This is a genomic window from Enterobacter sp. WI-ESBL-E8, from assembly GCF_053364895.1.
In genome coordinates this window covers 1717618-1942018 of the sequence record NZ_JBRWXJ010000001.1, presented here as the reverse complement: position 1 = coordinate 1942018, position 224401 = coordinate 1717618, and the positions used below count along the sequence as shown (strand labels likewise).

Sequence of the window (224401 nt, the reverse complement as noted above, 5' to 3'; positions counted from 1 at the left end):
TCCGCATCGCGGTCGGAATGCACCAGCGGGCTGAGGTTCAGCGCCAGCAGCACGTCATTGAGTTCGCCGCTCAGCGCCGCGTTGCTGGCAGCCACTTCAAAGCCTTTAATGGTGTGGATCAGACCCATGACCTTATCATCAAAATGGGTAATGCGTGGATGGGGTTTTGCGCCGTCGCGCCCCAGGATGCAGGTCATCTCAACGGCCCAGTCAGCCGGGATATTATCGATATGGCCGTGATGCGGCACGTTAACGTAGTGCTCCGCCTGCTTGTCATTGTAAATGGCGTTGATGACTTCACACGCGGCATCGGAATAGTAGGCCCCGCCGCGCTGCTCCAGCTCTTTCGGTTTAACGTTCAGATTCGGATCTTTGTACAAATCAAACAGCTGCTTCTCAACTTTCTGCACGACCTGAGCGCGCGCGCCGCCCTTATAGTACTCGCCCATTTCGATGGCCAGCATCTCTTTCTGCTTGAAGTAGTACAGCAGATAGGAGCACGGCAGCAGATTCAGCGAACGAATCAGCCCTTCGCTGAACGGCAGATCGAAGATGTTTTTCACCGACGCCGCCGTCAGGCGACCGGAGGCCACGCCGTCGAGCAGTTCGGCAAAGCGCGATTTTCCGTTCACGATGACATCTTTAATAAACACCATGTGATTCAGGCCGAACAGATCGATGGAGAGATCGTCGCTGTCGCTCAGCTCCAGCACGTCACGGATAAACATCTTCATGCCAATCGGAATATTGCAGACGCCGATAAAGCGTTTGAAGCCGGTGTGACGATACACCGCCTCGGTGACCATCCCGGCCGGGTTGGTGAAGTTAATCACCCACGCGTTCGGGCAAATCTCTTCCACATCTTTGATGATGTCGAAAATCACGGGAATGGTACGCAGACCTTTAAACAGGCCGCCCGCGCCGTTAGTCTCCTGCCCGAGATAGCCGTGGCTCAGCGGAATCCGCTCGTCCAGCTCGCGCGCTTTGAGCTGGCCCACGCGCAGCTGGGTGGTGACAAAGTCTGCATCCTTCAGCGCCAGACGACGATCGAGGGTTTTGTGTACGGTCAGAGGCACGCCGGCTTTCTCAACCATACGCTTACACAGGTCAAAAATGATATTCAGCTTTTCCTGACCTTCCTCAACGTCAACCAGCCATAATTCGCTGACCGGCAATTCGTGATAACGTTTCAGGAAACCTTCCAGTAATTCCGGGGTATAGCTGCTGCCGCCACCAATGGTTACGACCTTTAATTTATTCTGCATAATATCTCCCTTTGCGTATCAGGTTAACCGCCTGCAAGGTATAGCGTACTCTTCCCGCTAAATGGGCAAGCAATTAATTCAATATTTGTGGCGGATAATCCGCCGAAGGTTAATTAATTACCGTTAAATTCTTCCGGTAACTGTTCGGTGTAAATGACGTAAACTTCTTAAAGGTTTTAATAAACAGGCTGGGGCTGCTGTATCCTGACTCATAGGCAATATCGGTGACAGAATAGTTGGTAATTTCCAGCTGTTTTTTGGCAAAGTTAATGCGGATTTCATTAATAATCTGCACGGGCGTTTTACGATAATACCGCTGCGTCGCGCGGGTCAGATATTCCTGGGATTTACCCGACAGGGAGACCATATTTTCCAGCGCATTTTCGCTGAACTGGCCCTTATCGTGCATCAGTTCAACGGTGCTGCGCAGCCACTGCGGAATATCATCCGTCACCTGCTGCTCTTCACGATGATGGCGCAGTCGGTTCATCACGTAAAAGGTTACCGTTTCAATAAACTCATCAAATTCATTGTCGCGGAAGTTAAGCGAGGCGATAACCGTTTCAATCCAGGTCATAAACTCGTTTTTGACCCGATAGACCTGTGATGCCACAAAGCAGAACGGCACCAGCGGCAGGTAGTGCTTCTCAAAGAAGCGTCTGCTGACGCCCACGTTCAGAATGCGGGTCGCACCAAATTCGTAAAAGCTCTGGTGATGGGAGCCCATCGGCAGGAAGACAAAATCCCCTCGCTCGAGCAGAACGCGCTTGCCGTTAATCTCCTGGTAGTAGCGGCCGGTCAGAACAATCGTGAACTCGTAGTAGTCATGCTGGTGCAGACCGCTCGCGCTCTCCGTTTTGTTGTAGATAACCACGTGAAAATTCTTGCCATTAAACAGCTGCTGCTCAAGTGCGGTTTTAATTTCCATCGTGCTGACCTCCTGCTACTCAGTCTGACTTACTGCATCTTCTCGTGAAGCTCGATTAACTCCGCCACCAGCTCGCGCGCCAGCATTGACGTCATCAGGTGATCCTGCGCATGGACCAGCACCAGGCTGACCTTCATTTTTCCTTCGCCCTGGTCACCTTCAATCAGCTTTGTCTGCACCAGGTGCGCTTCATTCAGCGCCGTACGGGACTGGTCCATCATGGTTTTTGCGGCGGCGAAATCCCCCTGCTTGGCCTGCTTCAGTGCGGCATATGCCAGGCTGCGGGCCTGCCCGGAGTTGATGATAAGACCCATCACCACTTCTTCGAGATCGTTCTCTGCGGTTTCTTCTGCAACAATACTGTCCAAATCTAACATCTTTAAGCTCCTTGTGGCTGGCGCGGGTTGCCCCGCGCCGGTCAATCTTAGAATTTCAGTGAGAGGGCAATATCCTCTTCGCTCTCTTCTTCATCGATGATGGTGGCGGCTTTGTTTGCAATCGCCACAAACGGCATGTAAAGCAGGGTTGCAATCCCGAGGTTGAATATCGCCAGCAGGAAGGCCGCAACGCTACCGTTGGTGTTGAAGAATGCACCCAGACCCGCCGGCATGGTCCACGGCGCAATGTTGGTGACCGGTGGAATGATGCCCATGTAATACGCCGTCAGGGTAATAGCGGCCAGCAGCGGCTGAACCAGGATGAACGGGATGAACATCACCGGGTTCATGATGATTGGCAGACCGAACAGAATCGGTTCGTTAATCTGGAAGATGCCTGACGGCAGCGCCAGTTTAGCCACCTGACGGTAGTCAGCGCGACGAGAGACAATAAAGACCGCGATGATCAGACCCAAGGTCGCCCCGGTACCACCCAGGAAGATATAGGAGTCAAGCATCGGCTTCGCCCACACATGGAAGGTTTTACCCGCTGCCAGCGCCGCGTCAACGGAGCCGTACTGCTGGTAAAGCGCAACGTTTTCCAGTGCCCATGGGGTCATAATCCCGCTGTCCAGCGCGGCCAGTGCCAGTGAACCATGCACGCCGAAGAACCACAGCAGAGAGGTGAAAATCACATACGCCCAACCGACCACGCCACCCATCGCCGCCAGCGGCGTAGAGATAGAGTCCATGATGATCTGGTGGAAGTTCGTGCCCCAGTGAGAAAGCGCCCAGGCAATAATCCCCATAATGGAGAGAATAATGAAGCCTGGAATCAACGCGGAAAATGAACGAGAAACGGAAGCCGGTACGCTATCCGGCAGGCGGATAACCCAGTTTCGACGGATAATAAAGGTGAACATCTCCGCCACCACCAGACCGATAACAATACCGGAGATGATGTTAGCCCCACCCAGCCAGTTGGCGCCCACGGCATAGGCTTCACCGACGCTATAAGGGGTTACGGTCATAAAGGCAGCAACGGATAATAACCCGGCAGCCAGTGGATCCACTTTCCGCTCTTCTGCCAGCGCCATCCCAATAAAGAAAGGCGCCATCAGCGACATAATTCCCAACGTACCGTTATAGACGTTGCCGCCGATGGCTTTTAAACCGTTAAGGGTTTCAATAGTGGACGCGTCTAACCGAATTCCTAATGAATAAAAGAAGGAACCTTCACCAAAGCTCAGAAAAACGTTGTTAATTAAAACGAACATGGCCCCGGCCAGCGTCAACGGCATTAACTTAATAAAGCCGTTTTTGATGGCATTAACGTGAGGCTGCTTTCCTATTTTAACAGCAAAAGGAAGGAGTACCTTTTCAAGTGAAGCGATGACTTTACTCATAGGAAAATACCCTTAAATGCCGCAACAGAGGTTACGGCGTAATTGTGTGTGAAATAACTCTTTGACGGGAAAAATAAAAATTAATTAGCAGCTTTTTTAATGGCTGCCACAGCAGCTTTCAGTACACCTAAACCATCAATCTTGCCGTACAGCCCCGAGTCGATCACCTCGACCGGTTTATTGGGTAACAGTCGTTGAATTTCGGGCAACATATAGGCAATTTGCGGCCCCAGTAAAACAACGTCGGCGGTCTGACCTTTTTCGCCCGCCAGCGTCTCTGGAAACGCTTCAATCACCACAGGAACTTCATACTTTTCAGCCTGCGCACGCATCTTTGACACCAGAAGTGAGGTTGACATGCCCGCTGAGCAGAACAGGTAGATATGTTTCTTTTCCATCGTAATTTCCCTCTTATATGACTACCTGCCATCGCGCTATCACTCGACTCGCTGTCCCGGCAGACAGGTAGCTTGCGTACTGTTGTTTATCGTTGGAGTGAGTATACGCAATGGTACAGACAGGGGATAATTCTGGATAGACTCAAATTGTCTCTCATTGACCTGGCTTGTTGACTACCTTCACATTTCGGGCAAATAATTCGCGCAAAGAAATAAGATTTACGTATGCATAAAAAAACCGGCCCATGGGCCGGTTTGTTAACATACTCAGGTAACCAGCGTTACTGCGCCTTAGGTGCCTGCGGGTCGGTGTCGTATTCAGCACAGGTCTGATAGCCGGAGTTAATCACATGACCGGTATCATCCAGGGCGACAAAGTAGGTTTCTGCCTTACCATCACGTTGACCCAGGATATAGGTCTGGCAGGTCCCTTTCGCATGAATCATCGTCACTTCAGAAGAAGGTTTACCGGCAATCGCCGCCACCTGCGAACGGGTCATCCCTTTTTTGACGTCTTTCACTACGGGCTGCGTAAACTGATCCTTGGTGCGATCGTAAGCCGTACACCCTGCCAGCATAGTCAGTACCGCCGCTGCGCTAAGAATTCCTGCTACGTTCTTGTTCATATTCCGTCCTCTTGTTTATCAGCGTGTTATCTAAGCATGGGATAAAAAGTACTATTGTTCAACTTTGTGAATTGCGCCAGACGAATTTCGGAAAATTCTAATAAAACAACGATAACCTGCTAAAACGGCGCAAATTAGCGCACTCGAAACTGTGATCCTTGTCGTTTCTCGCCCAAAGGGTTAGTTTTAACAGTTAACACATTCCGTTTATGTACTGCATATGGAGGGCGTGATGGCTCTGCAACAAGAGATTATTCAGGCACTGGGCGCGAAGCCCACGGTAGATGCAAACGAAGAGATCCGCCGCAGCGTGGATTTTTTAAAATCGTACTTAAAAAAGAACGCTTTCCTGAAGTCCCTGGTGCTGGGCATCAGCGGGGGTCAGGACTCTACCCTGACCGGTAAACTCTGCCAGATGGCGATTTCAGAGCTGCGCGACGAGACGGGCGATGAGACGCTGCAGTTTATCGCGGTACGTCTTCCTTATGGCGTACAGGCGGACGAGCAGGATTGCCAGGACGCCATTGTCTTCATCCAGCCTGACCGCGTGCTTACCGTCAATATTAAAGGTTCGGTGCTGGCAAGCGAGCAGGCGCTGCGCGAAGCGGGCATTGAGCTGAGCGATTTTGTTCGCGGCAACGAAAAAGCCCGCGAGCGCATGAAAGCGCAGTACAGCATCGCCGGAATGACCAAAGGCGTCGTCGTCGGCACCGATCATGCGGCGGAAGCGATCACCGGTTTCTTCACCAAATACGGCGACGGCGGCACCGACATCAACCCGATCTTCCGCCTCAACAAGCGCCAGGGCAAGCAGCTGCTTGCCGCGCTGGGCTGCCCTGAGCACCTGTATAAGAAAGCACCGACGGCGGATCTGGAGGACGATCGTCCCTCCCTGCCGGATGAAGCAGCCCTTGGCGTCACCTATGACAACATTGATGATTATCTGGAAGGCAAAAAGCTGGATGACGGTACCGCGAAGATTATCGAAGGCTGGTATCTGAAAACCGAGCACAAGCGCCATACGCCGATTACGGTGTTTGACGATTTCTGGAAATAAACGCAAAACGGTAACCTGGTTACCGTTTTTTGTGTTTGCCCCCTCTCCCGTGGGAGAGGGCTGGGGTGAGGGCATCAGGCCGCACGTCCTTGCCGGGGAGGGCATCAGGCCACCCGGCTCTTTTTTAACCACCACACACCTGCTACACTGTATACCTGAACAGTATATGGAGCAGTATGTGAGCAGGCGTCAATCCGCCCCGCGTCTTGAGTTTGAAGCGGCGGCTATCTACGAATATCCCGAGCACCTTCGCCCCTGGCTTGAGGCCTTACCTAAACAGCCGGGCGTGTACATCTTTCACGGCGAAAGCGACACTCTGCCGCTCTATATTGGCAAAAGCGTCAATATTCGCAGCCGGGTGTTATCTCATCTGCGTACGCCGGACGAGGCCGCCATGCTGCGCCAGTCGCGACGTATTACCTGGTTCCAGACGGCGGGAGAAATGGGCGCGCTATTACTGGAAGCGCGTTTGATCAAAGAACAACAACCGCTGTTCAACAAGCGCCTGCGCCGCAATCGTCAGCTCTGCTCCCTGCAGATAACCGCCGGCAAACCGCAGGTAGTCTACGCGCGCGAGGTCGATTTTTCGCATGCCCCAAATCTCTATGGGCTGTTCGCGAATAAACGCGCGGCACTTCAGGCGCTGCAAACTCTGGCGGACGATCTACAGCTTTGCTACAGCCTTTTGGGCCTGGAGGCGACCACCCGCGGGCGCGCCTGTTTCCGCTCCGCGCTGAAGCGCTGCGCTGGCGCCTGCTGCGGGAAAGAGAGCGTTGAGGCGCATCACGCCCGGCTCCTCGCCGGACTGGCGACCATCAGCGTGAACTGCTGGCCCTGGGAAGGCGCCGTTGCGCTAAAAGAAGTGGGTGAAGCGATGACCCAGTACCACATCGTCAACAACTGGTTCTGGCTGGGCGCCGTCGACGATATCAACGACGCGGCAACCCTGTTGCGCACGCCCGCCGGATTTGACCACGATGGCTACAAAATTCTCTGTAAACCTGTTTTAGCCGGTAAGTTTGAGGTCATTGAGCTCAATGGCCTGGCAGCCATGTGATTTCGCTGAACAACAGGGTGCCCTGGGGCTCCAGCAGACGCAAAGTATGGCTCCCCTCCTCCCAGCTGGCACCCTGATCGGCTGTCAGTAATTTATCGCCCAGCTGCCACGCACCGCTTAACACGAATACCACGCCCCCGCGTGAGCCAAAGGTGGTAAAGGTACGGTCGGCAACGCGCACCTTCGCCTGACAGCAGTCGCGACGGGTCATGATGTTGAAGTCCATCGCCATCTTTCCATCCGAAAGCAGCGCCTTTACCGGCAGGTCGCCGGCAAAGCTGTAGGGCTGATGGTGCTTCAGGGTATGAAAGAACGCCTGACCGGCATCGAGCGTCACCTCCCCTCCTTCCAGCAAGGTAATCACCCGGTCGACGCCGGGGAAAGAGGAGAATTCGCCGTTGCTGGCGATAGTCGCGATACTGGCACGCCAGTGAAAATCGCGCGTTGCGGGAGGGAAACAACAAATCTCGCGCGTTTCGCCAGCACCATTGCGCCAGAGGCTGACCGGCATCTTACGGATATCAAAGAACTCCATCACCACTCCTGAATGGCACAACCCGTGCCAGGGCAAGGATATCGCTATCGTTGCTGTCTTGTTTGTTATCGTTGGGTATTTACAGAAACAGTATCGGCAGCAGAGCGGACAGGCCTTAGCAGAACGTTAATAAAAATTCTAACGCCATGACTCTACAAACATTCTCTGACGCGACTACAGGAGAATACCGCGCTGGCGGCGGCAGACAAGAGGGCTGGAAAGAAAAACCGCCGGTCCTGTCCACAGCGGTTGCGCTTTTGTGGACAGGATCCCGGCGGTCTTAAGAGAGTGAACCGATTATTCGGTTGGTGCTGGCATTTTACCTTCCATCGCCGGACGTTCTGTCAGACGCTTCTCAAAATTCGCATTAAATTGCTTTTTCTGTTCCGGAGTCAGAATGTTGTAGATCTTGTTCTGGGTTTCCATGTGGGCCAGCATGCGGGCTTTATGCTGCTCGGCCATTTTGTCGATCTGCGCTTCGGCTTTTGCCTTATCGAAGCTGTCGCTGGCGATGATGTCATGCATCGCACGACGTTCTTCAAGCGGAGGACGTTTCATCTCGTCGCGCTCGCCTTTCCTGATGTCGCGGATCTGCTGCTTCTGCGCATCCGTCAGGTTGAGATCCTTAAACATCATCATCTCGTTGTGCATACCCGGCTTGCCTTTATGATGCATCATCATTTTGCCTTCAGCAGGCGCGGCAGTGGTGGTCGCGGTATCTGCGGCGAACGCCATGCTGGTAGCGCCCAGAGCCAGGGTAGAAGCAACAAACAGTGCAGTAAACTTACGCATAATTTATTTCCTTTCTTTCAGTTATTCTTCGGCGCTGTGCCGTGTTGACGAGATTAACTTTACGGGGTTTATCGTCAATTAGTCAGAGCAACGGTAAAACAATGAAAGTGTAAAAAACAAATTTTCGCCAAATGTGGAGGAAATAAGGATAAAGCGTGGAGAGTTGCAACAAAAAATATTCAATGCGATGATTTTAAAGAAATTTAGCAGAAGTATAGCGAAGTGAAGATTAATAATAAAGCAATTCACCAGGAATATTCCGCAAAAGAAGGGTGAGCGCTTTAATCGTTAAGAAAAGAGGTTGTATTTCCCCTCCCGGATGACGAGAGGGGAAACGTTCAGGATATTTTTTCCAGCATCAATCCTGCCCGCAGGCCAAACGCCACGGTGGGGTTAGGGAATAATACATACTCGGTTGTTTTGTGAACCTCGTAACGCTCTTCGCCATCTTCCGCCAGCAGCGCCCCTTTGCGGAACGGCGTGAAGTTCAGGGTGTGCGCGGCCATATGAAGCAGGAAGGCGTCGCTGCGGCGCGTGATCTGCTGTACGACCCGATACCGCTCAACGGGCTGATGCGCGTGCTCGGGAGTCGTCCCGCCCAGCAGCGCCCGAAGGGCAAGGTGCGTTGGCGCAAAGCGGGACAGATCGTTCTGGCCAAACGGCAGCGCTTTTCCGAGCTCCAGCGTGCAGGCCAGCGCGCCGAAATGTTCGCAGGTAAAGTGGGTAAACGTCCCGCCCGGCGACTGATGAAATACCAGCGCCTCCAGCCCGGCGTCACCCAGCCAGCTCAGGAACGCTTCATCCCACGGCTGATTGCGCTGCGGCAGGACGCCAAAGCGGACGTGGTAAGAGGCGCGGATCGCCGTATGCAGATCGAGATGCCAGCGCGCGGGCCCCGCCTCGGCAAAAAACGCGGTCACGACGTTCTCCAGCCACTGTGCCCGCGCCGTTTCGTCACTCTGCGGAAATTGCGACCAGCGCCCGCCGAACATGCGGTTAATGTCGCTCACCAGATACCGCTTGTTTTGCGCCAGCGCAGGCGGATTACCGAGCACCACCAGCACGCGGCACTTGAGCGCGATCTCACCCCGATACAGCGCGCGCAGCAGCAGGTCAACAATCTCAACGGGCGCCGTTTCATTCCCGTGAATGCCCGTTGAAAGCAGCAGCGACAGCGCGCTTTTTGCGTCCGGCGTCAGCTCAAGCACCCCGCGCCCCAGCCAGCGCCAGCGAAATGAGGGGCCCTCCCCCTCGCGCTGCTCCGGCGTTTCGTCGGCCAGGGTCAGCGCCAGTAAATTTTCCATACCCACTCCTTAGCGCTGGAACGGATAAACCGATCCCAGCTGCAGGATTGATGTTAACGCGTCCAGCGCCTCGCGCCCTTCGCGCAGCAGCTGCGGGTCGACCAGGTCGTCCTGCGTAAGCCGGTCGCGATAGTAGCGTTCGACCCAGTCATTCAGCCGCGTAAAGAGCGTATCGTTCATCATGACCGCCGGGTTCACCGCCTGCATTTCGTCCTGGGTTAACACCACGCGCAGGCGTAAACAGGCCGGACCGCCGCCGTTGGCCATGCTTTCTCGCAGGTCAAACACGCGCAGCTCGTCAATCGGGTTATCGGCTTTCACCAGCTCCGTCAGGTATCGCCACACCCCTTTATGATCCTGCGACTCCTGCGGCAGGACCAGCATCATGCTGCCGTCGTCGCGGCTCAGCAGCTGGCTATTGAACAGATACGTTTCGACCGCATCCTGCACGCTGACCGCCCGCGTTGGCACCTGAATCGGCATAAAGCCGGGCACGCGTTCATGCAGCGTGGCGAGCAGCTTATCCTGATGGGCAAACGCCTGCTCGTGGCAGAACAGCACCTGCCGGTTAGAGACGGCAATCACGTCGTTATGGAACACGCCCTGGTCGATCACCTGCGGGTTCTGCTGGGCAAAAATCACCTGTGAAGGATTGACCTGGTTCAGGCGGGCGACCGCCTGGCTGGCTGCCAGCGTCTGGCGGGCGGGATAGCGAACAGGAGCGGAATGACCGCCCTCCTCGCGTCCGTAGATAAACAGCTGCACCCCGGGATCGCCGTAATCGCCACCCAGACGGTTATGGTTGGCCGCGCCTTCGTCGCCAAACATCGCCACCTGCGGCAGAGCCTGATGCACCTCAAAGTGGGCGTCATGTTTAAAAATGGCGCGCAGCACGCGCTCGGTGGTTTCCGCTTCGGTGGCGCGGTGGAATTTATTGTTCAGGTTCGCCACCGTCAGATGGACTTTGCCATCCAGCGTATCGGCTGACGGTGCGACGGTCGCGGCGTTTGCGACCCACATCGAGGAGGCGGAGCTTGCCGCAGAGAGCAGGTGCGGCGTCTGCGTACCCGCTTTTTCGACCACCTGCTCATCGCTGCCGGTGAAGCCGAGCTGGCGTAACACCGCCACGTTCGGGCGTTCCTGCGGCGGTATCACCGCCTGCGGGAAACCGGCATCCGCCAGCGCCTTCATTTTCAGCAGCCCCTGCTTCGCCGCCAGCTTCGGGTTGGAGACCTGAAAGCGGTGCTTCGTCGAGGCTTCATTACCAAAGGAGAGACCGGCATAGTGGTGCGTCAGCCCCACCAGCCCGTCAAAATTGACTTCACGCGCTTTCATGACGATCCCCTCCGGTAAAGTCCAGACCCGGGTTGAGCGTTTCCGGCAGCGTCAGCGCCGGGGTTTCCAGGCTCGCCATTGGCCATGCGCAGTAATCCGCGGCATACCACGCGCTGGCGCGATGGTTGCCCGACGCGCCCACGCCGCCGAATGGCGCGGTGCTCGCCGCCCCGGTAAGCGGTTTGTTCCAGTTAACAATCCCGGCGCGTGCTTCCAGCAGCAGCTGTTCAAACTTCTCGCGATGCGGCGAAATCAGCCCGCTCGACAGGCCGTAGCGGGTGTTATTGGCCATCGCAATCGCCGTATCAAAATCGTCGTAGCGCCAGACGCAGAGCAGCGGGCCAAAGACCTCTTCATCCGGCACGTTGCTCGCCCCGCTCATCTCAACGATGCCCGGCGTTAGCAACGAGGTGCCCGGCTGAGCCTGCTTCGGCTCGAGCAAGGTTTTCGCCCCGCGCGCGACGTGGTCCTGCCAGGCCTTCAGCACGTTCAGCGCGGCCTGCTCGGAAATCAGCCCACCGATAAACGGCTGCGGGTCGGCGTCCCACGCGGCTGGCACCAGACGCGCGCTCACCTCGACCAGGCGTTTCAGGAAAGCATCCCCCTGCGCGCCTCTTTTCACCAGCAGACGGCGGGCACAGGTGCAGCGCTGTCCGGCGGTAATAAAGGCGGACTGAATCGTCAGGTGCACCGCGGCGTCGATATCGTCAGGGTCTTCCACTATCAGCGGGTTGTTGCCGCCCATCTCCAGCGCCAGAATTTTCTCCGGCTGCCCCGCCAGCTGGCGGTGCAGCTGATAGCCCGTACCGGCGCTGCCGGTAAACAGCAGGCCGTCGATATCGCTCAGCGCGCTCAGCGACTGACCGGTTTCGCGCCCGCCCTGCACCAGATTCAGCACGCCCGGCGGCAGGCCAGCCTGTTCCCACAGCTTCACCACCGCCTCGCCGGTAAGCGGCGTTAGCTCACTCGGTTTGAAGATAACGGTATTGCCCGCCAGCAGCGCGGGCACAATGTGGCCATTCGGCAGATGCCCCGGGAAGTTGTACGGACCAAACACCGCGAGCACGCCGTGCGGACGGTGGCGCAGCGTGGCCGCACCGTCCGGCATGTCGGTGTGCTGTTCGCCGGTGCGGGTTTGGTACGCCTTCACCGAAATGGCGATTTTATTGATCATCGCCGTCACTTCCGTTGCCGCTTCCCAGCGCGGCTTGCTGGTTTCTGAGGCGATGACGCGCGTCAGTTCGGCTTTGTTCGCCTCCAGCAGCCCGGCAAATTTTTCTACCATCGCCTGGCGCACGGCGAAGGGCTGTTTTGCCCACGCCGGAAACGCGCGGCGAGCGGCATAGCAGGCCTGTTCAACCTGCGCGGCGCTGGCGTCATGCCCCTTCCAGAGCACCTCTTTTCCAACCGGATTGGTCTTTACGCGCTGCTCGCCTTCGCCCGTGACCCAGTCACCGTTAATCCATAATGTCATGCTGTTTTCTCCTCAGGGCAGAGACGCACCAGGCGAACCGTATCGCCGGCGTTACATTTCAGGGCATCCAGTTCTGCAGCCGTCAGCACCAGACGTTCACATTTCGGGTTGGTACGCACCAGCATGGCGCGGAAGTTGGCGTAATTTTCGTTCGACACCAGGCATGCCGGCCAGTCACCCGGCGCGGGCTGACCTTCAGCAACCTCAACCAGCCGGCTTTTACGGATGGCGCGTACGCGGTCGATATCGCATTCAAGCGTTGGCCCACCGTCAAAGATGTCGACGTAGTTACGGTAGCGGAAGCCCTCTTTCTCCAGCACCGCGCGGGCAGGCGCGGTTTGCGGATGCACTTCTCCGATCACCGCCTGTGCTTCCGGCGTTAAGAAATGGGTATAGATAGGATGCTTCGGCATCAGCTCCGCGATAAACGCTTTCTGACCGGTGCCGCAGAGATAGTCCGCCCGGCTGAACTCCATCGAGAAGAAGCGCTCGCCCAGGCTCTCCCAGAACGGCGAGTAGCCTGTATCGTCGATCACGCCGCGCATCTCAGCGACCACTTTTTCGTTAAAGCGATCGCGGAAGGCGGCCATAAACATAAAGCGCGATTTGGAGAGCAGATAGCCGTTGCCCTCTTTGCGCCACGCCGGGTCGAGAAACAGCGTGCAAAGCTCGCTGGCGCCCGTGTGGTCATTGCAGAGAAACAGCGTGGGCAGCGCGTTATAGACGTTCAGCTCTTTCGAGGCGTGAACCATGGTGCCGACGCGGTAGTTGTACCACGGATCGTTAAGCCCGACGGCCACTTCGATGGCGCAGATCCCGGCCACGGTCCCCGTGTCGGTGTCTTCCAGCACGAACACATACCCCTGTTCGCTTTTTGGCAACGTCCCCTGCCAGGTTTGCAGGGCGCGCTCGATGCGCGCCGACAGCGTTTTTTCATCGGCAGGAAGCGAGGTCAGCCCGCCTCCCGTCTTACCGGCAAGCTGCATGAGCCCGGCAATATCGCCGCGCTCAACGGGACGGATGACCATCATGATGACACCCCGGACTTCACCTGTTCACACGCCAGCGCAAAACGATCCAGACCGGTTTGCACCTCTTCCTCGCTGACAATCAGCGCAGGGGCAAAACGCACCACGTTGGCACCGGCAATCAGCACCATCACGCCCATTTTTGCCGCTTCCTGTGAAATAAGTTTAGCTTTCCCGGCAAACTCAGGGGTGAGCTCGCAGCCAATTAACAGCCCCAGCCCGCGAATTTCTTTAAACATTCCCGTTTTGCCGTTGATGGCATTCAGGCGTTCAACAAACCAGTCGTGACGCTGCTTAACGCCCTTCAACACTTCATGGGTGTTAATGATGTCGAGAACCTGTCCGGCAACGGCGGTTGCCAGCGGGTTGCCGCCGTAGGTGGTGCCATGGGTGCCCACGGTCATCACGCTGGCGAATTTATCGGTGGTCAGCATCGCCCCAATCGGGAAGCCGCCGCCCAGCGCCTTGGCGGTAGACAGGACGTCCGGCGTGACGCCGTAGTGCATATAGGCATACAGCTCGCCGGTGCGGCCCACGCCGGTCTGCACTTCATCGAAAATCAGCACCGCATTGTGGCGATCGCACAGCTCGCGCAGCCCCTGCAGGAACGCTTTTTGCGCCGGAAGGACGCCGCCCTCCCCCTGCATTGGCTCAACAATCACCGCGCAGGTGGTGTCGTTAATCAGCTCGCTGGCGGACTGCAAATCGTTATAGACGCCGTGACGAATATCCGGCGGCAGCGGTGCGAAATCCTGCGAGTAGGAAGGCTGGCCGCCTGCGCTCACGGTAAACAGCGTGCGTCCGTGAAACGCATTTTTAAACGCCACGATTCCGCTCTTGTGCGTGCCAAACTTGTCGTGTGCGTATTTGCGCGCCAGCTTCAGCGCCGCTTCGTTGGCTTCCGCCCCCGAGTTACAGAAGAAAACTTTTTCGGCAAACGTCGCGTCGATCAGCTTTTTCGCCAGGCGCAGCGCGGGTTCGTTGGTAAAGCCGTTGCCGGTATGCCAGAACTTTGCCGCCTGGTCATTCAACGCCTGACGCAGCGCCGGGTGCGCATGACCCAGCGCGTTCACCGCAATCCCACCTGCAAAGTCGATATACTCTTTACCCTGCTGATCCCACAGGCGCGAGCCTTCCCCACGAACCGGAATAAAAGCCGCCGGAGCGTAAACCGGCATCATCCATTCATCGAAATTTTCACGCGTAATTGACAGAGACATAGCGACCTCATCCGGTAAATAAAAAGTTATTTGAATGTTAAATAATTGAGTGTTTGCACTGTGAATGTAGATTGCAGCCTTCGTGCCAGCCAGCGATAAAAATGCATAAACGGGTTGGGGCAACAGAATATCAATGAGTTACAACATGGAGTTATTCACTGTTATTGCATAAAAAGTGAATATTTTTACGACAAGCGGCGCTTTGCCGCATGAAAATCAGAAAGAGTATGCACAGGCCAAATATAATTCTGGAATTGTGATCGCTCGCGAAATTTATCGGTCATTTACGCCCTGTTTGGGGGCGAAGCGCGTCAGAATGGTGCAAATATTGCACCACCGGCATTATCTGTCGCAGTTATTGGTCGATCCCCGTAACAGTTGACGCAAATTCTGCTACCATCCTTGCACTATTCACCTTGCACTGGCAGCGACTATGAAATTTGTCTCTTTTAATATCAACGGCCTGCGTGCCCGCCCTCATCAGCTTGAAGCTATCGTTGAGCAACATCAGCCAGATGTGATCGGCCTGCAGGAGACCAAGGTTCACGACGATATGTTCCCCCTCGAAGAGGTGGCGAAACTCGGTTACAACGTCTTTTATCACGGTCAGAAAGGACACTATGGCGTCGCGCTGCTCACCAAAGCGCCGCCGGTTTCCGTGCGTCGCGGCTTCCCCGGCGACGGTGAAGAGGCACAGCGCCGCATCATCATGGCGGAAGTGCCTTCCGCGCTGGGGAATATCACGGTCATTAACGGCTATTTCCCGCAGGGTGAGAGCCGTGACCATGAGACCAAATTCCCGGCCAAGGCGAAGTTTTATCAGGACCTGCAGGACTTCCTGACTACCGAACTCAAAAAAGAGAATCCGGTGCTGATCATGGGCGATATGAATATTAGCCCGACGGATCTGGATATCGGTATTGGCGAAGAGAACCGCAAGCGCTGGTTGCGTACCGGCAAATGCTCTTTCCTGCCGGAAGAGCGCGAGTGGATGGAGCGCCTGCTGGGCTGGGGCCTGGTGGATACCTTCCGCAATGCCAACCCGGAAACGCAGGACCGCTTCTCGTGGTTTGACTACCGCTCAAAAGGCTTTGACGACAACCGCGGCCTGCGTATCGATCTCCTGCTGGCCAGCTCGCCGCTGGCGGAGCGCTGCATTGAAACCGGGATCGACTACGATATCCGCAGCATGGAAAAACCGTCTGACCACGCGCCGGTGTGGGCTAAATTCAAGCTGTAATAACGCGTGAACAGTCGAAAAATCCTTTTCCTGTGCGCCCTTCTGGGCGCATTTATTCTGACGTTTAGCCTGCTTCCCCCGGGCCCCCTCTCTCTGGAAGGGATTAAAACTCACCAGCAGGCGTTACTCTCCCACGTCGACCGCGCGCCATTACAAAGCGCGCTGATCTTTTTTGCGCTCTATGTGCTGGTCTCCGCCCTGTCGATACCCGGCGCGGCGATCCTGACCCTGCTGGGCGGCGTACTGTTTACCCTGTGGGAAGGCACCGTGCTGGTCTCGTTTGCCTCGACGCTCGGGGCCACGCTTGCGATGCTGGCCAGCCGTTATCTGCTGCGGGACTGGGTGCAGCGCCGGTTCGCCCAGCAGATGAAAACGGTGAACGCCGGCATGGCGCATGACGGTGCGGGCTATCTTTTTGCCCTGCGCCTGATGCCGCTGTTTCCGTTTTTCCTGGTGAATTTGCTGATGGGGCTGACCCGCATTACGGTGAGGCGCTACTGGTGGGTCAGCCAGGTCGCCATGCTGCCCGCCACGGTTATCTTTCTGAACGCCGGGCGCGAGCTGGGAAAAGTGTCCTCGCTCCGCGATATTTTATCGCCGGGCATGATATTCGCCTTTACACTACTGGGGTTATTACCGCTGGTCACTCGCCGGCTGTTTTCCCGTAACCCCTCTTCGTTAAAAAAGTGAGGCATTATGCGCCGTGTGCGTTTTTGCGCGTTTCTGACCGGTCTGCTGCTGGCAGCCCCCCTCTGTGCCGCCGACGGCTGGCAGGCTATCCAACAGCAGGCCAAAGGCCAGACCGTCTGGTTTAACGCCTGGGGCGGCGATCCGGCGGTCAACCGCTACCTGGAGTGGGTCAGCGGTGAGATGCAAACCTACTATGCCATTACCCTCAAAATCGTCCCGCTGGCGGACGCTGCCGATGCGGTAAAACGGATCCAGACGGAGGCCGCCGCAGGGCGTAAGACCCACGGCTCAGTCGACCTGCTGTGGGTCAACGGGGAAAACTTCCGCACGTTAAAAGAGGCTAACCTGCTGCAGGCCGGATGGGCACAGACGCTGCCCAACTGGCGCTATGTCGATACCCGTAAACCCGTAACGGAAGATTTTGCTATTCCCACCGACGGGGCGGAATCGCCGTGGGGCGGCGCGCAGCTGACCTTTATCGCCCGCAAAGCCAGCATGCCGACCCCGCCGGCGGATGCTCAGGCGCTGCTGGCTTACGCGCGGCAGCACCCGGGCAAGGTCAGCTATCCTCGCCCACCCGATTTTACCGGCACGGCATTTCTCGAGCAGCTGCTTCTGACGCTCACTAAGCACCCGCAGGCGCTGCAAAAGGCACCCGATAACACCTTTGCCGAAGTGACGGCACCGCTCTGGGATTACCTGGACAAACTCCACCCGCTGCTGTGGCGAGGGGGAAAAGACTTTCCCCCATCACCCGCGCGTATGGATGCCCTGCTTACCAGCGGCAGTCTGAACCTGTCGCTGACCTTTAACCCGGCGCATGCGCAGCAAAAAGTCGCCCGCGGCGAACTGCCCGCCGACAGCTACAGCTTTGGTTTCCACGGCGGAACGATTGGCAACGTCCATTTTGTGGCGATTCCGGTGAATGCCAGCGCGAGCGCAGGCGCAAAGGTGGTCGCCAATTTCCTGCTTTCACCGCAGGCGCAGATCCGCAAAGCCGACCCGGCCGTCTGGGGAGACCCGAGCGTGCTGGATGCCAGCACATTGCCCGAAGATGAAGCAAAACAGCTGATGGCCCACACGCCACAGGGCCTGCCGAAGATGCTTGCAGAGCCGCAGTCCGCCTGGGTAAACGCGCTGGAGCAGGAATGGCTGCGTCGTTACGGCACCCGCTAAGCGGGCTTGTCTGGCTGGCGATGGCGGTTATCTATCTGCCAATCCTGCCCGCCGGCGCCATGCTGCTGCCACCCGCGTTTTCCGTGACAAACTGGCAGCTGCTGATCAACGACCCGCAGTTGCCTCAGGCAATCGTCGCCACGCTGGTATCCACGCTCATCGCCACGCTGGGTGCCTTGCTGATTGCCCTTCTTCTCGTCAGCCTTTTCTGGCCCGGCAAGCGCTGGCGACGCCTCACCACGCGCCTGCCGTGGCTGCTGGCAATCCCCCACGTGGCGTTCGCCACCAGCGCGTTACTGCTGTTTGCCGAGGGAGGTCTGTTTTATCAGATTTGTACCGTCTGTACGGCTCCGTTTGACCGCTACGGCGTAGGGCTGGGCGTAACGCTTGCCGTCAAAGAGAGCGCGTTTGTGCTGTGGGCGATTTACGCCGTGCTGCCGGAAAAAAGGCTCGCACAGCAAAAGATCGTCCTGCAGACCTTCGGTTACGGACGGTTTCAGATACTTAACTGGCTGCTCCTTCCTGCGATCGCCCCTGTCCTCGGGGCGGTGATGCTGGCGGTACTGGCCTGGTCGCTGTCGGTCGTGGATGTAGCAATCGTTCTCGGCCCCGGAAACCCGCCTACCCTGGCCGTGCTGGCCTGGCAGTGGCTGAGCCAGGGCGACGCGCAGCAGCAGGCAAAAGGGACGCTGCTGTGCCTGCTTATCCTTTTGCTGCTCGCCGCGCTGGCCGCCCTGGGGTACGGCCTGTGGAAGGCATGGCGCCGAACGGTTCCGGACCTCAGCGGGACGCGCCGCAGGTCTCAGCGCGTTCTGCCTGAACGTGCACTCAGCGGCTTTCTGCCCGCGTGCGGCGCAGCGTGCGCCGCGGTGCTGTTCATGCTGGCGCAGCGGGACGACGTGGGCCCCGTGGGGACCAGCCTTTCCTTCGGCCTGCTTTCAAGCCTGATCGCCCTGGTCGTCTGCGTTCTCTGGCTGGAGTGGGGGCCGCAGCGCGGCGCGGCGTGGGTGTGGCTGCCGCTCGCCCTTCCGGCACTGCCGCTCGTCACCGGCCAGTACGCGATGGCGTTGCGTCTGGGACTCGACGGGCACTACGCCGCCGTGCTCTGGAGCCATCTCCTGTGGGTGCTACCGTGGATGCTGCTGGTGCTGCAGCCCGCCTGGCGCCGGATCGATCCCCGGCTTATCCTTACCGCCAGAACGCTCGGCTGGCGGCGGGCAAAAATCTTCTGCCTGCTGAAATGCCCGCTGCTGCTGCGCCCTGCGCTGCTGGCCTTTGCCACCGGTTTTTCCGTCAGCATGGCGCAATACATGCCGACGCTGTGGCTGGGCGCGGGGCGTTTCGCCACGCTGACCACCGAGACCGTCGCGCTCAGCAGCGGGGGCAGCATCCCGGTTCTGGCGAACCGGGCGCTGGGGTTACTGCTGGTCACGGGCGCGGTGTTTGGCCTTGCCGCACTGCTATCACGGCTCGCGGGCCGCTACCGACAAGGATTACGTTAATGCTGAAGGTAAACCATCTCACCATCGAACCGCTTTTCCGCGAGGTCAATTTTTGCGTTCCTCGCGGGGAGATTGTCACCCTGATGGGCCCCTCCGGCAGCGGGAAATCAACCCTTTTTGCCTGGATGGTCGGCGCGCTGTCGGACGATTTTCAGGCTCGGGGCGAACTGTGGCTCGACGCGCGCCGCTGCGACAGTCTTCCCGTGGAGTCTCGCGGGCTGGGCATTCTCTTTCAGGACGCGCTGCTCTTTGACCCTTTCAGCGTCGGGCAAAATTTGCTGCTGGCGTTGCCTGAGCGGATCGTCGGTCGCGCGCGTCGGGAAGCGGTCGAGCAGGCGCTGGATTCCGCCGGGCTTGGCGACCGTTACGCCAGCGATCCGGCTACCCTTTCCGGCGGGGAACGCGCCCGGGTCAGCCTGCTGCGTGCCCTGCTCGCTGAGCCGCAGGCGCTGCTGCTGGATGAACCGTTCAGCCGCCTCGATAAAACGTTGCGGGCGTCATTTCGGACATGGGTATTTGACGCCGTCCGCGCGCGCAATATCCCGGTGGTGCTGGTCACGCACGATGAAGACGATATTCCGCCCGGCGGCGAGCTGATTGAGATTTCTCGCTGGCAATAATGTGCTAACGCAATGTTTTCCGTTTCGGGAGAGACGACAATGCCCCCCTCTTTAATTGACGTCAGGTTATTCGATGAAACGTGTTTCTCAACTGACCGCGCTGGCCCTGCTCTGCGGCCTCGCTTCTTTTTCCTCTCAGGCGGCTGATATGCCCAACGCGATGACGCTGTCTCAGCTTCAGACACGGCACGGCACGCCCGTCGACACCCGCGCCAGCGCGTTCTATAACGGCTGGCCGCAAACGCTCAGCGGCCCCTCCGGGCATGAACCTGCCGCACTCAATCTGGCAGCCGCCTGGCTGGACGCGATGAGCGACGAGCAGATTGCGCTCTGGGCCAAACAGCACCAGCTCACACCTGCGACGGCCATCGCGCTGTACGGCGACGAGCGCGATAACCAGGCGGTGAAAGCCCGTCTGGAGAAAGCCGGATTCCATTCTGTTTCGCTTCTGAGCGATGCCCTGCAGACGCCCGACCGCCTTCAGCGCCTGCCTCATTTTGAACAGCTCGTCTACCCGCAGTGGATCCATCGGCTCCAGCAGGGTAAACCCATAACCGCCGCGCCGGCGGGCGACTGGAAAGTGATTGAGGCCGCCTGGGGCGCACCGAAGTTTTACCTGCTGAGTCATATACCCGGCGCGGGCTACATCGACACCAACGAGGTGGAAAGCGAGCCGCTGTGGAATAAAGTCGCCGACGATAAGCTGAAAGCGATGCTGGCGAAGCACGGGATCCGCCACGACACCACCGTCGTGCTGTATGGCCGTGACGTTTACGCCGCCGCGCGCGTGGCGCAGATTATGCTGTATGCGGGCGTGAAGGATGTGCGCATTCTCGATGGCGGCTGGAAGGCGTGGTCGGATGCCGGACTGCCGGTTGAGCGCGGTACGCCCGCGAAAGTCACGCCAGCCCCTGATTTTGGCGCGCCGATCCCCGGCCAGCCGCAGCTGATGGTCGATATGGAACAGGCGCGCGGGATGCTGCACCGCCAGGATGCCTCCCTGGTCAGCATTCGCTCGTGGCCGGAGTTCATCGGCGAAACCAGCGGCTACAGCTACATCAAGCCAAAAGGTGAAATTGCCGGTGCCCGCTGGGGCCACGCGGGCAGCGATGCCACCCACATGGAGGACTTCCATAACCCGGATGGCACCATGCGCAGCGCTGACGATATTGCCGCCATGTGGAAGCGCTGGAATATTCTGCCGGAGCAGCACGTCGCGTTTTACTGCGGCACCGGCTGGCGGGCGTCAGAAACCTTTATGTACGCCCGGGCGATGGGCTGGAAGAACGTCGCCGTTTATGACGGCGGCTGGTACGAATGGAGCAGCCACCCGCAGAACCCGGTCTCCACCGGCGAGCGCGGGCCCGAAAGCGCCCTCTAAGCGTGACGTGACTTCAGCGTCACATAGCCGCTCCAGATGCGCGTTGTGGTGGTCAGCCAGCACAGCGCGCCAAATACCCACGCAAACAGCGCAAAGTGCGCCGGAAACAGGCAGCTCAGCACAAACAGCGCGATGGTCTCCGTCCCTTCCGTTAACCCACCGATGTAATAAAACGACTTGTGCGCATAGCCGGGGTTGTCGATGTCGTGCTTCGCGGCCAGCGCCGCAAATGCCAGAAAGCTGCTGCCGGTGCCGATAAACGCAAAAAGCAGCCAGGCGGCAGGCAGCGCATTCTGCGCGGGTGCAGCCAGCGCAAAGCCAAACGGCACCAGAGCGTAGAACAGGAAATCGAGCGCGATATCGAGAAATCCCCCCGCATCCGTCAGCCCTCTCCGACGCGCCAGCGCGCCGTCCAGACCATCCAGCAATCGGTTAAGTACGATGGCGACAAGCGCGGCCGGGTACCAGCCGAGGGCCAGAAACGGCAGCGCCAGCACGCCGACGGCAAACCCGGTCAGGGTTAATCCGTCGGGCGTAATGCCCGGCCTATCCAGCACGGACACCAGACGATTCAGAGCCGGTTTTATCCGCGGGTGCAGGTGGCGATCAAGCATGGGGAGTCTCTTTAAACGTGGCGCACAGGCCCTGAGCGGGAATGTCCAGGGCGGCGTTAAAGCGGGCCGAGAGATTCTGAAACGCAATGAGCGCCGTCATCTCGGTGATGGCATCATCCGTGAAGTAGCGTTTCAGCGCCGTTCTGATTGCCTCATCCGCCCGGGGCGGCGTGGCGGTTACCGCCTCGGCGTAGGCCAGCGCCGCGCGCTCTTGCTCGGTGAATAAGGCCGAATCATGCCAGTTCCCCACGGCCTGAACTTTATCCAGCGCACCGCAGCGCTCAGCCAGCCGCAGGCTGTTGGCATCAATACAAAACGCGCAGTGACAGAGTTGCGACACTCGCGTCATGAGGAGTGAACGCAGCACGGGCGTCAGGCGCGCGCGGCGACGCTCCAGAAACCCGACAAACAGCGCCACCAGCCAGAAAAGACGGGGCATGCGCCCCCACCAGCGCGTGGGGTTAAGCACGGCGCCAAAGTGTTTTTTCTGCATGGCGGCAATCGGTTTTAAACTCGCCGGAAGGGCTGGAATGGGCTCGACCCAGGTGGACGTCTCTTTCACCGGATTCTCCTGATGGCTGGACTCTGACAAAGGGCACGATAATATGGTGTTTTACGTTATCAAGTATTGACGCCCATGCTAAAAACAATCGATGTCGTTGCGGCCATCATCGAAAAAGACGACAAAATTTTACTGGCGCAGCGCCCTGCCCACGCTGACCAACCCGGAATGTGGGAATTTGCAGGCGGAAAAGTAGAAGCCGGAGAGACGCAGCCCGAGGCGCTTGTTCGCGAACTGTGGGAAGAACTCGGCATTAGGGCGCAGCCGGGGCAGTACGTGGCAAGCCACCAGCGGGAAGTCTCGCAGCGGATAATCAACCTGCATGCCTGGCACGTGCCCGCTTTTAGCGGCGAGCTCACGGCGCACTACCACAGCGCGCTGGTGTGGTGTACGCCTGACGACGCGCTCGGCTACGCCTTAGCCCCCGCGGATATTCCTCTGCTCGAAGCCTTTATGGTTTTACGCGACGCCAGACCAGCGGGTTCGTGCTGATGGCGCGCTCGTCGCGCTGGCACTGCAGCAGAATGCCGTCCGCTTTCACAACGGCCCCTTCCGAGTAGTTCTGATTCTGATAGATGCAGCACTGATTGCAGGGCTGCACCGTTTGGTTCTGGCCGCTGGAGCTAAAAACCTCCGGCGGCACGTTCACTTCCACATCCGGGCGAATGCGGTCAGCCTGCGCGCCTGCGGTAAAGATCAAGCATAGCGCGGTGAGTACATAACGGTTCATAGACACATCTTCCTGTTGTTCCTTGATAATGACTATAACGGTAAACCCGAGCGGAACCTTTAATTTATCTTTTCATCGCTTTTAGTTATGACCAGGCCCGGGTCATTAATTTCCCTTTCGGCATGAATTTCTGCTTGCTTCACAAAGCGGTGCGGGTGATATAGTCAAAAAAACAACACAAATCGCATAAGCAATATACATAAATGACTATAAGGGGTTCTTATATCTATGGATCAGACACGCTCTCTGGAAAGTTTCCTTGCCCATGTTCAGCAGCGCGACCCGCACCAAAGCGAGTTCGCCCAGGCCGTTCGTGAAGTGATGACCACCCTGTGGCCCTTCCTTGAAGAAAATCCGCGCTATCGTCAGATGTCGCTGCTTGAACGCCTGGTAGAGCCAGAGCGCGTGATCCAGTTCCGCGTGACCTGGGTGGACGATCGGAATCAGGTTCAGGTAAACCGCGCGTGGCGCGTGCAGTTTAACTCCGCCATCGGCCCGTTTAAGGGAGGGATGCGCTTCCACCCTTCCGTGAACCTGTCGATTTTAAAATTCCTCGGCTTCGAGCAGACGTTTAAAAACGCGCTGACCACGCTGCCGATGGGCGGCGGTAAAGGCGGAAGTGATTTCGATCCCAAAGGCAAAAGCGAAGGCGAAGTCATGCGTTTCTGCCAGGCGCTGATGACCGAACTCTATCGCCACCTGGGCCCGGATACCGACGTACCGGCGGGTGATATCGGCGTGGGTGCCCGCGAAGTGGGCTTTATGGCCGGGATGATGAAAAAGCTCTCCAACAACAGCGCCTGCGTCTTCACCGGCAAAGGGTTGTCCTTTGGCGGCAGCCTGATCCGCCCGGAAGCCACGGGCTACGGCCTGGTCTATTTCACCGAGGCCATGCTCAAGCGTCACGGCTTAGGCTTCGAAGGCATGCGCGTGGCGGTGTCCGGCTCCGGTAACGTGGCGCAGTACGCTATCGAAAAAGCGATGCAGTTTGGCGCTCGCGTGGTGACCGCTTCAGACTCCAGAGGCACGGTGGTGGATGAAGCCGGATTTACGGCGGAGAAGCTGGCGCGCCTGTGCGACATTAAAGCCAGCCGCGATGGCCGTCTTTCAGACTATGCCGCGGAGTTGGGTCTGACGTATCTGGAAGGCAAACAGCCGTGGAGCGTGCCGGTGGATATTGCCCTGCCGTGCGCCACGCAGAATGAACTGGACGTGGAGGCCGCGCGTACCCTGATTACCAACGGCGTGAAGGCGGTGGCCGAAGGAGCAAATATGCCGACCACCATCGAAGCGACCAATCTGTTCCTGGACGCGGGCGTGCTGTTTGCGCCGGGCAAGGCCGCCAACGCGGGCGGCGTGGCGACCTCCGGCCTGGAGATGGCGCAAAACGCCGCGCGTCTCGGCTGGAAGGCGGAGAAAGTGGATGCACGCCTGCACCATATCATGCTGGATATTCACCATGCGTGCGTGGAGTACGGCGGTGAAGCGTCGCAAACCAACTACGTGCGCGGCGCAAATATCGCCGGGTTCGTGAAGGTGGCGGATGCGATGATTGGGCAGGGTGTGATTTAAGTTTTCGCTGCGTTCTCGCCCTGTAGGCCCGGTAAGGCGTAGCCGCCACCGGGCTTTTTTCAGGCCGCAGAGCTGTCTTTCGCCGGGTGGCGGCTACGCCTTACCCGGCCTACGGTTAAGAGGCTGCCGCGCTCTTTTTCTTTTTAAACGGTTTCTTCGCACCGCCCGGTGCCACCATTCCTCTGAACCGCTTCACCGGCGTGCTGCGCGCCTGGTCGATCAGCTGGTAAAGCGTCCCCACCAGTGGCTGCATAAAGTCCTGGTAGCGGCACTGCTTTTCGCTGATCTGCGTCAGCACCGATTCCCAGTGCGCCGTCATGTCCGGCCTGGCGGCCAGCTCCGGCAGCGAATGAATCAGCGCGCGTCCCGGCTCTGTCGAATGGATATAGCGTCCTTTTTTCTCGAGAAAACCGCGCTTAAAGAGTAGCTCGATGATCCCCGCGCGGGTTGCTTCCGTGCCGAGGCCGTCGGTGGCGCGCAGGATCTTCTTCAGATCTTTATCCTGCACGAACCGGGCGATCCCGGTCATGGCCGATAGCAGCGTCGCATCGGTGAAATGGCGCGGCGGCTGGGTCTGACGCTCCACCACTTCCCCTTTCTCGCACAGCAGTTCATCGTCTTTGGCGACGACCGGCAGCGGCGTACCGTCGTTCTCCTCGTCACGCTCTTTGTTGCCCAGCAGCGTGCGCCAGCCTGCTTCCGCGAGGAAGCGCGCTTTGGCGATAAACTTCCCTTTCGCGATTTCCAGCTCGATCACGCACTTGCGGAACACGGCGTCCGGGCAGAACTGCATCAGGTACTGACGGGCAACCAGATTATAGACTTTCGCTTCGTTCTCGGTCAGGTTGACGCTGCTGGCGCGGGCCGTCGGGATAATCGCGTGGTGGGCATCCACCTTTTTGTCATCCCAACAGCGGTTATGGGTGTCCGGATTGACGGCTGGCTGCGGGAGCAGATCCGGCGCGTGGATGCCGATGGCGTTCATCACCGAATGACGACCGGCAAAGTGCTCTTCCGGCAGATAGCGGCTGTCGGAACGCGGGTAGGTGATGAGCTTATGGGTTTCGTAGAGCTTCTGGCAGATATCCAGTACGTTCTGCGCGCTCAAGCCAAACCTTTTTGCCGCCTCAATCTGAAGTGCAGACAGCGAGAACGGCAGCGGCGCGGGTTCTGATTCCCGTTTATCGTTATAGCTGGTCACGATAGCGGGCTGGCCGGTAATGCGGTTAACCACGTGCTCCGCCAGCGGACGGTGCAGCAGGCGCCCCTCTTCGTCCTGATACGATTCGCAGGCGTCGCTCGGCTGCCAGACCGCGGTAAAGCGCTCGTCTTTCGGGGTGACGATATGCGCTTTCACTTCAAAGAAATCTTTGGCGACGAAGTTCTCAATCTCTTCGTCGCGACGCACGACTAGCCCCAGCACCGGTGTCTGCACGCGCCCCACTGAAAGTACGCCCTGATAGCCCGCATTACGCCCGAGAATGGTGTAGGCGCGGGTCATGTTGATACCGTACAGCCAGTCGGCGCGCGCACGCGCTAAAGCCGAGACGCACAGCGGGATAAACTCGCTGTTGGCGCGCAGGCGCGAGATCGCACGTTCAACGGCCTGCGGGTTGAGGTCGTTGATCAGGCAGCGCTGAACCTGCTGGCGCTTTTCCGGCGCCAGCTCGAGATAGTCCAGCACTTCATCCACCAGCAGCTGTCCTTCCCTGTCCGGGTCACCCGCGTGAACGATTTCAGCGGCTTCATGCAGGAAGCGCTTGATCACGTTCAGCTGTTTGGTAACCGAAGGTCGGGGCTGCAGGCGCCATTTTTCAGGCACGATGGGCAGATCGTTCAAATTCCAGCGGGCATAGCGGCTGTCATAGACATCCGGCTGCGCCTGCTCAAGCAGGTGACCAATACACCAGGTGACCACCTGCCCGTTACCGCACTCGATAAAGCCGTCGCCCTTGCGATGCGGTTTCGGCAGCACGTCGGCGATGGCGCGGGCCAGGCTCGGCTTTTCGGCAATAAACAACCGCATCGAATTAACGGATCTCAATCATCGGTCGGCCACCGCGGGCGGTGACCAGCTCGCCGATCGCCGTCAGGGTAATGCCAAACTCGGCAGCCGTTGCCTGAACCTCGGCTTCGGACTCCGGCGTGACCGCCAGCAGCAGGCCGCCGGAGGTTTGCGGATCGCACAGCAGGTTGCGCCATTCTTCCGGCATTTCGCCCATCAGGTGACCGTAGCTGGCGAAGTTGCGCTGGGTACCGCCCGGGACCGCGCCCTGATCAATGTACTCTTCCACGCCCGGCAGCTTCGGCACGTCCTGATACCAGATTTGCGCCTGCACGCCTGCGCCCTGACACACTTCGGAGAGATGCCCCAGCAGGCCAAAACCGGTCACGTCGGTCATCGCCTTCACGCCGTCGATATTGGCGAAAGCGGCACCCGCGAGGTTCATCTGGCACATAACCTCTGTCGCCAGACCTTTGTGTTCCGGTTTCAGCAGGGATTTTTTCTCAGCGGTGGTCAGCACGCCAATGCCCAGCGGCTTGGTAAGGAACAGCTTGCAGCCCGCCTGCGCGGTACTGTTGCGCTTCACGCGTTCGGTCGGCACCACGCCGGTGACGGCCAGGCCGAAGATAGGTTCCGGCGCATCGATAGAGTGACCGCCGGCCAGCGCAATCCCCGCCTGCTGGCAGGCGAAACGCCCGCCATCAATCACCTCGCGGGCCACTTCCGGCGGGATGGTGTTGATCGGCCAGCCCAGAATAGCGATGGCCATAATCGGTTTGCCGCCCATGGCGAAGATATCGCTGATGGCGTTGGTGGCCGCAATGCGCCCGAAGTCGAACGGGTTGTCGACAATCGGCATAAAGAAGTCGGTGGTGCTGATAATGCTGGTGCCGTTACCTAAGTCATAAACTGCAGCATCGTCGCGCGTTTCGTTGCCGACAAGCAGGTTCGGGTCGACAAACTTCGCCTGTTCACTGTGCAGGATGGTCTCCAGCACCTTCGGGGAAATTTTACAACCGCAACCGGCTCCGTGGCTGTATTGCGTTAAACGAATGGTTTGCTCGCTCATGGACGTCTCCTGTCATCTCAATCGCGCTATGGTAGCGCTCATTCCATAAAGAGGTAAGTATGACTGTCTGAATTCTGCGGCAGTTGCTCAGAATCCAGACAGTTTAGCGCGGGTTATCAGAAACGGCTGACGAAAGGCGTGGTGTCCGGCACGCTGATGGTGCTGGAGGCTTTAAGCTGCGGGGTACCGAGATAGAGGAAACCGACAATTTTGTCATGCTCGCCGCAGCCAAAACCGTCACGGACTACCGGGCTTTCGGTCAGCGGACCGGTGCGCCAGATACCGTTAAAGCCTTGTGCAACGGCGGCCATTTGCATCGCCATCACGGCACAGCCTGCGGACATTTCCTGCTCCCAGACCGGCACCTTATGGTCAGCCTGGCATTTTGCCACGACGGTGACGATCATCGGGGCGCGGAACGGGGCATTGCGCGCCTTGTCGATCCCCTTCTCATCTTGCCCTGCGGCAACCGCGCCCTGCTCCAGCAACTGACTGAAACGATCGCGCCCTTCGCCTTCAATCACAAAGAAGTGCCACGGCTGCAGTGTGCCGTGATCGGGGGCACGCATACCGGCACGCAGAATGTTCTCCATCTGCTCGCCTGCCGGGGCAGGTTCGGCCAGACGGGAAGCGCTACGGCGGTTAACAAGCAGTTCAAGTGCGTCCATTGGTTAACTCCTTTCTTGAGATTTACTCACAAAATTAACACGACGGCAGATTTTGTTACAGCCTGGCAGGCGATTCCTGCTGACAAGTGGCGGTTGGGTCATTACGATAACCCAACATTACCGTCCTGTGGCGACGGAAACAGTCATTTTCTGGTTAGGGAGAATACATGCGAACCCTTTGGCGAATCATTGCCGGTTTCTTTAAATGGACGTGGAGACTGCTCAACTTCGTCCGCAATCTGGTGATGAATATCTTCTTCATCTTCCTGGTTCTGGTTTGCGCGGGCATCTGGATGCACATCAGCAGTGCAAATCAGGCGCAGCATTCAACGCGCGGCGCGCTATTACTCGATATCACCGGCGTGATTGTTGATAAGCCGTCCACCAGCAGTCGCCTGAGCGTGATTGGTCGCCAGCTGTTTGGCGCAACCTCAGACCGCCTGCAGGAAAACTCCCTGTTCGATATCGTCGATACCATCCGCCAGGCCAAAGACGACCGGAACATCACCGGGATCGTGCTGGATCTGAAAGATTTTGCCGGAGGCGATCAGCCTTCAATGCAGTACATCGGTAAAGCGCTGCGCGAATTCCGCGACAGCGGCAAGCCGGTGATTGCCGTGGGCGACAGCTACAGCCAGGGGCAATATTACCTGGCGAGCTTTGCCAATAAAATCTGGCTCTCCCCGCAGGGCACGGTCGATCTGCACGGCTTTGCCACCAACGGTCTGTACTACAAGTCTCTGCTCGACAAGCTGAAGGTCACCACCCACGTCTTCCGCGTCGGGACCTATAAGTCTGCGGTTGAGCCGTTTATCCGCGATGACATGTCCCCTGCCGCCCGTGAAGCGGACAGCCGCTGGATTGGCGAACTGTGGCAGAACTATCTGGGCACCGTTGCCGCTAACCGCCAGATTACGACCGAACAGGTGTTCCCTGGCGCACAGGGCGTGCTGGACGGTCTGCGCAAGGTTGACGGTGATACCGCGAAATATGCGCTCGATAACAAACTGGTTGATGCCCTGGGCACCAGCGCCGAGATTGAAAAATCCCTGAGCAAACAGTTTGGCTGGAGCAAAGAGGACAAAAATTACAGCGCCATCAGCATGTATGATTACTCGACGAAAAAACCGAATGAGAATGGTGACAGCGTTGCGGTCGTCTTTGCCAACGGTGCCATCATGGACGGTCAGGAGACCCCGGGTAACGTGGGCGGCGATACTACCGCGTCACAAATCCGCGATGCTCGCCTCGATCCGAAAGTGAAAGCGATTGTCCTGCGGGTAAACAGCCCTGGCGGCAGCGTCAGCGCCTCTGAGGTGATCCGCGCTGAACTGGCTGCGGCGCGTGCCGCCGGCAAGCCGGTAGTCGTATCCATGGGCGGAATGGCCGCCTCCGGGGGTTACTGGATCTCAACGCCAGCCAACTACATCGTGGCCAACCCAAGCACGCTGACCGGCTCGATTGGCATCTTCGGGGTGATCAACACCGTAGAAAACAGCCTGGATTCTCTGGGCGTGCATACCGATGGCGTTGCGACCTCCCCGCTGGCGGATGTGTCGGTGACAAAATCCCTGCCGCCGGAAGTCTCTGAGATGATGCAGCTCAGCATTGAGAATGGCTATAAACGCTTTATCACCCTCGTGGCGGATTCGCGTAAAAAGACGCCTGAGCAGATCGACCAGATTGCACAGGGCCACGTCTGGACCGGCCAGGATGCGAAGAGCAACGGTCTGGTTGACAGCCTGGGCGACTTCGATGACGCGGTGAAGAAAGCCGCCGAGCTGGCGAAGCTCAAGCAGTGGCATATCGAGTATTACCAGGACGAGCCGTCGTTCTTCGATATGGTCATGGACAGCATGTCCGGCTCGGTACGCGCCATGCTGCCGGAGGCAATTCAGGCTTACCTGCCTGCGCCGGTTGCCACAGCGGCGAAAGCGATGAAGGCGGAAAGCGATAAGCTCGCGGCCTTTAACGATCCACAGAGTCGTTACGCATTTTGCCTGACCTGCGCGAACGTCCGTTAAAAACCGTCCCCTCTTCCCGCGAAGAGGGGATTTTTTTCTTTTGAAGAACAAGAACTCACTACCATGCAGAAGAAATCGATTTATGTAGCCTACACTGGCGGTACCATCGGTATGCAGCGCTCTGAAAACGGCTATATCCCTGTCTCCGGCCATCTTCAGCGTCAGCTGGCGCTGATGCCAGAATTCCACCGTCCGGAAATGCCTGACTTTACTATCCACGAGTACGAGCCGCTGATGGACTCCTCCGATATGACGCCGGAAGACTGGCAGCACATCGCGGATGACATTAAAGCCCATTACGACCAGTACGACGGCTTCGTGATCCTGCACGGCACAGACACCATGGCCTTTACCGCCTCGGCGCTCTCCTTCATGCTGGAGAACCTGAGCAAGCCGGTTATCGTGACGGGCTCGCAAATTCCGCTGGCGGAGCTGCGCTCGGACGGGCAGATCAACCTGCTTAACTCCCTGTACGTTGCGGCGAATTACCCGATTAACGAAGTGTCGCTGTTCTTTAACAACCGCCTCTATCGCGGGAACCGCACCACCAAAGCCCATGCCGACGGTTTTGACGCCTTCGCCTCACCAAACCTACAGCCTCTGCTGGAGGCGGGCATTCATATCCGTCGTCTGGGAACGCCGCCTGCGCCAAACACCGCCGGCGAGCTGATCGTGCATCCGATCACGCCGCAACCGATTGGCGTGGTGACCATCTACCCGGGTATCTCGGCGGACGTGGTGCGTAACTTCCTGCGCCAGCCGGTGAAAGCGCTGATTTTGCGCTCCTATGGCGTGGGCAATGCGCCGCAGAACGGCGAATTCCTGAAAGAGCTTCAGGAAGCCAGCGAGCGCGGAATTGTGGTGGTGAATCTGACGCAGTGTATGTCCGGTAAAGTCAACATGGGCGGCTATGCCACCGGCAACGCGCTGGCGCATGCGGGGGTGATCAGCGGCTTCGATATGACCGTTGAGGCAACGCTGACTAAACTTCACTATTTACTGAGTCAGGATCTGGATATTCAGTCCATTCGCAGCGCGATGATGCAAAACCTGCGCGGCGAACTGACGCCTGACGAATAAGGAGGTCTCATGAAGCAACGCGCCCTGCTCCTGGTCGATTTGCAAAATGATTTCTGCGCGGGCGGTGCGCTGGCCGTCGCCGAAGGTGACAGCACCGTTGACGTGGCAAACACGCTGATTGACTGGTGCAAAGCCCGCGGTGAAGCGGTTGTCGCAAGCCAGGACTGGCACCCGGCTAACCACGGCAGCTTTGCAAGCCAGCACCGCGTTGAGCCTTTCACTCAGGGTGAACTCGACGGATTGGCGCAAACCTTCTGGCCGGATCACTGCGTACAGCAGACGGAAGGCGCGGAACTGCATCCGCTCCTGAACCATAAAGCCATCGACGCGGTGTTCCATAAAGGTGAAAACCCGTCTATCGACAGCTATAGCGCGTTTTTTGATAACGGGCATCGCCAGAAAACCGCGCTGGACGCGTGGTTACGTCACCACGAAATCACGGAGCTGATTGTGCTGGGCCTGGCAACGGATTACTGCGTGAAGTTTACCGTGCTGGACGCGCTCCAGCTAGGCTATACCGTCAGCGTCATCACCGACGGCTGCCGCGGGGTGAACATTCAGCCGCAGGACAGCGCCCAGGCGTTTATGGATATGGCCTCTGAAGGGGCGACGCTGTATACGCTGGAAGACTGGCTGGAGACGCAGGCGTAATCCTTTTTAGCCGGGTGGCGCTGCGCTTACCCGGCCTACAAAACCACAGAAAGTAGGCCGGGTAAGGCGAAGCCGCCACCCGGCATTTCTTCCCCAATCCCCATAAAGTGAACTCCCTCGCATCCTCAGCGCAGCGGCAATGCTATTCTCGTCAGGCTGTTTTTTCGCCACGCCTTTTCCGTGGCGTGGTTAATTTTATTATGTCAAAGAGGAACTTGTATGAAACGTATGCCTTTGCTGGCAGCATTGCCCCTGCTGTGCGCTTCCGTTGCTTCTGCCAGTACCCTGATGTCCGTGGGCTACTTTAACGGCGGAGGTGACGTCACCGCCGGACCGGGTGGCGATATCAATAAGCTGGACGTCCGCCAAATTACCCACCTGAACTACTCGTTTGGTCTGGTCTATAACGATGAAAAAGACGAAACCAACGCCGCGCTGAAAGATCCGGCGAAGCTGCATCAGATCTGGCTGTCACCCAAAGTCGCCTCCGACCTCGCATTAATCCCGATCCTGCGTAAGCAAAATCCACATCTCAAAGTCCTGCTCTCCGTTGGCGGCTGGGGCGCCCGTGGCTTCTCCGGCGCGGCGGCCACCACAGAGAGTCGCGCGGTGTTTATCCGATCCGCGCAGGAGATTGTCGACAAATACGGCCTGGACGGGATCGATCTCGACTGGGAGTACCCGGTGAACGGTGCCTGGGGGCTGGTTGCAAGCAAGCCCGCCGATCGGGATAACTTCACCGCCCTGCTGAAAGAGTTGCGCGCCGCCTTCGGGCACAAAAAGCTGGTGACCATAGCGGTGGGCGCCAATGCGGAAAGTCCGAAAAGCTGGGTGGATGTGAAAGCCATCGCTCCCCTACTCGACTACATCAACCTGATGACCTACGACATGGCGTACGGTACGCAGTACTTCAACGCCAACCTGTATGACTCCAGCGCCTGGCCGACGGTGGCCGCCGCGGACAAATACAGCGTGGATTTTGTGGTGAACAACTATCTGGCCGCCGGGCTGAAGCCGCAGCAGATGAACCTCGGAATCGGTTTCTATGGCCGCGTGCCAAAACGTGCGGTGGAGCCGGGCATTGACTGGACCAAAACCGACGCGCAAAAAAATCCGGTCACCCAGCCCTACTTCGGTTCCCAGGAGATTGAGTTGTTCAGATCGCTCGGCTATGACCTGACCAAAGATACCTACGTGAAGTACAACGATATCGTGAAGAAGCTGCTGAACGATCCGCAGAAGCGTTTTACCGAGCACTGGGATGAACAGGCGAAAGTCCCGTGGCTGTCGGTGAAAGGTGCCGACGGCAACGCGCTGTTTGCGATTTCGTATGAGAACCCGCGTTCCGTTGCGATCAAAGCGGACTACATCAAAGAGAAAGGTCTCGCCGGGGCAATGTTCTGGGAGTACGGCGCGGATGACGAAAACCGGCTAGCGAAGCAGCTGGCGGAGTCGCTCGGGATCCCGCACAAGTAATGAAGCAATCAAACCCTCTCCCTGTGGGAGAGGGTTTGATGAGGCCATCAACCCGCGCCGTTATTGCATTTTTATCGTCGCAATCGGCTTCGGCGTGATGCCGAAGTCCTCTTTCAGCTCGCGCTTGCTCTTCATCACCATCTGGCCCTGGGTGTCGATCGTCATGTGCTGCGCGTCGGTATTATTGCGCGCCTGCCACAGCATCACCAGCTGCAGGCTGTTCTCTTTTTGCTCCGGCGTCAGCGCAACGCCATCGGGCCATTTTCCCAGCTCGACGGCGGTCACCAGACGCTGATAAATCTCCGGCGTCATGCCGCTAATCATGTCATCAATATTCACAATCGCGCCCTTTCAAAGGAATAATTTGCTGAATCGTTTTTTCAACCCTTAACCTGATCACCGTTTTCGTCGTCAGTGAAGCTCATTGAGGCCGAATTGACGCAGAAGCGCTCACCCGTTGGCTGAGGGCCATCCGGGAAGACGTGTCCAAGGTGCGCATCGCAGTTACCGCAGCGAATTTCCGTGCGCACCATACCGTGCGACGAGTCGGTCAGGTAGCGGATTGCCTCATCGCTCACCGGCTCGTAAAAGCTCGGCCAGCCGCAGCCAGAATCAAATTTCGTTTGTGAATTGAACAGGGGGGCATCACAGACCAGGCAGTGGTAGACGCCGTCTCGCTTGTTGTGCAGTAAACGCCCAGTGAACGGCGGCTCCGTTCCGTGATTCTGCGTCACGTAAAACTGCATTTCTGTGAGGTTTTTTTTCAAATCGTCAGGGTTACGTTGGTTCGACATATGCTTACATCTCGCTGTAGAAACAGACATCTTTTAACCCGGATTCTAACAAAACATTAACACCCTTGCGTGCACTTTTGTTCTAAACTTATGTGTCGCGAAAAGGCGGTCAGGCAATTGTGATCATGTTCACATTTTTATCCTGCGAGGACTTTAAAATTCCGGGCGCAGCCCCCATGTGGTTGCAAGCTCAAAGGGAAAGTGAGGCGAGTCAGTCGCACAAACGTTAGTCACAGGATTGATTTGTCGCAATGATTGACACGATTCCGCTTGACGCTGCGTAAGGTTTTTGTAATTTTACAGGCAACCTTTTATTCACTAACAAATAGCTGGTGGAATATATGACTATCAAAGTAGGTATCAACGGTTTTGGCCGTATCGGCCGTATTGTTTTCCGTGCTGCTCAGAAACGTTCTGACATCGAAATCGTTGGTATCAACGATCTCCTGGACGCTGAATACATGGCGTACATGCTGAAGTACGACTCAACTCACGGTCGTTTCGACGGCACCGTTGAAGTGAAAGACGGCCACCTGGTTGTTAACGGCAAAACCATCCGCGTTACTGCTGAGAAAGACCCAGCTAACCTGAAATGGAACGAAATCGGTGTTGACGTTGTAGCTGAAGCTACCGGTATCTTCCTGACCGACGAAACCGCGCGTAAACACATCACCGCTGGTGCGAAAAAAGTTGTTCTGACTGGTCCTTCCAAAGACAACACCCCAATGTTCGTTCGCGGTGCAAACTTCGAAACCTACGCTGGCCAGGACATCGTTTCCAACGCATCCTGCACCACCAACTGCCTGGCACCGCTGGCTAAAGTTATCAACGACAACTTCGGCATCGTTGAAGGTCTGATGACTACCGTTCACGCGACCACCGCTACTCAGAAAACCGTTGATGGCCCGTCTCACAAAGACTGGCGCGGCGGCCGTGGCGCGGCTCAGAACATCATCCCATCCTCTACCGGTGCTGCTAAAGCAGTAGGTAAAGTACTGCCAGAACTGAATGGCAAACTGACTGGTATGGCGTTCCGCGTTCCAACTCCTAACGTATCCGTTGTTGACCTGACCGTTCGTCTGGAAAAAGCTGCTTCTTATGAAGAAATTAAGAAAGCAATCAAAGCTGCTTCCGAAGGCGCAATGAAAGGCGTTCTGGGCTACACCGAAGACGACGTTGTATCTACCGATTTCAACGGCGAAGTGTGCACTTCCGTGTTCGATGCTAAAGCAGGTATCGCACTGAACGACAACTTCGTTAAACTGGTATCCTGGTACGACAACGAAACCGGCTACTCTAACAAAGTACTGGACCTGATCGCTCACATCTCCAAATAAGTTGAGATGAGTGTTTGATCCAAAAAGGCGACTTCGGTCGCCTTTTTTATTGTTTTTAGACAGAGGATTGCTTAATGATTAATAAAATTTTTGCACTTCCGGTAGTCGAACAACTTACCCCTGTGCTCTCCCGCCGTCAGATTGACGGTGCCGACGTTATCGTCGTTGACCATCCACGCGTGAAAGCCTCCGTGGCGCTGAACGGCGCTCACCTGCTCTCCTGGAAACCGGAAGGTGAAGCCGAAGGTTTATGGCTGAGCGATGCGACCTCTTTCAAAAAAGGGGCGGCGATCCGCGGTGGCGTACCGATCTGCTGGCCGTGGTTCGGCCCTTCCGCACAGCAGGGTTTGCCTTCTCACGGGTTTGCACGTAACCAGCAGTGGACCCTGAAAGCGCATAATGAAGATGAAAACGGCGCAGTGCTGACCTTTGAGCTGCAGGCGAATGACGAAACACGCGCCCTCTGGCCGCACGATTTCACCCTGTACGCCCGCTTTAAGTTGAGCAAAACCTGCGAAATCGAACTGGAAGCCCACGGTGAGTTCGAAACCACCGCGGCCCTGCACACCTACTTCAACGTGGGTGATATCAGCGCAGTGAAGGTGAGCGGCCTTGGCGATACCTTTATCGACAAAGTGGATAACGCTAAAGAAGGGAAGCTGAGCGACGGGGTACAAACGTTCCCTGACCGTACCGATCGCGTCTATCTGCACCCTGAAGCCTGCAGCGTGATCCACGACGGTGCCCTGAACCGTGGAATTGAAGTGGTTCATCATCATCACAGCGACGTGGTGGGCTGGAACCCGGGTCCGGCACTTTCTGTCAGCATGGCCGACATGACGGATGAGGGTTATAAAACGTTTGTCTGCGTGGAAACCGCCTGCGTGAGTACCCCGCAAAAAGCGAGCGACGAAAAACCGTCTCGTTTAGGACAGACGATTAAAATCGTGAAGCGCTGAGGCATTTCGCCTCCCCTGCTTCACTGCACCATACCAAAGCAAACGGGGCGCAAGCGCCCCGTTTTGATGCACTGAGTGCACGATTTAAGTGCGCAATCAGAACTTGTAGGTCACACCGACAGAGAAAATGCCTGCCCAGGATTTATCGACCATCGGGCTGTCTTTCACTTCATCGCTCAGGCGCTCATAGCGACCGGTACCGTATACGCTCCAGTCACCGAGGAAGTTGTAGCTCGCGGTCAGCTCAAGGTAGGGATCCCAGCCGTCATCAGCGCTATAGCTTTTCAGACCACTGCGGCGAGACTCGTTTTTAGACACGCCGTAATAGTAGTCGTTGTAGTTCTCGCTGTTGTACTGCACACCGATACCTGGCGTCAGGGTCAATGCACCGTTGGTGTAGCGATATAACCACGCCAAATCCCAGATAAAGCCGTTGCTGTTATCCAGCGTATCACCCGCAAGGGCCGTACGCAGGAAGCCATACTGAGTGTTATGCACATATGAGAGACCGGCCATCATGGTGCTTTTACGCTTGTCGAGCTGGCGAAGCGCGTGGCTGTCGCTGTCTCCCGGCTTGAAGTGCGTTGGGTCGTAGTAGGCCATGATGGAGAGCTTATCGGCCGTATCGTTCCAGAGATAGTAGCCGCCGCCTAAGCCGCGGAACCAGAAGTTATCGCCTTCATAGGTGACAACCGGAACGGGATAAACATCACGGTCATACTGCTTGTACGGGCTGTTGATCACACCAGCGCCCGCGCCAACCGTCCACTGACTTTCCGCCTGTGCGGTGCTCACTGCGGTCGCGGCAAGGATGCCCAATGCCAGAAGTTTGAGTTTGGTCACAATCCATTCTTTCCTGTAGTCAAATAATCAGCGGATGAAGTGTAACCGCCATTCCCGTACATCCCAAAATTTTTTGCCTGCTAATCAGTCTGATTAACCCCTTATCTTTAACTTTTCAGATGACAGCCCGCTTTCATTTATATGACCACCGCATGAAAAAGGGGCTTTTGTCTTAGAACCACAGTGGAAATTTTTGGATGAGTTATTGATATGTCATTGAAAGTAGATTTTATCGGCATGCAAGTTTTGCAAATGCCATCTACGCTTTAATTTAAGAAGAGTTTTCCTGAACACCCTGCGGTTCTTAGCGTCTGACCTGGCACACAGGTTGCTGCTCTGGCAGTGAGGTGCGAGAGATTCTCTTCCGGGAGCCTCCACTACTCATACGAACGGCTCTTATCCTGTGCTAAAAAACGAAAGGACGGCATGCCATGAATATATTCGATCACTATCGCCAGCGCTATGAAGCTGCCAAGGACGAAGAGTTCACACTGCAGGAGTTTCTTACCATCTGTCGGCAAGATCGCAGTGCCTATGCCAATGCGGCAGAACGGCTATTGATGGCTATTGGTGAGCCAAACATGGTTGATACTGCCCTGGAACCCCGGCTTTCCCGTCTCTTTTCGAATCGGGTAGTCGCCCGATACCCGGCGTTTGAAGAGTTCTATGGTATGGAAGATGCCATTGAACAGATAGTCTCCTATCTGAAGCATGCCGCTCAGGGTCTGGAAGAGAAGAAACAGATCCTCTATTTACTCGGCCCGGTGGGTGGCGGTAAATCGTCTCTGGCTGAACGCCTGAAGTCGCTGATGCAGCGCGTCCCTATCTATGTGCTGAGCGCTAACGGCGAGCGCAGCCCGGTGAACGACCATCCGCTGTGCCTGTTTAATCCGCAGGAAGATGCGCAAATTCTGGATAAAGAGTATGGCATCCCGCGTCGCTATCTCGGCACCATCATGTCACCGTGGGCGGCGAAACGCCTGCACGAGTTTGGTGGCGACATCACCAAGTTCCGCGTTGTGAAAGTCTGGCCATCCATTCTCGAACAGATCGCCATCGCCAAAACCGAACCCGGTGATGAGAACAACCAGGACATCTCGGCTCTGGTGGGTAAAGTCGACATCCGTAAGCTGGAAAACTTCGCGCAGAATGACCCGGATGCCTACGGTTACTCCGGCGCGCTGTGCCGCGCTAACCAGGGGATTATGGAATTCGTCGAGATGTTTAAAGCACCAATCAAAGTGCTACATCCCCTGCTGACGGCGACCCAGGAAGGCAACTACAACGGGACGGAAGGTATCTCCGCCCTGCCGTTTAACGGAATTATTCTCGCTCACTCGAATGAATCCGAATGGGTGACCTTCCGTAATAACAAAAACAATGAGGCCTTCCTTGACCGTGTTTACATCGTCAAAGTGCCTTATTGCCTGCGGATCTCCGAAGAGATCAAAATTTACGAGAAACTGCTTAACCACAGTGAGCTGGTGCATGCTCCGTGCGCGCCGGGCACCCTGGAAACGCTGTCCCGCTTCTCCATCCTTTCGCGTCTGAAAGAGCCGGAAAACTCCAGCATCTACTCGAAAATGCGCGTCTATGACGGTGAGAGCCTGAAGGACACCGACCCGAAAGCGAAGTCGTATCAGGAATATCGCGACTACGCCGGGGTCGATGAAGGGATGAACGGCCTGTCCACGCGTTTCGCGTTTAAGATCCTCTCCCGGGTCTTTAACTTCGACCACGCGGAAGTGGCGGCCAACCCGGTTCACCTGTTCTACGTGCTGGAGCAACAAATCGAACGCGAGCAGTTCCCGCAGGAGCAGGCTGAACGCTACCTTGAGTTCCTGAAAGGTTACCTGATCCCGAAATACGCCGAGTTCATTGGCAAAGAGATCCAGACGGCCTACCTTGAATCCTATTCAGAATACGGGCAGAACATTTTCGACCGTTACGTCACCTATGCTGACTTCTGGATCCAGGATCAGGAGTACCGCGACCCGGATACCGGCCAGCTGTTTGACCGTGAATCCCTGAACGCCGAGCTGGAGAAAATCGAGAAGCCTGCCGGGATCAGCAACCCGAAAGACTTCCGTAACGAGATTGTGAACTTTGTCCTGCGCGCCAGAGCGCACAACAACGGGCGCAATCCAAACTGGACCAGCTACGAGAAGCTGCGCACGGTCATTGAGAAAAAAATGTTCTCCAATACCGAAGAGCTGTTGCCGGTGATTTCGTTTAACACCAAAACCTCAACCGATGAACAGAAAAAGCACGACGATTTTGTCGACCGTATGATGGAAAAAGGCTACACCCGCAAGCAGGTTCGCCTGCTCTGCGAATGGTATCTGCGCGTGCGTAAATCGTCTTAAAACAAGTGCCCGACAGCGTTTAGCACCTGCCGGGCCTACAAAATGCAAGTTGGCAAATGCAGTACGGGGGGTATATGACCTGGTTTATTGACCGGCGTCTTAACGGCAAAAACAAGAGCACGGTGAACCGCCAGCGCTTCTTGCGTCGTTATAAAGCGCAAATTAAACAGTCTATCTCCGAGGCCATCAACAAACGCTCGGTGACCGACGTCGACAGCGGCGAATCTGTCTCCATCCCCACCGATGACATCAGCGAACCGATGTTTCATCAGGGGCGAGGCGGCCTTCGCCATCGCGTACATCCAGGTAATGACCACTTCGTTCAGAACGACAGAATTGAGCGTCCTCAGGGCGGCGGCGGTGGTTCAGGAAGCGGTCAGGGACAGGCCAGCCAGGACGGTGAGGGCCAGGACGAATTTGTCTTCCAGATCTCGAAAGACGAATATCTCGACCTGCTGTTTGAAGATCTGGCGCTGCCGAATCTGAAAAAGAATCAGCATCGCCAGCTTAATGAATATAAAACCCACCGCGCGGGCTATACCGCCAACGGCGTGCCCGCCAATATCAGCGTCGTGCGTTCGTTGCAGAATTCGCTGGCGCGGCGCACGGCCATGACGGCAGGGAAACGTCGTGAACTGCGCGAGCTGGAGAGCAATCTGAAGGTCGTGGAAAACACGGAGCCGGCGCAACTGCTGGAAGAGGAGCGCCTGCGTAAGGAGATCGCGGAGCTGCGGGCGAAGATTGAACGGGTCCCGTTTATCGACACCTTCGACCTGCGCTACAAGAACTACGAAAAACGTCCGGAACCCTCCAGCCAGGCGGTGATGTTCTGCCTGATGGACGTCTCCGGCTCAATGGACCAGGCCACCAAAGACATGGCGAAGCGTTTTTATATTCTGCTCTATCTGTTCCTGAGCAGAACCTATAAGAACGTCGAGGTGGTCTATATTCGCCACCATACGCAGGCTAAAGAGGTGGATGAACACGAGTTCTTCTACTCGCAGGAGACCGGGGGCACCATCGTCTCCAGCGCGCTGAAGCTGATGGATGAAGTGGTAAAAGAGCGTTACGACCCGGCGCAGTGGAACATTTATGCCGCGCAGGCGTCGGATGGCGACAACTGGGCTGATGACTCACCGCTGTGTCACGACATTCTGGCGAAGAAAATTCTGCCGGTGGTGCGTTACTACAGCTATATCGAAATCACCCGTCGCGCGCACCAGACCCTGTGGCGGGAGTATGAACATCTGCAGTCGATGTTTGATAATTTTGCCATGCAGCATATCCGTGACCAGGATGATATTTATCCCGTGTTCAGGGAGCTGTTCCACAAGCAGTCTGCGACCAGCAACGCATAATCCAACAGCCAGCGAACTCGCTGGCTGTTCTCTTTCGACCCCGTACATCCCGTGGTAATGTAGAACGCTGCATACTGGATTATCACCGGGAAAATCGTTATGACTGATGACGTTATTGGGGCGGGAACCCACCAGCAACTGATCGCCTTACTCACCGAGCAGGGCGCGCGTTTTCGCGTCATGGAGCACGAGGCGGTCGGGAAATGTGAAGCGGTAAGCGAAATTCGCGGAACCGATCTGCGGCAAGGCGCAAAAGCCCTGGTCTGCAAGGTGAAGGGAAATGGCGTAAAAAAACACGTGCTGGCGATCCTGGCCGCCGATCTGCAGGCCGATCTCAGCCAGCTTGCCGGTCATTTTGGCGGCCTAAAAGCCTCACTCGCCAGCCCGGCCGAAGTCGATGCCCTGACCGCCTGCGTTTTCGGCGCTATCCCGCCCTTTAGCTTCCATCCTGATTTGGCGCTGGTCGCCGACCCGCTGCTGTTCGAGCGTTTTGACGAAATCGCGTTTAACGCCGGCCTGCTGGAAAAATCCGTGATTATGGATACCCAGGACTACCTGCGCATTGCCCGTCCTGAACTGGTGACGTTCCATAAAGGATAGTCATAACGGCTGGCAAAACGGTCAGCCATTTTTTTCCAGAAAAAGCACCGACGCGATAAGAATTACGGCTATCGTCAAAAATGATGAAGAGATAATCAGCGTTTCAATAAACATTTGATCGTTCATGATGCGATCCCTTTTACCCCGTTTAGCCTTTTTTACCCCCTTAGGATGACAATAAAATGACAGCTACGGGTCAGAAAGGTGAATACGGCGAGGCTGAAACGATTCGTATGAAATAAATATCACCGCTGCAAAAATAGCTTTCATTCTCACCATTATGTTACCGGTATCACGAAAAGGTGTTTCCGTAACGTCATTGCCAAATCTCGCAATTGTTAACGACCGTGGCGTGGTTAAACATGCTAATCAGCACGTCTCATAAATAAGCCTTACACGAGCCAGGTGATTAACATGACCGATAAGATTACCCGCAAAGAAAAAATCAGCTATGGGCTGGGAGATATGGCCAGCCATATTGGGCTGGATAACGTCATTATATTTTTAACGTTTTATTATACGGACGTTGTGGGATTACCGGCAGCATTTGTGGGGACGATGTTCCTGCTGGCCCGAACCGCGGACGCGATTATCGACCCGGCGATGGGCTATATTGCCGACCGCACCCGCACGCGCTGGGGAAAATTCCGACCGTGGATGCTGTGGCTGGCGCTGCCGTTTGGCGCAAGCTGCCTGCTCACCTACGCCGTGCCGGAATATCTCGATCTGCACGGTAAGATGATCTTCGCCACCGTCAGCTACACGTTGATGATGATCATGTACACCGCAATCAATATTCCCTACTGCTCAATGGGCGCGGTAATAACCCCTGATAACGACGCGCGTATTTCCCTGCAGTCATATCGTTTTTTCCTGGCGACGCTCGGCGGCGCGCTCTCGACGTTCTTCATGATGCCGCTGGCAGAGTTTTTAGGGGGTGACGATAAATTACTGGGCTACCGCTGGGCAATGGCGATTATGGCTACGGTCGCCGTGATTATGTTCTGGATCTGTTTTGCCAATACCCGGGAGCGAATTAAAGCCCCCGCCACGCATAATAATTATCTGGCGGAGCTACGGGATTTATTACGGAATGACCAGTGGCGCGTTGTCGCGGTGCTGGTATTAACCAATATTGGTTTTGGGGTTATTCGACTCGGCGCAATGATGTATTTCGTCACCTATTATCTCGGCAGCGCCAGCTATTTTATGTGGATGCTGGGAGCGCATATTCTGGGAAAAGCCGCCGGCAGCGCGCTGGCAAAACGTCTTACGCACAGTTACAGCAAAGTGCAGATGTTTGGCTACTGCTCCGTCCTGGCGGGCGTGCTCAGCATTGCGCTGTTCTTCGCGCCGAAATCTGTCTTCCTTCTGGTTCCCCTGACCTTCATCGTCTCCACGCTCTATCAGGCCACCACCACGCTAATGTGGGTGATGATGGCGGACGTCGCCGACTACGGCGAATGGAAGCAGGGTAAACGCATGGACGGCGTGATCTTCTCGACGTTCCTGGCCGTGCTCAAGCTGGGCATGGCGATCAGCGGGGCCATTGTTGGCTGGACGCTGGGATCCAGCGGCTATGTGCCAAACGCCCCGGAGCAAACGGCTACCGCGATGTACTGCATTATCGCCCTCTTTACCATCGTTCCTGGCGCGCTGTCGCTCTGCGCGTTCGCCACACTGCGCTGGTACAAACTCGATGACAGCACGATGAAATCCATCCATCTTGCCAAACACAGTGTTTAAAAGGACGCCCTATCCATGAGTGAGCTGATTCAACATTCCAACAGTATTGAATGGCGTTTTGAACGCCAGATCCTGCGCATCGAACCCTGGGGACAAAACAGCCTGCGCGTCCGGGCGACCTGCTCTCCGGCGTTAAGTGACGCACAGCACGCGCTGCTGTCTGCGGCCCCCTGCTCTGCCGACATTACTGCTGAAGCCGAAAGCCTGACGCTTCGCAACGGCAACATCACCGCGACGCTGAACCTTAAGGGCCAACTGGCATTCTACAACCAGCGCGGCGAACTGCTGCTGGAGGAGATGTGGCGGCAGCGGTCAACGGTAGGCATCGGTGCCAGTGAAAAAAGTCAGGATAAGTACGTCAGCGCCCTGAAGCTGGATGGGCGAGAATTCAAGCCGCTGGCGGGCGGGAAATATCAACTCACGGTGCGTTTTGAATCACGCCCCGACGAACGCCTTTACGGCATGGGTCAGTATCAACAGCCGTGGCTGGATCTGAAAGGCTGCACGCTGGAGCTGGCGCAACGTAACTCTCAGGCCAGCGTGCCCTTCGTGCAGTCCAGCCTTGGCTACGGCCTGCTGTGGAACAACCCGGCGATCGGCGAGGCCAGCTTTGCCAAAAACCAGACCGAATGGCGCGCCCGCGTCACGGGTGAGATGGATTACTGGATCACCGCAGCCGACACGATTGCCGATATTACCCGTCAGTACGTCAAGGCGACGGGGACCCCACCACAGGCTCCGGCCTTTATCAGCGGACTGTGGCAGTGCAAATTGCGCTACCGCACGCAGCAGGAAGTGCTGGAGGTGGCCCGGGAGTATCGCCGCCGCAGCCTGCCGCTTTCGGTGATGGTCATTGACTTCTTCCACTGGCCGAATCAGGGCACCTGGTGCTTTGATCCTGTCGACTGGCCCAACCCTAAAGCCATGGTTGACGAGCTACGCGAGCTGGGTATTGCGCTGATGGTGTCCGTCTGGCCTACGGTTGAGGCGCGCAGCCCGCTCTATCCGGTGATGAAGGCCAAAGGGTGGCTGGTCAGCAGCGAGCGCGGGGTGCAGGTCAACCTCGACTTCATGGGCAATACTACCTTCTTTGACGCCACGCATCCCGAGGCCCGGCAGTTTGTCTGGGATACGGTGAAGAAAAATTACTACGACCTGGGGATCAAACTGTTCTGGCTGGACGAGGCGGAGCCCGAATACCGCGCCTACGACTTCGATAATTACCGCTACTACGCTGGCCCGGTCCTGGAAGTGGGAAACCGCTACCCGCGCGATTTTGCACAGGGGTTTTATGATGGGCTGCAGGCCAGCGGCGAAACCGAGATCGTGAACCTGGTTCGCTGCGCCTGGGCAGGCAGCCAGCGCTACGGCGTATTGGCCTGGTCGGGGGACGTCCACTCCTCCTTCCACGCGTTTCGCAACCAGCTCGCCGCCGGGCTAAACATGGGGCTGGCGGGGATCCCCTGGTGGACCACCGATATCGGCGGTTTCCAGGGCGGGAACGTCAACGATCCGGCGTTCCACGAGCTGCTGATCCGCTGGTTCCAGTGGGCGGTGTTTACCCCCGTACTGCGCATGCACGGCTATCGTGAACCGCAGATCCAGCCGCCGGAGCGCTATCGCGACGGTATACCGCAGTGTAACAGCGGTTCACCTAATGAACTGTGGAGCTATGGAGAAGCCAACTTCGCTATCATGCAGCGCTGGCTCTCCGTACGCGAGAAGCTGCGTCCCTATATTGATGCGCTATACGAGAATGCCCACCGGCAGGGCGACCCGCTTATGCGCCCCCTGTTCTGGCATTACCCACAGGAAACGCAAAGCTGGGAAACGGAAGATCAGTATCTGTTTGGCGAAGATTTGCTGGTTGCGCCGGTCATGCATGCCGGCCAGCGCGAGCGCGAGGTCTGGCTCCCGGCAGGGAACGGCTGGCTGGCGCTTAACGGCGAGCGCTACGCGGGGGGCGAGCGCATTACGGTACCGGCAGCGCTGGAAACCATTCCGGTCTTTATTCGCGAAGGCAGTCCACTGGTGCAAACGCTGCTGAGCTGACGATGGGCAAGTGCCCAAAAAAAGAGGTTTTTTTTGACAAAGGCCTGTTTGCTCACGCATTTGCGCGTACAGTAAGCAGGCTTACTTTTTTTGGCAAGGACCTCTGCATGTTTGACCCTACTCTGCTTATTCTCCTGGCGCTCGCCGCGCTCGGCTTTGTTAGCCATAACACCACCGTGGCCATTTCTATTCTGGTGCTGATTATCGTGCGCGTGACCCCGTTAAATACCTTTTTCCCGTGGATAGAAAAACAGGGCCTGACCATTGGGATAATCATTTTAACCATTGGGGTGATGGCGCCCATCGCCAGCGGTACGCTTCCCGCCTCAACGCTGCTGCACTCGTTTGTAAACTGGAAATCGCTGGTGGCGATCGCGGTTGGGATTTTCGTCTCGTGGCTGGGCGGACGCGGCGTCACGCTGATGAGTAGCCAGCCCTCGCTGGTGGCGGGTCTGCTGGTGGGCACCGTGCTGGGTGTGGCGCTCTTTCGCGGCGTTCCGGTGGGCCCGCTGATTGCAGCAGGCCTGGTCTCGCTGTTTATTGGGAAGTCGTAGTCAGGCTGGCCATATAACGCGCCGGCGTCTGACCCAGTCCCTTCTTGAACATGGTGATAAACGCGGTGGTCGAGTCATAGCCCAGTGACTGTGCCACCTGCTGTACCGATTTCCCGCCTATCAAATGCTGTAACGCCACAATCAGCTGCAGCTGGTGACGCCATCGGCGAAAGCTTAAGCCGGTCTCTTTCACTACCAGCCGCGCCAGGTTGCGTTCGCTCATGGCAAAGTGGCTCGCCCACTGCGCCAGCGTCTGCCAGGCTGCGGGCTCTTCCGCCATCTTCTCGCTCATCAGCCGGATTTTTGGATGGGGCGAGACGGGCAGCTGCAGATGCTCCTGACGCTGGAGCGGCAGCTCGTCAAACAGGACGTCCACCAGGCGCGAGGTGGCCGCAAGCTGCAGCTGTTCACGCGATTTTTCCGCGAGCGATAAAATCAGCTCCCGCACCAGCGGGGAGATTTTCAGGGTGCAACAGCGCTCCGGCAAGCTTGCTGCCCCCGGTTCAATGAACAAAAAGCAGAGCTGCGCCCCCGGCGTGGCCCTGTTGCTGTGCGGCATCTGGCCGGGGATCCAGACGGCGTACTGGGGCGGTACCATCAGCATGGCATTTTCCACTTCGCAGGTGATCGCGCCGCCGAGGGCCAGAATCATCTGTCCCTTACGGTGATGATGAAGCGGAATATATTGTTCCTCAGCCACTACGCGAATGCGAAATGCGACGGCCGCATCGTGCTGGCTATCAGGATCGTAGCCGTCCAGTCCCAGACCAATCATCAGTTTGTCCGATTTTAGCGATAAACTGTCATTTTAGCCTGATTTCAACCGCTGAGAAAATCGGTATTGTGTGCGCTCGCTTGAACGTATGAGAACATAATGACTACTGCTATTCGCACCTCAGGAAAACACGGCGCGCTGTTGATTGCAGGCATCCTGATGATTGCCACTACGCTTCGCGTCACCTTTACCGGCGCAGCCCCGCTGCTCGACACTATTCGTCTTGATTATGGCTTAACCACGGCGCAAACCGGTTTGCTGACCACCCTGCCGCTGCTGGCCTTCGCCCTTGTCTCACCGCTCGCAGCCGGCGTGGCCCGGCGTATCGGCATGGAGCGCAGCCTGTTTATTGCCCTGCTGCTGATTTGCGCCGGAATTGCCCTGCGCTCCCTGCCTTCCACCGCCCTGCTTTTCATCGGAACGGCGGTCATCGGCTGCGGGATAGCGCTGGGGAATGTGCTGTTACCCGGATTAATTAAGCGTGACTTTCCAGGCCAGGTGGCGAAGCTCACCGGAGCCTATTCCCTGACGATGGGCGTCTCGGCGGCGCTCGGCTCGGCGCTGATTGTTCCCCTGGCGCAGGGGGCGGCAGGCTGGCATGGCGCACTGCTGATGCTAATGGTGTTTCCGCTGGTGGCGCTGCTGCTCTGGCTGCCGCAGTGGCGGCAGAAGCATGTCGCGACGGTAACCGGCGCTGGCGCGCTGCATAACCGCGCGATCTGGCGCTCGGCCCTCGCGTGGCAGGTAACGCTCTTTTTGGGGATTAACTCGCTGATTTACTACGTCATCATCGGCTGGCTGCCGGCAATATTGCTCAGCAACGGCTACAGCGAAGCGCAGGCCGGCTCGGTTCACGGTCTTTTACAGCTGGCCACGGCCGTTCCGGGGCTTGCCGTTCCGCTGATCCTCCACCGTCTGAAGGATCAGCGTGGGATCGCCGGCGCGGTGGCGTTGATGTGCGCGGTAAGCGCGGCGGGCCTGTGGTTTATGCCTGACATGGCGGTGATGTGGACGCTGGTGTTTGGCTTTGGCTCCGGGGCAACGATGATCCTCGGCCTGACGTTCATCGGCCTGCGCGCCAGCTCTGCACACCAGGCTGCGGCGCTGTCCGGAATGGCACAGTCGATTGGCTACCTGCTTGCCGCCTGCGGTCCCCCGCTGATGGGGAAAATTCACGATACCGCAGGAGACTGGCAAATCCCACTTCTGGTCTGCGCACTGGCCGCCGTGATAATGGCCATCTGCGGTGTGTTAGCCGGGCGAGACCGGGAGATCGCGCCCCGTTAAGCAGTGTGGCACACCAGAGTTTCGCCCGGCGGCGCTACGCTTGCACGGGCCTACACTGAATTGTGCAATCGGAATGTAGGCCGGGTAAGCGCAGCGCCACCCGGCAAGGAAAGCGACGTCGTTATGAATCGCGTGCCGCGCGCAGCATCGCCTGCACCAGCACGACCGGACGCCCTTCCAGCGCGGCACGCTCATGCTGGAATAAGGTGATCACGAAGAACGGGTGCGTAACCAGTTCTGCGGCACGAATTTCTCCCTGGTCATCCCACCCCGTAACATGCATATCACCGCTTTCCAGCGCCTGTGCAAACGCCGGCGACACGCCATAGTTGCAGTGATACCCCTCTTCAATTTCCGGCCTGCCGTAGGCTTTCGCGATCAGCGTATTATTACGCAGCTCAATGGCATCGGTTTTTTCCACCAGCGAACAGGTCAGCGGCGCAATCACCATGGTGCCTTCGGTATCCGTCTCAGCATGTGCCGCATCCGCCCAGCCCAGCACATTTCGGGCATACTCAATTAGCGCATGCTGGAACCCACCGCAGGTGCCAAGGAACGGAATGCTGTTTTCACGGGCGTAGCGCGCGGCGATAAAAGCGGCTTCCGTGTTTTTATAGGGGCTTGCAGGAACCAGCCAGATAGCATCGTAGCCCACCAGATCCTCAGGGCTTGTCAGCTCCGTAGTGGCAAGCCAGTCGTAATCGGCGGTGAGGTCAAGCACTGCGGCGGCGTCGTCAATGGCCAGCGGGATCGCCTGATGCGCGATAACATTGGGATTGTAATCGCCAACCAGCGCAATGCGCAGCGTCGTTTTAACCGGGAGGTGTTCCATGAAAGGTTCCTTATGCCAGAGAATTATCAGATAACATAAGGAACCTCAGACTACCGATCTTCTGCAATTATCACAATACCTTAAATTGGGAGGGTGGAATTATGATTCAGTGCAAACGCGTATACGAACAGGTAGGTCCGGACGACGGTTATCGGGTTCTGGTGGATAAACTGTGGCCGCGCGGCGTTAAAAAAACGGACCTCGCCTATGATGAATGGTGTAAAGCACTCACGCCTTCGAATGAATTACGCAAGGCTTTTCACAGCGAAACCATTGATTTCGCCGCCTTCAGTCAGGCCTATCGGGAAGAGCTGGCGCAGCATGCGGACGAGGGAATGCGCCTGGCGGCGCGGGCAAAAAAACAGACCGTCACCCTGCTCTACGGCGCAAAAAACACGGAGCAAAATCACGCCCTGGTATTAGCCGACTGGCTGCGCCATCTGTAATCAGCCGATGGTCAGCGCATCCACGGTTTGCGGTGCTTCATCCGGGGTAAGCGGCATCAGATGTTCGGGGCGAACAAACGCAAAGCCGTGCTGATTGTCAAAGGCGTAAACATCACCTGTTACCAGCCAAAGCGCGCGGTCTGCGGTAGCGGGTAACTGCGTCATGACGCCGTTGACCGGGTTAACGAAACGCATTCCGGGCTGGCAAAGGCCAAACAGCTCAACAGATTTACCAATATTGCGACGGCCAGACGCCGTGCGGGCACCCACGATCATCGCCATGCTGCCCGGTTTAAGCTGAAACATACTTCTCTCACGATAACGGTAGCCAGGAAATGGCTAAGAATAATCCTAAAGAGAAGTGTATCGCAGGCAATATGACTTTGTCACCTGGTGGGTTGCGGACGATCGCGACGATAGAGCGTCCATTCATCGATCACTTCGCCACCCGGTAATTTGCACTCGGTACGGACGCCCTGCGGGCTCTGAACCGGGATCTGTTCCCCGCCTTTCTCCAGGCAATACACGGAAGCCGGGTTCGCCATACCGATAGCGTGTGGCGGTTTCGGCGCATCAGGCGGCGTTGTTTTTGTGGTGCAGGCAACTAAGGGCAAGGCCAGCGCCAGAAGCAGAAATCTCATCACTTTGATCCTTTTGACATCATTACAGGTTAAGGGTAACGGGTCAGCGCCGCTTTCTCCATGATTTCTCCATTTTAACTGCACTTTTCAACACTATAGTGTGGCATGTTCTCGATATGACCAGAGAACATCATTCCGTAATCAAGATGTCTTTGCCCCGGTCTCAACAACGGGGCCTTTTTTCTCGCCCGCTGCCCTCCCGCTGCATATATTAAATTTTCTGTATTCATGTTTTACTATGCCCGAAGTCTAAAAACTCAGCATAACATGCAGATGCAGACGTCTTCTGCCTGGGAGTCACTCTACGTCATGTCGGATATTATCCTTGCCCGTGTTTCAGAAACCCTCGCCACTGAACAATCCCTTGAAAGTCTCGTTCGTCAGCTGCTGGAGATGCTGGAGATAGTGACCGACATGGAGTCGACTTATCTCACTAAGGTCGATATCAAAGCCCGGCTGCAGCATATTCTCTATGCCCGCAACAGCAAGCAGATGGAGATCCCCGAAGGGTTAAGCGTTCCCTGGGATGAAACGCTCTGCAAGCGCGCGCTGGATAGCGACACGCTGTTCAGCAACGACGTGCCCGAACGTTGGCCCGAGTGTGAAGCGGCAAAAGCGCTTGGCATTACCACCTACATGAGCATCCCCGTTCATCTTGCCGATGGTTCACTGTACGGAACGCTCTGCGCCACCAGCACGGCCAGGAAACCGCTCAGCGAGCGCGGTGAGCAGGTGCTGAGATTATTCGCCGGTTTAATTGGCCAGTACATCCAGAAAGAGTCGCTGGTCACCCAGCTTCGCGAAGCCAACGCGGCCCTCATCGCGCACTCTTATACCGATGCCCTGACCGGGTTGCCCAACCGTCGCGCACTGTTTGAGGATCTGACGACCCTGTTTTCTCTGGCGCGACATCTCAAGCGTAACGCCATTATCGCGTTTATCGATCTGGATGATTTCAAACTGATTAACGATCGCTATGGACACGAAGCGGGCGACCAGTTCCTGATTGAAGTAGGCAAGCGTTTGACGGAAGAAAAGCAGCAGGACGATATCATTGGCCGGCTGGGCGGTGATGAGTTTCTGGTGGCCTCGCTGAGCCAGTCCCACGAAGAGGGAGATAACGCGCAGGTCACCCTGCTCAGAACGCGCCTCAGCGCCTGCATTGCCGGTGAATACTGGCTGGGCAGCGTCAATCTCATTTATCCGGGTGCCAGCCTTGGCGTTATCGAAGTGGACCCAGGCGTAACCGATCCGGACACGGCGCTACGCGACGCGGATGCCGCGATGTATCAGGATAAGAAAGGAAAAAGCAAAACACGCTTTCTCGCCATGGATTAACCCCGTACACTCTATGGCGTTTTAGAAACCGAAACAGGTGATGGTATGAGAATAGGGATCCTCTTCCCGGTCGTTATTTTTATAACGGCGGTGATTTTTTTAGCATGGTTCTTTGTCGGTGGTTACGCGGCGCCAGGGGCATAAATGAGAAAAACGACCCTCATTATGCTGATAGTTGCCATTGCGGCATTTGCCGGCACGCAGCTTGGCTGGTGGTAAACCCCAATACGTAAAAAGGCCGCCATCTGGCAGCCTTTTTCAACGCTTTTAAGCCTTAGCTTTTGATCTTTCTGTAGATAAACAGAACAACCAGCGCACCGATCACCGCGACGGCGAAGCTGCCGAAGTTAAAGCCATCGACCTTGCCAAAACCGAACAGCGTACTGATCCAGCCGCCAACTACCGCGCCGACAACACCCAGTATTACGGTGACGATAAACCCACCGCCATCTTTGCCCGGCATGATCCACTTCGCCAGAATACCCGCAATAAGCCCAAAGATAATCCAGGATAAAATTCCCATAACTTTCCTCTCTGTATGGTTTTTGTCATTAAATCAACGACACAAAAAAGAATAGCACAGGATTTGAGAAAGGAAATTTGTGATAAGCATCACAACGAGAGAGTGCGTAATTATTCATCAACGAAATGAATGTTCCACATAAACTGTGGGGTTGCATCTTTTGTTGAGAAAGATTATCTTTCTCAACACTGAATAGTTGAGTGAAACGCTCAGGTATTCAGTACGACATTGCTCACATTGCTTCCAGTATTTCTTGCCCACTCTTGAGTGGGCTTTTTTTTCGATCACACCCCAACAAATGCGTACCGGTTACGCCCGGCGCGTTTTGCCTGGTAGAGCGCTCGATCCGCGGCAATAATAATGTCCTGCTGGCTGCCTGCGATATCGACAGCACGTGCTGTTGAAATCCCAACGCTTACCGTCACCCGTCCGAATGGGCTGAAAGCATGGGTAATGTGCAGCGAGAACACATTGCGAATAATCGTCTGCGCCAGGCGAAGCGCCTCCTGAATATCCGTATCAGGTAATATCAGCGCAAACTCCTCTCCGCCATATCGCGCCACAATCTGATTATCACGGGTGAGGCTCTCCCTGAGGCTGTTTCCGAGCATTGCCAGACACCGGTCCCCTTCCGGATGACCGTAGTTATCGTTGTATTTTTTGAAGTAATCCACATCCACGATCAACATCGAAATTGGTGCATCATGTGCGGCACAGAGCGCGATTTCCGAGAGGATTCTTTCATCAAAAATGCGACGGTTGTACAGCCCGGTCAGCGCATCCTCAGAGGCGATAATCTTCAGCGCTTTGTTATCCCTTGTTTTTCGGGATAAGTCGGAATACAGGAAGTATGACGCGAAGATGAGTATCGCGGTGAAGACGAAAATGAGCACCGCCAGCTGAATCGCCTGCTTGCGCCAGGGTGCGAGGGCTTCATCAATACTAACGGCCACGGTGGTGACCAGCCCGTAGCGTTTATTTTTCTCATAGGCATAAATGCGCTCGATTTTATCAAACCGGGAGATAGAACTGGCTATCCCTGTATTTTGTACCTTGAGGTATTTCCTGAAGAGAGGTGAATCAGAAACAATCGTGCCGATATAGGTATTTTTAAAGGGATAACGAACCAGCAACACGCCTGCCTGCGTCGTTAAGCCAATCACGCCCGAGTGACCGATATTAATCTGCCCGTAGAGCGCGAGAAAGTTTTCGATACCCAGCGTCACCACCACAACGCCGTTAAATGCCCCGGTGTCGGTTTCAAGGCGCCGGCTAATGGTGATAACCCATTTACCATTGGTTCTGCTTACCACGGGCTCACCAATAAAAATCTGCTGACTTTTATTTTCCTGGTGATAGATAAAAAACTCTCTGTCCGAGCCTTTGCGGGGACCGGTAAAACTTTCATGCAATGCGGTAAAGATATCGCCCTGCGCATCGTAAACAACCACATTATTAATCTGGGTAAGAAGATTATCCTGATTATTTATCATTCGCTGAATATGGGTCGCCTGCTGCGGGGTCATGCCATAAATTTCGATTATGTCCGAAACGGTAGTAATTAACATTTCACTCTGTCGCATGATCCCCTCAGTATAGACATCAAGGGTATGGCTCAGGTTAGCGACGCTGGTATTAATTTGCTGGATTGACTGCTGTCTGGACGTGGCAATTTGGACGGCAAGCGACAGCGAGATGATCAATGAGACAATGATGACGGTAATGGTTGTTGTGTAAAAAGTATTTTTCACATGCACGAGCTATTCCACCTTATCACGCCTGACATCCCTGGCTGACAACTCTTGTCACTGTAACAAAGCTCCGGATAAGAGGAAAATGAATTGCACTTAAGCATACAACAGAAGCTCGTCTTAATTTTGTTTTACAAACTTACCGTCTCCCGAGGCTTAGATAAAATGACTTTAATAAAGTCTATATAGGAGACGGGTTTACCAAAATAATAACCCTGCAACAGGGTAATCTCATTACGGTTGAGATACTCCAGTTGCTCCTTCGTTTCTACACCTTCAGCTACAATGCGCAACGAAAGTTTTTTCGCCAGGTCTATGACGCAGTCCAGCAGGATCGTTGAATCCTTCTCCTCTGAAACCCGGTTCACAAAGCTCTTATCGATTTTAATATAGTCAATGGCAAGCGCATTAAGGCACGACAGCCCGGAATAGCCCGTGCCAAAATCATCCAGCGCGATGACAAAACCGGCGTTATGCAGCGTGTTGAGGTTTTTCACCAGATGAGGATTATCGATCAACGGTTCACGTTCGGTTACCTCAAGAACCAGCTTAACTTCTTTACCCTGAAACCCTTTTCCGAAGACGCGGCAGTCACCAATAAACGAAGGGGCATTGATGTGCCTGGCGCTGATGTTTACCCCGATATGAAACCCATCCGGTAGCTTAGGTAAAAGCGGCTTTAGCTGAGTGACCACTTTCGCCATTAACCCTTTGGTCAGCGGAATAATTAAACCGCTACGTTCGGCAATCGGAATAAAAACATCCGGCGGAATAAAGCCTGATTTTGGATGCTTCCATCTTGCAAGGACTTCAACGCCATATAACCCGCCGGTATCACCGTTCACGATCGGTTGATAATAAGGAACGATTTCCCCGTGCAAAATGGCTTTCCGCAAATCATCTTCAAATGAGGTGCTTTTCCCCTTGTAACGCTGGATCAAAATGCCCACCGTTACGGATAAAGCTAGAACAAGCAGTATCAGACTCCAACCCTGGTGCAACAGTCTGGTCAGGCTAAAAAAGGCAGGAGGTTGCCAGGCCAGGCTAAAGGGGAATTGCGTAGATGCCATTAGCGACCCTGCCCACGAGACCGCTTTCCAGGCGGTGACATCACCGTTGCGCGTAAGCATTCTTTCACCGACAACGAGCCCCAGGTCAACGCTGTTGGACGCATTTGCTATAACGTCCTGCAAATGTGCCTCACTGACGCTGACGATGACGCGCCCGCCCGCGATGGGCATCTGGAACAGGAGCACCGGAACACCGTTCACCCGTCGATTGCCGGGTAACAGCATTAATTCTTCATCAGGTAGCGTCTCCGGGTGAACAATCAATACGCCATTTCCGGGAAGGGAAGTACAAATGATTTTACCCTGCTGCTGGATCATGATGGCGCGCAAATGCGGTTTAAGCGCCGCTTCAGTTCCCAACGCCAGCTGTCCGCTACTGGTACACCCTTGAGCCGCAACGCGCTTCGCCGTGTTGGCCGCACTGGTGGCTTCAGCAAGAATGTTTTCTATTTTTTGGGTGCTTACGGTGGCGGTGTGAATATTATCAAGTTTCGCCATCTGCCATAGCTGCCAGTTAACGATCAGTATGCCGCTCAAAAAGAGAATTAGGGCAGTGAGAATGGGGATCGTCACGTTGCGCACGATGTTTTCCTTAATAGAAAAAACAAGCATGGATGTTCTGAAAGAAGAGCCAGAGGCTAACCCGGCGTTGCTATAACAATGAAAAAAGCTTAGCTGAGATTTGTCTTAAAAAACTGATGCTTTCGTATGAGTTCATCCTGCTGAATGTACTCACCTGCCGTGACTATCAGGCTTGTACCCTGCCCTGGCTGTGTTAAGATTTGTGAAATCAGGGAGCGGACAGGATAACTGGAAAATGAAAAAACTCATTGCCGTTGCTATCGTTTCAACGCTTCTGGTCCTCCTGTCTCTTTATGCGGTCAATGCGGTTATCGTGGGTCAGCAAAAGAGCAAACAGCTCGAGATATCGCGTACTCTTTTACATTATTCAGAAGATCTGTCCCAAAGCGTGGCGCTGGCCCTTAAAAGTATTACAACCCAGGGGTGTAATAAAAGCAGCCTTGATAGCTACCGACAAATAAAGCTTAATAGCCTCTATTTCGGCGATATCGGTTTTATTGAGAAGGGGAAAATAGCATGTACCGCTTTTTGGGGTAAACTCGCGACGCCCGTTGCACTTCCTGCAGAGCTGCATAAAACGCCGAGGGGCTTTCTCCTGGCGCAGTTTTCCAGAAAAGATTTCTTCACAGGCAATGCGGCAATTTATAATAATATTATTATCTTCACCTCCCGCTATGCTTACGATAAGTTCACTCCGGTTACGGCAAGCTATTCTCTGAGTACCACCACCAAAGACTTCGGCAGAACATTTTTTTCGACCACTCCTCAGTTAAAGCAGCAGAGCTGGCTGCATTCGAAGTTGTTTACCCTGACTCTGACGCAGTGCAGTCCCATCTGGGACCTGTGTGTCATTGTGAAGCATCACGACGCTGGGCTGGCCTCGCTACCCCCGTTTATCTTTACGCTACTCGCGGTCATTCTCTATTGTATCTGGGCTGCGATAACGCTATTTGTCTTCCGTATCTATGAAGACCGCTTTTCGCTGGAGCGCACGCTGATCAAGGCCGTCATTACGAATACCATCTGCGTTAACTACCAGCCTATTATTCGCATTCACGATCAAAAAATAGTCGGCGTAGAAGTTCTGTCGAGATGGCGCGATCAAAAGCACGGTGACATTTCTCCGGAGCTTTTCATTCCGTTAATTAAGAAGATCGGTCTGTATAAAAAATATTATAGTAATATTATCGAAAAATCCCTTTCTGACATTGCCCCGCTTGCGATTAAGCATCAGCTGATTGTCTCCATCAACGTCGGGCGGAAGGAAATTGAAGATGGACAATTCATTAACGTTTTGCGCCGTGTCTGTTTAGCCCATCACCTTCCCCTTTCCCTGATAAAGGTCGAGCTTTCTGAAAAGGCCATTTCTACTGCAGATATTCTCGAGGGATTCTGTCATGAGCTGAAATCTCTTGGCGTAAAAATATCAATCGATGATTTTGGCGTACAAAATTCAAACCTCGCCAGGCTGTCACAGCTTGAATATGATGAAATAAAAATCGATAAGTCGCTGGTGGATGGCATCAATGAGCATTATAAGCAAAACATATTTGTTATCTTTAGCGATGCCCTTGCAAGATTGAATAAGACCCTGGTTTTTGAGGGAGTGGAGAATGAAATACAGTATCGCTTTATTGCTGACAGATATCCCGATGCGCTGATTCAGGGTTGGTATTTTTCTAAGTCACTCACCCGGAGCGAGCTGGCGAAGCGGCTCACCGGCGTCGCGCCGTGACCCGAAACCCGGCGCACCCGTATTTTTTCTGCCCGGGCGTTTCTATTTTATTCGCAAAAACATATAGTCGTCACAATCAGACGGTAGATTACCCTGAAGCACACTCTTATTTGGTTAAAAACGTGAAATTATCCTTACTTTTCCCAGTGGTACTCTTTTTTCTGATCGTTATTTTTGCGCTGTTTATCGACACTCCCGCTTCGCATATTCTGCGAAAAAAATGCATGTGGTCCGATAGCGTGATGCTGAGCTGTCTGGCAAAGCATCAGCATAATGGTTTTTAAGGCAGGTTATTCGTTGCCCCATTGATTGAGGAAGTTCGCAATATCATCAATACGAGCAGCGCGGATCCCGGCCTCCGCGGCCATCTCCTGCTGGGCTTCCTCGCTAATTTCCTCGTTATTCGCTAAACGTGTGAGCAGCAGCTGGAAATAATGAGCCAGCGCGTCGCGCTCTGACTCACCGACCTGCTCTGCGGCTTCCGTCGCGTACTCATCGGCAATGTCATAATATTTCAGTGGGATATCGTTGTTCATCGCAGTCTCTTCTCAAACCTGTATGGGTCAAGTCATGAGTATATCGGACGCCCTGGCTCAACCAAAGCATTGCTTCAGATGAGCAACGCAAGCAGCGCAGCGAGAGCAGGTATGGCCTGCACATACAAAATTTTTCGGCTGGCGGTTACAGAGCCAAATACACCGGCAATTAACACGCAGGTGAGGAAGAAGATGGCCACCTGAATGCCCTTTTCGCCGAGCCAGAGGCTCCAGAGCAAACCTGCCGCCAAAAAACCGTTATACAGGCCCTGATTCGCAGCCAGCACGCGGGTGTCGCGCGCAAAGTCGGGACGCAGGTTAAAGGCCTTGTGCCCGGTTTTGGTGTTCCACAGGAACATTTCTAGTACAAGGATATAGAGATGAATTAACGCAACAACAGTGATAAGAACCGTGGCTAACATCGTGCTGTCTCCCGCGTACAGAGGCAAAAAAAACGGGAACCCTCAGGCTCCCGTTCCGGTATAACCCAGAATCTGGATTACATATTCGCGATAATCGCGTCGCCAAACTCTGAACATTTCAGCAGTTTAGCGCCTTCCATCAGACGTTCGAAATCGTAAGTTACGGTTTTCGCGTTGATCGCGCCTTCCATACCTTTAACGATCAGGTCTGCGGCTTCGAACCATTCCATATGGCGCAGCATCATCTCTGCGGACAGGATGATTGAGCCTGGGTTCACTTTGTCCTGGCCTGCGTATTTTGGCGCAGTGCCGTGGGTCGCTTCGAACAGCGCGCATTCGTCACCGATGTTCGCGCCAGGGGCGATACCGATACCGCCAACCTGAGCGGCCAGGGCGTCAGAGATGTAGTCACCGTTCAGGTTCATACAGGCAATGACGTCGTATTCAGCAGGACGCAGCAGGATCTGCTGCAGGAACGCATCGGCGATCACATCTTTAATGATGATCTCTTTGCCGGTGTTCGGGTTCTTAATTTTCTGCCATGGGCCGCCGTCGATCAGCTCGCCGCCGAACTCTTCGGTCGCCAACTGGTAGCCCCAGTCTTTGAACGCGCCTTCGGTGAACTTCATGATGTTGCCTTTGTGAACCAGGGTCACAGAGTCGCGGTCGTTGGTGATCGCATATTCGATCGCCGCACGCACCAGACGCTTGGTCCCTTCTTCGGAGCACGGCTTAATGCCGATGCCGCAATGTTCAGGGAAGCGAATTTTCTTCACGCCCATCTCTTCGCGCAGGAATTTAATCACTTTTTCTGCATCAGCAGAGTCAGCTTTCCATTCGATACCCGCGTAGATGTCTTCTGAGTTTTCGCGGAAGATAACCATATCGGTCAGTTCAGGATGCTTAACCGGGCTTGGGGTGCCCTGATAGTAACGAACCGGACGCAGACACACGTACAGGTCCAGCTCCTGACGCAGTGCCACGTTCAGGGAACGGATACCGCCGCCAACTGGCGTCGTCAGTGGGCCTTTAATAGCAACGCGGTAGTCGCGGATCAGGTCCAGCGTTTCTGCTGGCAGCCAGACGTCCTGGCCATAAACTTGAGTAGATTTCTCACCGGTGTAAATTTCCATCCAGGAAATTTTACGCTCGCCTTTGTAGGCTTTCTCAACAGCGGCATCAACCACTTTCAGCATTGCCGGGGTAACGTCTACACCGATACCGTCACCTTCGATGAACGGGATAATCGGATTGTGAGGAACGTTAATCTTGCCGTTTTGCAGGGTGATCTTTTTACCTTCCGCCGGAACAACTACTTTGCTTTCCATTAACCTCTCCTTCGAGCGCTTCTGGTTGTTACTGATCTTATGTTAATAAATTGTAATGAGCCCTTCGATAGTACCTGATTGTCCTGCGCCATGAAAGGTCTTCGTTATTAGGCTATAATGCGGCAATTGATAACGCCTGAAAATACCATGAAGAAAACTTCTTTTACAAAACACCGGGTTGAGCGATTCAGCTCGCGACAAGCCACCAGAAGACCGAAAGAAACCCAGCCGACGCGGGTGATTCTGTTTAATAAACCCTACGATGTATTGCCGCAGTTCACCGATGAAGCCGGGCGCAGCACGCTGAAAGATTATATCCCCGTTCAGGGCGTTTATGCGGCCGGGCGACTGGACCGCGACAGCGAGGGACTGTTGGTCTTAACCAACGACGGTGCTTTGCAGGCGAAGCTCACGCAGCCGGGCAAACGTACCGGCAAAATATACTTTGTACAGGTTGAAGGCGAGCCGGATGACGAGACGCTGGCTAAGCTGCGCAACGGCGTGACCTTAAACGATGGTCCAACCCTGCCGGCAGGTATTGAACGCGTGAATGAACCGGAATGGCTGTGGCCGCGCAACCCGCCCATCCGGGAGCGTAAATCGATTCCGACAAGCTGGCTCAAAATCACCCTTTATGAAGGCCGCAACCGTCAGGTTCGGCGCATGACCGCACACGTCGGCTTCCCTACCCTGCGTCTGATTCGCTATGCCATGGGCAATTACACCCTGGAAACGCTGGCAAACGGCGAGTGGCGGGACGTTACCTCTTAAGGAGTTACTATGTTTAAACCTCATGTCACGGTAGCCTGCGTGGTCCACGCCCAGGGTAAATTCCTTGTGGTTGAAGAGAGCATTAATGGCAAAGCGCTGTGGAATCAGCCTGCCGGGCACCTTGAAGCCAATGAAACCTTGCTGCAGGCAGCGAAACGCGAACTGTGGGAAGAGACCGGGATTCACGCTGAGCCCCAGCACTTCATCCGTATGCACCAGTGGATTGCACCCGACAGCACCCCGTTCCTGCGCTTTTTATTTGCCGTTGAGCTTAGCGAAACGTGCGCCACAGCGCCGCAGGATGACGATATCGACCGCTGTCTGTGGGTCACCGCTGACGAGATCCTGAACGCGCCAAACCTGCGCTCGCCGCTGGTTGCGGAAAGCATTCGCTGCTGGCAATCTGCCGGGCGCTTACCGCTCGATGTCATCGGCGCTTTTAACTGGCCGTTTACAGAGGGTGTCAACGGTGGGGGGGCGTGATAGAATACGCCGCCTTGAAGTTCAATGTCGTGAGTATTCCATGTCAGATAACAGCCAGAAAAAAGTAATCGTCGGCATGTCCGGCGGTGTCGATTCCTCCGTTTCCGCCTACCTGTTACAGCAACAGGGCTATAAGGTGGAGGGCCTGTTCATGAAGAACTGGGAGGAAGATGATGGCGAGGAATATTGCACTGCCGCAGCGGATCTTGCCGACGCGCAGGCCGTTTGCGATAAGCTCGGCATTGAACTGCACACCGTTAACTTTGCCGCAGAATACTGGGACAACGTTTTTGAACTGTTCCTTGAAGAGTACAAAGCCGGCCGCACGCCAAACCCGGATATTCTGTGCAACAAAGAGATCAAATTTAAAGCCTTCCTGGAATTCGCCGCGGAAGATCTGGGCGCAGACTTTATTGCGACCGGTCACTACGTGCGTCGTGCAGATGTGAATGGCAAAAGCCAGCTGCTGCGCGGCCTGGACGGCAACAAAGATCAAAGCTACTTCCTCTATACGCTGAGCCACGAGCAAATCGCCCAGAGCCTGTTCCCGGTCGGCGAGCTGGAAAAGCCGCAGGTGCGTAAAATCGCTGAAGAGCTGGACCTGATCACCGCGAAGAAGAAAGACTCTACCGGTATCTGCTTCATCGGCGAACGTAAGTTCCGCGATTTCCTGGGTCGTTACCTGCCTGCACAGCCGGGTAAAATTGTTACCGTCGACGGCGAAGAGATTGGCCAGCATCAGGGGCTGATGTACCACACCTTAGGCCAGCGTAAAGGTCTGGGTATCGGCGGGACCAAAGAAGGTAGCGAAGATCCGTGGTACGTCGTCGACAAAGATGTCGAAAACAATATTCTGGTTGTTGCTCAGGGTCACGACCATCCGCGTCTGATGTCCGTTGGCCTTATCGCGCAGCAGCTGCACTGGGTCGATCGTGAGCCGCTAAAAGGCACGCTGCGCTGCACGGTGAAAACACGTTACCGTCAGACTGACATTCCTTGCACCATTACCGCGCTCGATGACGATCGCATTGACGTGCGTTTCGACGAGCCGGTCGCCGCCGTTACTCCGGGTCAGTCTGCTGTCTTCTACAGCGGTGAAATCTGCCTGGGCGGCGGGATCATTGAACAGCGTCTGCCGCTGCCCGCTGTTTAACACGATTGCACACATAAAGGAGACCGTGTGGCGAAGAACTACTATGACATCACCCTGGCACTGGCAGGAATTTGCCAGTCAGCCCGTCTGGTGCAACAGCTGGCACATCAGGGTCACTGCGACGCTGATGCCCTGCACGTTTCACTCAACAGCGTTATCGACCTCAACCCCGGCTCAACCTTGGGCGTGTTCGGCGGCAGTGAAACCAATCTTCGTCTCGGTCTTGAAACCCTGCTTGGCGTGCTCAACGCCAGCAGCCGTCAGGGGTTAAACGCAGAGCTGACCCGCTACACGCTAAGCCTGATGGTGCTGGAACGTAAGCTGAGCGCGGCGAAAGGCGCGCTCAACACCCTGGGCGATCGCATTGCCGGGCTACAGCGTCAGCTCGACCATTTTGACCTGCAGTCCGAAACGCTGCTGAGCGCCATGGCTGGCATTTATGTTGACGTCATCAGCCCGCTGGGCCCGCGTATTCAGGTTACCGGCTCCCCTGCTGTGCTGCAAAGCCCACAGGTACAGGCAAAGGTACGCGCTTCTCTGCTGGCAGGGATCCGCGCCGCCGTGCTGTGGCATCAGGTTGGCGGTGGCCGCCTGCAGTTAATGTTTTCTCGTAATCGCCTGACTACTCAGGCAAAACAAATTCTTGCTCATTGTTAACCTCCCGGAGTTGCGAATTATGGAATTATCCTCACTGACCGCCGTATCCCCTGTCGATGGACGCTACGGCGATAAAGTCAGCGCGCTGCGCGGGATCTTCAGCGAATATGGTTTGCTGAAGTTCCGTGTTCAGGTTGAAGTACGCTGGCTGCAAAAGCTGGCCGCCCAGGCAGCAATCAAGGAAGTTCCTGCTTTTGACGCCCAGGCAAACGATTACCTCGATAAAATCGTTGCCGACTTCAACGAAGAAGATGCTGCGCGCATTAAAACCATTGAGCGCACCACCAACCATGACGTAAAAGCGGTTGAGTATTTCCTGAAAGAGAAAGTGGAAAGCGTTCCTGCGCTGCATGCGGTGTCCGAGTTCATTCACTTCGCCTGTACCTCTGAAGACATCAACAACCTGTCGCACGCCCTGATGCTCTCCGCCGCACGCAAAGACGTGGTGCTGCCTTACTGGCGTAAAATCATCGACGCGGTGAAAGCGCTGTCCGTGGAATACCGCGATATCCCGCTGCTTTCCCGTACCCACGGTCAGCCAGCCACCCCATCCACGATGGGTAAAGAGATGGCGAACGTGGCGTACCGTATGGAGCGTCAGTACCGTCAGCTGGAGCAGGTTGAGATCCTCGGCAAAATCAACGGTGCGGTCGGTAACTATAACGCCCACATCGCCGCGTACCCGGAAGTTGACTGGCACCAGTTCAGCGAAGAGTTCGTGACCTCGCTGGGCATTCAGTGGAACCCGTACACCACCCAGATCGAGCCGCATGACTATATTGCGGAGCTGTTTGACTGCATCGCGCGCTTCAACACTATTCTGATCGACTTCGATCGTGACGTGTGGGGCTACGTCGCGCTGAACCACTTCAAACAGAAAACCATCGCCGGTGAGATCGGCTCGTCAACCATGCCGCACAAAGTGAACCCAATCGACTTCGAAAACTCCGAAGGCAACCTGGGTCTGGCAAATGCCGTGCTGCAGCATATGGCAAGCAAACTTCCGGTATCCCGCTGGCAGCGCGACCTGACCGACTCCACCGTGCTGCGTAACCTGGGCGTGGGCATTGGCTACGCGCTGATCGCTTATCAGTCCACCCTGAAAGGCGTGAGCAAGCTGGAAGTGAACCGCGATCGTCTGCTGGACGAGCTGGATCACAACTGGGAAGTTCTGGCAGAGCCTATTCAGACCGTGATGCGTCGTTACGGTATCGAAAAACCGTATGAAAAACTGAAAGAGCTGACCCGCGGCAAGCGCGTTGACGCCGAAGGGATGAAACAGTTTATCGACGGTCTGGCCCTGCCAGAAGAAGAGAAAACGCGCCTGAAAGCGATGACCCCTGCGAACTACATTGGCCGTGCCATCACTATGGTCGACGAGCTGAAGTAACGTCCCCTCCCCCCTTTCCACCCGGAAAGGGGGTTGCTTTTCCCCGGTTTACTCAATGTTTATCCCCACAGCAACATAATCAGCGTTAAACTATTCATACTATTAATTCTGGGAGAAAAGATGATGCGCGTACTGGTTGTTGAGGATAACGCATTGCTACGCCATCACCTGAAGGTTCAGCTTCAGGAGATGGGACATCAGGTGGACGATGCTGAAGATGCAAAAGAAGCCGATTATTATCTCAATGAACACCTGCCGGATATCGCCATCGTCGATTTAGGGTTGCCTGATGAAGACGGCCTGTCGTTAATTCGTCGCTGGCGCAGCCATGATGTTTCCCTGCCGGTTCTGGTTCTGACCGCCCGTGAAGGCTGGCAGGATAAGGTCGAAGTGCTCAGTGCGGGTGCAGACGATTACGTCACCAAGCCGTTTCATATTGAAGAGGTGGCGGCGCGCATGCAGGCGCTGTTACGCCGCAACAGCGGGCTGGCTTCACAGGTTATTTCCATCCCACCTTTCCAGGTCGATCTCTCCCGCCGGGAATTAGCGATCAACGACGAAGTGATCAAGCTAACCGCCTTCGAATACACCATCATGGAAACGCTGATCCGTAACAGCGGCAAGGTGGTGAGCAAAGATTCCTTAATGCTCCAGCTTTATCCTGACGCCGAACTGCGCGAGAGCCATACCATCGATGTGCTGATGGGACGACTGCGTAAGAAAATTCAGGCGCAGTACCCACAGGATGTGATTACCACCGTCCGTGGCCAGGGCTACCTGTTCGAATTACGCTAAATGAGACGGATTTTGCGCCATATCTTGCCCCTCTCGCTGCGGGTACGTTTTTTACTGGCAACGGCCGCCGTTGTGCTGGTGCTGTCGCTATCGTACGGCATGGTCGCCCTGGTGGGCTACAGCGTCAGCTTTGATAAAACGACCTTTCGCCTGTTGCGTGGTGAAAGCAATTTGTTTTATACCCTGGCGAAGTGGGAAAACAACAAAATCACCGTCGAAATGCCGGAAAACCTGAACCAGCAGAGTCCTACCCTGGCCCTGATTTATGACGAAAAGGGCAAGTTGCTCTGGGCACAGCGGGATATTCCCTGGCTGGTCAAAAGCATTCGCCCGGAGTGGCTTAAAACTAACGGATTTCACGAAATTGAAGCCGATCTCAACACCACCAGCTCGCTGATCCGTGAAGATCGCTCCCTGCAGCAAAAACTCAACGAGATCCGCGCGGATGATGCCGAAACGGAAATGACGCACTCCGTTGCGATTAACCTCTATCCGGCGACGCTGAACATGCCGCAGCTGACCATCGTGGTGATCGACACCATCCCGGTCGAGCTGAAGCATTCTTATATGGTCTGGAGCTGGTTCATTTACGTTCTGGCTGCGAATCTGCTGCTGGTGATCCCGCTGCTGTGGGTGGCGGCGTGGTGGAGCTTACGCCCCATTGAATCACTGGCGAAAGAGGTTCGCGAGCTGGAGGAACATCATCGCGAGAAGCTTAATCCGGAAACCACCCGCGAGCTCACCAGCCTGGTGCGTAACCTCAACCGCCTGTTGAAAAGCGAACGCGAGCGCTATGATAAATACCGTACAACCCTTACCGATCTTACCCACAGCCTGAAAACGCCGCTGGCCGTCATGCAGAGTACCCTGCGGTCAATGCGCAGCTCAAAGCTGAGCGTCGATGATGCCGAGCCGGTGATGCTGGAACAGATCAGCCGTATTTCCCAGCAAATTGGCTATTATCTGCACCGCGCCAGTATGCGCTCAGGCAGCGCGCTGCTGAGCCGGGAACTGCATCCGGTGGCACCGCTTCTGGATAACCTCACGTCCGCCCTCAACAAGGTGTATCAGCGTAAAGGGGTGAACATCAGCCTCGATATCTCGCCTGAGATAAGCTTTGTTGGTGAGAAAAATGATTTCATGGAAGTGATGGGTAACCTGCTGGATAACGCCTGCAAATACTGCCTGGAGTTTGTGGAAGTGTCGGCACGCCAGACGGATAACGAACTGCATATTATCGTTGAGGACGATGGCCCGGGGATCCCGCGCAATAAACGTGATGTGGTGTTCGACCGCGGTCAACGCGCCGATACGCTGCGTCCCGGTCAGGGCGTTGGGCTCGCAGTCGCCCGGGAAATTGTCGACCAGTACGACGGAAAAATCGAAACCAGCGAAAGTTTGCTGGGCGGGGCCAGAATGGAGGTCATTTTTGCTCGTCAGCAGCCCACATCGAACGATAGTTAACCCGTTATGTGAAAAATGCGAGGATCTCGCAGCCGGGGGGCCGAGCTTCCGTTATAATCCGAGTCAGTAAGAGCCTGCGGAATAAAAAAATATGGATTATCACTTAACACTTAACTGGCCCGAGTTTATTGAACGTTACTGGCAAAAGCGCCCGGTGGTTCTTAAACGCGGGTTCAGCAATTTTGTCGACCCCATCTCGCCTGACGAACTGGCCGGTCTGGCCATGGAAAACGAAGTCGACAGCCGTCTGGTCAGCCACCAGGACGGGAAATGGCAGGTTAGCCACGGTCCTTTCGAAAGCTACGATCACCTCGGTGAAAACAACTGGTCGCTGCTGGTGCAGGCGGTCAACCACTGGCATGAGCCCACCGCCGCATTAATGCGCCCGTTCCGTGCCCTGCCTGACTGGCGAATGGACGATCTGATGATCTCCTTCTCCGTGCCGGGCGGCGGCGTAGGCCCGCATCTGGACCAGTACGACGTGTTTATCATCCAGGGAACGGGCCGCCGCCGCTGGCGCGTGGGCGAAAAAGTGCCAATGAAACAGCACTGCCCGCATCCGGACCTGCTTCAGGTTGATCCTTTTGAAGGGATCATCGACGAAGAGCTGGAGCCGGGCGATATTCTCTACATTCCGCCGGGATTCCCTCACGAAGGTTACTCCCTGGAAAACTCGCTCAACTACTCCGTCGGCTTCCGCGCGCCAAGCGGCCGCGAGATGATCAGCGGATTTGCCGACTATGTTCTGCAGCGCGAGCTGGGCAGCTACCGTTATAGCGATCCGGACGTGCCTGCGCGCGAGCATCCGGCGGATATCCTGCCCGCAGAGCTGGATAAGCTGCGCGGCATGATGCTGGATCTGATCAACGAACCGGAACATTTCCGTCAGTGGTTTGGTGAGTTTATCAGCCAGTCTCGCCATGAGCTTGACGTTGCGCCACCAGAGCCGCCTTATCAGGCCGACGAGATTTATGATGCCCTTCAGCAGGGCGATAAGCTGGTACGTCTGGGCGGGTTGCGCGTGCTGCGCATTGGTGAAGAGGTCTTCGTTAACGGCGAGAAGCTGGATTCCCCGCACCGTCCGGCGCTGGAAGCCATTGCCAGCCATCTGGTGTTGACTGCCGAGACCTTTGGCGATGCGCTGGAAGACCCGTCCTTCCTCGCGATGCTGGCCGCGCTGGTCAACAGCGGGTACTGGTTCTTTGAGGACTGAGTCGTAAGCATTTGCCGGGTGGCGGCTACGCCTTACCCGGCCTACATTCAGATCGTAGGCCGGGTAAGCGCAGCGCCACCCGGCGTTTTTATCGCCGCTCACCCGCCACAAAATCCTCGATCTCTCCGGCCCAGTCGACCGGATACAACCCTTTCTGCACATCCCGATGAAACGTTGAATACGGCCAGTCGCTGACCTTACTGACATAGCCATGTTTCACCGGATTGATGTAGATGTAATCCACATGCCGACGGTAGTCCTCTTCGTTACGGACGGTGTGCTCCCAGAAGCGTGGCTGCCAGATATGGCGCATGTCGATGTTGCGGCTGAATGTCTTTTTGATGTCGCGCCAGCGAGCGGAAAAATCACTGTCTCCTTCCGGCAAGGTCCAGATACAGTGCATATGTTCAGGAAGGATGACCCAGGCATTGATTGTAAAAGGCTTTGCACGTTTAACCGCAGCAGTTGCGGCACGGATGCTATCGATATGACGGGTAAGCAAATCGCTCTGACGGTTTTGCAGATTAACGGTAAAAAACCAGGCGCCGCCGGGAACGTAGTGGCGACGATAGTTTGACATGGGCGCTCCTTGCCTTAATGCCGGGTGGCGGCTTCGCCTTACCCGGCCTACATTCCGATCGTAGGCCCGGTAAGCGAAGCGCCACCGGGCAATGTTTTATCGCTTCGCAGTTAACTCCGCTATCCGCACAATCACCTTCACCGCCTTTTCCATGCCTTCGAGGGTGACGAATTCATGTTTACCATGGTAGTTATATCCTCCGGTAAACAGATTCGGGCACGGTAATCCCATGAATGAAAGCTGCGAACCGTCGGTTCCGCCGCGAATCGGTTTTAATTCCGGTTCAATGTCGCAGTCGCGCATGGCCTGCTGGGCAATATCAAGAATATGCGGATGGGCCATCACCTTCTCACGCATATTGTAATAGCTGTCTTCAATGATCAGCTCGATATAGCAGTCAGGATGTAACCCTTTGCCCACTTTCTTCGCAATTTCCATCATCTTGCGCTTACGCGCCTCAAAAGCTTTGCGATCGAAATCGCGGATGATGTAGTGCATCTGCGCGCTGTCCACGGTGCCTTTAATGCTGGTCAGATGATAGAAACCTTCATACCCTTCGGTCTGTTCAGGGCTCTCTTCCGCCGGGACTTCCGCATGAATTCGCGACGCCAGCGATAAGGCGTTCACCATCACGCCTTTCGCCGAACCGGGGTGAACATTGTTGCCGACAATTTTGATCGTGACGGACGCGGCATTGAAGTTTTCATACTCCAGTTCACCGACGCCGCCGCCGTCAACGGTATAGGCCCACTGCGCGTTGAAGGCTTCCACGTCGAAATGTTTCGCGCCTTTACCGACCTCTTCGTCCGGCGTAAAGGCCACGCGTATATCCCCGTGCGGGATATTTTTCTCTTTCAGCACGGCCAGCGCCGTCATGATTTCGGCTATACCGGCTTTGTCATCGGCACCCAGCAGCGTTTTTCCGTCGGTGGTGATCAGCGTCTGGCCCAGCAGCTGGTGCAGCACCGGGAACATCACGGGAGAGAGCACTTCGTCACCAATGCCCAGCGCAATGTCGCCGCCGCGGTAGTTTTCAACAATCTGCGGGTTCACATGCTTACCGCTAAAATCCGGAGAGGTGTCGACATGGGAGATAAAGCCAATCGCGGGAATGTCGCCCGGGACATTCGCCGGCAGCCTTGCCATCACAGTGCCTTTCTCGCTTAACGTGACGTTGACCAGCCCCATGGCGTCAAGCTGCTCTTTAAGCAGGTTTAATAGCTTCCACTGGCCTTCGGTGCTCGGCACCTGGCGAACACCCGGTTTAGATTGGGTATCCAGCGAAACGTACTGTAAAAAACGCTCAAGTAATTTATCCATGCAGTCACCCTCACTTTTTGTGACAACATTATCAATAAGCATCAAAACGCAAATATTGCGTCAGGTCACTTTTATCCCGCAAACGAGAATATTTTCCGTTTATATCGTTATACGTAAGTAAATGTAGCTTATGAATCAGTGACAAGGATTGGCGATCGCAGGGGATTGCCGTAGAATGTCCGCCCTCATTACGAGTCACCAAGGTGGTTACACACAAACCCCGCTTCAGTCTGCTGCCTGAGGCGTCTATATGGGACAGCGCAAAAATTGAATACACAATCCCGTTCACGTTCGCCGCTGGTGAAACTGGAACGAATTCGTAAAAGTTTTGATGGTAAAGACGTCATTTCCGACCTCAATCTCACCATCAATGACGGTGAGTTTCTTACGCTGCTTGGCCCCTCTGGCTGCGGCAAAACAACCGTACTGCGCCTTATCGCCGGGCTGGAAAGCGTCGATAACGGCCATATCCATCTTGAAAACCAGGACATCACGCGGGTTCCCGCTGAAGATCGCCACGTCAACACCGTCTTTCAGAGCTATGCCCTGTTCCCGCACATGACCGTGTTTGAGAACGTGGCGTTTGGCCTGCGGATGCAAAAAACCCCGGCGAATGAGATCGAACCGCGCGTCACTGAAGCCCTGCGCATGGTGCAGCTTGAGACGTTTGCCCAGCGTAAACCCCATCAGCTTTCCGGCGGCCAGCAGCAGCGTGTGGCCATCGCCCGCGCCGTGGTCAACAAGCCTCGCCTGCTCTTGCTGGATGAATCCCTCTCCGCGCTGGATTACAAGCTGCGCAAGCAGATGCAGAACGAACTCAAGGCCCTGCAGCGCAAGCTCGGCATTACCTTCGTCTTCGTCACCCACGACCAGGAAGAGGCCCTGACCATGTCCGACCGCATCGTGGTGATGCGTGACGGCAAAATCGAGCAGGACGGCACGCCGCGTGAAATTTACGAAGAGCCGAAAAACCTGTTTGTGGCCAGCTTCATTGGTGAGATCAACCTCTTCAACGCCACGGTGATTGAACGTCTGGACGACCAGCGCGTGCGGGCCAACGTTGAAGGTCGCGAGTGCAATATCACGGTGAATTTCCCGGTCGAAAAGGGACAAAAGCTTAACGTTCTGCTGCGCCCGGAAGATCTGCGCGTCGACGAAATTCACGGCAACACCGAGGCCGAAGGACTGATCGGCTATATTCGCGAGCGCAACTACAAAGGGATGACGCTGGAATCCGTCGTCGAGCTGGAGAACGGCAAAATGGTGATGGTCAGCGAGTTCTTTAACGAGGACGACCCTGACTTTGACCACTCTCTCGACCAGAAAATGGTTATCAACTGGGTAGAAAGCTGGGAGGTTGTGCTGGCTGATGAAGAACACAAGTAAGTTCCAGAATGTGGTGATTGCCACGATCGTCGGTTGGCTTGTGCTCTTTGTCTTTTTACCCAACCTGATGATCGTCGCCACCAGCTTCCTGACTCGCGACGATACAAACTTCGTGAAGCTGGTCTTTACGCTGGATAACTACGCGCGCCTGCTCGATCCGCTCTATTTTGACGTGCTGCTGCACTCGCTCAATATGGCGCTGATTGCCACCGTTGCCTGTCTGGTGCTGGGCTACCCTTTTGCGTGGTTTCTGGCGAAACTGCCGCAGAAGGTGCGCCCGCTGCTGCTGTTTTTACTGATTGTGCCGTTCTGGACAAACTCGCTGATTCGCATCTACGGGCTGAAAATTTTCCTCAGCACCAAAGGCTATCTCAACGCGTTTCTGCTGTGGCTGGGGGTGATTGATACCCCAATACGCATCATGTTTACCCCGAGCGCGGTGATTGTGGGCCTGGTCTATATCCTGCTGCCGTTTATGGTGATGCCGCTCTACTCCAGTATTGAGAAGCTGGATAAACCGCTGCTGGAAGCGGCAAAAGATCTGGGTGCCAACAAGCTTCAGACGTTTATCCGCATTATCATCCCGCTGACCATGCCCGGCATTATCGCGGGGTGTCTGCTGGTGATGCTCCCGGCGATGGGCCTGTTCTACGTGTCTGACCTGATGGGCGGCGCGAAAAACCTGCTGATTGGGAATGTGATTAAAAGTCAGTTCCTCAACATTCGCGACTGGCCGTTCGGATCCGCGACCAGCATTACGCTGACCGTGGTGATGGGGCTGATGCTGCTGGTCTACTGGCGCGCGTCACGGCTGCTGAACAAGAAGGTGGAACTCGAATGATCGGTCGACTGCTTCGCGGCGGTTTTATGACCGCTATTTACGCTTACCTTTATATCCCGATTATCATTTTGATCGTGAACTCGTTTAACAGCTCGCGCTTCGGCATCAGCTGGCAGGGCTTTACCACCGACTGGTATAGCCTGCTGATGAACAATGATAGCCTGCTGCAGGCGGCGCAGCACTCGCTGACGATGGCGATTTTCTCCGCCACCTTCGCCACGCTGATTGGCTCACTGACCGCCGTGGCGCTGTATCGCTATCGCTTTCGCGGCAAACCGTTCGTCAGCGGCATGCTGTTTGTGGTGATGATGTCACCGGACATCGTGATGGCCATTTCGCTGCTGGTGCTGTTTATGCTGCTGGGCGTGCAGCTTGGCTTCTGGTCACTGCTGTTCTCGCATATCACCTTCTGCCTGCCGTTTGTGGTGGTGACGGTCTTTGCACGCCTGAAGGGGTTCGACGTGCGCATGCTGGAGGCGGCGAAAGATTTGGGTGCCAGCGAGATGACCATTCTGCGCAAAATCATCCTGCCGCTGGCGATGCCCGCCGTCGCGGCGGGATGGCTGCTCAGCTTCACGTTGTCGATGGATGACGTGGTGGTTTCCTCCTTCGTGACGGGACCGAGCTACGAAATACTGCCACTGAAAATTTACTCAATGGTAAAAGTCGGCGTCTCGCCTGAGGTGAACGCGCTGGCGACCATTCTGCTGGTGTTCTCGCTGGTGCTGGTCATTGCCAGCCAGCTTATTGCTCGTGATAAAACAAAATCTCAGGGGACAATGAAATGAAAAAAATGCTCGCCGCTGCGGCACTAGTACTTGGCATGGGTGCCGCACACGCCGATGACGGCAAAACGCTCTACTTCTACAACTGGACCGAGTACGTGCCGCCGGGCCTGCTGGAACAGTTCACGAAGGAGACGGGTATCAAGGTTATCTACTCGACCTACGAGTCGAATGAAACCATGTACGCCAAGCTGAAAACGTACAAAGACGGCGCGTACGATCTGGTCGTTCCTTCCACCTATTTTGTCGACAAAATGCGCAAAGAGGGGATGATTCAGAAGATCGATAAAACGAAGCTAACCCATTTTTCAAACCTCGATCCGGAGATGCTCAACAAGCCATTCGATCCCAATAACGACTACTCTATTCCGTATATCTGGGGCGCGACCGCAATTGGCGTCAACGGCGATGCCCTCGATCCGAAAACGGTGACCAGCTGGGCCGACCTGTGGAAACCGGAATACAAAGGGAGCCTGCTGTTAACCGACGACGCGCGTGAAGTGTTCCAGGTGGCGCTGCGCAAGCTGGGCTACTCAGGCAACACGACGGATCCAAAAGAGATTGAAGCGGCGTATAACGAGCTGAAAAAGCTGATGCCTAACGTGGCGGCGTTCAACTCAGATAACCCGGCAAACCCGTATATGGAAGGTGAAGTGAATCTGGGAATGGTGTGGAACGGCTCCGCGTACGTGGCCCGCCAGGCCGGCACGCCGCTTGAGGTGGTCTGGCCGAAGGAAGGCGGGATCTTCTGGATGGATAGCCTCGCCATCCCTGCCAACGCGAAAAACGTGGACGGTGCGATGAAGCTGATTAACTTCCTGCTGCGCCCGGACGTGGCGAAACAGGTTGCCGAGACGATTGGCTACCCGACGCCAAACCTGGCCGCGCGCAAGCTGCTGAAGCCGGAAGTGGCTAACGATAAATCGCTTTATCCGGATGCCCAGACCATCAGCAAAGGTGAATGGCAGAATGACGTCGGCGACGCCAGCCGACTCTACGAAGAGTATTACCAAAAATTAAAAGCGGGCCGATAAACGGTGACGCGCGCTTCCTCACGCCGCCTGGACGGCGTGAGGAAGGATTAACTGGCCGCATTTTCCCCAGCCCAGATCGTTGCCTTTCTCATCGCCTCCACCACGTCCTCATCGGACAGACCCAGCGCCTGACGGATTCGGGTTGCTTCGTCCCACTGCTGCTGTTCATAGTAACGGCAAAGGCTGATCATATCGGCTAACCGTCCCTCCTGATGGCACAGCGCGTTACTCACACTCTGCGGCACCGCAATTTGCTTCATCAGCTCTGCCATCGGCAGCTCAAGCAGGGTATCGAGCAGTGAAAACAGGCCGCACATGAATGCATTTTCAGCCAGCGTCGGTTCGTTGATGGTCTCTGCAATCAGCTCGCAGAACTTACCGCGCATCATGCTCAACGGATAAAGCTCGCTGACGGTGTCATTGCCCGCGCTTGCCAGGACCACGACGGCAACAAACCGCCTCAGCTGGTTTTCTCCGAGGTATCTGAGCACCTCACTCAGGGTTAACTTGCTGAAATTACAGGCACCGATATGCTTAAATGCGGTGTGCTTCATGTAGCGCATGATTTTCCAGGACAGCGTCAGATCGGTTTTTATCAACGACTCGATAATGCGAAAATCAGGTTTATTGCGCCCAACTTCCATTTGCAGGCGGAAAATCGCCAACTGGTTTTGCGATAGCCGTTTATATTTAATGACCTCAGGACGGCAGAAAAAATAGCCCTGAAATAGAGAAAAACCTTCTTGCCTGTATTGTTCGAATTCCTCTTTAGTCTCAATTTTTTCAGCGAGATATTTAATATGCCCGGTCAGATTATTACGTTCTTTCAGATACGCTTTAATTTGCGCTAAGGAATAATTTCTGACATCGAATTTCAGTATCGAAATATAGGGTAAAAAAGCATCCCATTCAGGTGCAAGGGTGAAATCATCAAGCGCAAACTGATAGCCGTGCGCATTCATCTCCTTGACGGCCTGCAGCAGCTCTGCCCCCGGCACCGCATCTTCAAGGATCTCAATGACCACGCTCTCTTTATCGAGCGCTTCACCACTGCGGTCGATGACCATTCTTGACGGGAAATTAATAAACGACGTATGTGTGCCTGCGATGCGCTGGGACGGCACGCATAAAAACTGGTCCGATATCATTCTGGATGTGGCATATTCCGCCGACACATCCGGAAAACGGTTTGTCATCCCATCTCTGAAAAGCAGCTCATAGGCCACCGTCTTCATCTCAGGGTTAAAAATGGGTTGTCGCGCGATAAATCCGTACATATCCCATCCTCCTCTACAACTTTATATTTATTAGCATCCTCTTTCTACACCACGATAACGAGCATTATCGAGCGCTATTTTGATTGAATGCACAAAATAAAAGCATCCACACTAATTAACGGGATTTAATATTATGGAAATTTAAATTAAATATTTCCGGCGCTCTACAGAAAGAGGACGAAATATCCGATAAGTACTGAGTGCCTGCCCGACATGCACGCCTTACGGGAGATGAGAATGAAAGACGCCATGGTCCGGAAACAAAAAATAAGAGTCAAGACGTTGATGCTATTGTCCATTTTCCTCACCGTGACGGTGGGCTTTACGGCAACGATCGGGTTTATGATGTGGCAGTGGATGGCGCAGCAGGAGGTTCTGGCCAAAAAGCATATTCGTCAAATTGCCGAGGTGCAATCCTTGCACGTCAGCAAACAGCTGGATTCTGCCCTGGCTGCCGCCCGGGATATGGGCAACAGCGCCCTGGCGCTGCGCGAGGCGGGCGTGAGCGATCGTCAGAGCCTTAATCAGCTGCTCATCCACTACCTCTCCGCTCACCCACAGTTTCTCTCCATGTCGATGGCCTTTGAGCCCAACGCGTTCGACGATAAAGATGCCACCCTGGCCGGTCAAAGCGGTGAAGATCCTGCCGGGCGTTACGCCCGCTACGTCGACCGCGACGCCACCGGCAAACCGGCATTACACCTGCTGACGGATATCGAAACGCCCGGTAGTGGAGATTACTATCTGCTGCCGAAACAACGGCATAAAGACGTGATCATCGAGCCCTATATTTACCCCTACAACGGCGTAGACGTGATGCTCACCTCGATTGCCGCCCCCATCATGCGTGACGGTCAGTTCCTGGGGTCGGTCACCTCTGACTTCTCCCTGGCTACCCTGCAATCTACGATCGGGGCGATTAAACCGTGGAACGGCACAGGCTACGCCCTGCTCCTTTCAGCCGGTAACAACGTGGTGTCCAGCCCGGACAAACGAGCGGCAGGCAAGCCTTACGCGGGCCAGATTGCGGGTCATGAGGTTATACGAGCTAACGATCCGCTGCTGAAGGAAGAGGTGTTTATCACCTGGCAGGAGATCGCCGTCGGTAACAGCCAGACGCCGTGGAAGCTCGCCATTGTCACCCCGGTCAGCGAAGTCATGGCCGAAGCGCGCGCATTTTTACTGAAAGCCATCGTCCTGATGGTGTTAAGCATCGTTGCGGTGAGTCTGGTGATGGCTCAGATCTTTACCCGCAAAGTTGACCGTCCGGTTGGAGGGGAGCCTTCGGAGGCCGCGGGGATCGCCCTGGCCGTTGCCCGGGGGGATCTGAACAACACCATCCCGGTTCGCTCCGGGGATACCCACAGCATTTTTTATGCCCTGCACACCATGCAGACGCAGCTCAAGCGCATCGTCGGCAACATCAGCGAGGCCAGCCATTCCGTGCACGGCGGCACCAGCGAAATTTCGGCGGGCAACCTTGACCTCGCCTCACGTACCGAAGAACAGGCGGCGGCAATTGTTGAAACGGCAGCCAGCATGGAGGAGATTTCGGTCACGGTTAAGAATAACGCCGACAACGCGCACAAGGCCACCACGCTGACCGATCGCGCCGCGAGCCTCGCCGGGCATGGCGAAACGCTGGTGAACGACGTGGTCGTTGTGATCGGAGAGATTGATGAGAGCGCGCGTAAGATCGGTGAGATTAACAGCATCGTCGACGGCATCGCCTTCCAGACCAATATCCTGGCGCTGAATGCTGCCGTTGAGGCGGCGCGCGCGGGCGAACAGGGGCGCGGCTTTGCGGTAGTCGCAGGGGAAGTGCGCAATCTTGCCCAGCGAAGCGCTAACGCGGCAAAAGAGATCTCTCAATTGATTGCCGAGTCCTCAGGCCGCGTCAGCAAAGGCGTTGAGCTGGTCAATGAAACCGGCGTGATGATGAAGCAGGTGATTGAGGCGGTGTCGCACGTGCATCTGGTCATCAACGATATTGTTCAGGCGCTGGACGAGCAGAATCGGGGGATTAGCCAGGTCAGCACCGCCGTGAATCAGATGGACAGCACCACCCAGCAGAACGCCTCTTTGGTTCAGCAGATCTCTGCGGCGGCGCTCTCACTGGATGAGCAGGCTAAATCGCTGGAGAAGACGCTGGCGTTCTTTCATTCATAAATAATAAGGCACCCGCAGGACGGGTGCCTTTTCACGCGATTGCCGTTACAGCCCCTTCAGGAGCTTGTCGACAAACTCCGGAACGACCGCGCTTGCCAGGCCATAGTGTTTCTCTTCAAACTCGCTGCCCACCTGACTGGGTTCGAGGTTGAGTTCTACCGTATGCGCACCGTGCAGTCGCGCTTCGTGAACAAACCCCGCAGCCGGGTAAACATGGCCGGATGTGCCAATCGCGATAAATACGTCAGCCATGGCCAGCGCGCTGTAGATCTCATCCATGCCCAGCGGCATTTCGCCAAACCAGACCACGTGCGGTCGCAGGCGCGACGGGAACTGGCAGCAGTGGCATTTATCCTCTGGCAACACATCCTCTTTCCAGTCCAGAACCTGACCGCTCCAGGCGCAGCGAACTTTGAGCAGCTCGCCGTGCATATGGATGATGTTTTTGTTGCCGGCACGCTCGTGCAGGTTGTCGATATTCTGCGTCACCAGCAGAAAACGATCGCCCAGCGCCTCTTCCAGCTTCGCCAGCGCCAGATGCGCGGCATTCGGGGCAATCTCTGGCTGGAGAAGCTGGCGACGGCGGGCATTGTAGAATGCCTGCACGAGATCCGGATCGCGGGCAAAGCCCTCCGGCGTGGCGACATCCTCCACGCGGTGCTCTTCCCACAACCCGTCCGCCGCGCGGAAGGTTCGAATTCCTGACTCGGCGGAGATCCCCGCCCCGGTCAGCACCACCACTCTGGGTTTATCCATCGCTTCTGGCATCATTCTGTCTCTGAAAAAGATCCGCTGGCGCAAGCGCTCACGTAAGCGGCGTTTATTTTTGCGAAAACGGCTGAGTCGACCCTGGCGACGCGACAGCATAGAAACCTCGTAAACTAATCGGTGAGATGAAGGAATGCGGCTCCGCGCATGCCTCCTGCGTCCCCGTGTCGCGCGCGTTCAATACGCGGCACGCGGGCAACCGGCAATAAATGTCGGGGCAAACGCCCGGACAACCGTTCCGTAATCGCGGTAAAGTTTGAAAGCCCTCCCCCTATCACCAGCAGATCCGGGTCAACGATGGTGAGAATATTTCCCAGACATACCGCCAGCAGATCCAGATAGCGCTCGACGTGCTCACGCGCCTGCGCATCACCTTGCTCCCACAGGGTAATGATTTGAGGGGCCTCAAGTTTCTGATGATAGAAGTGTTCGTAAAGCCATGCAAACCCGCGGCCGGAGAGATAGTTTTCAATACAGCCGTGCTGGCCGCAGCCGCAGCGGGTCAGCGGAAAATCACGCCCGACGACGTCCAGCGCGTCCACCGGCAGGCGGATATGGCCAAACTCCCCGGTGATGTAGCTGCGCCCGGTGATGGGCTTCCCCTTGATCACAATCCCCCCGCCGACGCCGGTGCCGAGGATCAGCCCCATCACCAGCGGATAGTGACGGAATTCATCGTCCCAGGCTTCTGAGAGGGCAAAGCAGTTGGCATCGTTGTCTAAACGCACGTCGCGTTCAAGGAGGGCAGAGAGATCGGCGCGCAGCGGTTTGCCGCTGGCAGCAGGCACGTTAGCGGCATACAGCGTGCCGTCGTCGGTTTCGGGCATCCCCGGAATGCCAATGCCGACGCTGCCTTTGACGCCAAAGCGTTCATCAGCCTGCGCCACCAGCGCGGCAATGGCGGTTAAAAACGCGTCGTAGCTTTCGCGCGGCGTGGGAACGCGGGTTTCCCACTGCAGCTTAAGGTCTTTATCAAACACGCCGAGCGCAATCTTGGTGCCGCCAATATCAAATCCGTAATACATAACGCATTCCTCTTTTAACCTGGCGGCCCGAAAGCCGCTAGATCATGACGTAATTACTGGCCACTTAATACCCTCGCCGGATCAATTCGGCTTGCGCGACGCGCCGGATACCAGCTTGCCAGCAGACTCAGTAAAAGTGCTGTAACCAGCACATAAAAAACGTCCAGCCAGTGCAGTTCAGACGGCAGGAAGTCAATAAAATAGATGTCACCCGACAGGAACTGGTGGCCAATGAGCTTTTCAATGCCGTTGATAATCGGCGTCAGCTGCAGGGAAACCACCACACCAATCACCACGCCGCAGAGGCTGCCGAACAGCCCCGCCAGCAAACCGTACCAGACGAAGATGGCGCGAATAAGACCATCTTTTGCCCCAAGGGTACGCAGCACGGCAATATCACCGCTCTTGTCTTTGACCGCCATCACCAGCGTCGAGACGATATTAAAGCACGCGACGCCGATCACCAGCACCATCGCCAGATACATAATGGCGCGGATCATCTGGATATCACGGTACATATAGCCGTAAGTGCCGATCCAGCTCTTGATGTAGACGTAGTTATTGGTCACGCTGCCCGCGTCACGTACCAGTTTGTTGGCGTTAAAGACGTCGTTCACCTTGATGGCAATGCCCGTCACGCTGTCGGCCATGTCGAGATACTGGCGCGCATCCTCCATCGGCACCATCGCAAAGCTATGGTCAAGCTGACCGCTCAGCTGAAGAATACCGGTGACGTGCAGGCGCACGCGTTTAGGCTGCTGCAGTTTGTGATCGGCGCTGGCGTTGGGGATCATGATCGACACCCAGTCGCCCTGCTTTACCTTCAGCGCATCCGCGACGCCTTTACCCATGATGATTTGCTGCTCGCCGGCCTTAAAGTTCGCCCACGCGCCGTTCTGCACATATTTCGGCAGCGCGCTCAGACGTTCCTCCTGGGCGGGATTCACCCCTTTCACCTGAATGGCGCGCAGGTTTACCCCGCTCTCCACCAGCCCGGTAAAATTAATGTAGGGCGCAGCAGCGGCGATGCCCGGGACCTTTTCCACTTTGGCGAGGGCGTCGCTCCAGTTGCTCCAGGGCTGGTTAACCGGTTCGATTTCCCCGTGCGGCACCACCGCCAGAATGCGGTTATTCAGCTCTCGCTCGAAGCCGTTCATGGCGCTCAGGCCAACAATCAGCACCGCCACACCCAGCGCGATACCGATGGTCGAAATGACGGAGATCAGCGACACCATGCCGCCGCGACGGCGACCGCGGCTAAAGCGTAGCCCGATGAGTAACGATAACGGTGAAGCCATTACTCCGCTCCCATCAGAGTCAGTTCTGCATTCAGATGGCCGTCGCGCATCTCAAGCTGGCGCCCCATGCGTTTTGCCAGCTGCAGATCGTGGGTTACCACCAGAAACGCGGTGCCCTGCGAGGCGTTCAGCTCGCCCAGGAGCTGGAAAATACTGTCCGCATTGCGCGCATCCAGGTTACCGGTAGGCTCATCCGCCAGCACCAGACGCGGGTTGTTCACCAGTGCACGGGCAATCGCCACGCGCTGACGCTCGCCGCCGGAAAGCTCCGACGGACGGTGGTTACCGCGATGGCCCAGCCCTACCGCTTTCAGCATGTCGCTGGCGCGGGCGTTAATTTCTGCCGGTTTCTTTTTGCCAATCAACAGCGGCATCGCCACGTTTTCCAGCGCCGTGAAATCCGGCAGCAGGTGGTGGAACTGGTAGATAAAGCCCAGCTCGCGGTTACGCAGCTCGGCCTTCGCCGCGGAGGACATTTTGCTCATCGGCTGGCCGGAGAAAATCACGTCGCCGTTGGTTGGGGTATCCAGCCCGCCCAGCAGGTGTAATAAGGTACTTTTGCCGGAGCCAGAGCTACCGACAATCGCCATCATCTCGCCTTCGCCCACGCTGAAGCTCACATTGTGCAGCACGTCAGTCTGCACAGAGCCTTCCTGATAGCGTTTGGACAGGTTGTCGCATTGCAACAGGATCTTATTCATAACGTAAAGCCTCAGCGGGTTGGGTGGCGGCGGCGCGCCAGGAAGGATAAAGCGTAGAAAGCAGCGCAATGGCCATCGCGGCCAGCGCAATACCGACCACCTGCAGCGGCTCGATAGCCACCGGCAGCGCCGCGCCATCAAGCAGCGCGCCAATGATCGGCATTAAGTTATTAAGCTGGCTGGCAAGCAGCGCGCCCAGCGCCGCCCCGAGCAACGCCCCGATAATCCCGGCGCTCGCGCCCTGCACCATAAAGACCGCCATGATCTGGCGCGGCGTGAGCCCCTGGGTTTGCAGAATGGCGACTTCGCCCTGTTTTTCCATGACCATCAGGCCCAGCGAGGTGATGATGTTAAAGGCAGCTACGGCCACGATCAGGCTCAGCAGCAGCCCCATCATGTTTTTTTCCATGCGAACGGCCTGGAAAAGTTCGCCTTTACGCTCGCGCCAGTCCTGCCATTTCGTGCCGTCCGGCAGCTTTTGCTGGCTGAGCGTATCGACCTTCAGCGGCGCGTCGAGCCACAGGCGCCAGCCGGTGATATTCCCCGCCGGATAACGCATCAGGCGTGATGCGTCCTGGATGTTAACCAGCATCTGGTAACCATCGACTTCGCTGTTGGCAGCAAAGGTACCAATTACGGTGAACAGACGCTGGCTTGGCAGGCGCCCCATCGGCGTAAACTGGCTGGCTGAAGGCACCATCACGCGCAGCTGATCGCCACGGTTGACGCCAAGCTGGCCGGCAAGCTGTTCACCCAAAATAACGTTGTATTTTCCGGCTTCGAGATCGGTCTGCTTCACGTTAACCAGGTATGGCGTCAGCGGATCGTTTTGCGCCGGGTCGATACCCAGCATCACGCCGACCGCCACGCTGCGGGCACTTTGCAGCACCACGTCGCCGGTCGTCAACGGCGCAACGCGCGTGACGCCCTGTAACTTCGCCGCGCTTTCCGGCAGCTGCTGCGGGTTAACCGAACCGTTGGTAGATGAGAGTACGGCCTGCGGCATCAGCCCCAGGATGTTGTTTTGCAGCTCGCGCTCAAAGCCATTCATGACGGAAAGCACCGTCACCAGTGCCATCACGCCAAGCGTGATGCCAATAGTCGAAAGCCAGGAGACAAAGCGACCGAAGCGGTCCGCGGCGCGCCCACGCATGTAGCGTAAGCCTATAAAGAGTGCGACAGGTTGATACATGAAATCCGTCTGTTTGCTGATAGCAGACCCACGAGTATATAAGCGAATCCGTTAAGCGTAAATGACTGAAACCGTAAGCTTTGGTAATCATTTTTCCGAAAAATTCAGATAAATCAGGGTGCTAATAGCTGAAAGTGCACCTCGCAACCTCCACCTTTTCCGAAAAACCTCCTGATACAGACTGTTACCCATTACATCCTGGTTTCGTTTTAGAACAATTGCTCGTTCGTTTATGGCAATAAGGTAGTTGCGAACAATGAAGCAAAAAGCATTATGGATTAACCAGATAAAAGGGCTGTGCATCTGCCTGGTGGTTATCTATCATTCGGTCATCACGTTTTATCCGCATCTGATCGGGCTACAACACCCGTTCTCTGGCCTTCTCGCCAAATGCTGGGTCTATTTTAACCTCTACCTCGCACCGTTCCGTATGCCGGTCTTCTTCTTTATTTCTGGCTACTTGATCCGTCGCTATATTGACGAGGTGGGCTGGCGCGCCAGTCTCGACAAACGCATCTGGAGCATTGTCTGGGTCCTGGCGCTGTGGGGCGTCCTGCAGTGGCAGGCGCTGAGCCATCTGAACGCCTGGCTGGCACCAGAGCGTGAGCTTGCTACCTCGTCGAACGCGGCCTATGCCCACTCGTTCTCAGGATTTGTGCGCGGGATGCTCACCGCCAGCACCAGCCTGTGGTATCTGTATGCCCTGGTGGTCTACTTCACGCTGTGTAAACTGCTGAGCCGCTGGAAGCTGCCGGTACTGGGACTGCTGGCGCTGGCAAGCATCGCGATCAACTTCCTGCCGCTGCCGTGGTGGGGAATGAACAGCGTGGTACGCAACATGATCTACTACAGCCTTGGGGCGTGGTATGGCGCAGAGCTGATGGCATGGATGAAAAACGTCAACCTGCGCCGCATCTGGCTGGCGACAGCCGCTTTCGCTGCCGTCTCGGTGGTGCTGTGGTTTGCTAACGTTCCGCTGCTGCTCTCCTTGTTGTCGATTGTGCTGATCATGAAGTTGTTCTACAGCCTTGAGCAGCGCTATGCCGTTCATCCGCATAACCTGCTTAACGTGATTGGCTCAAACACTATTGCGATCTATACCACCCACCGCATCTTAATCGAGGCCTTTAGCCTGTTCCTGATTGGCGAGATGAATGCCGCATACTGGCCGGTCTGGGCTGAGCTGACTTTAATTCTGGTCTACCCGTTTGCCAGCCTGCTTATCTGTACCCTTGCCGGGCTTGGGGTGCGTAAACTCTCCACCGCACTGTTTGGGGACATTCTCTTCTCTCCTCCCTCAACGCTAAGTCTGTCACCGACCACCCGTTAATGCCCTCTCCGCCCCCGCTTCGGGGGCGTATTGCCCCGCCGTGCGGTTCCGATTTGCTTATGCAAAACGATCGAGGATAATAAAGACATTGCGTATCAGTGATATGCCCCAATACTGTTGGTATATCCATAAGAGACTCTGACATAGCCATGCCTGAACACTATCGTTATTCCTTGCCTGTCAAAGCGGGCGACCAGCGCCAGCTGGGTGAACTCACGGGCGCGGCGTGCGCCACGCTGGTGGCAGAAATCGCTGAGCGTCATCCTGGCCCGGTGATACTGGTTGCCCCGGATATGCAAAACGCCCTGCGCCTGCACGACGAAATTCGCCAGTTCACCGATAGCCTGGTGTTCAGCCTGGCCGACTGGGAAACGCTGCCGTATGACAGCTTCTCTCCGCATCAGGAGATCATCTCCTCGCGCCTGTCGACGCTCTATCAGCTGCCGACCATGCAGCGCGGCGTGCTGATTGTGCCGGTGAACACCCTGATGCAGCGCGTCTGTCCGCACAGCTACCTGCATGGCCACGCGCTGGTGATGAAAAAGGGCCAGCGCCTGTCCCGTGATGCCCTGCGCGCGCAGCTTGACGGTGCCGGCTATCGCCACGTCGATCAGGTGATGGAGCACGGGGAATACGCGACCCGCGGCGCGTTGCTCGACCTTTACCCAATGGGCAGCGACCAGCCGTATCGTCTGGACTTTTTCGATGACGAAATCGATAGCCTGCGCGTATTCGATGCCGACACGCAGCGCACGCTGGAAGAAGTGGAGTCGATCAATTTACTGCCCGCGCATGAGTTCCCGACGGACAAAACCGCTATCGAACTGTTCCGCAGCCAGTGGCGCGACAGGTTCGAGGTGAAGCGCGACGCCGAACATATTTACCAGCAGGTCAGCAAAGGCACGCTTCCTGCCGGGATCGAATACTGGCAGCCGCTGTTCTTCAACGAGTCGCTGCCGGCTCTTTTCAGCTACTTCCCGGCGAATACGCTGATTGTTAACACCGGCGATATCGACGCCAGCGCCAGCCGCTTTGAAAGCGAAACCCGCGCCCGCTTTGAAAACCGGGGCGTTGACCCGATGCGTCCGCTGCTGCCGCCGGAAGCGCTGTGGCTGCGAACCGACGAACTCAACGCCGAGCTGAAGCGCTGGCCGCGTATGCAGCTTAAAACCGATTCGCTTGCCGATAAGGCCGCCAACACCAACCTTGCCTTCCGGACGCTGCCGGACCTCGCCGTTCAGGCACAGCAGAAATCACCGCTGGATAATCTGCGCAAATTCCTGGAATCCTTTACCGGCCCGGTAGTGTTCTCCGTTGAGAGTGAAGGCCGTCGTGAAGCGCTCGGTGAACTGCTGGGGCGCATTAAAGTTGCGCCGAAACGCATCCTACGTCTGAGCGAAGCGACCGGAAACGGTCGTTACCTGATGATTGGCGCCGCCGAGCACGGGTTTATTGATACGCTCAACAACCTGGCGCTGATTTGCGAAAGCGACCTGCTGGGCGAGCGCGTCGCGCGTCGCCGTCAGGACAGCCGTCGAACCATCAATCCGGACACGCTGATCCGTAACCTGGCCGAACTGCATCCGGGCCAGCCGATTGTTCACCTGGAGCACGGCGTTGGCCGCTATCAGGGGATGACCACGCTGGAGGCGGGCGGCATCAAAGGTGAATACCTGATGCTGACCTACGCCAACGATGCCAAACTGTACGTTCCGGTCTCCTCACTGCATCTTATCAGCCGCTATGCGGGCGGTGCCGAAGACAATGCGCCGCTGCACAAGCTGGGCGGCGACGCCTGGGCACGCGCGCGCCAGAAAGCAGCGGAAAAAGTGCGCGACGTGGCGGCCGAGCTGCTGGATATCTACGCCCAGCGCGCGGCTAAAGAGGGCTTTGCCTTTAAGCATGATAAAGAACAGTACCAGCTGTTCTGCGACAGCTTCCCGTTTGAAACCACACCGGATCAGGCCCAGGCCATTAACGCCGTGCTGAGCGATATGTGCCAGCCGCTGGCGATGGACCGCTTAGTCTGTGGCGACGTCGGCTTCGGTAAAACCGAAGTGGCGATGCGCGCCGCCTTCCTTGCGGTTGAAAACAACAAGCAGGTGGCGGTGCTGGTGCCAACCACCCTGCTCGCTCAGCAGCACTTTGACAACTTCCGCGACCGCTTTGCCAACTGGCCGGTACGCATCGAGATGCTGTCGCGTTTTCGCAGTACCAAAGAGCAGACCCAAATTCTGGAGCAGGCCAGCGAGGGTAAAATCGACATTCTGATCGGCACCCACAAGCTGCTGCAAAGCGACGTGAAGTGGAAAGATCTGGGGCTGCTGATCGTCGACGAAGAGCACCGCTTCGGGGTACGTCACAAAGAGCGCATCAAAGCGATGCGCGCCGACGTCGATATCCTGACCCTGACCGCGACGCCTATCCCGCGAACCCTGAATATGGCGATGAGCGGCATGCGCGATCTGTCGATTATTGCCACGCCGCCGGCGCGCCGTCTGGCGGTAAAAACCTTTGTCCGCGAGTACGATAATCTGGTGGTCCGTGAGGCCATTCTGCGTGAAGTGCTGCGCGGGGGACAGGTCTATTACCTCTACAACGATGTGGAAAATATCCAGAAAGCGGCGGACCGGCTGGCGGAGCTGGTACCGGAAGCGCGCATTGCTATCGGTCACGGGCAGATGCGCGAGCGCGAGCTGGAACGGGTAATGAACGATTTCCACCACCAGCGCTTTAACGTGCTGGTGTGCACCACCATCATTGAAACCGGTATTGATATCCCGACGGCCAATACCATCATCATCGAACGTGCGGATCACTTCGGTCTGGCGCAGCTCCATCAGCTGCGCGGCCGCGTCGGACGTTCGCACCATCAGGCCTACGCCTGGCTGCTGACGCCGCATCCGAAAGCGATGACCACCGACGCGCAAAAGCGTCTGGAAGCCATCGCCTCGCTGGAAGACCTCGGCGCAGGCTTTGCGCTGGCCACGCACGATCTCGAGATCCGCGGTGCCGGTGAACTGCTGGGTGAGGACCAGAGCGGCTCGATGGAGACCATCGGCTTCTCGCTCTATATGGAGCTGCTGGAAAATGCGGTCGATGCGCTGAAGGCCGGACGCGAGCCGTCGCTGGAAGATCTCACCAGCCAGCAGACCGAGGTCGAGCTGCGTATGCCTTCCCTGCTGCCGGACGATTTCATTCCGGATGTGAATACCCGACTGTCGTTCTACAAGCGCATCGCCAGTGCGAAGAAGGAAAACGAGCTGGAAGAGATTAAGGTGGAGCTGATCGACCGCTTTGGTCTGCTGCCCGATGCGGCGAGAAATCTGCTGGATATCGCGCGCCTGCGCCAGCAGGCACAGAAGCTGGGCATTCGTAAGCTTGAAGGCAACGAAAAAGGCGGCGTGATTGAATTCGCCGAGAAGAACCACGTCAACCCGATGTGGCTGATCGGTCTGCTGCAAAAACAGCCGCAGCATTTCCGTCTGGATGGGCCGACGCGCCTGAAATTTACCCAGGAGCTGACGGAGCGCAAAACCCGTATGGACTGGGTGCGTAACTTTATGCGTCAGCTGGAAGAGAACGCGATCGCGTAATCGTCTCCCCGGCAGCACGGCGCTCGCTGCCGGGGCATAATTTACAAACTCTTTGCACTTCCCCTGGATTTCCCGACACGCTCATTCGCCATAATTATCGTTAACTGCTTATAAAACAATAACCTTATCATTTACATGGATTATGGTGATGATGACCTCTACGCGTTTTACCCGATGGATTTGTTTTTTCGCGCTGGCCGCAGCGGTAGCGATAACCCTTCCTGCGCGCGCCAATACCTGGCCTCTTCCGCCTCCCGGCAGCAATGTGGTCGGGAAAAACCAGTTTCACGTGGTGGAAAATAACGGCGGGTCGCTGGAAGCAATTGCCAAAAAATATAACGTCGGCTTTTTGGCTTTGCTGCAGGCCAACCCCGGCGTTGACCCTTACGTGCCGCGCGCCGGTAGCGTGCTGACGATCCCTCTGCAGACCATACTCCCGGATGCGCCGCGTGAAGGGCTGGTAATAAACCTTGCCGAACTGCGTCTTTACTACTATCCCCCAGGCAAAAATGAAGTGACCGTCTACCCGATAGGCATTGGCCAGCTGGGCGGCGACACCCTAACGCCAACGATGGTCACGACCGTATCGCAGAAGCGGGCAAACCCAACCTGGACACCAACCGCCAATATTCGTGCCCGTTACAAAGCGCAGGGTATAGAGCTACCGGCAGTTGTCCCTGCGGGGCCAGACAACCCGATGGGGCATCATGCAATCCGCCTTGCCGCATACGGCGGAGTGTATTTGCTGCACGGAACCAACGCTGATTTCGGGATCGGTATGCGCGTCAGCTCCGGCTGTATCCGTCTGCGCGATGACGACATCAAGAAGCTGTACAACGTCCTGGCGCTCGGCACGAAGGTCAATATAATCAACACCCCGATTAAGGTCTCTGAAGAACCTGGCGGCGTAAGGCTGGTCGAGGTGCATCAGCCGCTGTCGAAAAATATTGGCGACGATCCGCAAACGTTGCCAATTAACCTTAATGCAGCACTGATGAGTTTTAAAACCAGTGCCAGCACGGACGAGACGGTAATGGAGTCCGCGATGACGACGCGGTCAGGTATGCCAACGGACGTCACGCGTCACCACGATAACGCACAGCAGTCGATATAAAGCACTGCTCTGCTTGCGGCCCCCTCCTGCAGTAAAAGAGACAGGCATAGCGTGATTACGCTATGCTTTTTTCTGAATATGTCAGACTGACTTCCTTCATGTCCTGGTACCGTAAAGCTATTTGCATACAGGCAAAGAAAAGCGTGTAGCGTGGAACGTGAAAAAAACAGTGAACCCTTATTTCTTAGGTATATCTTATTTCTGATGAAATACTGATAGTAACAGCAGGACAATATCTTAAAACCCGATTTTTATCCTCTGGAAAATGCGCAACGCCGTTTCATATTTCAGCCATGCCAGCATGAAGAATCACCACTACAAAAATGACGACACATAAGTCCTTATAATCTATATTTAATAGCATTTAATTCCACAAATCCAGTTAAGACCATTTCATTTGTGATTATTTCCTAAAACGGGAGAATTAGCTCAAGGCATAATAATCATTGTATTCGACAGCAAGCCTTGCAATAAGTCGAAATTAATTTTCAGCACTTTGGTTATAAATATTAAAATGCCTTCTTCTTTCAATAAAATAATAATTGCATACGATTGTTCGTCGTAACGGATAGTATATGAAAAGATTTAAATTAAGCACTACTGCGGTGTTAATCAGTAGCTTATTGTTCGTGAACAATGCTATTGCGCAAATCGAAGAAATCAATAATGCCAACGGCGTTATTTCCGGAAGCGGCGTGATTGCCAACGGTGGCGTTTACAAGGTTATCGGTACCGCAGGTGAAAATAGCGTCATTTCAGTTGCGGATAACGGCAGCGTTACCGTGAATCACAACGGCGGCTCTCCGCTGATCATGGGCTGGGGTGAGTTCGAGAATGGCGATCTTCTGATCACCAGCGGCAGCGTTATCGTCGCCAACAGCGGGACAATCAACTTAGGGAGTGGTTCGACTATTAATACCACGTATGGCGATCTGATCGAGGGCACGGTTCCCAACCGACCTGATCTTCCACTGGATAAAGATTACCAGTTTGTGTTTGCCTTAGGCGTCACTACGACGGGCGCAATCAGCGCGGCTAACCTTGCTAAAGAAGGGAAAATCGTTGCCGACGACCTGACAATCAATATGAGCCACCAGCGTGACGATAAGTTTGTCGTTGGGATCCATGGTGACAAGGCGAATGCGAACATTGATTTGACGGGGTTAACCACCGTTAATACTACGGCACTCGGTAACGAAAGCCTGGCGCTGGGTATTTATGCCAAAAACGGCACGCGGGTTACCGCTGACGATTTGCGCCTGACCAGCACGGGACAGATGTATGCTGTGGGGCTTTCTTCACAGTCCGTTGAAGAAAACGCTCGCTCCCTCATCACCTATAACAATGCGGTGATTACATCCGTGGCCGATGATTTTGCCGATGGTATCAGCACCGCTGGCGGTCACATCGTCGCTCAGGGCGATACGCAGATCGACATCACCGTCAATAAGACCGGCGCGATAACCTCGGGGATCTGGGTATCAGACGGACTCGACGATATCGATTTAGACTCCTACTTCACCAGCCACGGTAAAATAGCGCTCGCCCTGAACGCCGGTGCGGACGGTACGGAACTTCGCGGGGCGGAATCCGTTGGCTCGTCGGAACTGACCACCCAGGATCTGGCCATCTCGATGAATACGAACGGGCATCAGCAGACCAAAGGCACGGGCTTGTTTGCCTCAAAAGACAGCGCGCAGACGCCGGGTAACCTCGTCGTTAATGGCAAACTGAACGTTGACGTTGCGGATACGACCCGCAGCGGCACATGGCACTACATCCACGCGGATAAAGGCGGCAGCATTGCGCTAAACGGCGAGGCGAGCCTGGGCGTGAACTACAACGATCCAGATACCATTGCCATTCTGGCGGAAAACGCCGACTCTCGCGTGTCGGCGGCTGGGCAGAAAATGCAGGTCGTGGGTACCGTTGAAGCGAAAGATGCAGGGCTGGTCGATCTTAGCGCCGTAGGGGCGTCCCGTTTCGACGGCGGCTTCCTGACCAGCACTGGCGGTACTAACAACCTGTCGCTGGCAGAAGACTCCGTCTGGAATATGACCAAAGATTCTCAGCTGACTAACCTGACGCTGAATGAATCGACGCTGAATTTTATGCATACCTCCGCGCAGACGCAGCGACAGACGCGTGACGCTGCCACGTTCAAAACCCTGACGGTGGACGGTGATTACGCGGGCAGCAACGGCAACCTGGTGATGAATACGGCGCTTGGCGATGACAACTCCCCTACCGACCGCATGATTGTCAACGGTAATACCAGCGGCACCACCAACGTGATGGTGCTGAACGCAGGCGGGACAGGCGGCCTGACGACGAACGGGATTGAGCTGATTGCCGTTAACGGTAACTCTGCCGGTGAGTTTAAACAGAATAGCCGTATTGTTGCCGGGGCGTATGACTATACCCTGCAGCGCGGCGCGGGTCAGAACGCCGCAAACTGGTACCTGAGCAGCGCGCTGACGCCTGAAATACCAGAAACGCCAGAACCTCCAGCGCCGCCGGAACCCCCCGTTCCGCCAGAACCGACTGAACCAACAGAACCTCCGGTGAAGCCTGAGCCACCTGCGCCGGTCAATCCGCCCGATCCGGTGACGCCAGCCTCTCCGACACCGGTACCGGCTGTTGAACACGCGGTGCGTCCAGAAGCAGGTCTGTATGGCGTTAACCTGGCTGCGGCTAACACGCTGTTCAACACCCGTTTACATGACCGTCTGGGTGAAACCCACTACGTTGATGCCCTGACCGGTGAAGCACGCGCGACCAGCATGTGGCTGCGTAACGTGGGCGGACATACCCGCCAGCACGACAGCAGCGGCCAGCTGAGCATGCAAAGTAACCGCTATGTAATGCAGCTTGGCGGTGACGTGGCGCAGTGGAGCAGCAATAACGCGGACCGCTACCATCTGGGCGTGATGGGCGGCTATGCCAACCAGAAGAGCCGTGCAGAAAACCAGCGTAACGGTAACCGTGCTACCAGCAGCATCGACGGATACAGCGTCGGCGTCTACGGTACCTGGCTGCAGGACAACGAAAGTAAAGAAGGCGCGTATGTTGATACCTGGATGCAGTACAACTGGTTCAACAACACCCTTTCTGGTGATGACGTTGCTACGGAGACGTACAAATCAAAAGGCTTCACCGCTTCTGTGGAATCTGGCTACACCTGGAAAATGGCGGATCTCAGCGAGCGTAGCGCGCTGTATATCCAGCCGAAAGCGCAGATAACCTGGATGGGCGTGAAGGCGGACTCGCACAAAGAAGTCAACGGTACCCGTGTAGAAGGTAACGGCGACGGCAATATTCAAAGCCGCGTTGGCGTGCGTCTGTACGGCCATGCTCACAACAAGCTGGACGATGGCAACGACCGTAACTTCCAGCCGTTCGTGGAAGCCAACTGGATCCACAATACTAAAGACTTTGGCGCATCGCTTAATGGTGAAAAAGTGAATCTGGCGGGCAACCGCAACATCGGTGAACTGAAAGCGGGTGTTGAAGGTCAGCTGTCGAAGAATGTCTCTCTGTGGGGCAACGTAGCTCAGCAGGTAGGTACCAAGGGATACAGCGATACGCAAGGTATGCTGGGTATAAAATACAGCTGGTAAGCAGTATGAATAAAAAAACGCCCTGCTCATGCAGGGCGTTTTTTATTGCAGTGGCATAAATGAGGGTTTATGCGTGGCTTATTTGTAGATTACAGCCGTGCCGTGCAGCGTGTTAGGGCCGGTCACAGAGGTAATACGGAAAGATTTCGCCCCCATCTCATCAGCTTTTTGCGCCAGCTGGCTTTCCAGTGAACCCAGGTTAGTGCCGGCAGATGCGGAGATAGTCCCGACTTTATGCTGGTCAGCAGGTGTGGATTGCACTTCAACGGCGGCAAAGCTTGCGAAAGAAAGTGAGCTCAGAACGGCGGCAGCGATGAGGGTTTTTACGTTTTTCATGATTTTTACCTTTAGGCAGATGATTGTTTAGGTCGTTAGTTATTTACTTAACGATCGATAGGTAAATCATAAATGTGATCCAGGTCACGCGTCAACATAATTTTATAATGAGCGTTAACTTAATTTTAAAGTCGTTATTTTTCATAATGATATGATTAATTTATTTTTAAGCATTCAGCGCTGGTGGTGGCATGCGTTTATTTTTATAATGATTATTCAACAAACCAACAGAGGACCAACGGCAAATGACAACCGATGTCACGAGTTGTGCGAAGAAAAGCCGTGGCCGACCAAAAGTGTTCGACAGGGATGCAGCGCTTGATAAGGCCATGACTCTCTTCTGGCAACATGGGTATGAAGCAACCTCGCTTTCCGATCTGGTAGAAGCCACCGGAGCCAAAGCGCCGACGCTGTATGCTGAATTTACCAATAAAGAGGGGCTGTTCCGGGCGGTGCTCGACAGGTACATTTCGCGCTTTGCAGCGAAACACGAAGCCCAGCTATTTTGTGAAGAAAAAAGCGTTGAGCAGGCACTGCGTGACTACTTCACCGCCGTCGCAACTTGCTTCACCAGTAAAGACACCCCTGCGGGCTGCTTTATGATTAACACCTCTGCCACCCTTGCGGCATCGTCTAAAGAGATCGCCAATACGGTGAAATCGCGTCACGCCATGCAGGAGGAGACGCTGAGCGCGTTTTTGGCTCAGCGCCAGCAGCGCGGTGAAATCCCCGCGCACTGCAACCCTCAGGTGCTGGCGCAGTATCTGAGCTGTATTTTGCAGGGGATGTCGATCAGCGCCCGCGAAGGGGCTTCACTGGAAAAACTGCAGACTATTAGCGACACCACGCTGCGGCTGTGGCCTGAGCTGCTCAAAATCTGACGCAAAAAAAAAGCTCCTCAGCCTGAGCGCATGAGGAGCTAAGTTCAGAGAACATCTTTTTTACACTTTGTTATTCAGAACCAGCTGGCCATTACCGTCCAGAGGGATTTGCGTGCCTGGGTCTTTATCCATGCGGATTTTGCCCTGCTGATCGCCAATTTTGTACGTCACGTCATAACCCAGCATTTTCTCCGACTTGTCATAGACGGTTTTGCAGCGCTGCTGAGTTGTGGTGTAGGTATCGTTATCCTGCATCGCGCCCTGCACCTGGTTACCGGCATAGCCACCGCCCAGCGCGCCGACCACGGTCGCAACATCTTTACCGCGGCCACCGCCAAACTGATGACCAATGACCCCACCGGCTACCGCACCCAAAACAGAGCCGGCAATACGGTTTTCATCCTGAACAGGACGACGGTGAGTCACGGAGACGTTGCGGCACTCCTGACGAGGGGTTTTCACGGTTTCTTTAATCGGAGTAGCAGAAACCACCTGTGCATACTGCGGGCCGCGATCTAATACGTTCAGACTGGCAACGGCAGCCACACCTAACGCAGCCGCGACGCCAATCCCTATACCCGCCAACATTGATTTATTCACGGGACTTCCTCCTTTGTTGCTATTGGTAACAATTTTGCAATGAAGGCACGGCTTCGCCAATCAGATAAAGGATCAAAAAAGAGGCATTGAGGGGGGATATATTCTATTTAGGAGAACTCTTAAGCACGCATTCTGTGATCTGCAGCACGATATGCTAAAAACTCCCTCCGGAAGGCCCGGAGGGAGTGAAAGATTAGTGCAGCTTCAGACGCGGACGGATCACACGGTTGATTCTGCCCACCAGCATCATCAGCCCGGTTTTGAAGTAGCCGTGCAGCGCAATCTGGTGCATGCGGTACAGGGAGATATACACGAAGCGTGCAATGCGCCCTTCTACCATCATCGAGCCACGCATCAGGTTGCCCATCAGGCTGCCGACGGTAGAGAAGTTAGACAGCGATACCAGAGAACCGTGGTCTTTGTAGACATAGGCTTTCATTGGCTTACCTTTGGTCTGCGCCAGAATGTTGTGCAGTACCAGGCTTGCCATCTGATGCGCCGCCTGGGCGCGCGGCGGTACGAAGCCGCCTTCAGGACGCGCGCAGGAAGCGCAGTCACCGATAGCAAAGATGTCAGGGTCGCGGGTAGTTTGCAGCGTCGGCTCAGTTACCAGCTGGTTGATGCGGTTCGTTTCCAGGCCACCGATCTCTTTCATAAAGTCAGGCGCTTTGATACCTGCCGCCCAGACCATCAGATCCGCTTTGATGTACTCGCCGTCTTTCGTGTGCAGGCCACCTTCGTCGGCGCTGGTCACCATGGTCTGCGTCAGCACCCGCACGCCCAGTTTGGTGAGTTCATTGTGCGCCGCACCGGAAATACGCGGCGGCAGCGCAGGCAGAATACGTTCCCCGGCTTCCACCAGCGTCACGTTCAGCGCTTCGTTGGTTAACCCTTTGTAGCCGTAGCTGTGCAGCTGCTTCACCGCATTATGCAGCTCAGCGGACAGCTCAACGCCCGTCGCACCGCCGCCAACAATGGCGATATTCACCTTACCGTTCGCACCCATATTGCTGGTGTACTTCAGGAACAGGTTCAGCATTTCCTGATGGAAACGACGCGCCTGATGCGGGTTATCGAGGAAGATACAGTGCTCTTTCACGCCAGGCGTGTTGAAGTCATTGGAGGTACTGCCCAGCGCCATGACCAGCGTGTCATACGCCAGTTTGCGTTCAGGGACCAGAAGCTCCCCTTTTTCATCACGCAGCTCTGCCAGGGTAATGGTTTTGCTTTCACGATTGATGTCCACCACCGAGCCCAGCTGGAACTGGAAATGGTGGTTGCGCGCGTGCGCCAGATAGCTGAGCGCGTCCACGCCCTCGTCCAGAGAACCGGTCGCCACTTCGTGCAGCAGCGGTTTCCACAGGTGACTGTGGTTACGATCCACCAGCGTAATTTTGGCTTTTTTACCGCGGCCCAGCTTCTTGCCCAACTGTGTCGCCAGCTCCAGCCCGCCTGCTCCACCGCCTACAATCACTATCTTTTTCAATGGCGTAGTCAACGTGACCCCCTCAAATTATTAACCAATTGTTAATTAAAAGTTATAAAAATAACCCTTAATTAACAACAGGTTACAGCACTGAAACCATTCAGGTGCATTGAGAATAACACGTCAGGCGCATTGGTCATACCAAAATTGATATGCATCAAGTTTTGATGGCTTAAAAGTAGACAATTCTGGTCAAAAAGAAAGCCCGGCACGCTTTCGCGTCCGGGCTTCTGGACCTGCTTCAGGGGCTTAACCCAGCGTTTTAAAGGCTTTGATACGCTGCAGGTGCGGAGAGATGTTCTTGAACTTGTGGGTCTGCTCTTCGTCCCAGACGATCTCATAGTAATGATGCAGCAGTTCTGCAGCCCGATGACTGTTGAGCGCCTCATCGTTACGCGACAGGATCACCAGACAGCGGTCGCGGTTTTTCTCCCGAAAATTGCTGACGCACTTGGTCGCAATATCGACGTACTCTTCCGGGCGGTCAATTTTGCCTTCCATGTTCTCGTTCGGGAACAGGTTAGGATTGAACACCACCTGGCGGATGTCGCACAGGAAGCCAATCCGCTCCGCCCAGTAGCCGCCCAGCCCCACGCCGCAAATCAACGGGCGATCGTCGACGTTGAGCTGCAGCATCTTGTCCACTTCTTTGAGCAGATGCTGCATATCATGCTTCGGGTGGCGCGTGCTGTAGCTGATCAACCGGACATCCGGATCGATAAACTGCAGCTGCAGCACCTTCTCATGATTACCAGGACTGTTAGAGTCAAAACCGTGTAAATAGATGATCATCGTCTTCTCACCACGCTACGCCTTCCGGGAGGGTTTACAGGCTGGCTTTATGTGCCTGCCAGCGCTCATTCAGGTCTTCAAGCCGGGCGTTGACCGTCTTCCAGCGCGCCGAATCCATCAGCTCCTGACGGCTAAATGAACCTTTATGATACAATTGTGTAACACGCTCTGCATTGATCGGCGACAGGTTATCCAGCACGCTAACGGCACCTTTACGATTATTGCAGACCAGGATCATATCGCAACCTGCGTCCAGCGATGCCTGACCGCGCTCTGCGTAGCTGCCCATAATCGCGGCCCCTTCCATCGATAAATCGTCGGAGAAAATCACGCCATTGAAGCCCAGCTCCTGGCGCAGAACGGTTTTCAGCCAGTGCGGAGAGCCGCTGGCAGGACGTGGGTCAACGTCGCTGTAAATCACGTGCGCAGGCATAATGGCATCCAGCTTGTTATCGGTGATAAGCGACTGGAAAACCGACATATCTTTGGCGCGAATTTCCGCTTCCGGGCGCGGATCGCGCGGCGTCTCTTTGTGGGAATCCGCCGTCACCGCCCCGTGGCCCGGGAAGTGTTTGCCGGTGGTCTTCATCCCGGCATCGTGCATGCCGTCAATAAACCGGGTCGCCATTGCCAGCGCAATATGCGGATCTTCATGGTATGAACGCTCGCCAATAGCGGCGCTGATATGCCCCACGTCCAGAACCGGGGCAAAACTGATGTCGATATCCATGGCGATCATTTCGCTGGCCATCAGCCAGCCGGCGTCCTGCGCCAGTTTTCCACCCTCTTCCGTGCCCAACAGCGCGGCAAAAGACTGGGCTGCCGGCAGACGGGTAAACCCTTCGCGAAAACGCTGCACGCGTCCGCCTTCCTGATCGACGGCCACCACCAGATGATTGCGCGACGCGGCGCGGATCTGACGCACCAGCTCACGCAATTGCGCCGGATCGTGATAGTTGCGGGTAAACAGGATCAGGCCACCCACCAGCGGATGCGCCAGAATTTCACGCTCCTCCGCATCCAGCTCAAACCCTTCTACATCCAACATGACTGGACCCACATCCACCTCTCTTATCCTTTAGTTTGTAACTGACGCCAGGCATCGTCTGCCAGCGCAATAAATTGTTTGTCTCTGGACTGCTGGTAGCGCATTTCAAACCAGCCGGCCATTAACATGATGACCCAGGGACGCCAGCGCCTGACCTGCCGCGTCAGCGCGTCGACGTCAATTTTTGCCGCGTGGGCATAGTCGCTGATGAGCGCCCGCCGCGCGGCGTCACTCTCCGTCCAGACCGCCGCCAGCTCCAGCGCCACATCGCCGTCTCCGGCATATTCCCAGTCGATAAGCCGGATACCCGCTGACGTATGCACAATATTTCCGGCATGAACATCCATGTGCAACGGCGAGAGCCGGATCGGCTGTGGCTCACCCGCTTTACGCAACCGTTTGAGATATGCCAGCCACGTTGGGGTGCGTCTGTCAGGCAGGGCTTGCTGCCAGTAGTGTTCAAGCAACGGGAATAGCGTGATTCGCCATCCCAGACGTGGCTGCCGGTGCAAATGATACAGCATCGCCGCAAGCGCTGAAGTGTCCGGCAGCGCGCTTTTAACTTCCCCTTCCAGATACTCGACGGCCATCCAGCCCTGTCTGAAAAACCGGGGTTCAGGCACGAGATCTGACGCAAGACGTCTCAGGGCTCGAAACTGACGACGGAAATGGAAAGCAGGCGCGAAGGGATCGTGATTCTGCCGCAAGACCAGACGATGCTCGCCCTGCGCTATAATGCAACTCGCGCCGCCAAGCCCGGAGTGGGCCTGCGGCGCGATAAGGCGATATTGAGGAAAATAGCGTGTCAGAATCTCTTCACGCGTGCTGTCATTGTTGCGTAACCGCACCTTTACCTGACCAGATAATTTCGCCTGTCTGAACCAGCATCAGCTGCATCTGCAGGGCTGGCGTATTCACGTTACCGGTGGCGTTAGAGTACAGCACATACTGTGCGCCAACGTTTCGGGCAATACCGATCGCCTTGCTGCGTGAGCCGAGGCTATCCTGCGGCGACAGGCCCAACTGCTGTTTCGCGACCGCGAGCTGTTGAGCCGAAACCAGCGTAAACTTACCGTTGTTTGCCAGGGCATTGCGCAGGGTTTCCGTCGCTTCGCCCGCGTTCAGCGAACCGTTGGTACGGTTGTTCACGCTATCGACCAGCAATACGCTGCCTGCCGTCACGCCCTGTGCCTGCAGCATCTTACCGACCATCGGCTGCATTGCGCCGTTCCAGTCGTAATGGCGCACTCGCGGCGTGGGCTGCGACGTTTGGTCCGGATGCTCAATTGGACCCGGCTGTTCCGGAATAGACGGCACAGATGGCACGGTTGGCTGCGGCTGCGCGGGCTGCGTCGGCTGTTCAGTACCCGGTTTAGCCTCTTCCACAGGCGCTGGCTGTTCAGTACGCGTCACACACCCTGCCAGAAACAGAGCGAAAGCTGTCACGAGCGCATAGCGGCTCAAATTTTTAATCAAGATTCACCCCTTAGAGATAAAGATAAAGTCTCACCTTATGCGCACCCAGATAGTTGGCGCTGCCATAGAGCGTTACCGACGATCTTGCCGGAATGGTGACGCTTCGCGGCGCTTCCAGCGGATGCATTTCAAGACCTCTTACGTCATACCAGAAAAAGCGGTAGTGGACCGTCACTGGTTCATGTCTTTCATTGAAGAGCGTAGAGGAGGCAGACGAATTGATTTCACTGATGGTCAACGCGGGTTGCTGCGCCGTGATGCCTGCGGCAAGTACGGAGGATTCCATCACCAGCGTCTGTTCATCATTCACGGGGATCGCCGGGCGCGAGCTGCATCCTGCGATCATCATCGTCACTACCAGCGCTGCAATACGCCCTTTAAGCATGTTAAAGACCTTTGTGTGCCAGCATCGGTCCCAAAGGACGCCCGCCCAGCAGATGCATGTGAATGTGATAAACTTCCTGCCCGCCATGACGGTTGCAGTTCATGATCAGACGGTAGCCGTCTTCCGCAATGCCTTCCTGCTCAGCAATTTTCGCGGCCACCGTCAGCATACGACCTAACGCCACTTCGTGCTCGGTTTTTACGTCGTTTACGGTAGGAATCAGAATATTAGGAATGATAAGGATGTGCGTCGGGGCCTGAGGGGAAATGTCCCGGAAAGCCGTCACCAGTTCATCCTGATAGACGATATCCGAAGGGATTTCGCGACGGATAATTTTACTGAAAATCGTTTCTTCAGCCATGACCTTTTCCTTTTTTGTTTAGTCTGGTGCGATGCGTCCGCTGTTGACACACTCTCTGGATGAGCGCGTGACACAATTCAAGAGTATGAGCGAGTTTCTCCTGTCCTTTCAACCTCCTCCCCCGATTTCTTTCCTGAATGTTTATCAGCTGGATGAAGAGTGACCGCTCCTGCGTCCTGGTGATGTTTTTTAAGACATAAAACCGCACCAATAAAAAAGGCAGCCATTCGGCTGCCTTAGTCTCCCCAGGTCACAACTTAGTTGCTGCGGATGTACTCATCCATTTCGGTTTTCAGGTTATCGGATTTAGTACCGAAGATTGCCTGTACACCCGAACCTGCAACAACAACACCTGCTGCGCCCAGTTTTTTCAGACCCGGCTGGTCTACTTTCGCTACATCGGCAACGCTCACACGCAGACGGGTGATGCACGCGTCCAGGTTAGTGATGTTCTCTTTACCACCGAACGCTGCGACCAGTGCTGGCGCCATTTCGCTGGTTGCGCCTGCTTTGCTGTCTTCTGTCGCATCTTCACGACCTGGGGTTTTCAGGTCCAGTGCTTTAATCAGCACGCGGAAGATGGTGTAGTACGCAACCGCATAGCACGCACCAACGATTGGGAACAGCCACAGCTTGCTGCTGTTACCGGACAGAACGATGAAGTCGATCAGACCGTGAGAGAAGGACGTACCGTCACGCATACCCAGCAGGATACAGATTGGGAACGCCAGGCCCGCCAGAACCGCGTGAATAATGTACAGGATCGGCGCAACGAACATGAAGGAGAACTCGATCGGCTCGGTGATACCGGTCAGGAACGAGGTCAACGCTGCGGAGATCATGATACCGCCCACTTTTGCACGGTTCTCTGGCTTAGCAGAGTGCCAGATAGCAATCGCCGCAGCTGGCAGACCGTACATTTTGAACAGGAAGCCACCAGACAGTTTACCTGCAGTTGGGTCGCCCGCCATGTAACGTGGGATATCACCGTGGAATACCTGACCTGCTGCGTTGGTGAATTCACCAATCTGCATCTGGAATGGAACGTTCCAGATGTGGTGCAGACCGAATGGTACCAGGCAACGCTCGATGAAGCCGTAGATACCAAACGCCACAACTGGGTTCTGGTAAGCAGCCCACTGGGAGAAGGTCTGGATAGCGGAACCGATCGGTGGCCAGATGAAGGACAGGATCACGCCAGTGAAAATCGCTGCCAGACCAGAGATGATCGGAACGAAACGCTTGCCCGCGAAGAAGCCCAGATACTCAGGCAGCTTGATGCGATAGAAGCGGTTAAACATGTACGCTGCAATCGCACCGGAGATGATACCGCCCAGCACACCGGTGTCCGCCAAGTGTTTCGCAGCGATCTCTTCTGCCGGTAAATGCAGAACCAGCGGCGCAACCACAGCCATGGTTTTCACCATGATGCCGTAAGCAACCACTGCAGCCAGCGCAGAAACGCCGTCGTTGTTGGTGAAGCCCAGAGCCACACCGATCGCGAAGATCAGTGGCATGTTAGCAAAGACTGAACCGCCTGCTTCGGCCATCACGTGTGAAACTACGGCTGGCAGCCAGCTGAAGTTAGCAGAACCGACACCCAGCAGGATACCTGCGATAGGCAGTACGGATACTGGCAGCATCAGCGATTTACCGACCTTTTGCAGGTTAGCAAATGCATTCTTAAACATAATTGAGAGTGCTCCTGAGTATTTGTGCTTTTTTTACGCTTTCACGCATTGGCCCGGGGGGAGTACCGTGCCGTGGACAGGACATCTAAGCGCCCTTTATTTATTACACAGAGTAAAATAATTCCCTCTGAGTTTGTTTGACGGCTATCACGTTTCAGCTTAAGGCGGTCGAAAAACTTTCAGTTATTTACAAAAAGCATGTCCGGATGTGTCTAAAAACACCCTCACCGCCCCAAATGAGGCGGTGAACTTTACTCGTTTTACTTATTAATTACGAGCCTAAAAAAAACAGGTGTATCAAACAGATTGCAGGCGGGCGGGGTCGATATGGAACAGCGTAGAGAAGTTTTCCGTAGTGACGCGGGCCAGTTCTTCGATACTGACACCTTTAAGCACGGCCATGTACTCCGCAACGTCTCTCGTCATGGCCGGCTGGTTCTCTTTACCGCGATGCGGTACCGGTGCCAGATAAGGAGAGTCTGTTTCCACCAGGATGCGATCGAGCGGAACATAGCGTGCAGCATCACGAAGCTGCTCTGCGTTACGGAACGTCACGATCCCAGAAAACGAAATATAAAACCCTAAATCAAGCAGTTTACCCGCCGTTTCTCTGTCTTCTGTGAAACAGTGTAGTACGCCACCGCAATCCGTCACATTTTCTTCCCGTAGGATCGCCAGCGTATCGGCACGCGCATCGCGGGTATGAACAATGACCGGCTTGTTAAGCTCGCGGCCAATGCGGATATGATGGCGGAAGGACTCCTGCTGGCGCGGTTTGGTTTCCGGCGTGTAGAAATAGTCCAGCCCGGTTTCCCCCATTGCCACCACGCCCTCTTCCGCTGCCAGTCGGCGCAGGTCCTCAACGTCGTACGCCTCGTCCTGATTCAACGGGTGCACGCCGCAGGAGAACACCACGTTATCGCGAACGCCCACCAGCTCGCGCATCGTGCGATAGCCCGGCAGCGTCGTCGCCACCGCAAGGCAGAATTTCACATCGCGGGCAGCGGCTTTTGCCAGCACGTCATCCACGTTTTTATGCAGGGATTGATAATCCAGGCCATCAAGATGGCAGTGTGAGTCGACTAAAAACATAATGTCTCTCTCAGAGATGGGAAACAGGCGGCTTAACGCCTGGTTGCAGGTAGTGTTCAATACGCAGTAGCTGGTCGGTCAGTAAAAGCTCGCGATTAAGACCAGTCACGGTTAAAAGCTGTTCGCGGCTCTGGCAAATGTCATGAAGCATCGCGTGTAGAACCGCCCCTGAGAGGCGGTTCGCCAGCGTATTCACCAGTGGCCATACGTCCGGGTTAGTCAGCAGCGTTGCTCCTTGCTGGAGCTTGAGCGCATCCAACAGCAAAGAGGCCAGCCAGTGCAGACGCTCATCGGCCCGATCGCCGTTCAGTGCCGGCAGCAAACTTAGCCAGTCCTGGCTATTGAGTGAAGATTCGACGGCACGGCAGAGCGTTTCTCGCTGTGACCAGACGTCAGGTTGCAGTAGTGCCAGTGCCGCCGCGGGCGCACCGCTGCTCAGACGCAATGCGGACAGCGCACTTTCAGGTGACGTTGTCACCTCTCGCTCAAGCCAGCTCAGCGCCCACGATTCCTGAGGCACCGCTAGGTGATGAAGACGGCAGCGGCTGCGCAACGTTGCCAGTAATCGTCCCGGATCGCGGCAGGAGAGGAAAAACCACGTTTTTTCCGGCGGCTCTTCCAGGGTCTTAAGCAGAGCGTTAGCCGCCGCCTCGGTAAGCAGCGTGGCGTCTTTGAGCCAGACCACTTTAGCGCCGCCCAGGCGCGCGTGTTCGTACAATTTTTCACTGACTTCACGAACGGCATCAATACCGAGCGCGCTTTTGCCCTTCTCAGGCTCAAGCGTGTAGTAGTCAGGATGTGTGCCCGCCTGCATCAGCTGGCAGCCGCGGCATTTGCCGCAGCTTTTGTGCCCTTCGGGCTGCTGACACATCAGAAAACGGGTGATGGCATAAATCAATGCATCCTCACCCATCCCTGGCAATGCCTGAATCAGTAACGCATGATGCCCCCGCCCCGCCTGATAGCTGCCGATCAGCTGTTCAAAGTGCGGACGCAGCCATGGATACCATTTCATGCCTGTTGCTCCTGTACCCACTGCGTAACGGTCTGCTGAATGTCGCGCGTGACGTCTTCCAGGGATTTCGTCGCATCAATGGTGCGAATAGAACTGTCCTGTGCGGCCAGTTCAAGATAGCGCGCACGGGTGCGGTTAAAGAAATCAAAGGACTCTTGTTCAATACGGTCCAGTTCACCGCGCGCGCGGGCACGCCTGAGACCCACTTCCGGGGTAACATCCAGATAGAGGGTGAGGTCGGGGCGAAAATCACCCAATACGGCATTACGCAGCGTTGCCAGCATCGTCTGGTCAATGCCGCGTCCCCCGCCCTGATACGCCTGAGTAGACAGATCGTGACGGTCGCCGATAACCCATTTGCCGTCGGCCAGAGCGGGCTTGATCACCGTCTCAACCAGCTGTACGCGCGCCGCGTAGAACATCAGCACTTCCGCTTTGTCAGTGATAACTTCGTCGCCAACGGATTTAATATCCAGCACCAGGCTGCGCAGCTTCTCGGCCAGCTGTGTGCCGCCCGGCTCGCGGGTAAATACCATATCCCCCACGCCAAGCGCGTTGAGCGTATCCACCACCACGTTGCGGGCGGTGGTTTTACCCGCCCCTTCGAGTCCCTCAATGACAATGTATTTACTGCGCATTTTTTTCCTTAAGTGCCTTCAGATAGTCCTGAACAGAGCGATTGTGGCTGGCAAGGTTGGTGTTAAACGTATGCCCCCCTTTTCCATCAGCCACAAAATAGAGATACGGTGTTTTAGCCGGATGCGCGGCTGCTTTGAGCGAAGCCTCGCTCGGCGTGGCAATTGGGCCTGGCGGTAAACCGCTAATCACGTAGGTATTATACGCCGTTGGCGTCTCCAGATCTTTCCTGGAGATCTTGCCGACATAGCTTTCGCCCATGCCGTATATGACGGTAGGGTCGGTTTGCAGGCGCATGCCGATGCGCAGCCGGTTGATAAACACCGACGCCACGCGATCGCGCTCAGCGGCGACGGCCGTCTCTTTCTCAATGATTGAGGCCATCGTCACAAACTGGTTCCGATCGCTGTATGGCAGCCCTTCCATTCGCCCTTCCCAGGCGGAATCCACTGCGGCGACCATTTTTTTGTGCGCCCGCTTCAGAATCGCCACATCGGTCGTCCCTGCCGTGTACATCCAGGTATCTGGCCAGAACCAGCCTTCTACCCAGTCTGGATGTTCAAGCTTCAGCACCTCGGCTACCGTCTGATAGCGATCGTCTTTTAACGTGTGTTTGATATACGACGCGTCACGCAGTTGTTTGAGGTAATCGCTCAGGCGCATCCCTTCCACAAACCGCAGAGGGAACTGCGCTTCTTTGCCGCTTTCCAGCAGCTGCAGCATCTCTCTGACGGTCATTCCAGGCGTAAAGCGATAGGTACCGGCTTTGAAATGGGACAGCTCGGGTTCCACGCGCAAAAGCCACTGGAATACCCGGGGACGATTGATAATCTTGTCGCCATAGAGCTGTTCCCCAAGCGCCTGGCGGCCGGTTCCCGCTTTCAGGGTAAAGATCGTCTCGTCTTTAATCAGGAGCTTACTGTTCGCCAGCTGGCGAACTTTCCATACGCCTGCTCCGCCAGCGACGCCCAGCGCAACGATGAGGATAAGGACAAAGCGCAACATTTTTTTCATGACTATCTGGTTTGCTCACATATCGGGGCTAAAAACTGAAACAGCTCGCGCGAAGACCAGCGTTGTTGGCCATACGCACGGACGGGTACAACAGGCATCAGCGCGTTACAAATGACGACTTCATCTGCGGTCTGCAGCGCGGCTTCGCCTGCGCTTACTTCGACAACGCGAAAGCCAGAGCGTGCCAGCTGCTCCAGACAAAACTGACGCATTATCCCGTTAACGCCAGCCTGATCCAGCAACGGAGTGAACACCTCTCTCCCCTGCCGCCAGAGTAAATTAGCCGCACAGCATTCCGTAATGAACCCTTCGCTGTCAAGAACCAGCGCCTCATCGGCGTCCGTCTGTTCAAGATGAGTACGAATGAGCACCTGCTCCAGGCGATTGAGATGCTTAATGCCGGCCAGCATAGGGTTTCGTCCCAGACGGATCGGGCTCAGCGTGAGCGTAACACCCTCATCTCGCCAGCGAGAGTAATGCGCAGGACAGGCAGACACGGAGAGGATACGCGTTGGGCTAAGACACGATGCGGCGCTATAACCCCGCCCACCGCTGCCGCGGGTGATGATGACTTTGAGTACGCCGCTCTGCTTCCCGGATGCCAGCCTGCACATTTCCTGATGCAATGTGTCCCAGTGCGTAAATGGGATCATTAGCGTTTCACAGCCATGCCGCAGGCGTCGAATATGCGCCTCCAGCAGGCAGACATTGCCGTCCAGAATGCGCGCGGTCGTAAAGCACCCATCGCCGAACTGTATCGCCCTGTCGCTGGCAGGCAGCGCGTCCTGCTCAAGGCCATTGATTAAAAACATGGTGGCTCCTATGCGTAGGCGTTTAGTCTGGCAGGATGTCCTGCAGCCAACAAGAAGAGTAGACGTAATAAAAAAGGTCCGGCAAGCGGACCTTTCTTAAGTGCTATCGGGACTTCAGGATCAGATCTTTTTGAAGATCAGAGAACCATTCGTGCCGCCGAAGCCAAAGGAGTTACACAGGGTGTACTCCATACCGGTAACCTGGCGCGCTTCGTGAGGAACGAAGTCCAGATCGCAACCTTCATCCGGGTTATCCAGGTTGATGGTTGGCGGAACAGCCTGATCGCGCAACGCAAGGATAGAGTAGATAGATTCTACTGCACCCGCCGCACCCAGCAGATGACCGGTCATGGATTTCGTGGAGCTAACCATTACGCGGCTGGCAGACTCGCCGAAGATAGACTTAACTGCCTGAGCTTCTGCTTTATCGCCAGCTGGTGTAGAAGTACCGTGCGCGTTGACGTAGCCAATCTGAGCTGGGGTAATACCCGCATCACGGATTGCGTTTGCCATCGCCAGCGCAGCACCCGCGCCGTTCTCCGGAGGAGACGTCATGTGGTAAGCATCGCTGCTCATACCAAAGCCAACGACTTCAGCATAAATTTTCGCACCACGTTTTTTTGCGTGTTCGTACTCTTCCAGCACGATCATGCCCGCACCGTCGCCCAGCACGAAGCCATCACGATCTTTATCCCACGGACGGCTTGCCGCCTGAGGATTGTCGTTGCGGGTAGAGAGCGCACGAGCCGCGCCGAAACCACCGACACCCAGAGGGGTACTGGCTTTTTCTGCACCGCCCGCCACCATAGCATCTGCATCGCCGTACGCAATAATGCGCGCGGCCTGGCCGATGTTATGCACGCCAGACGTACAAGCGGTCGCGATAGAAATGCTTGGCCCACGCAGGCCGAACATGATGGTCAGGTGACCCGCCACCATGTTAACAATCGTGGACGGAACGAAGAACGGGCTGATCTTACGCGGGCCACCATTCATCAGGGATGTATGGTTTTCCTCGATCAGGCCAAGACCGCCAATCCCGGAGCCGATAGCGGCGCCGATACGGGATGCGTTCTCTTCCGTAATTTCAAGGCCAGAATCCTGCATGGCCTGAACGCCAGCGACAATTCCATATTGAATGAAGGCATCCATCTTGCGCTGTTCTTTGCGCGAGATGATCTCTTCACAGTTAAAATCCTTTACTAAGCCAGCAAATTTCGTTGCATAGGCGCTAGTATCGAAATGGTCGATTAGGCTGATGCCGCTCTGACCGGCAAGGAGAGCTTTCCAGGTGGACTCTACGGTATTGCCGACAGGAGACAACATGCCAAGTCCGGTCACAACTACACGACGCTTAGACACGTTTGTCCTCCAGGGAGGGATAAAAAAAGAGATTCGTGGGACTAAAAAAGATAAAACTCAGGCGGTCGAATGACCGCCTGGAGATGTTCACTTACGCCTGGTGACCGTTGATGTAATCAATGGCAGCCTGAACGGTGGTGATCTTCTCAGCTTCTTCGTCCGGAATCTCAGTATCAAACTCTTCTTCCAGAGCCATTACCAGCTCAACGGTGTCAAGAGAATCTGCGCCCAGGTCTTCAACGAAGGAAGCGGAGTTCACAACTTCTTCCTGCTTAACGCCCAGCTGTTCGCCGATAATTTTCTTAACGCGTTCTTCGATAGTGCTCATACTCTTAAATTTCCTATCAAAACTCGCTTTCGCGATGGTTTTCGTAGTGTATAAAATGTTGAAAAATTTGCAACTAAATCCCGGCAGTTCGTACCACGATTTTACGTTATTTTGAGGCCATTCGCCCTAATAACGCAAATATTTTTCATCGTGGTTAAACCATATACATCCCGCCGTTGACGTGGAGGGTCTCACCAGTGATGTAACCCGCTTCGTCAGAGGCTAAAAATGCAACCGCACTGGCAATTTCTTTCGGGTCGCCTAAGCGGCCCGCAGGAACAGCTGCCAGCGTACCCGCACGCTGATCATCAGTCAGCGCACGCGTCATGTCCGTTTCAATAAAGCCCGGAGCAACAACGTTTACAGTAATACCGCGGGACGCGACTTCACGCGCCAGCGACTTACTGAAACCAATCAGACCTGCTTTCGCCGCAGCGTAGTTAGCCTGACCAGCATTTCCCATGGTACCAACCACAGAACCGACAGTGATAATACGACCATGACGCTTTTTCATCATAGCGCGCATTACCGCTTTTGACAGACGGAATACAGATGACAGATTGGTTTCGATGATATCGTTCCACTCGTCGTCTTTCATTCGCATTAACAGGTTATCGCGAGTGATCCCGGCATTGTTTACCAGAATATCCACTTCACCAAACTCTGCGCGAATATTTTCCAGAACAGATTCGATAGATGCAGGTTCGGTCACATTCAGTACCAGACCTTTACCGTTTGCACCCAGATATTCGCTGATGGCCTGAGCGCCATTCTCGCTGGTTGCTGTACCAATCACCTTCGCGCCGCGCGCAACCAGTGTTTCAGCAATTGCACGCCCGATACCGCGGCTTGCGCCAGTCACCAGGGCAATTTTTCCTTCAAAACTCATGGTATTCCTCTTTTATTGCGAGAGTGCCGCTGACATCGCTTCCGGCTCGTTAATCGCCGAGGCTGTCAGGGTGTCAACAATACGTTTTGTCAGACCGGTGAGGACTTTCCCTGGGCCGACTTCATACAGATGCTCAACGCCCTCCGCTGCCATAAACTCAACGGTTTTGGTCCACTGTACCGGGCTGTAGAGCTGGCGAACCAGCGCGTCACGGATAGCTTCCGGCGTGGTTTCGCATTTCACATCGACGTTGTTCACAACGGAAATCGTCGGGGCGTTAAACGTAATTTTTTCCAGCTCAACCGCCAGTTTCTCGGCAGCAGGCTTCATCAGCGCACAGTGAGACGGCACGCTGACAGGCAGTGGCAGCGCACGTTTAGCACCCGCGGCTTTACAGGCAGCACCGGCACGTTCAACCGCTTCTTTATGGCCGGCGATAACCACCTGGCCCGGCGAGTTAAAGTTCACCGGAGAAACAACCTGACCTTCAGCGGATTCTTCACACGCTTTTGCAATCGCGGCGTCATCCAGACCGATGATCGCAGACATGCCACCCGTACCTTCCGGCACCGCTTCCTGCATGAATTTTCCGCGCAGCTCTACCAGACGTACCGCGTCAGCAAACGCGATCACACCGGCACAGACCAGCGCAGAGTATTCACCCAGGCTATGGCCCGCGAGCAGCGCTGGCGCTTTACCGCCCTGCTGCTGCCAGACACGCCACAGCGCAACGGACGCAGTCAGCAGCGCTGGCTGGGTCTGCCAGGTTTTGTTCAGTTCTTCGGCCGGACCCTGCTGGGTCAGCGCCCATAAATCATAACCCAGTGCATCGGAAGCTTCACGGAAAGTCTCTTCAATGACCGGATAGTTTGCTGCCATTTCAGACAACATCCCAACGGTTTGAGAACCCTGACCCGGGAACACAAAAGCAAATTGCGTCATTTTTTATTCCTTATCCTAGAAACGAACCAGCGCGGAACCCCAGGTGAACCCGCCACCGAAGGCTTCAAGCAAGACCAGCTGGCCCCGTTTGATTCGCCCGTCGCGTACCGCTTCATCAAATGCGCACGGTACTGACGCCGCAGAGGTGTTGCCGTGGCGATCCAGCGTCACCACAACGTTATCCATCGACATGCCCAGCTTTTTAGCGGTCGCGCTGATGATACGCAGGTTCGCCTGATGCGGCACCAGCCAGTCGAGTGCGGTGCGTTCAAGGTTATTGGCTTCCAACGTCTCATCGACAATGTGCGCAAGCTCAGTCACCGCCACCTTGAATACTTCATTACCTGCCATGGTGAGGTAAATGGAGTTATCAGGATTAACGCGATCGGCGTTAGGCAGCGTCAGCAGCTCACCGTAGCTTCCATCGGCATGCAAATGCGTGGAGATGATACCCGGCTCTTCAGACTGCCCCAGCAGCACTGCACCCGCACCATCACCAAAAATAATGATCGTTCCGCGATCGGTCGGATCGCAGGTACGCGCCAGCACGTCAGCACCGATCACCAGCGCATATTTGACGGCACCGGATTTAACATACTGATCGGCAACGCTCAGTGCATAGGTGAAACCTGCACACGCGGCAGCGACGTCAAACGCCGGACAGCCCTTAATGCCGAGCATGTTTTGCACCTGGCACGCCGCGCTTGGGAAAGCGTGCGTGGCAGACGTCGTGGCGACCACGATCAAACCAATCTGTTCTTTATCAATGCCCGCCATGTCGATAGCACGCAGTGCGGCTTCGTAACCCATGGTCGACACGGTTTCGTCTGGCGCGGCAATACGACGTTCACGGATACCTGTGCGCGTGACAATCCACTCGTCAGACGTATCTACCATTTTTTCCAGATCGGCGTTGGTACGCACTTGTTTTGGCAGGTAGCTGCCGGTACCTATAATCTTCGTATACATGTACGCTCAGTCACTTTTAGCTAATACAGATTCCAGGCGAGCGGCAATCCGCTGAGGGACTTGTCGCTGCACCGCCTGCACTGCCTGTTCAATCGCGACAGCAAATGCTCGCTGATTGGCAGCACCATGACTCTTAATCACGATGCCGCGCAATCCTAACAGACAGGCGCCATTATACTGGTCGGGGTTGAGGTGACTGAATCGCCGCGTCAGGCTTTTTTGTAACCAACGCTTTAATAAAATCAGCCACCAGGCGCTTTTTTTACCCTCTCCCTGCGATTTCAGCAGAGAAAGAAACATGCGCACAACCCCTTCCATGGTCTTCAACGTCACGTTTCCGGTGAAGCCATCGCACACCAGAACATCCGTTTTACCCGTCAACAACTCATTGGCTTCGAGATAACCAATATAGTTGATGGAGGGAACCTGTTTGAGCAATTCAGCGGCTTCGCGAATGCTGTCCAGGCCTTTGGTCTCTTCTTCACCAATGTTCAGTAACGCAACACGGGGATTGTTGATCCCGACCACTTCTTCCGCCAGCACCGATCCCATCACGGCAAACTGAGCCAGCATTGTACTATCACAATCGACGTTAGCGCCCAAATCGAGCACCACCGTCTTACCCTTTTGTTGGTGCGGTAACACCGTCACCAGCGCCGGGCGCTCAATACCGTCAATCGGCTTGAGCAACAATTTCGACAGCCCCATCAGCGCGCCGGTATTTCCCGCACTGACGCAGGCCTGAGCGCGCCCTTCTTTCACCAGCTCCAGCGCTATTCGCATAGAACTGTCGCGGCTATTTCGAATAGCCTGCGAGGGCCGGGCATCACTGGCAATAACTGACTGCGCAGGAATAATCTGCAGACGTGAACGTTGTTCAAAGTCAGCTTTTGCAAGTAATGGCGTGATTGTGTCGGGATTGCCGACTAATAGAAGAGTGAGTTGCGAATTAGAATTCAGTGCCTGCAATGCTGCAGGCACTGTCACGGAAGGGCCGAAATCTCCCCCCATGACATCTAACGCCAGGGTTAGACGTGTCAAGGTATCGTCGCAGCCTGGTTCGGTAAATTCCCCGTTTGCACGGGGAAATCCTCACTAAGCCTAATCACGCTGACGCGTGATTACTTAGTGATAACCTTGCGGCCGCGGTAGAAACCGTCAGCGGTGATGTGGTGACGCAGGTGTTTCTCACCAGAAGTCTTGTCTACAGACAGGCTGGTAACTGCAGTCAGCGCGTCATGGGAACGACGCATGCCACGTTTGGAACGGGTTGGTTTATTCTGTTGTACGGCCATGGACCTTACTCCTCAATTACTTACGCTTTAAGCTGGCTAATACGGCAAATGGGTTTGGTTTTTGCGCTTCATCAGGCAGTTCCCCAAAGACCATGTCCGCCTCGGACACTTCACAGTGTTCAGAATCATGCACCGGAACGACTGGCAAGGTGAGGATGATTTCATCTTCAACCAGAGCCAGAAGATCGATTTCACCGAATTCGTTAACCTCAATCGGCTCATACGCTTCCGGGAGTGCTTCAGCCTGTTCGTCAGAACGAACCGGACTGAAACAATACGTTGTGTGAACATGCTGTACAAACGGTTTCCCGCAACGCTGACACTCGAGCGTTACCGTCACCTTTGCATCACCGGTTAAAACGGCGAGACGCTGGTTGTCGATAGCGAACGACATGGAGCATTCTACATCACTGTCCACACTGACTACGGATTCGGCAATACGCTCAGCCTGATCGGAAGTATAGATACCTTCGTAATCGAGGCGTTTTTGAGCCGTACGAACCGGATCAAGAGTCAGGGGTAATTTTACCTTTTGCATAGGGCGCGCATATTAACTTTGTAACGTCATAGAGTCAAAGAAAAAGGCAACCTGAGCTGCCTTTTGCCAATTATTCGCACACATTGCGGCCTGTAGTTTAAAATGGCTGGCATCGATACGCTATATCTGGTGATAAAAATATGCCAAATCTCGTTCTCGCCTCCACGTCCCCCTACCGCCGAATGCTGCTGGAAAAACTCGGGATCCCGTTTGAATGTGCCGCGCCAGAGGTTGATGAGACGCCACAACCGGGCGAGTCACCGCGTCATCTGGTGACGCGTCTTGCTAAAGAGAAAGCACAATCGCTGGCAGCACGCTACCCTTCGCATTTGATTATAGGCTCCGATCAGGTTTGTGTACTGGATGGAGAAATCACCGGCAAACCCCATACGGAAGAGAACGCCTGCCAGCAGCTTTTGCGTGCCCGAGGCAGTATCGTCACCTTTTATACGGGTCTGGCGCTCTATAACTCCGCTTCTGGCCACCTGCAAACGGAATGCGAACCCTTCGACGTCCACTTCCGCCATCTCAGTGAGCAAGAGATTGTGGATTACGTGCGCCGTGAGCGTCCGCTGAACTGCGCGGGGAGCTTTAAAAGTGAAGGCCTGGGGATTGCGCTGTTTGACAAGCTGGACGGGCGAGACCCGAACACGCTGGTGGGACTGCCGCTGATTGCGCTGTGCCAGATGTTAAGGCGAGAAGAGTGTAATCCGTTGACGGTGTGAGCTTTGCGGCCTGATGCCCTCACCCCGACCCTCTCCCACCCGGAGAGGGTGCAAACATTTAAAACGGCAACTTCGTTGCCGTTTTACTTTTACCTTAGCCGCGCAGAACCTTAAGACAGCGTTTCAACTGCTCGTCGAGCGGCGCTTCAATACGGATGATTTCACCCGTATTAGGATGGGTGAACTTCAGCGCTGCCGCATGCAGGAAGAGACGAGACAGCCCGGTGCCCGCCAGCTGCTTATCAAATTCCCTGTCGCCATAGCGGTCATCAAACGCGATAGGATGCCCTGCAAACTGCGTATGCACGCGGATCTGGTGGGTTCGGCCGGTAACTGGACTGCAGCGCACCAGCGTGGCAAATTCATACCGCTCTTCGACTTTAAAGCGCGTTTCGGACGGTTTCCCTTCCTGATTGACGCGCACAATGCGCTCGCCGCTTTGCAGAATATTTTTCAACAGCGGTGCCTGCACCACCTTGACGTGAGACTGCCACTGTCCGCGAACCAGCGCCAGATAATCCTTCTGCATTCCTTTTTCGCGAAGCTGCTCGTGCAAGGAACGCAGTGCAGAACGTTTTTTCGCCACCAGCAGCACGCCGGAGGTGTCACGGTCCAGACGGTGCACCAGCTCCAGGAAGCGGGCTTCCGGGCGCAGCGCACGCAGCCCTTCAATCACGCCAAAGCTCAGACCGCTGCCGCCGTGTACGGCTGTACCTGACGGCTTATTCAGCACAAGGATATAGTCATCCTCATAAAGGATGACGTCACTCAGCGCGGCCACTTTTTGCAGCTTAGGGGAAACCACTTCTTCTTCACGTTCAGCCACGCGCACCGGTGGAATACGCACTTCGTCACCGGCTTCGAGCTTATACTCAGGCTTGACGCGTTTTTTGTTCACCCGCACCTCGCCCTTACGCAAGATGCGATAAATCATGCTCTTTGGCACACCCTTCAGTTGGGTGCGCAAGAAGTTATCGATGCGTTGCCCCGCGTAGTCATCCGCGATAGCAACCATTTTTACGGCTGGAGTCTCTGTTTTCATGGTTGGCGATTCTAAATATCGTCAGCCATTAGCGCCACTCATTTTTCTATGCTTATATTTACTTTTATCCGGCCTGTCCCCCGTTTCGCGCAATCGATTTGGTGGTTATTAAACCAATCACCACCTTGAAGTGAAGAAACTGTGAGTAACCGGGTGATAATTGGTAAAAGTCATCTTGCTATAACCCGGCGAGCAGTGGAATAATGAAGCCGTTTTCCGTGTTTAATCCAGGTTTTGTAAGGATGTTGACGGAATGACCAATTTTGTCTGACCGATCATCCACGCAGCAATGGCGTAAGACGTATTGATCTTTCAGGCAGTTAGCGGGCTGCGGGTTGCAGTACTTCCCGGTATAAGGATTGTTCTCTGGAGAGTTCTTCCCAGGCAATTCCCCTGATAATTGCGCTGTGTTTCCGTATGAAGCACAGGCAACCGACACTCTGCGCCTCTTAAGCGAGCGACAACCGTGAGGTTGGCGACGTGAATAGACACGAGGCCATCGGTTCATACCCCGGAAAGCGTCACCTTGCCCGCAGCTTTGTCGTCAATGTAAGAATAACGAGTAAGTTACGATGAAAAGAATGTTAATCAACGCAACTCAGCAAGAAGAGTTGCGTGTCGCCCTTGTGGATGGGCAGCGCCTGTACGATCTGGATATCGAAAGTCCTGGACACGAACAGAAAAAAGCGAACATTTACAAAGGTAAAATCACCCGCATTGAACCAAGCCTTGAAGCTGCATTTGTCGATTACGGTGCTGAGCGTCATGGTTTCCTCCCTCTGAAAGAAATCGCCCGCGAATATTTCCCTGCAAACTACAACGCCCATGGCCGCCCAAACATCAAAGATGTTCTGCGTGAAGGTCAGGAAGTTATCGTTCAGATTGATAAAGAAGAGCGTGGCAATAAAGGCGCCGCACTGACTACCTTTATCAGCCTGGCGGGGAGCTATCTGGTTCTGATGCCTAACAACCCGCGTGCGGGTGGTATCTCTCGCCGTATCGAAGGCGATGACCGTACCGAGCTGAAAGAAGCGCTGGCGAGCCTCGAACTGCCTGATGGCATGGGGCTTATCGTGCGTACCGCAGGCGTGGGCAAATCAGCCGAAGCGCTGCAGTGGGACCTGAGTTTCCGTCTGAAACACTGGGAAGCAATCCAGAAAGCGGCGGAAAGCCGCCCTGCTCCGTTCCTGATCCACCAGGAAAGCAACGTTATCGTACGTGCCTTCCGTGATTACCTGCGTCAGGACATCGGTGAGATTCTGATCGATAACCCGAAAGTGCTTGAGCTGGCTCGCCAGCACATCGCCGCGCTGGGCCGTCCAGACTTCACCAGCAAAATTAAACTGTACACCGGTGAAATCCCGCTGTTCAGCCACTATCAGATCGAATCCCAGATTGAGTCCGCCTTCCAGCGTGAAGTGCGTCTGCCGTCCGGCGGTTCTATCGTTATTGATACCACCGAAGCGCTGACCGCTATCGACATCAACTCCGCGCGTGCAACGCGCGGTGGCGATATCGAAGAGACCGCCTACAACACTAACCTCGAAGCCGCTGATGAAATCGCCCGCCAGCTCCGCCTGCGCGACCTGGGTGGTCTGATTGTTATCGACTTCATCGACATGACTCCTGTACGCCACCAGCGTGCGGTTGAAAACCGCCTGCGCGAAGCGGTGCGTCAGGACAGAGCGCGTATCCAGATTAGCCATATCTCACGCTTCGGCCTGCTGGAGATGTCACGTCAGCGTCTGAGCCCGTCGCTCGGTGAGTCCAGCCATCACGTTTGTCCGCGCTGCTCCGGCACCGGTACCGTGCGTGATAACGAATCTCTGTCCCTCTCTATTCTGCGTCTGATTGAAGAAGAAGCGCTGAAAGAGAACACCAAAGAGGTTCACGCCATTGTGCCGGTGCCCGTTGCCTCTTACCTGCTTAACGAAAAACGTGCGGCGGTAAGTGCCATTGAAGCGCGTCAGGGTGGCGTTCGCTGCATCATCGTGCCAAACGATCAGATGCAGACCCCGCACTATCACGTGCTGCGTGTGCGTAAAGGCGAAGAGACGACCACCCTCAGCTACCTGCTGCCGAAGCTGCATGAAGAAGAGATGGCTCTGCCATCCGATGAAGAGCCTGCCGAGCGCAAACTGCCAGAGCAGCCTGCATTAGCGACCTTCATCATGCCAGAAGCACCGCCGGAAGCAGCTCTGGAAAAACCTGCTGCAAAACCTGTGGCACAGAAACCAGAAGCCAGGGTGGCGAAAGCCGAGCCAGAGCAACCGGGTCTGCTGAGCCGCTTCTTTGGCGCGCTGAAGAAAATGTTTGCCGGCGAGGAAGTTCAGCCAGAGCAACCGAAAGAAGAGCCAAAAGCGGCCAAACCTGAGCGTCAACAGGACCGCCGTAAGCGTCAGAACAACCGTCGCGATCGTAATGACCGCAGCGACCGTAATGACCGCAGCGAGCGTCGCGACAACCGTGACAACCGTGACAACCGTGACAACCGCTCTGAGAATAACGAAGGCCGTGAGCAACGCGAAGACAACCGTCGCAACCGTCGCGAGAAACAACAGCAGAACGTTAATGTTGAAGATCGTGAAATTCGCCAGCAGGCGGGCGATGAGTCTGAGAAGAGCAAACAGCGTGACGACCAGCAGCCACGCCGCGAACGTAGCCGTCGTCGTAACGACGAGAAGCGTCAGGCGCAGCAGGAAGTCAAAAACCTGAACCGCGAAGAGCCTGCTGAACAGCAGGACGGCGAGCAGGAAGAACGTACTCAGGTTATGCCGCGTCGTAAGCAGCGTCAGCTTGCTCAGAAAGTACGCTTCGCCTCCGAAGCAACCGAAGAGTCAACCATTGTCGCCGCTGAAACAAACGAGAGCGCAACCGGTACACAGCTGGCAAAAGTCGACCTGCCAGCGGTCGTTGAAAACAGCGCTGAACAGGATGAAAACGGTGAGAACCGTGATAACGCCGGCATGCCGCGCCGTTCACGTCGTTCTCCACGTCATCTGCGCGTCAGCGGCCAGCGCCGTCGTCGCTATCGTGACGAGCGTTACCCGACTCAGTCGCCCATGCCGCTGACCATTGCCTGTGCTTCGCCAGAAATGGCCTCCGGCAAAGTCTGGATCCGCTACCCGGTTGCTCGCCCGGAGCAGGTAGTTGAAGAACAGCCGGTGACCGAAGAGGTGATTACACCTGTTGCTGTCGCTGAAGAGGTCGTGACTGAAGCCGCTACCGTGGTTGAACCGCAGGCCGTTGAGGTTGAAGAAACCCCACACGCGATAGAAGTGGAAACCACGCACCCAGAAGTGATTGCCGCGCCGGTTGATGCCGCACCGCAGCTTATTGCTGAAGAAGATACCGTAGTGGCTGAGGAAATTGCTGAAGAGGCAGAACCTGTAGCAGCAGTGGAAGAGACAGCTGAAGTCATCGTTGAAACGACGACTGAAGAAGTTGTTCAGGACGTTGAGATTGCCGTCGAACCTGTTCGTGAAGCCGAAGAAGCGAAAGCGCCTGAAGTGAAGCCAGCGCCGGTTGTTTCTGCACCAGCCGCTGCCCACGTGGCGACCGCACCTATGACGCGCGCTCCGGCGCCGGAGTACGTGCCTGAAGCCCCGCGTCACAGCGACTGGGTACGCCCGGAGTTCAACTTCGAAGGTAAAGGCGCTGCAGGCGGCCACAGTGCAACGCATCAGGCGACTGCACCGGCGACGCGTCCGCAGTCTGTCGAATAACGACACAGAAAGTAAAAAGCCGACCTTCGGGTCGGCTTTTTTTATGGCTGCTGCACGGGCTTTCTCATCCCGGTGACCTCCGGCATTATCTGCCGCATCAGCTCCAGAAAACGCCGCAAGCGCGCCGGATAATAACGGGACCAGGGGTAAACCAGATGCACCGGTAACGCCGCTGGCTGCCACTCTGGCAGTAAATGCACCAGCCGTCCTTGCTGAATATCATCCTGTACCGTCCAGCTGGATACAACCGCCACGCCAAGCCCGGTGAGCGCCGTATTGCGTGCAACATACAGGCTATCGGTGCTGAGCCGTGGGGTAATAGCCACTCGCGCGGGAGCGGGTGATGCATCGTGAAAAAGCTCCACATGGCGCTGGTAGAAAGAGCTGATGGCAATCCAGGGGAACTGCTGCAAATCCTCCGGGGCGTTTACCGCCGGGAAGCGGGCCAGCAGTGCCGGAGAAGCCACCACCGAACGCGGCACTTCGGCCAGCAGCACGGATACGGTCGCCGGATCGACTTCCACGCCCACCCGAATCGCGCAGTCAAGGTTGTCGCCGAGGAAATCCGCCGAGCGATCGTTAAGCATCCACTCAATCGAAAGCTGCGGGTAGCGCTGCAAAAATTCGGTTAACGGTTTCAGAAGCTGGTCCTGACCAAACGCGTGCGGCGCCCGCACCCGCAATACGCCTACTGGCTCATCTTCCGTCTGCCCCACCTCATCTTCCAGCGCCAGCCAGCTGTCAATCACCCGACGGGCGTGCTGATAGCAGCGCTCGCCGTCATCCGTTAGCCGCGTCGTGTGGGTAGTGCGTAACATCAGACGCACCCCCAGCATTGTCTCAAGCGACTGTAACCGTCGGCTCACCGTGGCCTGGGTTGTTGCCAGCTGCCGTGCCGCCGCAGAGAGTGACCCCGCCTCAACAATCCGGACAAACGTCCGCATGAGCTCTACCCTGTCTATACGCTCAGCTCTTTTCATCGCATTTTCACTTATACGTCCAACGTATAAGCGTTTTACCACCGGGCCCGCTACCGTCGCAAGGCGTACTGATAAAAAATAGCCTCACACGACGAATGAGGAACAACGTATGAACACAACAACTACTCCCCACGCTGCAAGCCGCTGGGTGATTTTTATGCTGGCCCTGGGGGCTGGTTTCAGCGTGGCATCAATCTACTACGCGCAGCCCCTTCTGCCGCTGATGGGCGCCGATCTTCATCTGAGCATTGAAGGCATGGGGCTGGTGCCCACCTTGACTCAGGCAGGCTACGCGCTCGGCATCCTGTTCCTGCTACCGCTCGGCGATCGCCACGACCGCAGGACGTTAATCCTGATTAAAAGCGCCGCGCTGGCGCTGTTTCTTCTCGGCTGTACCCTGACCGGACAGCTCCATTCTCTGCTGCTGGCAAGCCTGCTCATCGGCATGGCCGCCACCATGGCACAGGATATCGTCCCTGCCGCGGCAATCCTTGCCCCAGAAGGCAAGCAGGGGAAAACCGTGGGCACGGTAATGACCGGGCTGCTGCTGGGTATCTTATTATCAAGAACCGTGAGCGGCGTGGTGGGCGAGGCATTTGGCTGGCGCGTCATGTACCAGCTGGCGGCGGCGAGCATTGCGTTCATCGGGGTGATGATGTGGTTTGTGCTTCCCCGCTTTGCCATTCACTCCACGCTGAGCTATCCGGCGTTGATGCGCTCAATGGAACATCTGTGGCGTCGTTACCCGGCCCTGCGCCGCGCGGCGCTGGCTCAGGGTTTTCTGTCGATTGCCTTCAGCGCCTTCTGGTCTACCCTTGCGGTCATGCTGCTGGAACGCTATCACCTTGGTAGTGCCGTCGCGGGGGGCTTTGGTATTGCAGGTGCCGCCGGTGCGCTAGCTGCTCCGCTGGCGGGGGGGCTGGCGGACAAACTGGGTGCGGGAAAAGTCACGCAGCTTGGTGCAGTCCTGGTAACCGTCTCCTTCGCCCTGATGTTCCTGATGCCCGCGCTGGGGGTCCATGGACAGCTGATTCTGATCGCCCTCTCCGCCGTCGGATTCGATCTGGGCCTGCAGTCCAGCCTGGTCGCCCATCAGAACCTGGTATACAGCCTTGAGCCGCAGGCACGCGGTCGCCTGAATGCCCTGCTCTTTACGGTGGTGTTTATCGGGATGGCGCTGGGTTCAGCGTTAGGCAGCAATATCTACTCGCTGGCTGGCTGGACGGGCGTGGTCGCGCTGGCGACGGTCTGTGGCCTCATTGCGCTGGCAATTCGTCTGATTGAAAGCGCACGCGTTGCCTCCGCACCGGCAGAAGCCGCATAAAAAAATGCCCAATCCAGACGGATTGGGCAGTAAAACATGCCCAGTTTCAAGACATGCTCTAAGAGGTCAAGATGTTATTTGTTCAGCTGGAATAGAGACATGCCCTGCATATCGCTAAACGCTTTATAAGAGGCCTGCAGGGCCGCCTGCTGCATGGTGTAAGAGGAAATCGCTTCGTTCCAGTCGACGTCAACCAGGTCACTCATCTGCTTGGTCTGACCCAGCGCGCGGTCATCACCCAGCGTATCGAGTTTTTCCAGCTCGTTCATCTTGGTTCCTACATCAGCAACAACTGTCAGGACATTGTTCTGGGCGTTCTTGATGCCGATTTGCGCGTTGGCAATCACCTGGCTTTGCGCCGTTGCGGCAGCCGGATCGTTCGCAATCGGCGTCTTCAGCGACGCAATGGCCGTATCAAGGATTTTGAACATGTTTGTTTCGCCATATCCACCGCCCGGCAGCTCTTCCGCATTACTGGTAATGCTGTTAAAAATCTGCTGACCTGTATGGCTAATCGCCATATTTCGCGCCGTATCAACCTGCTGCGTGATGGCCTCAGTACCACCGTTGTAATCCCCGGTCGCGGCATCAAACGGTGCGCTCTCGGTTTTATATCCCGCAAAGATAAAGCGGCCATTGCCATCCGTCGTGTTGGCCAGGTTCATCAGCTGATCGCGGATCCCCTGAAGATCGGTCGCCAGAGAAAGACGGTCGTCATCGCTCAGCGTGCCGTTCGAGGCGTAAACCAGCTTCTCGCGCACGCTTGAGATCGCGGTGTTGACCTGGGTTAACACGCTATCTTCCAGCGAAACCTTTTGCGTCGCAAAGGTACGCGCGAGGGCGAACTGGCTGTTCTGCGACTGAGATTGCGACAGAACGATGGCCTGCGACGCGGCAATAGGATCGTCCGACGGACGATTGACGCGCTTGCCGGTGGACATCTGCTCACCGTAGCTCAGCCATCTGCTCTGGGAATCGGTGATCCCACGCATGTTTTGCTCGTACATCATCTGGGTGCTAATACGCATTTTTCACCTCAACCTTAACGAATGTTGATAATTGCATCGAAGAGCGTACTGGCAGTTTGTAGAACCTGCGCATTGGCCAGGTAGTACTGCTGATAACGCTGCAAATTGCCATACTCTTCGTCGAGGTTTACCCCAGAGATGGTCTGCTGCTGCTTGATTAACTGTGTTTCCACGTTGGCTTTCGTCTGGCTACTCACCTTCAGTGACGCCGTTGAGCTACCGACGGTACTGACGAGAGAGGCATACGCATCGTTGAAGGTTTTGTTGCCACCCACCACTTTAGCGTTTTGCAGATCGAGCAGCTTCTGACCGTTACGGTTGTCGCTTTCACCGCCGTTCTGCACCGACGCCATCGCCAGTTTGGACTCGTCGCTGATCGCCAGATCCATGTTCATGATGACGTTAGAAACAGGCTTCACGGTAAAACTGTCTTTGGTATTTGCCGTTCCGCTCACATTGACGTTAAGGCCATCAAACGACAGATTGCCGCTGGCGTCCGGAGTCATCGTAAAGCTGGTTTTGTCTGACGTGCGGGTGATGGTCCAGTCGGTGCCGTTAAATTGCAGCTTATAATCTGTCGCCTGAACTTGTTTACTGTCCGCCACAGACGCCGTGACAACAGCGGAACCGCCGTTCTTGCTGTTGGACAGCACCGCCGGAGAACCAAAGTCGAACAGCTTGCCGCCAGCATCACCGTTAGCATCAAAACCGGCTTCGTGCTGCGTGTTCATCGCATCGGCAAAGGCCAGTGCCATCTGGTTCAGGCTGTTACGGGCTTTATCCAGATCTTCAGCACGGAAGGTCAGTAAACCGCCTAAAGAACCGGTGGTGATAAATTTCTCCGGGATCTCAATATTGCCCGCCACGTCATCGACATAGGCGATGGTAGTACGAGCCGGATCGGCGCTGGACTTCACGGCCGCCAGCTGGCTGGCTTTGCTGCCCTGCACCAGGCTGTAACCGTTACCGAGAGAGATATTAAACGTGCCGCTATCCTGTACGGAGACTTCCACACCCACGATTTTGTTCAGTTCAGTCACGAGCTGATCGCGCTGGTCAAGCAGATCGTTAGGTGACGCGCCCGCGCCAACGCCGGTCAGACGGGAGATCTGATCGTTCAGATTCGCAATCTGCGTCGCGTAGTTATTGATCTGAGACACGCTGCTTGAGATGGCGGTATTAACCTGCGCATCCTGGTCACGGAGATACTGATCGTTGGTCTTAAACTGATTCACCAGACCACCCGCTTTCCCCAGTACCGTCTGACGTGCAGCTGGGTCTTCGGCGTTGCTCACCAGGGTTTGCAGGCTCTTGAAGAAGTCCTGCAGCGTGGTGGAGAGCGAGTTGGTGGTATCAGAGAGCACATCGTCGATTTTTGACATCTGCTGATAGCGCGTCGTCAGACCGCTGCTCTGCGTCTGTGCGGCGCGCAGCTGGTTGGTAATGAAAGCGTCATACTCACGCTGGACACCGGAGACATACACCCCGTTACCCACCCAGCCACCGCCGGTCAGCGTGCTGTTAGAGGCACCCAGCACGGTCGTCTGGCGGGTGTAACCTGCCACGTTGTAGCTTGAAATATTATTACTGACGGTATTGAGTGCCGACTGCGCAGCACTGAGGCCACTCATGGCGCTGTTAATCAAACTGGACATGGGGGTTCCTTTTATACGTTCAGACACGAGTCCTGATGAAGGTTATCGGCAACCTCCACCGGGACTTGAGAACTTTCAGAACAGATTTTCAATATCTGTGCTATAGGCTTTGCTGACCTTCTCGCCCATGGATTTCAGCTGCTGGATCATGCTGGTGAGCTTGCGCGCATAGTTCGGGTCGGTCGCGTAGCCCGCGTTTTGCAGAGCCTGCGCCCCCTGCTCCGCCGTCGCCGCCTGCGTAACGGCGGTATAGCGCGGATTGCGGCTCAGCAGGCCCACATAATCGGACAACGCTTCCAGATAAGAGCTGTAGACGCGGAATTTTGCTTTGACCTTCACCGCCGCACCGTTCTCGTACTCGGTGGTGGTGATCTCCGTCGTCGGCCCTTTCCAGCTGGAAGTGGCTTTCACGCCGAAGATGTTGAAGCTCGGCTCACCGTTTTCCTTGCGGATCTGGCGCTGACCCCAGCCCGACTCCAGCGCGGCCTGCGCCAGAATCAGGTGATGCGGCACGCCGCTCTGCTGGCTGGCAAGGCGCGCAGGCAGAGAAAGCTGCGCCAGGAAGTCTTTGCTGTCACCCGAGAGCGGCTCATCGCCACTGTCCGTCGCTTTAGGTATGGCTTTACGCACCATTTGCGTCAGGGCCTGGTTCTGATAACTGGTCACCGTTTCCAGGTCGAACTTCATCGGCACCTGCTCCGGTCGATCCTGAGGCTGAATACCCTGCGCGGCTTCGGTCTGTTTCACAATCATGTCAGCCAGACCGAGGCCTTTTCCGGCGGTCATCTGCTGCGCAATCTGCTGGTCATACATGCTGGTGTAGAGACGCGTTGAATCACTGCTGAACATCCCGTCTTTTGGCAGGGTTTCACGCATGCTTTTCAGCATCATCTGTACAAACATCCCCTCCACCTGGCGGGCGACCGGGCGGATATTCGCCGCCGGGTCTTTGCCTGCTTTGGTTTTCAGTTCGTTGAGCGACTGGGCATCCCAGGCTGCACTGGTCAACAGTTTGCTATCGGTCAGCATTAGATGATTTCCAGTTTGGCGCGCAGGCAGCCCGCGCTTTGCATGGATTGCAGGATGGACATCAGGTCCATCGGCGTTGCCCCCAGAGCGTTCAGGGCGCGCACCACGCTGTTCAGGTTGGCGCTGGAGCGAACGCTCTGCAGTGAGCCGCCGCTCTGGCGCATATCAATCTGCGTTTGCGGTGTCACCACGGTCTGACCGCCACCAAATGGCGTGTTCGGCTGGCTCACGTTCGCGGAGCGGTTTACCGTCACGGAGAGGTTACCCTGCGCCACGGCACAGCTGTCCAGCGACACTTCCCGGTTCATCACGACCGAGCCGGTACGGGAGTTGATGATCACCTTGGCATCCTGTACCGGAACGTTCACTTCCATATTCTGGATATCTGCCAGCATGCGCACCTGGTTGCTGCTGCCAGTGGAGGTACGGATCTGCACGGTGCGCGCATCCAGCGCCGTTGCATTACCGTAGCCGCGGCTGCGGTTGATGGTATCGGCAATTTGCTGGGCCATCGTGAAGTCTTCATTGTTGAGCTGCAGGTTAATGGTATTGCCCGCGCCAAACTGGGTAGGCAGTTCACGCTCAATGATCGCACCGTTGGTGATACGTCCACCGTTAAGCTGATTCACCTGCACGCTGCTTCCGCCTGCGGATGCCCCCGCACCGCCGACCAGAATGTTACCCTGCGCCAGCGCATACACCTGGCTGTCGACGCCCTTCAGCGGGGTCATCAGCAGCGTACCGCCGCGCAGGCTTTTGGCGTTACCCATTGAGGAAACCACCACGTCAATGGTCTGCCCCTGACGCGCGAACGCCGGGTAGGACGCGGTGACCATCACCGCGGCCACGTTTTTCAGCTGCATGTTGGTTCCCGCCGGCACGGTAATGCCGAGCTGGGAGAGCATGTTGTTCAGGCTTTGGGTCGTGAAGGGCGTCTGGGTCGTCTGGTCACCGGTACCATCCAGCCCCACCACCAGGCCATAGCCAATCAGCGAGTTCTCACGTACGCCCTGGACGCTGGTGAGATCGCGAATACGGTCAGCCTGGGCAAACGTTGCCACCAGCGCGAGCGCCACGGCGAAGATCGATTTAAACATGGGTCACCTCGCTTACATCGGCGATAAATTAAGGAAGAAGCGCTGCAGCCAACCCATATTTTGCGCTTCATTGATATAGCCGTTACCGACGTACTCAATGCGCGCATCCGCCACCTGAGTGGACGGAACGGTGTTGGTGCCGCTGATGGTGCGAGGGTTAACCACGCCCGAGAAACGAATGAATTCAGTGCCCTGGTTGATGGCGATCTGTTTTTCACCCACAACGTGTAAGTTGCCGTTAACCAGCACCTGGTCAACCGTGACCGTCAGCGTGCCGCTGAAGGTATTGCTGGCGTTCGCGCCGCCTTTACCATTGAAGGTATTACCGCCAGAGGCATCGACATCAGCACGCGCGTTGCCGAACAGGCCCTGCAGATAGCGCGGTACGGTATCGAAGCCAAAATTCGTTTTGCCATCGCGGCTGGCATTCGCCGACGAGCTTTTGCTCGCGCTGACGTTTTCCTGCAGCACAATGGTCAATGTATCGCCGACATTACGCGGGCGGCGATCTTCAAACAGCGGCTGATAGCCGTAATTAATCGGCTGCGCGGTCTGGAAAATGGAGCCGTTTACCACTGGCGCGGGGCCAGGAACGGGTTGGGCAGTCGTCGCACCCTGGACCAATGGTTTAGACGGGATCAAAGCACACCCGCTGAGGGTGACAGCCAGAACAGTCAGTATCGGATAACGAAACGCCGCGTTTTTTTGCATTGCCTTCATCTTCGAAAACAGGGAGCCGGTGCGACGTTTACCGCACCGGACTACACCTTAGAGTTGCGTCAGTTTCTGCAGCATCTGATCGGTCGTCGACACTGCTTTACTGTTAATTTCATACGCGCGCTGGACCTGGATCATATTCACCAGCTCTTCCGCGACGTTTACGTTGGAGGTTTCAACATAGCCCTGATACAGCAGGCCCGCGCCGTTCAGGCCCGGGGTGCTCTCATTTGGCGTACCGGAGGATTGCGTTTCGGTGTAGAGGTTCTCACCAATGCTTTCCAGACCGGTATCGTTCATGAAGGTGGTCAGGTTGAGCTGTCCAACCTGAACCGGCGCGGCCTGTCCCTGCTGAGTCACGCTGACCACGCCGTCACGTCCAATGGTAATGCTCAGGGCATTCGCCGGAATGGTGATCGCAGGTTGAACCTGGAAGCCGCCCGCCGTTACCAGCTGGCCGTTCTGATCGACCTGGAACGAGCCGTCGCGGGTATAGGCAGAGGTCCCGTCAGGCAGCTGCACCTGGAAGAAGCCCTGGCCTTTGATCGCCACGTCTTTGCTGTTGTTGGTCTGAGACAGGTTCCCCTGGCTGTGCAGACGCTCGGTGGCGACCGGACGAACGCCGGTACCGATCTGCAGGCCTGACGGCAGCGTCGTCTGTTCAGAAGACTGCGCACCCGGCTGGCGGATGGTTTGATAAAGCAAATCTTCGAAAACGGCGCGCTGACGCTTGAAACCATTGGTGCTCACGTTTGCCAGGTTGTTGGCAATCACGTCCATATTGGTTTGCTGGGCGTCCAGGCCAGTTTTCGCGATCCATAAAGAACTGATCATAAGGAGTCCTGTTAACTCATAGCCAGAAGTTGGTTAGCCTTGCCCGCGTTTTCATCCACGCTGCTGATGATTTTCATCTGCATTTCAAAACGACGGGCGCTGGCGATCATGTCGCTCATGGCGGCGACCGGCTTAACGTTGCTGCCTTCCAGCACGCCCGACATCACGCGAATGCTCGGATCGGCCTGTAGCGTGGCACCGCGCGTCGCCTGAGCCGCCTGGGTCAGACGGAACATTCCGTCGTCGCCACGCTGTACGTCTTTACCTTCCGCTTTAACCAGCTTCAGACGTCCGACGGGCGCAACGGTATTGGCCGGATCGCCCGGGTTCAGCGCCGAAATGGTACCGTCCGCGGCGATAGTCAGCTCCGAGCCTTCCGGCACGGTCAGCGGACCCGCCTCCCCCATTACCGGGTGACCCTGAATGGTTAACTGACCCGTCGCGCTCACCTGGATATTCCCGTTACGGGTATAGCCTTCGCTGCCGTCCGCCGTTTGCACCGCCAGCCAGCCGTCCTGCTGCAGAGCAACGTCCAGCGGGCGTGAGGTGTAATCCATCTGCCCTGGCGTCATATCTGCGCCAGGGGTCGATGCGGTGACCAGCGTACGGGTCGGCAGGGAGAGCCCTTCCACCGGGACCGCGCGCAGCGCATTAAGCTGCGCGCGAAAGCCCGACGTAGAGGCGTTTGCCAGGTTGCTGGCGGTAACGGCCTGCTGATTGAGCGTCTGGCTTGCCGCGCCCATCGCGGTATATATTGCGTGATCCATTGCGCTTTCCTGTTAGCCGCTTAACGCAGGTTAACCAGCGTGTTGAGGATCTGGTCCTGGGTTTTGATGGTCTGCGCGTTCGACTGATAGTTACGCTGCGCGACGATCATGTTCACCAGTTCTTTACTCATATCCACGTTGGAAGCCTCCAGCGCGCCGTTGGTCAGCTTGCCGAAGTTACCGGTGCCCGCTGTACCTAACAGCGCCACGCCGGATGACTGGGTGGCAGACCAGACGTTATCGCCTTCCGATTTCAGGCCTTCGTTGTTGGCGAAGTTTGCCAGCACGATCTGACCGAGAACCTGAGACTGTTCGTTGGAGTAGTTTCCTACCACGGTGCCATCGTCGTTGATCTCGTAGCTCACCAGATCGCCAGGCTTGTAGCCATTCTGCGTGGTATTCACAACGCTGTTCGCGCCGGTGTTCTGCTGCATGGAATTCTGGAAGCTGAGGGAGAAGGTCGCCGCCGTCGCACCGCCGACAGAGCCGGTGGTGATGTTAATGGCCGGCGTGGCGTTTGGCGTTGCGCTCAGTACACCCGCAGCGTTGTAGTTGTAAACGCCCGCCAGGTTACCGTTCGCATCGAAGTTCATCTGCGCCGCTTTCGTCGCGGTAGAACCAGCTACGCTGCCGTCCTGCGTGTAAAGATCCCATTTATTGTCAGCTGTCTTCACGTAGTAGACATACATATTGTGGGCGTTACCCTGGCTGTCGAAGACGGTCACGGTACCTTTTTTGTTATAGGTATCCGAGTTGGTCGCATCGAACGGGGCAGTTTGCACAGGATCGGTTGAGTTCAGGTTGATCTGCTGCGCCGCGGTCGTAGTGGCTTTCGCCGACATCAGCGTATTCGGAATGGTGATAGCCTGAGGGTTCGCACCGGTCTGAATCGTCGGAGGGGTGCCTGCTGCCGGATAGCCTGTGACCTGCATACCCTGCATGTTCACCAGCGTACGGTTTTCGTCCAGCTTGAACTGGCCGTTACGGCTGTAGAATACAGAACCGTTAGAATCGACCATACGGAAGAAACCGTTCTGGCTAATGGCAACGTCCAGACCGCGACCGGTATTGGTAGTAGTACCGTCGGTGAAGTCCTGAGTGATGCCTGCGACCTTCACGCCGAGGCCGACTTTGGAACCGGCAAACATGTCTGCAAAGGAAGCAGAACCGGATTTAAAACCATAGGTCGCGGAGTTGGCGATGTTGTTGCCAATGACGTCCAGGTTGGTGGCCGCAGCATTCAGGCCGCTGACCGCTTGAGAAAAGGCCATGACTTACTCCTGATAAGTGTTAGGGCTTAGATAATCTGCCGAACTTCGTCGAGTGTGGTGGTACCAGAGGTACCCAAATCCAGTTTGTTGCCGTCGCTACCTTTAATTACGCCCTGGACCAGCGCGAACTGCAGCGGCTGTGCCACCAGCTGGGTGGTCCCTTTGCTGGCACTGATTGCCACTTTGTAGGAACCGTTCGGCGCTTTGGTGCCGTCGGTCAGGGTGCCATCCCAGGTAAAGGTGTGAACGCCTGCCTTCAGTTCACCAATTTCGATGGTGCGAACCACCGCGCCGGTTGAGTCGGTGATCGTCGCGGTCACTTTGTCAGCCGGCTGCTGCAGTTCAACGCCAAACGGCGTGGTGGTCGTGGTGGCGTTGCCATCGGTGGTGCTGGTGCCCGCCAGGATCGTGGTACCCGGGATCATCACCCCGTGACCAATCAGGCTTGCCGCCTGCAGAGACTGGGCGCTGTTAATCTGGCCAGAGACGGAACCGAGGGTGGTGTTCAGTTTCTCAATGCCGCTCACGGTACTGATCTGCGCAAGCTGCGTGGTCAGTTCGTTGTTCTGCATTGGGTTAGTCGGGTCCTGGTTCTTAAGCTGAGCCACCAGCAGCGTCAGAAAGCTGCCCTGAAGGTCGGCGGCGTTACTCCCCGTCAGGGAGTTAGAACCTGTCGAACTGCTCGTGTTATTAACACCCGAGTTCGTAGGATCATTCACATTTACGGCGATGGACATGCATGTCTCCTTTACTGGCCGAGAGTGAGTGTTTTGAGCATCATGCTCTTCACGGTATTAAGCACTTCGACGTTGGCCTGGTAGCTGCGGGAAGCCGACATGGAGTTCACCATCTCACCCACCACATCCACGTTCGGCATTTTCACGTATCCGCTGGCATCCGCGAGCGGGTTACCTGGCTCATACACCAGCCTGTCCGGTGCCTGGCTCTCTACCACATCCGAAACCTTCACGCCGCCCGTCGCCGCGCCTGGCGCAGCATCGACCTGAAAGACAACCTGTTTGGCACGGTAAGGCTGCCCGTCAGGTCCGGTCACGCTGTCGGCGTTAGCCAGGTTACTGGCGGCCACGTTCAGACGTTTGGATTGAGCGGTTAACGCCGAACCGGCGATATCAAAAATATTCAGCAAGGCCATCTATCAGTTGCCCCCCTGCAGGACGTTCATCATGCCTTTGATTTGTCCGCCGAGTACGGTCAGGCCCGTCTGGTATTTCAGGCTGTTATCGGCAAACTGTGTACGCTCCCGGTCCATATCCACGGTGTTACCGTCGAGTGAGGGCTGATCGGGAATGCGATAAAGTAAATCGGTCGCTGGCGCGGTCATCGCCTGAGCAGGAATATGGCGAGAGGATGTCATGGCGAGTGCAACACCCGTTCCTTCGGCACGTCCACGCTCCATCACCTTTTTGAGCTCACTGGAAAAATCAATATCGCGCGCCTGATACCCCGGCGTATCGGCGTTAGCGATATTGGCGGCTAAAATCTCCTGCCGCTGGGCGCGTAAATTGAGCGCTTCCTGCTGAAAACGTAACGCGGCGTCGAGTTTATCGAGCATGTCTCCTCCGCTGATGGCAAAATTTCAGTTCACAGCTTAAATCTCACCCGGTCTCCCCTATCGACGGAATAAGCGCAAAATGCGTCGCTATTTATTCCGTTGATGCAAAACCACTGCAGGTAGAATTCACTCAACTCTGGAAACGGTGGAACTTGCGATGCAAACGTTAAAACGTGGCCTGGTGGCGACTTTCTTGCTGTTTAGCCCTCTGGTGCAGGCTGAGGGTTTACAGGAGCAGTTAACGACCTTTTTTGCTGAAAAACTGGCAGGCTTTAGCGATGACGTTAGCGTTAGCGTGCGCACGCCACCGAATCTGTACCCGACGTGTGACCAGCCGTCATTCAGCGTGGTGGGGTTCACCAGGCTGTGGGGAAATGTGAACGTGCTGGCACGCTGCGCCAATGAAAAACGCTATTTACAGGTTGCAGTTCAGGCGACGGGCAATTATGTTGTCGCCGCCGTGCCCATTGCGCGCGGCAGCGTGCTGCAGGCAAACAGCGTGACGCTGAAACGCGGGCGTCTGGATCAGCTGCCTCCACGAACCATGCTCGAAATAAATCAGGCACAGGATGCCGTCAGCCTGCGCGATGTCGCGCCCGGCCAGCCGATACAGCTCTCAATGCTGCGTCAGGCATGGCGGGTAAAAGCGGGCCAGCAGGTGATGGTCGTGGCCAACGGAGAGGGCTTTAGCATCAACAGTGAAGGGAAAGCATTAAACAATGCCGCGGTGGCGCAAAACGCCCGCGTCAGAATGTCTTCAGGCCAGGTGGTGAGCGGAACCGTCGATGCTGATGGGAATATTCTGATTAACCTATAATCTTTTTAAAGATTTCGCGGCGCTTGCCGATAAATATTCAACTAATGATGATGTCAGGCGCAAACGCCGCGAACCCTCGATGAGGACAACACTATGAGCATTGATCGTACATCAGCCCTGAAGCCGGTAAGCGCTGTACAGCCTCGCGAAACGAATGACGCTGCCCCGCTAAAAGCGCGTCTGGAAAAACCGTCAACGGCCAACAGCACCAGCGTGACCCTGAGCGACGCTCAGGCAAAACTGATGCAGCCAGGCAGCAACGATATCAACATGGAACGTGTTGAAGCGCTGAAAACGGCTATTCGTAACGGTGAACTGAAAATGGATACCAGCAAGATCGCTGATGCCCTGATTCAGGAAGCACAGAGTTTCTTACAGAGTAACTAAGCGTATGAGTCGACTGTCAGAAATACTGGATCAAATGACGGTTGTCCTGAACGACCTGAAAACGGTAATGGACGCTGAACAGCAGCATCTCTCTTCCGGTCACATCAACGGCAGCGCGCTGCAGCGTATTACTGAAGACAAAAGTTCGCTTCTGGCGACGCTGGATTATCTGGAGCAGCAGCGCCGCGCTGAGCAAGATCCTAAGCGTAGCGCCAATGACGATATTATTGAGCGCTGGCAGACCATTACTGAAAAAACACAGCACCTGCGCGATCTTAACCAGCACAACGGCTGGCTACTGGAAGGTCAGATTGAACGTAATCAGCAGGCGCTTGAGGTGTTGAAACCGCATAAAGAAACCGGACTGTACGGTGCGGATGGTCAGACAGCGACTGCGCGCATTGCGGGTGTTAAAAAGATTTCGATTTGAAGCATAACCGACAAATCATGCAGCGGGGAGCACCATAAGGTGAACTCCCCTTTTGGCGTTTATGCCGTACGGCGGGCAAACTCTTTCACCTTGAAGCCCAATACGGCGAGCGTGGCAAAGTAAGCCACCACCCCAACACCCACCACGGCCATCAGGCGCATCAGACGGTAGGGCATGGTGCCCAGGGACCACTCAGGCATCACGTACAGCATCCCAAGTAACGCGGCAGACATCACCAGTACCGCAACGATCAGACGCACGAGGAAGCTTCCCCAGCCCGGCTGCGGCGTGAAAATATCCTGCTTGCGCAGCTGCCAGTACAGCAGCCCGGCGTTCAGACAGGCCGCCAGACCAATCGATAATGACAGACCTGCATGCTTCAGCGGGCCAATAAACGCGAGGTTCATCAGCTGCGTCATAATCAGCGTCACAATGGCAATTTTCACCGGCGTTTTAATGTCCTGACGCGAATAGAAGCCCGGTGCCAGCACCTTGACGATGATCAGCCCCATCAACCCGACCGAGTAGGCAATCAGCGCGCGCTGCGTCATGGCAGCATCAAACGCGGTGAATTTCCCGTACTGGAAAAGCGACACCGTCAGCGGTTTGGCCAGAATCCCTAGCGCCACTGCGCTTGGCAGGGCCAGCAGGAAGCAGAGACGTAACCCCCAGTCCATCAGGCGGCAATATTCGTCGTGATTGCCGCTGGCAAAACTTTTCGACAACGACGGCAGCAGGATGGTCCCCAGCGCCACGCCCAGCACCCCGGACGGAAACTCCATCAGACGGTCTGCGTAGTACATCCAGGAAACCGAGCCGGACACGAGGAAAGAGGCAAAAATGGTGTTGATGATAAGCGAGATCTGGCTTACGGAGACGCCAAGAATAGCGGGCCCCATCTGCTTAATGACGCGCATCGCCCCGGCATCTTTGAGATTAATGCGCGGCAGCACCAGCATGCCAATTTTTTTCAGATGCGGCAGCTGATAGGCCAGCTGCAGCACCCCGCCCACGGTGACCGCCCAGGCCAGCGCCAGCACCGGCGGGTTGAAGTGCGGCGCGGCGAACAGGGCAAAACCGATCATGCTGACGTTGAGAAACGTCGGCGCAAACGCCGGGACGGAGAAGCGGTTCCACGTATTCAGGATGGCTCCCACCAGCGAGGCCAGCGAGATCAGCAAAATATAGGGGAAAGTAATACGCAGCAGCTGCGAGGTCAGGGCAAATTTATCTGCCGTATCGGCAAAACCGGGCGCGGTAACCATTATTACCCAGGGCGCGGCCAGCATCCCAATGACGGTTACCACGGCCAGGGCCAGCGTCAGCAACCCGGAGACATACGAAACAAATACGCGCGTCGCGTCTTCACCCTGCTTGCTTTTATATTCTGCAAGGATAGGAACGAACGCCTGGGAAAACGCCCCTTCAGCAAAAATACGGCGCAGGAGGTTCGGCAATTTAAACGCGACGAAAAAGGCGTCCGTTGCCATCCCTGCACCAAAGACCCTTGCCACAATGGCGTCGCGCGCAAAACCAAGCACGCGGGAGAACATGGTCATCGAGCTGACGGCTGCCAGCGATTTTAATAAGTTCATTAACGTGAATTTCCAGAACCATACGGATTTGTAGGCCAGGTAAGCGAAAGCGCCACCCGGCAAAGCCAACAAGCGGCGCTTAGTCTAACCCGATTTCAACGAATTACTATCCGCAGATGTTACAGCGAGTTATTCACTCATGGCTTCGCGCCAGAGCCGTTCCACAATGCGCTGCGCCAGAATGGCCTGCTCGCCGGACGTTTCAGGAACCGTCTGATTTTGCACGCAGGTAATAAAGTGGCGGGCGCATCCTGCGAAACCGCGCTGCTCCAGGGTACTCTGCCAGCCGGGCGCCGGGAGCGTCACCACGCCGTTCCCCTTCTCCTCGCGCCACGCCCGCATGTCGGTAATGTCGTACAGTGCGCCGTCGGTGACGGCCTGGACGCATTCGCGCTGGCTGCCCGCGCGACGATGCATGCTGGTCGTTACCTGCAGATGGTCAATTGAGAAGTGATGTTCGGCATAGACCATCTCGCCCTGTTCGTTCGTCAGGAGCGTCCCGCTTTGCAGCTGCGCATTGCCGCCGGCGAGCCACAGCGCCGTATCCACAACGTGCAGATAGTCATCCAGCAGCGTGAAGCGCAGATCGTTTGGGCCAATGCTGTCGGTACGGTGCTTATCCATCCGCAGCGAGGCAAGCGTGCCGGACTCCGCCTTCAGCTGCTGGTAAAGCGGCGCGAAGCGGCGGTTGAAACCGACCATCAGCGTCAGTTTTTTACGTGCCGCCAGCTCAATCAGCCGTTCCGCGTCCTGAACATTTTCAGCCAGCGGTTTATCCACGCAGACGTGGACACCCGCATTAAGCAGCTCGCTCACCACCTGATAGTGCGTTGCCGTTGAGGTATGCACAAAGACCGCATCGCACTCGCGGGCCAGATCCTGAAGAGAGGCGGCATACGGGATGCGCCAGGTTTCGCAGATGCGCTCGGCCTTCTCGCGCGTGGGCGACCATGCCCCCTGAAGCGTCCAGTCCGTCGCCGCACCTAATACCGGTAGCCAGGCTTTTTGCGCGATACCGCCCAGCCCCACAACGCCTACACGTAATTTTTTCACCGTTAGTCTCCCAGGTGTGCCAGCAACGCATCCAGACGCTGTTTCAGCCCGGCGACCTCTTCTTCCAGCGCGTCCACGCGGGCAGCCAAATCGTCATTCCCATCAGTAACATCGGTGATAGTAGAATTAACTGAATTATCAATTTCGCCGCTGAAGAGATGCATATAGCGGCTTTCACGCTTGCCCGGCTCGCGCGCCAGACGCACCACGTAAGGGCCGTCTTCACGTGTGGCCAGCCCTTCCAGGACCTGTTCAACTTCCTGCATATCCGCGAACTCGTGCATGCGGGAGGCTCGCGTGCGCAGCTCGCCCGGCGTTTGCGCCCCACGCAGCAACAGCGTGGTGATGACCGCCACTTCCGCACTGCTCAGCTTCAGGTCGCCAAATTCGGAATTACAAAACCGCTGTTCGTATTTGGTGACGCGGTTGCCGAAGCCGCTCACGGTGCGCAGATAGTGGCGTTTTACCAGCGCATCCAGCACGTCCTGAACGTCATGCTCGCTAAGGTTCATGACCGGCTCGCGGTTGGTCTTCTGGTTGCAGGCCATGGTCACGGCGTTGACGGAGAGCGGATACTGCTCCGGCGTGGTGACCTGTTTTTCAAGTAAGCACCCAATCACGCGCGCTTCTGTACCGTTTAGCTGATACTTCATCTTTTCTCCTTAACGACCTGCAGTCCAGTCCCGGGTGGTTAATGCTGTCAAAACGTGGTCGCGCCACTCTCCGTCTATCAGCAGATAGTCTTTGGCATAACCCTCTTTCTCGAACCCTAAACGCGCCAGCAAATTCCCGCTGCGCTGATTATGCGGCATATAGTTCGCCATAATACGATGGATATGTTGCGTGCGTTGCATGTAGCGGATCGCCACCGTCAGCGCCTCATACATTAGCCCCTGCCCCTGCCATTTCTGACCAATGGAGTAGCCCAGGTAACAGGCGTGAAACGATCCGCGCACCACGTTTGAAAAATTGGCGATTCCGATAATCTCTTTCTCTTCAGGATCCAGCAGCGCGAAATAAAACGCGCTGCCCTGCTTGTGAAATTCCGTAATCATGCTGAGGCGCGCCTGCCAGCCGGAAGGGTAACAATGGCTCTCATCCCGAACGGGTTCCCAGGGTTTTAAAAACTGGCGATTCTCGGCGTAATAATCCGCCAGACGCCAGGCATCACGCTCATGCACCAGACGAACGACCAGCCTGTCCGTTGTCAGACGCACTTTTGGCACATTACTGCGATAGCCAAACATCGATACCACTCCTTCCCGTCACTTCTGCTTACCCATTAGCTTTACTATACCTGCGCCTGTGCCGTCTGTGAAAACAGTGACATACCATTTTGCCCGCTTTTCACATTTTTCGATGAGAACTCTCTATCAAAGCGCGCTTTTGATAAAAAAATATTGTCACGTGCAGGGGTGGGAAAAAACGCAGCGACACCGCAGAATGTTAGCGTGCTCACCATCCTATTTTCCCTGGAGGGAAAATGTCCCGCGTATCACAGGCCAGGAGCCTGGGTAAATATTTCCTGCTGGTCGATAACATGCTGGTCGTACTCGGCTTTTTCGTCGTGTTTCCTCTCATCTCGATTCGCTTCGTCGATCAAATGGGCTGGGCGGCGCTGATGGTCGGTATCGCGCTAGGGTTGCGTCAGTTTGTTCAGCAAGGCCTGGGCGTATTTGGCGGTGCCATCGCCGACCGCTTTGGTGCTAAACCGATGATCGTCACCGGCATGCTGCTCCGCGCGGCAGGCTTTGCCACGATGGCGATTGCCCAGGAGCCCTGGCTGCTCTGGTTCTCCTGCTTCCTCTCCGGTATAGGAGGCACCCTGTTCGATCCGCCGCGCACCGCGCTGGTGGTGAAGTTGATTCGCCCGCAGCATCGCGGCCGTTTCTTCTCGATCCTGATGATGCAGGACAGTGCCGGGGCGGTTATCGGCGGGCTGTTGGGAAGCTGGCTGCTGCAGTATGACTTCCGCCTGGTCTGTGCGGCTGGCGCGGTGCTCTTTATCCTGTGCGCGCTGTTTAACGGCATGTTCCTGCCGGCGTGGAAACTGTCGACCGTTAAAGCACCGGTCCGGGAAGGACTTGGCCGCGTCCTGCGCGACAGACGTTTTGTCACCTATGTACTGACCCTGACGGGGTATTACATGCTTGCTGTGCAGGTCATGCTGATGCTGCCGATCATGGTCAACGACATTGCAGGTACCCCTGCTGCCGTTAAGTGGATGTACGCCATTGAAGCCGCACTTTCCCTGACGCTGCTCTATCCGATTGCCCGCTGGAGCGAACGGCGTTTTCGTCTCGAGCATCGCCTGATGGCTGGCCTGTTCCTGATGACGCTGAGCATGATGCCGATCGGCCTGGTGAACTCACTTCAGCAGCTGTTTACGCTGATTTGCACGTTCTATATCGGCTCCATCATCGCCGAACCGGCCCGTGAAACGCTGAGCGCCTCGCTCGCGGATGCACGCGCCCGCGGCAGCTATATGGGGTTCAGCCGGCTGGGGCTGGCCCTCGGTGGCGCATTAGGTTACGCCGGCGGCGGCTGGTTGTTTGATGCCGGCAAAGCGTTACATCAACCCGAGCTCCCCTGGATGATGCTCGGCGCGGTGGGCTTTATGACGCTCCTTGCCCTGTGGTGGCAGTTCAGCCCGAAACGCAGCGCGAGCGGTATGCTCGAACCCGGCGCATAGCCTTTTCCTCGGGCGGGAATCTCTCCCGCCCCACTTCTCAGTTTTTTCTGCTGGTTTCTGCTATTTCACACTGACATACTGGCGTAACAGGACAGAAGCGCCGATTTTTCGTTGAGGAACACTATGAAGAAAATTGTCTTTGCTGCTGCATTAATTGTCAGCGGTCTGCTGGTTGGCTGTAACCAGCTCACGCAATATACCGTCAGTGAGCAGGAAATTAATCAGGCGCTGGAAAAACATAACAATTTTTCTAAAGACATTGGCGTACCGGGGCTTGCGGACGCGCATATCGTGCTCACGAATCTGACCAGCCAGATTGGGCGGGAAGAGCCAAACAAAGTCACCCTGGCCGGTGATGCGGACCTCGATATGTCATCCCTCTTTGGTAATCAGAAAGCCAACATCAAGCTCAAGCTGAAGGCCCTGCCCGTTTTCAATAAAGAGAAAGGGGCCATTTTCCTGCAGGAAATGGAAGTCGTCGATGCGCAGGTTTCTCCGGACAAGATGGCGCCGGTTCTGCAAACCCTGATGCCCTATCTGAACCAGTCGCTGCGTAACTATTTTAACCAGCAGCCCGCGTACGTCTTAAGTGAAGACAAAAGCAAGGGTGAAGCTCTGGCGAAAAAATATGCAAAAGGCATAGAGGTGAAACCGGGAGAAATTATCATTCCTTTCACCGATTAACCTGAAGGGCGCTGCGGCGCCCTTTTTTTTACGGAAAAGTGTGCAAACGAAAACGTTTCCGCTTATGATTTGTGTCCGGCAAAAACAGCCATCCTTATGACTGATTCCTGACAAGCCGGAGCTTCCATGACTGCACAACCCCAGGTTCTTAAAATCCGCCGCCCTGACGACTGGCATATCCATCTGCGTGATGGCGATATGCTGAAAACCGTCGTGCCTTATACCAGCGAAATTTATGGCCGCGCGATTGTTATGCCTAACCTGGTTCCGCCAGTCACCACCGTCGATGCCGCGATTGCCTACCGCCAGCGCATCCTTGATGCCATTCCCGAGGGGCATGATTTTACCCCGCTGATGACCTGCTATCTGACCGATTCACTGGACCCGAACGAAGTGGAGCGCGGTTTTAACGAAGGCGTATTCACGGCGGCGAAACTCTACCCGGCGAATGCCACCACCAACTCCAGCCACGGCGTCACCAGCATTGATGCCATCATGCCGGTTCTGGAACGCATGCAGAAACTGGGCATGCCGCTGCTGGTCCATGGTGAAGTGACGCATGCCGAGATTGACATCTTCGACCGTGAAGCGCGTTTTATCGAAACCGTGATGGAGCCTCTGCGCCAGCGTCTGCCAGCGCTTAAGGTGGTCTTTGAGCATATCACCACCAAAGACGCAGCAGAGTATGTACGTGACGGCAATGAACTTATCGCCGCCACCATTACGCCACAGCACCTGATGTTTAACCGTAACCACATGCTGGTGGGCGGGGTGCGCCCTCACCTGTACTGCCTGCCCATCCTCAAGCGCAACATCCACCAGCAGGCGCTGCGCGAGCTGGTGGCCAGCGGGTTCTCCCGCGCCTTCCTTGGCACCGATTCCGCGCCTCACGCCCGCCATCGTAAAGAGGCGAGCTGCGGCTGTGCAGGCTGTTTTAACGCCCCAACGGCACTTGCCAGCTACGCGACCGTATTTGAAGAGATGAACGCCCTGGAACATTTCGAAGCGTTCTGCTCCCTCAACGGCCCGCGCTTCTACGGCCTGCCGGTCAATGACTCCTTCATTGAACTGGAGCGTAAAGCGAGCCACGTTGAGGAGTCCATTGCGCTGACGGATGACACGCTGATCCCATTCCTGGCCGGCGAAACCGTAAACTGGACGGTAAAACGTTAAAAAACCGAAGCCCCTTGTTGTCAAACCCATAATATACCTGTATAAATAAACAGTATATTACACAGGGGGCATTTATGCGTATTGAAGTCACCATAGCCAAAACAACTATTCTGCCTGCCGGCGCGCTTGATGCACTGGCAGGTGAATTATCCCGTCGTATTAACAACACTTTTCCCGACAACGCGGGTGCCGTAACGGTGCGTTACGCCGCGGCGAACAACCTCTCCGTCATTGGCGCTGCGAAAGAAGATAAAGATCGCATCAGCGAGATCCTGCAGGAAACGTGGGAAAGCGCGGACGACTGGTTCATCACTGATTAACACTGCTCCCTCATTGTGTTTTTTGCCGGGTCGCCCCGGCTTTTTTTCGTCTGAACATTCTGGAAGTTCAAATTAATTCGGTATCTTCTTTAAGAATCGTGAACAAGATGGTGTTTTATTGCTCGAACAATCCTAAAAAGCAGAAAAATGTGTTGCCAGCTGTTTATTTTTCCCTTCGGAACCCTTATTACTTGATATACTGAAGATGCTTTCAGAAAAACATGCATTGAACCTCAGAGCCGTTGTCTTCTAACACGCATTAAGGGGGTTATAATGGAAAAGAATAGTGAAGTGATCCAGACCCATCCACTTGTTGGCTGGGATATCAGTACCGTAGATAGCTACGATGCGCTGATGCTGCGTTTGCACTACCAGACCCCGAATCAACTCAACCGTGAAGAAGCGGAAGTTGGACAGACGCTGTGGCTAACAACAGACGTCGCCCGTCAGTTTATTTCTATTTTAGAAGCAGGTATTGCAAAAATAGAATCTGGCGACTATCAGGAAAATGAGTATAAGCGGCACTAACCGTATGCCCACTTTTCACTCAACAGGCACCCTCGCGGTGCCTTATTTATTTCTCCCTTGTCTAACCCCGCGTTGTTAATTACTCTGCTAACAAAACGTAAGTTTACGAGACGCATATGAGATACGACTTAATCATTATTGGTAGCGGCTCCGTGGGTTCCGCCGCCGGTTATTACGCGACACAGGCAGGTCTGAACGTCCTGATGATTGACGCCCATCGTCCTCCCCATGCGGAGGGTAGCCATCATGGCGACACCCGCCTCATACGCCATGCGTATGGTGAAGGCGAGCGCTATGTGCCGCTGGTGCTTCGCGCCCAGACGCTGTGGGACGAGCTGGCGAAACAGACCGAAGAGCGTATTTTCGACCGTACCGGGGTTATCAATCTTGGCCCGGCTCATTCGGAATTTCTCGCCGGCGTCGAACGCAGCGCGACTGCCTTTAATCTAGAGGTTGAAAAGCTTGACGCGGCGGGCATTACGGCGCGCTGGCCTGAAATTACCGTCCCGGACGATTATATTGGCCTCTTTGAAGCCAACTCCGGCGTGCTGCATTGTGAAACGGCGATCAAAACCTGGATCGACCTCGCCGCAAACGCCGGCTGCGCGCAGCTGTTCAACTGTCCGGTGGATGCCATCACGCATAACGCTGATGGCGTTACGGTGACCACTCTTGACGGCGAATACTCAGCGTCACGCCTGCTGGTCAGTGCAGGAACCTGGGTCACGCGCCTGCTGCCGGACCTGCCGATCCAGCCGGTGCGCAAGGTCTTCTCCTGGTTCCAGTCGGACGGTCGTTACAGCGCGCAGAATAAATTCCCGGCCTTCACCGGGGAATTACCGAATGGCGATCAGTTCTACGGTTTCCCGTCCGAGAAAGACGCGTTGAAAATCGGTAAACACAACGGTGGCCAGGTTATCTCCTCTCCTGAAGAGCGTAAACCCTTCGGCGCCTTCCCACAGGATGGCTCAGAAGCCTTCTCGTTCCTGCGTAATATTCTTCCAGGCGTCGGTGGCTTACTGTATGGCGCGGCCTGTACCTATGACAATACGCCGGATGAAGACTTTATCATTGATACGCTGCCAGGACATGACAACACCCTGCTGATTACCGGGCTTAGCGGCCACGGCTTTAAGTTTGCTTCCGTGCTGGGTGAAATCGCCGCGCAGTTTGCCCAGGGTATCACGCCGCAGTTTGATCTGGCGCCCTTCTCCCTCTCGCGTTTTAACGGATAATCTCAAACGGGCTCCGGACATCGGGGCCCGTTTCATTCACACTGCTATTGCGGAGCGTTATGCGCAGGATCGTTAACTTTCTGATGAATAATATTCGCGAGCATTTTATGCTCTTTCTCTTATTGTGGGCGCTGCTGGCGATTATTGATTTTGTTTACATTGTATTTTATTGAAAAGCCACATTGACAATAATTGACATTAACTTAGCTTTATTGAAACTCTCAATTTCATCTTGCACGAAGACATTGAATTACCTTTATCGATCCTATTCAAAAGCGCTGAAATAAATAAAATAAAAATCAATATACATTTATTTCAGTTGCAATATCACGCCTTCCCGTTCATTTTTACCCTTCGGTTAATGTGAAAATGGACATTCTAATGCAATTGCGTAACTCCTCCCGGCGCTACGGAATAATATCCATAAGTTTGCACTGGATATTTGCTATTGCCGTCTACGGTATGTTTGGACTTGGGCTCTGGATGGTCACGCTCAGCTATTACGATGGCTGGTATCACCAGGCGCCGGAGTTACATAAAAGCATCGGTGTCCTGCTGATGCTGGGGCTGGTTTTTCGCGTGGTCTGGCGACATATTTCCCCGCCGCCCGCCCCGCCGAAAACCCACGGTAAAATGACCCGCCTGAGTGCCGTTGCGGCGCATATCGCGCTCTATGCGCTGCTCTTCGCCATCCTGATTAGCGGCTACCTCATCTCGACGGCCGACGGTAAGCCGATTAGCGTCTTTGGTTTATTTGACGTCCCGGCAACGCTCAGCGATGCGGGCGTGCAGGCCGACACCGCCGGGGTTGTTCACCTCTGGCTTGCCTGGAGCATCGTGATCCTGTCCGTGCTGCACGGGCTGGCCGCCCTCAAACACCACTTTATTGATAAAGACGATACGCTAAAGCGCATGCTTGGCCGCTCGTCCGTTGACTCTGGAGTATAAAATGAAAAAACACCTGCTGGGTATCGCACTGGGTTCTCTGTTATTTACCACCGGTTCCGCGGTGGCGGCTGATTATAAAATTGATAAAGAGGGCCAGCACGCTTTCGTCAATTTCCGTATTCAGCATCTGGGCTATAGCTGGCTATACGGGACCTTTAAAGATTTTGACGGCACGTTCAGCTTTGACGATAAAAACCCTGCCGCCGATAAAGTCAATGTGACTATTAATACTAACAGCGTCGACACGAACCATGCTGAACGCGATAAGCACTTGCGCAGTACGGAATTCCTGAATGTGTCGAAATTCCCGCAGGCCACCTTTACCTCTACGGACGTGAAGAAAGACGGTGATAAGCTCAATATTACCGGAAACCTGACGCTTAACGGCGTAACTAAACCGGTCACCCTTGATGCTAAATTAATTGGTCAGGGGGACGATCCCTGGGGCGGGAAACGTGCAGGTTTTGAAGCCGCAGGTAAAATTCACCTGAAAGATTTCAATATCACAACGGATTTAGGCCCGGCGTCGCAGGACGTTGAGCTGGTTATTTCGGTCGAAGGGGTTCAGCAGAAGTAATCATTGCGCCCGGCAGGCATTCACCATGCCGGGCGTTATTATTATTCCGGGTCGGGGATACCCAGTTTGGTATTCAGACGGCCGCGTGATTTATTGAAAATCTTATTGCCGTTTTCACGTCCCGCGCGACGACGACGCTGCTCCTCTTCCGGCAGGACGCTCTCTTCACTGCACAGTTCGCTACAGCAGCCGTTAAACTTCTCGGCACAGGCCGGGCACTGAATGAACAGCAGATGACAACCGTCGTTTTTACAGTTGGTATGGGTATCGCACGGCGCGCCGCACTGGTGGCACTGGGCAATCACGTCTTCAGAAATACGCTCCCCCATACGCTCGTCAAAGACAAAGTTTTTGCCGATAAAGCGTACCGGTAAACCCTGCTCGCGGGCGCGGCGGGCATACTCAATAATGCCGCCTTCAATGTGCCAGACCTTATTAAAGCCGTTGTGCTTCATCCACGCGCTGGCTTTCTCACAGCGGATACCGCCGGTGCAGTACATAACGATTTTTTTATCTTTATGTTCCTGCATCATCTCAACCGCTTTCGGCAGCTGCTCGCGGAAGGTGTCGGCGGGGATTTCCATCGCGTTCTCGAAGTGCCCCACTTCATACTCGTAGTGGTTACGCATATCAATGAACACGGCATCCGGGTCGTCCAGCATCGCATTAACTTCCGCAGCTTTCAGATATTCACCGACGTCCGCCGGGTTAAACTCAGGGTCGTCAATGCCATCCGCCACGATGCGTTCACGCACCTTCATGCGCAGCACCCAGAAGGATTTCCCGTCATCATCCAGCGCAATGTTCAGGCGCAAGCCGTTTAGCGCCGGGTCGAACTGATAAAGACAGTCGCGGAAAGCGCTCACTTTGCTTTCCGGTACGCTAATCTGCGCGTTTATGCCTTCGCGGGCAAGATAGACGCGGCCGAAGACGTTCAGCGCCGTGAACGCCTGATAAAGCGCATCGCGGGTCGCCTGCGGATCGTCGATAGTGAAATATTTGTAGAATGAGATGGTGGTGCGCGGTTCGGTTTCAGCCAGCATACGCGCTCTTAACATCTCATTCGATACGCGGTTGTGTAACACTGGCATGGTGTACAGTCCTGGAATCGTTAGAGAGAATGAAAAAACGGTCGGCATCATATAGCAAACAAAACCAATTTACATCCACACAATTTACGCTACATTTCACACACCCTGATTAATCAGGCATAACAATTGCTGTATTCGTGCACGTTTCGAAAGCAGATATTTTGGCTATGTCTCAAAAAATGAGACACTAGCAAAACAGGACGTTTGAACACAGGAAAGACATGACCCAGTTACCAAAATTTACTGCTGCGCTTTTGCATCCCCGCTATTGGTTGACCTGGCTTGGCATTGGCTTTTTATGGCTACTGGTACAGCTTCCCTACCCCGTTATTTTCCGGCTGGGCAAATCTCTGGGCCGTTTCGCGCAACTCTTTATGAAGCGCCGCGCCAGAATAGCGTACCGCAACCTTGAACTGTGTTTTCCGCAGATGAGCGAATCAGAACGTCACGACATGGTCTCGAAGAATTTCGAATCCGTCGGGATGGGGCTGATGGAAACCGGCATGGCGTGGTTCTGGCCGGACAAACGCATGGCCCGCTGGAGCGAAGTGACGGGAACCGGCATGGAGCCGGTGCATACGCTTCAGGCCAATCAGACGGGGGTTCTGCTGATCGGCGTCCATTTTCTGACGCTGGAAATCGGGGCGCGTATGTTTGGCATGCAAGCGCCGGGCATCGGCGTTTATCGTCCAAACGACAACCCGGTCATCGACTTAATCCAGACCAACGGCCGCATGCGCTCCAACAAAAGCATGATCGACCGTAAAGATCTGAAGGGCATGATCCGCGCGCTGAAATCCGGTGAAGTTGTCTGGTATGCCCCCGACCACGACTACGGTCCGCAATCCAGCGTATTTGTCCCCTTCTTCGCCGTTGAAGAGGCTGCCACAACGACCGGCACCTGGATGCTTGCGCGCATGTCCAAAGCCGCCATCGTGCCCTTTGTTCCCCGCCGTAAGCCGGATGGTTCGGGCTACGAGCTGATCATGCTGGAGCCGGAGCTCGCGCCGCCGCTTGACGATGCAGAAACCACCGCGCGCTGGATGAACGGCATTGTCGAGAAGTGCATCATGCGCGCGCCGGAGCAGTATATGTGGCTGCACCGCCGCTTTAAAACCCGCCCAAAAGGCACGCCGTCCCGCTACTGATTTTCAGCATGCGGTCCTTCGGGCCGCATGCTGTTTTAGCTTTAAAAGCGCCTCCTCATTGCGGCAATCATAACCCAGGCGCATAATTAGCAGGCTTATTACTCTATGCCTCAGGTGCTCTGCACCTCATTATGCGGATTGTTATGTCACCCTCAGATGCCCCCATAAACTGGAAACGTAACCTCACGGTTGCGTGGCTTGGCTGTTTTCTCACCGGCGCGGCGTTTAGCCTGGTCATGCCTTTCCTGCCGCTCTACGTCGAACAGCTGGGCGTAACGGGCCACAGTGCGCTCAATATGTGGTCCGGCCTGGTGTTCAGCATCACGTTTCTCTTTTCCGCGATTGCTTCACCCTTCTGGGGCGGCCTTGCCGACCGCAAGGGGCGAAAAATCATGCTGCTACGCTCGGCGCTGGGGATGGCGATTATCATGGCGCTGATGGGCGTGGCGCAGAACGTCTGGCAGTTCCTGATCCTGCGCGCGTTGCTGGGTCTGCTGGGGGGATTTATTCCCAATGCGAACGCCTTAATCGCCACGCAAATTCCTCGCCATAAGAGCGGCTGGGCGCTGGGGACGCTCTCAACCGGTGGCGTGAGCGGTGCCTTATTGGGGCCCCTGGCCGGTGGATTACTGGCGGATAGCTACGGCCTGCGGCCGGTCTTCTTTATCACCGCCAGCGTGCTTTTCCTCTGCTTTATCGTCACCCTGCTCTGTATTCGTGAAAACTTCACGCCCGTCGCCAAAAAAGAGATGCTCCACGCCCGAGACGTGCTGGCCTCGCTTAAAAACCCCAGACTGGTGCTGAGCCTGTTCGTGACGACTTTGATTATTCAGGTCGCAACCGGTTCGATTGCCCCTATTCTGACGCTGTACGTTCGCGATCTGGCGGGCAACGTCAGCAATATTGCGTTTATCAGCGGGCTGATTGCCTCCGTGCCCGGCGTGGCCGCGCTAATTAGCGCCCCGAGGCTCGGGAAACTGGGTGACCGCGTTGGGCCGGAAAAGATCCTGATCTGTGCGCTGGTGATTTCCGTGCTGCTGCTTATCCCCATGTCGATGGTGCAATCCCCCTGGCAGCTGGGCGTTCTGCGCTTTTTACTGGGTGCCGCCAACGGGGCGTTACTGCCCGCCGTGCAGACCCTGCTGGTCTACAACTCCACGAACCAGATTGCCGGACGTATCTTCAGCTATAACCAGTCGTTTCGCGACATCGGTAACGTCACCGGACCGCTTCTCGGGGCTGGGATCTCCGCCAGCTTCGGTTTTCGCGCCGTCTTTATCGTGACGGCTGGCGTCGTGTTGTTCAATGCTATTTATTCGTGGTTCAGTTTATCCCGCGCGTTACGGCCCGTGACGGAATAAGACGAACGCCTGACGGCTTATTTTCGCATTCATACTTGCAGAATCTGATATTCAGCTATTCTTTCCCTAAAACCATCTGAAAAACAGGGAGACACCGATGACCATGTACGCCACGCTGGAAGAAGCTATTGATGCCGCTCGCGAAGAGTTCCTCGCCGACAACCCCGGCGTTGAGGAAGAAAATGCTGACGTGCAGCAGCTTAATATCCAAAAATACGTTCTGCAGGATGGGGATATTATGTGGCAGGCCGAATTCTTTGCCGATGACGGCGAAGAAGGAGAATGTTTGCCGGTCCTGAGCGGTGAAGGTGCGCAGGCCGTCTTTGATGGCGACTATGATGAAATCGAGCTACGGCAGGAGTGGCTGGAAGAAAATACCCTGCACGAGTGGGATGAGGGCGAATTTCAGCTCGAGCCGCCGCTGGATACGGAAGAAGGTCAAACCGCAGCCGACGAATGGGACGAGCGTTAATTTACGCTATTCGTACGGGCCGTGGCTGGCATCGATGGGCAGCAGCAGCGTGTCGAAAATCAGCGAGAACGGCAGATCGAGCACGGTCAGGTAGCGCCATGCGGAGTCGCGGACATCCCATTTCACGCCCGGGTAGTACTGATTCCCGTGGCCTTGCCCTGGAATGGTGCGACTGATGATACTGCCGCAGCCGCTGAGCAGGCATGCCATCATGACGACGATGATTATTCTCATGAGTAACCTCTAAAAAAATACCGGCGATTAAGCCGGTATTTTATTTGGCGGGTAGCGCTTTGCTTACCCACCCTGCTTAACAACTTACTTCGCCTTCAACGCCAGCGGGTTCAGCTTCAGTTCTTTATAGTAGTTTACCCACGAAGAGTATCTCTCCGGAGCAGACCACACCCGATAGTGAAGTCGCGCCATCGTGACCGGGTCGCTCAACAGCACCAGACGACGGTCGCGGTTGAGTTTTTCCGGGGTCTCGTTCAGCGCTTGCTCAACGTGACGATCGCGGGCAATCTCCAGCACGTGGCTGGCACGGTGACGCGCCGTCGCCATTGCCGTTGCCAGGGCGTTGAATGACGGGTTAAACACGGCGTGCATAAAACCGTCATCCAGCGAGCGATTGCGGTTCTGCTCAAGATAGGTGTCGGTATCCACCAGCACCTGCGGCGGGGAGTACTCTTCCGGGATCAGGAACAGCTTCCAGCGTTTCGTGCGCAGCCCTACCGTTGAACGGCTGGAGATGACAGACACAAACGGCGACAGGATCAGCGAGAAAACAATCGGCGCCAGCCAGAACAGGAAGCGCAGATCCAGCCAGGCCATCCCGGCCGCCCACACCAGACCCAGCAGCAGCTGAGAACCGTGGCGCATGAAGGCTTCGCTCCACGGCGTGGAGTCGTCATCACGCTGCGGTGAGTTCCAGACCACTTCCCAGCCCAGGAACGCGCTGACCACAAACACGGTGTGGAACAGCATACGCACCGGTGCCAGCAGCACGGAGAAGAGCACTTCAAGCAGCAGTGAAAGGGTCACGCGGAAGAAACCGCCGTACTCTTTCGAGCCTTTGCACCAGATCAGAATGATGCTGAGCAGCTTAGGCAGGAACAGCAGCACCATGGTGGAAGCAAACAGCGCAATCGCCAGCTCCGGACGCCACTGCGGCCACACCGGGAACAGCTGGCGCGGTTGCAGGAAGTATTGCGGCTCCGTCAGAGCATGGACGACCTGCAGCGCGGTCGAGAGCGCGAGGAACATAAACCACAGCGGTGCGGAGAGATACGACATCACGCCCGTCAGGAACACCGCGCGGTGAACCGGGTGCATCCCTTTTACCAGGAACAGGCGGAAGTTCATCAGGTTACCATGGCACCAGCGGCGGTCGCGCTTGAGCTCGTCCAGCAGGTTCGGCGGCAGCTCTTCGTACGATCCCGGCAGGTCGTAAGCAATCCAGACGCCCCAGCCAGCACGACGCATCAGCGCCGCTTCCACGAAGTCATGCGACAGAATAGAGCCGGCAAACGAACCCTCACCCGGCAGCGGCGCCAGCGCACAGTGTTCGATGAACGGCTTCACGCGGATAATGGCGTTGTGACCCCAGTAGTGCGATTCCCCCAGCTGCCAGAAGTGCAGACCCGCCGTAAACAGCGGCCCGTAAACGCGAGTGGCGAACTGCTGGCAGCGCGCATACAGCGTGTCCATGCCGGACGCTTTTGGCGAAGACTGAATGATGCCTGCATTCGGGTTGGCTTCCATCAGACGCACCAGACCGCTCAGGCAGTCACCGCTCATGACGGAGTCAGCATCCAGCACGACCATATAGCTGTACTGGTTACCCCAGCGACGACAGAAGTCATCGATGTTACCGCTTTTACGCTTCACACGACGGCGGCGACGACGGTAGAAGATCTGCCCTTCGCCCTGCACTTCTGCAATCAGCTCCATCCACGCTTTTTGTTCTGCCACGCAGATATCCGGGTTGTAGCTGTCGCTCAGGATGTAAACGTCGAAATGCTCCGCGTTGCCGGTGGCCTTGACGGACTCCCAGGTCGCGCGCAGGCCTGCAAACACGCGGTCAACGTCTTCGTTACAGATAGGCATAATCAGCGCGGTACGGTGCTCAGGATTGAGGGGTTCATCCCCGACCGTCGACGCCGAAATGCTGTATTTGTCACGCCCCATCAGCAGCTGCAGGAAGCCCATCAGCGCGGTCCAGAAACCGGCCGATACCCAGCAAAAGAGGACAGCGAACAGCAGGAGGATGCCGCTCTGCAGAATATACGGCAGCAGCTGCATGAAGGAGACCCAGAGATCCTGGCCCATCATGTCCGTTGGGTTGATAAACGCCCAGCCCTGGTAAGGCAGGATGGTTTTCATGTACCAGGTCGCGACGACCGTCTGCGCCAGCGTCAGAAGCAGCAGGATGTAGCGACGGATGGTCCCCACGGTACGCCATTTCTGTTCGGACGCCTGCTCTTCTTTCGTCAGGCGTGACAGATAGCGCGGCGTCACATCGCGCCCGCGCAGGCGATCCCAGAAGCGACCAACCGGGTTGGTGCGCCATGGATCGGGGAACATCGAGGAGCGCGTGGCCTTCGGCATCGCCTGAAGCTGATCGCGTCCTTCGTCGTCTTTAATCAACTGCCCTTCTGCCAGCGAGTCTGGCCATGCCTGCTCCAGACGCGCCTTTACTGACCCGAGCGGCGTATCATCATCACGGGAAAACTGACGATGTTCACCATCCAGCGCGGTGTGAACCGCGCGGATGTCGCTCTTAGGCAGTGCCGCTTTCTCAATATCCGTCAGCGGCATGGCATCAATATATTCAGATGTATTATTCATTGGCAGGTAGCTGGTAGCTCCAGGTTTCACTCAGCGGTTGATCGTTACTGACCAGCGCAGCACGCATTTCAGTCGTCTGTTTCGGATCTTTCACTTTCACGCGCAGGGTCAGGCGCCAGCCTTTGGTGACCGGGTTGTAACGCACGGCGTTCTCAACGATTTCACCGTTATCACCGATGCTGGCCTGAGCGGTAACCGCAGTATCCGGCGACAGTTTCTTCATATCCTGGCCTGCGAAGTCCACGACAAAGGCCACGGTACCGTCAGGCTGACGGATAAGATTAGACTGCTTCACATCACCCGTTGAGCGGCGAGTCTGCATAACATACGCGTTATCCGGCGCATGCAGCTTATCTTCGTCGCGGCTGAAGGTAATGGTGTACTTGAAGTTCATCTCTTTACCGGCTTCCGGCAGCTGATCCGGCGTCCAGTAAGCGACGATGTTATCGTTGGTTTCGTCGTTGGTTGGAATTTCAACCAGCTCGACCTTACCTTTACCCCAGTCACCGTTTGGCGTGACCCAGGCGCTTGGACGCTGGTCATAACGGTCGTCCAAATCTTCAAAGCGGGAGAACTGACGACCGCGCTGCAGCAGGCCGAAACCTTGTGGGTTTTCCATCGCGTAGCTGCTAACGGCCAGATGTTTAGGGTTATTCAGCGGACGCCAGATCCACTCGCCGTTACCGGCATGAATAGACAGACCGTTGGAGTCGTGCAGTTCCGGGCGGAAGTTGGTTGCCGGCGACGGCTGGTTCGGCCCAAACAGGAACATACTGGTCAGCGGCGCAACGCCCAGTTTGCCCACTTTATCACGCAGGTAAACCTTGGACTGCACGTCAACTACCGTGTCGCGACCCGGCATAATCACAAAGCGATAGGCGCCGGTTGCACGCGGGGAATCCAGCAGCGCATAAATGGTCAGACGTTTGTCCGTTGGTTTTGGACGTTCAATCCAGAACTCGCGAAAACGTGGGAACTCTTCACCTGATGGCAGCGCGGTATCAATGGCCAGTCCGCGCGCAGAAAGCCCGTACACCTGTCCCGCGCCAATCACGCGGAAATAGCTTGCACCGAGCATGCTGACGATTTCGTCGTTTTTATCTTTGCTGTTGATCGGGTAAAGCACCTTGAAGCCTGCGAAGCCCAGGTCTTTCACCGTATCTTTGTCGTGTTGCACATTGCCGAAATTGAAGTAATCCGGGCTGTATTTGATCTTACGTACCGCTGTCGCCGTCACTTCATTGATGGCAACAGGCGTGTCGAAGTACATACCCTGATGATAAAATTCAAGCTTGAACGGGGTCTTAATATTGCTCCAGTACGCTTTGTCGTGATTGAACTGGATCTGCTGATAGTCCGCATACTTCATGTCGCGGAAAACGGAGGGCAAGTTACTTTTCGGCGCTTCGTAGCTCTTGCCTGCCATCGATTTTGCCTGTTTTGCGACATCGTCGATGTTAAAGGCCAGTGCCGATGAGGTATACAGTGATAACACTACTGCAGCACCTAACCAACGCATTTTCATCATCTGTGGTTTATGTTTCATAATAAGTAAGCACTTCCCCCTTTGTGTGCTTATATCGATCCGATCCATTTTAATGGAAACTCAGGCAATCCGACAACATTATCACTGCTTTGTTCAGCTGCTGGCTCATGGAATAAGCAAATGAAAGAACCCGCTATTCACTTTGCGTGCTTATCCTGGAGACAGGGTGTCGGTCTTGGTGTAGGGTTGCCTTCGAATGTAACCATTATGAGTCTTAGGGATAAGACGAAAAGTCTGAGAATGCACAAAGTTATATGAGCACATCACCAACAGAACGTGAATATTTCCTCGACTCGATCCGGGCATGGCTGATGCTATTGGGCATCCCGTTTCACATCTCACTGATTTACTCCAGCCACACCTGGCATGTTAATAGTCAGATGCCCTCCTGGTGGCTGACGCTGTTTAATGACTTTATTCACGCCTTCCGTATGCAGGTGTTTTTTGTCATATCCGGCTATTTCTCTTACATGCTGTTTCTGCGCTATCCGCTCAAACGCTGGTGGAAGGTGCGCGTGGAGCGCGTGGGGATCCCCATGCTGACCGCCATTCCGCTGCTGACGCTGCCGCAGTTCATTATGTTGCAATACGTCAAGGGCAAGGCGGAGAACTGGCCAAATCTGTCACTTTACGAAAAGTACAATACGCTGGTCTGGGAGCTGGTGTCTCACCTGTGGTTCCTGCTGGTCCTGGTGGTGCTCACAACGGTCAGCATGTTGATTTTCAGCCGCCTGCGCCTCCATTTGAGTCATAAAGCCGACTCCTTCTTCGCCAACATCACGATGGGCAAACTGACGGTGCTCTTTTTGCTGCTCGGGATCGCCTATGCCGCCGTGAGACGAACCCTGTTTATCGTCTATCCGCCGATTTTGAGCGATGGGTTATTTAATTTCGTGGTCATGCAGTCGCTGTTCTACATTCCGTTCTTTTTAATCGGCGCGCTGGCCTTTATTCATCCGAAGCTTAAATCGCTGTTTACCACCCCGTCACCGTGGTGCGCGCTGGGGGCTACCCTTGCCTTCGCGGCCTATCTGCTGAACCAGCGCTACGGCAGCGGCGACGCCTGGATGTATGAAACGGAAAGCGTGATCACCATGCTGCTGGGCTTGTGGATGGTGAATGTGGTATTCGCGCTGGGCCACCGTTTGCTGAACTTCAAGTCCAGCCGCGTGACCTACTTCGTTAACGCATCGCTGTTTATCTATCTGGTGCATCACCCGTTGACGCTGTTCTTTGGGGCTTACATTACCCCGCATATCGCCTCCAACACGCTGGGCTTCTTTACCGGCCTGGTGTTTGTGGTGGGGATTGCAATCCTGCTCTACGAAATCCATCTGCGGATCCCGCTCCTGCGTTTCCTCTTTTCAGGAAAACCACAGGCGAAAGCCTCATAAACAACGCGGCGCACAAAGTGCGCCGCGTTTGCTTCAGGTGTCCAGTTCCTGCCCGCGCTGGGTCAGCAGCCGTTGATAAAGGTGCGTGGTTTCTTCATCAAAACAGACAAAGATAACTTTCTCCGGCATCGGTTTTAACGACAGATAGCGGTAAACGGTTTCGACGGCAATCGTTGCAGCGGCCGCTTTTGGGTAGCCATACACGCCGGTGCTGATGGCCGGGAACGCCATGGTTTTGTAACCGTTGTCGGCGGCAAGCCGCAGACAGTTTCGGTAAGCCTCTTCCAGAATACTCGCTTCGTGCCGATCGCCGCCGTGCCATACGGGGCCTACGGCGTGAATGACCGCTCTGGCAGGCAGGTCACCCGCAAGCGTAATCACCGCATGACCGGGAGGACATTCGCCCTGTTGTTGCCGTACGGTTTTACAGGCTTCCAGCAGCTGCGGGCCAGCCGCCCGGTGAATAGCCCCGTCCACGCCGCCCCCTCCCATCAGGGATGGATTGGCCGCATTGACGATGACGTCGACGTGCATTGTCGTAATATCACCATGGATAACTTCAATTTGCGGTTTCATAAAGCCCCTCTGCAACCCGCCTTTTTTGTAAGTGTATCGCAGTGGCGTCAGGGAGAAAAAACTATCAGAAAAAATCCTCTTCCGCCCAGGGACGGAAGAGAGAGCATTAGCGATACTGGATTTCGACAACCGCGAGCGTTTTTTCAGGATTAAGGTATTTCATGCTCAGCGTCGCCAGGTTCGAATCGGACGCCTTGCCGTTAAGCGCCTCTTCATAACTGACCATACGCGTTTGCATACGGTTATTTTCAGGGCATGACATGGCAAATTGTCGCTGTTGCGGTGTGACTTCACAGGGGTCGGCGACAATTGCCCCGCGAAAATGAATCACACCGCCCTCAGCAAAGGTGGCTGAATATGCAGGGAAACTAAAAGCAGAAACGATCAGGCCCAGACCCGCCGCGAGTTGAGCGAAAGAGTTATTCATTACAGGTACTCCTCAATGAAAATCGTCCTTGAGGGGTAAACGCGCTTCATTATGACAAACGAAGTCTCACGTTAAGGAACATAATGACTTGCTCCCTGATATCAGCATAGCTCAACGGTACAGCCCCGCCACATTCTCAACTCATTGATTTAGTGAATGATTATAGCGAGTGTTCCGCTGGCGACCACTGCTGTGATAGATGAAGCGATTTACCATCAGAAACGGTGACAACGATTTTTACCGTGTCGCCTGCGTGAATATTTAAACTCAACCTCATCAAATCAATCGTCTGATTAGCGGGGATAAAAAGTGTGTTTTGCTGTCGGGAAGAACTTTGTCCCCCCTGCCCTTCCCGCACTGAGACAATCTGGACCTGACAATCACATGATTCCGTCAGCATCACCTGCGGAATAATGGTGGTCATATTTTCCTGCTGGGACGTTTTAAAGGTTATCTGACTGGAAAGCGCGGCAAGGAGAATTAAGGTATTCATGATGAACTCCCGAAAAAAAACAGGGCGCATGCCCTGTTTTTTTGTAGCACAGATTTCAGTATTAATACTGATAAGCTGATGCGTGGTTACCTAAACCAATCTGGGTAACGTTGACAGTAGAATTAGAGGCAGTCTGGTCAACAAGTGCACCGTTAAATCCACCGTACTGGCTCACATTCATAGTGGAGTCGTGACTGTTCCACTGGTCAAGTGTTGCGCTGTTGGCAAAACCATTCTGGGTCAGAGAAATGGTGCTGTCATCGGAACCTTGTCCAACATCCGCGCCATTACCGCCACCACTCTGGCTAATAGACAGAGTTGAATTTCTGGCATTAGTCTGCAAGGCGACAGCTGAGTTACCGCCACCGCTCTGGTAAATATTCAGGGTTGAATTTGGGCCATAGCCGCCATGACCGTGACCGTGTCCATGGCCCCAGCCACCTTGATCAATAAGACCGGCCATAGCACTACCAGAAACTACGATTGCTGCAAGAGCTGCCACTTTGATAAATTTCATGGTAAAACCCCCATCGGATTGATTTAAGTCGCCGCGAATAACTAACGTTGAATAACGCGAATGGCCATTTGCGACTGTTTTTGCACTACAACTGCGGTTTTCTGTGTACCGTACTGCGTGATGCTTGCTCTATTACCCGACCCTTTCTGGATAATTTTCGCACTATTTCCAAATCCGTCTTGCGTAATATCAGCATCATTGGCGAAACCGCTCTGAGAGATATACGCAAAATTATAAGTCCCTGATTGATCAACTCGCGCTCTGTTACCTGACCCATCCTGGGAAACGATGGACAGTAATTTTGAACCGCCCTGGCGAACCTGCGCATCATTTAATACGCCCTGCTGACCAATAATGGCTGCCTGATTTAATGACAAACGGCTTAATTCATTAACCGCAAAGTTATATTCAGCGTTAGCCAAATCTGTATTCGCTGCGGCTACAAACCCAGGCACCCCCAGTAATGTAAACATCATAAATAACGATGTGTTTTTCATGTTGTCACCCTGGACCTGGCTATTTTAAATTTCCATCACTGTATAGCTATGGCTTCATGTTAGAACGACTTGTATTTTGTTAACGCGTCGTTACGGTGAAGAGTATGTCGGCTGAAACATTTTAAATATCTCACCCGCGCGGCTTATTTTTATTTATCAGGTCACCACAAAGTCGTAATTTTCAGAAAAAATCACTTTAATAAGGCCAGCTTATTTTTTTATAACGCATTTCCTGAAAGCGGGTTGTACAACAGGTGAAAGGCTGTCCACGCTTCTTCCCGCGTTGTTTAAACGTAACGGCAGCAGAACATTTTTTCTCATCACGTGACACGAGACCTGTTTTCTTAAGCTCAAGCCTCGCTCATTAGAGGACTTAGAAATAATCAGTAACTCATACTTGATTAATGCGATTAAAAAATATCAAATGATGTTAAGAATCAATCAAATAAAATTATTTGTATGATTTTTAAAATCTGTGCATCTATATTTATGTGTACAACTTTTTTATCAAATCCCGCCATTCAACACGACGTCATTTTACAAGTTAATATTGATTATTATATTTGGTTACATGTTTAACACTTGCTTTAAACTTCGTAAAAGCTAGATTGAAATTAGATGTACGAAATTGGTTTTATATTTACCTCCCTGCGGAGGTTATGGTTTGTTTCTACACACAGCAGTGCATCATCTGTCAGTATTTCTGGGGTCCTCTTTTAAACAGGAGGACGGCTGCCAGGTGCCAAAAAAAGTGGGGTTTCATCATGTATAATGAAGTCCATAGTTTACATGGTCATACATTACTGTTGATCACAAAACCTTCTTTGCAAGCGACCGCTTTATTACAACATTTAAAGCAAAATTTATCACTGAACGGGAAATTGCATAATATTCAACGTTCTTTCGATGATATTGCACCTGGCAGCATCATTCTTTTCGATATGATGGAAGCTGATAAAAAGCTTATCCATTACTGGCAGGATACTTTAAGCAGGAAAAACAATAATATCCGCGTGCTATTATTGAACACACCTGACGAGTACCCGTTCAGAGATATTGAAAGCTGGCCGCATATCAATGGCGTTTTCTACGTCACTGAAGAAGAAAATCGGGTGGTAGATGGCCTGCAAGGTATATTGCGCGGAGAGTGTTATTTTTCGCAAAAGCTTGCCAGCTATCTCATCACGCACTCCGGAAACTATCGCTACAACAGTTCAGAGTCAGCGCTGCTCACGCACCGCGAGAAAGAGATCCTGAACAAATTGCGCATTGGTGCTTCAAATATTGAAATCGCCCGTTCGTTATTTATCAGCGAAAATACGGTAAAGACTCACCTTTATAATCTTTTCAAGAAGATAGCTGTTAAAAACCGAACTCAGGCGGTTTCATGGGCAAACGATAACCTCAGGCGTTAATCATATGAAGCGCACCTTGAGTTGGATTGCCGCAGCGGGCTTTCTGCTCGCTGCCGGGAACCTGCAGGCCGTCGAGGTCGAAGTTCCTGGATTGTTAACAGACCATACTGTCTCATCGGTCGGGCACAATTTTTACCGTGCTTTCAGTGATAAATGGGACAGTACCTATACCGGAAATATAACAATCAACGAGCGGCCCAGTGCACGATGGGGAAGTTGGATAACAATAACGGCTAACCAGTTCGTTATATATCAAACGTTTTTATTCCCCACGAAAATAGACTTCGATAAAAACGTAGCCTTAGCGCTGGCACAATCAGAAGACGCTATTAATCGCCTGCAAATAGATAAAGCCCTATTAAGCACCCGCGATTTAGCAAAAGACGAGTTCTAGCGAACCAATATCCGGAGGCTGTCATGCGTATTGCATATGCAGTTGTTTCGATAATGCTGATAACCCCTATAAGCTGGGCCGGGAATATGACGTTTCAGTTCCGTAACCCCAACTTTGGTGGTAACCCTAACAACGGCGCGTTCCTGCTGAATGAAGCTCAGGCGCAAAACTCCTATAAAGATCCCAGCTTTAAGGATCTTGGCGTGGATACCCCCTCCGCGCTGGATAACTTCACTCAGGCTATCCAGTCGCAGATTTTGGGCGGTTTGCTGACCAACATTAATACCGGCAAACCCGGCCGAATGGTGACGAATGACTTTATTGTCGACATCGCTAACAGGGACGGACAGCTCCAGTTGAACGTTACCGATCGTAAAACCGGAAAAACCTCCACCATTCAGGTTTCCGGCCTGCAAACTAACTCAACTGACTTCTAAACAACCACAAAATAAGGACAACGATCATGCAGCGCTTCCTGATATTTGTTGCAGTGTGCTTATTGAGCGGTTGTTTAACTGCTCCACCTAAAGAAGCTGCAAAACCAACATTAATGCCTCGGGCCCAGAGTTATCGTGATTTATCGCATTTACCCTCCCCTACGGGGAAAATATTTGTCTCCGTGTACAACATTCAGGATGAAACCGGGCAGTTCAAGCCTTATCCGGCAAGTAACTTCTCCACGGCAGTGCCGCAAAGCGCCACCGCCATGCTGGTTACCGCGCTCAAGGATTCACACTGGTTTATTCCTCTGGAACGTCAGGGGCTACAGAACCTGCTGAATGAACGGAAAATTATCCGTGCCGCACAGGAAAATGGCACCGTCGCGGACAATAACCGGACGCCTCTGCAATCGCTGGCGGCGGCAAACGTGATGATTGAAGGATCGATTATTGGTTACGAAAGTAACGTTAAATCGGGCGGTGCGGGTGCACGTTACTTCGGTATCGGCGCAGATACCCAGTATCAGCTCGACCAAATCGCCGTAAACCTGCGTGTGGTCAACGTCAGTACGGGCGAAGTGCTCTCTTCGGTGAATACCAGCAAAACCATACTGTCTTATGAAGTGCAGGCCGGGGTGTTCCGCTTCATCGATTACCAGCGTTTGCTGGAGGGTGAAATCGGCTACACCTCTAACGAACCGGTCATGATGTGTCTGATGTCAGCCATTGAAACCGGCGTGATCTTCTTAATCAACGACGGTATCGATCGCGGGCTGTGGGATCTGCAAAACAAAGCAGACGTGCAGAACCCGATACTGGTGAAATACCGCGATATGTCAGTACCTCCGGAATCCTGACAGGAAGCGTATAAAAAAGGCGAGATACCTATCTCGCCTTTTTTTATTCACTCACCGCAGTGATGTTTTGCGCTTTTTCCCGCCGCGACGCCAGCCAAAGACCGCTGTTTTTCATGGCATAGCCAAACAGCAGCCCCAGCGCCAGTGAAGGGACAACCAGCTTCCAGTCGCCCTGCCCTGCAAAGGTCGCGCACGCTCCCATAAAGGTACCCGGCACAAACGAAAGCAGCAGATGCTTAGCCTGAATGCACATCAGGAAGGCGACGACGCCCGTCATGATATACCCCAGCATCTCCAGATGCGGTGCCAGCGCGCTGCCTTTCATGATAATCAGCGCCCAGATAACACCGCTCATCAGCGTGCAGCCTGAGACAAACAGCCCTTTGACGCCGCCCTGCGGACAGGCGAAGTAGGCCGTACAGCCGAGGAACCCGGCCCAGCTGAGCAATCCGAGAGACACGGCCACCCAGCCCCACAGCCCGGAGAGAATGCCCGTCGTTAATGCGATACAAAGTAATATGTTCATGGTGCGCATCTTAGCAGAAGCGCACCATGGAAATGAGATCATTCGCACATTACGTGCAAATCAAAATGAGACGTTGCAGAATTTATGTGATCTAAATCACTCTTCGTTCTCTTCTTCCAGCTCATCCCACATAGCCGCGATCGCGTCGCGGGTCAGCGGAGCCAGCGTTCTCCAGAATGGCGAGGTAGCATGCGCTTCGACCTTACCCAGGAATGTCCCGACCCACGGCAGCAGGTACGTTTCGAACAGGGTTTCGATGGCTTCGTTCTCATCATCCCCGGCGTTGTCTTCAATCCAGGATGCGGCCAGCAGCAGCGTACCGATATGGTCCGCAGGCGTATCGGTCAGCGGCATACCGCGGGTGGAGAGGAAAGCGCGGACTTCCGCTTCCGTTGCCCCTTCCTGCCAGGCAGAACGGTATGGCGAAACGCGGCACTCATCACCGACGAACAGCGCATTGTAATCCGTCGCAATCTGCTGCATGTCGCAGCTTTTTTGCAGACGCTCCAGTAAATCATCCTGCTCCAGCGGCCAGTTCTGCGCCAGCTTACCTTCACGAATTAACGTAAAGAGCGGCACCAACAGCGGGTCTTGCGGCTGGCGATAATAGAGCGTACCCAGCACGCGACAAAGGATGGAGAACTCATTCATTTTTTTATTCCATTACACAATTAAAGATCGGCAAATTCGGCAATCGGTTCCATTCCGCGCGACTCGAGGAAATCGAGCATGCGGCGCGGAGTCACGTTCAGGATTTGGGCTTCCGGGAAGTTAACGTCATTCAGTACTTTCAGACACTCGCTGAAATCACCCAGCGTGAACGCGGTGTGGGAATCTGAGCCCAGCGCCACCATGCCGCCCGCATCGCGTACGGCGGCCGCCACCTCGCGGCAGTTGGCTTCACTGCCCTTACGCGAGTGAACAAAGGAGGAGTTGTTAATCTCCAGCGCCACGCGGTGCTTCGCAGCCGCCTGCGCCACAGCCTGAATATCAATCGGGTACTTCGGGTTACCCGGATGACTAATAATATGTACGTTGCCGCTGGCAATGGTGGCAATCATCGCCGCGGTGTTGGTCTCTTTATCCTGGGGCGCAAAGACTGGCTCGTGAAAGCCGGCAAGAATCAGGTCAAGGGAGGTCAGCATCGGGCCGGTGCAGTCGATCTCACCGTCGGTATTTTTGATGTTCGCCTCAATGCCGCGCAGTATCCCAATGCCGTCCACCAGACGTGGCCAGATCCGCATATTCACAAAATGCCAGTAGTGCGGCGCATCCGCCATGTCCGGGCCATGATCGGTGATCGCAAAAAGCTTGATGCCTTTAAGCTTCGCCTGGGCGATATAATCATGAAGGTTGCTATACGCGTGGGTACTGGCGACGGTGTGCATATGCAGGTCAACGGGATACATCTTTCTCTCCTCTGCGGTTTTTCCAAAGGATAGCAGTTATCAGCGGCGAATATTAGCAAAAACCCGGCGAACGCCGGGTTTCCGTTAGTAACCTCGTTGTCTGTCGACCTGCCCGGTCACCGGGTTGCCCTTTTCCATTTCACTGATGGTATGCGATATATACGCCACCGCTTCAGCCGGACGCGTCACGGCGGCCACGTGCGGGGTCATCGCCACGCGCGGGTGCGCCCACAACGGGCTTTCCGCCGGCAGCGGCTCGCGGCTGTAGACATCCAGCATGGCACCTTTTAGCTTTCCGCTGTCCAGCGCCTTCAGCAGATCGGCCTCGACCAGATGCACCCCGCGCGCCAGGTTCATCAGGTAGCTCTCATCGGCTAACTGGCCGAGCAGGGCTTCATTGATGATCCCCACCGTTTCCGCCGTGTTTGGCAGCAGGTTGATGAGCACGCGCGTGCCGTTCAGAAAGGCCGGGAGTTCATCCATTCCGGCAAAGCTCTCCACGCCCGGATAATCTTTGCGGCTGCGGCTCCAGCAGCGCAGCGGGAAACCCCACGGGGCGAGGGCTTCAGCCACTTTTGAGCCCAGCACGCCGGCGCCGAGAATGCCGATGGTAAACTCATCGCGCTGGTAATCCGGCAACGGCTCCCAGCGGGCCTGCTGCTTAAAGGCCTGATAATCATCAAAGCGGCGGAACCAGTGCAGTACCTGGCTCACGGCATATTCCTGCATTTGCTGGCCCATACCAGTATCTTCCAGGCGGAACAGGGGAATCTCTTCCGGGAGCATTTCAGGATGGGCCTTCAGCTTGCTCAGAATGGAATCCACGCCAGCTCCCAGGGCAAAAACGGCCTTCAGCTTACGACCCTGCAGCATTTCTACCGGCGGATGCCAGACCAGCGCGTAGTCAGCATGTTCGTTATCACCGCGCTTCCACTCGCGAACGCGTGCGCCGGGTAGCGCCGCCGTAAGCGCCTTGATCCAGTAAGCCGTATCAAACGTGGGGTGATAGAAGAGTATATCCATAGTCATTCCTGCCTTTTATTGCGCTGATTTATTTTGCTTTTTAACTGGATTGTCAGCATAACAAATTTATTGCGCGTCTGTGTTGCTGATAAAAAAGGCGCTTTCAGCACATTTAAGAATCAGGTTGCCTGAAGTTTGTCTAAACGCGCTAAATTACTGAAAAAGTGAGTTGACGGCAGTTCGGCTTTTCCTTACATTAGCGCCCGTCCCGGTAACAACGGGATGACAATATGGTGAGGTGTCCGAGTGGCTGAAGGAGCACGCCTGGAAAGTGTGTATACGGCAACGTATCGGGGGTTCGAATCCCCCCCTCACCGCCATATTTGAGATGAGAGCTCGTACGAAAGTACGGGCTTTTTTCTTTTGGATCTCCGCCAGGGGATTCGAACCCTGATACTCCCTGCGCTCTTTATGTCGGGTGGCGCTACGCTTACCCGACCTACAAAAAGCTACTCCTCCACCATCTTCGCATACTCCTCCGTCAGAAAATCCACCAGCGTTCTGACGGACGGCAGTAAACCGCGTCTGGAGGGATAAACGGCGTGAATCACTTCCCGCCTCGGTTCCCACGTCTCAAGCAGCCGAACCAGCTCCCCCGATGCCAGCTGATCCTTCACCATCAAAATCGGCAGCTGCACCACGCCGATACCTGCCATCGCAGCTTCACGAAGCGCGAGCATATCGGTGGTGATCAGCCGGGGATGGTAATGGATCTCCGCTCTGGCGCCGCCGGGGCCGGACAGTTCCCATTTATGGATATGTTTACCCTCATTCATGCTTAGCCCGGGCCAGGCGCTGAGTTCAGACGGGGCAACCGGTTCTCCCATGCGTTGAATCAACGCCGGACCGGCGACCAGACAATGCCCCCTGTCAGCCAGCACCCGTAATACCAGGTCGCTGTCATCAAACGGCCGCGGGCGCACGCGGATCGCGATATCCACCCCCTCACCCACCAGGTCAACCCGCCGGTTGGTCGCCTCAAGCTGAAGATTGATCCCGGGGTAGCGCGCCATAAATCGCGCCAGCATGGGGCCAACGTGGACATGCAGCAGCGTTATTGGGCACGTGATCCTGACGATGCCGCGCGGTTCAGCCTGCAGCGCCGCCACGGCTTCCTCCGCGGCCTCCGCCTCCACCAGCATCGCTTTACAGTGCTGATAGAAGGTCTGCCCGACCTCGGTCACCGTGAACTGTCGGGTTGTTCTATGGATAAGCCGCACGCCAAGGCGCTCTTCAAGCTGGGCAATCCGGCGGCTTAGCCTGGACTTGGGCAGGTCAAGCGCCCTTCCCGCCGCCGCAAAGCCACCGTAGTCGACCACCTTCACAAACCAGACAAAGTCATTGAGATCCTGCATAAATCCTCATCGTTCTATTTTCAGAACAGTGAATGCCATTTTCACTATCTACCGGGATATTAACTCTGAATATAAGCTAATTACATCAACAGAACATCAGGAGTTAATCATGAAAAACGTAGCAGGCGTTTATACCGCTCCTCGTCAGCACTGGGTTGGCGATGGTTTCCCGGTACGTTCAATGTTCTCTTATCAGACGCACGGCGAGCCGCTCAGCCCGTTCCTGCTGCTGGATTACGCGGGCCCGTACACCTTTCCGGCAGATGGTGCGAAACGCGGCGTAGGCCAGCACCCTCACCGGGGTTTTGAAACGGTCACCATCGTCTATTCCGGTGAAGTGGAGCACCGCGACTCTACGGGCGAAGGCGGCGTCATTGGCCCCGGCGACGTGCAGTGGATGACCGCAGGCGCAGGCATTTTGCACGAGGAGTTCCACTCCAACGCCTTCTCGCAGAAGGGCGGGGAACTGAAAATGATGCAGCTTTGGGTCAACCTGCCGGCGAAAGACAAGATGGCGACGCCGGGCTACCAGAGCATCACGAAGGACGCGATCCCGGTGGTAACGCTACCGGACAACAGCGGCACCCTGCGGGTGATTGCCGGTCGCTACGACACGGTTACCGGCCCGGCGCACACCTTCTCGCCGCTGAACGTCTGGGATATCACCCTGAATCAGGGCAGTCACGTCACGCTCAATCAGCCTGAAGGCTGGAGCACAGCGCTGGTTGTGCTTGAAGGCAGCGTCTCGGTAAACGGCACCGCTCAGGCAGGTGAAGCCCAGCTGGTCGTCCTGAGTCAGGAAGGCGACAAACTGCACCTGGAAGCCAGCAGCGATGCAAAAGTGCTGCTGATGGCCGGCGAGCCGCTGAATGAACCTATCGTGGGCTATGGCCCGTTTGTGATGAACAGTAAAACCGAAATCAACGAAGCCATTCGTGATTTCAACTCCGGCCGCTTCGGCCAGATCCGATCGTAATAAAGGAGAGGAAAATGTCTACACCTGCGAATTTTAATGGAGCACGTCCGGTCATTGATGTGAACGATGCGGTGATGCTGCTTATCGATCACCAGAGCGGCCTGTTCCAGACCGTTGGCGATATGCCAATGCCGGAGCTGCGCGCCCGTGCGGCAGCGCTGGCAAAGATCGCTACCCTCGCGAAAATTCCGGTGATCACCACCGCATCCGTCCCGCAAGGGCCGAACGGACCGCTTATTCCGGAGATCCACGCCAACGCGCCGCATGCGCAATATGTTGCCCGTAAAGGCGAGATCAACGCCTGGGATAACCCGGAGTTTGTGGCGGCGGTAAAAGCGACCGGACGCAAGACGTTGATTATTGCAGGCACGATCACCAGCGTCTGCATGGCCTTCCCGTCGATCAGCGCGGTGGCAGACGGGTATAAAGTCTTTGCGGTGATTGATGCCTCCGGTACCTACAGCAAAATGGCGCAGGAGATCACCCTGGCGCGCGTGGTGCAGGCCGGCGTAGTGCCGATGGACACGGCGGCGGTAGCCTCCGAGATCCAGCGGACGTGGAACCGTGAAGATGCCGCAGAGTGGGCTGAGGTATACACCCACATCTTCCCGGCTTACCAGCTGCTGATTGAGAGCTACGGCAAAGCGCAGGAAGTGGTTAAAAACAGCGAAGTGCTCGATTCACAGCGTTAATCCCCTGCTCCACGGCGTAAAAACCGTGGAGCTGATTATTGCTTAACCGAACAGGCACTAAAGCTGAAAATCTGCTTGACCGTGTTAGCGCAACTCCCTATAGTAGCGCCCCGTTGCCCCCCAAGCGGTCAGGCAGCAAAACAATATGGTGAGGTGTCCGAGTGGCTGAAGGAGCACGCCTGGAAAGTGTGTATACGGCAACGTATCGGGGGTTCGAATCCCCCCCTCACCGCCATATTTGAGATGAGAGCTCGTACGAAAGTACGGGCTTTTTTCTTTTGGATCGCCAACAGGGGATTCGCCCCCTGGAACTCCCGCGTTCTTCATGCCTGGTGGCGCTGCGCTTACCCGGCCTACGGTCAGGGTTTTTGTAGGTCGGGTAAGCGCAGCGCCACCCGACATCATGCCCGCACAAAAAACAAAGCCCGGTTTCCCGGGCCTTGAACACAACAGCAAACTCAATAATACGCTTGCAGCGTGCGCTGACAGAGCGCCGAGCGCACGCAGTCATCTTTGGTGAAGCGTACCACCCCAATCATCTCATCTTCCTCAAAACGTGACATGGCGTCGCTCAGCCCGGATTTCACGCCGGACGGCAGGTCACACTGGGTAATATCGCCGTTAACGATAACCGTCACGTTCTCCCCGAGGCGCGTTAAAAACATCTTCATTTGCGCAGCGGTCACGTTCTGAGCCTCGTCAAGAATGACGACCGCATTTTCAAATGTACGTCCGCGCATATAGGCGAACGGCGCGATTTCCACCTTGCCAATCTCTGGTCGCAGGCAGTACTGCATAAAGGATGCGCCCAGACGTTTTACCAGTACGTCATAGACGGGCCTGAAGTACGGGGCAAACTTCTCCGAAATATCGCCGGGCAAGAAACCGAGATCTTCATCAGCCTGCAGTACAGGACGGGTAACAATGATTCTCTCCACGTCCTTATGGATCAGCGCTTCCGCCGCTTTGGCCGCACTAATCCAGGTTTTCCCGCATCCGGCTTCACCGGTTGCAAAGATGAGCTGTTTACTCTCGATAGCATTCAGGTAGTGCGCCTGAGCCTCATTGCGCGCCACAATTGGAGAATTATCACGGCTGTCTCGGGCCATGCCAATTGCTTCTACGCCACTCATCTGCACAAGCGAGGTGACCGATTCTTCTTCACGCTGTTTATGGCTACGTGAATCCCGTCTCAGCACACGTTTTGCTTCGCGACGAGCTTTGATCACTGCTTTTTGTCTTCCCATGGATAGCACCTTGAGTTGTTGGTATTCATCACACGCGCCAGCTTCGGCACGATTATGCGCACGAACATCAGAGGGTTGGCTTCCTTGTAAGCCATTGCTTGCTTTATCGGATGACGATACGGAACAGCTACGCGCACCGTTCTGCACGTCGGTCGAATCAGATTCTTGAGGGTGGGGGGAGAATTTAGTGGTGAGGAAATCGCTGCCGGAGTCTGAGCCTCCGCGCCGGGTGCTGCGGTTGTTATGTTTACCTTGTCCAGTACAGGACGCAACCATTCGCGATCTCCATAGTGATTCAGCATCACTGCCGGGAACTACCGCTGTCTTATCTTAAGTACATCAGGAGTTATCATAAATGCAACATTTATTTTACCTGAATGCAACTTTTAAGACTGTCCCTACAGGTGGAATCAGTCTCATATAGAAATATTACAGAAATATAACAGCAGGATAGTCATATGAAAAAATAATGTCCCCGCGAACGGTTGCGGGGACGATTATCAGGCTTCAATAAGACCCTGAGCGAGATATGCGTTGCTGTCGCGCACGCCTGGCAAGGCAAAGAAATAGCCGCCGCCGATAGGCTTAATGTACTCTTCCAGCGCTTCGCCGTTTAAGCGCTTCTGCACGGTCAGGAAGCCCTTTTCCAGCTCGTGCTGGTAGCAGACGAACAGCAGCCCCATGTCAAGCTGACCGGCGTTGGTCACGCCGAGGGAGTAGCTGTATCCGCGACGCATCATCAGGCTGGACTGCGTCTCTTTGGTACGCGGATTGGCCAGACGAATATGGCTGTCCAGCGCAATCACATCGCCGTTCGGGTCGCTGGCGTAGTCGGGCACGTCATGCTCGTTCTTCATGCCGAGCGGCGCGCCGCTTTGCTTATCGCGACCGAAGATCGTCTGCTGCTCTTTGAGCGGCGTGCGATCCCAGAACTCCACGTGGAACTGAATGATCCGCACCGCCTGATAGCTTCCCCCCACCGCCCACGCCGGTTCGCCCTGATTTGCGGTTACCCACACCACGTCTTTCATCAGTGCAGCATCGCTGCTGTCCGGGTTGGCCGTGCCGTCCTTAAAGCCCAGCAGGTTCACCGGCGTCTCTTTCCCCTTGCTGCGGGCGGCGTGATCCGAGATAAACCCTTCCCGCTTCCAGCGCACGCTCAGCAGATCCGGCGTGTGCTTGATGATATCGCGCAGGGCGTGGATCACCGTGTCCTGGGTATTGGCGCAAATCTGCAGGAGCAGGTCGCCGTGACAGAGGGCGGCGTCCAGCGAGTCGTTCGGAAAGCGCGTCATTTTTTGCAGCGCTTTCGGCTTCTGTTTTGCCAGGCCGTAGCGTGCATCAAACAGCGATTCACCCAGCGAAACGGTAATGGTCAGGTTATCCGGGGCGATAAACGGCCCCAGAATGCCGGAGTCCATCGGCGGCAGGCGCGGGTTCGGCGTATCGGGCGCCGGTCCGCCGGCGGTGAGAAACGCGATGCGCGTCGTCAGCAGGCGGAACAGGCGCGCCAGATCGGCTTTATCGCTGGCCAGCGAATCAAAGGCCACCAGCATCATTGACGCCTGCTGCGGCGTCAGTATGCCCGACTGATGCTCGCCATAAAACGGCTGCGTCTCCATGCGGGCATTGGGTGACAGCGTGCCGGGCGCGCTTTGCGGTTTCGCCGCATGCGCTACCGGACACCCGCCAGCCAGAGCAAGCGCGCCACCCAGCGCCCCTACCCCTTTTAACAATCGACGACGCGAAGGCTCAACCGCGTCGTTCTCGCTATGCTTGTTCATCGTGCTTAGTCCAGACCCAGTACGCCACGCAGCAGAGAGAGATCTTCCGCCAGGGCGGTAATCGGGCCTTTCAGCGCGTTACGGTCGCCATCGGTCAGCTTGTCGTAAGTTTCAAAGCCGTCTTTGGTACGGTACTTCGCCAGAATGGTGTCGACTTTTTTGAAGTTGGCATCCACTTTAGCCAGCAGTTCGCCGTTCTCTTTCTGCAGCTGAGGTCGCAGCAGGTTAACAATTTTCTGCGCGCCGTTGACGTTGGCCTGGAAGTCCCACAGGTCGGTATGGCTGTAGCGATCCTCTTCACCGCTGATTTTGCTCGCGGCCACTTCTTCAATCAGACCGGCCGCGCCGCCCACCACTTTTGACGGCGGGAAGGCCAGCTCGCTGATGCGCTTTTGCAGCTCCAGCACGTCGCTATTCAGCTGATCGGCATATTTCTCCATCCCTTTGGCAGAATTATCGCCAAACAGGGCTTTCTCCAGCCGATGGAAACCGGTGAATTTCGGATCGGCGGCTTTCTGCTCGAAATCATCTTCGCGGGCATCGATGCTGCCATCGAGGTCAGAGAACAGCTCGGCAATCGGCTCGATGCGCTCGTAGTGCTGGCGGGTTGGCGCATAGAGGGATTTCGCTTTTTCGATATCACCGGCTTTCACCGCATCGGTAAAGGCTTTGGTTGCCGCCGCCAGGTCCGCCGTCTCTTTCGTGACATACGCTTTATACGCGGTAATGGCATCACCCAGGCTCAGCACCGCAGCGCCTTTCGCCGCATCGGCCGTTGCTTCACCTTTGACGATCAGCTTCCCTTTAGGGTTGGTCAGCAGGCCGCAGGTCATCTCATACTCGCCCGGCTGCAGGTTGGCGGTCATCTTCTGGCTGAAGCCAGGGGCGATGTTTTCGCGCTCTTCCACCACCAGAACGCCTTTCAGGATCTCCCATTCCAGCGCTTTCTGGCTGTGGTTCTGAATAATGAACTGGGTTTTGCCGCTGTTAACCGTGAGGGTCATCGGCTCACACTGCTTGTCATTAACGGTGACTTTAACCTGAGGAACATCCGCGCCCCAGGCGGAGAATGCAGAAGCGAACAGCGCGGCAATGCCTGCGCATAACGCACTACGACGGAACTGAATTGCCATGACTCTTCCCTTTAAAAGTATGTTGTAACTAAATCACAAATTACGGCGCAACGCGCGACGCCTGCGTGCCGGTACGCGGCGGCATGGCGAACAGCACCAGCGCCGGAACCAGATAAATAAAGTACATCGCTACTTCGCTGACGCTCGGCGTTTCCTGATAGCCGAAGATACCTTCAAGCAGGGTACCGGTCAGAGAGTGCGTGGAGAGAACGTTGCTGAGGTCGAACGCCACGTCCTGGAAATGGTTCCACAGGCCCGCTTCATGGAAGGCGCGGATCGCCCCTGCCGCCAGGCCCGCAGCCACCAGCAGAATAAACAGGCTGGTCCACTTGAAGAAGGCACCCAGGTTCAGGCGAATACCGCCCCAGTAGAGCAGGAAACCGAGCACCACCGCCGTGGCAAGGCCCAGCACGGCCCCCAGCGGTGGCCAGATACCCACGTCCTGCTGAAACGCCGCCAGCAGGAAGAAAACAGACTCCAGGCCTTCACGCGCGACGGCGAAAAAGACCATCATAATCAGCGCCCAGCCGTGGTTATTGCCCTTTTGCAGCGCGTTATCCACCGCCTGCTCCAGTTGCACCTTCACGTTGCGCGAGACCTTACGCATCCAGAACACCATCCAGGTGAGGATCGCTACCGCAATCACGGCGACGATACCCTCAAACAGCTCCTGCTCTTTCTGCGGGAACTCCCCGGTGGTTTCGTTGATGAGAATACCCAGGCCCAGACAGAGCGCCGCGGCAAGGAATACCCCGACCCACATGACGCCAATCCAGCGCCCGCGCTGGGTCCGCTTCAGGTAGCTGGCGATGAGGCTAACGATAAGGGCGGCTTCGAGCCCTTCACGTAACATAATGAGAAATGGAACAAACATGCCGACACCTTAAATGTTTATCGCGGTCAACTGATGCAAAGAAAGGTAAATTCTTGTGATAGTGATTATCATTACGGCGTAAAGAAACACAAGCGAAATATGTGGTGTTTTGATGACGAGTTGTAAACGCCAAGCCTGATAATAGTTACCTACGTAACGTTCAAGTTTATAAGTTATAACGAAAATGCCCATTTACGCTGATTCAGGGCTGTGGCTAAATATCCGCCTCAAACACCTGGTGAAAATAAATTATGTTTAAAATTGTCCATTTCCTGCTAGCGCTGGTCATTATTCTTGCGCTTGCCTGGCTGGTGAGTTTCGACCGCCGAAAAATTCGCATTCGTTTTGTTTTACAGCTGATTGTCATAGAAATTGCCCTGGCGTTCTTTTTCCTGCACGCCGAAAGCGGGTTATTCCTGATTAAATACGTCTCGGGATTTTTTGAGTCACTGCTTAAATTTGCCGGCGAAGGCACCAATTTCGTCTTTGGCGGAATGGGGGAAAAAGGGCTGGCGTTCATTTTCCTCGGCGTGCTTTGCCCGATTATTTTTATTTCCGCGCTGATTGGTATTCTTCAGCACTGGCGAATTCTGCCGATTTTTATTCGGGTAATCGGCACGCTGCTGTCAAAACTGAACGGTATGGGCAAGCTGGAATCCTTTAACGCGGTGAGTTCGCTGATCCTCGGCCAGTCGGAAAACTTCATTGCCTACAAAGGCGTGCTGGGCGATCTCTCCTCTCGTCGTCTGTTCACCATGGCGGCCACGGCCATGTCGACGGTCTCCCTGTCAATTGTCGGCGCGTATATGACCATGCTCGACGCCAAATTTGTCGTCGCGGCGCTGATTCTGAACATGTTCAGCACCTTTATTATTCTCTCCGTCATCAACCCGGCGCGCCCGGAAGCGGAGCCGGATATCCGGCTTGAAAAACTGCATGAATCGCAGAGCTTCTTCGAGATGCTCGGCGAGTATATTCTGGCCGGTTTTAAAGTGGCGATGATTATTCTGGCGATGCTGATTGGCTTTATCGCCCTTATTAGCGCCGTTAACGCCCTCTTCTCCAGCGTATTTGGCATGAGCTTCCAGCAGATCCTGGGCTATGTATTTTATCCCCTGGCGTGGCTGGTGGGGATTCCGCTAAGTGATGCCTTAAACGCGGGCAGCATTATGGCAACCAAGCTGGTGGCGAATGAATTTGTGGCGATGATTGAGCTGCAAAAAATAGCGCATCAGATGTCCCCGCGTGGGCTGGGCATTTTATCCGTCTTCCTGGTATCGTTCGCGAACTTCGCCTCCATCGGCATCGTGGCCGGGGCGATTAAGGGCCTGAACGAACAGCAGGGGAACGTGGTATCGCGGTTTGGTCTGCGTCTGGTGTACGGCGCGACGCTGGTGAGCCTGCTGTCGGCGAGCTTTGCGGGGTTGGTGCTGTGATGTAATGCCCGGCGGCGCTTCGCTTGCACGGGCCTACGATACAATAACGGCGGGTTATCCCGCCGTTTTTATTAGAACTGCACGCATACCGGCTGGTCGACGCGCATCACCGACTCCTGCGCGAAGCGGGACTTATAAATCCCGCGCAACGCTTCGATGTTCTTCTCGCTCTGCGCATCTTTCCCGTGGATCAGCATCAGCGCTTTGCTGGGCTCACGAGCCACTTTTCCGTCGTTCCCCAGCCACTGCCCGCGCGCGTCAAATACCGTCAAGCCATCGCGAAAGCGTGGCGTCACGTCCTGGTCAACAAACTGCTGCCATTCGTTGCCGGTAATCTGCGCCCCGGCCGGACGATTCAGTCCGAAATAGAGCGTGGTCTGCTGCATCTGGTTTTCCGCTTTGCAGGTTTCCACCGCAGCGTGCTGCGATGGCGCGGTGCAGCCAGCCAGCATCAATAATGCCGCCGCCATTAACCCTGTTTTGATTGTCATGCTTCGCTATCCTCATTGTTATAAGCACATGGATATCACAGGAAATTACGGATTTTGGCAAGAAAAAAGCCGGGTGCGCTTGCGCTTACCCGGCCTACGGTGTTCCGTGGGGAAATTATTCAGGCTGCAGCTTAGACGGCGGCGCGGAGTGGTAATGCGCGTCTGCTTCAGCAAAGCGTTTCTGCATGGCGGCAGACGGCGCTTTACCCAGCAGGCTGAAGACCACGATGCCAATGCTGCCGAAGATGAAGCCAGGAATGATTTCGTACAGGCCCAGCCAGGCGAACTGCTTCCAGACGATAACGGTCACCGCACCGATAATCATCCCCGCCAGCGCGCCGTTACGGGTCATACGTGACCACAGCACGGAGAACAGCACCACCGGACCAAATGCCGCACCAAAGCCCGCCCATGCGTAGCTCACCAGACCCAGCACGCGGTTATTCGGGTTGGCCGCCAGCGCGATCGCAATCAGCGCCACCACCAGCACCATGAAGCGCCCTACCCAGACCAGCTCTTTCTGGCTCGCGTTTTTACGCAGGAAGGCTTTGTAGAGGTCTTCGGTGATTGCGCTGGAGCAAACCAGCAGCTGACAGCTCAGGGTGGACATCACCGCCGCGAGGATCGCGGAGAGCAGAATACCGGCAATCCACGGGTTAAACAGAATCTGCGCCAGCTCGATGAACACGCGCTCGGCGTTCTGGTTGACCGCGCCCGCCTGCGCCGGGTTGTTGTTGAAGTACGCGATACCGAAGAAGCCGACCGCACACGCCCCTGCCAGACACAGGATCATCCACGTCATGCTGATGCGACGGGCATGAACGATGGTGTGGTGAGAATCCGCCGCCATAAAGCGCGCCAGAATGTGCGGCTGACCGAAGTAGCCCAGACCCCAGCCCATCAGCGACACGATGGCAACGAAGTTCAGCCCTTTCAACATGTCGACGTTTTCGATGCTCTTCTGCTTAATCACTTCCAGGGAATCGGCAAAGCCGCCAACGGTGAAAATCACAATCACCGGGGTCAGGATCAGGGCGAAGATCATCAGGCTCGCCTGCACGGTGTCGGTCCAGCTTACCGCCAGGAAACCACCCACGAAGGTATAGAGGATGGTCGCCGCCGCACCGGCCCACAGGGCGGTTTCGTAGCTCATGCCGAAGGTGCTTTCGAACAGGCGCGCGCCGGCCACGATGCCGGAGGCACAGTAGATGGTAAAGAACAGCAGGATAACCACCGCAGAGATAATGCGCAGGATGCGGCTGTTATCTTCAAAGCGTCCGGTGAAGTAGTCCGGCAGCGTCAGGGCGTTATTGTTGGCCTCGGTATGCACGCGCAGACGGCCCGCCACCAGCTTCCAGTTGATCCAGGCGCCCACGGTCAGACCGATGGCGATCCAGCTTTCGGAGATACCGGAGATGAAAATCGCGCCCGGCAGACCCATCAGCAGCCAGCCGCTCATGTCCGATGCGCCCGCAGAGAGTGCGGTGACCATCGGGCCTAAGCTGCGTCCGCCCAGAATGTAGTCGTCAAAGTTTTTCGTTGAACGCCACGCCAAAAACCCTATCAGGATCATGCCAAAGATATAAACGAGAAATGTCACCAGCATCGGTGTGCTAATTGCCATTCAAATTCTCCAAAAGTGTCGAGCGACAACCGTCCGGGTTGCCTTGTTATATAATCACCGGAACGAGGTGACGGTATCTTGTGTTTCGGTTGGGCGCGCTATCCTGCCGTATGCGCCTTCCGCTGACAAACGATTTAACACTGCATTTACATCAATTTCATCCCTGGTTTGATACGAGTTTCCTATAGGTTGCACTCGCTCACGCTTTTGCGGGTTGCACCTTTTAAAAGTGTTAACTCCCGCATAAAAACAGGCTTCCCGCCCAAAAGCCAGTGCGTTTTTCCAGCTAACCATTCGTTAACAATCCATTCATTTCCTGGGTTGCAAACCAGGTCACATTTAACACGGTTGCACAAAGTTGCAACATGGTGGATATTTCACGCTAACGACCAAACACGATGAAAGAACAACAGGAGCTTTGGCATGGGTATGACCACCATGGGGGTTAAGCTGGATGACGCCACCCGCGAACGGATTAAGACCGCAGCAACCCGCATTGACCGCACGCCGCACTGGTTAATTAAGCAGGCGATTTTTAACTATCTCGAAAGGCTCGAGAGCGATGAGGGCCTGCCGGAGCTGCCTGCCCTGCTGGCCGGTGCAGCGAACGAAAGCGAAGAAGCCCCGGCCGCTGGCGACGAGAATCATCAGCCGTTCCTCGAATTCGCCGAGCAGATCCTGCCGCAGTCCGTCAGCCGTGCCGCCATCACCGGCGCATACCGCCGCGCCGAAACCGACGCCGTACCGATGCTGCTGGAGCAGGCTCGCCTGCCAGAAGCCATTGCCGCACAGGCGCACAGCCTGGCGTACCAGCTTGCCGACAAGCTGCGCAACCAGAAAACCGCGACCGGCCGCGCCGGCATGGTTCAGGGCTTGCTGCAGGAGTTCTCCCTCTCGTCTCAGGAAGGCGTGGCGCTGATGTGCCTGGCGGAAGCGCTGCTGCGTATTCCGGATAAAGCCACCCGCGACGCGCTGATCCGCGACAAGATCAGCAACGGCAACTGGCATTCCCACATTGGCCGCAGCCCGTCGCTGTTCGTCAACGCCGCGACCTGGGGCCTGCTGTTTACCGGCAGACTGGTCTCGACCCATAACGAAGCCAACCTCTCCCGCTCCCTGAACCGCATTATCGGCAAGAGCGGCGAGCCGCTGATCCGCAAAGGCGTGGACATGGCGATGCGCCTGATGGGCGAGCAGTTCGTCACCGGGGAAACCATTGCCGAAGCGCTGGCGAACGCCCGCAAGCTGGAAGATAAAGGTTTCCGTTACTCCTACGACATGCTGGGCGAAGCGGCCCTGACCGCCGCCGACGCGCAGGCCTATATGGTCTCTTACCAGCAGGCGATCCACGCCATCGGTAAAGCGTCTAACGGTCGCGGTATTTATGAAGGCCCGGGCATCTCCATTAAGCTCTCCGCCCTGCACCCGCGCTACAGCCGCGCGCAGTACGACCGGGTGATGGAAGAGCTCTACCCGCGCCTGAAGTCCCTGACCCTGCTGGCGCGCCAGTATGACATCGGCATCAACATCGATGCCGAAGAGGCCGACCGCCTGGAGATCTCCCTCGATCTGCTGGAAAAACTGTGCTTCGAGCCGGAGCTGGCGGGCTGGAACGGCATTGGCTTCGTTATCCAGGCCTACCAGAAGCGCTGCCCGTTCGTCATTGATTACCTGATTGACCTGGCCAGCCGCAGCCGTCGCCGCCTGATGATCCGTCTGGTGAAGGGCGCCTACTGGGACAGCGAAATCAAACGCGCCCAGATGGAAGGGCTGGAAGGCTATCCGGTCTATACCCGCAAGGTTTACACCGACGTCTCTTACCTCGCCTGCGCGAAAAAGCTGCTCGGCGTGCCGAACCTGATCTATCCGCAGTTCGCCACCCACAACGCCCACACCCTGGCGGCGATCTACAGCCTGGCCGGGCAGAACTACTACCCGGGCCAGTACGAGTTCCAGTGCCTGCACGGCATGGGCGAACCGCTGTACGAGCAGGTGACCGGTAAAGTGGCGGACGGCAAGCTGAACCGACCGTGCCGTATTTACGCTCCGGTAGGTACTCACGAAACCCTGCTGGCATACCTGGTGCGTCGCCTGCTGGAAAACGGCGCGAACACCTCCTTCGTTAACCGCATCGCCGACACCACGCTGCCGCTGGACGAGTTGGTCGCCGACCCGGTGCAGGCCGTTGAGAAGATGGCAGCGCAGGAAGGTCAGATTGGCCTGCCGCATCCGAAGATTGCCCTGCCGCGCGAACTCTATGGCGCAGGCCGCGTCAACTCGGCGGGCCTGGATCTCGCCAACGAACACCGCCTGGCGTCCCTCTCCTCTGCCCTGCTCAACAGCGCATTGCAGAAATGGCAGGCCAAACCGATTCTGGAGCAGCCGGTTGCTGACGGCGAAATGCAGCCAGTCATTAACCCGGCGGAGCCAAAAGACATCGTCGGCTACGTGCGTGAAGCCACCGAAGCGGAAGTGGATCAGGCCCTGGACAGCGCGGTGAACAACGCCCCTATCTGGTTTGCCACGCCGCCGCAGGAGCGCGCCGCGATTCTGGAACGCGCCGCGGTGCTGATGGAAGATCAGATGCAACAGCTCATCGGCATTCTGGTGCGCGAAGCGGGTAAAACCTTCAGCAACGCCATCGCCGAAGTGCGCGAGGCCGTCGACTTCCTGCATTACTACGCGGGCCAGGTTCGCGATGACTTCGATAACGAAACCCACCGTCCGCTTGGCCCGGTCGTCTGTATCAGCCCGTGGAACTTCCCGCTGGCGATCTTCACCGGCCAGATTGCCGCCGCCCTGGCCGCAGGCAACAGCGTGCTGGCCAAGCCGGCAGAGCAAACCCCGCTGATTGCCGCACAGGGCATCAGCATTCTTCTGGAAGCCGGCGTGCCGGCGGGCGTGGTCCAGCTGCTGCCGGGCCGCGGTGAAACGGTCGGCGCTAAGCTGACCGCGGATAACCGCGTGCGCGGCGTGATGTTTACCGGCTCGACCGAAGTGGCCTCTCTGCTGCAGCGCAATATCGCTACCCGCCTGGATGCTCAGGGTCGCCCGACCCCGCTCATCGCGGAAACCGGCGGCATGAACGCCATGATCGTTGACTCCTCCGCGCTCACCGAGCAGGTGGTGGTTGACGTGCTGGCCTCCGCCTTCGACAGCGCCGGTCAGCGCTGCTCCGCCCTGCGCGTGCTGTGCCTGCAGGATGACGTGGCCGACCACACCCTGAAGATGCTGCGCGGCGCGATGGCCGAATGCCGCATGGGCAACCCGGGCCGTCTCACCACCGACATCGGGCCGGTGATCGACGCGGAAGCCAAAGCCAATATCGAAAACCACATTCAGGCCATGCGCGCGAAAGGCCGTCCGGTGTTCCAGGCGGTGCGTGAAAACAGTGAAGATACCCGCGAGTGGCGTACCGGCACCTTTGTGCCGCCAACGCTGATCGAGCTGGCGAGCTTCGACGAACTGAAAAAAGAGGTCTTCGGCCCGGTACTGCACGTGGTGCGCTACAACCGCAACAACCTGAACGAGCTGGTTGAGCAGATCAACGCCTCCGGCTATGGCCTGACGCTTGGCGTGCATACCCGTATCGACGAGACCATTGCGCAGGTGACCGGCAGCGCCAAAGTGGGCAACCTGTACGTTAACCGCAACATGGTCGGCGCGGTCGTGGGCGTGCAGCCGTTCGGCGGCGAAGGTCTCTCCGGCACCGGTCCGAAAGCGGGCGGTCCGCTCTACCTGTACCGTCTGCTGGCGAACCGTCCGGAGAACGCGCTGGGCGTGACGCTGGCGCGCCAGGACGCGGAGTATCCGGTGGATGCACAGCTGAAAACCGTGCTGACCCAGCCGCTTGAGGCGCTGATCGCCTGGGCGGAAAAACGTCCTGAACTGCGTGCCGTTGCACAGCAGTACGGCGAGCTGGCGCAGGCAGGCACACAGCGTCTGCTGCCGGGTCCAACCGGCGAGCGCAACACCTGGACGCTGATGCCGCGCGAGCGCGTGCTGTGCGTGGCGGATAACGAGCAGGACGCGCTGGTCCAGCTGGCCGCAGCTATGGCAACCGGCTGTGAAGTGCTGTGGCCGGAAGATGCGCTGCATCGCGATCTCGCCAAACAGCTGCCGAAAGCGGTCTCTGCCCGCATTCACTTCGCCAAGGCCGATGCGCTGCTGACGCAGCCGTTTGACGCCGTGATTTATCACGGTGATTCTGACCAGCTGCGCGAACTGTGCGAGCAGGTTGCAGCCCGCAGCGGGCCGATTGTTTCGGTGCAGGGCTTCGCCCGCGGTGAAACCAACCTGCTGCTGGAGCGCCTGTACGTTGAGCGCTCGCTCAGCGTCAACACCGCGGCGGCAGGCGGTAACGCCAGCCTGATGACCATCGGTTAATCGTGTAAACTCTCCCCGGTGACGCTACGCTTACCGGGGCTACAAAATCACCGTAGGCCGGATAAGCGCAGCGCATCCGGCTTTTTTACACGGAGGGAATGATGAAAAGAGTATTTCTCGCAGGCGCAGCACTGCTGCTGAGCGCCAGCGCGCTGGCCGACGAGTGCGACAAGGCGACCACCCAGACAGAACTCAGTGCCTGTGCGGCAGAGCAGTACCAGGCTGCGGATAAAAAGCTCAACCAGACGTACCAGGCCGCCATCAAACGCGCGGCAGCCCCTCAGCGCGACCTGCTGAAAAAGGCGCAGCAGGCGTGGATCGCCCTGCGTGACGCAGACTGTAAATTGATGGGTTCAGGAACCGAAGGTGGCACTATTCAGCCGATGATTATCAACCAGTGCCTGGCGGAGAAAACCGCGGAGCGCGAAGCGTTTCTGGCCTCGTTGATGCAGTGTGAAGAGGGCAATTTAAGCTGCCCTTTCCAACCGGCTGATTAACGCACGCGGATCCCTTCGATAATCATCCGCTGCACGTTTTCCAGGGTGCTGTGGAAAAACGCCTCGTCCTGGAGCGTTTTCCCGGTCACCGCCTCAACCTGGGCCGCAAAGTCAGCGTAATGCTGGGTGGAGGCCCAAATCATAAAGATCAGATGATGCGGGTCGACCGGAGCCAGCTTTCCGCTGGCGACCCATCCGGCAATAATGGCCGACTTATCGTCAACCAGCTGCTTTAAATCTCCGGTGAGTTCCGCCTGCAACAGCGGCGCGCCCTGCAGCATCTCAAGACAGAATAGCCTTGATGCCTGCGGGTAATCGCGCGACACCTCCAGCTTCAGGCGAATATACTCTTTGATCGCCACCAGCGGGGCTAGCTCTTCGCGAAACGCCTTGAGGGGCGCCAGCCAGATATCGAGGATCTGCTGCATCACCGCGATATAGAGCGCCTCTTTCGACGGGTAATAGTAGAGCAGATTGGTTTTGGACACCCCGGCCTGCTCCGCCACCTGCTCCAGGCGCGTGCCGTGAATACCAAACTGTGAAAAAGTCTCCAGGGCCGCGCTGAGGATGGCCTGCTTCTTGGCGCTCACGGCCTGCGAACGTTTACCTGGTGTTTTCACTGCGCCTTGTGCCATTCCCGCTCTCCTTATTCTGCGTTGCCCTCAGCATAGCAAAACCCCCGTCTCGCCACGACATCCTGCACTCCGATCGCGCATGAGTGCCTGTTTTCTGTGCAATGTTTTTGACCATTTAGTCCACTTTCACACGCATCAACTCACCAACTTCTGATTAACACGTTAATAACACTGCCATTTTCAAAAGTGGCACTGCCTTTGCAAAACGTATTCACCTGCAATGTAGTGAAGAGAGGTTCGTGATGAAAATTGGCGTATTTGTACCGATCGGCAACAACGGCTGGCTTATCTCGACCACGGCACCGCAATACATGCCCACCTTTGAGCTGAATAAGGCCATTGTGCAAAAAGCGGAGCACTACCATTTCGACTTTGCGCTCTCGATGATCAAGCTGCGCGGCTTTGGCGGCAAAACCGAATTCTGGGATCACAACCTGGAGTCCTTCACCCTGATGGCCGGGCTGGCGGCGGTTACCTCGCGTATTCAGATTTACGCGACCGCCGCCACCCTCACCCTGCCCCCGGCGATCGTGGCGCGCATGGCCTCGACCATTGACTCCATCTCCGGCGGGCGCTTTGGCGTCAACCTGGTCACCGGCTGGCAAAAGCCGGAGTACGAGCAGATGGGTCTCTGGCCGGGTGACGATTACTTCTCTCGCCGCTACGACTACCTGACCGAATACGTGCAGGTGCTGCGCGATCTGTGGGGTACAGGCAAAAGCGATTTCAAGGGTGACTTCTTTACCATGAACGACTGTCGCGTCAGCCCGCAGCCTTCGGTCCCCATGAAGGTGATTTGCGCCGGGCAGAGCGACGCAGGAATGGAATTCTCGGCGAAATACGCCGACTTCAACTTCTGCTTCGGCAAAGGCGTCAACACCCCTGCAGCCTTCGCCCCGACCGCCGCGCGGATGAAAGAGGCCGCCGACAAAACCGGGCGCGACGTAGGCTCCTACGTGCTGTTTATGATCATCGCCGACGAGACCGACGACGCCGCGCGCGCCAAATGGGAGCGCTATAAGGACGGCGCCGACGAGGAAGCCCTGAGCTGGCTCACCGAGCAGAGCCAAAAGGATACGCGCTCCGGCGCGGACACCAACGTTCGCCAGATGGCCGACCCGACGTCCGCCGTCAATATCAACATGGGCACGCTGGTCGGCTCGTACGCCAGCGTCGCCAGAATGCTTGACGAAGTATCGGCCGTTCCCGGCGCAGAAGGCGTCCTGCTGACCTTCGATGATTTCCTCACCGGCGTAGAAACCTTCGGCGAGCGCATCCAGCCGCTGATGCAGTGCCGCGCCCACATCCCTGCCGTCACGAAGGAGGTGGCGTAATGACGACCCTTAACGCACTCCCGGAAGCCATCACCTTTGCGCCGGAGCAGAGCGCGCTGATCGTGGTGGACATGCAAAACGCCTACGCCAGCCAGGGCGGCTATCTGGATCTGGCGGGGTTCGACGTCTCCGCCACCCGGCCGGTGATTGAGAACATCAAAACCGCCGTCGCCGCCGCGCGCGCCGCGGGCATGCTCATCGTCTGGTTCCAGAACGGCTGGGATGACCAGTACGTTGAGGCCGGCGGCCCCGGCTCGCCCAACTTTCACAAGTCGAACGCCCTGAAAACCATGCGCAAGCGGCCCGAACTGCAGGGCAAGCTGCTGGCAAAAGGCGGCTGGGACTATCAGCTGGTGGACGAGCTGGTCCCGCAGGCGGGCGATATCGTCCTGCCCAAACCGCGCTACAGCGGCTTTTTCAACACGCCGCTCGACAGCCTGCTGCGCAGCCGGGGCATTCGCCACCTGGTCTTTACCGGCATCGCCACCAACGTCTGCGTGGAGTCGACCCTGCGAGACGGCTTTTTCCTGGAGTATTTCGGCGTGGTACTGGAAGACGCCACCCATCAGGCCGGGCCGGAATTCGCCCAGAAGGCGGCCCTGTTCAATATCGAAACCTTTTTTGGCTGGGTCAGCAGCGTTGCGGAGTTCTGCGACGCCCTGAATCCCCCGCTCGCCCGTATCGCCTGAGGAGACATCTGATGCCGAAATCCGTGATTATTCCGCCGGGCACCAGCACGCCCATCGCCCCGTTTGTTCCCGGCACGCTCGCCGACGGCGTGGTGTATGTCTCCGGCACGCTGCCGTTTGATAAAGACAACAACGTGGTGTTTATCAACGACCCAAAGGCGCAAACCCGCCACGTGCTGGAGACGATCAAAACCGTGATCGAAACGGCGGGTGGCACCATGGAGGATGTGACCTTCAACAGCATCTTTATCACCGACTGGAAAAACTACGCCGCGATTAACGAAATCTACGCGGAGTTTTTCCCCGGCGATAAGCCGGCCCGGTTCTGCATTCAGTGCGGGCTGGTAAAGCCGGAGGCGCTGGTTGAGATCGCTACCGTTGCGCACATCGCGAAGTGAGGCGGCCATGAAACTCTCCGTCTCACCGCCCCCGTATGAGGGTGCGCCCGTGGTGGTCTTTATTTCCGGTCTCGGCGGCAGCGGCAGCTACTGGCTGCCCCAGCTGGCCGCGCTGGAGCAGGAGTATCAGGTGGTCTGCTATGACCAGCGGGGAACGGGCAATAACCCCGATGCCCTGCCGGAGGGTTACAGCCTTGCCCAGATGGCGGACGAGCTGGCCCGGGCGCTGGCGGAAGCCGGGATTGCCCGCTACAGCATCGTGGGCCATGCGCTGGGGGCGCTGGTCGGCCTGCAGCTGGCGCTGGATCATCCCGACGCCCTCACCGCGCTGGTGTGCGTCAACGGCTGGCTGACCCTTAACGCGCACACCCGCCGCTGCTTTCAGATCCGCGAGCGCCTGCTGCATTCCGGCGGCCCGCAGGCGTGGGTCGAGGCACAGCCTCTGTTTCTCTACCCGGCAGACTGGATGGCGGCCCGCGCCCCCCGCCTGGAGGCCGAAGAGGCCCTGGCGCTGGCCCATTTTCAGGGAAAAACCAACCTGCTGCACCGGCTCAGCGCCCTGAAAAAGGCCGACTTCAGCCGCCATGCCGCGCGCGTCCGCTGCCCGGTACAGATTATCTGTTCCGCCGACGACATGCTGGTGCCGTCCGTCTGCTCGTCCGAGCTGCAGGACGCGATCCCGCACAGCCGCAGCGCGGTGATGCGCCAGGGCGGGCACGCCTGCAACGTCACCGAGCCGGACACCTTTAACACCCTGCTGCTAAACGGGCTTGCCAGCCTGCTGCACAGCCATGAACACGCTTTATAAGGAGCTGTAATGAGCGAAGCCATTAACCCCACCGCGCTGGAGACGCTGTTCACCGGCGCACGCACCCACAACGGCTGGCAGGATCTGCCGGTCAGCGACGACGCGCTGCGCGAGATCTACGAGTTGATGAAATGGGGACCAACCTCCGCCAACTGCTCCCCGGCGCGGATAGTGTTTGTGCGAAGCGCGGAGGGAAAAGAGAAGCTGCGCCCGGCGCTCTCCAGCGGCAACCTGGAGAAAACGCTCACGGCCCCGGTCACGGCCATCGTGGCCTGGGACGGCGAATTCTACGAGCGCCTGCCCGCGCTGTTCCCGCACGGCGATGCCAGAAGCTGGTTTACCTCCAGCCCCGCGCATGCCGAAGAGACCGCCTTTCGCAACAGCTCGATGCAGGCCGCCTACCTGATCCTCGCTTGCCGCGCCCTGGGGCTGGACACCGGCCCGATGTCGGGCTTTGACCGGCAAAAGGTCGACGACGCCTTTTTCACCGGCACAACGCTTAAAAGCAATCTGCTGATCAACATTGGCTACGGCGATACAGCCAAACTGTACGGACGCCTGCCGCGTCTGGACTTCGACGATGCCTGCGGGCTGGCGTAAGGAGGTTCGTGATGACACCGGATAAACAAACCTTTCGCGACGCCATGGCCTGCGTGGGCGCGGCGGTCAATATCATCACCACCGACGGCCCGGCGGGGCTGGCAGGATTCACCGCCAGCGCGGTATGCAGCGTCACGGACTCACCGCCCACCCTGCTGGTGTGCCTGAACCGCGGCGCGTCCGTCTGGCCCACGTTCCGCGAAAACCGCACGCTGTGCGTGAATACCCTCAGCGCCGGACAGGAGCCGCTCTCGAACCTGTTTGGCGGCAAAACGCCGATGGAAGAACGCTTCGCCGCCGCCCGCTGGCAGACAGGCGACACGGGCTGCCCGCGGCTGGAGGATGCGCTGGCCTCGTTTGACTGCCGCATCAGCCAGGTGGTGAGCGTCGGTACCCATGACATTCTGTTTTGCGACATCGTTTCGATTATTCGCCACCCGGCACCGCAGGGGCTGGTGTGGTTTGACCGTGGCTACCACGCGCTTATGCGACCCGCCTGTTAACCCGCCTTAAGGAGACAGACCATGTTCGGATTTCCCCACTGGCAGTTGAAATCGACCTCCACAGAAACTGGCGTGGTCGCGCCGGATGAGCGGCTCCCGCTCGGACAAACACTCGTCATGGGCGTGCAACACGCGGTCGCCATGTTTGGCGCCACGGTGCTGATGCCGATGCTGATGGGGCTGGACCCCAACCTCTCGATTCTGATGTCCGGCATCGGCACGCTGCTGTTCTTTTTTGTCACCGGCGGGCGCGTGCCCAGCTATCTTGGCTCCAGCGCCGCCTTTGTCGGCGTGGTGATTGCCACCACCGGGTTTACCGGCCAGGGGCTTAACCCTAACCTGAGCGTGGCCCTCGGCGGCATCATCGCCTGCGGCCTGGTGTACACCCTGATTGGTTTAGTGGTGATGAAGGTCGGCACGCGCTGGATCGAACGCATGATGCCCCCGGTCGTGACCGGCGCCGTGGTGATGGCAATCGGCCTGAACCTCGCGCCGATTGCGGTCAGGAGCGTCTCCGCCTCGCCGTTCGAAAGCTGGATGGCGGTGATCACCGTGCTGTGCATCGGTCTGGTGGCGGTCTTTACGCGGGGGATGATCCAGCGACTGCTGATTCTGGTCGGGCTGATCGTTGCCTGTCTGGCTTATGCCCTGCTGGCGAACGTTTTTGGCCTCGGCAAGCCGGTTGATTTTACGCTGCTTCATCAGGCCGCCTGGTTCGGCCTGCCGAAGATCACCTCCCCCACCTTCAACACGCAGGCGATGATGCTTATCGCGCCCGTCGCCGTTATCCTGGTGGCGGAGAACCTGGGCCACCTGAAGGCCGTGGCGGGCATGACCGGACGCAGTATGGACCCGTACATGGGCCGCGCGTTTGTCGGTGACGGTCTGGCGACCATGCTCTCGGGATCGGTGGGCGGCAGCGGCGTCACCACCTATGCCGAAAATATCGGCGTGATGGCGGTGACCAAGGTCTACTCGACGCTGGTGTTTGTGGCGGCGGCGGTGATGGCGATGCTGCTCGGCTTCTCACCGAAGTTCGGCGCGCTGATCCACACCATTCCGTCGCCGGTTATCGGCGGCGCATCGATTGTGGTGTTTGGGCTGATCGCCGTGGCCGGGGCGCGCATCTGGGTGCAGCACCGCGTCGATCTCAGCCAGAACAGCAACCTGATTATGGTGGCGGTCACGCTGGTGCTGGGCGCAGGCGATTTTGCCCTGACGCTGGGCGGATTTACGATTGGTGGGATTGGCACGGCGACCTTTGGGGCAATTCTGCTTAACGCCCTGCTGAGCCGTCGGGAAGCGACCGCGCCGCAGGGCGAGGTAGTGCATCAGGATTCGTGATTTAACGTCGCGCTGTCATCTCCTGGCAGCGCGTTTTTCTTCCGCTTGAGCTTCAACTCGCTCACCAGCACCCCGGCAACGATAAATGCCGCGCCCACCAGGGCCAGCAGCGGCAGACGCTCCCCGGCCAGCCGCCCGAAAATGCCCGCCCAGACCGGTTCGCCGGTATAAATCACCGTCGCACGGGTTGGCGACACGCTGCGCTGCGCCCAGTTCATGGTGACCTGAATAATGGCGCTAAAGATGCCCAGCCCCAGCGCGACCACGATCAGGCCGGTGGACATCGGCGGCACGGACTCCCCGGCAGGCACCATCGTCGCAAACGCCACCAGCGACGCCGTGGCGAGCTGCACCACCGTCACCCGTTTGACGTCGACATCACCCGCCCAGGCGCTAATCAGAATAATTTCCGCCGCAATGGCAATCGCCCCGATCAGGGTAATGATCTCGCCCGGCCCCAGCGCCAGCAGGTTGTTTTCCGGCCCGGCGAGCATGATCAGGCCGATAAACGCCAGCACGATCCCGATGCAGGACATCAGCCCCGGGAGCCGCCCCAGGCACAGCCATTGCAGCAGCGGCACCAGGGGCACATACATGGCGGTGATAAACGCAGATTTACTGCTGGAGATGGTCTGTAATCCCCAGGTCTGCAGGCTGTAGCCCATCGCTATCGCCACCCCAATCGCCACGCCGGCCTTGAGCTCTTTTAGCGTCAGCCCGCGCAGGGTTTTAAGCGATATCAGCGCCACGGCAATCGCCGCCGTCGCAAAGCGCAGGCCGACAAAGAAGAAGGGATCGCTCAGGGTCACCGCGTACTGGACGGCCAGAAACGTCCCGCCCCAGAACATGGTGATGAGAATCAGGATGGCTTCCTGCGGCTTAACGGAGAATTTGAAACGGGAAACAGACATGCGGCACTCGCAGTTAACAACAATTCTCTAGTGTGCGTTGCCTTTGGTTACAGTTCAATGTTGCAGAAATAAAAAAACCGCCGGGATATCCCGGCGGCAGGGGTTCAACCCGGCGTGTTACTTGCTGCTGCCGTGGCTGTTTTTACCCCCTTTCTTGCCAGCTTCAGATGCGCGTTGCGGGTCATTCTTGAAGTTGCCCCCGCTATGCTGGCCACCTTTACGGCCTGCTTCTGATGCTCTTTCACGGTCTTCTGCGAAATTACCTGAACCACCACGATGGTTTGCCATCTCTAACCTCCAGAATGTGAAACATTAGACATCATATTGCATTCAGTAAAAGAGGATTCTTTCACCTCGCGACACAAGGGCAGTGCCTTTATCTGCGCCGCGTGAAACTAAGCTTAGTGGAATGCCGCTATCCGGCAAGCCGCAGGTAATATTCTGCAACATGAACTCAGTCTTTCGGGTGAGATAACGCGTCGGTGATTCATAAGCCTTTCTTATCGTTTTAAAAATCCGCCGCCGAAAAGTTGTTTCATTTTGCTACAAAGCCTTTTGGTTACCATATTGTTATAAATCAAAGAAATGGCGTTCATTTTTGCAGTCTGGCCGTGATGACATATCTTTAAATGAGCGCAGCGATCCGCTGTCAGAAAAAACAAACGAGGAGTGATGCAAAATGGCAAAAGTTCTGGTGCTCTATTATTCCATGTATGGACACATTGAAACCATGGCTCACGCGGTAGCAGAGGGTGCAAACAGGGTGGACGGCGTTGAGGTTGTGGTGAAGCGCGTACCGGAAACCATGCAGGCTGAAGCTTTCCTGAAGGCCGGGGGGAAAACGCAAAATGCCCCGGTTGCTACCCCGCAGGAACTGGCTGACTACGATGCCATTATCTTTGGCACCCCAACCCGCTTCGGCAATATGTCCGGCCAGATGCGTACCTTCCTCGACCAGACGGGCGGCCTGTGGGCTTCAGGTGCGCTGTACGGCAAACTCGCCAGCGTCTTCAGCTCCACCGGAACCGGCGGCGGGCAGGAACAGACAATTACCTCCACCTGGACTACCCTTGCTCATCACGGAATGGTGATCGTGCCGATTGGCTACGGCGCACAGGAGTTATTTGATGTGTCTCAGGTACGTGGCGGCACGCCGTACGGCGCAACCACCATTGCCGGCGGCGATGGCTCCCGACAGCCGAGCAATGAAGAGCTCGCTATCGCCCGTTACCAGGGTGAGCACGTCGCGGGCCTCGCCAAAAAACTGAACGGCTAACCCAACAGGAGGACAAGCATGCCAACTCAAGAATCTAAAGCCCACCACGTGGGCGAATGGGCAAGTTTACGCAACACCTCTCCGGAGATCGCCGAAGCCATTTTTGAAGTCGCGAAATATGACGAGAAACTGGCAGAGCAGATTTGGGAAGAAGGCAGCGATGAAGTGCTGGTGCGCGCCTTCGAAAAGACGGACAAAGACTCGCTCTTCTGGGGCGAGCAAACCATCGAACGTAAAAACGTCTAATCGTTTCCCCCCGCTGCCGCGGGGGGTTCTCTTCTTAATTCGCCGCGCTGTTCATGACCGCATTGAATTTATCGACGGGACAGAAGCCGTTCGCATCCACCGGGCAGCCTTTCAGCTCCAGCGTCACGCGCTGCGCCGGAGACTGCAGCGACAGCACGCTGGCGTTACGCAGCTGCTCCGAACTTTGATAGACATACTCAATTTTCATCAGCTCCTGATTGGCATTTTTGTCATGCCAGCGCTGGAAGACGATTTTGCCGCCAATCGGGGTGCGCTCCTGCTGATCGTGCAGCTGGTACGGTTTGAAATCCAGCGCGGTGAGCAGGGAAGCAATGTTCGAATCATGCCCCACCAGCACGGTAATTTTCGGCGCTTTTGCCTGTTCGGTGACCAGCGTTTTATCGATATATTTCACCAGCGGTTTCGCCACGTTTTGCGCCACCTCGGTGGAGGTAAACAGCGAGTCCTGGTAACCGTTTTTCAGCTTCGACAGCACGCGCCACTGCTGGTCGGTTTTGATTTCCCCCCAGGCCACCTGGTCGGCCGGGAAGCCCTCGTAATACTGCAGCGTGAAGGCATCAACCAGCGAGTTACCCACCTTCAGCGGCCCGGATACGCCAGGCTCTTTTTCATAGTCGGCGCTGAAGGTATCTTTCGCGTCCGCCAGCGAGCAGACCTTTTTCTCTTTGCACGACGGCGAATCGGCGTAGTTCGTCATCTGCTCCAGCAGCTTATAGCTATCTTCGAGCTGCATTTTCTGGCGCTCGGCCTCCATCGCCTTCAGCGCTTTTTCGCGGAATTCAGGTGAGTTATCGGTAATCACCGGGTTGAAGGTCGGGTCCATGGTGCCCATTTTTTCCTGATGGTGCACGGGCACGTCGCAGCCCGGAAACGCGCCGGTAATGAAGAACTGCGCGGTGGCAACGGTACGCTGCAGGCTGTTGGCATAGGCATAAACAGTATCTGCTGGCGGGCATTCGCCGGTCTTGATCATCCCCTGCTGGGCCAGCCACTCGCGCATATAATGGCCCATATAGACCTCCAGCACGCCGCCTTTGGTGGTGAGCTGCCCGCCCGGCACCTCCCACTCAGGCCACTGCTTTGGCGTCGATTGCTCCAGCACGCTGCCGTTGTTGGCAAGCGGCGCGCGCAGGTTGTGACGACTCATGATTAAAACTTGCTCCAGCTGATACCCTTCCGGCGTCTCTTGCGCCTGCGCGCCAAACGTTGCTGAAATGGAACCGGCGACTGCCAGCGCGAGTAGTGCTTTTCTCATCCCTAATTCCTCACTCGTTTTAAAATGTCGCGGTCAGTGTGACAGATTGGTGACAATTTTCCGGGAAGCATTTCTCAAACTGATGATTAACCTGCTTACGGTGTGAACCAATTAGTTTTATAATAAAACCACACCCCATCGGAGAATTCGCTGTGAAACGTACCCGCCTTGAAGAGAGCACCTGCCCCGTCGCCCGTTCGCTGGATATCATCGGCGACTGGTGGTCGCTGCTGATCGTGCGCGACGCGCTGCGCGGGATTAAACGCTTCGGCGAGTTCCAGAAAAGCCTCGGCATTGCTAAAAACATGCTGACCACGCGGCTGAAGCTGCTGGTTGACGAAGGCATCCTCACGCTGCGCCCCGCCTCCGACGGCAGCGCCTGGCAGGAGTACGTCCTGACCGACAAGGGACGCGCCCTGCAAACGGTGCTGGTTGCCCTGTCGCAGTGGGGCAATGAATTTTTGTTCGCTGAACACGAATGCGGCACCGTGCTGGTCGACGCCGAACAGCGCAAACCCCTGCGCAGGCTGGCGCTTATCGCCGACGACGGGCGCGAGCTGACGCCTGAGCAGATCGTGGCAAAACTCCCCTCCTGATCGCGCCCGACGGCAAAAGCACAAAATGGCCACCAAAATGGTTGCATTATAAAACCAAATAGCAGAGAGTTTATCCAGTTTCATATTGAAACCAATTAACCCACTCTGCTCCGAGGTAACACACGATGACTACGCAAATCACGACTGCCCTGATTACGGGCGCCTCTTCCGGAATTGGTGCCGTTTATGCCGATCGTCTTGCCGCACGCGGGGCCAGCCTGGTGCTGGTCGCCCGTCGCGAGGAACGGCTGCAGGCGCTGGCCGCCGAACTGCGCGAACGCTATGGCGTGGCGGTCGATGTTCTGGTGGCCGATCTGACGGATGAAGCCGGGATCCGCGCCGTGGAAGAAGAGCTGCGCAGCAATACCGCCATCGATACGCTGGTTAACAACGCGGGCACCGCGCAGATGGCACCGTTCCTCGCGGGTGATGTGGCCCAGCATCAGGCGATTAACACGCTCAACACCACGGCGCTGATGCGCTTAACCTACGCTATCCTGCCGCGTCTGGCGCAGAATAACCGCGGCACGCTGATCAATATCGCGTCCGTGCTGGCCCTGCACGTGCGGGCGGGCAGCGCGCTCTACAGCGCTACCAAGGCGTGGGTGCTCAGCTTTACCCGCGGGCTGCAGGAAGAGTTTGCCGACAGCAACGTGCGCATTCAGGCCGTGCTGCCTGCCGCCACCGCTACGGAGATCTGGAGCCATTCGGGCGTCACGGTTAACGATCTGCCGGAAGGCTCGGTAATGACCACCGACGATATGGTAGATGCGTCGCTGGTGGGTCTGGATCAGGGCGAACCGATCACCATCCCGCCAATGCATGACGCCGGCCTGTGGGATCGCTACGAAACGGCGCGCCTTGAGCTGTTTAACAGCGCGCGCACCGGTATTCCGGCACCGCGCTACGTGAAGCGGTAGCCTAACGCTCCAGCTGGTCGCCGTACTCGCTCATCCAGGCGGCCAGCGGTGAGAGCGCATCCTGCAGGGTTAACCCCAACTCGGTTATCTGATACTCCACGCGCGGCGGGATTTCCGGGTAGACCGTTCGCGTAACCAGCCCGCGCTGCTCAAACAGGCGAAGCTGCTTCGTTAGCTCTTTCTGCGTAATCGGCGCTGCCGCCCGCAGCAGGTCGCCAAAGCGAACGGGCGTATTGAACACAATCAGGCGATAGAGAATGGGGATCGCCCATTTACCGGAAATCAGGTTGACAAACTGCGTCATCGGGCAGGTATACGCCTCAGATTTTTTTTCGCAGGCCACGTCCAGCATTTCTGCCATAGCACACCTCTTGCCTCGTTAGTATCCATTTGGTACCTGGTTTCCTTTCGATACTAACGTTTCTATAGTGCTTTCTCCAGAGACATTTCAGGAGAAGAACATGGGTCGTTTAACAGATAAATATACGCTGATTACCGGCGGCACCAGCGGCATCGGTCTTGCCACCGCGCAGGCGTTCATCGCCGAAGGCGCACGCGTTGCCGTCACCGGGCGCAACCCGGACACCCTCGCCGAAGCAGAGCGCATTCTGGGCGATAAGGCCTGGGTGATCCCGACCGATGCGGGAGATATTGCTTCGCAAAAAGCGCTGGCGGAGACCCTCGCCGCCCGCTGGCCGCGCCTGGACGCGGTGTTTCTCAACGCCGGCGACGTGACGCACGCCCCGCTGGAAGCGTGGCAGGAGGATGTCTGGGATCGTCTGATGGGCATCAACCTGAAGGGACCGTTCTTTTTAATTCAGGCGCTGCTGCCGCTGCTGAATAATCCGTCCTCGGTGATCCTCTGCGGCTCCGTCAGCGCGCGCATCGGCCTGCCCACCAGCAGCGTATATGCCGCGAGCAAGGCCGCCCTGCTGTCGCTGGCGCGCACGCTGTCGGCGGAGCTGCTGCCGCGCGGGATCCGCGTCAACGGCCTGAGCCCCGGCCCGGTGGAAACCCCGGCCTTTACCAAAACGGGCTTAAGCGAGGAGGCGCTTAACGCGATGATGGCGGACATCATCAAGCTGGTGCCGCTGGGCAGAATGGGCTCGACGACGGAGCTGGCAAAAGCCGCGCTCTATCTGGCCTCCGACGAGTCCAGCTACACGGTGGGCACGGAGCTGCTGGTGGACGGCGGGATGGGAAGTTTGTAACTCAAAAGGCGCTGATGCCGGTGACAATACCGACATACAGCGCCGCCCAGACGGCGGCAGAGAGCAGGCTAACCCCGTAAACCTTCGCCACATTGAGCCTGAGCATGCCTGCCGCCAGCGGCACGATATAGCGCAGCACCGCCAGGAAGCGCGCGGTGAACAGCACCAGCACACCGTTTTTCTGCAGCTGATGCTGCACCCGCAAAAATTTACCGGCGTGTTTTGCGGTAAAGCGGGTCACCCATCGCGTGTGCCCCATCCGCTGACCAATGTGGTAGTTTAGCCCCGACCCCACCGTTGCCCCCATCACCACGGCCAGCCACGCCAGCGCCGGATGCATGCTCGCCTGGCTGACGGTAATGCCCGTCAGCAGCATCACCGAGGCGGGAGGCAGCACGGAGGAGATCAGCACCGTCGATTTACTCAGCGCCATCATAAATAACAGCGCGAAAAGATGTGCCGGATAGAGCGCAAAGTGATTCAGCAAAGTATCAAGCCACGTCATTTACCCTCCTCCGATGTAAATATCACTCTTCATTTAAAATGAATTAACTTAAATAAACCCTCAACATCTTATTAATAAGATTCTTCTAAACCGTTCTTAAACATCATTTAAATTCCTGAGCGGCAAAATTAAATAGGCGTATTATCCCTCTCGTTTTATAACGATCTCGTTATGGCGAGGCTCCTGTACAAATACACGTTATCGCTCTGGTGGGTTCGAGAGAACCGGCACAGGGTAAAACAGGCACTGTCGAATCAAGGCTTTGTCAGTATAACTTCCCTCACGGGATACGGTGTACAGTGCTGAACCCAGGACGTGGGGATCTCCTCTTCGACATGCCCTGTCTTGCTCGCCCCTGAGAGATTTTATTATTCAAAGGGAATTCACTATGTCTTACGCTATTCATAACCAAAACCTGGCATTCAATGACAGCGCTATCGCGCAATATATGAATACCGATTTTATCGTCCTCGATATTTCATTATGCGTGGCGCTGGCGCGCGAGCAATTCTTCGAAAAATTAAAAGACGATGATATTCCGTCGCATATTTTTATTGAAGACAATGGCCGCCTGGCGGGCATGATTGCCGTGCGCAAATTGCTGCAAACCGCCGATACGGTACAGCCGGTGAAATCGCTGATGATTTCTCAGTTTTTGCAGGTCAAACCGGAAGATGAACGTGCCGATGTCGCCGGACTGCTGGCGCACGGCGGCGCGGATGTGGTGCCCGTGGTCACCCACGGCAAGCTCGTCGGCTGCCTGACCGAACGCGAAATTGCGCATCTGCTGGAAGATGACGTCACCGAAGATGCCCAGCTTCAGGGGGCGACGCTGCCGCTGGAGAAGCCCTATCTGGAAACCAGCGCCTATAGCCTGTGGAAAAAACGCTCCGTCTGGCTGCTGCTGCTGTTTGTCGCCGAAGCCTATACCAGCTCGGTCATTCAGCATTTCGAGGAGGCGCTGGAGTCCGCCATCGCGCTGGCGTTCTTTATTCCGCTGCTAATCGGCACGGGCGGCAACAGCGGTACCCAGATTACCTCAACGCTGGTGCGCGCGATGGCGCTGGGAGAAGTCCACCTGCGCGACGTAGGCCGCGTGCTGCGCAAAGAGATGACCACCTCGCTGATGATTGCCGCCACGCTGGGCATCGCCGGGTGTATCCGCGCCTGGATGATGGGGATTGGGCTGGAGATCACACTTATCGTCAGCCTGACGCTGGTGTGTATCACGCTCTGGAGCGCGATTGTGTCGTCCGTGATCCCCATGGTGCTCAAGCGCTGCGGCATTGACCCGGCGGTCGTCTCCGCGCCGTTCATCGCGACGCTTATCGACGGTACCGGGCTGATTATCTACTTTAAAATCGCGCAATATACGCTGGGGCTGGAGTAAGCTTGCGAGCACCTCACTCACGTGATTGAGGTGCTCACTGCGCTACACGTCACCCAGTTGATGCGCGATCTCACGCAGCTGCTGGGCAAGCGCCTGCAGGTTTTTCCCCTTCTCCCCTTTTGGCCCGGTAGACTGTCGCACCACCAGACGGGCAGGTAAAATCGAGGACATGCGCTGGGCATTCTCTTCACCGCTGTCGAGAATACGGCGCACCGCCTCTTTACCCTGCAGATCTAAATCCAGCGATACCGTCGTCAGCGCCGGGTAGAAGAACGAGCTTTCATAGGTGTCATCGTAGCCAATCACCGACTTCTCGCCCGGAATTGAAATCTGCTGCTGATGGAACGCGCTCAGCACGCCCAGTGCCATCTGGTCGTTAGCCACCAGCACGGCGGTAAACTGCGCCGTTTCCCTCAGCATCTGCAGCGCGCCGGCATACCCGCTCTGCGCATCCCAGTTGCCGCGAATGACCGATGCCGGCTCCAGGCCGTAACCCTTCAGGGTCTCGATCCAGCTTTTCAACCTCAGTTGCGCCGACACGGAAGACGTCGGCCCCGCCAGCAGGGCAATGTCGCGATGGCCGAGCTCATAAAGATATTTAACGCTGGCGCGGGTGCCGTCCGCCGGGTTAAACGAAACGTTAAACACGGAACTGTACGGGTCCACGTCGAGGAACAGGCAGACAATATCATCGTTGTCGGTGGCGATTTTCTGCGCCGCTTCAGCCTCCAGCGGCACGTTGATGATCACTTTGCTCACCAGCTGGGATTTCAGCTCGTTGATGGAATCCTGGATGCTGTGGTTGACGTTCTCATCAATCATTGAGATCAGTACCTGGTAGCCTTCCACATTGGCATAGCGTTTCACCGCCGCCGCAACCTGCGAAGGCGCGTGCAGCGCCAGCGAAATGGTCACCAGCCCAACGGTCTGGCTCTGCTTGCCCACCAGCTGCTGAGCCAGTCGGTTGGGTACATACCGCAATAACTCTATGGATTTCTCCACCTTGCTGCGCGTGGCGTCGGATACATTGGCAGATTTATTCAGTACCCTGGACACGGTCTGATAGGAGACGCCCGCATGGCGTGCCACGTCCTCTAACGTTGCGCTTTTCGACTTCATGGTCCGGTTCCTTATGTTGTTATGCGCTGATTGTAACAGGGGTGCTGAAAAAAAACGCTTACCACCCTCTCTCTGCGGGCATAACACCATCAAAAAGTATGACGCTCACAATGCCATAATTTGTGTCCAATCTCATTACTCGTAACAAAATTGTCTATTTTATTTGCTGTTAATCACACATTTCAAATCGTTCAATTGCCAGCCAACGGGTTTAGGCATTTTATGACAGCGGATTTGTGAACGTATTACAAAACAATAAGAGGGTTACAATGAACACGACGATCCGCTCTGTATCTGTTGCGTTAGCTGCCGCGCTGGCATCTCCTTCGCTGTTTGCAGCGTCTTCAGTACCGATTGATTTTCATGGATATCTTCGCTCCGGCGTGGGCGTCTCACGGGATGGTGGGATGGAGGAGTGGCAGAAGAACAAAATTGGCCGTCTGGGTAACGAAGCCGATACCTATGGCGAGCTGGAGCTGGGTTCTGAGGTCTACAAAAAGAACGACGTAAGCTTTTATCTCGACAGCATGGTGAGCATGGTGTCTGACGGTTCAAACGATAATGAAACCACCTTTGGCGACGATGCCCAGTTTGGCCTGCGTCAGCTGAACCTGCAGATCAAGGGGCTCATTCCGGGCGATCCCAACGCGGTGATCTGGGGTGGGAAGCGCTATTACCAGCGCCACGACCTGCACATCATCGACACCAAATACTGGAATATCTCGGGATCCGGTGCAGGTATTGAGAACTATACGCTCGGCCCCGGCGCGGTCTCCGTGGCGTGGATCCGCGGCGATGCCAACGACGTGGACTACCGCGTTGACGGTGATAACGACGTGAACATCAACTATATCGATCTCCGCTATGCGGGCTGGAAACCATGGGCAGGCGCCTGGACCGAAGTCGGCATCGACTACGCCATGCCAAACCCGACCAACAAACAGAAAGAGTACGGCGGGCTGTACGAGGCCGACAACGGCGTGATGGTGACCGGCGAGATCAGCCAGGACATGCTGGGGGGATACAACAAGCTGGTGCTGCAGTACGCTAACAAAGGCCTGGCGCAGAACATGGTGTCCCAGGGTGGCGGCTGGTACGACATGTGGAACTATGTGAACGATGCCAGCGGCTACCGCGTGATCAACACTGGCTTAATTCCCATTACCGACAAGCTCTCTTTCAACCACGTGTTGACCTGGGGTTCGGCGGACGATACCACGCAATATACCGATAAATCGCGCCTGATTTCACTTGTCGGCCGCGCGCAGTACCAGTTTACCGAGTATGTCCGCCTGATTGGGGAAGTGGGTGGTTTCTACCAGAAAGACACCTACACCGACGGGTCTGACTACAAGCAGAGCGGCGAGAAATACACCATTGCCCTGGGCCTGGCCGATGGCCCTGACTTTATGTCACGTCCGGAACTGCGCGTGTTTGCTTCTTACCTGAATGATTCCGAAAAAGGAAAATCCTTCGAGGACGGCACCGCGAATAATACCTGGAACTTTGGCGTGCAGGTCGAAGCCTGGTGGTAAGTCTTCATTTTTAAAATGCGTTAATCGTTATTGTATCTCCAGCTAATTGCAGCGTATATCTCTGCTCAGGGATAGCCATTATTTTGGCTATCCCTTTTTTATATTTACTGATTAAAGTGTTCATCTAATAGCTGACGTAAGGCATCAGACTGCCTGCCAAATATGGCGTGCACCTGCTGACCGATAATAATTACGCCCAGCGCCCCTTCATTCTGTAACGCCTGTGAATCAACCTTATTTAAATCTTTTACGGTCACGCGCAGGCGGGTAATACAGGCTTCGACGTGCTCGATATTATCGTCGCCGCCAAACGCGGGAATTAAACGCTGGGTAATTTGACTGTCCATGATACGCCTCATTATATGCAGATAAAAAAATGCCTGCTCGTGGAGCAGGCGTTCTGTGCCTTTTTGCCCGGACGGTGCGGTCTGATGCCCTCACCCCAACCCTCTCCCACAGGGAGAGGGAGAAAATCAACTACATCTTACGCCTGAGCACCCGACAGTCCCACGGCAGCAGCACGGTATCGCCGGCTGCGGCGGCATCGGTCATGCAGTCGGTATACCCCTGCGGCAGCGTGATGAGCTGCTGCTGGGCCGTGTAGTTCTGCACAAACACCCAGGCGGTTTCGCCATCCGTGCGCGCCGTGGCGACCACGCCCGGAGGGAAATCCCCTTCGACTGCGCGCGGCAGCGCCAGCTCGTCGATAATCCCGGCGAAGAAATCGCGCTGGAACGGCAGGTCGTTGCGCGACGCCACGTGCCACGCCTTGCCTTTGCCGAAGCGGTTGACCGTCACCGCCGGGCGACCGGCGTAGAAATCATCCCGGTAGGTCGCCAGCGCCTGTGCAGACTCCGCGTGGATCAGCTCGCATAAATGCCGCACCTGATACGGCCCCTGCAGGCCTGCCGCGTTGCCCGCCAGCCCCTGAATCAGGTTGCGCTCCCCCTCGCCCAGGCAGTCAATCTCTTCCGCCCAGATGCCCAGGAGCTTGCGCAGCGGCCCAGGGAAACCGCCCAGATGACAGAGGTCGGTCTCATCCACTACCCCGCTCCAGTAGGTCGTCACCAGATGCCCGCCCGCGGCCACAAAGGCTTCCGCCCGCTCGGCGAAACCTTCGCGCACCATGTAGAGCATGGGGGCAATCACCAGCGCGTAGCGGCTCAGATCGCCGTCAGCGTCGATGACGTCGACCGCGATGCCCTTTTCCCAGAACGGACGATAGTGCTCGTTGACGGTTTTTTCGTACTCCATTCCCATATTGCGCGGACCTTCGGCATCATCCAGCGCCCAGCGGTTTTGCTGGTCGAAGACAATCGCCACCCGGGCCTCGGTTCGGCAACCTGCGACCTCCGGCAGGCGTGCCAGCATCTCGCCCAGACGCGTCACTTCACGCCCGACGCGGGTATCCAGATGACCCACGTGGTCGATAACCGCGCCGTGGAATTTCTCCACCGACCCGCGGCTCTTACGCCACTGGAAGTACTGCACAGAATCCGCCCCGTGCGCTACCGCCTGAATAGAGGAGAGAATATGCATCCCCGGCTTTTTCAGCTTGCTGGTCGGCTGCCAGTTGGTGGTGCTTGGCGTGGACTCCATCAGCACAAAGGGTTTACCGCCCTTCAGGCTGCGCATCATGTCGTGGTACATGGCGGTATAGCAGGCCAGCTGCGTTTCGTCTTTCTCCTTGTGCCACATCGGGTAGCTGTCCCAGGAGATAAAGTCGATCGCTTTCGCCAGCTGCCAGTAGTCGTAATCGTAGAAATACTCCATAAAGTTGGTTGTCACCGGCAGTTCGGCATTGGCGGCCTTCAGCGGTGCCACCTCATGCTGGCAAAAATCGGTGACCTGCGCGGTATTGAAGCGGCGCCAGTCGAGATTCAGGCCGTGAATCGACATTTCCCCCTGCGGCGCGGGGGACTCAATCTGCGACCAGTCGGTGTAGGTATGGCTCCAGAAGGTGCTCCACCACGCATGGTTCAGCGCGTCGAGGGTTTTGTAGCGCGCCTTTAGCCAGTCGCGGAAGCGTTCCTGGCACAGGCTACAGTGGCATTCGCCGCCGTACTCATTGGAGATATGCCAGCCCAGCACCGCCGGATGGTGTGAATAACGCTCCGCCAGCAGGCGGTTAATGGTGAAGGTCTTCTCGCGGTACACCGGCGATGACATACAGTGGTTATGCCGTCCTCCGTGCAGCGCGGGGACGCGGTTGCGCCCGACGCGCAGCACCTCAGGGTATTTTTGCGACATCCACGCCGGACGCGCGCCGCTTGGCGTCGCCAGGAAAATATGAATACCTGCCGCATAGAGTTTTTCAATAATATTATCCAGCCACGCAAAATCATATTCCCCTTCACGCGGCTCCAGTTTCGCCCAGCTAAATATCCCTACCGACATCACATTACATTTCGCCTGCAGCATCATGGCGATATCTTTTTCAATAATACCGGGGTAATTCTCCCATTGCTCCGGGTTATAGTCGGCGCCATGCAATAACGCCGCGACCTTTGGGCTTAAAGGCGCAAATTTATTCATATTAAAAACGTCCTTAATGAAGATAAAAATTATTTAAATACCGTTATTGATGGCAGCACTTTTCCCTGGCAATCAAATAACGCCTGATTCTCGCGGGCATTTCCCTCTTTCCATTCGTCATGGATATATTTCATGCCAGTTTTGGTGGCCCACGTGGTGCCCGGGACGGCAATCCAGGTCGGCTCCCAGTAAAAGATGCCCTTGCCGCGATGGCCCGGAACATCAATAACGGACTGCATTAAATCGTGAATATAATCGTACTGGCCCTGAACGGTGCCCGGATAGCCGCCGTCTTTTTCTTCTTTCGCCTGGAAGCTGTTCTCGGCGTTATCGCAGTTCTCCAGCGTATAGCCGTATGCCGCTTCCACCACAATCACGTCTTTGTTATAGCGCTTGCTGATGTCATCCATATTGGCCTTCAGCGCGCTAATCGGGCCGTTCCAGTAGGTGTACATCGACAGGCCGATGATATCGAACGGCACGTCGCGCTTCGTGATTTCATCAAACCACCAGCGGAAGGTGTCATTTTTGGTGCCTTCGGCCAGATGGAGCATGATTTTCACCTGCTCGCCGTCGGTCAGGTTCTCCTTTAGCCCACCAATCGCGGCGTTGAGCAGCCCGGCCAGGCGGTCGAATTCGCCGCCGCCCTGCCCCCAGCTTTTCCCTTCCGGCCAAAGCATGCCGCCGTTGATTTCGTTACCGATCTGCACCATGTCCGGCAATACGCCCTCTTTCTTAAAGCGGGCGATCGTGTCGCGGGTATAGTCATGAATAGCCGTTTTGAGCTGCGGGTAGTCCATCTTCTCCCAGGCTTTTGGCTTGAACTGTTTTCCCGGATCGGTCCAGAAATCGCTGTAGTGGAAATCGAGCAGCAGCTTCAGGCCCTGCGCCTTTACGCGCTTCGCCAGCGCGAGGGTGTTTTCGAGATTATTACTGCCGCCGCCGTAGGTATTGCCGCTCGCATCCTGCGGGTCTACCCACAGGCGCAGGCGCACGGTGTTCACGCCGTTAGCTTTGAGGATAGCAATCGCGTCCTGCTGCTGGCCGCTCTGGTTATAAAATTTGGCGCCATGTTGTTCCGCTTCCAGCAGCGTCGAAATATCCGCGCCCTTGATAAAGTCCGCGGGCATGGCGTTAAAAGGACGCGTTTTCACCCCGTCCGCAGCAAACGCGCTCGCGGCCAGGCCACATGAGAGGCAAACGGCAAGTAAAGCAGGTTTGAGTCTTTTCATGATTATCCTTTGGTACTCCCGGAGGTCAGGCCGGAGACGAAGTATTTTTGTAATGCCAGATAGAGGATCGCTACCGGCACCGCAATCAACACCGCGCCTGCCGCGTAGGTGGTGTAGCTGGCACCCATTTTTTGCGCCACCAGGTTATAGAGCCCGATGGGTAAGGTGTATTTGTCCGGGGTGCGCAGAATCGTGCTGGAGAGGATGAAATCCCCCAGCGGCCCGGTGAAGGAGAACAGCGCCACCACCGCCACAATTGGCTTCGATAGCGGCATGATAATTTCGATGAAAATCCGGAAATTACTGGCCCCGTCCATGCGCGCGGATTCATCCAGATCTTTCGGGATGGCGTCGAGGTAGCCTTTCATCAGGTAGGTATTCATCGGGATCATGCCGCCCACGTAGATCAGCACGAGTGCCAGATGGCTGTTGATGAGGCCCAAAAGCTGCGACAGCACGAAGATGGCAATCAGCGCCGAGAACTGGGGGATCATCTGCAGGAGCAGGAACAGCATCAGCCCGTTCTGGCGTCCCTTAAAGCGAAAGCGCGAAAACGCGTAGGCGGTAAAGCTGACGCTGATTAAGGTCAGCATCATGGTCAGGAAGCTGATTTTCATCGAGTTCCAGTACCAGGTCATGTAGTTCACCTGGCCGTTAAACAGGTCGGCGTAGTGCTGCACCGAAAAGTTCTCTGGAATAATTGAGGAGCTGAGCAGGCTATTACCCGCGTTAAACGACGCGCCGACCGTCCACACCAGCGGGTAGATGATAATCGTCGACACCAGCACGATAACCAGCCAGGAGAGCGAGAGGCGTACCCACTTCTCACGTTTAATACTTTGTGATTGAGCCATTGTTACGTCCCTTACGCCATGTCGTCGTTTTTGAAAGATTTGGTGGCGCGGAACTGCCACAGCGCCAGGCCGACGACAAAGATCGACAGCAGGATAGTGATGGTCGCCGCAATCGCATACTGCGACGACGACATGGTGAGCTTGTAGATCCACGACACCAGGATATCTGTCCCACCCGCATTGGACCCCACCACCGCCGGCCCGCCGTTGTTGAAGAGGTAGATGATGTTGAAGTTATTGAAGTTGAAGGTGTATTGGGTGATCAGTATTGGCGCAATGGAATAAAGCACCAGCGGCAGCGTGATGGTGCGCAGCTTGGTCGCGCTGCTGGCCCCGTCCATGGTGGCGGCTTCGTACAGATCGTCAGGGATCGCCTGCAACACGCCGGTGGTCATGGCGAAAACAAACGGGAAACCGAGCCAGGTCTGCATCAGGATCAGCGCCGTTTTGGTCCAGAACGGATCGGTCATCCAGGCTTTCGGCGCAATGCCGAAGAAGGCCAGAATGGCGTTGTTTATCACACCGAAAGAGTCGTTGAACATTCCGGCAAACACTAGAATGGTGACAAAGCCCGGCACCGCCCACGGCAGAATGAAGATGGTGCGGATAAGCGGCTTAAAGCGCAGGTCTTTCTGGTTCACCAGGATAGCCAGCAGCACGCCCACGGTACATTGCAGCGTGGTGGCGAGCAGCGTCCAGACCACCGTCCACTGCAGGACGTCAAAGAAGGTTGAGCGCCAGATGGAGAGCGTGAAAATATTGATGAAGTTCTTAAACCCAACCCAGTCCACCAGCTTAGCCGGCGGCGTGTGGTAAAGATTGTAGTTAGTAAAGGCGATGGCAAAACCGAAGAGGATCGGGAAAACCACCACAAACACCAGCAAAATAAAGCCCGGCGTGATCATCAGATACGGAAAGCCGTCGCTCAGCAGAATCTGATACTGCTTACGCACGCTGTTTAGCCCCAGCCCTTCATCGCGTTTTCGACCGTTGACCCAGGCATCGCGCATCGACAGGTAATACACCATCACGCCAAATGCGGCGATCAGTACGCTAATGATCCCTTCTGCCAGCAGGAAGATGGAGTTATCCCGCGGCACTTCCTCCCCCAGCGTCACCAGCCCCCAAAGTCCTTCGCGCAGGAAATCGGCAAAAACGCCGATAAAACTGGCCAGCAGCACCAGGAAGATAACGCCCTTCAGCCACTGGCGGTGATAGAACTGGCCGAAGCCGGGGATGACCGCCAGCAGCAGGCCGGTCCAGGCGTGACGCCCGGCCCCGTGCGGTCTGGCAAAATTTTCCGGGATGATACTCACAGACAACTCCTTTCAATAAAACGGGAGAGTGGCCTCCCGTTCTGCGACGTCAGAAAATTACTGGTTGCTGGCCTGCATGGCTTCGATTTGCATCTGGACCTGTTTCTCTGCGCTGTCCAGCGCGGCTTTGGGATCCTGTTTGCCGGTCAGGCTCAGCTCCAGCGCGGCGTTGGCCGGCCCCCAGACTTCGCCCATTTCAGGGATACCCGGCATGGCGGTGGCGCGCGCCGCCTGTACCGCGACGGCACTCGCCTTTTCGTCGTTCTTGATTACCGGGTCGTCGATCATTGCGGTCAGCGGCGGGATCTCCCGCGTGGCCACGTAGCGGGTTTTCACGTACTGCGGCTGGTTGATGAATTCGATAAATTTCTGCGCCAGCGCTTTGTCCTTGCTCCAGGTGGAAACCACGTAGCCCTTCACGCCGAGGAAGGAGCTCATTGGCTTGCCGTCCGGCAGCGTGGGCAGCGGCGCCACGCCGTAGTTGATGCCTGCCGCTTCATACGGCTGGAACGCCCACGGGCCGTTGATGACGGCTGCCGCTTTCTTCTCAGTAAACAGGGAGTCGATAGCGTTCAGGCCGTTGTCACCGACTATCCCGGCCGGGAAAATATCGTCAGCGTAGAATTTTTTCAGGTACGTCACGGCTTCTACCGCGCCCGGCTTGTTCAGGCCGACGTCGCTGGCGTTATAGCCGCCTTTGCCGTTTTGACCGAAGATGTAGCCGCCCATCGGGGAGATCGCCCCCCAGCTGTAGTAAATCTGATCGAACTTGGCGAGAAGGCCGTACTGGTTTTTCGCGCGCTGCTGTTTCGAAAAGTCATACCAGTCCTGCAGCGAGTTGAGGGGCTTGTTGATGAGGTCTTTGTTGTAGATCAGCACCAGCGTCTCAACCGCTTTCGGCACGCCGTAGAGGGCATTATCCATTTTGAAGGCATTGATTGAGGCCGGGGTGTACTGTTCGGTCTGCTTAGCCTCCAGATTCAGGGGGGTCAATAACCCTTGCACGACGGCGCCGCCCAGCTGATCGTTAGGAATGACCAGCACGTCCGGGCCAATGCCTGCCGGGCCGTCCAGGCGCAGTTTTTCCAGCTGCTGTGCGTAAGGGGTTTCCTGCACGTTAACCTTAACGTCGTACTGTTTTTCAAAGTCCGCAACCGCATCTTTAATACCGGACGACTTCTTGATGTCTTCCCAGACGTTAAGCTGCGCGGTGGCGTGAGCCTGTACCGCGAGCGTAGAGAGGATCAGAGCAGCGAGTATGTTCTTTTTCATTATCAACCTCATGTGAAGGTATAACAATTTTATGGTTGTTATTGCATCTGACGCCCTACAAACCCCGCTATATATCCTGATAAAACTGGCGTTGTACGTCTGACACCAAATGCCTTTGGTTTGTTATACGCTACCCTTCACATCATGATAACTCTACATAAAACTGTAAGTTGTGTGATCGTCATAACATTAATGGAATATCTATATAGGGCGCATGAATGCTGGAAGTTATAGTCAAGGCAGACAAATTGCACCGTCCGGCCACGTTAAACACAATTGTTATACGTAAAACATACTCGGCGGTTTACCTGGGGAACACTGATGTCGAACATACAATTGAGGAATGTCACCAAGCGCTTTGGCGACACCGTCACGCTCCACAACGTTAATCTTGATATTGAGGACGGTGAGTTTGCCGTATTCGTTGGGCCTTCCGGCTGTGGCAAATCCACTATGCTGCGCATGATTGCCGGGCTGGAGGAGATAAGCGAGGGTGAAGTGCTGATCGGTAACGAGGTGATGAACGACATCGCCCCTTCCCATCGGGGTGTGGCGATGGTCTTTCAGTCCTACGCGCTCTATCCGCATATGACGGTGGCCGAAAACATGGGCTACGGGCTGAAGGTGAATAAAGTGCCGAAAGATCAGATCCGCCATCAGGTTGAGATGGTCGCCAAAACGCTGCAGCTCTCCCACCTGCTGGACCGCAAGCCTAAACAGCTCTCCGGCGGCCAACGCCAGCGCGTCGCGATTGGCCGCGCTATCGTGCGTAACCCGCGCGTCTTTATGTTCGATGAGCCGCTTTCCAACCTGGATGCCGAACTGCGCGTGGAGATGCGCCTGCACCTCGCCCGCCTGCATCAGGAGCTGAAAACCACCATGGTGTATGTCACCCACGATCAGATTGAGGCCATGACGCTGGCCGATAAAATTGTGGTGATGAACTATGGCAAAGTGGAGCAGATGGGCGCGCCGATGGATCTCTACTACAAGCCGGTGAACAGGTTCGTGGCCGGTTTTATCGGCTCGCCGAAGATGAACTTCATGCCGGCCACGGTTGAAGCATGGCAGCCGGGCGCGTTGACGGTGAGATTGTCACAGCAGAAGTCACTGACGCTCGCCGTGACCACCACGCCGCTGCAGCCGGGCAGTCAGGTCACGCTGGGCATCCGTCCGGAACATTTAACCACTGACCTTCGCCTGGGCACACCGCTGGAGTTTCACTGCGAAGTGGTTGAACGACTCGGGAACAACACCTATCTGTTTGGCCAGTGTTACGGCCACGACAACGTCAAAATCTTGCTGCCGGGGGACGTTAAATTCGCCCCGTGGCAGAAGATAGACGTGGCCTTCGACGATCGCCACTGCATGGTCTTTGACGAGCAGGATGTCCGGGTGAGCGCGGATATTGAAGATGCGGTGCGTTCGGTGGCTTAACGCGCGCCACCGTCAGCCAGCGCTCTCACCGCCCGTCCAAACGCCTCGATCGCCAGGGCAACATCCTCAGCCATCACCGATTCCGCCGGATGGTGGCTGATGCCCCCTTTGCAGCGCACAAACAGCATGCCGACCGGCCAGCGTTCTGCCAGCGCGATGGTGTCATGCCCGGCACCGCTCGGCAGCGATAATGAGCGCCCCTGCACCGACGCAACGGCGTCCCCCAGCAGATGCCTCAAGCGCGCATCGCACGGCGTGGCGGCGATCCGGTAATACTCCTCGGCGCCGAAGCTCATCCCGCGGCGGGCGGCTATCGCCTGCGCCTGCGCCAGCAGTTCAGCAAGTAGCGCGTCAAGCGGGGCATCCTGCGGGCCGCGAATATCCAGCGAGAGCGCAACCTCGCCGGGGATCACGTTGACCGCACCGGGCAGGCAGCGCAGTTCCCCGACCGTCGCCACCAGATTGCCGCCGCGCTGTCGGGTGGTGCTTTCAATCAGCCCCATCCATTCGGCGGCGGCGGCCAGCGCATCCTTGCGGTGATTCATCGGCACGGTGCCCGCGTGTCCGGCCTCGCCGGTAAAGCGGCAGCTGAGGCGGCGCGCGCCGTTGATGGCTTCCACCACGCCCAGTGCCAGCCCTTCCTGCTCCAGACACGGCCCCTGCTCAATGTGCAGCTCCAGACAGGCGCTGAAATCGTCCTGATGGCGTGCCGCCAGCGCCACGCGGGCGGGATCGAGCCCCGCCTGCACCATCGCCTGCGCCACGCTGATGCCACTGGCATCACACGTCTCCAGCCAGCCCTGCGGCCAGGTGCCCGTAATGCCCCGGCTGCCTAGCAGGGTGATCCCAAAACGGGTGCCCTCTTCGTCGCCAAACCCGACAATCTCGATCGCCTGGGCCAGATGCCGCCCCTGCTGATGCAGGCTGTCCACCACCTCAATGGCCGCGAGCACGCCGAGCATGCCGTCGTAGCGCCCGGCGTTGCGCACGGTATCGAGATGCGAGCCGAGCAGCACTGCCTGCGCCCCTTCCTGCGCGCCCTCATAGCGTCCACAGATATTGCCCACGCTGTCCTGCCAGACGGTCATTCCCGCCTGGCGCATCCACTCGCCGACCAGCTGGTTGGCCTGCAGATGCTGCGTGGAGAGATATACCCTCGTCAACGCATCCGGGGTTTCGCTGATGGCGGCCAGCGCGTCGGCGCGCGCCATCACCCGTTCTGCCACCGGGCTCATTGCGGCGTCTCGCGGCGATAGTGGTCCCACGCGGCCTGCATGGCGGCGCCCTGCGTTGTGGTGAACTTCAGGTAGTTCAGCACCGACTCCAGCGCGCTCAGGGTGGTCATCACGCAGTCCTTGCGCGCGTTGTAGCCCATGGTGCCAATGCGCCACACTTTGCCGTGCAGCGGGCCAAACGAGGTGCCGATTTCAATCCCGAAATCCTCCAGCATCAGCTTGCGCAGCTGGTCGCCGTTGACGCCCTGCGGTATCACTACGCCCAGCACGTTGTTCATCTTGTGCTTCAGATCGCCGAAGGTCTCCAGCCCCATCGCCTGAATGCCCTTCAGCAGCGCATCGCCGTGCAGTTTGTGACGCGCGATGCCGTTATCCAGCCCTTCCTGCAGGATCAGTCGCGCGCATTCGCGGGCGCCGAACAGGGCGGTGGTGGCTTCGGTGTGGTGGTTCAGTCGCTCCGGCCCCCAGTAGTCCATCACCATGCCGAGATCGAAGTAATTGGAGTAGATCATCTCCTCGTCGCCGTCTCGGTGGGCGTCGGTGCGAATGCCCTCCTCAACGCACTTGCGGCGGCGGATCGCCTCCTCCATGCGCGCGCTCAGGGTGATCGGCGACGTGCCCGACGGGCCGCCGAGGCACTTCTGCATCCCGGCCGAGACGGCGTCCAGCCCCCAGGCGTCGGTCTCCAGCGCGTTGCCGCCGAGCGACGCGGTGGCGTCGGTGTAGAACAGCACGTCGTAGCGGCGGCAGATGGCCCCGAGCTCCGCGAGCGGCTGCAGCATAGTGGTGGAGGTGTCGCCCTGCACGGTCAGCAGCAGGCGCGGGCGAATACGCTTAATCGCATCCTCAACCTGGTCCGGCGTGAACACCTCGCCCCACGGCACCTCAATGGTATGCACCTCCGCGCGGCAGCGGCGGGCAATTTCGCACAGCAGGTGACCAAAGCGGCCAAAGACCGGCACCAGCACCTTATCTCCCGGGCGAATGGCGGAGACCAGGACGGCTTCAATTCCCGCGCGGGAGGTGCCATCCACCAGCATCGTCCAGTGGTTCTCGGTGCGGAACACCCCGCGATAGAGCGCCATCACCTCGTTCATGTAGTGGGTCATGGCCGGATCGTACTGGCCGATCAGCTGGCTCGACATGGCGCGCAGCACGCGCGGGTCGGCGTTGATCGGGCCCGGCCCCATCAGAAGGCGCTGGGGCGGATTGATTTGCGAAAATTGTGCGATATCCATTGTTAAGTCCTTATCAGTTGAGGCCGCGCACGGAGGAGATGAACTGCTTCAGCTCGGTGGTCTGCGGGTTGGCGAACAGCGTTTTGCTGTCGCCCTGCTCCCAGACTTTCCCCTGGTGCATAAACACCACGCGGTCGCCCACTTCGCGGGCAAAATTCATTTCATGGGTCACGAGGATCAGCGTCATCCCCTCGGCGGCCAGCTGCTCCAGCACCTTGAGCACTTCGCCCACCAGCTCCGGGTCGAGCGCGGAGGTGATCTCGTCACACAGTAATACTTTAGGCGACATGGCCAGCGCCCGGGCAATCGCCACGCGCTGCTGCTGGCCGCCGGAGAGGCTCGACGGGTAATAATCCAGACGGTCACCGAGGCCCACTTTCTCCAGCATCTGCTGCGCCAGCTCGCGGCATTCGGCGGCGCTTTTTTTCAGCACCCGACGCGGGGCCAGCATCACGTTTTCCAGCGCCGTCATGTGCGGGAACAGGTTGAAGCTCTGGAACACCATCCCGACCGAGCGGCTGATTTCACGCGCCTGGGAGTCCCGGTCGGTAATGGTCATCCCGCCCAGCTTGATGCTGCCGTCCTGATACCCTTCCAGGCCGTTAATGCAGCGCAGCAGCGTGCTTTTGCCCGATCCGCTGCGCCCGATAATGGAGATCACCTGGCCCATATCGATATCCAGATCGACGCCCTTGAGCACGTGGTTATCGCCGTAGTACTTCTGCACCTGATTAATGGTGATGAGAGGCATTGAATTTCGTCTCCAGATAGCGGCTGTAGCGGGACAGCGGGTAACACAGAATAAAGTAGCCGAGCGCCACCAGCGCAAAGACCTTAAACGGCTGATAGGTCACGTTGGTCAGCATCGTCCCGGCCTTGGTCAGCTCGATAAAGCCGATAATCGACGCCAGCGCGGTGCCCTTGATCACCTGCACGGCAAAGCCGACCGTCGGGGCGATGCCGATGCGCAGCGCCTGCGGGGCGACCACGCGAAACAGAGTCTGGCCAAAAGTCAGCCCAAGGCAGCGCGACGCTTCCCACTGCCCTGTTGGCAAGGCGCGAATGCTGCCAAACCAGATGTCGAGCAGAAACGCGCTGGTGTAGAAGGTTAACGCCAGCGAGGCGGCGGTCCACGGCGAAACGTCGATGCCGAACAGCGCCACGCCGAAGAAGGCCAGGAACAGCTGCATCAGCAGCGGCGTGCCCTGGAACAGTTCAATGTAGCCACGGATGATGCGCTTCACCGCGCGCCCGCCCGTCAGGCGCAGCAGCAGGAGCGGCAGGGTCACCACCGCGCCGCCGACAAACGCCACCAGCGACAGCAGCACCGTCCAACGCCCGGCCAGCAGCAGATTGCGAATAATGTCCCAGTCGGTAAAGGTGGTCATCATGCCTGCACCCCCAGCCATTTGCGTCCTGCCGCCATCATCAGCTGGCGCAGGGTAATCGACAGCGCTAAGTAAATGCCGGTTGTCACCAGATAAACCTCAAAGCTCAGAAACGTTCTGGACTGGATCAGGTTGGCGGCGAAGGTCAGCTCTTCATACGAGACCTGCGACACCACCGACGAGCCGAGCATCACGATGATGCACTGGCTCACCAGCGCCGGGTAAATGCGCTGCAGCGCAGGCGGCAGCACCACGCGAATAAAGGTCTGCAGGCGGGTCAGGCCCAGCACGCGTCCGGCTTCCCACTGCCCTTTCGGCGTGACCTGAATGCCCGCGCGGATAATCTCGGTGCTGTACGCGCCGAGGTTCACCACCATGGCCAGCAGCGCCGCTTCCCCCGCCGTCATCTTCAGCCCCAGGTTCGGCAGGCCGAAGACGATGAAAAACAGCTGTACCACAAACGGCGTGTTGCGGATGATTTCCACGTAGCCGCCCCAGAGCCGGCTGAACCAGGTGGTGCGTCCGCTGCGGATCGCCGCCCCGAAAATTCCTGTTGCCAGCCCGCCGACGGTTGCCATCACCGTCAGCTGAACGGTGACCCACAGCCCCGCCAGCAGCTCCGGCCAGTACGGCCAGAGCGCTGAAAAATCGAGTTGCTCAGCCATAACCTTAAACGCCGAGGCTTGCCGGCAGCGGGGCCTTCAGCCACTGCTCGGACAGGCCGTTCAGCGTGCCGTCCTTAATGCCCTGCTCAATCAGCGCGTCCACTTTTGCCTTCAGGGCCGGTTCGTTCTTCTTCAGGCCAATAAAGCACGGCGAGTCTTTCAGCATAAAGCTCGGCACCGGGGCTTTAGCCGCGTTCTGGCGCGAAATGGCCGCCACCACGAGGTTGCCGGTTGCCACGTACTGCACCTGGCCGGAGAGGTAGGCGGAGAGCGTGGTGTTGTTGTCTTCGTAGCGCTTCACGTCCGCGTCTTTCGGCGCCAGGCCGGTCAGCACCATGTCCTCCACCGCCCCGCGCGTCACGCCGATGGTTTTACCGCTCAGCGCGGCGGCGTCTTTCAGCTCGGCGCCTTTCGGGCCAAACACGCCGAGGAAGAACGGCGCGTAGGCGCGGCTGAAGTCGATCACCTTCTCGCGCTCCGGGTTTTTACCGAGGCTTGAAATGACCAGATCCACCTTATCGGTTTGCAGGTACGGCACGCGGTTGGCGCTGGTCACCGGCACCAGCTGCAGCTTGAGCTTCATCTGTTTGGCCAGATAGCGCGCCATGTCGATGTCATAGCCCTGCGGCTGCAGATCGGTCCCCACCGAGCCAAACGGCGGGAAGTCCTGCGGAACGGCAATGCGGATAGTGCCGCGCTTCTCGATATCCTGAAGCTGGTCAGCCTTTGCCGGCAGCTGTGTGAAGAGGCATGCGGCCCCGGCCAGTGCAATCAACAATTTTTTCATGGTGCTTCCCCGTAACGTTAACATGAAACAAAAGATTCTTTGAATGTGATTTTGCAACTAATGTGCCAGATAAAGCGAAGCGGGGAATATTCTTGCAAAGCCTGATAAAAGGCGGACGGGTCGAAAAAACGTGCGTTTTCCCGACCCGACAACTGCACCATTTTAATGCAAAGCACCAGTCTGATGCCCCATTATCGCTGTTCGAGTTCGTCCAGCTGCTGGTAGAGGGAAGCAATGTCGTGAATGCGCGGACGGCCTTTATCGAGAATTTCATGCAGGAAGGCGTTAGCCAGCAGATTGATCAGACTGTTGACCGAGGAGTAGCTGTCATAGGCCGAGACGCTGTCCAGCGGCGCGCAGAGCTGCCAGCTCGCCAGCGGGAACAGGCTGTGCGCCTGCGGCTCGCACATCAGAAGCACCGGAATACCGCTGCTCTGAAGCTGCTGCATCAGCGGGCGGATGATGCGCGGGCGGCGGCGAAAGGCCATCATGACCACCAGATCGTCCGGCGTTAAATCCACCAGCTCCTCGCTTAGGCTCTGCCCCGGCTGCGGCAGCACCAGCACCTGACCGCGCGCCTGCAGCAGCTGCTGGCGCAGGTGCAGCGCCGCCGGATAGGCGTTACGCATACCGATAATGACGATGCGCCGCGCCTTCACCATGCAGGCCATGGCGTCGGCAAACTGCTGCGCGTCGAGGGCATTGACCCACTGGGTCAGGTTCGCCATCTCCTGCTTATAGTGGCGCGCCAGCAGCGTGTTGCCCTGCACCGCGTCGCGGTTATCGGTGAGCGGCATTCCGCTCTGGCGCAGGGTGCGCAGCTCCTCGCGCATGTCCTTATATTTCTCATAGCCCAGCCGCTTAAACAGACGGCTGACCGTCGCTTTTGATACTCCGCTCAGCTGCGCCAGCTCGGCGCTGTTGTAGCTAATCAGGTCGTCAAAATGATCGAAAATAAAATCCGCCACCCGCTGCTCCTGCGGCGACAGCGACGGATATTGTGCCTTCAGACGTTCATCCAACTGTTCCATAGCGCCTCTGTAACTTTTGTTTCATCACATTGTACCTTTTATGGTACGTATTCATTATACATGCCAGTTTACTGAAACTTTTCTTTCAGAACTGGAACAGCTTTTGCAGCGCCTTGTGACCTTCAGGGTTATGAGGACTCTCTATGCACAGTAATGTCTCCACACGCGGGATGGCCGTTGCGCCCCACCATCTTGCCAGCCAGAGCGCGCTGGCGGTGCTGCGCGAAGGCGGCAGCGCCATTGAAGCAATGGTCGCGGCGGCGGCTACCATCGCCGTGGTTTATCCGCACATGAACGGCCTCGGCGGGGACGGCTTCTGGCTTATCGTTCCCCCGCAGGGCGACCCGATCGCCATTGACGCCAGCGGCGCGGCCGGCTCTCTGGCAACCCTTGCCGCCTACGATGATGTGGCGCAAATCCCCCATCGTGGCCCCCGCGCGGCGCTGACCGTCGCCGGAACGGTGAGCGGCTGGGACGAGGCGCTTAAGGTCTCGCGCGAGATGACCGGCAAGGCGGTGCCGCTGGCCCGCCTGCTGGCCGACGCCATTGACTATGCGCAAAACGGCACGCCGGTCACGCCGTCGCAGGCCCATGCCACGGCGAGCAAATTCGACGAGCTGAAAGATATCCCCGGTTTTGCGGAAACCTGGCTGGTGAACGGTAAGCCGCCAGAGGTCGGCAGCCGCTTTTATCAGCCGGCCATGGCGTCTACCCTTAAACGCCTGGCGGAAGACGGTCTGGATAGCTTCTATCGCGGCCCGCTGGCTGACGTGCTTGCACACGGTATGGAGACGCTGGGTCTGCCCGTGACGCGGGATGATTTACGCGCCCACGTCGCCCGGCGCACCGCGCCGCTGAAGCTGCAGCACCAGAAGGGGGAGATCTTTAACCACGCCCCGCCGACGCAGGGGCTGGTTTCGCTGGCGATACTCGGCATCACCGATCGTCTGAACATGGCGGAGGCCGACGATGCCGACACCATTCACCGCATCGTTGAAGCTACCAAGCTGGCCTTTGGCCTGCGCGATGCCCACATCACCGACCCGCGCGAGCTGAAAACCGATATCCAGAACCTGCTTGACCCCGCGGCCCTTCAGGCGTTAGCCGACAAGGTTGACGACAGCCGCGCCGCCCCGTGGGGCAGCGGCAAAGGCCCCGGCGACACGGTGTGGATGGGCGTGATGGATAGCAGCGGCCTTGCCGTGTCGTTTATCCAAAGCATTTATCACGAGTTCGGCAGCGGCGTGGTGCTGCCCGATACCGGCATCGTCTGGCAGAACCGGGGCGCGTCCTTCAGCCTCGCTCCCAATCATCTTTTAGCCCTCGCGCCGGGCAAACAGCCTTTCCACACCCTGAACCCGGCGGCGGCGCGCCTTAAGGACGGGCGCGTGATGGTCTACGGCTCAATGGGTGGCGACGGGCAACCGCAGACCCAGGCCGCGCTCTTTACCCGCTACGCGATCCAGGGCGTGCCACTGCAGGAGAGCATCTCCCGCCCGCGCTGGCTGCTGGGACGCACCTGGGGGCAAACCTCGGACACGTTAAAGCTTGAAGGACGCTTCACCGCTGAGACGGTCGCCGAGCTGCGGGCGCGGGGGCATGAGGTGGAGCGCTTTCCGGACTTTAGCGAAGCCATGGGCCACGCGGGGGCGGTTGTTCGCCACCCCAACGGCCTGTTCGAAGGGGCATTTGACCCGCGCAGCAACGGCGCGTCCGCCGGATTCTGAGGAGAAAACAATGACGACACCACAACCCGACTGGCAGGCCTATCTGACGCAGATGGAGTCCGTGCTCGGCGTGGCGCTGGACGATATCCGCCGCGCCGAGCTGCAGCTGCAGTTCAGCCGCATTGCCACGCTGGCCGCTCCGCTGATGGCCCTGCCGCTCGACGACCGCCTGGAGATTGCAGGAGTGTATAAAGCATGAGGCTACACGAGATGAGTATCGGCGACATTCAGCAGGCGCTCAGCGCAGGCGAGCTGAGCGCCCGCGACATCGCCCGCCAGACGCTGGAGGCGATTGCGCGCGTTAACCCGCAGATCGGCGCCTGGACCGCGGTGACGGAAGAGCGCATGCTCGCCGAGGCCGGAAACATCGATACCCTGCGGCGCGAGAAGCGCCCCCTGCCGCCGCTGGCGGGCGTGCCCTACGCGGTGAAGAACCTGTTCGACGTTGCTGGCCATACCACCCTCGCCGGGGCCGAGCTGTTCAGCCAGCGCCCTGCCGCAGCCGCTGACAGCGTCGCGGTACGCCAGCTGCGCAGCGCGGGCGGGCTGCTGACCGGCATGGTGAATATGGACGCCTACGCCTACGGCTTTACCACTGAAAATAGCCACTACGGCACGACGCGTAACCCGCACGACCTCGCGCGCATTGCGGGCGGCTCGTCCGGCGGTTCGGCCGCCGCCGTGGCCGCCGGGCTGGTGCACTTTTCGCTCGGGACCGACACCAACGGCTCGATTCGCGTTCCGGCGTCCCTGTGCGGCATCTATGGCCTGAAGCCCACCTTTGGCCGCCTGTCGCGATCCGGCAGCCATCCGTTTGTCGCGAGCCTGGATCACATCGGCCCCTTTGCCCGCCGGGTGTGCGATCTGGCGTCCGTGTACGACGCGCTGCAGGGGCGGGACGGCAGCGACGGTTTTCAGGCTGACCATCCGCGCGAGCTGACGCGCCCCCTGCTCGACCGCGGCCTGGAGGGCCTGCGCTGCGCGGTACTGGGCGGTTATTTCACCACCTGGTGCGACAGTGATGCGCGCGACGCCGTGGCGCGGGTGGCGAAGGCGCTCGACGTGCAGGATGAGCTGCAGTTTCCGGACGCCGAGCTGGCGCGCGCCGCGGCGTTTATCATCAGCGCCTCCGAAGGGGGAAACCAGTACCTGCCCGCGCTTCGCCGCGAGCCCGAGCGTTTTGAGCCGCACTCCCGGGAAAGGCTGCTGGCAGGCGCAATGATCCCCTCCGCCTGGTACATTCAGGCCCAGCGGTTTCGCGCGCACGCCCGGCAGGCGTTTAAAACCTTATTCGCCCAGGCCGACGTGTTGATCGCCCCGGCAACCCCACGCAGCGCCACGCTGGCGGGCGAGCAGACCATGGAGATTAACGGCCAGCCGCTCCCCATTCGCGCCAGCATGGGCATGCTGACCCAGCCGATTTCGTTTTTAGGTTTGCCCGTGACCACCGTTCCGCTGCGCACCGCGCAGGGAATGCCAATTGGCCTGCAGCTGATTGCCGCGCCGTTTAACGAACAGGCCTGCCTGCGCGTCGCGCGCGCGCTGGAGGAGAGTGGAATCACCGATGCCCGCCCGGCGGAGGTTGCCGCATGATGAATCACGATGACATTAACCTGCCGTGGGTGGTTGCCGAAGTGACCGCCGCGTTTTACCGCTATGAAGACGCGCTGGTGAGCAACAACGTTGCGGTGCTGGACGAGCTGTTCTGGCACGACAAAAACACGGTGCGTCTCGGGGCGGGTGAAAACCTGTACGGGATTGATGAAATCCGCGCCTTTCGGGCGGCGCGCCCATCCGCCGGGCTGCAGCGGACGCTGCGCCACACCGTCATCACCACCTTCGGTGAGGATTATGCCGTGTGCAGCACCGAGTTTACCCGCGAGGGCACGGAACGCATTGGCCGCCAGCAGCAGACGTGGGTGCGGTTTGCCTACGGCTGGCGGATAGTGGCGGCGCAGGTGAGTTTGATGGTGTAACGCCAACGGGCATGCGACGTCCTGTAGGCCGGGTAAGGCGCAGCCGCCACCCGGCAAAACACGGCACAATTATTTCTGAAACGGATGCACCTCCCGCCAGTGGTCAGCAATCTTCTGGCGGGTACAGACCCACACCCGCTCATGCTGCTGCACATAATCCAGGAACCGCTGCAGCGCGCGAAAACGCCCCGGCCGCCCCAGCAGGCGGCAGTGCATGCCGATGGACATCATCTTCGGCGCGCTTTCCCCCTCTTCGTACAGCACGTCAAAACTGTCCTTCAGATACGTATAAAACTGCTCGGCGGTGTTAAACCCCTGCGCGGTGGCGAAGCGCATGTCGTTTGCATCCAGCGTGTAGGGCACAATCAGGTGCGGTTTGCGGGTGCCGTCGCTGCAGGCCACTTCCGTCCAGAAGGGCAGGTCGTCGCCGTAGTAGTCGCTGTCGTAGTCGAAGCCGCCGTGCTCCACCACCAGCTGGCGGGTGTTGGGGCTGTCGCGCCCGGTGTACCAGCCGGTTGGCGGTTTGCCGAACAGGTCGCTCAGAACGTGCACCGCTTTATGCAGGTGTTCGCGCTCCTGTTGGATATCCATGTGCTGATAGTGGATCCAGCGCCAGCCGTGGCTGACCACGTCGTAATCCGCCGCTTTGATCGCCTCGACGATCTCCGGGTGACGCGCCAGCGCCATCGCCACGCCAAAGACCGTCAGCGGCAGGCCGCGCTTTTGAAATTCATTGTGGATCCGCCAGAATCCGGCGCGGCTGCCGTATTCGTAGAGGGAGTCCATCGACATGTGTCTGTCTGGGTAGCTGGCCGCGCCGATGATGTCCGACAGGAACTGCTCCGACCCGGCATCGCCGTGCAGAACGTGGTTTTCCGCCCCCTCCTCATAATTGAGCACAAACTGCACCGCGATGCGCGCCTGATTCGGCCACCGCGCGTGCGGCGGGTTGCCCGCGTAACCGCGCAGATCCCGCGGGTAATCCTGTTCAAAAAGCCCCATGCCACCCCCAAAATTTAAAATGGATTCAATGCCTGAAATTGTCCGCTTAACGCTTTTTTCTCCGGGAACGCCAGGTCCCCATGCTTGCTGGTCGACAGCCCCAGCGCCACCAGCGATTCCACCATTTTTACCGCCGCGCTGACGCCGTCGATCACCGGCACGCGCAGCTCGCGCGTTAGCTCCTGCGCCAGCGTCGCCATACCGCCGCAGCCCAGCACAATGGCACCGCAGCCGTCCTCTTTCAGCGCCTGTATACAACGCGCGCGCACTTTCTCCTGCGCCAGACCGGAGCCGTCCTCCAGCGCCAGCACCGGGAGATCGATAGCGTGCAGCGCCGCGCAGCGATCGTGAAAGCCATACTGGTGCAGCAGATGACGGGCAATGATCAGCGTGCGCGGCAGCGTGGTGACTACCGAGAAGCGCGTCGCCACCAGCGTCGCCATATGCATGGCGGCTTCGGCGATGCCGACCACCGGCCCCTGCGCCAGCTCGCGCGCCGCCAGCAGGCCCGGATCGCCAAAGCAGGCGATGACGTGACCGTCCACGCCCTGCTGCCTGCCGAGCTTGACCTGTTCGAGAACCCCCACGGCGGCGATGGCCTCGTCAAAGTGGCCCTCTATAGACGGCACGCCCGCGCTCGGGCAGACCGCGAGAATTTCCGTGCCCGGTGCCGCCACCGCGCGGGCCGCCGCGCCGATGGTCTCCGTCATCGCGAGGCTGGTATTGGGGTTGATCACTTGTATACAGACAGACATTACGACTCCTTGTGGCCGGCAAACAGCCGGGCAAAATCAGGCAGGCACTCGCCCGCCCGCTCGAAGCAGAGGCTGGCGAGGATATGTTCAAAATGGTGCATAAGGGCGTCGCTGAGCGGCTGGAGCGCCTTCTGGCGCAGCAGATCCACCAGCTGTTCGTGATCGTTGCAGCGGCAGCCCTGACGCCACGGCGCGCCCCAGGTGGCAATCACCAGCGAGGATCGCTGGCTCAGGCCGGTCACCATCTCCGTCAGCACCTGGTTGCCGGAGATCGCCTGCAGCTGAATGTGGAAATTGGCGGAGTGGCGAATCGCCGCCGGGCCGTCGTACGCCTCGTGCGCCTGCTGCTCCTGACGAATAATGGCCTCCAGCGCGGCAAGATGCGGCGGCTGACAGCGGGCCAGCACGTCCGGCAGGTTGGCGACCTCCAGCAGCGCGCGGGTGCGGAAGATGTGCCGCGCCTCTTCGACCGTCGGGCTGGCCACGTGTGCACCACGCTTGGGCGTCAGGGTGACCATTTGCACAGCGGCGAGTCGTTGAAGCACCTTGCGGATGCCCGTGCGGCTTACGCCGAACACCTCGGCCAGCGCCTCTTCCGGCAATTTACTTCCCGGCAGCAGCTGATGTTCGACTATCGCGGTCATCAGCGCCTGGAAGATGGATTCGTCTTTGTCATGCAGGTCTGGCGCGGTCTGCAGGGCATTTATGTTGTTCATTAACCACTCCGTCTTTTACTTTTCGTTATCGAATCGTATACATAAAAATAAAATATTGCATACAAGATTTATTATTTTGGCCTGGATCCTGCAACACCGTTTGTACTCCCACTCAACGGGTTTTCATTCACAGGAGCAGGTTTCATGCCAAACAGTCAAAACGCGCAGCAGGGTACGGCCGTTGATTCCGGTGCGGTTTACAGCCCACGTCTTTGCAATGAGGATCTGGCACCGACGCGTGACCAGAACTGGAGCTGGTACAACATCTTTTCGTTCTGGATGTCGGACGTCCACAGCATGGGGGGTTACGTTGTCGCCGCGAGCTTCTTTACGCTCGGGCTGGCAAGCTGGCAGGTGCTGCTTTGCCTGCTGGTGGGGATTTGCATCGTGCAGCTGTGCGCCAACCTGGTGGCCAAACCGAGCCAGATGGCGGGCGTGCCCTATGCGGTGATCAGCCGTCAGGCCTTTGGCGTCTTCGGGGCCAATATTCCGGCGGTGATCCGCGGCCTTATCGCCTTTGCGTGGTACGGCATCCAGACCTATCTGGCCGCCAACGCACTGATGCTGGTGGCGCTGAAGTTCTGGCCGTCGCTCTCTTCGCTCACCACCGGCGCGTTCCTCGGCCTGTCGCACCTGGGCTGGATCTGCTTTGCCATTATGTGGGTCCTGCAGGCGATGGTCTTCTGGCACGGCATGAGCGCCATCAAGCGCTTTATTGATATCGCCGGTCCGGCGGTCTACGTGGTGATGCTGGCTCTTGCAGGCTGGATTGTATACAAGACCGGTTTTGACGGCATTTCCTTCACCCTCGCCAGCAAATCCCTGAGCGCGGGCGAGCAGACCTGGCAGATGATCACCGCGACCGCGCTGGTGGTTTCTTACTTCTCCGGCCCGCTGCTCAACTTTGGCGACTTCTCCCGCTACGGCAAAAGCATGGGCGAGATCCGCCGCGGCAACCGCTGGGGCCTGCCGTTTAACTTCCTGCTGTTCTCCATCGTCACCGTGGTGATTGTCTCCGGCACCCAGTCGCTGTTTGGCCGCATGATCACCGACCCGATCGAGACCGTCAGCCGCGTGGGCAACGATCTTGCCGTGGCGATTGGCCTGCTGACGATGATCACTGCCACCATCGGGATCAACATCGTCGCGAACTTCGTCTCCCCGGCGTTTGATTTCTCTAACTGCTCGCCGCAGAAGATCAGCTTCCGCACCGGGGGGATGATTGCCGCCGTCGGCTCGATCCTGCTCACCCCGTGGAACCTGTTCAACTCGCCGGAGCTTATCCACTACACCCTGGACGTGCTCGGGGCGTTTATCGGCCCGCTGTTCGGCATTCTGATTGCCGACTTCTACCTGATTAAACGCGGCAAGGTATCGGTAGACGATCTGTTCGACGACACGCCAAAGGGCAAATACTGGTACCGCAACGGCTTTAACCCGAAAGCCATTGGCGCGCTGATCCCATCCGTTGCCGTCGGTCTGGTGATCAGCTTTATCCCGGCCCTGCATGAGGTGGCGAACTTCAGCTGGTTCATCGGCGTCTTCCTCGGCGGCGTCACCTACCGCTGGCTGGCGCGGGAAGATCGCGAGACGGCAGGCGCGACGTCGTTCAGCACCCGCGTGGCGACGCAAAAAGAGTAACCCCTCTCTTCGGGCCGCAGCTTATCTGCGGCCCGTTCATTCTGGCACCGTTCTTGCTGAGCCTTATCACCCCGTGATGTACACAATAAGGCAGGAACCATGATGGATTACCAGACAGCGATCCGCGGCGCATTTTTTGATATAGCCCAGGTCAGCGACAGCGCAGACGCGATTGCCCGGCACGCGCGCTATCTTGAGGACGGGGTGCTGTTTATACAGAACGGAAAAATTCTGGCGCACATGGCGTGGCAGGAAGGCGAGCAGTATCTTGACCCTCACAAAGGCTATACCGACCTGCGCGGCAAGCTGCTGCTGCCCGGTTTTGTCGACACTCACGTCCATTACCCGCAAACGGAGATGATCGGCGCCTTTGGCGAGCAGCTGCTGGAGTGGCTGACCACCTACACCTTTCCGGTGGAGAGCCAGTTTGCCGATGAAGCCTACGCGAAAGAGATCGCCGAATTTTTCATTCAGCAACTGGTGAGCAACGGCACCACCACCGCGCTGGTGTTTTGCACGCTGCATCCGGAATCGGTCGAGGCGCTGTTTACCGAAGCCCTGCGCCTGAACATGCGTCTTATCGCCGGCAAGGTGATGATGGACAGACACGCGCCGGACTACCTGAACGAAGACGCGAAGCAGAGCTACCGGCAGACGCGGGCGCTGATCCAGCGCTGGCACCACCGGGGGCGGCTGGGCTATGCCATTACGCCGCGCTTTGCCCCGACGTCATCCCCCGAGCTGCTCGCCGCGGTCAGCCTGCTCAGAGAGGAGTTCCCGGATACCTGGCTGCAGACCCACCTGAGCGAAAACCCCAACGAAGTGGCCTGGGTTAGCGACCTCTGGCCGGAGCATGAGCGCTATCTGGACGTGTATCACCACTACGGCCTGACCGGCGAGCGCAGCGTGTTTGCCCACGCGATTCATCTACACCACAGCGAGTGGCAGTGCCTGCATGACACCGGTTCGGCGGTGGCGTTTTGCCCCACCTCGAACCTGTTTCTCGGCAGCGGGCTGTTTCGCCTGCCCGCCTGCTGGCAGCACGGGGTGCGGATGGGCATCGGCACCGACGTCGGTGCGGGCACTACCTTCAGCATGCTGCGCACCCTGGGGGAAGCCTACAAGGTGGGGCAGCTCCAGAGCTACCGCCTGCGCGCCAGCGAGGCGTTTTACCACGCCACGCTGGGCGGCGCGCACGCCCTCAGGCTCGACGATAGGATTGGCAACTTCGCGCCCGGCAAAGAGGCGGATTTCGTGGTGATCGACCCCGACGTGACGCCGCTGCAGCGCCTGCGCAACCGCCGCTGCAAGGATATTTACGAGCAGCTTTTTGTGCTGATGACCCTGGGCGACGAGCGCAACATCAGCGAGACCTGGGTCAACGGCGAGCGGGTATGGTCAACTGCCCCGGTAGGTTGACCACCCGCCGGGCGCAATCACAAACGGCAGATGGAAGTGCTCGTCTGCCGTTTCTCCCGTCACAAAATCAATTTGCGCGCAGGGGTAGAGCGTGTCGCGACCGGTGTCGCGAAACCACGCGCCGATCTCCGCCACCAGCCGGTAACGGCCTGCGGGCAGAGAGGGAACGAATACGGGGATACGCCCCTGCGCGTTGGTCACGCCCGTGGCGAGCGTCTTCCCCTCCTGCTGGAGATAAACCGTTACGCCCTGCGCCGGTTTGCCCGTCGAGATATCCAGAATATGCGTGCTTAACGTACTCATTCGCTAATAACTCCTTCCAGCCGTAGCAGCGTAATTTCCCGCAGCTGTTCCAGCGCGGCACGGACTTCCTGCGCGTCGCTGTTCTCCAGCCGCGCGTGCAATGCCCGTAAAATGTCTTCACCGCTGCGGCCCTTCGCGCGGATCAGAAAGACCCGTCCAAAGCGGGCTTCATAGCGGGCATTGCCCTCGCGCAGCGCCTGGGCAAGAGCGGCATCGCGGTCATTCACCGCGCTCTGTTCCTCACGCGACAGCGCCGCCTCCGCCTGTGAGCCCGCGGGCTTTTCCCCGATGCGCGGATGCGCGCTCAGGGCTTGCGCGAGCGCCGCGTCGTCCCAGGCTTGCGTCAGCGATTTCGCCGTACTGAACAATTCGTCCCGGTTGGCGTAGGGCCGCCCCAGAGCCAGCGCGTCGGCCCAGCCGGGGAGCGCCACGCAAGGGTGAATCAGCGATAACGCCTTTTCGTGGGGAAGATGATTGAACTCGTGCAGTGCGATCATAGCGTCTCCTTTATTGTCATCCTCCAGGCTCTTGCACAAACCACGCCATTCTAAGCGCAGGTGTGAAACAGTCGATTCCGTATAACTCAACAGGAAATTTTTGATTCATAAAAAGGCACGCTCACCGCGTTTGCGCACCTTAGCAGTGCAAATGCCCCTCCCACAACGCCGTTTTCCCCGCTCTGCAGCCTGGTACGCAAATTGCTGAATGTTTTTTACACCCTGCAAAAGGAGAGAAGCATGAGAGCAATCGTCATTGGCGCGGGTATTGGCGGCCTGAGCGCCGCCGTCGCGCTGAAGAAAGCGGGCATCGACTGTACCGTATTTGAAGCCGTAAAAGAGATCAGGCCCGTCGGGGCGGCCATCTCCATCTGGCCTAACGGCGTGAAATGCATGCAGCACCTCGGCATGGGCGACATTATCGAGACCTACGGCGGGCCGATGCGCTTTATGGCCTACAAGGATTACCGGCGCGGCGAGACACTGACCCGCTTTAGCCTTGCGCCGCTGGTTGAGCGTACCGGCGGGCGACCCTGCCCCGTTTCGCGCGCTGAACTCCAGCGCGAAATGCTGGACTTCTGGGGGCGCGACAGGGTGCAGTTCGGCAAGCGTGTGGAACACGTTCATGAAGACGACGCGGGCGTGAGCGTGACCTTCACCGACGGCACCATGGCAGCCGGCGATTTTCTGATTGCCGCCGACGGCAGCCACTCGGCGGTTCGCCCTTACGTGCTGGGCTACGCTCCGGAGCGCCGCTACGCCGGGTACGTGAACTGGAACGGGCTGGTGAAGATTGACGAAGAGATCGCCCCGGCGCACCAGTGGACCACCTTCGTTGGCGAAGGCAAACGCGTGTCGCTGATGCCCGTCTCCGGCGGTCGTTTCTACTTCTTTTTTGACGTGCCGCTGCCCGCGGGCCTGGAAGAGGATCGCACCACCCTGCGCGCCGACCTCACGGGCTACTTCCGCGGGTGGGCGCCGCCGGTGCAAAAGCTTATCGCGGCGCTCGACCCCGAGACTACCAACCGCATTGAAATCCACGACATTGAGCCGTTCGACAGCCTGGTGCGCGGCAACGTCGCGCTGCTCGGCGACGCCGCGCACAGCACCACGCCGGATATCGGCCAGGGCGGCTGTGCCGCCATGGAGGATGCCGTGGTGCTCGGGGAATGCCTGCGTGAAAACCACAGCATTACGCTGGCGCTGCGGCAGTACGAAGCGCTGCGCTGCGACCGGGTGCGCGACCTGGTGCTAAAGGCGCGTAAGCGCTGCGACGTCACCCACGGCAAAGACATGGCGCTGACGGAAGCCTGGTATCAGGAACTCAAAGAGGAGACCGGCGAGCGCATCATCAACGGTCTGTGCGACACCATTCAGGGCGGCCCGCTAGGCTGAACGAGGGATAACGATGAAAAGAGAACCGACTCCACCCGCCCACTGCACGTTTGAGCCAGAGGACTGGCTGCGCCTGGCGAAATGCTGGCATCCGGTCGCGCGCGCCTGCGACATCGGCCCGGCACCGGTCAAGGCGACCCTGCTGGACGAACAGCTGGTGATTTACCGGATCCACGACCAGGTCGTGGTCGCCCGGGACGTCTGCCCGCACCGCGGCGTGCCGCTGACGCTCGGCTTTCACGACGAGCACGGCATTATCTGCCCCTATCATGGCTTACGCTTCGGGGAGGACGGGCGCTGCAACCGCATTCCGTCCAGCCCCGACCAGCCCGTTCCGGCGAAGCTGAACCTGATTAACTATGCCGTGGAAGAGCGCTTCGGCCTGATCTGGACCTGCCTGGCGTTTGATGCGGAAAACCCCGCCCCGCTGCCCACCATGCCGCACTGGGATGACGACGGATTTCAGCAGATCAACTGCCCGGCGTTTGAGGTGAATGGCTTTGCCGGGCGTCAGGTGGAAGGGTTTCTCGACGTGGCGCACTTCGCCTGGATCCACACCGATACCTTTGCAGATCCGGATAACCCGATCGTGCCGACCTACCAGCCGCAGGAGACGCCGTTCGGCTTCGTGGCGGATTACTGGAGCTCGGTGAGCAACTACCCCGCCAGCTCGGACGTGCAGGCGCCAGAAGGGTTTCAGTGGTTACGCCACTTTGAAATGCACCTGCCGTTTACCGCCACCCTGACGATTCATTTTCCCGGTGAATCCCGGCTGGCAATTATGAACGCCGCGTCGCCCGTTTCATCACGCGTGACCCGCATGTTTGCCCCTATCGCCCGCAATTTTGACCTGCATATTCCGGTGGAGGATGTACATGCCTTTAACCTGCGCATCTTTGAAGAGGACCGCCTGATGGTCGAAACCCAGCGCCCGGAAAACCTGCCGTTGGATCTCACCCTGGAAGCCCATATCCCGGCGGATAAAAGTTCGATTGCCTACCGCCGGGGGCTGAAGAAGATGGGCTTTGGCGAGTTTTTCCTGGTATGACGGAGGCCGATATGCTGAGCGTAATTGTTGACGGGCTGTGGCGCGAGGGCGATAAATCCCTCGCCGTCAGGCTGGTGGCTGAAGGCGGCGAAGCGCTGCCGGCGTGGCAGCCCGGCGCGCACGTTGACGTGCACCTGCCCTGCGGGGTTATTCGCCAGTACTCCCTGACCGGGGCTTGCGAAGATGAGGGCTATCTTATCTGCGTGGGCCGGGAAACCGCCTCGCGCGGCGGGTCGCGCTACGTGCACGAGACGCTGCGTCCCGGGCAGAAGCTGATGATTTCCGCCCCGCGCAACCTGTTTCCGCTTCGTCAGGCCGAACGGGTTTTGCTGCTGGCGGCGGGGATTGGCATTACGCCGCTGTATGCGATGGCCCTGCAGCTCAAGGCCGCCGGAACGCCGTTTACGCTGCACTACTACGTCAGAAGCCGCGAAAGTGCGGCGTTTGCCCGCGCGCTTTCCGGGTGCGACGACTGCGTCATCCATACCGACAGCCCGCGCACCGCGCTGGCAGAACATCTCCCGGTGGCGCAGGCGGGGCTTCACGCCTGGGTCTGCGGACCCGCAGGATTTATGGAAAAAGTGCGTGAAGTCGCCACGGCGAAGGGTTGGGATGACGACCATATCCACAGCGAGGCGTTTCAGCCCGCAGCCCCTGCCGCAGGCGGTGAATCCGGCGAGATCTTTACGGTCAAGCTGGCCTCCACCGGGGAGCGCTGGCCTGTGCCTGCCGATAAAACCATCGCCCAGGTGCTGCAGGAACACGGCGTGGAAGTTCCCCTCTCCTGCGAGATGGGGATCTGCGGGGCCTGCCTGACGCCAGTGATCGACGGCGTGGTGGATCACCGGGACAGCGTGCAGTCGGAGGCGGAAAAAAGCGCGACGGCGCAGCAGGTGGCGCTGTGCTGCTCGCGGAGCCATTCGGGGGAGCTGGTGATCGGGCTGTAAACCACCTGCACAGTCTTTCTTGCCGGGTGGTGCTGCGCTTACCCGGCCTACATTGCGCAGCCTTTTCAATTGGATGCACGTTTTATTGTAGGCCTGTGCAAGCGTAGCGCCGCCGGGCGACACTCACAAATCGCACTTTGCCAGCCCGTAAACGGGCTCGCTATCCTGCCACGCGTACTCAATATGACTGGCCTGCTCGCGCGCCAGTGCCCCATCGCCCTGTAATCGCGCCGCCAGGGTAAAGGCGAAATCAAACACGTTGCCCAGCCCGCGGCCGCTTAGCAGATTGCCGTCCTCCACCACGTCGGCATCGACGTAAATGCCATCGCTGACCGTTTTCCACAAATCGCCGGAACAGACATAGCGGCGCCCCTTGAGCAGTCCGTTACCGCCCAGCACGCGGGCGGCGGCGGAGCAAATCGGGCAGATATATTTGCCCGCGTCATCATGGCGGCGAACGAAGGCAATCACCTCCGCGCTTTTCGCCAGGTTGGCGCTGCCTTCCGGGCCGCCCGGCAGCACCACGGCGTCAAAGGTCCGATCGAGGCTGGCTTTCAGGGTGCTATCCGCCACCATTGAGATGGCGTGATAGCTCACCACTTCGCGACCCTCGCCGCAGGCAATCGTCTGCACCGCAATATTCAGGCGACGCAGGATATCGATGGTGACGATCGCTTCCCCCTCTTCAAAACCGGGGGCTAATAACACGGCTACGCTTTTCATCTTGCTCTCCATGGCTTCGGGGTTACCAGTACGGGTGCCAAATCTGTCGCAGCCGCGCCAGCAGCTCCAGATAGAAATAGTCCCCCCAGCTACAGCACTGATCGACGCCCTTACCGCTGCCCATATGGTAAACCGAGTGCTGCAGCAGCCCTTCGGTCGGATCGTCGTCGTAAGCAAGGTAGTTATCGGTCAGCGACTGCGCAATACGCAGCGCCATCTCCTCATAATACGCGCGGTTTACGTCGAGCGTCGGCAGCGCCTTGACCAGCTCCAGCAGGCCGCAGGCGGCAATCGCCGCCGCTGAACTGTCGCGCACGGCGTCGGTACCGAGCAGGGCCAGATCCCAGTGGCAGACGTCATCTTCCGGCAGGCGGTTGAGGAAGTAATGCGCCAGGCTGCGCGACAGCTCAACCATCTGCTTATCGCCGGTGTGCTGATAGCTGAGCAGGAAGCCGTAAATGCCCCACGCCTGACCGCGCGACCAGCACGAGGAATCGCTGTAGCCCTGATGGGTGTTGCCAAAGCGCGGCTCGCCCGTCTGCACGTCCATATACCAGGTGTGGTACGTCGAGGCATCCTCACGCACGATATAGTTCGCTGCCTGCCCGGCGTGAGCCGTCGCCGCCTGCGCATAGCGCGGATCCCCGGTCTGTTCGCTGGCCCAGTACAGCAGCGGCAGGTTCATATTGCAGTCGATGATCATTCGCCCCTGCTGCTCCGGGTCGTTTAAGTCACCCCACGCCTGAATAATGTTGGCCGTCGGGTTAAAGCGCTCCATCAGGCGATCGGCAGCCAGCAGCGCCGACCGGCGAGCGGCTTCGTTGCCGGTGAGCCGCCAGGCGCTGATACAGGAGAGCGAATAGAGGAACCCGAGATCGTGCGTTGCGGTGTCGATACGCTGCTCAATGCGCCGGGCGAACGACGGTAAATAGCGCTCGGCGGCTTCGCGATAGTGCGCTTTGCCGGTCATCTCCCACGCCAGCCACAGCTGGCCAGGCCAAAAGCTGGTGGTCCACTCCACGTTATCGGTGCGCGGCCAAACGCCCTTCTCGCAGGCTTCGCCGGGGAACTTATCGCCGAAGGCGACAATATTGTTGTCGAGCTTGCGCGTTACGCGGGTCAGCGCCGCCTCCAGCTTCTGGCTCAGCGCCAGGCGATCGACCTGATGCAGTTCGATCGGCCGCA

At 56.5% G+C, this 224401-nt stretch carries 224 protein-coding genes, 2 tRNA genes, 1 pseudogene and 1 riboswitch (2 of these 228 running past the window's edge); of the genes and pseudogenes, 99 read left to right on the top strand and 128 right to left on the bottom strand.

Translation table 11 applies throughout. The features are described 5' to 3' along the window. From ACWHWP_RS09240 to osmE, 6 genes are all read right to left on the bottom strand, one after another. Nucleotides 1-1265: the 5' portion of a 6-phospho-beta-glucosidase gene (locus tag ACWHWP_RS09240; RefSeq protein WP_252000695.1), read on the bottom strand. Its footprint begins 91 nt before the window's first position; 1265 of the gene's 1356 nt are visible here — the first part of the coding sequence; its start codon is at nucleotides 1263-1265; its stop codon lies beyond the left edge, outside the window. A 109-nt stretch (nucleotides 1266-1374) separates the two neighbouring features. Then, the gene (chbR, locus tag ACWHWP_RS09235) at nucleotides 1375-2193 is read right to left on the bottom strand and encodes a transcriptional regulator ChbR (RefSeq protein ID WP_059310970.1); all 819 of its coding nucleotides are present in this window, start codon (nucleotides 2191-2193) and stop codon (nucleotides 1375-1377) included. Between the two features lie 29 nt (nucleotides 2194-2222). Continuing rightward, a complete protein-coding gene (chbA, locus tag ACWHWP_RS09230) occupies nucleotides 2223-2570 on the bottom strand; it encodes a PTS N,N'-diacetylchitobiose transporter subunit IIA (protein ID WP_047348879.1) in 348 nt (115 codons plus the stop codon). Nucleotides 2571-2617: 47 nt separating this feature from the next. Beyond that, the gene (gene chbC, locus ACWHWP_RS09225; protein WP_047348880.1) at nucleotides 2618-3976 is read right to left on the bottom strand and encodes a PTS N,N'-diacetylchitobiose transporter subunit IIC; all 1359 of its coding nucleotides are present in this window, start codon (nucleotides 3974-3976) and stop codon (nucleotides 2618-2620) included. A gap of 80 nt (nucleotides 3977-4056) precedes the next feature. Next, nucleotides 4057-4374 (bottom strand): PTS N,N'-diacetylchitobiose transporter subunit IIB, encoded by a 318-nt coding sequence (gene chbB, locus ACWHWP_RS09220; RefSeq protein WP_008500676.1) that lies wholly within the window; start codon nucleotides 4372-4374, stop codon nucleotides 4057-4059. Between the two features lie 281 nt (nucleotides 4375-4655). Then, a complete protein-coding gene (gene osmE, locus ACWHWP_RS09215) occupies nucleotides 4656-5000 on the bottom strand; it encodes an osmotically-inducible lipoprotein OsmE (protein ID WP_010430142.1) in 345 nt (114 codons plus the stop codon). A gap of 232 nt (nucleotides 5001-5232) precedes the next feature. On the opposite strand from osmE, the gene nadE reads away from it, so the two are divergent. Together nadE and cho are read left to right on the top strand one after the other, a co-directional pair. Next, nucleotides 5233-6057: an ammonia-dependent NAD(+) synthetase gene (gene nadE, locus ACWHWP_RS09210; protein ID WP_447855440.1), complete on the top strand. Its 825-nt coding sequence runs from the start codon at nucleotides 5233-5235 to the stop codon at nucleotides 6055-6057. Nucleotides 6058-6235: 178 nt separating this feature from the next. After that, entirely contained in the window at nucleotides 6236-7114 is an 879-nt protein-coding gene (gene cho / locus ACWHWP_RS09205) for an excinuclease Cho (RefSeq protein ID WP_264439203.1), read from the top strand. Here cho and ves read toward each other — a convergent pair. From ves to astC, 7 genes are all read right to left on the bottom strand, one after another. After that, nucleotides 7092-7649, bottom strand: a complete 558-nt coding sequence (gene ves / locus ACWHWP_RS09200) for an environmental stress-induced protein Ves (RefSeq protein ID WP_059310972.1) — start codon at nucleotides 7647-7649, stop codon at nucleotides 7092-7094. The genes cho and ves overlap by 23 nt on opposite strands. Nucleotides 7650-7946: 297 nt before the next feature. Further along, nucleotides 7947-8441: an ATP-independent periplasmic protein-refolding chaperone Spy gene (gene spy / locus ACWHWP_RS09195; RefSeq protein WP_047348884.1), complete on the bottom strand. Its 495-nt coding sequence runs from the start codon at nucleotides 8439-8441 to the stop codon at nucleotides 7947-7949. A 338-nt stretch (nucleotides 8442-8779) separates the two neighbouring features. Then, a complete protein-coding gene (gene astE / locus ACWHWP_RS09190) occupies nucleotides 8780-9745 on the bottom strand; it encodes a succinylglutamate desuccinylase (RefSeq protein ID WP_059310973.1) in 966 nt (321 codons plus the stop codon). A 9-nt stretch (nucleotides 9746-9754) separates the two neighbouring features. After that, on the bottom strand, nucleotides 9755-11080 hold the full coding sequence (astB, locus tag ACWHWP_RS09185) for an N-succinylarginine dihydrolase (protein ID WP_059310974.1): 1326 nt from the start codon (nucleotides 11078-11080) through the stop codon (nucleotides 9755-9757). Continuing rightward, on the bottom strand, nucleotides 11067-12554 hold the full coding sequence (astD, locus tag ACWHWP_RS09180; protein WP_447855439.1) for a succinylglutamate-semialdehyde dehydrogenase: 1488 nt from the start codon (nucleotides 12552-12554) through the stop codon (nucleotides 11067-11069). The genes astB and astD overlap by 14 nt, the downstream gene beginning before the upstream one ends. After that, nucleotides 12551-13585, bottom strand: coding sequence for an arginine N-succinyltransferase (astA, locus tag ACWHWP_RS09175; RefSeq protein WP_059310976.1), 1035 nt, complete (start codon nucleotides 13583-13585; stop codon nucleotides 12551-12553). Before astA ends, astD begins: the two co-directional genes overlap by 4 nt. Beyond that, nucleotides 13582-14802 carry a succinylornithine/acetylornithine transaminase gene (astC, locus tag ACWHWP_RS09170; RefSeq protein ID WP_447855438.1) on the bottom strand — a complete coding sequence of 407 codons (1221 nt, stop codon included), beginning with the start codon at nucleotides 14800-14802 and terminating at the stop codon, nucleotides 13582-13584. Before astC ends, astA begins: the two co-directional genes overlap by 4 nt. Before the next feature lie 433 nt (nucleotides 14803-15235). Between astC and xthA the strand changes: the two genes are divergently transcribed. The 6 genes from xthA to ACWHWP_RS09140 all read left to right on the top strand — a co-directional run bounded on the left by xthA (nucleotide 15236) and on the right by ACWHWP_RS09140 (nucleotide 21411). Beyond that, nucleotides 15236-16042, top strand: a complete 807-nt coding sequence (gene xthA / locus ACWHWP_RS09165; protein WP_032645347.1) for an exodeoxyribonuclease III — start codon at nucleotides 15236-15238, stop codon at nucleotides 16040-16042. A gap of 6 nt (nucleotides 16043-16048) precedes the next feature. Continuing rightward, nucleotides 16049-16732, top strand: coding sequence for a TVP38/TMEM64 family protein (locus ACWHWP_RS09160; RefSeq protein ID WP_447855437.1), 684 nt, complete (start codon nucleotides 16049-16051; stop codon nucleotides 16730-16732). Nucleotides 16733-16747: 15 nt separating this feature from the next. Continuing rightward, entirely contained in the window at nucleotides 16748-17908 is a 1161-nt protein-coding gene (locus tag ACWHWP_RS09155) for an ABC transporter substrate-binding protein (protein ID WP_447856653.1), read from the top strand. After that, complete coding sequence (locus ACWHWP_RS09150) at nucleotides 17881-19410, top strand: thiamine ABC transporter permease (protein ID WP_447855436.1); 1530 nt, start codon at nucleotides 17881-17883, stop codon at nucleotides 19408-19410. Before ACWHWP_RS09155 ends, ACWHWP_RS09150 begins: the two co-directional genes overlap by 28 nt. Further along, entirely contained in the window at nucleotides 19410-20030 is a 621-nt protein-coding gene (locus ACWHWP_RS09145; RefSeq protein ID WP_063955957.1) for an ATP-binding cassette domain-containing protein, read from the top strand. Before ACWHWP_RS09150 ends, ACWHWP_RS09145 begins: the two co-directional genes overlap by 1 nt. A gap of 73 nt (nucleotides 20031-20103) precedes the next feature. Continuing rightward, nucleotides 20104-21411, top strand: a complete 1308-nt coding sequence (locus tag ACWHWP_RS09140) for a sulfurtransferase (protein WP_063432182.1) — start codon at nucleotides 20104-20106, stop codon at nucleotides 21409-21411. Here the strand turns inward: ACWHWP_RS09140 and ACWHWP_RS09135 are convergent. Together ACWHWP_RS09135 and ACWHWP_RS09130 are read right to left on the bottom strand one after the other, a co-directional pair. Then, a complete protein-coding gene (locus tag ACWHWP_RS09135) occupies nucleotides 21408-22025 on the bottom strand; it encodes a CDP-alcohol phosphatidyltransferase family protein (RefSeq protein WP_063432181.1) in 618 nt (205 codons plus the stop codon). The genes ACWHWP_RS09140 and ACWHWP_RS09135 overlap by 4 nt on opposite strands. Next, nucleotides 22018-22587 carry a carboxymuconolactone decarboxylase family protein gene (locus ACWHWP_RS09130; RefSeq protein WP_059310983.1) on the bottom strand — a complete coding sequence of 190 codons (570 nt, stop codon included), beginning with the start codon at nucleotides 22585-22587 and terminating at the stop codon, nucleotides 22018-22020. Before ACWHWP_RS09130 ends, ACWHWP_RS09135 begins: the two co-directional genes overlap by 8 nt. Nucleotides 22588-22662: 75 nt before the next feature. Here ACWHWP_RS09130 and ACWHWP_RS09125 point away from each other — a divergent pair, with 75 nt between their 5' ends. After that, on the top strand, nucleotides 22663-23079 hold the full coding sequence (locus ACWHWP_RS09125; protein WP_059310984.1) for a pyrimidine (deoxy)nucleoside triphosphate diphosphatase: 417 nt from the start codon (nucleotides 22663-22665) through the stop codon (nucleotides 23077-23079). Here ACWHWP_RS09125 and ACWHWP_RS09120 read toward each other — a convergent pair. Then, nucleotides 23039-23317 (bottom strand): DUF1496 domain-containing protein, encoded by a 279-nt coding sequence (locus tag ACWHWP_RS09120; RefSeq protein WP_059310985.1) that lies wholly within the window; start codon nucleotides 23315-23317, stop codon nucleotides 23039-23041. The two genes, ACWHWP_RS09125 and ACWHWP_RS09120, sit on opposite strands and share 41 nt — an antisense overlap. 228 nt (nucleotides 23318-23545) lie before the next feature. On the opposite strand from ACWHWP_RS09120, the gene gdhA reads away from it, so the two are divergent. Then, nucleotides 23546-24889, top strand: coding sequence for an NADP-specific glutamate dehydrogenase (gene gdhA, locus ACWHWP_RS09115; protein WP_447855434.1), 1344 nt, complete (start codon nucleotides 23546-23548; stop codon nucleotides 24887-24889). A gap of 115 nt (nucleotides 24890-25004) precedes the next feature. Here gdhA and ACWHWP_RS09110 read toward each other — a convergent pair whose 3' ends face one another. From ACWHWP_RS09110 to ACWHWP_RS09100, 3 genes are all read right to left on the bottom strand, one after another. Then, nucleotides 25005-26915, bottom strand: coding sequence for a DNA topoisomerase III (locus ACWHWP_RS09110; protein ID WP_447855433.1), 1911 nt, complete (start codon nucleotides 26913-26915; stop codon nucleotides 25005-25007). Between the two features lie 4 nt (nucleotides 26916-26919). Further along, entirely contained in the window at nucleotides 26920-27963 is a 1044-nt protein-coding gene (gene selD / locus ACWHWP_RS09105; protein WP_063432175.1) for a selenide, water dikinase SelD, read from the bottom strand. Nucleotides 27964-28079: 116 nt separating this feature from the next. Beyond that, on the bottom strand, nucleotides 28080-28631 hold the full coding sequence (locus tag ACWHWP_RS09100) for an NAD(P)H nitroreductase (protein ID WP_063432173.1): 552 nt from the start codon (nucleotides 28629-28631) through the stop codon (nucleotides 28080-28082). A gap of 167 nt (nucleotides 28632-28798) precedes the next feature. Here ACWHWP_RS09100 and sppA point away from each other — a divergent pair, with 167 nt between their 5' ends. The 4 genes from sppA to ACWHWP_RS09080 all read left to right on the top strand — a co-directional run bounded on the left by sppA (nucleotide 28799) and on the right by ACWHWP_RS09080 (nucleotide 33862). After that, the gene (gene sppA, locus ACWHWP_RS09095) at nucleotides 28799-30655 is read left to right on the top strand and encodes a signal peptide peptidase SppA (RefSeq protein ID WP_059310989.1); all 1857 of its coding nucleotides are present in this window, start codon (nucleotides 28799-28801) and stop codon (nucleotides 30653-30655) included. A gap of 63 nt (nucleotides 30656-30718) precedes the next feature. After that, nucleotides 30719-31735, top strand: coding sequence for an asparaginase (gene ansA / locus ACWHWP_RS09090; protein WP_008500705.1), 1017 nt, complete (start codon nucleotides 30719-30721; stop codon nucleotides 31733-31735). A gap of 9 nt (nucleotides 31736-31744) precedes the next feature. Next, nucleotides 31745-32386: a bifunctional nicotinamidase/pyrazinamidase gene (gene pncA / locus ACWHWP_RS09085; protein ID WP_063955949.1), complete on the top strand. Its 642-nt coding sequence runs from the start codon at nucleotides 31745-31747 to the stop codon at nucleotides 32384-32386. Nucleotides 32387-32605: 219 nt separating this feature from the next. Continuing rightward, the gene (locus ACWHWP_RS09080; RefSeq protein ID WP_447855431.1) at nucleotides 32606-33862 is read left to right on the top strand and encodes a glycoside hydrolase family 18 protein; all 1257 of its coding nucleotides are present in this window, start codon (nucleotides 32606-32608) and stop codon (nucleotides 33860-33862) included. A gap of 60 nt (nucleotides 33863-33922) precedes the next feature. On the opposite strand, the gene ACWHWP_RS09075 is transcribed toward ACWHWP_RS09080, so the two are convergent. Both ACWHWP_RS09075 and msrB read right to left on the bottom strand, forming a co-directional pair. Then, nucleotides 33923-34186, bottom strand: a complete 264-nt coding sequence (locus ACWHWP_RS09075) for a YeaC family protein (RefSeq protein ID WP_286037502.1) — start codon at nucleotides 34184-34186, stop codon at nucleotides 33923-33925. Nucleotides 34187-34242: 56 nt separating this feature from the next. Then, nucleotides 34243-34656, bottom strand: a complete 414-nt coding sequence (gene msrB, locus ACWHWP_RS09070; protein WP_029739831.1) for a peptide-methionine (R)-S-oxide reductase MsrB — start codon at nucleotides 34654-34656, stop codon at nucleotides 34243-34245. A 341-nt stretch (nucleotides 34657-34997) separates the two neighbouring features. Between msrB and gapA the strand changes: the two genes are divergently transcribed. Together gapA and ACWHWP_RS09060 are read left to right on the top strand one after the other, a co-directional pair. Continuing rightward, nucleotides 34998-35993 carry a glyceraldehyde-3-phosphate dehydrogenase gene (gene gapA, locus ACWHWP_RS09065; RefSeq protein ID WP_020884442.1) on the top strand — a complete coding sequence of 332 codons (996 nt, stop codon included), beginning with the start codon at nucleotides 34998-35000 and terminating at the stop codon, nucleotides 35991-35993. A gap of 74 nt (nucleotides 35994-36067) precedes the next feature. Continuing rightward, nucleotides 36068-36952, top strand: a complete 885-nt coding sequence (locus ACWHWP_RS09060) for a D-hexose-6-phosphate mutarotase (RefSeq protein WP_047348907.1) — start codon at nucleotides 36068-36070, stop codon at nucleotides 36950-36952. Between the two features lie 96 nt (nucleotides 36953-37048). On the opposite strand, the gene ACWHWP_RS09055 is transcribed toward ACWHWP_RS09060, so the two are convergent. Then, complete coding sequence (locus tag ACWHWP_RS09055) at nucleotides 37049-37795, bottom strand: MipA/OmpV family protein (RefSeq protein ID WP_047348908.1); 747 nt, start codon at nucleotides 37793-37795, stop codon at nucleotides 37049-37051. Nucleotides 37796-38226: 431 nt separating this feature from the next. Between ACWHWP_RS09055 and yeaG the strand changes: the two genes are divergently transcribed. From yeaG to ACWHWP_RS09040, 3 genes are all read left to right on the top strand, one after another. Then, on the top strand, nucleotides 38227-40161 hold the full coding sequence (gene yeaG, locus ACWHWP_RS09050) for a protein kinase YeaG (RefSeq protein ID WP_047348909.1): 1935 nt from the start codon (nucleotides 38227-38229) through the stop codon (nucleotides 40159-40161). Between the two features lie 74 nt (nucleotides 40162-40235). Continuing rightward, the gene (locus ACWHWP_RS09045; RefSeq protein ID WP_059310993.1) at nucleotides 40236-41519 is read left to right on the top strand and encodes a YeaH/YhbH family protein; all 1284 of its coding nucleotides are present in this window, start codon (nucleotides 40236-40238) and stop codon (nucleotides 41517-41519) included. Nucleotides 41520-41618: 99 nt separating this feature from the next. Next, complete coding sequence (locus ACWHWP_RS09040) at nucleotides 41619-42119, top strand: YbaK/prolyl-tRNA synthetase associated domain-containing protein (protein ID WP_063432110.1); 501 nt, start codon at nucleotides 41619-41621, stop codon at nucleotides 42117-42119. Between the two features lie 21 nt (nucleotides 42120-42140). Here the strand turns inward: ACWHWP_RS09040 and yoaI are convergent, their stop codons facing one another. Beyond that, nucleotides 42141-42245 carry a small membrane protein YoaI gene (gene yoaI / locus ACWHWP_RS09035; RefSeq protein WP_235836409.1) on the bottom strand — a complete coding sequence of 35 codons (105 nt, stop codon included), beginning with the start codon at nucleotides 42243-42245 and terminating at the stop codon, nucleotides 42141-42143. A 288-nt stretch (nucleotides 42246-42533) separates the two neighbouring features. Between yoaI and ACWHWP_RS09030 the strand changes: the two genes are divergently transcribed. The 3 genes from ACWHWP_RS09030 (at nucleotide 42534) to ACWHWP_RS09020 (ending at nucleotide 46471) form a co-directional block, all read left to right on the top strand. Then, entirely contained in the window at nucleotides 42534-43865 is a 1332-nt protein-coding gene (locus ACWHWP_RS09030) for a glycoside-pentoside-hexuronide (GPH):cation symporter (RefSeq protein ID WP_447855429.1), read from the top strand. A 15-nt stretch (nucleotides 43866-43880) separates the two neighbouring features. Then, nucleotides 43881-45917, top strand: coding sequence for a glycoside hydrolase family 31 protein (locus tag ACWHWP_RS09025; protein WP_063955941.1), 2037 nt, complete (start codon nucleotides 43881-43883; stop codon nucleotides 45915-45917). A 107-nt stretch (nucleotides 45918-46024) separates the two neighbouring features. Further along, on the top strand, nucleotides 46025-46471 hold the full coding sequence (locus ACWHWP_RS09020) for a DUF441 domain-containing protein (RefSeq protein WP_024908579.1): 447 nt from the start codon (nucleotides 46025-46027) through the stop codon (nucleotides 46469-46471). On the opposite strand, the gene ACWHWP_RS09015 is transcribed toward ACWHWP_RS09020, so the two are convergent. Then, on the bottom strand, nucleotides 46455-47246 hold the full coding sequence (locus tag ACWHWP_RS09015; RefSeq protein WP_059310995.1) for an AraC family transcriptional regulator: 792 nt from the start codon (nucleotides 47244-47246) through the stop codon (nucleotides 46455-46457). The genes ACWHWP_RS09020 and ACWHWP_RS09015 overlap by 17 nt on opposite strands. 99 nt (nucleotides 47247-47345) lie before the next feature. Between ACWHWP_RS09015 and ACWHWP_RS09010 the strand changes: the two genes are divergently transcribed. Beyond that, nucleotides 47346-48533 (top strand): CynX/NimT family MFS transporter, encoded by a 1188-nt coding sequence (locus tag ACWHWP_RS09010; RefSeq protein ID WP_447855427.1) that lies wholly within the window; start codon nucleotides 47346-47348, stop codon nucleotides 48531-48533. Nucleotides 48534-48654: 121 nt separating this feature from the next. Here the strand turns inward: ACWHWP_RS09010 and ACWHWP_RS09005 are convergent, their stop codons facing one another. Next, nucleotides 48655-49365 (bottom strand): CTP synthase C-terminal region-related (seleno)protein, encoded by a 711-nt coding sequence (locus tag ACWHWP_RS09005; protein WP_059310997.1) that lies wholly within the window; start codon nucleotides 49363-49365, stop codon nucleotides 48655-48657. A 101-nt stretch (nucleotides 49366-49466) separates the two neighbouring features. Here ACWHWP_RS09005 and ACWHWP_RS09000 point away from each other — a divergent pair, with 101 nt between their 5' ends. Beyond that, nucleotides 49467-49811 carry a DUF488 domain-containing protein gene (locus ACWHWP_RS09000; RefSeq protein WP_063955935.1) on the top strand — a complete coding sequence of 115 codons (345 nt, stop codon included), beginning with the start codon at nucleotides 49467-49469 and terminating at the stop codon, nucleotides 49809-49811. On the opposite strand, the gene ACWHWP_RS08995 is transcribed toward ACWHWP_RS09000, so the two are convergent. Continuing rightward, nucleotides 49812-50117 (bottom strand): hypothetical protein, encoded by a 306-nt coding sequence (locus ACWHWP_RS08995; protein ID WP_059310999.1) that lies wholly within the window; start codon nucleotides 50115-50117, stop codon nucleotides 49812-49814. An 80-nt stretch (nucleotides 50118-50197) separates the two neighbouring features. After that, on the bottom strand, nucleotides 50198-50452 hold the full coding sequence (locus ACWHWP_RS08990; protein WP_059311000.1) for a putative hemolysin: 255 nt from the start codon (nucleotides 50450-50452) through the stop codon (nucleotides 50198-50200). A gap of 309 nt (nucleotides 50453-50761) precedes the next feature. Between ACWHWP_RS08990 and ACWHWP_RS08985 the strand changes: the two genes are divergently transcribed. Continuing rightward, nucleotides 50762-51790 carry a sensor domain-containing diguanylate cyclase gene (locus ACWHWP_RS08985; protein WP_059311001.1) on the top strand — a complete coding sequence of 343 codons (1029 nt, stop codon included), beginning with the start codon at nucleotides 50762-50764 and terminating at the stop codon, nucleotides 51788-51790. A 45-nt stretch (nucleotides 51791-51835) separates the two neighbouring features. Continuing rightward, nucleotides 51836-51934, top strand: a complete 99-nt coding sequence (locus ACWHWP_RS08980; protein WP_029739841.1) for a YoaK family small membrane protein — start codon at nucleotides 51836-51838, stop codon at nucleotides 51932-51934. 130 nt (nucleotides 51935-52064) lie between these two features. Here ACWHWP_RS08980 and ACWHWP_RS08975 read toward each other — a convergent pair whose 3' ends face one another. The 3 genes from ACWHWP_RS08975 to ACWHWP_RS08965 form a co-directional block, all read right to left on the bottom strand. After that, complete coding sequence (locus ACWHWP_RS08975; protein WP_047348918.1) at nucleotides 52065-52313, bottom strand: GlsB/YeaQ/YmgE family stress response membrane protein; 249 nt, start codon at nucleotides 52311-52313, stop codon at nucleotides 52065-52067. A gap of 284 nt (nucleotides 52314-52597) precedes the next feature. After that, nucleotides 52598-54070 (bottom strand): sensor domain-containing diguanylate cyclase, encoded by a 1473-nt coding sequence (locus ACWHWP_RS08970; protein WP_447855425.1) that lies wholly within the window; start codon nucleotides 54068-54070, stop codon nucleotides 52598-52600. Nucleotides 54071-54195: 125 nt separating this feature from the next. Continuing rightward, nucleotides 54196-55716, bottom strand: a complete 1521-nt coding sequence (locus tag ACWHWP_RS08965) for an EAL domain-containing protein (RefSeq protein WP_082844881.1) — start codon at nucleotides 55714-55716, stop codon at nucleotides 54196-54198. Between the two features lie 235 nt (nucleotides 55717-55951). Here ACWHWP_RS08965 and ACWHWP_RS08960 point away from each other — a divergent pair, with 235 nt between their 5' ends. Continuing rightward, nucleotides 55952-57451, top strand: a complete 1500-nt coding sequence (locus ACWHWP_RS08960; protein ID WP_447855424.1) for an EAL domain-containing protein — start codon at nucleotides 55952-55954, stop codon at nucleotides 57449-57451. A 290-nt stretch (nucleotides 57452-57741) separates the two neighbouring features. Here ACWHWP_RS08960 and ACWHWP_RS08955 read toward each other — a convergent pair whose 3' ends face one another. The 3 genes from ACWHWP_RS08955 to icd form a co-directional block, all read right to left on the bottom strand. Further along, nucleotides 57742-57987, bottom strand: coding sequence for a DUF2543 family protein (locus tag ACWHWP_RS08955; protein WP_047348921.1), 246 nt, complete (start codon nucleotides 57985-57987; stop codon nucleotides 57742-57744). Between the two features lie 74 nt (nucleotides 57988-58061). Continuing rightward, nucleotides 58062-58409 carry a DUF1304 domain-containing protein gene (locus ACWHWP_RS08950; RefSeq protein ID WP_447855423.1) on the bottom strand — a complete coding sequence of 116 codons (348 nt, stop codon included), beginning with the start codon at nucleotides 58407-58409 and terminating at the stop codon, nucleotides 58062-58064. A 77-nt stretch (nucleotides 58410-58486) separates the two neighbouring features. After that, a complete protein-coding gene (gene icd, locus ACWHWP_RS08945) occupies nucleotides 58487-59737 on the bottom strand; it encodes an NADP-dependent isocitrate dehydrogenase (protein ID WP_003857898.1) in 1251 nt (416 codons plus the stop codon). A 117-nt stretch (nucleotides 59738-59854) separates the two neighbouring features. Between icd and rluE the strand changes: the two genes are divergently transcribed. The 8 genes from rluE to ACWHWP_RS08905 all read left to right on the top strand — a co-directional run bounded on the left by rluE (nucleotide 59855) and on the right by ACWHWP_RS08905 (nucleotide 67663). Further along, nucleotides 59855-60508: a 23S rRNA pseudouridine(2457) synthase RluE gene (gene rluE / locus ACWHWP_RS08940; protein ID WP_063955926.1), complete on the top strand. Its 654-nt coding sequence runs from the start codon at nucleotides 59855-59857 to the stop codon at nucleotides 60506-60508. Between the two features lie 9 nt (nucleotides 60509-60517). Beyond that, nucleotides 60518-60991: an NUDIX hydrolase gene (locus ACWHWP_RS08935; RefSeq protein ID WP_047348927.1), complete on the top strand. Its 474-nt coding sequence runs from the start codon at nucleotides 60518-60520 to the stop codon at nucleotides 60989-60991. Nucleotides 60992-61031: 40 nt separating this feature from the next. Further along, complete coding sequence (gene mnmA, locus ACWHWP_RS08930) at nucleotides 61032-62144, top strand: tRNA 2-thiouridine(34) synthase MnmA (RefSeq protein WP_047348928.1); 1113 nt, start codon at nucleotides 61032-61034, stop codon at nucleotides 62142-62144. 27 nt (nucleotides 62145-62171) lie between these two features. Next, entirely contained in the window at nucleotides 62172-62801 is a 630-nt protein-coding gene (gene hflD, locus ACWHWP_RS08925) for a high frequency lysogenization protein HflD (protein WP_013097081.1), read from the top strand. Nucleotides 62802-62820: 19 nt separating this feature from the next. After that, on the top strand, nucleotides 62821-64191 hold the full coding sequence (gene purB, locus ACWHWP_RS08920; RefSeq protein WP_063955924.1) for an adenylosuccinate lyase: 1371 nt from the start codon (nucleotides 62821-62823) through the stop codon (nucleotides 64189-64191). A gap of 123 nt (nucleotides 64192-64314) precedes the next feature. Beyond that, on the top strand, nucleotides 64315-64986 hold the full coding sequence (gene phoP / locus ACWHWP_RS08915) for a two-component system response regulator PhoP (RefSeq protein WP_045285019.1): 672 nt from the start codon (nucleotides 64315-64317) through the stop codon (nucleotides 64984-64986). Next, the gene (gene phoQ, locus ACWHWP_RS08910; RefSeq protein WP_063430339.1) at nucleotides 64987-66450 is read left to right on the top strand and encodes a two-component system sensor histidine kinase PhoQ; all 1464 of its coding nucleotides are present in this window, start codon (nucleotides 64987-64989) and stop codon (nucleotides 66448-66450) included. Nucleotides 66451-66541: 91 nt separating this feature from the next. After that, nucleotides 66542-67663: a ribosomal protein uL16 3-hydroxylase gene (locus ACWHWP_RS08905; RefSeq protein ID WP_063955840.1), complete on the top strand. Its 1122-nt coding sequence runs from the start codon at nucleotides 66542-66544 to the stop codon at nucleotides 67661-67663. Between the two features lie 88 nt (nucleotides 67664-67751). On the opposite strand, the gene ACWHWP_RS08900 is transcribed toward ACWHWP_RS08905, so the two are convergent. Together ACWHWP_RS08900 and pepT are read right to left on the bottom strand one after the other, a co-directional pair. Further along, nucleotides 67752-68243: an REP-associated tyrosine transposase gene (locus tag ACWHWP_RS08900; RefSeq protein WP_447855422.1), complete on the bottom strand. Its 492-nt coding sequence runs from the start codon at nucleotides 68241-68243 to the stop codon at nucleotides 67752-67754. Between the two features lie 96 nt (nucleotides 68244-68339). Continuing rightward, nucleotides 68340-69563 carry a peptidase T gene (gene pepT, locus ACWHWP_RS08895; RefSeq protein ID WP_447855421.1) on the bottom strand — a complete coding sequence of 408 codons (1224 nt, stop codon included), beginning with the start codon at nucleotides 69561-69563 and terminating at the stop codon, nucleotides 68340-68342. Nucleotides 69564-69800: 237 nt separating this feature from the next. Between pepT and potA the strand changes: the two genes are divergently transcribed. From potA to potD, 4 genes are read left to right on the top strand one after another with little or no spacing between them, the layout of a single operon-like run. Then, nucleotides 69801-70949 (top strand): spermidine/putrescine ABC transporter ATP-binding protein PotA, encoded by a 1149-nt coding sequence (gene potA, locus ACWHWP_RS08890; RefSeq protein WP_165587305.1) that lies wholly within the window; start codon nucleotides 69801-69803, stop codon nucleotides 70947-70949. After that, nucleotides 70933-71790, top strand: coding sequence for a spermidine/putrescine ABC transporter permease PotB (gene potB / locus ACWHWP_RS08885; RefSeq protein ID WP_063430348.1), 858 nt, complete (start codon nucleotides 70933-70935; stop codon nucleotides 71788-71790). Before potA ends, potB begins: the two co-directional genes overlap by 17 nt. Further along, nucleotides 71787-72578, top strand: coding sequence for a spermidine/putrescine ABC transporter permease PotC (gene potC, locus ACWHWP_RS08880; RefSeq protein WP_059311012.1), 792 nt, complete (start codon nucleotides 71787-71789; stop codon nucleotides 72576-72578). Before potB ends, potC begins: the two co-directional genes overlap by 4 nt. Further along, nucleotides 72575-73609, top strand: coding sequence for a spermidine/putrescine ABC transporter substrate-binding protein PotD (gene potD, locus ACWHWP_RS08875; protein ID WP_063430349.1), 1035 nt, complete (start codon nucleotides 72575-72577; stop codon nucleotides 73607-73609). Before potC ends, potD begins: the two co-directional genes overlap by 4 nt. Before the next feature lie 47 nt (nucleotides 73610-73656). On the opposite strand, the gene ACWHWP_RS08870 is transcribed toward potD, so the two are convergent. Then, nucleotides 73657-74886 (bottom strand): EAL and HDOD domain-containing protein, encoded by a 1230-nt coding sequence (locus ACWHWP_RS08870; protein WP_059311014.1) that lies wholly within the window; start codon nucleotides 74884-74886, stop codon nucleotides 73657-73659. Nucleotides 74887-75123: 237 nt separating this feature from the next. On the opposite strand from ACWHWP_RS08870, the gene ACWHWP_RS08865 reads away from it, so the two are divergent. Next, nucleotides 75124-77055 carry a methyl-accepting chemotaxis protein gene (locus ACWHWP_RS08865; protein ID WP_059311015.1) on the top strand — a complete coding sequence of 644 codons (1932 nt, stop codon included), beginning with the start codon at nucleotides 75124-75126 and terminating at the stop codon, nucleotides 77053-77055. 45 nt (nucleotides 77056-77100) lie between these two features. Here the strand turns inward: ACWHWP_RS08865 and cobB are convergent, their stop codons facing one another. The 5 genes from cobB to lolC are packed head-to-tail and all read right to left on the bottom strand — an operon-like array spanning nucleotide 77101 to nucleotide 82039. After that, a complete protein-coding gene (gene cobB, locus ACWHWP_RS08860; RefSeq protein WP_047348973.1) occupies nucleotides 77101-77922 on the bottom strand; it encodes a Sir2 family NAD+-dependent deacetylase in 822 nt (273 codons plus the stop codon). A gap of 14 nt (nucleotides 77923-77936) precedes the next feature. Beyond that, the gene (nagK, locus tag ACWHWP_RS08855) at nucleotides 77937-78848 is read right to left on the bottom strand and encodes an N-acetylglucosamine kinase (protein ID WP_447855419.1); all 912 of its coding nucleotides are present in this window, start codon (nucleotides 78846-78848) and stop codon (nucleotides 77937-77939) included. 53 nt (nucleotides 78849-78901) lie between these two features. Further along, entirely contained in the window at nucleotides 78902-80146 is a 1245-nt protein-coding gene (gene lolE / locus ACWHWP_RS08850) for a lipoprotein-releasing ABC transporter permease subunit LolE (protein ID WP_447855418.1), read from the bottom strand. Beyond that, nucleotides 80146-80847 (bottom strand): lipoprotein-releasing ABC transporter ATP-binding protein LolD, encoded by a 702-nt coding sequence (lolD, locus tag ACWHWP_RS08845; RefSeq protein ID WP_047061583.1) that lies wholly within the window; start codon nucleotides 80845-80847, stop codon nucleotides 80146-80148. Before lolD ends, lolE begins: the two co-directional genes overlap by 1 nt. Then, nucleotides 80840-82039, bottom strand: a complete 1200-nt coding sequence (gene lolC / locus ACWHWP_RS08840; RefSeq protein ID WP_047348976.1) for a lipoprotein-releasing ABC transporter permease subunit LolC — start codon at nucleotides 82037-82039, stop codon at nucleotides 80840-80842. Before lolC ends, lolD begins: the two co-directional genes overlap by 8 nt. Nucleotides 82040-82295: 256 nt before the next feature. Here lolC and ACWHWP_RS08835 point away from each other — a divergent pair, with 256 nt between their 5' ends. From ACWHWP_RS08835 to ACWHWP_RS08820, 4 genes are all read left to right on the top strand, one after another. Next, nucleotides 82296-83369 (top strand): acyltransferase family protein, encoded by a 1074-nt coding sequence (locus ACWHWP_RS08835; RefSeq protein ID WP_447855417.1) that lies wholly within the window; start codon nucleotides 82296-82298, stop codon nucleotides 83367-83369. Between the two features lie 149 nt (nucleotides 83370-83518). Next, a complete protein-coding gene (gene mfd, locus ACWHWP_RS08830; RefSeq protein WP_059311019.1) occupies nucleotides 83519-86965 on the top strand; it encodes a transcription-repair coupling factor in 3447 nt (1148 codons plus the stop codon). A gap of 148 nt (nucleotides 86966-87113) precedes the next feature. Then, nucleotides 87114-88079, top strand: coding sequence for a L,D-transpeptidase LdtC (gene ldtC / locus ACWHWP_RS08825; protein WP_059311020.1), 966 nt, complete (start codon nucleotides 87114-87116; stop codon nucleotides 88077-88079). Between the two features lie 575 nt (nucleotides 88080-88654). After that, entirely contained in the window at nucleotides 88655-91699 is a 3045-nt protein-coding gene (locus ACWHWP_RS08820) for an autotransporter outer membrane beta-barrel domain-containing protein (protein ID WP_447855416.1), read from the top strand. Nucleotides 91700-91777: 78 nt separating this feature from the next. Here the strand turns inward: ACWHWP_RS08820 and bhsA are convergent, their stop codons facing one another. Continuing rightward, nucleotides 91778-92035: a multiple stress resistance protein BhsA gene (gene bhsA, locus ACWHWP_RS08815; RefSeq protein ID WP_059311022.1), complete on the bottom strand. Its 258-nt coding sequence runs from the start codon at nucleotides 92033-92035 to the stop codon at nucleotides 91778-91780. 245 nt (nucleotides 92036-92280) lie between these two features. Between bhsA and comR the strand changes: the two genes are divergently transcribed. Continuing rightward, nucleotides 92281-92916 (top strand): TetR family copper-responsive transcriptional repressor ComR, encoded by a 636-nt coding sequence (gene comR / locus ACWHWP_RS08810; RefSeq protein ID WP_047348981.1) that lies wholly within the window; start codon nucleotides 92281-92283, stop codon nucleotides 92914-92916. Nucleotides 92917-92976: 60 nt separating this feature from the next. Here the strand turns inward: comR and ACWHWP_RS08805 are convergent, their stop codons facing one another. From ACWHWP_RS08805 to yceD, 22 genes are all read right to left on the bottom strand, one after another. After that, on the bottom strand, nucleotides 92977-93516 hold the full coding sequence (locus tag ACWHWP_RS08805) for a glycine zipper 2TM domain-containing protein (protein ID WP_008500779.1): 540 nt from the start codon (nucleotides 93514-93516) through the stop codon (nucleotides 92977-92979). Nucleotides 93517-93709: 193 nt separating this feature from the next. Further along, complete coding sequence (locus ACWHWP_RS08800; protein ID WP_047348982.1) at nucleotides 93710-95014, bottom strand: NAD(P)/FAD-dependent oxidoreductase; 1305 nt, start codon at nucleotides 95012-95014, stop codon at nucleotides 93710-93712. 237 nt (nucleotides 95015-95251) lie between these two features. Beyond that, entirely contained in the window at nucleotides 95252-95794 is a 543-nt protein-coding gene (gene ycfP / locus ACWHWP_RS08795; RefSeq protein ID WP_008500781.1) for an alpha/beta hydrolase YcfP, read from the bottom strand. A gap of 34 nt (nucleotides 95795-95828) precedes the next feature. Continuing rightward, nucleotides 95829-96854, bottom strand: a complete 1026-nt coding sequence (gene nagZ, locus ACWHWP_RS08790) for a beta-N-acetylhexosaminidase (RefSeq protein ID WP_447856650.1) — start codon at nucleotides 96852-96854, stop codon at nucleotides 95829-95831. Between the two features lie 11 nt (nucleotides 96855-96865). After that, nucleotides 96866-97690 carry a thiamine kinase gene (thiK, locus tag ACWHWP_RS08785; protein ID WP_447855415.1) on the bottom strand — a complete coding sequence of 275 codons (825 nt, stop codon included), beginning with the start codon at nucleotides 97688-97690 and terminating at the stop codon, nucleotides 96866-96868. Beyond that, nucleotides 97671-98318 (bottom strand): penicillin-binding protein activator LpoB, encoded by a 648-nt coding sequence (gene lpoB, locus ACWHWP_RS08780; protein WP_047348984.1) that lies wholly within the window; start codon nucleotides 98316-98318, stop codon nucleotides 97671-97673. Before lpoB ends, thiK begins: the two co-directional genes overlap by 20 nt. Before the next feature lie 10 nt (nucleotides 98319-98328). Continuing rightward, nucleotides 98329-98703, bottom strand: a complete 375-nt coding sequence (locus tag ACWHWP_RS08775) for a YcfL family protein (RefSeq protein WP_047348985.1) — start codon at nucleotides 98701-98703, stop codon at nucleotides 98329-98331. A gap of 1 nt (nucleotide 98704) precedes the next feature. Continuing rightward, on the bottom strand, nucleotides 98705-99064 hold the full coding sequence (gene hinT / locus ACWHWP_RS08770) for a purine nucleoside phosphoramidase (protein ID WP_006809243.1): 360 nt from the start codon (nucleotides 99062-99064) through the stop codon (nucleotides 98705-98707). A 257-nt stretch (nucleotides 99065-99321) separates the two neighbouring features. Beyond that, nucleotides 99322-100755, bottom strand: coding sequence for a PTS glucose transporter subunit IIBC (gene ptsG, locus ACWHWP_RS08765; protein ID WP_047348986.1), 1434 nt, complete (start codon nucleotides 100753-100755; stop codon nucleotides 99322-99324). A gap of 297 nt (nucleotides 100756-101052) precedes the next feature. Further along, the gene (locus ACWHWP_RS08760) at nucleotides 101053-101847 is read right to left on the bottom strand and encodes a metal-dependent hydrolase (protein WP_045284990.1); all 795 of its coding nucleotides are present in this window, start codon (nucleotides 101845-101847) and stop codon (nucleotides 101053-101055) included. 10 nt (nucleotides 101848-101857) lie between these two features. Next, the gene (gene holB, locus ACWHWP_RS08755; protein ID WP_063955816.1) at nucleotides 101858-102862 is read right to left on the bottom strand and encodes a DNA polymerase III subunit delta'; all 1005 of its coding nucleotides are present in this window, start codon (nucleotides 102860-102862) and stop codon (nucleotides 101858-101860) included. Next, nucleotides 102859-103500 (bottom strand): dTMP kinase, encoded by a 642-nt coding sequence (tmk, locus tag ACWHWP_RS08750; protein ID WP_447855414.1) that lies wholly within the window; start codon nucleotides 103498-103500, stop codon nucleotides 102859-102861. The genes holB and tmk overlap by 4 nt, the downstream gene beginning before the upstream one ends. Then, complete coding sequence (gene yceG / locus ACWHWP_RS08745; protein ID WP_447855413.1) at nucleotides 103490-104512, bottom strand: cell division protein YceG; 1023 nt, start codon at nucleotides 104510-104512, stop codon at nucleotides 103490-103492. The genes tmk and yceG overlap by 11 nt, the downstream gene beginning before the upstream one ends. Nucleotides 104513-104514: 2 nt before the next feature. Beyond that, complete coding sequence (gene pabC, locus ACWHWP_RS08740) at nucleotides 104515-105324, bottom strand: aminodeoxychorismate lyase (protein ID WP_447855412.1); 810 nt, start codon at nucleotides 105322-105324, stop codon at nucleotides 104515-104517. 120 nt (nucleotides 105325-105444) lie between these two features. Next, on the bottom strand, nucleotides 105445-106686 hold the full coding sequence (fabF, locus tag ACWHWP_RS08735) for a beta-ketoacyl-ACP synthase II (RefSeq protein ID WP_447855411.1): 1242 nt from the start codon (nucleotides 106684-106686) through the stop codon (nucleotides 105445-105447). 91 nt (nucleotides 106687-106777) lie between these two features. Further along, nucleotides 106778-107014, bottom strand: coding sequence for an acyl carrier protein (gene acpP / locus ACWHWP_RS08730; RefSeq protein ID WP_003857954.1), 237 nt, complete (start codon nucleotides 107012-107014; stop codon nucleotides 106778-106780). 154 nt (nucleotides 107015-107168) lie between these two features. Next, on the bottom strand, nucleotides 107169-107903 hold the full coding sequence (fabG, locus tag ACWHWP_RS08725) for a 3-oxoacyl-ACP reductase FabG (protein ID WP_010429699.1): 735 nt from the start codon (nucleotides 107901-107903) through the stop codon (nucleotides 107169-107171). A 12-nt stretch (nucleotides 107904-107915) separates the two neighbouring features. Continuing rightward, on the bottom strand, nucleotides 107916-108845 hold the full coding sequence (gene fabD / locus ACWHWP_RS08720; protein WP_059311028.1) for an ACP S-malonyltransferase: 930 nt from the start codon (nucleotides 108843-108845) through the stop codon (nucleotides 107916-107918). A gap of 15 nt (nucleotides 108846-108860) precedes the next feature. Continuing rightward, nucleotides 108861-109814, bottom strand: coding sequence for a beta-ketoacyl-ACP synthase III (locus ACWHWP_RS08715; RefSeq protein WP_047348994.1), 954 nt, complete (start codon nucleotides 109812-109814; stop codon nucleotides 108861-108863). A gap of 6 nt (nucleotides 109815-109820) precedes the next feature. Continuing rightward, entirely contained in the window at nucleotides 109821-110855 is a 1035-nt protein-coding gene (gene plsX / locus ACWHWP_RS08710) for a phosphate acyltransferase PlsX (RefSeq protein ID WP_059311029.1), read from the bottom strand. Between the two features lie 80 nt (nucleotides 110856-110935). After that, nucleotides 110936-111109 carry a 50S ribosomal protein L32 gene (gene rpmF, locus ACWHWP_RS08705; RefSeq protein WP_003857964.1) on the bottom strand — a complete coding sequence of 58 codons (174 nt, stop codon included), beginning with the start codon at nucleotides 111107-111109 and terminating at the stop codon, nucleotides 110936-110938. 16 nt (nucleotides 111110-111125) lie between these two features. Next, on the bottom strand, nucleotides 111126-111647 hold the full coding sequence (gene yceD, locus ACWHWP_RS08700; RefSeq protein WP_014883375.1) for a 23S rRNA accumulation protein YceD: 522 nt from the start codon (nucleotides 111645-111647) through the stop codon (nucleotides 111126-111128). 140 nt (nucleotides 111648-111787) lie between these two features. On the opposite strand from yceD, the gene ACWHWP_RS08695 reads away from it, so the two are divergent. Next, nucleotides 111788-112372 (top strand): Maf family protein, encoded by a 585-nt coding sequence (locus ACWHWP_RS08695; RefSeq protein ID WP_063430786.1) that lies wholly within the window; start codon nucleotides 111788-111790, stop codon nucleotides 112370-112372. A gap of 94 nt (nucleotides 112373-112466) precedes the next feature. On the opposite strand, the gene rluC is transcribed toward ACWHWP_RS08695, so the two are convergent. Further along, a complete protein-coding gene (gene rluC, locus ACWHWP_RS08690; protein WP_059311031.1) occupies nucleotides 112467-113414 on the bottom strand; it encodes a 23S rRNA pseudouridine(955/2504/2580) synthase RluC in 948 nt (315 codons plus the stop codon). Nucleotides 113415-113986: 572 nt separating this feature from the next. Between rluC and rne the strand changes: the two genes are divergently transcribed. After that, a complete protein-coding gene (gene rne / locus ACWHWP_RS08685) occupies nucleotides 113987-117139 on the top strand; it encodes a ribonuclease E (protein ID WP_447855410.1) in 3153 nt (1050 codons plus the stop codon). A gap of 41 nt (nucleotides 117140-117180) precedes the next feature. Here the strand turns inward: rne and ACWHWP_RS08680 are convergent, their stop codons facing one another. Then, nucleotides 117181-118083: a LysR family transcriptional regulator gene (locus ACWHWP_RS08680; RefSeq protein WP_074164689.1), complete on the bottom strand. Its 903-nt coding sequence runs from the start codon at nucleotides 118081-118083 to the stop codon at nucleotides 117181-117183. A gap of 145 nt (nucleotides 118084-118228) precedes the next feature. Here ACWHWP_RS08680 and ACWHWP_RS08675 point away from each other — a divergent pair, with 145 nt between their 5' ends. Next, nucleotides 118229-119443 carry an MFS transporter gene (locus tag ACWHWP_RS08675; RefSeq protein WP_447855409.1) on the top strand — a complete coding sequence of 405 codons (1215 nt, stop codon included), beginning with the start codon at nucleotides 118229-118231 and terminating at the stop codon, nucleotides 119441-119443. A 74-nt stretch (nucleotides 119444-119517) separates the two neighbouring features. On the opposite strand, the gene flgL is transcribed toward ACWHWP_RS08675, so the two are convergent. The 11 genes from flgL to flgB form a co-directional block, all read right to left on the bottom strand. Next, on the bottom strand, nucleotides 119518-120471 hold the full coding sequence (gene flgL, locus ACWHWP_RS08670; protein ID WP_047349001.1) for a flagellar hook-associated protein FlgL: 954 nt from the start codon (nucleotides 120469-120471) through the stop codon (nucleotides 119518-119520). A gap of 14 nt (nucleotides 120472-120485) precedes the next feature. Next, nucleotides 120486-122126, bottom strand: coding sequence for a flagellar hook-associated protein FlgK (flgK, locus tag ACWHWP_RS08665; protein WP_047349002.1), 1641 nt, complete (start codon nucleotides 122124-122126; stop codon nucleotides 120486-120488). A 75-nt stretch (nucleotides 122127-122201) separates the two neighbouring features. Beyond that, complete coding sequence (gene flgJ, locus ACWHWP_RS08660; protein WP_047349003.1) at nucleotides 122202-123155, bottom strand: flagellar assembly peptidoglycan hydrolase FlgJ; 954 nt, start codon at nucleotides 123153-123155, stop codon at nucleotides 122202-122204. Beyond that, nucleotides 123155-124252 (bottom strand): flagellar basal body P-ring protein FlgI, encoded by a 1098-nt coding sequence (locus ACWHWP_RS08655; RefSeq protein ID WP_029740346.1) that lies wholly within the window; start codon nucleotides 124250-124252, stop codon nucleotides 123155-123157. Before ACWHWP_RS08655 ends, flgJ begins: the two co-directional genes overlap by 1 nt. A 12-nt stretch (nucleotides 124253-124264) precedes the next feature. Further along, entirely contained in the window at nucleotides 124265-124963 is a 699-nt protein-coding gene (gene flgH, locus ACWHWP_RS08650; RefSeq protein ID WP_023335267.1) for a flagellar basal body L-ring protein FlgH, read from the bottom strand. 57 nt (nucleotides 124964-125020) lie between these two features. Continuing rightward, a complete protein-coding gene (gene flgG, locus ACWHWP_RS08645) occupies nucleotides 125021-125803 on the bottom strand; it encodes a flagellar basal-body rod protein FlgG (RefSeq protein ID WP_008500810.1) in 783 nt (260 codons plus the stop codon). Between the two features lie 11 nt (nucleotides 125804-125814). Continuing rightward, a complete protein-coding gene (locus ACWHWP_RS08640; protein ID WP_447855408.1) occupies nucleotides 125815-126570 on the bottom strand; it encodes a flagellar basal body rod protein FlgF in 756 nt (251 codons plus the stop codon). Between the two features lie 20 nt (nucleotides 126571-126590). After that, nucleotides 126591-127841, bottom strand: a complete 1251-nt coding sequence (flgE, locus tag ACWHWP_RS08635; RefSeq protein WP_047349004.1) for a flagellar hook protein FlgE — start codon at nucleotides 127839-127841, stop codon at nucleotides 126591-126593. A gap of 26 nt (nucleotides 127842-127867) precedes the next feature. Next, nucleotides 127868-128578: a flagellar hook assembly protein FlgD gene (gene flgD, locus ACWHWP_RS08630; protein WP_059311037.1), complete on the bottom strand. Its 711-nt coding sequence runs from the start codon at nucleotides 128576-128578 to the stop codon at nucleotides 127868-127870. A gap of 11 nt (nucleotides 128579-128589) precedes the next feature. After that, nucleotides 128590-128994, bottom strand: coding sequence for a flagellar basal body rod protein FlgC (flgC, locus tag ACWHWP_RS08625; RefSeq protein WP_008500814.1), 405 nt, complete (start codon nucleotides 128992-128994; stop codon nucleotides 128590-128592). A 3-nt stretch (nucleotides 128995-128997) separates the two neighbouring features. After that, a complete protein-coding gene (flgB, locus tag ACWHWP_RS08620; protein ID WP_008500815.1) occupies nucleotides 128998-129414 on the bottom strand; it encodes a flagellar basal body rod protein FlgB in 417 nt (138 codons plus the stop codon). Between the two features lie 157 nt (nucleotides 129415-129571). Here flgB and flgA point away from each other — a divergent pair, with 157 nt between their 5' ends. The 3 genes from flgA (at nucleotide 129572) to flgN (ending at nucleotide 131048) form a co-directional block, all read left to right on the top strand. Next, on the top strand, nucleotides 129572-130231 hold the full coding sequence (gene flgA, locus ACWHWP_RS08615) for a flagellar basal body P-ring formation chaperone FlgA (RefSeq protein ID WP_063955799.1): 660 nt from the start codon (nucleotides 129572-129574) through the stop codon (nucleotides 130229-130231). 93 nt (nucleotides 130232-130324) lie between these two features. Further along, entirely contained in the window at nucleotides 130325-130618 is a 294-nt protein-coding gene (flgM, locus tag ACWHWP_RS08610; RefSeq protein ID WP_059311040.1) for a flagellar biosynthesis anti-sigma factor FlgM, read from the top strand. Nucleotides 130619-130622: 4 nt separating this feature from the next. Continuing rightward, nucleotides 130623-131048, top strand: coding sequence for a flagella biosynthesis chaperone FlgN (gene flgN, locus ACWHWP_RS08605; RefSeq protein WP_008500818.1), 426 nt, complete (start codon nucleotides 130623-130625; stop codon nucleotides 131046-131048). A gap of 59 nt (nucleotides 131049-131107) precedes the next feature. Here flgN and murJ read toward each other — a convergent pair whose 3' ends face one another. The 4 genes from murJ to rimJ all read right to left on the bottom strand — a co-directional run bounded on the left by murJ (nucleotide 131108) and on the right by rimJ (nucleotide 134943). Then, the gene (gene murJ, locus ACWHWP_RS08600) at nucleotides 131108-132643 is read right to left on the bottom strand and encodes a murein biosynthesis integral membrane protein MurJ (RefSeq protein ID WP_447855407.1); all 1536 of its coding nucleotides are present in this window, start codon (nucleotides 132641-132643) and stop codon (nucleotides 131108-131110) included. Between the two features lie 129 nt (nucleotides 132644-132772). Beyond that, nucleotides 132773-133696, bottom strand: a complete 924-nt coding sequence (locus ACWHWP_RS08595; RefSeq protein ID WP_059311042.1) for a Gfo/Idh/MocA family protein — start codon at nucleotides 133694-133696, stop codon at nucleotides 132773-132775. Nucleotides 133697-133698: 2 nt separating this feature from the next. After that, nucleotides 133699-134349 (bottom strand): YceH family protein, encoded by a 651-nt coding sequence (locus ACWHWP_RS08590; protein ID WP_059311043.1) that lies wholly within the window; start codon nucleotides 134347-134349, stop codon nucleotides 133699-133701. A 9-nt stretch (nucleotides 134350-134358) separates the two neighbouring features. Then, nucleotides 134359-134943 (bottom strand): ribosomal protein S5-alanine N-acetyltransferase, encoded by a 585-nt coding sequence (gene rimJ, locus ACWHWP_RS08585; RefSeq protein ID WP_008500822.1) that lies wholly within the window; start codon nucleotides 134941-134943, stop codon nucleotides 134359-134361. Between the two features lie 236 nt (nucleotides 134944-135179). Between rimJ and mdtH the strand changes: the two genes are divergently transcribed. From mdtH to ACWHWP_RS08540, 9 genes are all read left to right on the top strand, one after another. Further along, nucleotides 135180-136388 (top strand): multidrug efflux MFS transporter MdtH, encoded by a 1209-nt coding sequence (gene mdtH, locus ACWHWP_RS08580; protein ID WP_447855405.1) that lies wholly within the window; start codon nucleotides 135180-135182, stop codon nucleotides 136386-136388. Nucleotides 136389-136511: 123 nt separating this feature from the next. Beyond that, the gene (locus tag ACWHWP_RS08575; protein ID WP_047349013.1) at nucleotides 136512-137072 is read left to right on the top strand and encodes a lipoprotein; all 561 of its coding nucleotides are present in this window, start codon (nucleotides 136512-136514) and stop codon (nucleotides 137070-137072) included. A gap of 126 nt (nucleotides 137073-137198) precedes the next feature. Further along, the gene (gene pyrC / locus ACWHWP_RS08570) at nucleotides 137199-138245 is read left to right on the top strand and encodes a dihydroorotase (RefSeq protein ID WP_059311045.1); all 1047 of its coding nucleotides are present in this window, start codon (nucleotides 137199-137201) and stop codon (nucleotides 138243-138245) included. Between the two features lie 74 nt (nucleotides 138246-138319). Beyond that, entirely contained in the window at nucleotides 138320-138565 is a 246-nt protein-coding gene (gene dinI / locus ACWHWP_RS08565; RefSeq protein WP_059311046.1) for a DNA damage-inducible protein I, read from the top strand. Between the two features lie 273 nt (nucleotides 138566-138838). Further along, complete coding sequence (gene bssS / locus ACWHWP_RS08560) at nucleotides 138839-139093, top strand: biofilm formation regulator BssS (RefSeq protein WP_008500827.1); 255 nt, start codon at nucleotides 138839-138841, stop codon at nucleotides 139091-139093. A gap of 116 nt (nucleotides 139094-139209) precedes the next feature. Next, the gene (gene solA / locus ACWHWP_RS08555) at nucleotides 139210-140328 is read left to right on the top strand and encodes an N-methyl-L-tryptophan oxidase (protein ID WP_059311047.1); all 1119 of its coding nucleotides are present in this window, start codon (nucleotides 139210-139212) and stop codon (nucleotides 140326-140328) included. A gap of 59 nt (nucleotides 140329-140387) precedes the next feature. Further along, a complete protein-coding gene (locus tag ACWHWP_RS08550) occupies nucleotides 140388-140501 on the top strand; it encodes a DUF2770 family protein (protein ID WP_059311048.1) in 114 nt (37 codons plus the stop codon). 208 nt (nucleotides 140502-140709) lie between these two features. Further along, nucleotides 140710-141276 (top strand): cytochrome b, encoded by a 567-nt coding sequence (locus tag ACWHWP_RS08545; RefSeq protein ID WP_059311050.1) that lies wholly within the window; start codon nucleotides 140710-140712, stop codon nucleotides 141274-141276. 1 nt (nucleotide 141277) lies between these two features. Then, nucleotides 141278-141853, top strand: coding sequence for a YceI family protein (locus ACWHWP_RS08540; protein ID WP_059311051.1), 576 nt, complete (start codon nucleotides 141278-141280; stop codon nucleotides 141851-141853). Between the two features lie 41 nt (nucleotides 141854-141894). On the opposite strand, the gene trhO is transcribed toward ACWHWP_RS08540, so the two are convergent. Beyond that, entirely contained in the window at nucleotides 141895-142944 is a 1050-nt protein-coding gene (gene trhO / locus ACWHWP_RS08535; RefSeq protein ID WP_047349018.1) for an oxygen-dependent tRNA uridine(34) hydroxylase TrhO, read from the bottom strand. Between the two features lie 221 nt (nucleotides 142945-143165). Between trhO and ACWHWP_RS08530 the strand changes: the two genes are divergently transcribed. The 3 genes from ACWHWP_RS08530 to ACWHWP_RS08520 all read left to right on the top strand — a co-directional run bounded on the left by ACWHWP_RS08530 (nucleotide 143166) and on the right by ACWHWP_RS08520 (nucleotide 145925). After that, nucleotides 143166-144092 (top strand): Kdo(2)-lipid IV(A) acyltransferase, encoded by a 927-nt coding sequence (locus ACWHWP_RS08530; RefSeq protein ID WP_447855404.1) that lies wholly within the window; start codon nucleotides 143166-143168, stop codon nucleotides 144090-144092. Between the two features lie 143 nt (nucleotides 144093-144235). Next, nucleotides 144236-145453 carry a multidrug efflux MFS transporter MdtG gene (mdtG, locus tag ACWHWP_RS08525; RefSeq protein WP_447855402.1) on the top strand — a complete coding sequence of 406 codons (1218 nt, stop codon included), beginning with the start codon at nucleotides 144236-144238 and terminating at the stop codon, nucleotides 145451-145453. 97 nt (nucleotides 145454-145550) lie between these two features. Next, the gene (locus tag ACWHWP_RS08520; RefSeq protein WP_020884694.1) at nucleotides 145551-145925 is read left to right on the top strand and encodes a MysB family protein; all 375 of its coding nucleotides are present in this window, start codon (nucleotides 145551-145553) and stop codon (nucleotides 145923-145925) included. A 6-nt stretch (nucleotides 145926-145931) separates the two neighbouring features. Here the strand turns inward: ACWHWP_RS08520 and ACWHWP_RS08515 are convergent, their stop codons facing one another. The 3 genes from ACWHWP_RS08515 to mdoG all read right to left on the bottom strand — a co-directional run bounded on the left by ACWHWP_RS08515 (nucleotide 145932) and on the right by mdoG (nucleotide 150318). Next, entirely contained in the window at nucleotides 145932-146159 is a 228-nt protein-coding gene (locus ACWHWP_RS08515) for a YceK/YidQ family lipoprotein (protein ID WP_047349021.1), read from the bottom strand. An 84-nt stretch (nucleotides 146160-146243) separates the two neighbouring features. Continuing rightward, a complete protein-coding gene (mdoH, locus tag ACWHWP_RS08510) occupies nucleotides 146244-148772 on the bottom strand; it encodes a glucans biosynthesis glucosyltransferase MdoH (RefSeq protein ID WP_047349022.1) in 2529 nt (842 codons plus the stop codon). Then, nucleotides 148765-150318 (bottom strand): glucans biosynthesis protein MdoG, encoded by a 1554-nt coding sequence (gene mdoG, locus ACWHWP_RS08505; protein WP_059311053.1) that lies wholly within the window; start codon nucleotides 150316-150318, stop codon nucleotides 148765-148767. Before mdoG ends, mdoH begins: the two co-directional genes overlap by 8 nt. Before the next feature lie 254 nt (nucleotides 150319-150572). On the opposite strand from mdoG, the gene mdoC reads away from it, so the two are divergent. Next, complete coding sequence (gene mdoC / locus ACWHWP_RS08500; RefSeq protein WP_059311054.1) at nucleotides 150573-151712, top strand: glucans biosynthesis protein MdoC; 1140 nt, start codon at nucleotides 150573-150575, stop codon at nucleotides 151710-151712. Nucleotides 151713-151745: 33 nt separating this feature from the next. On the opposite strand, the gene ymdB is transcribed toward mdoC, so the two are convergent. From ymdB to csgB, 5 genes are all read right to left on the bottom strand, one after another. After that, nucleotides 151746-152288, bottom strand: a complete 543-nt coding sequence (ymdB, locus tag ACWHWP_RS08495; RefSeq protein WP_045908290.1) for an O-acetyl-ADP-ribose deacetylase — start codon at nucleotides 152286-152288, stop codon at nucleotides 151746-151748. Between the two features lie 106 nt (nucleotides 152289-152394). Beyond that, on the bottom strand, nucleotides 152395-152715 hold the full coding sequence (locus tag ACWHWP_RS08490; RefSeq protein ID WP_059311055.1) for a hypothetical protein: 321 nt from the start codon (nucleotides 152713-152715) through the stop codon (nucleotides 152395-152397). A 160-nt stretch (nucleotides 152716-152875) separates the two neighbouring features. After that, nucleotides 152876-153208, bottom strand: coding sequence for a curli assembly chaperone CsgC (gene csgC, locus ACWHWP_RS08485; RefSeq protein WP_447855400.1), 333 nt, complete (start codon nucleotides 153206-153208; stop codon nucleotides 152876-152878). Between the two features lie 61 nt (nucleotides 153209-153269). Further along, nucleotides 153270-153725 (bottom strand): curli major subunit CsgA, encoded by a 456-nt coding sequence (csgA, locus tag ACWHWP_RS08480; protein ID WP_025755853.1) that lies wholly within the window; start codon nucleotides 153723-153725, stop codon nucleotides 153270-153272. Between the two features lie 41 nt (nucleotides 153726-153766). Next, nucleotides 153767-154222: a curli minor subunit CsgB gene (gene csgB / locus ACWHWP_RS08475; RefSeq protein ID WP_059311056.1), complete on the bottom strand. Its 456-nt coding sequence runs from the start codon at nucleotides 154220-154222 to the stop codon at nucleotides 153767-153769. Nucleotides 154223-154986: 764 nt separating this feature from the next. Between csgB and csgD the strand changes: the two genes are divergently transcribed. The 4 genes from csgD to csgG are packed head-to-tail and all read left to right on the top strand — an operon-like array spanning nucleotide 154987 to nucleotide 157328. Continuing rightward, nucleotides 154987-155637: a biofilm master transcriptional regulator CsgD gene (gene csgD, locus ACWHWP_RS08470; protein ID WP_047349027.1), complete on the top strand. Its 651-nt coding sequence runs from the start codon at nucleotides 154987-154989 to the stop codon at nucleotides 155635-155637. 4 nt (nucleotides 155638-155641) lie between these two features. Beyond that, nucleotides 155642-156031, top strand: a complete 390-nt coding sequence (gene csgE, locus ACWHWP_RS08465) for a curli production assembly/transport protein CsgE (protein WP_047349028.1) — start codon at nucleotides 155642-155644, stop codon at nucleotides 156029-156031. 23 nt (nucleotides 156032-156054) lie between these two features. After that, nucleotides 156055-156468 carry a curli production assembly/transport protein CsgF gene (gene csgF / locus ACWHWP_RS08460; protein WP_047349029.1) on the top strand — a complete coding sequence of 138 codons (414 nt, stop codon included), beginning with the start codon at nucleotides 156055-156057 and terminating at the stop codon, nucleotides 156466-156468. Nucleotides 156469-156494: 26 nt separating this feature from the next. After that, entirely contained in the window at nucleotides 156495-157328 is an 834-nt protein-coding gene (gene csgG, locus ACWHWP_RS08455) for a curli production assembly/transport protein CsgG (RefSeq protein WP_047349030.1), read from the top strand. Between the two features lie 43 nt (nucleotides 157329-157371). On the opposite strand, the gene ACWHWP_RS08450 is transcribed toward csgG, so the two are convergent. From ACWHWP_RS08450 to ghrA, 4 genes are all read right to left on the bottom strand, one after another. Further along, entirely contained in the window at nucleotides 157372-157854 is a 483-nt protein-coding gene (locus ACWHWP_RS08450; protein ID WP_447855398.1) for a DUF1097 domain-containing protein, read from the bottom strand. Between the two features lie 96 nt (nucleotides 157855-157950). After that, complete coding sequence (locus tag ACWHWP_RS08445) at nucleotides 157951-158505, bottom strand: TorD/DmsD family molecular chaperone (protein WP_047349032.1); 555 nt, start codon at nucleotides 158503-158505, stop codon at nucleotides 157951-157953. Nucleotides 158506-158525: 20 nt separating this feature from the next. Further along, the gene (locus ACWHWP_RS08440; protein WP_008500850.1) at nucleotides 158526-159263 is read right to left on the bottom strand and encodes a phosphatase; all 738 of its coding nucleotides are present in this window, start codon (nucleotides 159261-159263) and stop codon (nucleotides 158526-158528) included. 84 nt (nucleotides 159264-159347) lie between these two features. Then, on the bottom strand, nucleotides 159348-160286 hold the full coding sequence (ghrA, locus tag ACWHWP_RS08435) for a glyoxylate/hydroxypyruvate reductase GhrA (RefSeq protein ID WP_447855397.1): 939 nt from the start codon (nucleotides 160284-160286) through the stop codon (nucleotides 159348-159350). A gap of 232 nt (nucleotides 160287-160518) precedes the next feature. Here ghrA and ACWHWP_RS08430 point away from each other — a divergent pair. Beyond that, nucleotides 160519-160606: transfer RNA gene (locus ACWHWP_RS08430), tRNA-Ser, on the top strand. A gap of 129 nt (nucleotides 160607-160735) precedes the next feature. Here ACWHWP_RS08430 and ACWHWP_RS08425 read toward each other — a convergent pair. Further along, nucleotides 160736-161641: a LysR family transcriptional regulator gene (locus tag ACWHWP_RS08425; protein ID WP_447855396.1), complete on the bottom strand. Its 906-nt coding sequence runs from the start codon at nucleotides 161639-161641 to the stop codon at nucleotides 160736-160738. A gap of 109 nt (nucleotides 161642-161750) precedes the next feature. On the opposite strand from ACWHWP_RS08425, the gene ACWHWP_RS08420 reads away from it, so the two are divergent. The 3 genes from ACWHWP_RS08420 to ACWHWP_RS08410 all read left to right on the top strand — a co-directional run bounded on the left by ACWHWP_RS08420 (nucleotide 161751) and on the right by ACWHWP_RS08410 (nucleotide 163544). Further along, the gene (locus ACWHWP_RS08420; protein WP_063955778.1) at nucleotides 161751-162617 is read left to right on the top strand and encodes a pirin family protein; all 867 of its coding nucleotides are present in this window, start codon (nucleotides 161751-161753) and stop codon (nucleotides 162615-162617) included. Nucleotides 162618-162631: 14 nt separating this feature from the next. Next, nucleotides 162632-163309 carry an isochorismatase family protein gene (locus ACWHWP_RS08415; protein WP_025755865.1) on the top strand — a complete coding sequence of 226 codons (678 nt, stop codon included), beginning with the start codon at nucleotides 162632-162634 and terminating at the stop codon, nucleotides 163307-163309. Nucleotides 163310-163456: 147 nt separating this feature from the next. Continuing rightward, nucleotides 163457-163544, top strand: a tRNA-Ser gene (locus ACWHWP_RS08410). A 223-nt stretch (nucleotides 163545-163767) separates the two neighbouring features. Here the strand turns inward: ACWHWP_RS08410 and phoH are convergent. The 4 genes from phoH to efeU all read right to left on the bottom strand — a co-directional run bounded on the left by phoH (nucleotide 163768) and on the right by efeU (nucleotide 168347). Further along, nucleotides 163768-164556: a phosphate starvation-inducible protein PhoH gene (gene phoH, locus ACWHWP_RS08405; protein WP_008503509.1), complete on the bottom strand. Its 789-nt coding sequence runs from the start codon at nucleotides 164554-164556 to the stop codon at nucleotides 163768-163770. A gap of 500 nt (nucleotides 164557-165056) precedes the next feature. Beyond that, nucleotides 165057-166340, bottom strand: coding sequence for an iron uptake transporter deferrochelatase/peroxidase subunit (gene efeB / locus ACWHWP_RS08400; RefSeq protein WP_447855395.1), 1284 nt, complete (start codon nucleotides 166338-166340; stop codon nucleotides 165057-165059). Nucleotides 166341-166345: 5 nt separating this feature from the next. Then, on the bottom strand, nucleotides 166346-167473 hold the full coding sequence (gene efeO / locus ACWHWP_RS08395) for an iron uptake system protein EfeO (RefSeq protein ID WP_447855394.1): 1128 nt from the start codon (nucleotides 167471-167473) through the stop codon (nucleotides 166346-166348). Nucleotides 167474-167513: 40 nt separating this feature from the next. Then, nucleotides 167514-168347: an iron uptake transporter permease EfeU gene (gene efeU / locus ACWHWP_RS08390; protein WP_059311064.1), complete on the bottom strand. Its 834-nt coding sequence runs from the start codon at nucleotides 168345-168347 to the stop codon at nucleotides 167514-167516. Nucleotides 168348-168598: 251 nt separating this feature from the next. Between efeU and ACWHWP_RS08385 the strand changes: the two genes are divergently transcribed. Then, nucleotides 168599-169783 (top strand): NupC/NupG family nucleoside CNT transporter, encoded by a 1185-nt coding sequence (locus ACWHWP_RS08385; RefSeq protein WP_032638697.1) that lies wholly within the window; start codon nucleotides 168599-168601, stop codon nucleotides 169781-169783. Between the two features lie 71 nt (nucleotides 169784-169854). Here the strand turns inward: ACWHWP_RS08385 and ACWHWP_RS08380 are convergent, their stop codons facing one another. After that, nucleotides 169855-170274 (bottom strand): DUF3574 domain-containing protein, encoded by a 420-nt coding sequence (locus ACWHWP_RS08380; RefSeq protein ID WP_063430115.1) that lies wholly within the window; start codon nucleotides 170272-170274, stop codon nucleotides 169855-169857. A 115-nt stretch (nucleotides 170275-170389) separates the two neighbouring features. After that, nucleotides 170390-171898 (bottom strand): sodium/proline symporter PutP, encoded by a 1509-nt coding sequence (putP, locus tag ACWHWP_RS08375; protein ID WP_063430117.1) that lies wholly within the window; start codon nucleotides 171896-171898, stop codon nucleotides 170390-170392. 423 nt (nucleotides 171899-172321) lie between these two features. On the opposite strand from putP, the gene putA reads away from it, so the two are divergent. Together putA and ACWHWP_RS08365 are read left to right on the top strand one after the other, a co-directional pair. Next, complete coding sequence (putA, locus tag ACWHWP_RS08370; protein WP_063430120.1) at nucleotides 172322-176284, top strand: trifunctional transcriptional regulator/proline dehydrogenase/L-glutamate gamma-semialdehyde dehydrogenase; 3963 nt, start codon at nucleotides 172322-172324, stop codon at nucleotides 176282-176284. Between the two features lie 101 nt (nucleotides 176285-176385). Then, complete coding sequence (locus tag ACWHWP_RS08365) at nucleotides 176386-176781, top strand: lysozyme inhibitor LprI family protein (RefSeq protein ID WP_063430122.1); 396 nt, start codon at nucleotides 176386-176388, stop codon at nucleotides 176779-176781. On the opposite strand, the gene rutR is transcribed toward ACWHWP_RS08365, so the two are convergent. Further along, entirely contained in the window at nucleotides 176778-177416 is a 639-nt protein-coding gene (gene rutR / locus ACWHWP_RS08360; RefSeq protein ID WP_447855393.1) for an HTH-type transcriptional regulator RutR, read from the bottom strand. The genes ACWHWP_RS08365 and rutR overlap by 4 nt on opposite strands. A gap of 242 nt (nucleotides 177417-177658) precedes the next feature. On the opposite strand from rutR, the gene rutA reads away from it, so the two are divergent. Genes rutA through rutG form a run of 7 tightly spaced genes read left to right on the top strand, consistent with a single transcriptional unit; the run spans nucleotide 177659 to nucleotide 183092 of the window. Then, on the top strand, nucleotides 177659-178750 hold the full coding sequence (gene rutA, locus ACWHWP_RS08355) for a pyrimidine utilization protein A (protein WP_447855392.1): 1092 nt from the start codon (nucleotides 177659-177661) through the stop codon (nucleotides 178748-178750). Beyond that, complete coding sequence (rutB, locus tag ACWHWP_RS08350) at nucleotides 178750-179439, top strand: pyrimidine utilization protein B (RefSeq protein WP_447855391.1); 690 nt, start codon at nucleotides 178750-178752, stop codon at nucleotides 179437-179439. The genes rutA and rutB overlap by 1 nt, the downstream gene beginning before the upstream one ends. Nucleotides 179440-179450: 11 nt before the next feature. After that, complete coding sequence (gene rutC, locus ACWHWP_RS08345) at nucleotides 179451-179837, top strand: pyrimidine utilization protein C (RefSeq protein ID WP_010429508.1); 387 nt, start codon at nucleotides 179451-179453, stop codon at nucleotides 179835-179837. A 7-nt stretch (nucleotides 179838-179844) separates the two neighbouring features. Further along, nucleotides 179845-180645, top strand: coding sequence for a pyrimidine utilization protein D (rutD, locus tag ACWHWP_RS08340; RefSeq protein WP_063955763.1), 801 nt, complete (start codon nucleotides 179845-179847; stop codon nucleotides 180643-180645). Nucleotides 180646-180654: 9 nt separating this feature from the next. Further along, nucleotides 180655-181245, top strand: a complete 591-nt coding sequence (locus ACWHWP_RS08335) for a malonic semialdehyde reductase (RefSeq protein WP_063430130.1) — start codon at nucleotides 180655-180657, stop codon at nucleotides 181243-181245. Between the two features lie 11 nt (nucleotides 181246-181256). After that, nucleotides 181257-181748 (top strand): NADH-dependent FMN reductase RutF, encoded by a 492-nt coding sequence (gene rutF / locus ACWHWP_RS08330; protein WP_063955761.1) that lies wholly within the window; start codon nucleotides 181257-181259, stop codon nucleotides 181746-181748. A gap of 21 nt (nucleotides 181749-181769) precedes the next feature. Continuing rightward, nucleotides 181770-183092: a pyrimidine utilization transport protein G gene (rutG, locus tag ACWHWP_RS08325; RefSeq protein ID WP_063430134.1), complete on the top strand. Its 1323-nt coding sequence runs from the start codon at nucleotides 181770-181772 to the stop codon at nucleotides 183090-183092. Here rutG and ACWHWP_RS08320 read toward each other — a convergent pair. Next, complete coding sequence (locus ACWHWP_RS08320; protein WP_063430136.1) at nucleotides 183080-184003, bottom strand: DMT family transporter; 924 nt, start codon at nucleotides 184001-184003, stop codon at nucleotides 183080-183082. The two genes, rutG and ACWHWP_RS08320, sit on opposite strands and share 13 nt — an antisense overlap. A gap of 117 nt (nucleotides 184004-184120) precedes the next feature. Next, nucleotides 184121-184291: a con-10 family general stress protein gene (locus ACWHWP_RS08315; RefSeq protein WP_023311077.1), complete on the bottom strand. Its 171-nt coding sequence runs from the start codon at nucleotides 184289-184291 to the stop codon at nucleotides 184121-184123. Between the two features lie 391 nt (nucleotides 184292-184682). Here ACWHWP_RS08315 and wrbA point away from each other — a divergent pair, with 391 nt between their 5' ends. Both wrbA and ACWHWP_RS08305 read left to right on the top strand, forming a co-directional pair. Continuing rightward, the gene (gene wrbA, locus ACWHWP_RS08310) at nucleotides 184683-185279 is read left to right on the top strand and encodes an NAD(P)H:quinone oxidoreductase (protein WP_047346820.1); all 597 of its coding nucleotides are present in this window, start codon (nucleotides 184683-184685) and stop codon (nucleotides 185277-185279) included. 18 nt (nucleotides 185280-185297) lie between these two features. Further along, nucleotides 185298-185525: a YccJ family protein gene (locus ACWHWP_RS08305; RefSeq protein ID WP_047346821.1), complete on the top strand. Its 228-nt coding sequence runs from the start codon at nucleotides 185298-185300 to the stop codon at nucleotides 185523-185525. Between the two features lie 34 nt (nucleotides 185526-185559). On the opposite strand, the gene agp is transcribed toward ACWHWP_RS08305, so the two are convergent. Continuing rightward, nucleotides 185560-186801 (bottom strand): bifunctional glucose-1-phosphatase/inositol phosphatase, encoded by a 1242-nt coding sequence (gene agp / locus ACWHWP_RS08300; RefSeq protein WP_063955759.1) that lies wholly within the window; start codon nucleotides 186799-186801, stop codon nucleotides 185560-185562. A gap of 152 nt (nucleotides 186802-186953) precedes the next feature. Here agp and ACWHWP_RS08295 point away from each other — a divergent pair, with 152 nt between their 5' ends. Beyond that, on the top strand, nucleotides 186954-187397 hold the full coding sequence (locus ACWHWP_RS08295) for a winged helix-turn-helix transcriptional regulator (RefSeq protein WP_059311078.1): 444 nt from the start codon (nucleotides 186954-186956) through the stop codon (nucleotides 187395-187397). A 125-nt stretch (nucleotides 187398-187522) separates the two neighbouring features. Beyond that, on the top strand, nucleotides 187523-188317 hold the full coding sequence (locus ACWHWP_RS08290; RefSeq protein WP_063955757.1) for an SDR family NAD(P)-dependent oxidoreductase: 795 nt from the start codon (nucleotides 187523-187525) through the stop codon (nucleotides 188315-188317). Between the two features lies 1 nt (nucleotide 188318). On the opposite strand, the gene ACWHWP_RS08285 is transcribed toward ACWHWP_RS08290, so the two are convergent. Continuing rightward, entirely contained in the window at nucleotides 188319-188678 is a 360-nt protein-coding gene (locus ACWHWP_RS08285) for a winged helix-turn-helix transcriptional regulator (RefSeq protein ID WP_059311080.1), read from the bottom strand. A 100-nt stretch (nucleotides 188679-188778) separates the two neighbouring features. Between ACWHWP_RS08285 and ACWHWP_RS08280 the strand changes: the two genes are divergently transcribed. Continuing rightward, a complete protein-coding gene (locus ACWHWP_RS08280) occupies nucleotides 188779-189528 on the top strand; it encodes an SDR family oxidoreductase (protein WP_447855390.1) in 750 nt (249 codons plus the stop codon). 1 nt (nucleotide 189529) lies between these two features. On the opposite strand, the gene ACWHWP_RS08275 is transcribed toward ACWHWP_RS08280, so the two are convergent. Beyond that, a complete protein-coding gene (locus tag ACWHWP_RS08275) occupies nucleotides 189530-190033 on the bottom strand; it encodes a DedA family protein (RefSeq protein WP_059311082.1) in 504 nt (167 codons plus the stop codon). A 158-nt stretch (nucleotides 190034-190191) separates the two neighbouring features. Beyond that, nucleotides 190192-190361: riboswitch (M-box (ykoK) riboswitch) on the top strand. A gap of 60 nt (nucleotides 190362-190421) precedes the next feature. Here ACWHWP_RS08275 and ACWHWP_RS08270 point away from each other — a divergent pair. Then, a complete protein-coding gene (locus ACWHWP_RS08270) occupies nucleotides 190422-191423 on the top strand; it encodes a magnesium transporter (RefSeq protein ID WP_063430148.1) in 1002 nt (333 codons plus the stop codon). A gap of 42 nt (nucleotides 191424-191465) precedes the next feature. On the opposite strand, the gene ACWHWP_RS08265 is transcribed toward ACWHWP_RS08270, so the two are convergent. Further along, on the bottom strand, nucleotides 191466-192542 hold the full coding sequence (locus tag ACWHWP_RS08265; protein ID WP_447855389.1) for a LacI family DNA-binding transcriptional regulator: 1077 nt from the start codon (nucleotides 192540-192542) through the stop codon (nucleotides 191466-191468). Nucleotides 192543-192811: 269 nt separating this feature from the next. Between ACWHWP_RS08265 and ACWHWP_RS08260 the strand changes: the two genes are divergently transcribed. Next, nucleotides 192812-194077 carry a maltoporin gene (locus tag ACWHWP_RS08260; RefSeq protein WP_063955750.1) on the top strand — a complete coding sequence of 422 codons (1266 nt, stop codon included), beginning with the start codon at nucleotides 192812-192814 and terminating at the stop codon, nucleotides 194075-194077. 104 nt (nucleotides 194078-194181) lie between these two features. Here ACWHWP_RS08260 and ACWHWP_RS08255 read toward each other — a convergent pair whose 3' ends face one another. From ACWHWP_RS08255 to ACWHWP_RS08230, 6 genes are all read right to left on the bottom strand, one after another. After that, nucleotides 194182-194424 (bottom strand): glucose PTS transporter subunit EIIB, encoded by a 243-nt coding sequence (locus tag ACWHWP_RS08255; protein ID WP_074170271.1) that lies wholly within the window; start codon nucleotides 194422-194424, stop codon nucleotides 194182-194184. A 130-nt stretch (nucleotides 194425-194554) separates the two neighbouring features. Continuing rightward, a complete protein-coding gene (locus ACWHWP_RS08250) occupies nucleotides 194555-196612 on the bottom strand; it encodes a beta-galactosidase (protein ID WP_063955746.1) in 2058 nt (685 codons plus the stop codon). Between the two features lie 29 nt (nucleotides 196613-196641). Beyond that, the gene (locus ACWHWP_RS08245; protein WP_059311086.1) at nucleotides 196642-197844 is read right to left on the bottom strand and encodes a glycoside hydrolase family 53 protein; all 1203 of its coding nucleotides are present in this window, start codon (nucleotides 197842-197844) and stop codon (nucleotides 196642-196644) included. Nucleotides 197845-197846: 2 nt separating this feature from the next. Continuing rightward, complete coding sequence (locus ACWHWP_RS08240) at nucleotides 197847-198698, bottom strand: sugar ABC transporter permease (protein ID WP_059311087.1); 852 nt, start codon at nucleotides 198696-198698, stop codon at nucleotides 197847-197849. Nucleotides 198699-198709: 11 nt separating this feature from the next. Next, the gene (locus tag ACWHWP_RS08235; RefSeq protein ID WP_447855387.1) at nucleotides 198710-200014 is read right to left on the bottom strand and encodes a carbohydrate ABC transporter permease; all 1305 of its coding nucleotides are present in this window, start codon (nucleotides 200012-200014) and stop codon (nucleotides 198710-198712) included. A gap of 57 nt (nucleotides 200015-200071) precedes the next feature. Continuing rightward, nucleotides 200072-201286 (bottom strand): extracellular solute-binding protein, encoded by a 1215-nt coding sequence (locus ACWHWP_RS08230; RefSeq protein WP_059311088.1) that lies wholly within the window; start codon nucleotides 201284-201286, stop codon nucleotides 200072-200074. 321 nt (nucleotides 201287-201607) lie between these two features. On the opposite strand from ACWHWP_RS08230, the gene ACWHWP_RS08225 reads away from it, so the two are divergent. Beyond that, nucleotides 201608-202723: an ABC transporter ATP-binding protein gene (locus ACWHWP_RS08225; protein WP_024909613.1), complete on the top strand. Its 1116-nt coding sequence runs from the start codon at nucleotides 201608-201610 to the stop codon at nucleotides 202721-202723. On the opposite strand, the gene hpxK is transcribed toward ACWHWP_RS08225, so the two are convergent. The 7 genes from hpxK to hpxU all read right to left on the bottom strand — a co-directional run bounded on the left by hpxK (nucleotide 202720) and on the right by hpxU (nucleotide 209067). Next, on the bottom strand, nucleotides 202720-203958 hold the full coding sequence (gene hpxK, locus ACWHWP_RS08220) for an allantoate amidohydrolase (RefSeq protein WP_447855386.1): 1239 nt from the start codon (nucleotides 203956-203958) through the stop codon (nucleotides 202720-202722). The two genes, ACWHWP_RS08225 and hpxK, sit on opposite strands and share 4 nt — an antisense overlap. Continuing rightward, entirely contained in the window at nucleotides 203955-205196 is a 1242-nt protein-coding gene (locus ACWHWP_RS08215) for a pyridoxal-phosphate-dependent aminotransferase family protein (RefSeq protein WP_447855385.1), read from the bottom strand. Before ACWHWP_RS08215 ends, hpxK begins: the two co-directional genes overlap by 4 nt. A 13-nt stretch (nucleotides 205197-205209) precedes the next feature. Next, nucleotides 205210-205947 (bottom strand): amino acid ABC transporter ATP-binding protein, encoded by a 738-nt coding sequence (locus tag ACWHWP_RS08210; RefSeq protein WP_032638731.1) that lies wholly within the window; start codon nucleotides 205945-205947, stop codon nucleotides 205210-205212. Continuing rightward, nucleotides 205928-206584 carry an amino acid ABC transporter permease gene (locus ACWHWP_RS08205; RefSeq protein ID WP_447856648.1) on the bottom strand — a complete coding sequence of 219 codons (657 nt, stop codon included), beginning with the start codon at nucleotides 206582-206584 and terminating at the stop codon, nucleotides 205928-205930. The genes ACWHWP_RS08210 and ACWHWP_RS08205 overlap by 20 nt, the downstream gene beginning before the upstream one ends. After that, nucleotides 206584-207249: an amino acid ABC transporter permease gene (locus ACWHWP_RS08200; RefSeq protein ID WP_182402822.1), complete on the bottom strand. Its 666-nt coding sequence runs from the start codon at nucleotides 207247-207249 to the stop codon at nucleotides 206584-206586. The genes ACWHWP_RS08205 and ACWHWP_RS08200 overlap by 1 nt, the downstream gene beginning before the upstream one ends. A gap of 4 nt (nucleotides 207250-207253) precedes the next feature. Beyond that, complete coding sequence (locus ACWHWP_RS08195) at nucleotides 207254-208036, bottom strand: transporter substrate-binding domain-containing protein (protein ID WP_059311093.1); 783 nt, start codon at nucleotides 208034-208036, stop codon at nucleotides 207254-207256. A gap of 191 nt (nucleotides 208037-208227) precedes the next feature. Next, nucleotides 208228-209067: a MurR/RpiR family transcriptional regulator HpxU gene (gene hpxU / locus ACWHWP_RS08190; RefSeq protein WP_447855384.1), complete on the bottom strand. Its 840-nt coding sequence runs from the start codon at nucleotides 209065-209067 to the stop codon at nucleotides 208228-208230. Nucleotides 209068-209210: 143 nt separating this feature from the next. Here hpxU and ACWHWP_RS08185 point away from each other — a divergent pair, with 143 nt between their 5' ends. The 4 genes from ACWHWP_RS08185 to hpxZ are packed head-to-tail and all read left to right on the top strand — an operon-like array spanning nucleotide 209211 to nucleotide 212770. Next, nucleotides 209211-210794 (top strand): gamma-glutamyltransferase family protein, encoded by a 1584-nt coding sequence (locus ACWHWP_RS08185; protein WP_447855383.1) that lies wholly within the window; start codon nucleotides 209211-209213, stop codon nucleotides 210792-210794. A 10-nt stretch (nucleotides 210795-210804) separates the two neighbouring features. After that, a complete protein-coding gene (gene hpxX, locus ACWHWP_RS08180) occupies nucleotides 210805-210993 on the top strand; it encodes an oxalurate catabolism protein HpxX (RefSeq protein WP_063955738.1) in 189 nt (62 codons plus the stop codon). Further along, nucleotides 210990-212387, top strand: a complete 1398-nt coding sequence (locus ACWHWP_RS08175) for an AtzE family amidohydrolase (RefSeq protein WP_447855382.1) — start codon at nucleotides 210990-210992, stop codon at nucleotides 212385-212387. The genes hpxX and ACWHWP_RS08175 overlap by 4 nt, the downstream gene beginning before the upstream one ends. Continuing rightward, a complete protein-coding gene (gene hpxZ, locus ACWHWP_RS08170) occupies nucleotides 212384-212770 on the top strand; it encodes an oxalurate catabolism protein HpxZ (RefSeq protein ID WP_063143946.1) in 387 nt (128 codons plus the stop codon). The genes ACWHWP_RS08175 and hpxZ overlap by 4 nt, the downstream gene beginning before the upstream one ends. A gap of 69 nt (nucleotides 212771-212839) precedes the next feature. Here the strand turns inward: hpxZ and puuE are convergent, their stop codons facing one another. The 3 genes and pseudogenes from puuE to ACWHWP_RS08155 form a co-directional block, all read right to left on the bottom strand. After that, entirely contained in the window at nucleotides 212840-213739 is a 900-nt protein-coding gene (gene puuE, locus ACWHWP_RS08165; RefSeq protein WP_447856646.1) for an allantoinase PuuE, read from the bottom strand. After that, a pseudogene (gene hpxA, locus ACWHWP_RS08160) lies at nucleotides 213657-214527 on the bottom strand (allantoin racemase). The gene puuE and the pseudogene hpxA overlap by 83 nt, the downstream one beginning before the upstream one ends. Beyond that, on the bottom strand, nucleotides 214527-215243 hold the full coding sequence (locus ACWHWP_RS08155) for a GntR family transcriptional regulator (protein ID WP_447855381.1): 717 nt from the start codon (nucleotides 215241-215243) through the stop codon (nucleotides 214527-214529). The pseudogene hpxA and the gene ACWHWP_RS08155 overlap by 1 nt, the downstream one beginning before the upstream one ends. Before the next feature lie 144 nt (nucleotides 215244-215387). On the opposite strand from ACWHWP_RS08155, the gene ACWHWP_RS08150 reads away from it, so the two are divergent. Both ACWHWP_RS08150 and guaD read left to right on the top strand, forming a co-directional pair. Beyond that, a complete protein-coding gene (locus tag ACWHWP_RS08150) occupies nucleotides 215388-216884 on the top strand; it encodes an NCS1 family nucleobase:cation symporter-1 (RefSeq protein WP_447855380.1) in 1497 nt (498 codons plus the stop codon). A gap of 102 nt (nucleotides 216885-216986) precedes the next feature. After that, nucleotides 216987-218303, top strand: coding sequence for a guanine deaminase (gene guaD, locus ACWHWP_RS08145; protein ID WP_447855379.1), 1317 nt, complete (start codon nucleotides 216987-216989; stop codon nucleotides 218301-218303). Here the strand turns inward: guaD and uraH are convergent. Both uraH and uraD read right to left on the bottom strand, forming a co-directional pair. Continuing rightward, entirely contained in the window at nucleotides 218283-218606 is a 324-nt protein-coding gene (gene uraH, locus ACWHWP_RS08140) for a hydroxyisourate hydrolase (protein ID WP_447855378.1), read from the bottom strand. The two genes, guaD and uraH, sit on opposite strands and share 21 nt — an antisense overlap. Further along, a complete protein-coding gene (gene uraD, locus ACWHWP_RS08135; RefSeq protein WP_447855377.1) occupies nucleotides 218603-219103 on the bottom strand; it encodes a 2-oxo-4-hydroxy-4-carboxy-5-ureidoimidazoline decarboxylase in 501 nt (166 codons plus the stop codon). Before uraD ends, uraH begins: the two co-directional genes overlap by 4 nt. A gap of 240 nt (nucleotides 219104-219343) precedes the next feature. On the opposite strand from uraD, the gene hpxO reads away from it, so the two are divergent. Genes hpxO through ACWHWP_RS08120 form a run of 3 tightly spaced genes read left to right on the top strand, consistent with a single transcriptional unit; the run spans nucleotide 219344 to nucleotide 222493 of the window. Continuing rightward, entirely contained in the window at nucleotides 219344-220498 is a 1155-nt protein-coding gene (hpxO, locus tag ACWHWP_RS08130) for an FAD-dependent urate hydroxylase HpxO (RefSeq protein ID WP_447855376.1), read from the top strand. 13 nt (nucleotides 220499-220511) lie between these two features. After that, nucleotides 220512-221546 (top strand): molybdenum cofactor-independent xanthine hydroxylase subunit HpxD, encoded by a 1035-nt coding sequence (gene hpxD / locus ACWHWP_RS08125; RefSeq protein ID WP_447855375.1) that lies wholly within the window; start codon nucleotides 220512-220514, stop codon nucleotides 221544-221546. 11 nt (nucleotides 221547-221557) lie between these two features. Next, nucleotides 221558-222493 carry a PDR/VanB family oxidoreductase gene (locus ACWHWP_RS08120; RefSeq protein ID WP_447855374.1) on the top strand — a complete coding sequence of 312 codons (936 nt, stop codon included), beginning with the start codon at nucleotides 221558-221560 and terminating at the stop codon, nucleotides 222491-222493. A gap of 123 nt (nucleotides 222494-222616) precedes the next feature. On the opposite strand, the gene ACWHWP_RS08115 is transcribed toward ACWHWP_RS08120, so the two are convergent. Together ACWHWP_RS08115 and ACWHWP_RS08110 are read right to left on the bottom strand one after the other, a co-directional pair. Continuing rightward, complete coding sequence (locus tag ACWHWP_RS08115; RefSeq protein WP_447855373.1) at nucleotides 222617-223216, bottom strand: DJ-1/PfpI family protein; 600 nt, start codon at nucleotides 223214-223216, stop codon at nucleotides 222617-222619. 22 nt (nucleotides 223217-223238) lie between these two features. Continuing rightward, nucleotides 223239-224401, bottom strand: partial view of a glycoside hydrolase family 88 protein gene (locus ACWHWP_RS08110; RefSeq protein ID WP_059311109.1) — the 3' portion only. The gene runs 28 nt beyond the window's last position; only the last 1163 of its 1191 coding nucleotides appear in the window; its start codon lies off the right edge, out of view; the stop codon is at nucleotides 223239-223241.

What these genes read in the sequence shown, in the direction of transcription:
- chbR (WP_059310970.1), bottom strand. Translation starts at nt 2,193, where the DNA reads ATGGAAATTAAAACCGCACTTGAGCAGCAGCTGTTTAATGGCAAGAAT.
- chbA (WP_047348879.1), bottom strand. Translation starts at nt 2,570, where the DNA reads ATGTTAGATTTGGACAGTATTGTTGCAGAAGAAACCGCAGAGAACGAT.
- chbC (WP_047348880.1), bottom strand. Translation starts at nt 3,976, where the DNA reads ATGAGTAAAGTCATCGCTTCACTTGAAAAGGTACTCCTTCCTTTTGCT.
- chbB (WP_008500676.1), bottom strand. Translation starts at nt 4,374, where the DNA reads ATGGAAAAGAAACATATCTACCTGTTCTGCTCAGCGGGCATGTCAACC.
- osmE (WP_010430142.1), bottom strand. Translation starts at nt 5,000, where the DNA reads ATGAACAAGAACGTAGCAGGAATTCTTAGCGCAGCGGCGGTACTGACT.
- nadE (WP_447855440.1), top strand. Translation starts at nt 5,233, where the DNA reads ATGGCTCTGCAACAAGAGATTATTCAGGCACTGGGCGCGAAGCCCACG.
- ves (WP_059310972.1), bottom strand. Translation starts at nt 7,649, where the DNA reads ATGGAGTTCTTTGATATCCGTAAGATGCCGGTCAGCCTCTGGCGCAAT.
- spy (WP_047348884.1), bottom strand. Translation starts at nt 8,441, where the DNA reads ATGCGTAAGTTTACTGCACTGTTTGTTGCTTCTACCCTGGCTCTGGGC.
- astE (WP_059310973.1), bottom strand. Translation starts at nt 9,745, where the DNA reads ATGGAAAATTTACTGGCGCTGACCCTGGCCGACGAAACGCCGGAGCAG.
- astB (WP_059310974.1), bottom strand. Translation starts at nt 11,080, where the DNA reads ATGAAAGCGCGTGAAGTCAATTTTGACGGGCTGGTGGGGCTGACGCAC.
- astD (WP_447855439.1), bottom strand. Translation starts at nt 12,554, where the DNA reads ATGACATTATGGATTAACGGTGACTGGGTCACGGGCGAAGGCGAGCAG.
- astA (WP_059310976.1), bottom strand. Translation starts at nt 13,585, where the DNA reads ATGATGGTCATCCGTCCCGTTGAGCGCGGCGATATTGCCGGGCTCATG.
- astC (WP_447855438.1), bottom strand. Translation starts at nt 14,802, where the DNA reads ATGTCTCTGTCAATTACGCGTGAAAATTTCGATGAATGGATGATGCCG.
- xthA (WP_032645347.1), top strand. Translation starts at nt 15,236, where the DNA reads ATGAAATTTGTCTCTTTTAATATCAACGGCCTGCGTGCCCGCCCTCAT.
- ACWHWP_RS09150 (WP_447855436.1), top strand. Translation starts at nt 17,881, where the DNA reads ATGGCTGCGTCGTTACGGCACCCGCTAAGCGGGCTTGTCTGGCTGGCG.
- ACWHWP_RS09145 (WP_063955957.1), top strand. Translation starts at nt 19,410, where the DNA reads ATGCTGAAGGTAAACCATCTCACCATCGAACCGCTTTTCCGCGAGGTC.
- ACWHWP_RS09140 (WP_063432182.1), top strand. Translation starts at nt 20,104, where the DNA reads ATGAAACGTGTTTCTCAACTGACCGCGCTGGCCCTGCTCTGCGGCCTC.
- ACWHWP_RS09135 (WP_063432181.1), bottom strand. Translation starts at nt 22,025, where the DNA reads ATGCTTGATCGCCACCTGCACCCGCGGATAAAACCGGCTCTGAATCGT.
- ACWHWP_RS09125 (WP_059310984.1), top strand. Translation starts at nt 22,663, where the DNA reads ATGCTAAAAACAATCGATGTCGTTGCGGCCATCATCGAAAAAGACGAC.
- ACWHWP_RS09120 (WP_059310985.1), bottom strand. Translation starts at nt 23,317, where the DNA reads ATGAACCGTTATGTACTCACCGCGCTATGCTTGATCTTTACCGCAGGC.
- gdhA (WP_447855434.1), top strand. Translation starts at nt 23,546, where the DNA reads ATGGATCAGACACGCTCTCTGGAAAGTTTCCTTGCCCATGTTCAGCAG.
- ACWHWP_RS09110 (WP_447855433.1), bottom strand. Translation starts at nt 26,915, where the DNA reads ATGCGGTTGTTTATTGCCGAAAAGCCGAGCCTGGCCCGCGCCATCGCC.
- selD (WP_063432175.1), bottom strand. Translation starts at nt 27,963, where the DNA reads ATGAGCGAGCAAACCATTCGTTTAACGCAATACAGCCACGGAGCCGGT.
- ACWHWP_RS09100 (WP_063432173.1), bottom strand. Translation starts at nt 28,631, where the DNA reads ATGGACGCACTTGAACTGCTTGTTAACCGCCGTAGCGCTTCCCGTCTG.
- sppA (WP_059310989.1), top strand. Translation starts at nt 28,799, where the DNA reads ATGCGAACCCTTTGGCGAATCATTGCCGGTTTCTTTAAATGGACGTGG.
- ansA (WP_008500705.1), top strand. Translation starts at nt 30,719, where the DNA reads ATGCAGAAGAAATCGATTTATGTAGCCTACACTGGCGGTACCATCGGT.
- pncA (WP_063955949.1), top strand. Translation starts at nt 31,745, where the DNA reads ATGAAGCAACGCGCCCTGCTCCTGGTCGATTTGCAAAATGATTTCTGC.
- ACWHWP_RS09080 (WP_447855431.1), top strand. Translation starts at nt 32,606, where the DNA reads ATGAAACGTATGCCTTTGCTGGCAGCATTGCCCCTGCTGTGCGCTTCC.
- ACWHWP_RS09075 (WP_286037502.1), bottom strand. Translation starts at nt 34,186, where the DNA reads ATGATTAGCGGCATGACGCCGGAGATTTATCAGCGTCTGGTGACCGCC.
- msrB (WP_029739831.1), bottom strand. Translation starts at nt 34,656, where the DNA reads ATGTCGAACCAACGTAACCCTGACGATTTGAAAAAAAACCTCACAGAA.
- gapA (WP_020884442.1), top strand. Translation starts at nt 34,998, where the DNA reads ATGACTATCAAAGTAGGTATCAACGGTTTTGGCCGTATCGGCCGTATT.
- ACWHWP_RS09060 (WP_047348907.1), top strand. Translation starts at nt 36,068, where the DNA reads ATGATTAATAAAATTTTTGCACTTCCGGTAGTCGAACAACTTACCCCT.
- yeaG (WP_047348909.1), top strand. Translation starts at nt 38,227, where the DNA reads ATGAATATATTCGATCACTATCGCCAGCGCTATGAAGCTGCCAAGGAC.
- ACWHWP_RS09045 (WP_059310993.1), top strand. Translation starts at nt 40,236, where the DNA reads ATGACCTGGTTTATTGACCGGCGTCTTAACGGCAAAAACAAGAGCACG.
- ACWHWP_RS09040 (WP_063432110.1), top strand. Translation starts at nt 41,619, where the DNA reads ATGACTGATGACGTTATTGGGGCGGGAACCCACCAGCAACTGATCGCC.
- yoaI (WP_235836409.1), bottom strand. Translation starts at nt 42,245, where the DNA reads ATGAACGATCAAATGTTTATTGAAACGCTGATTATCTCTTCATCATTT.
- ACWHWP_RS09030 (WP_447855429.1), top strand. Translation starts at nt 42,534, where the DNA reads ATGACCGATAAGATTACCCGCAAAGAAAAAATCAGCTATGGGCTGGGA.
- ACWHWP_RS09025 (WP_063955941.1), top strand. Translation starts at nt 43,881, where the DNA reads ATGAGTGAGCTGATTCAACATTCCAACAGTATTGAATGGCGTTTTGAA.
- ACWHWP_RS09020 (WP_024908579.1), top strand. Translation starts at nt 46,025, where the DNA reads ATGTTTGACCCTACTCTGCTTATTCTCCTGGCGCTCGCCGCGCTCGGC.
- ACWHWP_RS09015 (WP_059310995.1), bottom strand. Translation starts at nt 47,246, where the DNA reads ATGATTGGTCTGGGACTGGACGGCTACGATCCTGATAGCCAGCACGAT.
- ACWHWP_RS09010 (WP_447855427.1), top strand. Translation starts at nt 47,346, where the DNA reads ATGACTACTGCTATTCGCACCTCAGGAAAACACGGCGCGCTGTTGATT.
- ACWHWP_RS09005 (WP_059310997.1), bottom strand. Translation starts at nt 49,365, where the DNA reads ATGGAACACCTCCCGGTTAAAACGACGCTGCGCATTGCGCTGGTTGGC.
- ACWHWP_RS09000 (WP_063955935.1), top strand. Translation starts at nt 49,467, where the DNA reads ATGATTCAGTGCAAACGCGTATACGAACAGGTAGGTCCGGACGACGGT.
- ACWHWP_RS08995 (WP_059310999.1), bottom strand. Translation starts at nt 50,117, where the DNA reads ATGTTTCAGCTTAAACCGGGCAGCATGGCGATGATCGTGGGTGCCCGC.
- ACWHWP_RS08990 (WP_059311000.1), bottom strand. Translation starts at nt 50,452, where the DNA reads ATGAGATTTCTGCTTCTGGCGCTGGCCTTGCCCTTAGTTGCCTGCACC.
- ACWHWP_RS08985 (WP_059311001.1), top strand. Translation starts at nt 50,762, where the DNA reads ATGTCGGATATTATCCTTGCCCGTGTTTCAGAAACCCTCGCCACTGAA.
- ACWHWP_RS08980 (WP_029739841.1), top strand. Translation starts at nt 51,836, where the DNA reads ATGAGAATAGGGATCCTCTTCCCGGTCGTTATTTTTATAACGGCGGTG.
- ACWHWP_RS08975 (WP_047348918.1), bottom strand. Translation starts at nt 52,313, where the DNA reads ATGGGAATTTTATCCTGGATTATCTTTGGGCTTATTGCGGGTATTCTG.
- ACWHWP_RS08960 (WP_447855424.1), top strand. Translation starts at nt 55,952, where the DNA reads ATGAAAAAACTCATTGCCGTTGCTATCGTTTCAACGCTTCTGGTCCTC.
- ACWHWP_RS08955 (WP_047348921.1), bottom strand. Translation starts at nt 57,987, where the DNA reads ATGAACAACGATATCCCACTGAAATATTATGACATTGCCGATGAGTAC.
- ACWHWP_RS08950 (WP_447855423.1), bottom strand. Translation starts at nt 58,409, where the DNA reads ATGTTAGCCACGGTTCTTATCACTGTTGTTGCGTTAATTCATCTCTAT.
- icd (WP_003857898.1), bottom strand. Translation starts at nt 59,737, where the DNA reads ATGGAAAGCAAAGTAGTTGTTCCGGCGGAAGGTAAAAAGATCACCCTG.
- rluE (WP_063955926.1), top strand. Translation starts at nt 59,855, where the DNA reads ATGCGGCAATTGATAACGCCTGAAAATACCATGAAGAAAACTTCTTTT.
- ACWHWP_RS08935 (WP_047348927.1), top strand. Translation starts at nt 60,518, where the DNA reads ATGTTTAAACCTCATGTCACGGTAGCCTGCGTGGTCCACGCCCAGGGT.
- mnmA (WP_047348928.1), top strand. Translation starts at nt 61,032, where the DNA reads ATGTCAGATAACAGCCAGAAAAAAGTAATCGTCGGCATGTCCGGCGGT.
- purB (WP_063955924.1), top strand. Translation starts at nt 62,821, where the DNA reads ATGGAATTATCCTCACTGACCGCCGTATCCCCTGTCGATGGACGCTAC.
- phoP (WP_045285019.1), top strand. Translation starts at nt 64,315, where the DNA reads ATGCGCGTACTGGTTGTTGAGGATAACGCATTGCTACGCCATCACCTG.
- phoQ (WP_063430339.1), top strand. Translation starts at nt 64,987, where the DNA reads ATGAGACGGATTTTGCGCCATATCTTGCCCCTCTCGCTGCGGGTACGT.
- ACWHWP_RS08905 (WP_063955840.1), top strand. Translation starts at nt 66,542, where the DNA reads ATGGATTATCACTTAACACTTAACTGGCCCGAGTTTATTGAACGTTAC.
- ACWHWP_RS08900 (WP_447855422.1), bottom strand. Translation starts at nt 68,243, where the DNA reads ATGTCAAACTATCGTCGCCACTACGTTCCCGGCGGCGCCTGGTTTTTT.
- pepT (WP_447855421.1), bottom strand. Translation starts at nt 69,563, where the DNA reads ATGGATAAATTACTTGAGCGTTTTTTACAGTACGTTTCGCTGGATACC.
- potB (WP_063430348.1), top strand. Translation starts at nt 70,933, where the DNA reads ATGAAGAACACAAGTAAGTTCCAGAATGTGGTGATTGCCACGATCGTC.
- potC (WP_059311012.1), top strand. Translation starts at nt 71,787, where the DNA reads ATGATCGGTCGACTGCTTCGCGGCGGTTTTATGACCGCTATTTACGCT.
- potD (WP_063430349.1), top strand. Translation starts at nt 72,575, where the DNA reads ATGAAAAAAATGCTCGCCGCTGCGGCACTAGTACTTGGCATGGGTGCC.
- ACWHWP_RS08870 (WP_059311014.1), bottom strand. Translation starts at nt 74,886, where the DNA reads ATGTACGGATTTATCGCGCGACAACCCATTTTTAACCCTGAGATGAAG.
- ACWHWP_RS08865 (WP_059311015.1), top strand. Translation starts at nt 75,124, where the DNA reads ATGAAAGACGCCATGGTCCGGAAACAAAAAATAAGAGTCAAGACGTTG.
- cobB (WP_047348973.1), bottom strand. Translation starts at nt 77,922, where the DNA reads ATGCTGTCGCGTCGCCAGGGTCGACTCAGCCGTTTTCGCAAAAATAAA.
- nagK (WP_447855419.1), bottom strand. Translation starts at nt 78,848, where the DNA reads ATGTATTACGGATTTGATATTGGCGGCACCAAGATTGCGCTCGGCGTG.
- lolE (WP_447855418.1), bottom strand. Translation starts at nt 80,146, where the DNA reads ATGGCTTCACCGTTATCGTTACTCATCGGGCTACGCTTTAGCCGCGGT.
- lolD (WP_047061583.1), bottom strand. Translation starts at nt 80,847, where the DNA reads ATGAATAAGATCCTGTTGCAATGCGACAACCTGTCCAAACGCTATCAG.
- lolC (WP_047348976.1), bottom strand. Translation starts at nt 82,039, where the DNA reads ATGTATCAACCTGTCGCACTCTTTATAGGCTTACGCTACATGCGTGGG.
- ACWHWP_RS08835 (WP_447855417.1), top strand. Translation starts at nt 82,296, where the DNA reads ATGAAGCAAAAAGCATTATGGATTAACCAGATAAAAGGGCTGTGCATC.
- mfd (WP_059311019.1), top strand. Translation starts at nt 83,519, where the DNA reads ATGCCTGAACACTATCGTTATTCCTTGCCTGTCAAAGCGGGCGACCAG.
- ldtC (WP_059311020.1), top strand. Translation starts at nt 87,114, where the DNA reads ATGATGACCTCTACGCGTTTTACCCGATGGATTTGTTTTTTCGCGCTG.
- ACWHWP_RS08820 (WP_447855416.1), top strand. Translation starts at nt 88,655, where the DNA reads ATGAAAAGATTTAAATTAAGCACTACTGCGGTGTTAATCAGTAGCTTA.
- bhsA (WP_059311022.1), bottom strand. Translation starts at nt 92,035, where the DNA reads ATGAAAAACGTAAAAACCCTCATCGCTGCCGCCGTTCTGAGCTCACTT.
- comR (WP_047348981.1), top strand. Translation starts at nt 92,281, where the DNA reads ATGACAACCGATGTCACGAGTTGTGCGAAGAAAAGCCGTGGCCGACCA.
- ycfP (WP_008500781.1), bottom strand. Translation starts at nt 95,794, where the DNA reads ATGATCATCTATTTACACGGTTTTGACTCTAACAGTCCTGGTAATCAT.
- ACWHWP_RS08775 (WP_047348985.1), bottom strand. Translation starts at nt 98,703, where the DNA reads ATGCTTAAAGGGCGTATTGCAGCGCTGGTAGTGACGATGATGATCGCA.
- hinT (WP_006809243.1), bottom strand. Translation starts at nt 99,064, where the DNA reads ATGGCTGAAGAAACGATTTTCAGTAAAATTATCCGTCGCGAAATCCCT.
- ptsG (WP_047348986.1), bottom strand. Translation starts at nt 100,755, where the DNA reads ATGTTTAAGAATGCATTTGCTAACCTGCAAAAGGTCGGTAAATCGCTG.
- ACWHWP_RS08760 (WP_045284990.1), bottom strand. Translation starts at nt 101,847, where the DNA reads ATGTTTTTAGTCGACTCACACTGCCATCTTGATGGCCTGGATTATCAA.
- holB (WP_063955816.1), bottom strand. Translation starts at nt 102,862, where the DNA reads ATGAAATGGTATCCATGGCTGCGTCCGCACTTTGAACAGCTGATCGGC.
- tmk (WP_447855414.1), bottom strand. Translation starts at nt 103,500, where the DNA reads ATGCGCAGTAAATACATTGTCATTGAGGGACTCGAAGGGGCGGGTAAA.
- yceG (WP_447855413.1), bottom strand. Translation starts at nt 104,512, where the DNA reads ATGAAAAAAATGTTGCGCTTTGTCCTTATCCTCATCGTTGCGCTGGGC.
- pabC (WP_447855412.1), bottom strand. Translation starts at nt 105,324, where the DNA reads ATGTTTTTAATCAATGGCCTTGAGCAGGACGCGCTGCCTGCCAGCGAC.
- acpP (WP_003857954.1), bottom strand. Translation starts at nt 107,014, where the DNA reads ATGAGCACTATCGAAGAACGCGTTAAGAAAATTATCGGCGAACAGCTG.
- fabG (WP_010429699.1), bottom strand. Translation starts at nt 107,903, where the DNA reads ATGAGTTTTGAAGGAAAAATTGCCCTGGTGACTGGCGCAAGCCGCGGT.
- fabD (WP_059311028.1), bottom strand. Translation starts at nt 108,845, where the DNA reads ATGACGCAATTTGCTTTTGTGTTCCCGGGTCAGGGTTCTCAAACCGTT.
- ACWHWP_RS08715 (WP_047348994.1), bottom strand. Translation starts at nt 109,814, where the DNA reads ATGTATACGAAGATTATAGGTACCGGCAGCTACCTGCCAAAACAAGTG.
- rpmF (WP_003857964.1), bottom strand. Translation starts at nt 111,109, where the DNA reads ATGGCCGTACAACAGAATAAACCAACCCGTTCCAAACGTGGCATGCGT.
- yceD (WP_014883375.1), bottom strand. Translation starts at nt 111,647, where the DNA reads ATGCAAAAGGTAAAATTACCCCTGACTCTTGATCCGGTTCGTACGGCT.
- ACWHWP_RS08695 (WP_063430786.1), top strand. Translation starts at nt 111,788, where the DNA reads ATGCCAAATCTCGTTCTCGCCTCCACGTCCCCCTACCGCCGAATGCTG.
- rluC (WP_059311031.1), bottom strand. Translation starts at nt 113,414, where the DNA reads ATGAAAACAGAGACTCCAGCCGTAAAAATGGTTGCTATCGCGGATGAC.
- rne (WP_447855410.1), top strand. Translation starts at nt 113,987, where the DNA reads ATGAAAAGAATGTTAATCAACGCAACTCAGCAAGAAGAGTTGCGTGTC.
- ACWHWP_RS08680 (WP_074164689.1), bottom strand. Translation starts at nt 118,083, where the DNA reads ATGCGGACGTTTGTCCGGATTGTTGAGGCGGGGTCACTCTCTGCGGCG.
- ACWHWP_RS08675 (WP_447855409.1), top strand. Translation starts at nt 118,229, where the DNA reads ATGAACACAACAACTACTCCCCACGCTGCAAGCCGCTGGGTGATTTTT.
- flgL (WP_047349001.1), bottom strand. Translation starts at nt 120,471, where the DNA reads ATGCGTATTAGCACCCAGATGATGTACGAGCAAAACATGCGTGGGATC.
- flgK (WP_047349002.1), bottom strand. Translation starts at nt 122,126, where the DNA reads ATGTCCAGTTTGATTAACAGCGCCATGAGTGGCCTCAGTGCTGCGCAG.
- flgJ (WP_047349003.1), bottom strand. Translation starts at nt 123,155, where the DNA reads ATGCTGACCGATAGCAAACTGTTGACCAGTGCAGCCTGGGATGCCCAG.
- ACWHWP_RS08655 (WP_029740346.1), bottom strand. Translation starts at nt 124,252, where the DNA reads ATGTTTAAATCGATCTTCGCCGTGGCGCTCGCGCTGGTGGCAACGTTT.
- flgH (WP_023335267.1), bottom strand. Translation starts at nt 124,963, where the DNA reads ATGCAAAAAAACGCGGCGTTTCGTTATCCGATACTGACTGTTCTGGCT.
- flgG (WP_008500810.1), bottom strand. Translation starts at nt 125,803, where the DNA reads ATGATCAGTTCTTTATGGATCGCGAAAACTGGCCTGGACGCCCAGCAA.
- ACWHWP_RS08640 (WP_447855408.1), bottom strand. Translation starts at nt 126,570, where the DNA reads ATGGATCACGCAATATATACCGCGATGGGCGCGGCAAGCCAGACGCTC.
- flgE (WP_047349004.1), bottom strand. Translation starts at nt 127,841, where the DNA reads ATGGCCTTTTCTCAAGCGGTCAGCGGCCTGAATGCTGCGGCCACCAAC.
- flgD (WP_059311037.1), bottom strand. Translation starts at nt 128,578, where the DNA reads ATGTCCATCGCCGTAAATGTGAATGATCCTACGAACTCGGGTGTTAAT.
- flgC (WP_008500814.1), bottom strand. Translation starts at nt 128,994, where the DNA reads ATGGCCTTGCTGAATATTTTTGATATCGCCGGTTCGGCGTTAACCGCT.
- flgB (WP_008500815.1), bottom strand. Translation starts at nt 129,414, where the DNA reads ATGCTCGATAAACTCGACGCCGCGTTACGTTTTCAGCAGGAAGCGCTC.
- flgA (WP_063955799.1), top strand. Translation starts at nt 129,572, where the DNA reads ATGCAAACGTTAAAACGTGGCCTGGTGGCGACTTTCTTGCTGTTTAGC.
- flgM (WP_059311040.1), top strand. Translation starts at nt 130,325, where the DNA reads ATGAGCATTGATCGTACATCAGCCCTGAAGCCGGTAAGCGCTGTACAG.
- flgN (WP_008500818.1), top strand. Translation starts at nt 130,623, where the DNA reads ATGAGTCGACTGTCAGAAATACTGGATCAAATGACGGTTGTCCTGAAC.
- murJ (WP_447855407.1), bottom strand. Translation starts at nt 132,643, where the DNA reads ATGAACTTATTAAAATCGCTGGCAGCCGTCAGCTCGATGACCATGTTC.
- ACWHWP_RS08590 (WP_059311043.1), bottom strand. Translation starts at nt 134,349, where the DNA reads ATGAAGTATCAGCTAAACGGTACAGAAGCGCGCGTGATTGGGTGCTTA.
- rimJ (WP_008500822.1), bottom strand. Translation starts at nt 134,943, where the DNA reads ATGTTTGGCTATCGCAGTAATGTGCCAAAAGTGCGTCTGACAACGGAC.
- mdtH (WP_447855405.1), top strand. Translation starts at nt 135,180, where the DNA reads ATGTCCCGCGTATCACAGGCCAGGAGCCTGGGTAAATATTTCCTGCTG.
- ACWHWP_RS08575 (WP_047349013.1), top strand. Translation starts at nt 136,512, where the DNA reads ATGAAGAAAATTGTCTTTGCTGCTGCATTAATTGTCAGCGGTCTGCTG.
- pyrC (WP_059311045.1), top strand. Translation starts at nt 137,199, where the DNA reads ATGACTGCACAACCCCAGGTTCTTAAAATCCGCCGCCCTGACGACTGG.
- dinI (WP_059311046.1), top strand. Translation starts at nt 138,320, where the DNA reads ATGCGTATTGAAGTCACCATAGCCAAAACAACTATTCTGCCTGCCGGC.
- bssS (WP_008500827.1), top strand. Translation starts at nt 138,839, where the DNA reads ATGGAAAAGAATAGTGAAGTGATCCAGACCCATCCACTTGTTGGCTGG.
- solA (WP_059311047.1), top strand. Translation starts at nt 139,210, where the DNA reads ATGAGATACGACTTAATCATTATTGGTAGCGGCTCCGTGGGTTCCGCC.
- ACWHWP_RS08550 (WP_059311048.1), top strand. Translation starts at nt 140,388, where the DNA reads ATGCGCAGGATCGTTAACTTTCTGATGAATAATATTCGCGAGCATTTT.
- ACWHWP_RS08545 (WP_059311050.1), top strand. Translation starts at nt 140,710, where the DNA reads ATGCAATTGCGTAACTCCTCCCGGCGCTACGGAATAATATCCATAAGT.
- ACWHWP_RS08540 (WP_059311051.1), top strand. Translation starts at nt 141,278, where the DNA reads ATGAAAAAACACCTGCTGGGTATCGCACTGGGTTCTCTGTTATTTACC.
- trhO (WP_047349018.1), bottom strand. Translation starts at nt 142,944, where the DNA reads ATGCCAGTGTTACACAACCGCGTATCGAATGAGATGTTAAGAGCGCGT.
- ACWHWP_RS08530 (WP_447855404.1), top strand. Translation starts at nt 143,166, where the DNA reads ATGACCCAGTTACCAAAATTTACTGCTGCGCTTTTGCATCCCCGCTAT.
- mdtG (WP_447855402.1), top strand. Translation starts at nt 144,236, where the DNA reads ATGTCACCCTCAGATGCCCCCATAAACTGGAAACGTAACCTCACGGTT.
- ACWHWP_RS08520 (WP_020884694.1), top strand. Translation starts at nt 145,551, where the DNA reads ATGACCATGTACGCCACGCTGGAAGAAGCTATTGATGCCGCTCGCGAA.
- ACWHWP_RS08515 (WP_047349021.1), bottom strand. Translation starts at nt 146,159, where the DNA reads ATGAGAATAATCATCGTCGTCATGATGGCATGCCTGCTCAGCGGCTGC.
- mdoH (WP_047349022.1), bottom strand. Translation starts at nt 148,772, where the DNA reads ATGAATAATACATCTGAATATATTGATGCCATGCCGCTGACGGATATT.
- mdoG (WP_059311053.1), bottom strand. Translation starts at nt 150,318, where the DNA reads ATGAAACATAAACCACAGATGATGAAAATGCGTTGGTTAGGTGCTGCA.
- mdoC (WP_059311054.1), top strand. Translation starts at nt 150,573, where the DNA reads ATGAGCACATCACCAACAGAACGTGAATATTTCCTCGACTCGATCCGG.
- ymdB (WP_045908290.1), bottom strand. Translation starts at nt 152,288, where the DNA reads ATGAAACCGCAAATTGAAGTTATCCATGGTGATATTACGACAATGCAC.
- ACWHWP_RS08490 (WP_059311055.1), bottom strand. Translation starts at nt 152,715, where the DNA reads ATGAATAACTCTTTCGCTCAACTCGCGGCGGGTCTGGGCCTGATCGTT.
- csgC (WP_447855400.1), bottom strand. Translation starts at nt 153,208, where the DNA reads ATGAATACCTTAATTCTCCTTGCCGCGCTTTCCAGTCAGATAACCTTT.
- csgA (WP_025755853.1), bottom strand. Translation starts at nt 153,725, where the DNA reads ATGAAATTTATCAAAGTGGCAGCTCTTGCAGCAATCGTAGTTTCTGGT.
- csgB (WP_059311056.1), bottom strand. Translation starts at nt 154,222, where the DNA reads ATGAAAAACACATCGTTATTTATGATGTTTACATTACTGGGGGTGCCT.
- csgD (WP_047349027.1), top strand. Translation starts at nt 154,987, where the DNA reads ATGTATAATGAAGTCCATAGTTTACATGGTCATACATTACTGTTGATC.
- csgE (WP_047349028.1), top strand. Translation starts at nt 155,642, where the DNA reads ATGAAGCGCACCTTGAGTTGGATTGCCGCAGCGGGCTTTCTGCTCGCT.
- csgF (WP_047349029.1), top strand. Translation starts at nt 156,055, where the DNA reads ATGCGTATTGCATATGCAGTTGTTTCGATAATGCTGATAACCCCTATA.
- csgG (WP_047349030.1), top strand. Translation starts at nt 156,495, where the DNA reads ATGCAGCGCTTCCTGATATTTGTTGCAGTGTGCTTATTGAGCGGTTGT.
- ACWHWP_RS08450 (WP_447855398.1), bottom strand. Translation starts at nt 157,854, where the DNA reads ATGAACATATTACTTTGTATCGCATTAACGACGGGCATTCTCTCCGGG.
- ACWHWP_RS08445 (WP_047349032.1), bottom strand. Translation starts at nt 158,505, where the DNA reads ATGAATGAGTTCTCCATCCTTTGTCGCGTGCTGGGTACGCTCTATTAT.
- ACWHWP_RS08440 (WP_008500850.1), bottom strand. Translation starts at nt 159,263, where the DNA reads ATGTATCCCGTTGACCTGCATATGCACACCGTCGCCAGTACCCACGCG.
- ghrA (WP_447855397.1), bottom strand. Translation starts at nt 160,286, where the DNA reads ATGGATATACTCTTCTATCACCCCACGTTTGATACGGCTTACTGGATC.
- ACWHWP_RS08425 (WP_447855396.1), bottom strand. Translation starts at nt 161,641, where the DNA reads ATGCAGGATCTCAATGACTTTGTCTGGTTTGTGAAGGTGGTCGACTAC.
- ACWHWP_RS08420 (WP_063955778.1), top strand. Translation starts at nt 161,751, where the DNA reads ATGAAAAACGTAGCAGGCGTTTATACCGCTCCTCGTCAGCACTGGGTT.
- ACWHWP_RS08415 (WP_025755865.1), top strand. Translation starts at nt 162,632, where the DNA reads ATGTCTACACCTGCGAATTTTAATGGAGCACGTCCGGTCATTGATGTG.
- phoH (WP_008503509.1), bottom strand. Translation starts at nt 164,556, where the DNA reads ATGGGAAGACAAAAAGCAGTGATCAAAGCTCGTCGCGAAGCAAAACGT.
- efeB (WP_447855395.1), bottom strand. Translation starts at nt 166,340, where the DNA reads ATGAACAAGCATAGCGAGAACGACGCGGTTGAGCCTTCGCGTCGTCGA.
- efeO (WP_447855394.1), bottom strand. Translation starts at nt 167,473, where the DNA reads ATGGCAATTCAGTTCCGTCGTAGTGCGTTATGCGCAGGCATTGCCGCG.
- efeU (WP_059311064.1), bottom strand. Translation starts at nt 168,347, where the DNA reads ATGTTTGTTCCATTTCTCATTATGTTACGTGAAGGGCTCGAAGCCGCC.
- ACWHWP_RS08385 (WP_032638697.1), top strand. Translation starts at nt 168,599, where the DNA reads ATGTTTAAAATTGTCCATTTCCTGCTAGCGCTGGTCATTATTCTTGCG.
- ACWHWP_RS08380 (WP_063430115.1), bottom strand. Translation starts at nt 170,274, where the DNA reads ATGACAATCAAAACAGGGTTAATGGCGGCGGCATTATTGATGCTGGCT.
- putP (WP_063430117.1), bottom strand. Translation starts at nt 171,898, where the DNA reads ATGGCAATTAGCACACCGATGCTGGTGACATTTCTCGTTTATATCTTT.
- putA (WP_063430120.1), top strand. Translation starts at nt 172,322, where the DNA reads ATGGGTATGACCACCATGGGGGTTAAGCTGGATGACGCCACCCGCGAA.
- ACWHWP_RS08365 (WP_063430122.1), top strand. Translation starts at nt 176,386, where the DNA reads ATGAAAAGAGTATTTCTCGCAGGCGCAGCACTGCTGCTGAGCGCCAGC.
- rutR (WP_447855393.1), bottom strand. Translation starts at nt 177,416, where the DNA reads ATGGCACAAGGCGCAGTGAAAACACCAGGTAAACGTTCGCAGGCCGTG.
- rutA (WP_447855392.1), top strand. Translation starts at nt 177,659, where the DNA reads ATGAAAATTGGCGTATTTGTACCGATCGGCAACAACGGCTGGCTTATC.
- rutB (WP_447855391.1), top strand. Translation starts at nt 178,750, where the DNA reads ATGACGACCCTTAACGCACTCCCGGAAGCCATCACCTTTGCGCCGGAG.
- rutC (WP_010429508.1), top strand. Translation starts at nt 179,451, where the DNA reads ATGCCGAAATCCGTGATTATTCCGCCGGGCACCAGCACGCCCATCGCC.
- rutD (WP_063955763.1), top strand. Translation starts at nt 179,845, where the DNA reads ATGAAACTCTCCGTCTCACCGCCCCCGTATGAGGGTGCGCCCGTGGTG.
- ACWHWP_RS08335 (WP_063430130.1), top strand. Translation starts at nt 180,655, where the DNA reads ATGAGCGAAGCCATTAACCCCACCGCGCTGGAGACGCTGTTCACCGGC.
- rutF (WP_063955761.1), top strand. Translation starts at nt 181,257, where the DNA reads ATGACACCGGATAAACAAACCTTTCGCGACGCCATGGCCTGCGTGGGC.
- rutG (WP_063430134.1), top strand. Translation starts at nt 181,770, where the DNA reads ATGTTCGGATTTCCCCACTGGCAGTTGAAATCGACCTCCACAGAAACT.
- ACWHWP_RS08320 (WP_063430136.1), bottom strand. Translation starts at nt 184,003, where the DNA reads ATGTCTGTTTCCCGTTTCAAATTCTCCGTTAAGCCGCAGGAAGCCATC.
- ACWHWP_RS08315 (WP_023311077.1), bottom strand. Translation starts at nt 184,291, where the DNA reads ATGGCAAACCATCGTGGTGGTTCAGGTAATTTCGCAGAAGACCGTGAA.
- wrbA (WP_047346820.1), top strand. Translation starts at nt 184,683, where the DNA reads ATGGCAAAAGTTCTGGTGCTCTATTATTCCATGTATGGACACATTGAA.
- ACWHWP_RS08305 (WP_047346821.1), top strand. Translation starts at nt 185,298, where the DNA reads ATGCCAACTCAAGAATCTAAAGCCCACCACGTGGGCGAATGGGCAAGT.
- agp (WP_063955759.1), bottom strand. Translation starts at nt 186,801, where the DNA reads ATGAGAAAAGCACTACTCGCGCTGGCAGTCGCCGGTTCCATTTCAGCA.
- ACWHWP_RS08290 (WP_063955757.1), top strand. Translation starts at nt 187,523, where the DNA reads ATGACTACGCAAATCACGACTGCCCTGATTACGGGCGCCTCTTCCGGA.
- ACWHWP_RS08285 (WP_059311080.1), bottom strand. Translation starts at nt 188,678, where the DNA reads ATGGCAGAAATGCTGGACGTGGCCTGCGAAAAAAAATCTGAGGCGTAT.
- ACWHWP_RS08280 (WP_447855390.1), top strand. Translation starts at nt 188,779, where the DNA reads ATGGGTCGTTTAACAGATAAATATACGCTGATTACCGGCGGCACCAGC.
- ACWHWP_RS08275 (WP_059311082.1), bottom strand. Translation starts at nt 190,033, where the DNA reads ATGACGTGGCTTGATACTTTGCTGAATCACTTTGCGCTCTATCCGGCA.
- ACWHWP_RS08270 (WP_063430148.1), top strand. Translation starts at nt 190,422, where the DNA reads ATGTCTTACGCTATTCATAACCAAAACCTGGCATTCAATGACAGCGCT.
- ACWHWP_RS08265 (WP_447855389.1), bottom strand. Translation starts at nt 192,542, where the DNA reads ATGAAGTCGAAAAGCGCAACGTTAGAGGACGTGGCACGCCATGCGGGC.
- ACWHWP_RS08260 (WP_063955750.1), top strand. Translation starts at nt 192,812, where the DNA reads ATGAACACGACGATCCGCTCTGTATCTGTTGCGTTAGCTGCCGCGCTG.
- ACWHWP_RS08255 (WP_074170271.1), bottom strand. Translation starts at nt 194,424, where the DNA reads ATGGACAGTCAAATTACCCAGCGTTTAATTCCCGCGTTTGGCGGCGAC.
- ACWHWP_RS08250 (WP_063955746.1), bottom strand. Translation starts at nt 196,612, where the DNA reads ATGAATAAATTTGCGCCTTTAAGCCCAAAGGTCGCGGCGTTATTGCAT.
- ACWHWP_RS08245 (WP_059311086.1), bottom strand. Translation starts at nt 197,844, where the DNA reads ATGAAAAGACTCAAACCTGCTTTACTTGCCGTTTGCCTCTCATGTGGC.
- ACWHWP_RS08240 (WP_059311087.1), bottom strand. Translation starts at nt 198,698, where the DNA reads ATGGCTCAATCACAAAGTATTAAACGTGAGAAGTGGGTACGCCTCTCG.
- ACWHWP_RS08230 (WP_059311088.1), bottom strand. Translation starts at nt 201,286, where the DNA reads ATGAAAAAGAACATACTCGCTGCTCTGATCCTCTCTACGCTCGCGGTA.
- ACWHWP_RS08225 (WP_024909613.1), top strand. Translation starts at nt 201,608, where the DNA reads ATGTCGAACATACAATTGAGGAATGTCACCAAGCGCTTTGGCGACACC.
- hpxK (WP_447855386.1), bottom strand. Translation starts at nt 203,958, where the DNA reads ATGAGCCCGGTGGCAGAACGGGTGATGGCGCGCGCCGACGCGCTGGCC.
- ACWHWP_RS08215 (WP_447855385.1), bottom strand. Translation starts at nt 205,196, where the DNA reads ATGGATATCGCACAATTTTCGCAAATCAATCCGCCCCAGCGCCTTCTG.
- ACWHWP_RS08210 (WP_032638731.1), bottom strand. Translation starts at nt 205,947, where the DNA reads ATGCCTCTCATCACCATTAATCAGGTGCAGAAGTACTACGGCGATAAC.
- ACWHWP_RS08205 (WP_447856648.1), bottom strand. Translation starts at nt 206,584, where the DNA reads ATGACCACCTTTACCGACTGGGACATTATTCGCAATCTGCTGCTGGCC.
- ACWHWP_RS08200 (WP_182402822.1), bottom strand. Translation starts at nt 207,249, where the DNA reads ATGGCTGAGCAACTCGATTTTTCAGCGCTCTGGCCGTACTGGCCGGAG.
- ACWHWP_RS08195 (WP_059311093.1), bottom strand. Translation starts at nt 208,036, where the DNA reads ATGAAAAAATTGTTGATTGCACTGGCCGGGGCCGCATGCCTCTTCACA.
- hpxU (WP_447855384.1), bottom strand. Translation starts at nt 209,067, where the DNA reads ATGGAACAGTTGGATGAACGTCTGAAGGCACAATATCCGTCGCTGTCG.
- ACWHWP_RS08185 (WP_447855383.1), top strand. Translation starts at nt 209,211, where the DNA reads ATGCACAGTAATGTCTCCACACGCGGGATGGCCGTTGCGCCCCACCAT.
- hpxX (WP_063955738.1), top strand. Translation starts at nt 210,805, where the DNA reads ATGACGACACCACAACCCGACTGGCAGGCCTATCTGACGCAGATGGAG.
- ACWHWP_RS08175 (WP_447855382.1), top strand. Translation starts at nt 210,990, where the DNA reads ATGAGGCTACACGAGATGAGTATCGGCGACATTCAGCAGGCGCTCAGC.
- hpxZ (WP_063143946.1), top strand. Translation starts at nt 212,384, where the DNA reads ATGATGAATCACGATGACATTAACCTGCCGTGGGTGGTTGCCGAAGTG.
- ACWHWP_RS08155 (WP_447855381.1), bottom strand. Translation starts at nt 215,243, where the DNA reads ATGAACAACATAAATGCCCTGCAGACCGCGCCAGACCTGCATGACAAA.
- ACWHWP_RS08150 (WP_447855380.1), top strand. Translation starts at nt 215,388, where the DNA reads ATGCCAAACAGTCAAAACGCGCAGCAGGGTACGGCCGTTGATTCCGGT.
- guaD (WP_447855379.1), top strand. Translation starts at nt 216,987, where the DNA reads ATGGATTACCAGACAGCGATCCGCGGCGCATTTTTTGATATAGCCCAG.
- uraH (WP_447855378.1), bottom strand. Translation starts at nt 218,606, where the DNA reads ATGAGTACGTTAAGCACGCATATTCTGGATATCTCGACGGGCAAACCG.
- uraD (WP_447855377.1), bottom strand. Translation starts at nt 219,103, where the DNA reads ATGATCGCACTGCACGAGTTCAATCATCTTCCCCACGAAAAGGCGTTA.
- hpxO (WP_447855376.1), top strand. Translation starts at nt 219,344, where the DNA reads ATGAGAGCAATCGTCATTGGCGCGGGTATTGGCGGCCTGAGCGCCGCC.
- hpxD (WP_447855375.1), top strand. Translation starts at nt 220,512, where the DNA reads ATGAAAAGAGAACCGACTCCACCCGCCCACTGCACGTTTGAGCCAGAG.
- ACWHWP_RS08120 (WP_447855374.1), top strand. Translation starts at nt 221,558, where the DNA reads ATGCTGAGCGTAATTGTTGACGGGCTGTGGCGCGAGGGCGATAAATCC.
- ACWHWP_RS08115 (WP_447855373.1), bottom strand. Translation starts at nt 223,216, where the DNA reads ATGAAAAGCGTAGCCGTGTTATTAGCCCCCGGTTTTGAAGAGGGGGAA.